Raw genomic sequence first — 220,981 nt, 5'->3', positions numbered from 1 at the left:
TCTCGAAGTCGTGCACGAAGGCCTCGATCGGAAAATCGTCGAAATGGAAGCTTTCCCGCCAGGCGGCCGGCAGGGCCTCGTGCAGCACCACCAGGTCGATATCCGAGGTCTGCGTACCCTCGCCGCGCAGGATCGAGCCCGCGACGATCGCAAAGATCGCCTGCGGAAAGCGTTCCGCAAGCACCGCCTCAGCCGCCATCACCGCTCTCGCCGCACGGCCTGGTGCCGCTGGCGCGTGCTTTGCCGCCTCATCGGCGGGCACACCCTCGTCGCTCATTCGAGCCTCCAAACGCAAGGACCCTCCCGATATGGCGTCATCACATCGGGAGGGTCCTTGAAGCAGGCGATGGATGCGAATGCTATTGCAGCGTGCGGGTCGGTGCAGGTTCAGCCGCCGGCTGGCCGACGGCGGCACCGGCCGGGTTGGCGGATGAGCGCGCGCCGTCGAGGCCGGTCGCAACGACGGACACGCGGAAGGTACCGTCGAGCGTACGGTCGAAGATCGAACCGACGACGATGTCGGCTTCGTCATAGACCTCTTCGCGGATGCGGGTCGCGGCTTCGTCCACCTCGAACAGCGTCATGTCCATGCCGCCGGAGATCGAGATCAGCACGCCGCGGGCGCCGCGCATCGACACTTCGTCGAGCAGCGGGTTGGCGATGGCGGCTTCGGCCGCCTTCAGCGCGCGGCCCTCGCCGGTCGCCTCGCCGGTGCCCATCATCGCCCGGCCCATGCCCTTCATGACAGATTTCACGTCGGCGAAGTCGAGGTTGATCAGGCCTTCCTTGACGATCAGGTCGGTGATGCAGCCAACGCCCGAATAGAGCACCCGGTCGGCGATCACGAAGGCATCGGCAAAGGTGGTCTTGGCGTCAGCGATGCGGAAGAGGTTCTGGTTGGGGATGACAATGACGGTATCGGCCGCCTCGCGCAGCCGCTCGATGCCCTGCTCGGCCGTTTCCATGCGGCGCTTGCCTTCGAAGCTGAAGGGCTTGGTGACGACGCCGACCGTAAGGATGCCGGCCTTGCGTGCCGCCGCCGCAATTACTGGGGCCGCGCCCGTGCCGGTACCGCCGCCCATGCCGGCGGTGACGAAGCACATATGCGTGCCGCCGAGGTGATCCATGATCTCGTCGATCGATTCTTCCGCCGCCGCCCGGCCGACATCCGGCAGCGAGCCCGCGCCGAGGCCTTCGGTCACGGCGGCGCCGAGCTGGATGATGCGCGACGACTTCGACATGGCGAGCGCCTGCGCGTCGGTGTTGGCGACCACGAAATCGACGCCCTGAAGCCCTTCGTTGATCATGTTGTTGATGGCGTTGCCGCCACCGCCGCCGACCCCGATCACGGTGATCTTCGGGCGCATTTCGGTGATCGTGGGCTTCTTGAAATCGGTCATGGCTTGTCTCCTAGAGCCAGCGCCTTGCAGGCGCCCGGCAGCGGCGAATCGGGCAGCTTGTATTTTAGGAATTGAAAAAAGCCATGGAGAAGGCAAGCAAAAAGGGCGACGCGCCTATCCACATATGAATTTTAGCGGGGGCGCAGAGGCGAGAATTCGGTCGTTGGGTTTCGTCTGCAGAATGGGGAAATCTACAAAATAATCAATGCTATGGCGCATGCCATCCCCTCACCCTGACCCTCTCCCCGCCTGCAGGGAGAGGGAACGCGGACGACGGCCGGCTCCCAGGTCGAGACCTGCCGACGGGCAACGCGGCTGCCACATTGGCCGAAGGAACGAGCGGCCGCCACGTCCCACCTTCTCCCCGCGACAACGGGGAGAAGGTGGCCGGCAGGCCGCATGAGGGGCCGATCTCGCCACCCTAAGACTGCGCGAAACCGCCCCTGCCACAGGCTGTCCCTTAGGCCTCAAAACTCGGCCGCGAACGCACCCGCTCCAGCCAGCGCTGGACGTTTTTTGCGGAAGCCGGGATTTCCATGCCGAAGACCTCGCAGAGCCAGGCGGTGACCCCTGCGGTGATGTCGGCGATCGAGAATTCGTCGCCTGCCAGGAACGGCCTTCCATCCGAGAGCTCATCGTCGAGCCAGCCCCATTTCTGCGGCACCGCCGCCCGCTCGGTCTCGGCAAAGGCCGGAAACTGCGTCAGCCGCTCGGCAAAGAACGCGTCCGAATGCAGCGCCACATTGCCGACGGTGCCGAGGATCACCAGTTCGGCGCGCCGGTTCCACATCTCCACCTTGGCGCGGCTGACGGCGTCATGGCCGAAGAGTTGCGGCTCGCGCGTGGTCTCCTCGAGATAGCGGCAGATCGCGACGCTCTCGGTGATAACAGTGCCGTCGTCGAGTTCCAGCACCGGGATCTGACCGAGCGAATTGACCGCGAGAAACTCCGGCGCCTTGTGCTCGCCCTTGGCGAAATCGACATCCACCATCGGCAGCGAGATCCCCTTCTCCGCCATGAAGATGCGCACGCGATACGAATTCGGTCCCATGCCCTGATAAAGCTTCATCTTATCCTCCTGTCGATGAGGCGACCGCCCCGTTCCTCCTCAACCGCATAAAAGCGGAACACCGGTTGTTTATAACAACCAGTTTCATTTAACTCAATGGTTTATTTCAGTAGGCAAAAATTCTTTTTCGCGAGCGCTATCGGCTTGCCCTGCCGCTTCGCCGGTCGTCAGACAAGGTTTCGGGACAATAGTGTCCTATAGCGCTCGAAGGCGTCCCGCTCTCGCCGCCAGTGATCGAGATGCCCGTCCCGTTTCAGCCGCTCGGTCGCGGCCGCGCCGATCATTGCCAGCATCGCCGCCTCGTCGCCCATATGCCCGAGCACATCGGCGACCATCCCAAGCAACGCATCGTCCGAGGCAAGACCGTAGGTCGCGCACAGCCGTTTCAGCCGCCGGCTGCCATCATCGAGATCCGCCAGCGCCGCGGCCTTCAAGTCATCGGAATGGAAGGAAAGCGGCACGGTCCAATAGGCGAGATAGGCAAGGTCTCGCAGCCGCGGCCCGGGACCGGCGAGATCGAAGTCGATGATCCCCACCGGTTCGCCGGCCCGAAAAACGAGATTGTACGGCGCAAAATCATTGTGGCAAATGACCTCCCATCGACGCCGATCCGGATATCTAAAGGCCCAGCGATCCGCCGCGCCGAAGTCGAATTCGGCCGTCGCGTCATGATAGGCGCGAAGCAGCCGCCCTGCGGCAATCAGCGCATCCTCGCAAAGCCAGATGTCGGAAGAGACACCGGCATCGCCTTCAACAAAGCTCAGCATCTCTCGTCCCTGGCCGTCGAGGCCCAGGAACCGCGGCGATCCCGCAAAGCCCTTTGCCTCGAGACGGAGGAGCAGCCGGTGAACGGTCGCGCTCTCAGGGCGCGTGGCGCGGCGCACCGTATCGCCCACGCGTACGACGCCGGCATTGACGTTCCCGCCCGCAAGCGGCGTTTCCTGTATCGGCGTTTCGGATGTCATCGGACCGTTCGAGAGGCTGGAGGCGAAGCTGGCCGAGGATCGTCTTCGGATCACCCCCTGTCAACGAACCGTTCCCATCGACGGCCCGGCCGATCGCTGTCCTTGAATCTGCCGGGCGATCATGCTTGCCTCTTTCAAACAGGAGCTTGCCATGTTCGCCCGATCCGCCGTCGCCTGCCTCGTCCTCGTCCTTGCCACCGGTCAGGCCACTGCCGCCCTTGCGCCGAATTTTCAGCGTGCCCGCGAACTGAACGCGGTCATCAACGCGGTCGCCGTCGCCGTTCCCAAACACCCGATCGACAAGGTCATCAGCCAGGGCCGCGACCGTTATGCCGTCGTCGCCGGCAAATGCACGGTGATCGCAAGGATCGTCGGCCTGCCGGCAAAGCCGGGCGTTGTCGGCCCGCGCCAGTTCGAGGTCGAACTCGACAAACCCGATTGCGACTGACGCCAACCCGACCTAGAGCCGCCACCCCTGGCTCATCACGAAGCGCGCCGTGTCTCCCGGCATGATCGCCCTGTCGCCATAGGCCTTCAATGACTGACCGTCCGGCAAAGCCAAGGTCAGGGCAAAACGCTCGCCTTCGAACACGCATGAGACGACGCGGAGCGCCATGCCCTCGCCGTCGTGGCGCACATGTTCCGGGCGCACGAGGACGTCGCGCACGGCGCCATCGCCCGCGCCTTCCATGCGGACGCCGGCAAGCGCTGACCGCAGCAGCGACCATTCGAGCGCCCGTGGCGCGCCCTCCGGCACGGCGAGCTTGAGCACCGAGCCGCGGCCGATCAGGCCGCCGACGACGGCGCCTTCGGGTCTTGCGTAGATCTCGGCCGGCGGCGCCATCTGCATCAGCCGCCCCTCGGACATGACGGCGACATCGGTTGCGAGCGCCATGGCTTCCGCCTGGTCGTGCGTCACATAGATCATCGTCGCGCCCGAGCGCTCGTGGAAGATGCGGAAGGTCTCCTCCATCGACTTGCGTAAGTGCTGGTCGAGATTGGCGAGCGGCTCGTCGAGCAGCACGACATCCGGTGAGGTCACCAGGCAGCGGGCCAGCGCCACGCGCTGACGCTGGCCGCCGGAAAGGGCTGCCGGCCGGCGGTCGGCATAGTCGGTGAGCTTCACCAGCGCCAGAGCATCGGCGACGCTCCTTTGCCACGCCGAGCCCGAAATGCCGCGGACCTTCAGCGGATAGCCGACATTTTCGGCCACCGTCATATGCGGCCAGAGCGCATAGGACTGGAACACCATCGCCATGTTGCGCCGCTCCGGCGGCAGCGCCCGTGCAGCATCCGAAAGCCGTCTTTCGCCAAAATCGATCGATCCATCGCTGGGCTGCTCGAAGCCGGCGATCATGCGCAGCACCGTCGTCTTGCCGCAGCCGGAAGGCCCGAGCAGCGCCAGGAAGCCGCCTTCCCGCACGGTCAGCGACACATCGGAAACCGCAGGCCGGCCGCCGCCGAAATGCTTGGTGACGTGATTGAGGATCAGTTGCGCCACGGCAGCACGCCTTCCGGGAGATAGTTTGCGAGAGCCTCGAGCGCGGCCATCAGCATGACGACCATGACGACCACGAGCACGGAAAGGGCTGCGGCCAGGTCCGACGAGCCGCTGTCGTCGAGATTGAAGATGGCGACGCCGAGTGTCTGGGTGCCGGCCGACCAGAGCAGCGCCGAGACCGTCAGCTCATTGGCGGCAATCAGGAAGACGAGGATGATCGCCGCACCCGCGGCCGGCGCTACCAAGGGCAGGATCACGTCGGACATCCGCCTGAAGAAGCCAGCACCGGCGAGACGCGCCGCCTCTTCCAGCGATGGGTCCATCTGCAGGAAAGCACTCATCACCGGCTTGAGGCTGACGGCGAGGAACGAGGAGAAGTAGGCAACCAGGATGATCCAGATGGTGCCATAGAGCGAGACCTTGAGGATCGGCAGAGGTGCGGCAAAGGTAAGGATGAAGGCGACGGCCAACACGATGCCCGGCAGCGCATAGGGGATCTCGATGAGGATGCCGAGCGTATTGGCAAGCCACCCTTTGCGTCGCGTCATGAGATAGGCTGATGGCACCGAGACGGCGAGCAGGCCGAATGCGGCCGTTGCTGCAAGGAACATCGAATTGCCAAGCGCCTTCAGCGTCATCGACTGGCGGAAGAGAATTTCTTCGTAAGCGCGCAGCGACACCGTCTGAAGGTTAAGCGGCACGCCATAGGCCGGCACCAGCGAGCTCGCGACAAGAGCGGCGAGCGGTGCGACCAGCACGAGAAGCAAGATCGCCACGAGGACCAGCTCGACGACCGGGCGGAAGCGGCCGAGCGAAAAGGCGGCATTCGCCCCGGAAAGGCCGATGATGCGGTAATCCCTGCCGACAAGCGCCTTCTGCTGCAGGATCAGCCCGGCAGCCGCGATCATGGCGATGAGGCTGGAGAGCAGCGCGATCTCGCCGAAGGTGCCGGCGCCGAAGCTGGCGAGCCGCGTATAGATCAGGGTCGGCAGCACCTCGATGCCCGCGGGAATGCCGAGGATCGCCGGAATGCCAAAATTGCCGACGCCGGAGACGAAGGCGATCGCCGCACCGGCAATCAGTCCCGGCAACGACAGCGGCGCGACGATGTCGCGAAAGACACGGAATGGCGTGGCCCCGGCAAGCCGTGCCGCCTCCACCCCGTCGCGCGGCGTTGCGGAAAGCCCGGCTTTCAGCGCCAGGAAAACCAGCGGCGCATGCTGGACGCCGAGAAGCAGCGAAATGCCTGCCAGCGAATAGAGCGGCTGCGGGCTGCCGAGCGGCGGCGCGATCCCGAGCGTCTTTAACAGCGGGCTCGCCGGCCCGGTCATCTCCACCCAGGCAAGCGCCGTCACCTGCGGCGGGATCATCATCGGCAGCATGAAGGCAAAGCTGAGCGCAAGCTTGCCGCGCACATCCGTCAGCGCCACCGAGAAGGCGAAGAGCGCGCCGATGACAACGGAGACGACCATGCCGCCGGTCGCGGTTATCAGCGTGTTGCGGAGGGCGGCAAAGGTTGCAGGTTCCGTCAGCACGCCAATCGACCGGCCCGAAATAAGCCCGGCAAAGCCGGCCTTCGCCAGGCTGAAGAGCGGCAGCAGGCAGAGGAGAAACAGGCAGGCGAGAACGAAGGGCACCAGCCAGCGCGGCTCGGCGGCGGGGCTCGCCCCTGCCCGCACCTTGGGCGCGCCCATCGTCCGGCCGTGAAAGGAAAGGCGCAGCCAGCGGGGCCGGCTGCGCGCATCGTTGCGTTCAAGCATTCCCGGGATCAGTTCGTGCCGAAGATGCCGGAGAAGGTTTTGAGATCCGCGTCGGAGTTCTTCACGGCCTCGGCCGCATTGACCGGCAGCACCTTGATCGTCTCGCGGGCCGGATAGCCCGCAGGCAGCGCCACGCCGTTGCGGGCCGGGATATAGCCCATCTTCACCGCCGCCTTCTGGCCTTCCTCGGACAGCAGGAAGTCGACGAACTTCTTCGCCGCCTCGACGTTCTTGGCGGTCTTCAGGATGCCGACGGGCTCGGTCACGGCAGACACGCCCTCGGCCGGGAAGACGAATTCCACCGGCGCGCCCTTGGCCTTCTCGCGGATCGCCATGAAATCGACGAGCATGCCATAGGCCTTCTCGCCGGTCGCAACCGCCTTCAAGACGCCGCCATTGCCGCCGGCAGCCGTAGCACCGTTCTCCGCGAGCGCCTTGTAATAGTCCCAGCCGAGGCCATCAATGCCAGTCAGGGTCTGAGCGTGAATGAGAGCCGCACCCGAGGTCAGCGGGCTCGGCATGGTGACGAGGCCCTTGGCCTCCGGCTTGCTGAGATCCTGCCAGCCCTCAGGCTTCATGGCGGCGGAGGTGTTATAGACGATGCCGGTCGTGATCATCTTGGTGGAGTAATAGGCGCCGTCCGCATCATAGAGTGCCGCGTCGTAGCTTGCCGCTTCCGGCGACTTGTAGTCGGCGAGATGGCCTGCTTCCTTCAGCCGCTGCATGGTCACGGTGTCGGCGATGAGCAGCACGTCGGCCACCGGATTGCCGGCCTCGATCTCTGCCATCAGCTTGGCCATGATCTTGGTCGTGCCCTCGCGCACCCATTCCACCTCGATGCCGGGATTGGCGGCCTGGAACGCGTCGACCGTCGCCTGCGCATCCTCGTTCGGCTGGCTGGTATAGAGCACCAGGCTCTCGGCATAGGCCGCGGTCGAAAGCAGGCCTGCGACAACAGCGCCGGCAAGGACGGAGACAAACGATTTCATGGATACACCCTCGTGTTGAAACTGGCGCCGAGGGATAGGGCCACCCTTTTACAGGGGTATGACAGAACCGGGGGACGCGCGATCTGTGGGTCCCGATGCAGGTCGCGCAAATGTGCGCAGCGGTTTTGCGGCGACGACGTGCATAAAAACAAGAGCTTCACGCGATGAGCTTTAGCGCGCGCCCGTCGACATCTGGCTGCGGTGGAGCACATAGGCATTGGCCAGTGTGTAGAGGAACTCGCGGTCACTGTAGTGCGCATAGTGGTCCAGCCTGTAGACGCGCGCGAAATTTCGGGCAGCGACCTCGAACTCCGGTCCGAGCGCATTGTCGACATCACCAAAATAGAAGCCGATGGCCTTCAGGTATTTCTGAATGAGGCGAAGGTCGCCCTCCGCCGACTGGATGGTCAGCTTGTTGAATTCGTTGGTGGTGAAGATCGACAGGTCGTCATTGGTGTTGCGGTGCTCGAAGGTCATGACATAGCCGAGGTTCTCCGCAGCGATGAAGGCGTGCATCGTCTTCAGGATGACGTTGTACTCGACCGGCCGGCCGCTCAAGGGCGCCATGCCACGGTTGAAGAGCAGCATCATCGAGGCGATCCTCGACGTCATGGAAAAGGGACTGCTCGGCGAATAGCCGAGCACCTCGAAGACGCAGCCGGCGGCCTGATAGTCCTCGGCCGGATCGAGCACCCGGCGCAGATACTCGTTGTCCACACCGATAATCCGGTTGTCCTTGCCATAGTGAAGCCGGCCCTTGATGGGAGCGCCCTCTTGGGTCGCGGCCTGGCCCGCCTCGACGGCCAGCTCGCGAATGGCCATGCCGAGTCGGCCCATCAGCATTGTCGCGATTACCGCCTCGACAGCGGCCTTTTCCATGCCGTTTCGGGGAATGACCGCACTGCCGTGGCCGACATAGGCATCGAGCGCGCCGAAGCTTGCTGCGAATTCTCCCTGGAGCTGGCCATACCAGTTAGGCAAAAGCGCCTTCAGCGCAAAGCTTCGCCTCTCCAGCTTCCGCCACAGCGCCGCAAAGTCGTTAATGGTGATCTCGAAGACGTACGGAATATCGAGTGCGGCATTGAATTCGTCTGCCATTGAGTACCTCCCGAAGCACTCGGCACCACCACCTGCAATAAAGGATCCCCCAGGCTACACTCACATATCGGCCGAATGCGGCATAGTCATCCAAACGGGTTAGTGCGGCGCGGCATGCGCCGGCTCCGCACAAAACAATCCACACTGGAGTTTTCAAAAAAAATTCGCGGCCATGTCACACCGGCCGTCGCTCGCTCGTCATGGTATCGGAACCAACGAAAGGAAACGGAACCATGACTGCCAAGATCGACCTTTTCGCCGCTGCCCCGCAACTGATGAAGAGCTGGACCAGTGTCTCGATGGCCGTTGCCGCGAGCCTTGACGCCACTATTATCGAACTCGTGAAAATCCGCGCCTCGCAGATCAACGGCTGCGCCAACTGCATCAACATGCACACCCAGGAAGCCCGCGAAAAGGGCGAGACGGAACAGCGCATCTACCTGCTTTCCGCCTGGCGCGAAGCGCCCTGCTATTCCGATCGCGAGCGCGCCGCGCTAGGCTGGACAGAATCGCTGACGCGGCTTTCGGAAGGCCACGGCCATGAAGCGGCCTATCAGGCGCTGAAGGACCATTTCACCGAGGAGGAACAGGTGAAGCTCACGCTGATGATCAACGTCATCAACGGCTGGAACCGTCTGGCCGTCGGCTTCGGCCTCTGGGTCGATCCGGCAGCCGCCAAGGCCGCCGCCCAGGCTGCCGCCTGATGGTGGACAGCGCCCATGAGGACGCAGCGGCGGTTTTCGACCCGCTGCGTCCGAAGCTCGTCCGCGTCGCCTACCGCATGCTCGGCTCGGTCGCCGATGCGGAGGACATGGTGCAGGAGGCCTTCATCCGCTGGATGGGGGCCGACCGCACATCCGTGCGCGAGCCGGAGGCGTTTCTGCGCCGCACCGTCACGCGGCTCTGCCTCGACCAGTTGAAATCCGCGCGGCTGAAGCGCGAGACCTATGTCGGCCCCTGGCTTCCCGATCCGGTCGTCGAGGAGGAGCCGGAGGACGACGTCACCCTGCCCCTGATGCTGGCACTCGAACGGCTCTCGCCGCTGGAGCGCGCCGCCTTCCTGCTGCACGACGTCTTCGGCCAGAGCTTCGATGAGGTAGCGGCAACGATCGACCGCGACGCCGCCGCCTGCCGCCAGCTTGCGGCCCGGGCCCGCACCCATGTGCGCGAGGAACGCCCCCGCTTCCAGATCGAGCAGCAGCGCGGCCTGGAACTCGCCAACGCCTTCTTTGCCGCCTCCCGCCACGGCGATATGAAAACGCTCGGCTCCATGCTCGCAGCCGATGTCAGCGTACATTCCGACGGCGGCGGCAAGCGCCCGGCCGCCCTGCAGCCGATCCTCGGCTTCGACGCTGTGATGAAGGTGCACGCGCAACTGGCCGCCCTCTTTGCCAAGCACGGCTCGACGCTCGTGCGCGCCGGCTTCATCAACGGCCTGCCCGGCTTTGTCACCCGGGAGGCCGATGGCGAACTGCAGACGACTGCGCTAGAGATCGAGAACGGCAAGGTCGTGGCGATCTACGTCGTGCGCAACCCGGACAAGCTGGTGCATTTGCACTAGAACCCGGGTTGCCACGTTCCCAATGACCTACGCGGCCAGTTGGCCGGCCGGAATCCGCGCGATCACCTTGATCTCGAAATCGAAACCGGCGAGCCAGTTGACGCCGATGGCGGTCCAGTTGGGATAGGGCTTTTCGCTGAAGATCCGGTTCTTGACGGCCATGATCGTCTCGAACTGGTGTTCGGGGTCGGTGTGGAAGGTCGTCACATCGACGATGTCGTCGAAGCTGCAGCCGGCTGCCGCGAGCGTCGCTTCGAGATTGTCGAAGGCGCGTTCGACCTGGCGTTCGAAATCCGGCTCCGGGGTGCCATCCTCACGGCTCCCCACCTGCCCCGAGACGAACAGCAGGTCCTGTGACCGGATGGCCGCGGAGTAGCCGTGCGCCTCGTAGAGCGCATGACGATTTGCCGGAAAGATTGCGTTGCGTTTGGTCATCGGTCTGATCCTTCTCGTAAATTGAGGGCGCGCAAACGGGCGCGCCCTGCCGTTTCAGGCAGAACTTCACAAAACCCGCTTCATTTGATATACGGAACGTATCTGAAATAGCGAAATACGACGCGTATGTCAAATCCATATACGCGTCGTATCTGAATTTGAGGTCAAGAATGGCCAGAAGCCGCCAGGAAACGATGGAGGAAAACCGCGCGAAGCTGATTTCGGCCGGCCGAAAGGCCTTTGCCGAAAAGGGCTATGCGGCGGCCTCGATGGATGAGTTGACCGCCGATGTCGGGCTGACGCGCGGCGCGCTCTATCACAATTTCGGCGACAAGCGCGGGCTCCTGGCCGCGGTCGTAACGCAGATCGACGGCGAGATGGCCGCCCGCGCCAAGGCGATCGGCGCAGATGCGGCAGCCGGTGACCACTGGCAGGCGATGCTTGCCGAAGGGGCCGCCTATATCGAGATGGCGCTCGATCCCGAAGTCCAGCGCATCGTTCTGCTCGATGGCCCGGCCGTGCTCGGCGACCCCTCGAAATGGCCGAGCCAGAACAGTTGCCTGCTGGCGACCAAGCGCTCGGTAGAGCAACTGCTGGACAAGGGCGTGCTGAAGCCGGTCGATCCGGAAGCGGCCGCGCGGCTCTTGAGCGGTGCCGCCCTCAACGCTGCCCTCTGGGTCGCCGCCAGCGACGAGCCGAAAGCGGTCTTGCCGAAGGCGATCGACGCCTTCCGCGCCATGGCCACCGGCCTGCTGGCGGAGCGCTGATCCGCCCCGATGGGCGGTCGTAGCGGCGGCAAGGACTAACGGGCGTTCGCGCGCAAAAGCTCCCAGAGGTCGATGCCTCCCGAGCGCCCCTTCACGTGCACCATCCCCATCGCGCGGAAGTCGAAGAGGTCGGCAACCGCAGACTGCACCGCCCCGCTCACCAGGATCGACGTGTTGAACTCCTTGTTCAGCCCCTCGAGCCGCGAGGCGACGTTGATCGTGTCGCCCATGGCCGTGTATTGCTGCCGCGCGATCGCGCCGAAGCTGCCGACGACCGCCGGCCCCGTATGCACGCCAAAGCGCGTGAACAGCTCCGGCCGGCCGCCTTTGCGGTTGGTCTCGTTCAGGCGATCGACCGCCGCCTTCATCGCCAGCGCGCAATGACAGCCATTCTCGATGTGCTGCGGATCGGCAACCGGCGCGTTCCAGATGACGAAGATGCTGTCGCCGAGATACTGGATCACGGTCCCGTGGTACTGCTCGGCCACCGTGTTCAGCATCTCGAAATAGGCCGAGAGAATATCGACGACTTCCTCCGGCGAATGCTGTTCGGAGATGGTGGTGAAGTCGCGCACGTCGGTGAAAAGCGCCGTCACCTCCTGCCGCCTGCCCCGGACCGCCGCCCCGCCCTCAGGGTCGATGATCCGGCGCACCACCTCGCGCGGAACATAGAGCGCAAACTGGACGATAGCGCGCCGGCTGGCGGAAAGCGCGCCGCCAAGCGTATTGATCTCGGTGATCCAGGAATACGGGGCGTCCGTGCCGGCAAAGTTCAGGTCACCGATCCGCCGCGCCTCGTCGGCGAGGTGATAGAGCTTGCGGCTGATCACGCGGGACAGCATGAGCGAGCCGACCACGCCGGCCACCAGCACGGCTGCGGCAATCATGAGGTTGCGCACCAGGAGCCGGTTTGCCTGCACCACCAGATCCTGCAGCGGCACGACGATCGCGACCGAGCTGCCCTTGAAGAGGCCGGATACGCTGACGGGTGCCATCTGGACCAGATAGCGCTCGCCGGCAAAATCGGCTTCGGCAAGACCACCGCCCGCATAGGCGGGATCCTTGCGCAGCCCGGCGACGACGTCGAGGCTGGGATCCAGGCTGCGCATGCCGGCGCCGCCACCACCCGACCAGGCGCCGAGGATTGTGCTCATGACCGCGGGATCGGAATGGGCGACGAGGTTGTTGTCGCTGCCGATGACATAGGACCGGGCCCGCGGTGAGATCTCGCGCGCATCGAGAAGGCGGCTGATGGTCTGAAGGTGGATGTTGGTGCCGACCACGATCCCCTCCTTGCCCTTCAGCGGAACGGCCAGCGCCAGCGTCGGAACCTTCAGCGTTCCGGTGACATAGGGCCCGACGGAAACCGGACCGCCGGCTCGCAACGCCGTCTGATACCAGGGGCTCTGCCGCGGGTCGAAATTGGTGCGCTCGAACGGACGCTCCCCGATCGTCTGCGCCGCAGCATCGAGGAACCGAAGGGTAGAGACGGTGCCCGCGTCCTTGGCATGCGCAAGCAACCGAACGGCAAAGGCGGTGCCTGCCGGTGCCGCCAGACTTTGGCGAACATAGTCCCGCCCCGTGTTGATCACCTGCAGGTAGGATCCATCAGGATAGCCGGCATAGACGCTCGTCGCGTTGGAAACGCTTCTGAGCACCTCCAGGAAGAACTGCTCCTTCGGCTGCAGGTCGCCCGGCGGCGCGACGGCCAGCTGCGGCACGGTGGACGCAAGCGCGACCGCCTCGTGGCCGCCCTCGAGCGCATTCCTGTAGCCCTCGATCAGCCTCAGGCTCATCTCGCGCATGTGCTTTTCGCCGGCAAGGATCGCCGCCTGCCGCCCCTGGCTGAACGCCATCCAGATGATCGGCGTCGCCGTTAAGATGAGCAGCGCCACGACGAGCACGCTGAGATGCACCCTGAGAGGCCTGGACCAGTTCACGCAATTCCCCCGAAACGCGACTGTATGGAGGCGACCCTAGCACCTGCCCTGGCGAGGGGGAATGCATATTCTTTCAAAGAAATAGGCCATTTCAATCTCTGATGAGAGAATGAAATGGCCCGGTACAGGTGACGGCTTTTCGAGCGTCAGTTCAGCGGAATGGCGTTGCCGTCCTTGCTGTCCTGATAGACGGAGGAGAGATCGTCGTATTTCGCCCGGATCGCCTCGGCGCGGGCCTTGAGTTCCTGGCGTTGCGGCTCGGGCAGAGCGTCGATCAGCGCGTGGATCGACTGGCCCTTCCAGAAGGCATTGGTGCGGTTGTAGCCGCCCGGCTCCAGCGTGAAGACCTCCTTCAGGATCTTCAGGTCATGCGGAATGGAGAAACTGTCGCGGGAATCCTCGTGGCTGAAGAAGTAGAAGAAATTGTCGAAACCCGCCCAGGTGATCGCCGAAAGGCACATCGAGCACGGCTCATGCGTCGAGAGGAAGATGAGGTCGCGGCTGTCCGGCCGCTTCTCGCCCTCGATCTCGTAGAACCGCTTCAGCGTGTGCACTTCGCCGTGCCAGAGCGGGTTTTCCGTCTCGTTGTTGGTTTCGACAAGCACGGTCGAAAGATCGGATTTGCGCATCAGCGCCGCGCCGAAGATCTTGTTGCCGGCGGCAACGCCCGCTTCCGTGGCCGGAATGATGCCCTTCTCCATCGTGTGAAGGAGCGCATCGAGCAGCGCGTAATTGTCGGTCTCACGTGTCATTCCCAATGTCCTTTTGTTGGGTTTTTCAATCAACGCCAGGAAAAACAGGAAGCGGTTTCCTGCCCGGAATGGCGGGTTTCACAAGCAACTCCAGAAAAAGTGCGAGCGGTTTTTCGTCTGGGATTGCGTGTCTCAAAGCAACTCCAGAAAAAGTGCGAAGCGGTTTTTCGTCCGGGATTGCGTAATTCAAAGCAACCCCAGGGAAAGCAGTCTGGGATTGCATCATTTCAGGGAGCTTGCCGGTTCAGTGCGCCTCCGCCGCAATCAGCGGCACCTCGGTGCCCTTGGCATCGTAGAGCTTGCCGTTGAGGAAGTAGTCGCCGTCGTGCAGCCTTGCGATGTCCTGGTAGCGGATCGTGCGTTCGGTTGCAGCCACGAAGACCGACTGCTGGTCGGAATTGCCTGCGGTGAAGTGATTGAACAGGAGGTTGAGCAGGATCGCCATGACGGCCGCCGACGAGATGCCCGAATGGAAGATCGTGGCGACCCAGGCCGGGAAATGCTCGTAGAAGCCGGGTGCCGCAATCGGGATCATGCCGAAGCCGATCGAGGTCGCGACGATCACCAGGTTCATGTTGTTATTGTACTCGACCTTGGACAGCGTGCGGATGCCGCTTGCCGCAACCGTGCCGAAAAGCACGATGCCGGCGCCACCAAGCACCGAGGTCGGCACCGAGGCGACGACGCGACCCATGATCGGCAAGAGGCCGAGCGTTACCAGGAACAGGCCGCCCGTTGCCACCACATAACGGCTCTTCACGCCCGTCACCGCCACGAGGCCGACATTCTGGGCAAAGGCGCTCTGGGTGAAGGAGCCGACGACCGGCGCGAGAATGCTCGACAGCATGTCGGCACGAAGGCCGTCACCAAGCCGGCGCGAATCCACCTTGGTTTCGACGATCTCACCGACGGCGAGAATGTCGGCCGAGGTCTCGACCAGCGTCACCATGATGACGATCAGCATCGAGATAACAGCCGCAAGCTCGAAGGTCGGATAGCCGAAATGGAAGATCCTCGGCAATGCGAAGACCGGGCCGTTTGCAACTTGCGAGAAATCGGTCATGCCGGCGACATAGGCAATGCCGGTACCGATAACGATCGACAGCAGGATCGAAAGCCTGGAGATCGAAGCGTTGCCGAGTTTGCTCAAGAGCAGCACGATGATGAGCGTGACCGCCGCAAGCTGGATATTGGCGGTGCTGCCGAAGTCCGGCGCCGCCTTGTTGCCGCCCATCGCCCAGAATGCCGCAACCGGCATCAGCGTCAGGCCGATGGTGGTAATGACGATGCCGGTGACGAGCGGCGGGAAGAAGCGGGTGATGCGCGAAAACACCGGCGTGATCAGAAGGCCGATCAATGAAGCCGCGATGACCGCACCAAGGATCGCCGGAATGCCGCCATTGCCGGAAATGGCGATCATCGTGGCGACACCCGAGAACGAGACGCCCTGCACCAGCGGCAGGCGGCTGCCGAAGAATGGCACGCCGATCGTCTGCAAGATGGTGGCGAGGCCACCGGCGAAAAGCGAGGCGGTGACGAGCAGGCCGACATCGCCGGAATTCAAGCCCGCCGCCTGGCCAAGGATCAGCGGAACGGCGACGATGCCGCCATACATGGTCAAGACGTGCTGCAGGCCATAGGCGAGGTTCGCGCCGATGCTCAGCCGTTCGTCTTCCGGATTTTGCGCCGGATTCTGGGTATGCGTAGTGTCCTCTGAAATGCTTGCCAAGGGTATCTCCTCCATACCTTCGCGATATGTCCCGTCTCCAGCGGGACAACCAAAAGGGTACTGAAGGTAGGCAAATCTCGCTTTCCTAAAAAAGGCGAAACACCTTTCGGGTTTTGGGCGGGAATGGTTGGGGCGGGAAATATCTGCCGCAATCGGCCTTTTTTAAGCGGTTTCCGACGCTTTCAACCGCAAGATCCGATCGCCAGGGGCAATCGGCTCCACCGATAGGCCATTCAAAGGAGAGCAGAGATCATCGCATTGCGCAATGGTCGCGGCGCTCTCGTACCGCTTTCCCCGCCGATCGAAGGGGCACAATGAAGCCGAGGCGGCCGCCGGCACCGCCCGTGTCACCGTTGCCTTCACTGCGAAAGTTCCAGCCCAGCACCAGTTGGACGCGACTGCCCCTAGAGGCTGCAGCCCGGATGCTTGTAGAGATCGGCCTGCGACAGATCCGGCGGGCATGGCGAGCTCTTGCCGCTCCCTTGGCCGCAAGCCGAGGGCTTGATCTGCGAGATCGCCGAGTAGTGTCCCTGGGAGACATGCACCCGGACGCAGGTCTTGGTGCCGGCATTCCACCAGGTATTGTTGCCGCCGACGTCGACATAGCCCCTGGACTGCATCTCGCTCTCGGCGCCAGGCGCGCGTGCGCCGACGAGATCGGCGATATCGGCCGGCGATTTGGCAAGGGTTGCTGTCGGAAGGGACATCAATGCTGCTGCTGCGATTGCGACTGTGAAACGCATCGGACGAATTCCTTCTGAGCAAGAAGAGGCTGTTCGCATGCTAGCGCGACTGTATTAGCAGAGGAGAAAATGGATGGCGAGAACAATCACGCAACCTGCGAATGCGCGGCGACAACCACCGGCCGTCGCCGCCGCTCGACGGCAGGCAAAGGCCGCCGCTCAGCCTGATATCGGAGGCAACGCGGGCGCATCAAGCCCGCGGAACGGATCGCGCCAGGCGTCGATCGCCTCGAGCTGCCCGGCCCAGCGCGCAAGTGCCGGATAGTCCGCGAGCCGCAGCCTTGCCACATCATTGTATGGCAGGAATGTCGCCATGCGAAAATCGGCGTAGGAGACCGCCTCGCCGACCAGCCAGGCGTGAGCGGAGAGTTCGGCATCGAGCAGCCGGGCCGCCTTGTGGAACGCCTTCATCCCCTCCTCCACCATGGCCTCGTCACAAGTGCCGATGCCGTAGCGCAGCTTGGTGCCGCGCTCCCAATGCACCATGTCACAGGCCTTCACGAAGTTCTCCTTGCCCCAGCTGATCCAGCGGACCATCTCCGGCTCGTCGTCATCCCTTCGCCAGAGGTTGGAGCCGACCTGGCGAGAGAGAAAGCAGGCGATCGCATCCGCCTCCCACAGCGCCCGGCCGGGACGCTCCAGGATCGGCAAAAGCAGGTTGGGATTGAGCGGCCGATAGCGGTCCGCCTGCCCCGGCGCCAGCGGCTCGGCATATTCGAACGCGACCTCTGCCTTCAGAAATCGGGCCGTGGCGACCGCCAGGCGCGGATTGGGGTTGCGGCTGAAATAGAGCTTCATGCGGTGGCTCTCCGTTGGTGCACGTCGTGAAGACGAACCGAGGCGACGCTTGCCGACAGGCGCGAGAGAAAATCGACCGTTCCCTTCGACCGGTAGCACCACCCGCCCGCGCATCATGTCGTCCGGCTGAACGCGAGCAAAACGATATTGGATAAAATTGCCCAAACCAAATGCGCAAACGCTTGACCGTTTTCCGGTAACTCGTTGCGCAACCGGTGGGATCAAGACGGGAACAATCCACATCCTGGTTGCCGGAGATCGCCTGGATGAGCAGCCGCCGCCTGCGGCTGCGCGCGGAAGGTTGGATAGTCATGTGGCCATTCGAGAACGACGAATATCCCGAAGGGTATTTGCTGTCTACGGAGCAGAGCGGGCCGAATGAACCACGGAGCGATTATGGTCGGCGGCATGGCGTTGCCGTTCTCCACTATCGCTTCGGAATAGCTTTTGCCGCCGACCGCGTCCGCCTACCTGACGGAACACGCGGCCGGGCTCGCTCCGCGGATATCGGCCGACAACATTGGCGGCGGCCGCTCAATGACCGTGAGCGCGCTTGGTCCAGCGCGGCCGTGGCAATTCCGATCGACTGGCGTTGGGGGAAGCTGATCATCACGCCAGGCGATGTGATTTTTGAGGACGATCAATCGCTGCCGGAGGTCTACTTCACCGGCGACAACGAGCGCCTCGACCGCGATCTCTATCAAAGCCGGGAGATAAAAGACCTAGTGGTAACGATGGAAGGATGCAATGCGCTCTACCGTCTGCTCGTGTACGGATTTTGGCAGCGGGATCCCGACGATGAACCCTGTACATATATGCAGGATGATGCCGCAAGAACGCTTGCAACGATACGTGGTCTCGGCGAGAGACACTACGATCTGACAAATGCCGGCTGGCTAGGTTACGACGGCGGCGAAGACCATCTGATGCGCCGTCATCTCAAGCGGCTCGGCTGGCACGACGTTCGGGAGCAGCCTATTGACACCCTTTTTTCGGAAAGTCGGCCCAATGAGTCTTCCGAAACCTTGGAACTCATGCGGCGAATGGCGCTTTTCCTTGTCGCTTCTGTGGCGGCCCTTCATATCCTGCTTGCCATAGCTGCACTTGCGGGCGGATAACGCCCCCACAATGTCCCCGTCCCTATCCGAAAACTAGCCGGCGCCGGGCGTGTGACGTCCGCGCCAGAGCAAGACCGACAGCACCGCATGAACTGCGATCGCAGGCCACAGAAGGACGCCGGTGGAGCCATCCGTCAGTCCGAACCAGGCCAGATAGAGCGTGACGGCCGCACTGTAGATCAGCATGCCGATGAGGCTTGAGTTCTTCCAGCAGGCAACGCCGAGTGCGATCAGGGCAATTCCCGCCACCCGGGCCGTCGGGATCGCCGGCCCGGTGAGTAGCTCGCCAAGCAGCACCTGCCCCACGAGCGAAGGCGCCACCACCAGTGCGAGCCCTGTTGCCATCTCCCCGAAGGCGGCGAGATCAAGCACGCGTATCATCGGAACGCACCTCTCCCAGTCGTTTGTGTCCGGGCCTTGCGATGCAAGGTCGCCAGAGCGTCCCATGTGCGTTCACGTGAACGCACGGCGCTCTAGGGCGTTGCGTTTGGCTTCAATTCGAAAGTCAGTTTGTCGATCTTGCCCGTAAAGCGGAAGGGCGTGTCGTAGCGGTGTTCCAGAAGGGCGACGCCGGTGCGCGTGTCGAGACCGACGTCGAAGGTCTCATCCTCGGGGAAAGTGACCGGGATGCCATGATCGATGCTGTTCCTGGCGACCTCCTTGCCGTCCACCGACAGAACGCCGGTGCCCCCGGCGCCAAGTCCCTTTCCATCCGACTTGAAGTCGAAGACGATCCTGTGTTTGCCGGGTTCGAGTTCCGGTCCTTCCCACAGGGTGCGCTTGAGGTCGAGGAGATTGTAGAGGAACACGACCTTCCCACTGCCGACACCGAAGTCGCCCTGGCTGAGGAAGAGGCCGTAACCGCCAAAGCGGCCACCCTCGGTGACGATCATGCCTTGCGCACCGTCGTCGGGTATCTCGACATCGGCCGTAATCGTATAGGACTTGTTCAAGGTGCTCGGCGCAGCGCTGGCCGGCACACCACTCAGTTCGCCGCGGTAGGTGAATTCCGTACGGCCGGCCGTCAGGTTCGGCCGCGGGGCGTTCCAGCGTGCGAGCGTCGAATTGTCGAGCGGCAGCACGTTGTACTTCTTCGCCTCGGCATAGAAGAGGTCCTGCAATTCCTTGAGTTTGTCAGGCATTTTGGCGGCAAGATCGGTGAATTGCGTCGGGTCTTCATCGACGTTGTAGAGTTCCCAGTTGTAGCCGGTGATCACGTCGGGCGGCGTCTTGGTGCTGAGTTCCCACGGCAGCGTCGCGGGCGTCGTCGCGGCGACCCATCCGTCGTGGTAGATCGCGCGGTTTCCCAGCATCTCGAAGTACTGGGTCTTGTGTTCGGTCGGCGCAGCGGCATTCGCCTTGTCCCATGTATAGGCCATGCTGACGCCTTCGACCGGCTCCTGTTTGATGCCGTTGATCGTCTCCGGTTGCGGGATGCCTGTCGCCTCCAGGATCGTCGGCACGATGTCGATGAAGTGGTGAAACTGCGCGCGGACACCGCCAGCGTCGTTGATATGGCCGGGCCACGACATGACCATGCCCTGCGCCGTCCCGCCAAAGTGCGATGGCACCTGCTTGACCCACTTGAACGGTGTCCCCATCGCCCAGGCCCAGCCGGCTGCGAAATGCGGGAATGTCCGCTCCGAACCCCAGAACGGATACCAGAGAAACTGGTCCTTCACCGGAACGTCGACGCCGTTGAATGTGGTGAACTCATTCGGCGTGCCGTTGAGCATGCCCTCGGCGCTCGCGCCGTTGTCGCCGCCGATGTAGATGATCAGGGTGTTGTCGAGCTCGCCGATATCTTCCACCGCCTGGATGACGCGCCCGATCTCGTTGTCGGCATAGGCAAGGTAGGCGGCGTACACATCGGCCTGCCTGATGAACAGTTTCTTCGCCTCCAAACTGAGGGAATCCCATTGCGGCAACCCCTCCGGCCACGGCGTGAGCTTCGCGTTCTCAGGCATGATGCCGAGCCGCTTCTGATTGGCGAAGATCGTCTCGCGCACCTTGTTCCAGCCCTCGTCGAAGAGGTGCATGTCGCTGATCTTCTTGATCCATTCGGGCGTCGGGTGGTGTGGTGCATGGGTGGCACCGGGCACGTAGTAGACGAGCCAGGGCTTGCCCGGGGCGATCTCGCTCAACTGCCTGATGTGCTGGATCGCCTCGTCGGCCATGGCCGTTTCCAGGTTCCACTTGGGATTGCCTTCAAACGGATAGATGGCCGTGGTGTTGCGGAACAGGTTCGGCTGCCACTGGCTCGCATCGCCGCCGACGAAGCCATAGAAATAATCGAAGCCCATGCCCGTCGGCCACTGGTTGAAGGGGCCCGCCTGGCTCGATTGATAGGACGGCGTGTTGTGGTTCTTGCCGAACCACGCGGTGGCGTAGCCATTTTCCTTGAGGATCGTGCCAACAGTGCCTTTCTCGATCGGGATGATCGAATCGTAGCCCGGATATCCGGTCGCGATCTCCCCGACGACCCCGTAGCCAACCGAATGGTGATTGCGCCCGGTGATCAGCGCCGCACGAGACGGCGAGCAGAGCGATGTCGAGTGGAAGTTCGTGAAGCGCAACCCCTCCTTGGCGATGCGGTCCATGGCCGGTGTTGGAATGACCCCGCCAAAGGTGCTGGGCGCACCGAAGCCTTGATCGTCCGTCATGATCAGCAGCACATTGGGCGCGCCTTTCGGCGGCACGACCCGCGGAGCCCACCAGGGCGTCGATTCCGAGGCCTTTTCCTTGATTACACCGCCAAAAGCCGGACTTGGTGACGGAAGCTGCTTACCCGTAATTGTTGTCGTCGCTCCCGGGGCGCCGAGCGTCCCTGAAACCTGCTGTGCCCATGCGGACGTAAAACCAAGCGCGAAGAAGGCTGCACCCGCAAGCATGCTCTGGCCAATGGTCATGGCGAACACCCCTATTGCAGATCGTTGAATCTCCACCGATTTAGGCTAGTCTAATATACGCAAACCAGACCCGAGACGCGAGAAGTTTACGACCGGTGTTCTCCATCCGATCCGTCGCAGACGGTCTGCCCGATGGCTTCCCCGGAACACTTAACCAGTTATCCGGCTCCGAACATCGCATCTGTGAATTCGTTTCCCATATCCTGCGAAGCGTACCCCGCTACCGGGACTCCGCTCGCTGACCTATTTTTCCAAACAACGGCGATGCACCGCATCACCTGCCCCATCGATCAGCAAAGGACAGGACACATGACACTCAAGGATATTCTGCCCGGCAAGCTCGGTTTCGGCGCAGCCCCGCTCGGCAACATGTTCCGCGAAATCCCCGAAAAGGAAGCGCTTGCCACCGTCGAGGCCGCCTGGAACGACGGCATCCGCTATTTCGACAACGCCCCGTTCTACGGCGCCGGCCTTGCCGAGATCCGCATGGGCGAAGCGCTCGGCGGTCGCCCGCGTGACGAATACGTCATCAGCACCAAGGTCGGCCGGGTCATCCTCGACGAGATCGAGGACGTCAGCGCCCGCGACCTTGGGGAAAAGGGCGACGTCTTCCGCTATGGCCGCCCCAACAAGATCGTCAACGACTACTCCCATGACGCCACCCTGCGGTCGATCGAGGACAGCCTCAAGCGCCTGAAGACCGACCGGATCGAGATCGCCTTCGTTCACGACGTTGCCCAGGATTTCTACGGCGACGAATGGCTCGACGTTTTCGAGACGGCGCGCAAGGGCGCCTTCAGGGCGCTCGACCGGCTGCGCGACGAAGGCGTGATCAAGGCCTGGGGGCTCGGCGTCAACCGGGTGGAGCCGATCGAATTGCTGCTCGCGCTCGAGGGTCCGCGTCCCGATGGCTTCCTGCTTGCCGGCCGCTATACCCTGCTTGACCATGATCGCGCACTCCAGCGCGTCATGCCCGAGGTCACCAAGCGCGGCCTCGGCATCGTCGTCGGCGGCCCCTATAGCTCCGGCGCGCTCGTCGGTGGCCCGAACTTCGAGTATGCCCCGGCCACGCCGGCAATTCTCGACAAGGTCGCGCGTATCAAGTCGATCGCCGACCGTCACGGCATCTCGATGAAGGCGGCCGGCCTGCAGTTCTCGCTCGCCAACCCCGCAGTTGCCGCCGTCATCCCCGGCGCCAGCCAGCCGAGCCGCATCGCCGAAGACCGCGCCGCCCTGAACGAAGCCGTGCCGGCCGACTTCTGGCGGGACTTGAGGGCAGCCGGTCTCGTCAACCCGGAGGCGCCGCTACCGATTGCCGGTTAAGCAATTCCAGGAAAAGTGTGAAACGGTTTTCCGCCAGGAATTGCGACATTTGGCCAAGAAATTCCAGGAAAAGCGCGCAGCAATTTTCCGTCCGGAATTGCGAGAAACCGTCCTATCCTCGCCCGTCTTCCAGCGGGCGGGGCAGCCGGTGACACCCCGCCGCGCAGCCGATCAGAACGGATTGACGTAGTTGGTGATCGCGATCTGGCGCAAAAGCACCCGGCGGATCACATGCGCCGCCCTCACCCGGTCGGTGAAGATGGCCGCGTCCCCCGTGGCGCCGGCTGGCAGCCGTGCGGCGAAAGCCTGGTCGTCGAGTTTCACCCGCACGATGAAGGGCGCGGCGGAGACTGCCTCCGGGGTCACCGCCGTGCCGGACACGCGGGCTTGCCCGGAGGCGATCGCCTGCAGCACGCCCTCGACCTCACCGGTATAGGTCTCACCGGGCGCAAACTTGAAGGTCGCCTCCACCATCTGGCCGGGCTCTATGTAGCGCGCATCGATCTGGTTGATCTCGACCCCGATGATCGTCTCGGAGGTGTCGATAAAGGCCATGGCCGGCGACAGCGGCAGCGTCGTCACGCGCGCGCCCTTGCGCAGCGCAAGGTTGGTCACGTAGCCATCGGCAGGCGCCCGCACCGTCGTCTTGCCGAGTTCCCACTCGGCATTGCTGATCTGGGCTCTCAGATTGTCGACGTCCGCCTGGCGTTGCTGCACGTCGAATTCGGTTGCGGCATCGCGCGACTGCAGCTTCGTCATCTGCGCAAGCCGCAGCTCCTGCAGCGAAAGCTGCGCCTGCAACGCGTCTACCTTCGCCTGGTAGGGCACGGGGTCGATGCGGAAGAGCACGTCGCCGGCTTTCAGGGGGCTGTTGGAGGCGACCGGCACCTCCGTGACCTCGCCGGCGACATCGGGCACGATCGCCACCGAATTGCGCACCACCAGCGCCTTGCCCTGCGGCGCGCCCCAGTTCATCGGGATGAACAGACCGACGAGAAGCAGCAGGAACACGATCGCCGGCGAAATCTTCCAGAACAGGTTGAAAGGCACGATCCTGAATTTCACCAGGCAGAAGAGAATCGCCAGATAGACATTGAAGAGAAAGACGATCATGGCTGGCCCGCCTCGCTCGGATGAACCTCGCCCGCAGCGGTCGCCGCCGGATGCGCGCCGCTCGGGCGCGGCACGTCGACATAGGCCCAGACGAGCGCGATCGGCCACAGCGCGAAGCCGAGGAACAGCGTCACCCAGCCCGCGACATTGACCGCCTCGCTCCAGGGATGATTGCGCCTTTTTGCGATCGACCCCGGCAGCATGGCGAGAAAGATCAGCACGGCGACCGTGCTCACCACGAGCACGATCAGCACGATCCAGGCGAAGAGATCGATAAAACTCATGAAGTTGCGCTCCCCTTCACGACGGGGACGCTAGACCCAAAGCCGGGCGCTGCGGAAGTACGTAACGGTTACCGCGCCATACGGCTGCCCCTTTAGAGGGCGCAGGCATGAACCTTGGCCCGCGAACGGCAGCCCGCCTCAGCCGAGTTCGCCGTGATCCAGCGGATAGACCGGCCGCCGCACCCGCTGGAACTTGCGCGCGCCGATATTGGCACTACTGAGGCCCGTGCCGTCGATCTCGACGATCTCGGACGCGATCGGACCGAAGGCGGCGCGGAAATGCTGCTGCGACTTGACGACGACGATCTGATAGTCGGACGGCTCGATGCCGACGGCGCGGAAGAGGTTGCGATCGAGCATCTGCTGACGTTCGCTGCAGATGAGGATGTCGATGCCTTCGACATGAAAGCGCACGCTCGGCCCCATCGTCGCCGGCAGCCCTTGAAACATCGGCCCCTCGAAGACGATCCTGCCGTCCGAAATCGCCTCCACCCTGCCCTTGATCGTGATCGGCCCGCCGCCGACTTCAGGGTCGATCTTGCAGCCGAGCGTAACCTCGCGTGTCGCACCGATGCCGGCAGCGATCAACTCGGCCACGACTTCCGGATCGCAGAGCGCGCCGAAAGCCGCGTTTCGGACGCCGGTATCGAGCAGCCTGGCGAGCACGCAGGTGGAATCGCTGTAGGCACCGCAGCCGGGATTGTCGGAGAAGTCGGCAATGACCAACGGCCCGGCCCCATCTTTCGCAAGATGCGCCGCGACGATGCCGGGCAGCGCGTCGAGCGGCAGCTGCACATCCTGGTGCTCGCGCCGGTCCCAGATCTCGCGGCAGAGACGCTCGGCCTCGGCTTCCGCGTCTTCGGCCGCCACCCGGTTGCGGTCGTAGCAGATGACCGCCGATGGGCCGGTGTTGAAGATATCGGCATCGTAGAAGCCGGCATTGATCGAGGTCGCCAGCATGCCGTCGCGCGCCGCGATCCCGTCGGCAATTTCGAGCAGCTCGGTCATGGCGCAGGCATGGGTCGTGCGCCCGTCGTTGCAGCCGTTCAGCATCGGCGGCTGGCGGATGGCGAGCGCCGGCCGGATTTCGCCGCGCATGGCGCGCTCGAGCAGCGCGCCCGCCTTGTGGGCGCATTCGGCCATGTCCACATGCGGATAGGTGCGGAACGAGACGGCAATATCGAGCAGGCCGGCCATTTCGGGCGCCGAATTGGCGTGCAGGTCGAAGGTCGCGGCGATGGGAAGTTCCGAACCGACGATGCCACGCACCACCTCCAGAAGCTGGATCTGTGCATCGTCAGCCGTTTCCGTGCACATAGCCCCATGGAAGACGATAAACACGCCGTCGAGCCTTTCGCCGTCGAGCGCGCTTTGGAGATCCGCGACGAAGCGCTGCCGCATCGCCTCCTCGATCCTGCCGCCGGGTTCGGCCCGCGCCGCCACGGTATAGACCGGCTGCCAGCCGTACGTGTCGCAACAATCGATGAAGCCGCCGATCTCCGAATTGGTGCCGCGGCAATGGGTTTCTATCTCGGCGCCAACGAAATAGTGGCAGGCCTCGAAGTCCCTGAACCCGGTCTTGAGCTTCGAAAACGTGTTGGTTTCCTGGTTGAATTCGAGAACGGCGACCCGGAAGCTCATCCTATGCACTTTCATTTCGCTGACTGGAAAAATCGAGAAGACGGGCGCCGGGGAAAACGCGAAACCCCGACGCCGCGCCTGTTCTCCTGCCGCGCGATGCGTTGAACGCAGGGCGCGACAGGCGAATTCTGGATGGTTGGAGTTGAACCTTGGATCCGCGGCGGCCCCTCTCGGCACCTTTAGAAGAGACGCCCTCACGCATCTTTCGAGGAGTTGCCCCTCACCCTAACCTTCTCCCCGCAGGCGGGGAGACAGTGGCCGGCAGGCCGGATGAGGGGTAGAGCCACAAACCTCAGCGGAAATACTCGCTCGTGGTCTTCGGCTTCGCCATGATGTCGAAATCGAAATACTGCTTGCGGATCTTGTCGTAGGTGCCGTTTTCCATGATCGTCTTGAGGCCGGCATTGAGTTTGGAGAGCAGCGCCTCGTCGCCCTTGCGTACCGCCATGGCGTTGCCCTCGGCCGTGTCGAGCACGAAGCTCTCGCCGACAAAGGCGCAGCAGCCGCTTTCTTCCTTGGCCAGCCACTCGGTAAAGGCCATCTGCCCTTCGAGGATCAGGTCCAGCCGGCCGTTTTCCATGTCGAGAAACACTTCGCTCATCGTCGGATAGAGCTTCACTTCGCTATCGGGAAAAAACTCCTGCAGCGCCTCGACCGCGACCGAGCCGGACTGCGTGCCGATCACCTTGCCCTTCAGCGCCTCGGGCGAGATGTCCTTGAGGCCGAGATCCTTGCGGGCGACGAAGCGCATGGCGTTGAAATAGTAAGGGGTTGTGAAGTCGACCTGCGTCTTGCGATCCGGATTGATCGCCATCGAGGCGATCATCACGTCGAACTTCTTGGCCTGCAGGGCCGGGATGATGCCCGCCCACTCATTGGTGCTCCAGACACAGTCTACCTTGATTTCGGCGCAGACCGCCTGGCCGATATCGTAGTCGAAGCCTTTGATTTCGCCGGCTGCGGTCACATAGTTGAATGGCGCGTAATCGCCCTCGGTGCCGATCGCCAGCGTCTCGGCATTGGCGGTGCCGGCCGCAAACAGCGCGGCGATGACCGATGCGGTCATGAACTTCTTTTTCATCTCGTTCCCTCTGTCCTTCCTGTCGGCCACCCACGAAGTTCCGGTCGCAAGCGTGACCATTGGCCTGACCAAAGGAGCAACTTGCTTGAAACTATCTGGATTTTCGGCCGATTTCAGTTTTCGTTTTGCTTTATTATGCTTCGACAATGCGGGAGGTCTCCAGCCTTCGCAATGTGAAAGAAATCATTCCAGCTATCGAAAAAATTCATGTAGGCTGCAACCGATCCAGACCCGGAGCAACGGATGCGTGACCTGCCGAGCCTCAAATCCTTGCGCGCCTTCGAGGCGGCCGCGCGCAACGGCAGCCTGACGGCCGCCGCCGACGAGCTCTGCATCGGCCAGGGTGCGATCAGCCACCAGATCCGGAATCTGGAACTCAATCTCGGCCTTCGGGTCTTCGTCAGAAAACAGCACGGTGTCGAACTGACGCCGGAGGGCGGGCTGCTCTACGCCTCCTGCCAGCGCGCCTTCGACGATCTCGAAGGCGTGGTCCAGCACATCCGCCCACGCACGAGCGACAAGATCCTGCGCGTCCGGGTCGGCCCGTTCTTTTCGATGAAAGTGATCGCGCCGCGCATCTCCGAGTTTCTCGCCGCCAATCCCGGCGTGCAGATCCACCTCTCCCACCTCGAAACGATCACCGCCGGCACCGGCCCGGCCGACGTCACCATCGCCTATTGCCTGCAGCCGCCACCCGGACGCTTCACCCGCAAGCTCTTGCGCGAGCGCCTGGTTCCCGTCTGCGGCCGCGACCTCTGGCAGGGCGACAGGCAGGCACTGCTTTCCGGCAACCGGCTGCACTATCGCGGCCTTCAGGAGTGGCAAAGCTGGATCGCCTCCTCCGGCCTCGCCCTTCCGCGCAGCCGCCAGGACCTGATCTTCGACGACCAGCACATCATTCTCGAAGCGGTGAGAGAAGGCCAGGGCGTGGCGTTGATCGACCGCACCATGGTCGAACACGAACTCAAATCCGGTCAGATTCGCCTGGCCCACGACCATTTCTACGAGCCGCCCGAAACCTACCAGTTCGTCTGCCAGGAAGACCTCCTGCGCACCAAGCCGGTAACAAAGGCCTTTCTCAACTGGCTGATCGCCGAGATCGAGGAGCGCGAGCGGCAGAGCGCAGAGGCAGTGCAAACATCTGGCACAAGCTAGCCGTCGGCGGCCGGCGAGCGTCCCTCCTCCCCACCCAACACAAGAACCGGCCGCCGCACGCCCGTCGCGCACGGCGGTCGCACCCTTAGACGGCAGCTCCTTGCACAGCCCCGGCGAGCGGATCGAGCATGGCCGTTACATCATCGGGGAGGATGATGGACGCCGCCGCGACGTTCTCCTCAAGGCGGCTGCGCCTGCGTGTTCCGGGGATTGGCACCACCTTCGCATTCAACTTGCGGCCCTGCATGTGCAGCCAGGCTAGTGCCAGCTGGGCCGAGGTAATGCCGAGGCCACGCGCGGCTTCCTCGACCTTTGCCACCACCTGCATGTTCGCCTGGTGGTGCTGCGATGCAAAGCGCGGGAAATTCCTGCGTGCATCTCCCTCCGTCAGGGATTGGGCAAAGGCCTGGCCGGTCAGCATGCCACGTCCGAGCGGAGAGTAAGGCACGAGCGTCACGCCGAGTTCGAATGCAGCGGGAACGACATCTTCCTCGATCTCACGCGTGAAAACAGACCATTCCGACTGCAGCGCTGCAATCGGATGGATGGCATGCGCGGCCCGCAGCTCCGCCGCGGTCACCGCCGAGAGGCCGAGCCAACGGACCTTTCCGGCCGCGACCAAATCGGCCATCGCGCCAATGGATTCTTCGAGTGGTACGGCATCAGTGCGGCGATGCATGTAATACAGGTCGATGACATCGACACCCAGGCGCTTCAGCGAGCGGTCAGCGGCAGCACGAAGGAACTCGGGCCGGTTGTCTATGCTCCAGTCCTCTGGGCTTTGCGGCGTGCGCGCATAGCCGAACTTGGTGGCGATCAGGACCGCTTCACGATGCGTCCTGACGAAGGACGCAAGAAAGGCCTCGTTGGCGCCGATACCGTACATGTCCGCCGTGTCGAACAGGGTGACGCCGAGTTCGAGCGCCCGTTCCAGAGTGGCGCGAGATTCGGCCTCGTCCGTCGTGCCGTAGAACTCGCTCATGCCCATGCAGCCGAGGCCCTGGGCTCCGATCGGCGGGCCATCCGAGCCGAGTTGGACGCGGTGTAGAATCTTTTCCTTGCTTGTCATCATGGGTCTCCAATTCCAGACAAGCAGCTCTTATAAGTATTGACCATACTCTATGGTCAAGGGTTTGCTGCATGCTGATTTCGGAATTTGCGAAGGCCACGGAACTGCCGGTCGATACGATCCGCTTTTACATTTCCAAGGGGCTGCTGAAGCCGGAGCGCAGCGCCAAGGGCGGCTCTAATCCCTATCAGCTGTTCAGCCAGGAAGACGTTACCGCCGCGCGGATGATCCGGCTGCAACAGACGCTGGGTTACTCGCTGCGGGAGATTCAGGCCCTCAATGACGCCTATCGCGCCGGCGAAAATTCGCCCGCACGAACGGTCGAGATCCTGCAAACGCAGATCGCGCGACTAGAAGAGCGGAAGGCCGCGCTGGACGCGGCTCTCTCGTTCCTGCGCGGCAAGGTGGACTGGATCAAGGCAGGCAAGCCGGACACGGCGCCGCAACTGGAGGACTACCGGTGCTGACGGTCCGAAGCTCGTCCAGCCCCTGCTCCCGCGAGATGACAGGAACATAGCCCAGCGCCAGCTTTGCCTTGCCGATATCAAGCGAGATCTCGACGGCCGACGTCGCATAGGCCTGTGATGTCAGCGGAACGCTGATCCTCCCCCTGGAGAGGGCAGCGAGCACATCGCCGCCCCAGGCAACGGCTCTGACGACGGCGCGGGGAACGGATTTTTCCGGCGGGACGATCCCTTGCGTTTCCAGAAGCTGCGAGACGAACGTCCTGAACGGCACGGCATCGCCATCGGTGATGAAATAGACCTCCCCGCCCCGCCCGTTTGCAAGCGCAAGCGCCACGGCCTGGCACAGGTTGGCGATATGCGTGGTCGAGGTCAGGTAGGTGCCTCCCGCGATCCAAGCGAGCTTGCCGGAGCGGGCAGCCTCGACCAGTGCCGGCAACGCCGTGGTATCGTCACGCCCCCAGACGAAGCGCGGCCGAAGGGCAACGACCGGGAAAGCCGGACTGCTGGCCGCAAGGGCTACACGCTCGGCCGCCGCCTTGCTGCGCGAATAGCTGCCGGCCGGGCGGCGCGGAAACGGCGCCGTCTCGTCCACCTGCACCAGCGGGTGCCCATCGGCAAGCACGGATTCGGTGCTGATATGGATCGCCTTGCGGATACCGGCGGCGCGGGCCGCCTCCATGACGATCCGTGTGCCATCCTCGTTCACCCGGCGCTGCTGCGGCGTGCCTGGTCCATGATCGGTATCGGCCGCCGCATGGACAAGCGCGTCGCAGCCCGCCATTCCCGCGGCGATGTCTGGACTGAGCAGGTCGCCCATAAAGGCCGTCGCACCGAGTTGGCGGACGCGGTCGGCCGCCTTCTGGCTGCGCGCCAGAGCGACAACAGAAACGCCCGTCGTGACGAAATGGCGGATGAGGTTGCGGCCGACATAGCCGCTGCCACCGGTGATGAAGATGCGCCGGAACGGGGCGCGTTCGCCCGTGGCCACGGCGGATGTGGCATCGCATGCTTGGTTCATTTCACTGCACCTATGAGGTTTGGACGCTTAGCGCTCGTCCGGAAGATCGGCTGCCTGCGGGGTTGCAGTCACGAGCCAGTTGATTTCGCGCAGCACCTCGTCGCGGTCCGCACGCGCAAAATGGTGAAAGTCGAGATATTCGAGGAACTTGAGACCCTCGAGCGCGAGATAGGCAAGCAACGCCCCGCGCGGCGACTGGGAGTTCTGAAGAATTCTCGCGATCGTCGTATCCTGGCTTGCCTGCATCTTCCGGCGCAAACCGGCATCGAGCGTAAGCGCCGCGCTGAGGTTCAGTGCCACCGCCCGGAATTCCTCGGGCGGCGGTTCGGCCGCAGCAACGATGCGCCCCCTGACCGCTCGATCCTGAATGTCTCCGATCTTCTGCTCGACCTGCGCATGGTGTGCGTTGTCGCGCTCAAACGCCCGGTCGACGACGGCCTCGATCAGCGCCTGCTTGGACTTATAGTCATAAAGCACACTCGCCTTGCTGACGCCGGCTTCCCTGGCGACGGCATCGACAGTCAGGTTGGCAGCGCCATCACGACCGACGACCCGTTCGGCGGCATCCAGCACCTGCTGTTGATCAATTGCGCGTTTCCGGCCCATGGCTCCATCCGATTTATTTCCGACCAGATGGTTATAAATAATTTATCGGCGCCTTTGTCAAGCGCGTCGGATCCCTCAGAAAGCTGGATCGCCTCCTCCGGCCCCACCCCATGCGCGCAGCGCCACGACCTGATCTTCGATGACCAGCACACCATTCTGAAGTAGTGAAAACGCAGCCGAACCCAAGACCGATCAGCGGTTGCTCGCGGACTACCGCGCCGATCCGCCTTTACACGAAGTTGAGAGAGCGTGATGTCGGAGACTGCATCCGCAGAACGGCGATGCCGGGTTACGGCCTTGAAAACAACCTCACGGAAGGCGACCCGCGCACTTGACCTTGCCCGTCGGCGGTCCGGGCAATCGGCGAGACCTATCGATACGACAAATACGCTCCGTGATTGCGCGGCAATGAATTCGCCACCGAAGAGACGTTGATGCGCGACTAAAATTGCTCGGCGCGGTCATGGTGTATCGCGCCAAGCCGCTGCTCTCATAGACGATCACCCCGCCTGCTGCGTCCCATGCGCGTGGATTACCGCATCCGCCTCCTTGCCGTAGAGCTCCTCGAAATGGTCGAAGCTCTTGGAGAAGTAACCGATGCCTTGCGTCGCGGCCCTTAGTGTCCGGGCGAGATCGTCGAGCGCCGATCCCGGCACCAGGGCGCGAAAGATGTCCCAGCCCTTGGCCGTCTCGTCACGGTCGAAGCCGAGCACCTGGCCCTTGTAGGTGGAGACGATCGGCACCAGGCTGCCGGAATAGATCGAGGGGATGTGGATCTCGACGCGGATGACCGGCTGCATCAGAACGGCCGAGGCCTGCGACAGCGCCTGGCGCACGCCCATCTTGGCGGCCGCGCGGAAGGCGAAGTCGTTGCTGTCGACCGCATGGTGCTGACCGTCCGTCAGGGTCACGCCGACATCGATCACCTGAAAGCCGAGCGGCCCCTTCTCCATCGCTTCGCGCGCGCCGGCCTCGATCGCCGGGATGAAGTTGCGCGGCACCGCCCCGCCCTTCACTGTCTCGGCGAAAGAGAAGCCGGCGCCGCGCTCGTTCGGGTGCACGCTGAGCTTGACGTCGGCGAACTGCCCGGCACCGCCCGTCTGCTTGCGGTGGCGGTAGTGCACGTCGGAGGGTTTCAGCACGGTCTCGCGATAGGTCGGGCTCGGCGGCCTGTCGGTGACGCCGACATGGAAGACGTCGGCGAGCGTCTTGCAGAGGTCGCGCAGGTGCATCGGTCCCTGCACGCAGACGAGCTGCGCGCCGCTGCCTTCTTCCTGCATGACCGCGAGTGCGCGGTCGGTCTCGGCGAGCTTGGCAAGCGTGCCCGAGAGCTTGGTCTCGTCGCGCTCGCTGTCGGGCACCAATATGCGCACCAGCATCGGCGTCGGCGGCAGCGTCCAGTCCGGCGCCTCGGCGGTGCTGCTGGCGGCGAGCAGCGCCGGCACTGGCAGATGGTCGGCCTTGACAGCGGCAAAGATCGCGCCCGCCTCCGGCGTGGCATTCGGCAGCGGCTTGCCGGTCGCCGGGTCCTGCAGCGAGCCGAGGCTGCCGCCGCCGAGTGTCGCGCCCTGCTTGATACCGGATGTCAGCGCCCTGACCAGCACGGTCTTGCCGACATTCGCCTTGTGATAGGCGTGGAAGCTGACGGCCGAAAGCGCCGTCTCGGCGATCGGTCCGGCCTCAGCCAGTCTCTTTCGAAGCGCGTCGACCTGAGGCGCCTCGTGGCGCAGCGCCTTCATCAGCCGCAGAATGCCGTTGGCGTGGCTTGCAGCGCCCACCAGCACCGGGATGATGCGGTTTTCCTTCAAGAGCCGCGTGGAGATCGCATAGATCGTGTCGTTGGCCGGCGCCCGGTCCTCGATCAGCTCTTCGAGCAGCCAGTCGTCGAATTCCGAGAAATGCTCGAGTAGCTCGGCCCGCGCCTCCTTTTCCCGATCCATCACCGTGTCGGGGATTTCGATCAGCGCCGAGGTCTGTCCCTCGCGGTAGCGCCAGGCGCGCTCGGAGATCAGGTCGCAGGTGCCGACGATCTTGTCGCCTTCGCGGATCGGCACCTGGCGCAGGAGCAGCATGTGGCCGGAATAGTCCTGAAGCGCGGCGATCACGTCGCGCAGCCGCCCCTGCGGCTCGTCCATGCGGTTGATGAAGAGAATGCAGGGCGTGCCCGACGCCTCGATCGCCTTCAGATAGGGCGCGGCCAGCACCGCCTCCTCCGGCACCGGCGAAACGCAGAGCACGCAGGCGTCGCTGGCGATCAGCGCGTGCTGGGCGTGGCCCAGCGCCTCGGTGCCGCCGGGTGCGTCGAGCGCGCACCAGGCTTCGCCGCCAAATTCGAATTCCGTGAGGTTCAATCCGTAGGGTGAAGCAGCTTTTCTGGAGGCCCCCTCCAGACCGGCCAGCTTGTCTGCCAGCATGGTCTTTCCGGTCTGCGAGGGCCCAAGTACCGTGAAGCAGCGCATCGGCAATCCTCCCCTGTCGCGATGACGACGGGCGCCGAGCGTTGCGACGCCCTTGTTCTATTAATTCTAGGGCAGCTTTTGCGCTTTCAATGGTAGCCGGGCACGATGGCGGCAAGTCTTTACGCGTGCGCGTCCTTTTCCGGCGCTAACCGCTTGGAATCGATCAGCATGGCGTCCCCAAAAAAAGCGGCGCTTATCCGGCGCGGCTGCCGCCGTTCTGCGCCACGGGCCCCGATCTTTTGGCCATGAACCCCGAAAACCGATTGCGAAACAGGACCGGTTTTGCGATAAACGGGCACGTAAAGACCTGACGACCGATCCGCAAGCGTCCCTTCCGCACTGGAGAATACGCGCATGTCCCTTACGCTTTACCAGCATCCACTCGCTTCCTTCTGCCACAAGGTGCTCATCGCGCTTTACGAAAACGAGACCCCGTTCAAAAGCAGCCTGGTCGACCTGCTCGACCCGGAAGAAGCGGCCCGCTTCGCGGCGCTGTGGCCGGTCGGCAAGATGCCGGTCTTGACGGACAGCGCTCGCGACGTGGTGATGCCGGAGACGTCGATCATCATCGAATATCTCGACCGCCATTATCCGGGACGCCAGCGGCTGATCCCCGATGACCCCGATATGGCTCTGAAAGCCCGGCTCTGGGATCGCTTCTTCGACAACTACATCCACGTGCCGATGCAGAAGATCGTCACTGACACGCTGCGGGGCCCGGGCGAAAACGACCACCGCGGCGTTGCCGACGCCCGCGCCGCGCTTGGCTTGGCCTATGGCATGGCCGACGCGCACTTCGCCACGCATGAATTTGCCGCGGGCGATACGTTCAGCCTTGCCGATTGCGCCGCCACCCCGGCTCTCTTTTATGGCGGCATCGTCGAGCCCTTCGATGAGACCCATCCGCATCTTGCGGTCTATTTCGAACGGCTGCTCGAACGCGCGTCCGTCCGCCGGGTGCTCGCCGAGGCCCGTCCGTATTTCCATATGTTCCCCTACCGGAACCTGATGCCGGAGCGGTTCTTCGAGATGTAGAGAATGTCGCGCAAAAGGGCGCAGCGGGTTGCGATAGACAACTCAATCTGAAAATCGCGATGTGCTTCAGGCGCCGCCGGCGTCAATTGTCGGCGCGATGCCGCGTTGAACCACCCTGCTGCTCCAACCACATGGCGTTTTCGAACAGCACCCGCTCGTCGGCAATGCCCCTGCGGAACTGGCCCGTGATGTGGCGGGCCAGCCGGTCGGCACGTTTGCCGTAGCGCGGGATGTCGCACCAGATGCAGACCCGGTCGAAGGTGCGTTGCAGCATATCAAGATCGTCGGGGCCGATCGGGCCGTCCGGTTCGCGTGCAAACTCCTGCATTGAAACCTCCTGGCTGCCAAGGGCCGGCGCGCCGCTATCCGCGTACGCCGCCAACCGCGGGTCGAAACCAATTGTGCCTTTCAGGGCGGACGCTCTTACGAATGCCCGCCGGCTGCGGCGGAAGTGACGCGTGGCACTTGCTTCCGCTCAATCGCCGTTGCACGGACACCCGATCTCGGCGAAGGCCTGGTCGATCCGGTCCATTGCGTGCAGGAGAAGCGCCTGTGGCCTGGCCGTCCGAGACATTCCGCGACCGCCCGTATCGGGACGAAAACGCGAACGATCTTACAGCCGCCGGAGCCGCATCCTGCCCAGCGAAGGCGGCAGTATGCGCCGATCGGGAGATAAAGCAACGTCGCCGCACGCGAACCCTGCCGCGATCGGTCGTTTCCGGACGAAGGTCACGCGTCATCCATGCCTCCGCCGGCCGAAACGGCGCCGGCGGGGCATGCGAGGCTTGGCTCAAGCCTACTTCACCTGGGCCGGCGGCGTGCCGATCGGGAAGGCGATGGTGACGAAACCGGCCGTGCCTTCTGGCCGGTTCTTGGCGCCAAATTCCTGGAAGACCTTGAGCGTCAGCGATACCGGCGTCTCGGCCATCTTGAAATTGTAGCCCATGGTGCCGCCGATCGCGGCAATACGGCCCTTGAACGGGCCGAGCCTTGCGCCGGCGCCACTGTCGCCGGTCACCTGCTGGTAGAAGTAGCCTGCAACGCCGGCGGAGAACTCCTGGCCGAAGTGCTTGGTAACGGCCCATTCCGCGTGGAATTCCGTACCTGTGCGGTAGTCCGTCGCCGGGTTCTCGCCGTTGAAGGTGAAGCCCGCGGCGCCCGAGATGTCGAAGCCCGTTTCCGGATTGAACCAAGTGCCGGCGAGCGTGAAGTCGCCAGCCCAGCGGTTGAACGAGAGATTGGCGAGCTGCCCCTTCTGGTAGTCGCCGATCGGCACGTTGACCGAGGCGTTCGCCGTCCAGTGGAAATCGCCCTCGTGCCAGCCGAGAACCGCGCCCAACACGGGGTCGCCGATAGTGAAGATAGAATCGCTGACCGAGGCCGAGCGACCGGCCCTTGGCGCCGAAAGCGTAGCGTCGATATCCGGCCCCCCGAAGGGCACGATCGCGGTGAAGCCGAGATTGCCGCCGAGCACTTCTTCGGGCATCACCCAGAGGCCGGTGCCGAAGATGCCGATCAGCGTCGCATCGACCTCGCCGACGATCTCGCCACCGAGCGGAAGCTGCTTGTTGCCCTTGAGCTCGCCCACATAGAAGTAGGTGTCGTTCTGGAAATAGGTCCCGGGCGGCGCCAAAAGGCCGGCCATCGGGCCACGTGCGCCGAGCAGATAGAAGCCGGCACCGTTTTCGGCCGCATTCGCCGTCAAGGGCGCCGCAACGCAACACAGGCCCGCAACGGTTGCCGATGCGGACAACAGACGCTTTACAACGCTCATCGAGTGATTCCCCTTAATCTCTCGACGAAACGATAACATTTTGCCGTGTTCAAGCCAGCCCTAAGAAACCGGAGCTGCAACCACCGCAACATCCGATTGCAGAGTGTTGCAGGCCTGCACACTGGGCCCGCGCCGCGGACGCGGCCTCTTTGAGCGCCACTTGACCGCCGCTGTCGCCTTCGGCTTTCATCCGGTGAAGCTTGCGTTCCCGTTCCCCACCAGCAAAGGACCAGAGACCATGGAATACCGGCTGCTCGGCCGTTCCGGCCTGAAAATCTCTGTCATCACCATGGGCACAATGACGATCGGCGGCCGCGGCAAGTTCGCCGAGGTCGGCAATGTCGGGCTGAAGGAGGCGCGCCGCTATGTCGACCTCTGCCTCGATGCCGGCGTCAACCTGATCGACACGGCCGACATCTATTCGACCGGCCATTGCGAGGAGATCATCGGCGAGGTCCTCGGCGGCCAGCGCAAAGGCGGTGTGCTCGTCGCCACCAAGGCGCGCTTTTCGATGGGGCCGGGGCCGAACGACGGCGGGCTCTCGCGCCAGCACCTGATTGCCGCTTGCGAGGCGAGCCTGAAGCGGCTGAACACCGACGTCATAGATCTCTACCAGGTGCATGAATGGGACGGCCTAACACCGCTCGAAGAAACGATGGAGGCGCTCGACAGCCTCGTTCGCAGCGGCAAGGTCCGCTATATCGGCTGCTCCAACTATTCCGGCTGGCACATCATGAAGGCGCTCGGCGTCAGCGCGCTTGGAGGCCGCCAGCGCTTCATCAGCCAGCAAATCCACTACACGCTCGAGGCCCGCGAGGCTGAATACGAGCTGATGCCGATCGCCATCGACCAGGGGCTCGGCGTGCTCGTCTGGAGCCCGCTTGCCGGCGGACTTCTCTCCGGCAAGCACCGGCGAAACGAGACACCGGAAGGCACCCGCCAGCTTGCCGGCTGGAAGGAGCCGCCGATCCGCGACGAGGAGCGGCTCTGGAAGATCGTCGACATGCTCGTTGCCATCGCCGCCGAGCGCGGCGTGTCGCCGGCGCAAGTTGCGCTCGCCTGGCTGATCGGTCGCAGGGGCGTAACTTCCGTCATCATCGGCGGGCGGACCGAGGCGCAGTTCTCAGACAACCTCGCCGCCGCAAATCTGAAGCTCTCCGACGAGGAGCGCGAACTGCTCGACGCCGTCAGCCTACCGCCGGTGATCTACCCCTACTGGCACCAGCTCTGGACCGCCAGGGACAGGCTCGGCGAGGCCGACCTGTCGTTGCTCGGGCCGCATGTCTGACGCACGTGGGAACGGACCTGCGACCCGGGCCGAGTGTCCGGGCCGTCAGGATGAAACCAAGGCGTGTCCCTTGCGCGTTACGATAAGCTGAAAGCGCCCTATTTCGCAGCGAAGCAATAGAACAGCCCCGCGCCGCCGGTGCCCTTGAAGGCCTCGACGGTGCAGCCGCCCCGCGTCGCGTGCGAAGAGTTCCAGGATTTGGCCTCGGCGGAATCGTTCAATCCGGTGCGGTCGCTGTGGCCGACGATCGCCGCGCCGTCGGCGCCGCCCATCGTCCAGTTGCCGCAGGTGTCCGGTGCCGCCGTGCCATCGGCTTTCGAGCCCGTCAGAATGTCGTGGCGGTTGGGCGTATCGCCGCGCCCGTTGATCACCTCGCCCTTTTCATTGAGCGCCGTCTGCTTCGTCAGGTTGTTCTTGTCGCTGTGGAGCGATGCGACGTCATCGGCGATCTTCTCGCCCTTGGCGTTGTACCAGGGGCCTGCGCCGATCCGGTCCTTGGCGTTCTCAGCGTCGGTGGAAAGATAGGCCTTCCAGCTCTTGCCCGTCGCCCCCGCTGCCTTGGCGAGCGTATCGCAATAGGCGTCCGCCCCCGTGAGGCCGCCCAGATCGCCGCCCTTTCCGGGGTTCACGCTGGTGACGAAGAAACTCATGCTGGTGTCCTGCGCATAGGCCGCGCCGGAACAGGCCAAGGCGAATGCGATTGCTGCTAATGCGCGCTTCATGGCTTTCTCTCCCATCAACTGTGCCGAAAAGCCTATCGGCCGCCGCCAACCGAGTAAAATCGAATTGCCGTGATGGAGACCGCGCCATCTCAACGGGTGGCGACGCAACGCGCGGCGACCTCTGCGCCACGTCAGGTGAAGGGCGATCCAAGCGGCAAGAGCCCCGACCGGGGTGAGGATGGCCCCTTTGCAGCAAAAGCGCTGCCCCTCACCCCCTGCCGGGACCTTCTCCCCGTCACGACGGCGAGAAGGAGACGTGGTCACCCGCTCCCCCCACAGAAACCTGGCCTACCTTAGGTTTGTGAGATCAGCCGCCGAGTGACGGTGCCCCCGTCGTCCATGTCCCCTCTCCCCGCGTGGCGGGCAGAGCGTTAGGGTGAGGGGCAGAGCCGGGCGCGTTCGCTCGGCAGTGCAAACAGGCATCAGCCGGCTAACCCTTGACTTTCCGCCCAACATCGCCATTTCATATCATATGATACACTCAGTCACCGCATAGGAGACATTCATGGCCCTCGCGCAACCGGCTTTCGCACCCGCCCGGCAGGAAGAAGCTGTGATCGTAAAGGCGGTGGTGAAAGCCTGCGACCTCTGGAACCTCACCAATAGGGAGGCGGCCCAGCTCTTCGACGTGCCGATCGCCACCTGGAACCGCATGAAGGCCGGCGACTTCAAGGGCAGGCTCGACCAGGACAAGCGCATGCGCGCGAGCCTGATCGTCGGCATCTTCAAGGGCCTGCGGCTGTTCTTCAACGGGCCGCTTACCTATCAATGGCCGAAGGCGGTCAACACCGGCCCGCTGTTTTCCGGCCGCTCGCCGGTCGACCTGATGATCGAGGGCGGCATTCCCGTGATGATGAAGGTCAGGCGCTATCTCGACGGGTTGCGCGGCGGCCTATGATCGCGCTGCCGGAAATCGACTTCAACGAGCCGGCAACCGTCCGGCTGATCTCGACCGCCTATATCGGCGAGCCCGCGGTCAAGCCGCTCGCCGACGATGACGACGAGATCGAGATCCTCAACCGGCTGGAGGCGATGACCTCGGCGCGGCTGAGCCCGCTCGCTCTGCCCATCGGCGTCGATCCTGCCGAACTCCTGAACGAGACCTTCGGCTACGGCTGGTCGCTGATCAATGCCGCCTTCTGCCATGCCCGGCCTCCAGGCAACCGCTTCAACGGCGAGGAGCGCGGCGCCTGGTACTGTGCCTTCGGCCCGCGGGCACTCCAGACCTGCCAGGCGGAAATCGTCTATCACCGCACCCGGGCGCTTCGCGAGGCCGGCAGCTTTCACGACATCGGTCGCTACCGCGAACTGATCGCCGGCTTCACCTGCCGCTTCCATGACGTGCGCGGCGAAGTGGACGCCGCCTATCTCTCCCCCGACACCGCCGTCGCCTACCCCGCCGGCCAGGCGCTCGCCGCCACCATTCTTGCAGAAGGCGGCAACGGCCTGATCTATCCGTCGGCCCGTGATCCCGAGGGCACGTGCCTCGCCGTGTTCCGCCCCTCGGTCATCCAGAACGTCCGCCAGGGCCACACCATCACCTTTGAATGGACGGGCAAAGCAGAGCCACGCATCATCGAAGAAACCTGAGCGGCTGGCGCGAAGGCGTTTCTTTCTTGCCATCGCAATGTTGCGGTAATGCGCCCGTTGGAGAAGGGCTCGCTTTCCGGATTTCGGCGCCTCGAGCGGCCCGGCCGGTACGGCAGAAACTGAAAACGTATAAATCAGATTGTTATTGACGCTTTGCCAGGCTGGACGCGTGTCCCCGTCCCTCCGGTTCCTTGCCCCCAACTCCCTCGCCCGCTGATCGGGAAAGGGAACGGCAGCGGCCCGGCTCCGCCTACCCTTCGGTTCCCCTGCCCGCCCCGCAGAGGGAACCGCTCGCGCCCAGGCGCAGGATGTGGACGCCGAGAGCGCTGCAAGGTCCCTTCTCCCCGCTCGCCCCGCGGGGAGAAGGTGACCGCAGACGGGATTAGACAGAGACTGCCTCCCAGGCCACAGCGTCGACCACGAGGACCGAATGACGATTACACTCCTGCCCGTCGATACCGTCGATGCCGATGTCATCCGAAGGCTCGACGTTCACGAAAACCAGATGGATTTCATCGCCAGCAACGACGAATCTCTCGAAGAACTCGGCGAACGCCCCGAATGCGTCGGTTTTGCCGTGATGGCCGAAGGCGCGCCGGTGGGTTTCGCCATGTATGCGCTCGACCCCGATGACGGCAACCACTGGATCTACCGGCTGATGATCGATGCCCGCCACCAGGGCAAGGGCTATGGCGCCATGGCGCTCGCAGCCCTCCTGGACCACATGGCCAAGATCCCTGAATGCGGCGACATCTATCTCGGCGTCTACCCGGAAAACACCCGCGCCCACGCCCTCTACCACCGCTTCGGTTTCCGCGAGACCGGCATGGTCCTCGGCGAGGAAAAGGTCATGCGGCTCGACCGCAACTAGACGGTGGCGCGATCCGACCAAACAACCTTCCTCCGTCCAGGCGGGGGAAGGTCCATGAATTCGTTCCGGGTGCTACCATGACACCACCGTCAAGAACCCGGAGCAAGCCGCCGTGCCGCTGACCAGCCAGATTTCAGTCTATGATCCGCGATGGCCCGATCTGTTTCTCTCCGAGCAGCAGCGCATCCGCAGCGTATTCGCAAATGCGCTCGTCACGATCCACCATGTCGGCAGCACCGCCGTCCCCGGTCTCGCCGCGAAGCCGGAAATCGACCTTCTGGTCGAGGTGTCCGAGCATCGCGACGTGGGCGATGTGACGGAGCGGATGAAATCGCTTGGATATGTTCGCGGCACGGACCTTTCGCAGGACCACCACTTCTATCGGCGCGACGTCAATGGCGTTCGAACCCACAAGGTCCATGTGTGCCCGTCAGGACATTGGCAGATTGCAAGAATGCTGCGGTTTCGCGATCTTCTGCGGCAGGATCCGGACCTCAGCGCCCGCTATCAGGCGCTGAAGCTGCACCTCGAAGCCACGAACCAGCATGGCATCGGCGAGTACCTCGCCTCGAAGGCTCCCTTCATCGACGCTGTCTTGGCGCACAAGCGCGAGCGAGATTGATATCCGGCCCCGATTGCGGACATCCCGCCATCGGGGCACTATGCCGCCTCGGTACAATAGCGGGAGCGGCTCATGCTTGACGGCTCATGTCACTGCGGCAATGCGAAGTGGACGCTCAAAGGCGACCCCGGCCCGATCACCGCCTGCAACTGCACGCTCTGCCACCGCTACGGCACGCTCTGGGCCTATGACTACGAAGGCGAGCGCATCGCAGTCAGCGGCGAACTCACCGCCTATACCCGCGCCGACGAGAAGGACCCGACGCTCGAAATCCTCTTCTGCCCGACCTGCGCCGGCGTCGTCGCCTGGCGCAGCCTCAACCTCGACGCACGAGGCCGCCGGCGCATCGCCGTCAATGTCAGACTGGCCGCGCTGGACCGGGTCGCAAACCTTCCCATCGACCATTTCGATGGCTTCGATACCTTCGAGGACCTGGCACCGGATGGCCGCTGCGTGCGCGATCTGTGGGCGTGACCAGTGAACACAAGCATCGGTTGAGGCGAACTGATACTCAATATCCGGGGATGAGGGTATACGAAGCATGGCGAGGCGCTGCTTTTCCGGATGACTTATTCCGGTGTGCTGCGTAGCCTGGAGAGCATGGGCTTGGGGAATTGGACAGATACGGAAAATGACGCGATCGTCGCGGCCTATTTTTCCATGCTTCGCGACGAACTTTCTGGTCAATCCTACAACAAGGCCTTGCACAACCGGGTTCTGCAAGAAGCGCTCGGAAGAAGTCGCGGCTCGATAGAATTCAAACATTGCAACATTTCGGCTGCTGCGAGAGGGTTTGGTCTTCCCACCCTCAGCGGTTACCAGCCGCGGTTCAATTTTCAGATGTCCTTGGCCGAGGCAATATCCCGTTGGTTAGCGCAGCATCCGCAATGGGACAGTGTCCTTGGTTCCGGTCCGACATTCGGCATGGCCGAGCCACTGGCGCTCTTCATCGGTGTCCCGCCCACTCTCCACAATGCCCCACCCCCCGACGAATTGACACAGATGCAGACGGTCGCACGGCGTTTCGATGTGGCCGGGCGGGACGAACGCAACCGTGCACTCGGCCGCGCTGGAGAAGAGCGCGTACTCCAGCACGAACGCGCGCAGCTACTCCAGAGCGGTCGTCAGGATCTGGCCCGCCAGATTCGGTGGGTGGCGCAGGAAGATGGCGATGGCGCGGGCTATGACATAGCAAGCTTCACGCCGGATGGGCGCGTGCGTTTGATCGAGGTAAAGACCACCAACGGCTGGGAACGAACGCCATTCCATATTTCGCGCAACGAACTTGAGGTGGCCCAGACGCGACGCGAGGAGTGGTGCCTCCTCCGTCTCTATGATTTCTCACGCCATCCACAGGCCTTCGAACTGCGACCGCCTCTTGACGCTCATGTCTCGCTCATCGCGACCAGCTATCAGGCAAGTTTCCACTGAGTAAGCTGAAGCGGTTCACCTCGACACTAGGGAAATCAGCAAACGCTTCACGTCGATCAATGTGTCGCGAGCACCCTCGCCTCGACCGGCTGGTCGATGCCTTTCAGGACCAGCAGCCGCGTGCCGGCGCCCGCCGTCAGCGTTGCCGCCTGAGCGGCCGTCTCCGGGGAAAGCAGAATCTCCCCCGCCTCGGCCTGGGATTCGAGCCTCGAGGCCAGGTTGACCGTGCCGCCGATCGCGGTGAAATCGCTGCGGAATGTCGAAAACTCGCCGATCTCGACCTCGCCCGAATGAATGCCGACGCCCACGCCGAGCGGCCGTTCGCCGAGGTCGTCGAGGTCGAGGCGGCCGAGTGCATCGGCGCAGAGACGCTGGATATCGCGTGCTGCCATGATCGCCGCTTGCGCATGGTCTTTCCGGATGATCGGAAAGTTGAAGATCGCCATCAGCCCGTCGCCCATCTGCTTGTTGACGATGCCGTCATGCGCCCAGATCGCCTGGGCGCAGCGATCCTGGAACAGGCTGACGATCTGGCTCAAGCGCACCCGCTCGATCCGCTCCGAAAGATGCGTGAATCCGCGGATGTCGGCAAACAGGATTGTGGCGCTTGCCGCAACGTGACTCTGCTTCTTCACGTAACGGAAGGAGCGCTCGCAGATCGTACAGATGTTCGGGTTCATCTTGCTGCGGGTAATACCGAAGGCGCGGAACGGCAGCGCCAAGGGCCCGCGGATCGGGATCGGCACATGCATCTGGTCCCAGCATCCCCGGCAGATGCGGGCGTCATGGCTGGCGGCAGGCTGAATGGAAGAGGCGTCTGTCATGGTGCGCATCTGCTCCGGCTCGCATGACCCGATGGCGTCAGCGAAGCTTCGGACATTTGCAGCACTTTAGCAACGGCTGGATCGACGCCGGGGGAACGTTCCGTGCCGCCCGGCCGTCACGCGGCAAACAGGTTCTCCGCCATGAAATCGACGAAGGCACGCACCTTTGGCGAAAGATAGCGATTGGTCGGCCAAAGCACGCGGAACGTGCCGGTTTCGCGAAGGTAATCTTCCAGCAGCGAGACCAGCTTGCCTTCCGCCAGTTCAGGCGACACGGCAAAGGGCGGCAGGCAGGTGATGCCGAAGGAGCGCTCCGCAAGAAAGATCAAGGGGTCAAGCGTACTCGCCACCGTGGTCACAGGCAGGTCCAGCTTCACCTCACGCCCGTCACGAACGAGTGGCCAGGGTTCAAGGCGGCCGGAATTGGCGTAGCGGTGATGAAGGCAGCGGTGCCCAAGCAGGTCCTCCGGCACCTCCGGCCGCCCATGAGCCGCGAGATATTCCGGCGAAGCGACGATCCGGTGCCGGAACGTCCCGAGCTTGCGGCTCATCAGGCGTGTATCCTTCACGTCGCCGGTGCGGATGACCGCATCGAAGCCCTCCTCGATCACATCGACCAGCCGATCGGTGAAATCGAGATCAAGATTGATCAGCGGATAGGCGCGCATGAAGTCCGATATGGTCGGCATCAGCAGCATGCCGGCGAGCGGCAGGCTGACGCGCAATTGCCCGCGCGGCGTCGCATGCGAGCGTGACAGTTGCGCCTGGGCCGTTTCGAATTCGGACTGGATGCGGCGGCAGGTGTCGAGAAAGAAGCTGCCGTCGTCGGTCAACGCCATGCTTCTCGTCGACCGGTTGAAGAGGCGCGCGCCCATCTCGTCTTCGAGCCGCGCGATCGCCTTGCCGACGGCCGAACCTGAAAGCCCTAGGCGATGCCCGGCGGCCACGAAGCTGCCCGCCTCTGCCACCTGAATGAAAATGCTGAGCGTTCCGAGCTTGTCCATCGCGCGCCGATTACGGAATTATTTTCCGAAGTGATGAGAATACGCGCTCGTTTATCCGCTATTTCTCTCCCGATATCCAGATGCCGTCGCGGTCGATACGCCGCGGCGTTTAAATGGAGAGAAGCATGACAACGATTCCTACCCCCACTTTCTCGGCGTCCCCCGTTCCGACGACCTTCGTCGTCAACGTCATCCACGCCCATCCCGGCAAGCAGGAAGAAGCCTTCGCCGTCATCCAGGACGTCGTGCACTACGTTGCCGAACGGAAGGAAGGTTTTCTGTGGAGCACCCTGTCGAAGAGCACGGACGGCGAGACCGTCGTCAATGTCGAGGCGATCCAGGGCACCGGAAATGTCGATGAGTTCTTCTCCGATCCGGTGTTCGCGGAGAAGTTCCGCAAGCTGGACGAAGTCTCCCGCAGCGAGTTTCACATCTATACGGTCGGCGATCTCGTGCTGCCGAAGCGCTGAGCCGCAGCCTGATCGCCACGCCCTGCGCCTTCACGCGAAGACGCAGGGACTCTTTCGCCTCTGTCATCCCGCCTTCTTCACTGGCGGGATGAGCCACGACCCGTCGAGAATGGAAGGCGGGCTGTCGTCGGGCCAATAGAGCCGCATCATCAGGATGAACTTGCCCTTCGGCGCCGGCAACCAGTTGTTTTCCTTGTCCTTGCCGGGTGATTCATTCTGGATGTAGATCTCCGTCGAACCGTCGGCATTGGCCTTGGGGCTGACGCGCGTGCTGATCGAATAGCGGTTGAGCGGATTGTCGACGAAGAAATAGTTCTCGTCGTACATGGTGATCGACCAGAAGCCGCGCACCGGCGGCAATTGCCCCTTGGGGAAGGTGACGACGTATTTGTTGGAGCCGTGATAGGCGCGGGAAACCAGGCCGTCCCTGGACTTCAGCGACGTCGGATAGATCGCATCCTGCGGACGATTGGCGCCAAGCCCGATCGCCGTGATCAGCGCCCGCTGCAGATAGTTGGTGCCGTAGATGCCGGTCTTGGTGGTGAAGCCCCAGCCGTTGACGTTCTGGATGTCACCATCGCTGAACTTGAAGTGCAGCATGATGCGATGGAACGCCATGATGGGGATGCGCGAGACGAAGGCGGCATCGAGCTTGCTCTTGTCGAAGTCCTGGCCCGGCACGATGCCGATTTCGGCAAATTTGGCGATCGCCTCGCCATCCGCTGCCGTCGGCGGATTGGTCTTCATCAACTCGCAAAGAAGCGTGAAATATTCGACCGCATCCATGCGATTGACCTGCTCGCGCACCGCCGTCTTCATGTCGATCGACGGATCGACCTTGCCGACCGGCGGCGTCCAGTCCTTGCCATAGGCGCTGAGCGGACAAAGCTTGCACTCGTCCTGAAGTGCATGCACCGCCGCATAGTCCTCCGGCGTGCCATCACAATAGATGCGCCCGAGGATCCAGACGATGCCGGTTGAGGATTTGTATTCGGTCACGCCGTCGGGAAGGCTTCCCTGCCAGCCCGGCCCGGTAATGGCATAGGCCTGCGCCCCGCCGCCGGTCGTGCGCTTGCCCGGCACCTGAAACACCGTCGTCCAGCCGTCGAGCATCGGAAACAGGAAGAAGCGATCCTTCATGTCGGGGATCGACAGCACCCACGGCTCCTTGCCCACATCGACGAAGGCTGTCGTGTACAGCGTATCGGCATTCGGCGCGGTGACATCCTTGAAGGATGCGTTCGGATATTCACGCAGCTTGATGACGTGGCCCATCGGCCCCTTGCTGCCTTCGGGCTTGGCCACATTGGTCACCACCCGGCGGGTCATTTCCGTCGTCACCAGTGGGTAGCCGTAGATATAGGCTTCCACCGCCAGCCAGAAATCATCAGCAGCCTCGACCGGATCGAAAAGCGGCGATTCCAGCGCGTTCGCAGGTAAGAACGATGCTGATGCAAGCAGGCCGGCGCCGCCCAAAGCGACGGCGCGACGGGTCATGTCCATGTTTGCCTCCCCCTTTTTCTTTGGTGGGAGGAAGTTAGCATATACTAATAAGCACGACCAGACATTGTGTTCGGCCTGTCCTCGCGTAACCGCCTGAAGGGAGCATCGCCATTTTTCGATGGCCCCGGCCACACCAGCAAATCTGCAACACCGCGTCGGAGTTGTCAGGCGGCGCTTGACGCCCTTCCTGTGGCGTCCTTAGATTTCACGAGCACCCTCGCCTGCCGTGGGTTGCGCGATCCGCAAGAAGCTCAAGTCTGGAGGCCCCGATGCGCCGAGTCACTTCTCAAGAAACCCAGATCCGAATTTTTGAGAAGCTGATGGGATATGCGCACATTGAATCTGGGCATCCTCGCCCACGTGGATGCAGGCAAGACTAGCCTTACGGAAAGACTCCTTTTTGACACCGGCGCGATCGACAGGCTCGGCAGCGTCGATAGCGGCAATACCCAGACCGACAGCCTTGAACTCGAACGGCAGCGTGGCATCACCATTGCCGCCTCCGTCGTGTCGTTCAGGCTTGGCGATCTGGTCGTAAACCTCATCGACACCCCCGGGCATCCGGACTTCATCGCCGAGGTCGAGCGCGTGCTGCAATCGCTCGATGCCGCCGTCGTGGTCGTCTCGGCGGTGGAAGGCGTGCAGGCGCAGACCCGCGTGCTGGTGCGCGCCTTGCGCCGCCTCGGCGTCCCCTTCCTGTTCTTCGTCAACAAGATCGATCGCCTGGGGGCGCGTCCCGCCGAAGTGGTCGAAGAGATCGCCAGCCAACTCTCGGTCCGCCCCGTCATCATGTCGGCGGCGGTCGAGGCCGGCAGCCGACACGCGAGAGCCGAGCCGAACGACTTTGCGCAGGAACCGCATTTTTCGGCACTTTCGGAGGCGCTTGCCGCCAATGATGAAGCCTTGCTCGACGATTATGTGCTGGCACCGGAGCGTCTGACTGTCGAGCGGCTGCGGAAGGCCTTGGCGACGCAGCTTGCCGAAGGCCTTCTGCACCCGGTCTATTGCGGCATCGCCATGACCGGCGTCGGCGTGCCGGGCCTGATCACCGCGATCGAGACGCTGTTGCCGGCGAAGGCGCCCGCCCCGGATGCACCGGTCGAAGGCCGGATCTTCAAGATCGAGCGCGGCTGGGGCGGTGAAAAACTCGCCTTTCTCAACCTGACGTCCGGCACCGTCGCCATGCGCGACTATCTCGTCCTTCCCGGCGGCGCGGCGAAGGTGACCAGCATCCAGCTCTTCGACCAGGGCCGGCTGGAAAAGGTGGACCAGGTGACAGCCGGCCGCATCGCCAAGGTGGGCGGGCTTGCCCATGCCCGCATCGGTGATTGGATCGGCGTCGGCGGAAAGCGTGCCGGAGCGTTTCACTTCGCCCCGCCGACGCTCGAAACCCTCGTGCGGCCGAGGCGCCCTTCGGACAACACGGCGCTGTGGCTTGCCCTTCAGCAACTGGCCGAACAGGACCCGTTCATCAACCTGCGCACCAGCGACGATGCCAGCGAGATGTTCGTTTCGCTCTATGGCGAGGTGCAGAAGGAGGTGATCGAGGCCACCCTGTCGGCCGATTTCGGGCTGGAGGCGCATTTCGAGCAAAGCACGGTCATCTGCGTCGAACGGCCCCTTGGCACCGGAACCGGCATCGAGATCCTCTTCCGCGAGCCGAACCCCTTCCTTGCGACCGTCGGCCTCAGGATCGAACCGCGGCCGGCGGCAGCGGGCAACAGTTTTGCCTTGGAAGTGGATGTCGGCCAGATGCCTGCGAGCTTTTACCGGGCGGTCGAAGAGGCCGTTGCCGAAACGCTGAAGGCCGGGCTCTTCGGCTGGCAGGTGATCGATTGCCACGTCGCCATGACAGCGGCGCGCCAGACCTCGCCGGCCAGCACCGCCGTCGATTTTCGCCGGCTGACGCCGCTGGTGCTCGCCGAGGCGTTGTCTTCGGCCGGAACGGTCGTCTGCGAGCCGATCGACAGCTTCCGCCTTGAAGCGCCCGCGTCCGTCCTGACGGCCATTCACACGCTGCTCGCCAAGTCAGGCGCGTCGACGACGGATTCGATCATCGAAGGCGGCGTCGCCCGGCTTGCCGGAACGATCGCATCGGCCAACGTCCAGGGCGTCCAGCGGCAGTTGCCGGGGCTCACCAGCGGCGCGGGCGTGCTCGAAAACAGCTTCGATCACTACGCGCCGATCGCAGGCACGCAGCCTTCCCGGCCCCGGTTGGGCGCGAACCCGTTCGATCGGGCCAATTATCTCCGGAGCCTGCGATAACATAAGAACACCGCGCGCCTCTTCAGACGCGCGGTGCCACCATGCTCTTGCTTGATGATTGTACCTGGCTGGCAGCGGCGCAAAATGCTGCCGCCTGCCAAGCCGATCAGAACGCCAGGCGATTGCTGGACCAGACCGGGCCGAGGCGCTCTTCTTCCTTGAGCGTCGTCGAACCGTAGGAGAAGCGCAGGCCACCGAAGAGGGTGCTGGTGTCGCCGGAAACCGAAGCGCTCAGCCCTGAAAGCTCTTCGTTGGTGTATTTGTAGCCGGCAAAGAGCGTGACGGGGAAAGCGTCCAGCCGGTAGTTGGCCGTCAGCTTGACGCTGCGCAGGTCGTAATCCAGGTCGTTTTCGCTCATGCGATGCAGCGAGCCGTCGACGTCGAAGCGCAGGTTGTCGGTCGCGTAGATGCGCGCGCCTAGCGAGCCCATGTAATGATCGGCATCGATGTCGTCGAAGTCTTCCACACTCGCCTGGCCGTAGCCGATCGCGCCATGCAGCGTCCAGGTATCAAGGAAGTAGGCCGCTTCGACGCCACCCATGTAATCGTTGAGGTCGAGGCCGATGCCCGGGTCGAGGCGTGCGCCTTGCACGAAGACGCCTGCCGCAAAGAGATCATTGCGGTAGTAGCCGTGCAACGCGCCGTCATAGCTGTTCGTGTCGATATCCTCAAAGGAGGCGCGCGTGTAGCCGAGATCGACCTGCAGGTTGAAGCCGGCGCCGGCGTCGAAGTTCACCGCACCGCGCAGGTCCCATGCATCCGCATCGATATCGCCGGGCGAGTCCACGGCCGCGCCGTAGGACGTCTCGACGTAGCCGACGATGCCGCCCGACGCCTGCTCCACCGGCACCTCATAGGCGTCCTGCGGCCCCACCAACGGACCATCGATATCGGCAGCCGCCGCGATCGAAACACTTGAAAGAAGAAAAATGACGAAACTGCTCGTCCTGACCATGGCCCCACTCCGGTTCAAACCCCGGAAATAAGGTAAACGAACACGGTTAATACAATCTCTACGAGAAATATTTAACGCGATCGACGTATGCGAATAGCCGGTGATCGCCATATTACTGTGCATAATCGGCGCGATTGCAGATACAGCCGCACGCTTCCCTCTCTCAGAGCGGGAAAGAGAAGTATGAGAGGCTTAACCAGTCCTCCAATGGCGAGCGTCAAAGAGAGCGGTCGCTTATCGGGTAGCTTGGCAAGACACAACAAAGACCCCATAATTTTGCTCTACAGCGGTCGCTGCCACATCACAGTTTCGGCCTTCGCCAGTTACAATAGTGGCACTACCATGCGCACCCGGCGTCACCTGAAAGGTCTTATCACGATATCCAACGGTCGCTTTTAGCTCGTCGCCCGATCCCGATATCATGTCCAGTGTGAGGTGCAGGTCAGTTCCCGCAAACAAGTGGCTTCCGCCCTGCGATATCCTCACCACTTGGGGCGAACGGTTATTCTCTTCAATGATGCGATTAACGTTGTCGAGCTCGGATTGAAGGCGGGCGATAGTGTCGTTCGCCTCCGCGAATTTTTTATCCGCTATCGCTAGCGCGGCCTTCGAAGCGGCGTTGGCTTTATCCGCTGCGGTAGTTGCATCCGCCACATTCTTGCGTGCGGTTTCAAGCCGCTTTTCGACTTCCTCAAGTTTCGTTGCAGGAACCGTCTTCCCAGTAACTAGCTCAATAAGCGGCAGCGCGGCATTTCCGGCGAAAAACCCACCCACCGCCGCGATGATCGCCAGGATAATCTGTAAGCTCTTCGTCGAATTGTTTTCAGTCGTCATTGCGGAACCCTACGTAGCAAATATTGACGAGACTCACTTCATAACCCGCCATTCTTGCTAAATCGTAAGTCTTCACAATCCTTTAGCATCTACGGAAGCAACCTAGGGCGGAGTCCTACTCCCGCCCTAGCGCCACAAGGTAATTGGTGCCGTTTGCCCTCACCCCTTGGCGATCTTCTCGCGCAGGCGCTCGTCCTGGGCGGCGATCTCCGGCGTCACCAAGTCGCCGAAATCTTCCATCTCGAAGACCGGGCGGATTTCGATTTCGCTCGGGCCCGGCATCGGGTTCGGGCAGCGCTTCACCCAGGCGATTGCCTCGGCCATGTCCTTGACGGTCCAGATCCAGAAGCCGGCGACCAGTTCCTTGGTCTCGGCAAAGGGGCCATCGATGACCATGCGGTCGGCGCCGTCGAAGGCGACGCGGGCGCCACGCGACGAGGGATGCAGCCCCTCGCCCGCCTGCATGATGCCGGCATTGACCAGTTCCTCGTTGTACTTGCCCATGGCTTCCAGCAGCTCGGTCGAGGGCATGTTGCCCGCTTCGCTGTCCTTGGTCGCCTTTACAAAAACCACTACGCGCATTGTCCATTCTCCTCTGTCACGCCAGTCCCGGTCCTCGTGACCTCTGGGGGTGCCGGCGTGGTGAAACCCAAATAGTGAGAGCAAGCTGCGGGCGAAAGACCCGCGCGGATTTTTTTCCTATCCCGCTCCGGTGGAGGAAGCCAGATTGCCTCCCTGCCTAAATGACGAACGGGAAATGGCGGCGCCGACAGCGGTGTCGAATTTTTTCCGAAAAAAGATTGGCGCGGGGAAATGAAGCGAGAAAAGCGCTGTTCGACAAGACCATCGCCGCAGATCCGAATGTGCGCCGTTGGCTCAAGAACCCCCAAGCCACTCCCCTCATCTGGCGGCTTGGCACGAGGCCGGCCCCCACCCACCCTCATCTCTGTGCTCGTCACAGGAATCCAGCAGCCGTGCGTCGGCACGGCGGGAAGTATGGTCCAGGAATGAAGGACGCACTGCCCAAGAACCGTAAAAAAGAGGGCCACACCGCACCGGCATGGCCCTGGAGAATTCAATGCGGCTCAGGCGGGCCGGCGCGTCTTACTGCGCCTGCATATGCAGATCCGCCATCGCCTGCCTCAGATCGTCGATCGGCGTCTGATTGGCCATCTTCTTGCCCTCCAGTTCCGGCGGCATCTTCCAGCCTGGATCGATGCCTTCCATGTTGGGCAGCTCGTGGGCGATGCCCTTATGGCAATCGATGCAGGTGGCCTTGCCCGAGAGCAGATAGCGGGTGTGGATCTCGGCCGCCCGCTGCGTCTGCTTCTGCAGGTCCATGGCGACGGAGGAATGGCAGTTGCGGCATTCAAGGCTGTCATTGGCCTTCATGCGCGCCCATTCGTGCTGCGCCAGTTCCAGCCGCTTCTCGAGGAATTTCGGCCTGGTATTGATCGTGCCGAAGATCTTGCCCCAGACTTCCTTCGAAGCCTGCATCTTGCGGGCGATCTTGTCGGTCCATTCATGCGGCACGTGGCAGTCCGGGCAACTGGCGCGCACGCCCGAGCGGTTGGAGAAGTGAATGGTGCGCGTCAGCTCCTGATAGACGTTGTCGTGCATCTCATGGCACGAGGTGCAGAACTTTTCGGTGTTGGTGAGTTCCAGCGCCGTGTTGAATGCACCCCAGAACATGACGCCGCCGATGAAGCCGCCGAGCGTGAGGAAGCCAAGGCCGAGCGTGCCGGCCGGCGTCTTCATGATGCCCCAGGCCCAAAGGATGATTTTCCTGATCCATGCGATCATGTCGTCACTCGCTTCCGGCCGGCTTGAAGCCCAGTTCGCTCATGTCCTTGAAATTGCTCGGCACCAGCGGGCTGGTATCGGCCTGCGGCACGTGGCAGGCGGTGCAGAAGTAACGCCGGGGCGAAACGTCGGCGATCATCTGCCCATCGCGCGTCATGTAGTGGGTGACGCTGATCATCGGCGCACCCGAATCCTGCGTGAACTCGCGCTTGTGACAGGACAGGCATCGGTTGGCATTGACCGAAAGCTCATAGCCCTCGATCGAATGCGGAATGACCGGAGGCTGGTCGGGATAGGCGCGCATCTTGCGCTTGTCATCGACCACCCATTTCGGCAGCGGTGCCGCCGCTTCCGTCGCCATCTGCGGCGTCGGCCCTTCGAGCTGCGGCACCAGTTTTTCCGCCACTTGGGCGACGGCCGCCGTCGTGACGAACATCAGAAGGCCAGCCGCAAGGGCCATCCATGCGGGCCGTTTGGCAACGGCCCGAACCAGCCGTGACCACCCTAGAGGGTGACGGGAAGAATCTTGACCGCGCATTTTTTGAAATCCGTCTGTTTGGAGATGGGATCGGTAGCGTCGAGCGTAACCTTGTTGATCAGCTGGCTGGCGTCGAACCAGGGAACGAAGACGACGCCGGGCGGCATGCGGTTGCGGCCGCGGATGTCGACGCGCGAGCGGATCTCGCCGCGGCGCGAGACGATGCGCACTTCCATGCCCTGGTTGATGCCGCGCTTGCGGGCATCCTCCGCGTTCATGAAGACGCGCGCGCCCGGAAACGCCTTGTAGAGTTCCGGCACCCGCATGGTCATCGAGCCCGAGTGCCAGTGTTCCAGCACGCGGCCGGTCACCAGCCAGGTATCGTATTCGTCGTCGGGGGATTCGGCCGGCGGCTCGTAGGGCACCGCAAGGATGATCGCCTTGCCGTCCTTGTTGCCATAGAACTTCACGCCCTCGCCCGGCTTCACATAGGGGTCGAAGCCCTCGCGGTAGCGCCAGCGCGTCTCCTGGCCGTTGACCACAGGCCAGCGCAGCCCGCGCACCTCGTGATAGGTGTCGTAGGGCGCCAGATCATGACCATGGCCGCGTCCGAAAATGGCATATTCCTCGAACAGCCCCTTCTGGATGTAGAAGCCGAAATCCTTGGCTTCGTTGTTGTCGTATTCGGCACTGACATCGGTCAGCGGGAAACGATCGACTTCGCCGTTCTTGAACAGAACCTCGAACAGCGTCTTGCCGCGATATTCGGGGCTGGCGTCGAGGATCTCCTTCGGCCACACCTCGTCGGTGGTGAAGCGCTTGGAAAACTCCACCATCTGCCAGAGGTCCGAGCGCGCTTCGCCGCCCGCTTGCACCAGCTGGTGCCAGACATGGGTGCGCCGCTCGGCATTGCCGTAGGCCCCTTCCTTCTCCACCCACATGGCGGCGGGCAGGATCAGGTCGGCGCTCATCGCCGTGATCGTCGGATAGGCATCGGAAACGACGATGAAATTGTCCGGGTTGCGATAGCCCTGCCAGGTCTCGTTGGCGGTGTTCGGCCCCGCCTGGACGTTGTTGTTGACCTGCACCCAGTAGAAATTGAGCTTGCCGTCCTTCAGCATCCGGTCCTGCTGCACGGCGTGGTAGCCGGGCTTTTCCGGAATGATACCGTGCGGAATGCGCCAGATTTCTTCGGCGTGCTTGCGGTGCTCGGGATTGGTCACCACCATGTCGGCAGGCAGGCGATGGGCGAAGGTGCCGACCTCGCGCGCCGTGCCGCAGGCAGACGGCTGCCCGGTCAGCGAGAACGGGCTGTTGCCGGGCTCGGAGATCTTTCCGGTCAGAAGATGCAGATTGTAGACCATCTGGTTGGCCCACACACCGCGCACATGCTGGTTGAAGCCCATGGTCCAGAGCGACATGACCTTGCGGCTCGGGTCGGCATAAAGCTCGGCCAGCTGCTCCAGGAACTCCGGATCGACGCCGGTCATCTCGGCGGTCTTCTTCAGCGTATATTCGGAAACGAACTCCTTGAACGCCTCGAAATCCATCGGCTCGGTCTTGCCGGGGTCCTTGGAGTTGGCGGCATTCACCTCGACCGGGTTGTCGGGCCGGAGACCATAGCCAATGTCGGTGACCCCGCGAGCAAACTTCGTGTGCTTGTTGACGAAGTCCTCGTTGACCTTGCCGGTCGTGATGATGTGGTTGGCGATGTAGTTGAGGATGACGAGGTCGGTGCCTGGCTTGAAGACGATCGGGATATCGGCCAGGTCCATGCTGCGATGGGTGAAGGTCGAAAGCACCGCGACGCGCACATGCGGCTGGCCGAGACGCCGGTCGGCGACACGGGTCCAGAGGATCGGGTGCATCTCCGCCATGTTCGAGCCCCAGAGCACGAAGGCATCGGCGTTCTCGAAGTCGTCGTAGCAGCCCATCGGCTCGTCCATGCCGAAGGTGCGCATGAAGGCGACGGCGGCGGACGCCATGCAGTGGCGGGCATTGGGATCGAGATTGTTGGAGCGGAAACCCGCCCGCATCAGTTTGGTCGCCGCATAACCCTCGAAGATCGTCCATTGACCGGAGCCGAACATGCCGACGGCCGTCGGGCCTTTCTCCTTCAGCACCTTCTTTGCCTGCTCGGCCATGACGTTGAAGGCTTCGTCCCAGCTGACGGGCTCGAACTCGCCGTCCTTGGCGTAAGTGCCGCCGCGCTTCCTCAAGAGCGGCGTCGTCAGGCGGTCGTTGCCGTACATGATCTTGGAAAGGAAATAGCCCTTGATGCAGTTGAGACCGCGGTTGACCTCGGCCTGCATGTCGCCGTGGGTGGCGACAACCTGGCCTTCCTTCACGCCCACCATCACGCCGCAGCCCGTGCCGCAGAAGCGACACGGCGCCTTGGACCACTTGATTTCCAGCGCGTTGACGCCGCCCGGCACCGGCTGTGCGGCGGCAGGCAGCGCAATGCCGGCCGTGGCGGCGGCGATGCCGGCCGCATGGGCCTTCAGAATGTCACGCCGCGTCAGTTCTCCGCTCATGGCTCCTGCCCTTCCTCTTCCATTTCCACATGCTCGAAAACCATGTTGGCCGAGATCACCCCGTCGAGCAGCGAGATCTGAGTCAGCCGTTCGCCGAGCGCGCCCGTGCTTCTGCCTTCGATGACGACGACGATCTTGCCGCCGCCATGGCCATGGATTTCGACGTTTTCCATTCCCGCGAGCGTCGCCAGGATCGCTTCGGTGCTCTGTGGCATCGTGGCGACCACGGCGCTCGAAATGTGATAGGGCGTACCCGCCTTTGCCGCTGCGGCCTCAGACATGCGCCACCTCCACTTCCAATGCCTTCACTGCAATCGCACTCACCGGGCAGCCACTGAGGCAGGCGCCGCAGCCGGTGCATCGGTCTTCGTTGATCTCAGGCAGAAACGGCCCGCCGATACGCGGGCGAAAACGGATCGCCTGCTCCGGACAGCTTTCGCCGCAGGACTGGCAGGCAATGTAACGGCGCGCGAGACAGGTATCGGTGACCGCGGCGACATGCGGGAAACGGCGCACGGCCTTCTCGGTGAATACCGGCTCGGGACAGGCTTCCTCGCAGGCACCACAGAAGGTGCATTCGCCGCCCGAAAAGTCGACGAAGGGAAGACCGTCAGAAAGACGGATTATGGCGGTGGGACATCGCTCCGCACAGGCGCCGCAACCGGTGCAGGCGGCAAGGCTGAGTTCCGAAACGCCCGGCGGGCGGATGCGGACGGGCTTTGCGGCAGCGCGGCCGGTAAAAAACTCACGGCGTGAGAGAGGTTCGACCTTCATGGCTCGACCTCAATGCCCGGGCGGGCCCGGCGGGCCAAAGATGATCTGCAGCATCCAGACGAGGAAACCATAGCCGCCGACAATGCCGACGGCGACGATCGGCCAGATGCCGAAGGCGAGCACGAAGAAGGTAATCAGCTCCGCGCGTCGCGAGCGCGGCGGCTTTTCGATCGGCTGTGCCTGAACGACTTCCGGCATTCCTGCGTCCCCCAACACAATCCAAGGTAAGATGCGCCACCGGAAATAAAAATCAATCCCGTGACCGGCCGATGACAGCTTTTCACCGTGCCTCAGAGTAAATGCCGAACAGAAGGGGTCATTGATCTGTGTCAAAAACTGGCACCGGAATTCCCGAGAAATTCTCACGCGTCGTTCCGGCATAACTTGCGGACGCCAATCAGTTTTTGCGAATATCGATATATTTCTAGAAATACATCGCCTCATGCCCGCTCGGCCGAACCGACCGGACATGCGGATACGGGACCAATCCTGCCGGCGGCGAGCGCAACCTGCCCCGACGGCAGAACCCGAGGCAACAGCCCTTGCAACCCTGGGCTTTGCAGCCTACTTCTTGGCGCATGACACAGCTGATCGAAATCGGAACCGCGCGCGTGCTGCAATGCGCTGTCGATGGCCCTCTGCTTGCGGCACCGGGCGACGCCAATGATTTTCTCGGCGACGGCTGGGCGCATGAGGCCGACTTGCTGGCAGTCCCGGTCGAACGGCTGGGTCCCCATTTCCTCGATCTTTCGACCCGCGTCGCCGGCGAGGTGTTCCAGAAATTCGTCAACTACCGCATGCGGCTCGCCATCGTCGGCGACATCAGCACCAGGCTCGAAGCCAGCAAGGCGCTGACCGATTTCGTGCGCGAAACGAACAAGGGTGATTCGATCTGGTTCGTGCCGGATTTCGAAACGCTTCGCGCCCGGCTCGAGCGTTTGCCGACCGCCTGAACGCGGTAGTGTCTGACGATCAGTGCGGATCGATGGGGAAACCTCTGACAATGCGCCCATCCGCAGCGAACACTGGAAATCGCCCCGCGGTCACGCTGACGACCGATCGACTCGCGCTGCGCCCGACAACGCCCGCCGATGCGCAGCGCGCCTTTGAGATCCAGTCGGATTGGGACGTCACGCGCATGCTACGCATGGCGCAGTTTCCACCCGATCCCGACGACATGACCGGCTGGTTCGGTGTGCACCGGCAGGAATGGATCGCCGGCACGGCCTTTCGATTTGCCATCGAGCGCAAAGGCCACATGATCGGCCTGGTCGATCTCGACGAGATCGACGGCGAAGAAGGCGAACTCGGCTACTGGCTGGAGAAGCCAAGCTGGGGCCAGGGCTATGCCTTCGAGGCAGCGCAGGCAGTGGTGTCCTTCGCCTTCGAGCAGCTCGGGCTCGCGAGGCTGAAATCAGGCCACGCGGCCGACAATCCGGCCTCCGGCAAGGTCCTGCTCAAGCTCGGCTTTCGCCCTGAGAAAACCATGCGGAAGGCCTCCCGCTCGAGGGGCGAAGAGATCCTCCACCAGAGCTACAGCCTCGCGTCAGAGGCGTGGCGCAATCGGTCGGGTGCCGATCGCTGAGCGGCGGCGTGTCGGTGCGGTCCGTCTCTTGCGGGATCATCACTCTCCCGCTGGCTCCGCGGCGACGGCCCGTTGTGCGCGCCTGAACGCCCTGCCCGCAACGGCAATCGCCAGCGCGGTCACGGTCAACAGCCCAGCCACAGCAAAGGTCACCTGCATGCCCCTGGCGACCAAGGCTGGCGCCGCCCCGGCCATGTCGCTTGCCACCACGGCTGAGGCAAAGACCGCGCCCATGACCGATGCGCCGGTGACGAGGCCGAGATTGCGCGAAAGGTAGAGCAGGCCGGAAACGACGCCGCGCCGGTCCGCGCTCACATCCGCCATGACCGCCGTGTTGTTGGCCGCCTGGAACAGCTGGTAGCCGGGCGTCAAAAGCGCGATCGCCGCGACATAACCGGCAACGCCAAAAAGCCCCGGCAGCAGCACAAGCGCCGCGCAGCCCGCAACCATCGCGGCAAGACCGATCGTGACTACGAAGCCCGCGCCCAGGCGATCGACGATACGGCCGGCGACCACGCCACCAAAGGCCGAGATGACGGGACCGACCGACAGGACGAGCCCGACCATCGCCGCATCCAGCCCCAGCCCGCGCGACAGATAAAACGGCCCGACCACCAGCGTCGCCATCATCACGGTCGAGACCAGCGCATTGGTCGAAAGCCCGCGGCTGAAAACCGGATCACGCAACATCGCCGGCCGGATCAGCGGCGAGGCTACCTTGGTCTCGACCCGCAGGAACAGTGCAGAACCCACAACGGCGGCCGAAAGCAGCGCGACATTGAGCGCGCCGAAACTGCCGCGGCCCACCGTCATCGCCAATGCATAGGCGCCCAGCGAAAGCGCAAGCAGCAAGGTGCCGGCGACGTCGAAGCGTGGGCGTTCCCTGCCCTCATACCCCTTGTCCGCCGGCAGATACCGATGGGCGAGCACGAGCGCCAGAAGCCCCAACGGCACGTTGACGAGAAAGATCGCCCGCCAACCGGGCCCGGCAATCAGCGCGCCGCCGAGCGACGGCCCGAGCGCTGTGCCGATGGCCGACATGGTGCCGAGCAAGCCCATGGCGCTGCCGGTCTTCTCCTTCGCCACCGTCTCGCCGACAAACGCCATGGTCAGCGCCATCATGATCGCAGCCCCGATGCCCTGCATCGCTCGCGCCGCGACGAGCAGCGGGAAAGCGGGCGTCAGGCCGCAAAGCACCGAGGCTGCGATAAAGAGCGCGATGCCGGCAAGCAGAAGCCGCCGCCGGCCGACGATATCGCCAAGCCGCCCGACGCTGACGATCAGCGTGGTGATGGCAAGCAGATAGGCAAGCACCACCCATTGCACCGCCTGGAACGAGACACCAAAAGCGTCCGCCAGCGCCGGAAGCGCCACATTGGCGCTGCTGGTGCCAAGCGAGGAGAGCAGCATCGACAGCGACAGGCTGGTGAGCACGCAGCGAACCGAGGCGGTGGCGGGAGCGTTTGCAGTCTTCGTCGCGCTCATCGACCACCTCCCGCGCGCGAGGTTTCGCGCCGATCTTTTGCAGCACGGGAAATCGCGGGAAAACAAGGCGATAGCGCGCTTTCATGATTCAAAATATGCGGCAACGACTTCCGATCAGACAGGGAAATCGGGGCGGGCATCAGTGGGCATGGGATCATCGGAAAACCCTCCAAGGTCGGTTCTCCGAAAAATTAGACCTCGGCTTCATATGGCGGAAGGCGCAGCATTTGCACTTCATTCGTGCGTTTGACGCCACATCATGAGCCAACTGTGTTATGGATGGGCATGACCAGACCGGATCTCAACCTCCTCGTGACCCTCGACGTGCTGCTTGCGGAAGGCAGCGTCGCCCGCGCCGCCAGGCGCCTGCGGCTCAGCCCCTCGGCCATGAGCCGGGCGCTGGCAAGGCTGCGCGAGGCGACCGGCGATCCGCTGCTGGTGCGCGCCGGCCGCGGCCTCGTTCCAACGCCGAGGGCGTTGGAACTGCGCGATCGCATCGGCCCCATCGTCGAAGCGGCCGAAGCCTGCCTTCGCCCGGCCGAGAGCCTGGACCTGAAGACGCTTTCCCGCACCTTCACGCTCAGGAACCGCGAGGGTTTCGTCGAAAACTTCGGCGCTGCACTGATTGCCCGTGTCGAGCGAGAGGCGCCCGGCGTACGCCTGCGCTTCGTGCAGAAGCTCGACCGGGAAAGCAGCCCGCTTCGCGAAGGAACCGTCGATCTCGAAACTGCCGTTGTCGGCGACATGACGGGCCCGGAGCTTCGCGCCCAGGCCCTCTTCCACGACCGTTTCGTCGCCGTGGTCCGCCCGGGCCATCCGCTGACATCAGGCGAAGTGACGCCCACCCGCTACGCCGAAGGCCACCACATCCATGTCTCGCGCCGCGGCAACGACGTCGGCCCGATCGACACTGCCCTCCAGGTCCTCGGCCTTAGCCGCAAGATCACCGCTTCCGTCGGCAGCTTCTCCGAGGCCCTGGCGCTTGTCCGCGCCACCGACCTCGTCGCCAGCGTGCCCGAGCGCTACACCGGAAGCTTGCGCGAAAACCTCGTCACCTTCCCTTTGCCCGTCGCCCTGCCCGAAATCACCATCTCGTTGCTCTGGCACCCCCGCCTCGACGCCGACCCGGCGCACCGCTGGTTGCGGGCCTGCGTGCGGGAGGTCTGCACCGTGTGACGCGCCGCGCGGCAAGAGGCTAGGCCCCGAGCGCATACCGATGCGCCCCCAAGGACCTACGGTTGCCTGCAACAGGCCATCGGGGTATCAGCCCAATCCCGGCCGCAAATGCGCCGCCTCGCCAGCGCACGTCAAACCCGCACACAGGAGAACGCGATGTTCGACCACGTCAAATTCGGTGTCCGCGACTATGCGGCAAGCCTCGACTTCTACCTGAAGGCGCTCGAACCGCTCGGCGTTTCGGTGGTCGATCACGGCGCGCATGGCGTGGAGATGAGCACGGACGGCAAGTCGTCGCTGTGCCTCTACCAAACCGAGGAAACGCCGGCGCATCTTCACCTCGCCTTCATGGCCACGACCCGTGAGCAGGTCGACGCCTTCTACAGCGCAGCCCTTGCGGCCGGCGGCAGGGACAACGGCGCGCCGGGCCTGCGCCCACGCTACCACGCCAACTACTACGCCGCCTTCGTTTTCGATCCGGATGGCCACAACATCGAGGCTGTCTGCCACGAGCTTGAGGCCTGATCCGACCAAGATCGCAGCAAGGAGCCGTCATCTATGCCCGGCAAGCGAGCTGGGCCTTGATGGCGACAGGCTGAAGTCTACGTGGCGTTGCGCCCCCGCTTCAGGGCGGACGGCGCGACGCTCAAAACCAATAGCGTCTCATCCGCGCCAGGAATTCGACCGTCGTCACGGGAAAGCCTGAGCCACTGCCGATGACGGAATCGATGCCGCAACGGGGACAGATCGCCGTTGTGTCATCGTCGATCCATTCGTTTATCTCGGCCGCCGGAAAGATCTCGCAACAATAGAAGCATCCGCAGGACGGGCTCGCTTCGATTTCGGCTCGATGGTTGGCGCAATGCTTGTGCGCCTGGATGACGATTTCGTCCATCCGTCATCATTGGCGCATGTATCAAGGGTTGTCCAGCGAGCGCGACACGCGCCTCCATCGCTCATGCGCCTTTCGAGACGGAATTCCGGGCCACCGCCGGCGCTACCTCGTACCAGTCCCTGGACCTGTTCACGATCCAGACGACCGACAGCATCACCGGCACCTCGATGAGCACCCCGACGACGGTCGCGAGCGCGGCGCCCGACTGGATGCCGAACAGGCTGATGGCGGCGGCAACGGGCGGAAGAGCCAGCCGATGAACAACCATGCCAGCAGGGCCATAGAGAATGGCTTGATCGCCCAGTTGATGAAGAGCGTCACGCCGATGCCGCGCCAGTGGCGCCCCAGCTCGGACAGCGACCGGAAGTCGATCTTCATCAGCATCGGGCCACGGTAGCAATGGATCGGGACATCCCAGCCCGAACTACTTGCCGACCTCGATCACGAGCGGGTAGCCCTCGTCATCCCACTCCAGAAATCCGCCGGCGAAATAGTAGACGCGGGTGTAGCCCCAGGCGATCGCCTTGGCCGACGCATAGGCGGCATGGGTGCAGTTTCTGCCCTGACAATAGAAGGCGACCTCGTCTGCCTTTCCCACCACCTTGGCGAGGCTTTCCTTCGATAGCGCGGTCAGCAGCGACAGATTGACGGCCTTGGGGAGATGGCCAATGTCATAGGTGAGCGGCGCCCGCACATCGATGAAGGTGACGCCGCGCGCAAGCAGCGCTTTCACTTCCGCAACGTCGACCTTTATCGTTCGCTCGACGCTGAGCTCGCCCTTCAGCGTCATGAACTTGGCATAGTCGTCGAAGGCAAGGTCCGTGCCGGCCCCTTCCGGCAATCCGGCCTTGCGAAGTCCCTCCTGCAACCGCGCGATATAGGGCCGGTGGTAGCTGAAGGCGCTGCCATACCAGTCATAGGCGCTTTCCTGGACGGTGAGCGGATCTCCCAGCGAGGACGTCGCCAGTTTGTTGTACTGGTCGACCAGCCTCTGAATGTCGCCCGTGCGGCCGAGATGTCCGTAGCTCGAAGTCAGCGTGGCGTAATCCCCCAAGAGTTCGGAGCTTTTCTCGAGCACCCGCTCGTAGGTGGCGGCGGCCTCGTCGTATTTGCCTTGAGAAAACAGCGAGACGGCGAGCATGCGCAGCGTTGCCCGCGTCGGGTGAGGATCGAACCGCATCGCCAGGCGCGCCTCCTGTTCCGCCTCGGTCGCGCGTCCTGTCGCGTTGAGGATCCGCGCCATGCCGACATGGTTGTCGGGATCGTTGGGCGCAAGCGTCATCGCTCGGTCGATGGCGGCGAAGGCTTCGTCGTAACGCCCCTGCTGCGCAAGCACCTGCGCCGAGACGGCATAGGCAAGCGGCGTCGGCCTCTCCATGGCCTTTGCGAGATTTCTGGCGAGGTTCCTGGACGCGGCCTCCCTGCGGGAATAATCCCAGGAGAGGATGCTCGCCCGCCAGTTTGCTGCCGCCAGCGACGCGTAGGCGCGGCTATAGTGCGGGTCGAGCACGATCGCCTTCTGGAAAAATGCGGAAGCTGCGACCGTTTCCGCTTCGCTGTCGCGGCGAAGATGCTCCCAGCCGCGCAACAGGGTATCGTAGGCCTTCGGGTTCGTCGTTTCCGGCACCGCCGCCACGTTCTTTTCGGCACTCGTCAGCTTCACGGAGAGCGTCGAGACGATCTGTCCGATCACCTTGTCCTGCAGCCCGAACACGCCGCTCATTTCCCCATCATAGCGCTCGGCCCACAGGTGGTGCCCGTCGATCGCGTCGATCAATTGGGCATTGACCCGAACCTGGTTTCCCTCCCGACGGACGCTCCCTTCGAGGATATAGTGGACGCCCAGTTCCGCCCCCACCTGCTGCGCCTTGGTGGGCTTGCCCTTGTAGGCAAAGGTCGAGTTGCGCGCGATGACGAAGATGCCCGACAGTTTCGACAGTTCGGTGATCAGGTCGTCGGTCATGCCGTCGGCGAAGTAGCTTTGCGCTGAATCGGAGCTGAGATTTTCGAAAGGCAGCACCGCGATCGAGGGCGTCTGCGGCAGCGGCAAGGCGCTCCGCGCAACGGACGCGGGCTCGACGCTCTCGCGCCTCTGCACCAGCCACGTCGCGGCAAGGCCGGTCGCAACGATCACGGCCAGCGCAGCCGCAATGCGCCAGCCGCGAAGGGTCTCGAAGGTGAAGCGCCGACTCTTGAGATCTCCGTCGAACTGCACCCGGTAGACGCGGACGGGCCGCTGGATGTTCTTCACGTGATGCTCGCCAATGAACTCCAGCGGCAGTTCGAACTTGCCCTGCAGGTGGTCGAAGGCGGTGCCGGAGACGAACAGGCCCCCTGGCTCGCACATCTGCTCGAGGCGGGCTGCGACGTTGACGCCGTCGCCGAGCAGATCATCCCCCTCGACGACGACATCGCCGAGGTTGATGCCCATGCGCAGCAGCAGCCGATGCTCGCGCGGGATATCCGCCTGGCGCGCCGCAACCCTGTTTTGCGACGCGACCGCACAGGCGACGGCATCGACGACGGAGCCGAATTCGACGATCGCACCGTCGCCCATCAGTTTGACGATGCGGCCGTGGTAGTCCTGCATGAGGGGATCGAAGATGTCGCAACGCCACGCCTTGATGGCTGCGAGCGTACGGGCCTCGTCGGCCTCCATCAGCCGCGAGTAGCCGACAACGTCGACGGCAAGAATGGCCACCAGCCGCCGTTCTGCGCGAACTGCTTCCATAGCCACCTCTCCCGACGGTGCAGCAGGCTCCGCAATTGCGTTGTCAGGGGCGGAAACGCATCCTCCTCGCCTCCGGATCCGTGCTTGCGTCCACGCGCAGGCCTTGAGCGCGCGGGCCCGCTTTTCACCCCGCCCCCGCCTTCACCAGCCCCTCGCGCAGATGCTGCAGGTCCTCCTCCTGCGCATAGTGCATGGTCGCCAGAAAGGTCTCGATCTCGAAGCTCGGCGCCAGCGCCTTGACCTTGCCGATATGCGCGCCCGCCGCAATCGCATCACCGCGCCAGCCGTGGCAGGCGGCGACGAAGGCGTGCTGGGTCTCGTCCATCGAGGTCAGGTGCATGAAGGCCTCGATCGCCTCGCCATATCGGCGCGCGGCGAAATGCGCCTTGCCGAGGTGGCTCCAGAAGCGTTCCGGGTGGTGCGGGTTGAGGCGCATCGCCTTCAGGATCCATTCCGCTCCCTCCTCCGGCCGGCCGAGCCAGGTCAAGAGTTCGCCCTGCTGCACCACGACGAGGTCGTAATTGGGGTTGAGGAACAGCGCCCGCTCCTGGTGATAGCGCGCCGTCTCAGTTCGTTGGTGTTGACGTTGACGGCGGCAAGGATGCGATGCACGTCGGCGTCGTTGTCGTCGAGCGCAAGCGCCCGTTCGAGCTCGGCATTGACCTCGGCCCAGGTCGCCTCCTTGTCGGCACACCAGCCGTAGACCCAGGATTGCCCGAGGATGCAGGCCCGCCAGGCATGCGCGTGGGCATAGCCGGGATCGAGCGAAACGGCACGGTCGATCAACGCCTGCGCCTGCCTGTTGTCGTCGGCACTGCTGCGGTGATGCAGCACCTTGGCGGCAAGCGCACATTCATAGGCCGCCATGTTGGCCGGCTTGGTGCGCGAAAGCTGGTCGCGCTGGGCGGCCTCCAGCCGACCGGGCACGGTCGCGGCGATCGCCGCCGTCACCTCGTCCTGAATGGCGAAGATGTCGTCGAGCTGCCGGTCGTATTTGTCGGCCCAGATGTGTGCGTCGTTGACCGCGTCGATCAACTGGACGGTGACGCGCACCCGCTCGCCGATCTTGCGCACGCTGCCTTCCACCAGATATTGCGCCCCGAGGCTGGCAGCCACCTCGCGCACGTTGACCGACTGGTTCTTGTAGACGAAGGAGGAGTTGCGCGAGATGACGAAGAGCTCATGCCTTCGCGAAAGCTCGGTAATGATGTCCTCGGTCAGCCCGTCGGCGAAGAACTCCTGGTCGGGATCGCCGCTCATATTGTCGAAGGGCAAGACGACGATCGTCGGTTTGCAGACGCCCTTTTTCGCTTCGCTCCCTCCCGTCGAGGCCGGAAGGTCCAGACCCTCGAGACCGACGCGGTAGAGGCGCACCGGCCGGCTGATGTTCTTCAGCGTCTTCTCTCCGAGATCTTCGATCGGCAATTCCAGCCGGTCAGCCACTTGTGTCGCCACCGCCGCTGTCACGCAGATGCCACCGACCTCGGCCAGCTGCTCGGCGCGCGCGGCAATGTTGACGCCGTCGCCGAAGATGTCGTCGTCCTCGAAGATGATGTCGCCAAGATTGATGCCGATGCGGAATTCGATCCGCCGGTCCTCCGGCACATCGGAGTTCCGCCTCTTCATGCGCTGCTGGATCTCGACCGCGCATTTGACCGCATCGGTCACGCTCTGGAATTCCACCAGCAGCCCGTCGCCGGTGGTCTTGATCAGCCGCCCCTTGTTCTTGGCGATCGCGGGATCGATGAGCTCGATGCGGTGCGTGCGGAGCCGCGCAAGCGTGCCCGCTTCGTCGGCCTCCATCAGCCTGGAGTAGCCGGCCATATCGGCCGCCAGCACTGCGGCTAATCTCTGCTCCATGGGCTTGCCAAACACGTTGAAAAGCGGCCCGTTCCGGACTTCCGGACCTAAGAGATATCCGATCCGATATTATCGCAGCCTGAAACGATCTCCTACCTAAATTAGCAAATGCAAAAACCAAAAGGGGGCGCACATGCGCCGGCGCTCGGCAGCGGGCGGTCCCGCAGGCCTTGGCGCATTCCACTTGACAATACTTGCCTTAGGCAACTAATTATCTGATCAAGGCAAACTCATAAAGGCATCCCATGTCTCCGCAGCAAATCGATGACCGCGCCCAGACGGTGCGGCACTTCAACCGCTTTTACACCCGACTGATGGGCCTGCTGCACGAGCATCTGCTCGCCAGCGCCTTCTCGCTGACCGAAGTCCGCATTCTCTATGAGTTGGCGCATCGCTCCGGTCTGACGGCGAGCGACCTCTGCCGCGAACTCGGCCTCGATGCGGGATATCTCAGCCGCGTCATTACCGGCTTCGAGAAGAAGGGGCTGATCGAAAAGACCCGTTCGCCGGCCGACGGCCGGGTCACGCAACTCGAGCTGACGGACGCGGGGCGCGTGATCTTCCAGCCCCTGGAAGATGCATCACAGCGCGAAGTCGTCGCCATGCTGGAGAAGCTTTCGGTGCCGGAACAGAAGCAGCTGGTGGGCGCCATGGGCGAGATCGAAAGCCTGCTTGCCGAGGAGCGTACGCCGGGCTTCATCCTGCGCGATCCGCAGCCGGGCGACATGGGCTGGGTGATCCACCGGCAGGGCGCGCTCTATGCGCAGGAATATGGCTGGACCACCGCGTTCGAAGCGCTGGTCGCCGAGATCGTCGTCAAATACATGCACGACTACGATCCGAAGTCGGATCGATGCTGGATCGCCGAAAAAGACGGCAAGGTCGTCGGCTCGGTATTTCTCGTCCGCCACGATGAAACGACGGCGAAGCTGCGCCTGCTCTATGTCGAGCCCACCGCCCGGGGCCTCGGCATCGGCCGTCGGCTGGTCGAGGAATGCATGCGCCACGCCCGCCTTCTGGGCTACCACCGCATGATCCTGTGGACCAATGCCGGCCTCGACGCCGCCCGCCACATCTACGAGAAGGCCGGCTTCGCGCTGATCGAGGAAGAACAACACCACAGCTTCGGCAAGGATCTCACCGGCCAGATTTTCGCGCGGGACCTGTAGGAACGGCAGGCACGCCATCCGCTTGAAGATCGAGAAGGCCATTAAGAGGCGTCTTCTGCTGGCCTTGCAGGAAAGCGGCGGTCCGTCGGTCACGCCCCCGACGACGGCGGGCTTCGGCACCAGGCTTATCGAATTCTCCGTGAGAAGCGAATTGGGCGCGCGCGTGGAACTGAACTATGCACCAAAGGGTTTGGCAGCAGAGATCGCTACGCCCCTGTCACCGGTCTCCAAAGACAGAGACTGGTTTCATGTCCAAGTCCGTGCTTCTCGTCGAGGATGAGTTCCTGATCGCCATGGACCTTGAGCTGCTGCTGGAAAGGCACGGCTGGCATGTCTTGGGACCCGCCGCGACGGTAAAGCAGGCCCTGCAGCTCTTGCGAAGCGCCGAGCCGGCGGTGGCCATTCTGGACGTTACCCTGAAAGACGGCACCGTGACGCCGGTGGCGGAGGCGCTGCGGGCGCAGAGCGTGCCCTTCGTGCTTGCCAGCGCCTATGAAAAGCCGGAGCAGGTCGGCGGAGAGGTTCTGGCGGGGGTAGTCAATGTCGGCAAGCCGGCGGATACGCGGGCGTTGCTGAGCGCTCTGGAGCAGGTGATGCAAACGTGATGCTTGCGCAGTCCGCGTCTGCCTTTGGCCGATAGCCCTCCAACCGCGAAGAAACGTCGATCCACCGCGGCGGCCACTGGAAAAGCCCGGGAGCCGACCGAGGTGCCGCGCTGGTGCTTTCACTCGGTAGCGGACGCCAGTTGTCGGCCGGTCGATATGCCGGTGACGAGGCTGAACGTCCCTTCGCCGAGACGATAAAATCCATCCTGCGGCACCGGCAGCTCCAGCATTTCCCGCCTGGAGAGGCCGGCATAGACGCCGCGCAGCAACCGGCCGAACAGCCCATGGGAAATCGCGACCGTCGGCCGCCGGATATCCGCAAGCCAGCTTTCCGCCCGCGCACAGGCGGCATCGAAACTCTCCCCATCCGGCGAACGGAAATACCAGTCGAAGACATCGGAACCATCGAGTTTGCCCGGATACTCCATGTCGATCTCGAACTTGGTCATGCCATCCCAGCAGCCGACCGAAACCTCCATCAACCGCGCATCCTCGCGGCTCGCAAGCGGCAGCACCCGCTGCACCCTTTCGGCGGTTTCGCGGGTCCGTCCGAGCGGGCTGACATGCATCTCGAACGACGGCACCTCATCACCAATCTCGGCGCGAAGGAGGTTGGCGACAGCATCTGCCTGCTCGACGCCAAGCCTCGTCAGCGGCGAATCCAGCTGCCCCTGGAACCGACCGAGCGTGTTCCAGACGGTTTCGCCATGGCGGAGAAGATAGAACAAGAGCTGGCCTTTCCATGAGCCTGTGGCTGGCGCAGGCAGCTAGATCAGGTCGCCAAGACAATGTCGAGCACTGAGCTTGCGCTCCCGTCAGGCGATACGACGCTTTTCCAGGCCACCCCTCTCGCACAACACAAAGGATCGTGTTCAGTTTCAGCCGCAATCAAGGAAGGCATCGATGTCACAACGGTACATATGGACGTTAGCTGCTCACATTGGGCGCAAGCTCCAGCGTGCCTCTTCCGGCGTCCGCTGAGCCGGAAATAGCGGCGAACTGTGCGCTTCTCCGCCATGAAGACGTCGCGGGTATCGCTGCTACGGTCTATCGATATGAGCGACAGATCCAAAAGGACTATAATGTCCGTGTCGAAATGTGGATTTCCAAGGAAACCGGGTTGCCGCTAAAATCCCATTTCAGGGCGCTGCCTCTCGATAACATCTCTGAGCGCCGTCTGACCTACACCTACGGCGATGACGTAAAGGCACCGATTTGAGGCGGCAAAGCTGCAGCGGGAGGATCGTGAAGGTTGCCAAAACAATCGTTCACGATATCGCCTTTATCATCATCGCGTACATCGTGTTTCAGGTGGTTATGGCACTTGCGATCGTGCCGTCATTGCTTTGGGCTCAATGGACGAAGTGAAGCGCTTCCCCTTCAATCCACCGGATCCAAGATATCCGGCGTATCGTTCTTCGGCGAGCCGACCTTGCTGCCGATCTTCCACATCGTCATGAGCTCAGGCGGAAACGGCTTCATCAGGTCAGGGGCTTCCGGCTCCGGCGAAAGCCAGCGCTCGTAATCGTCGGGATGCAGGATGACAGGCATGCGGTCGTGGATGTCGGCCATCATCGCGTTGGCGTCGGTGGTGACGATCGCAAAGGTGCGGATATCCTCGTCGGTATCGGGGTTCCGCCAGCTCTCCCAGATGCCGGCAAGGCAGAACGGCTCGCCCGTTTTCATGGCGATTGCATAGGGCTGCTTGTCCTTGCCGGTCCCGTGAATGTCCTTCCATTCGAAGAAACCGTCGATCGGCACCAGGCAGCGCCGGCGCTGGTAGGACGAGCGGAACTTGCTGGCGATCGTGTCGGAACGCACGTTGACGAGCGGCCTGCCCGCCTTCGGATCCTTCGTCCAGCTCGGGATCAAGCCCCAGCGGGCCGAGACGAAGACCGGCCCGAAGAGATCGGGATCGCGGATCACGTCGCGGATGATGATCGGATAGGTGAGCGTCGGCGCTCCGTTATAGCGCGGAAACTGGTTGGCGATCGTCTCGACGCCGCCACGCTCGGCAAAGCCGAAGGCGCGCAGCACCCCCTCCAGATTGGTCTTCAGATAGACGCGTCCGCACATGGTGGCTCCTTCCGCCCGCGGCTGCATGCATAGCTATGGCTCCGCCGGAATGCGTCAACACCGTCACTTTGCAAGTACGGCATTTGCAAGCGCTACGGCATCTTCTCCACGTCGGGCAGCTTCCAGCTTTTCTCGAACAGCGGCTTTTCCGGGCCGTAGAGCCTGAAAAGCAGTTCGAACTTGCGGGCAGGGTCGACGGGCACGAAGTTCGCCTCCTTGCCCGCAGGCGCCTTGGCGCCGAAATAGACGTCGACCGAGCCGTCGGCATTTTTCTTCACCCCCTCGCCGATCGAGGCGACGCTCGCCTTGTCCATGTTGCGGATCAGCGCATGGGTCTCGCGGTCGTAGGCGGTCACCGACCAGTACTGCTCGACCGGCGCATCCTTCGGCACGACGAGGCGGTAGTTAGCGCCGCCGTCGAACGGATTGCCGTCCTTGTCCTTGTTGGCCATCAGGTAGAACTGCGCCGTGCCCAGCCGCTTGATGCCGGTGAAGCCGAGCGTATAGGTCACGCCTCGGGCATCGACCGGATAGAGACCGGGATCGGCATAGGCCTCCGAGGCGGCCTTCACCATGTCCGGCAACCCGGCGGGGAACCAGCGGATGCCCTCGTTGATGACAGGAAAGCCGGCGTCATAGCGCGCCGAAAGCTCGGCTCTGGCTTCGGCCGCCGCCTTGTCGAGCAGCGCCTTGGTTTCGGCGCTTGGCTGGAAGGGCTTGCCCTTCTCGATGCCGAGCGTCTTCAGCTGGTCGATCATCGCCCGGTCGCGCTCGAGCCACGGCTCGGTCTGGACGACCCGGTTCAGATTGTCGAAGAAGCTGGCGTCGAAGCGGATGGTGCTGTCGAACAGCACGTCATAGGCGTCGGTAAAGACCGTTTCCGGCGGCTTGTCGGTCACCGGCATCGGGTAGATCTTGATCTTCTTGCCATAGGCGACCGACTTTTCGATATCGGCGTCGGCATGGCTCTTCAGGTTGGAACGCAGCAGAGCAAATCCGGTGAAGGTGTCCGAGCGAAGCGGAATGAAGCCCTCCGGCACCTCGCCCATGTAATCCGGCGGCAGGATCAGGTACTTGCCGCCCTTGCCCTCGTCGGCGCCATGCGGGCCGGCATCTTCGAGCGGCATCTGCCAGGCGTTGACGATGTTGCCGGCGATCGATCCGCCCTCGGCCGGTGGGATCTCGATGACGATGGGCCCTTCCTTCACGTTCCAGAAGGACATGAAATAGATCGAATCCGGGTTCGGCGTCAGCGTCTGGTTCTTCCAGTTGACCGGGCGAGACCAGTAGACGACTTCGTTGGCCCTGGCCTTCGTCGTCGAAAGCATCGTCTGCAGCATCAGGTCGGCATTGACCGCCGGCATGCCCCAGATCACCGCCTCCGTCGCCCGGCGGGCGATCGCGCGGTCCCGGAGTTCGGCCGGCAACATATCCTGCGCCGCGACGTTCGTCGCGCCGGCCAGAAGCACCACCCCTGTGAGTATAAATCGCAGCATGCCGAATCTCCCTCATACGCCGCGGCCGGCGGCCTTGAAATCTCTCGACCGCCGCTGCCTCGCAAACTCCATTGCGGGCCACCAATGCGAAATTTAGTGCGAATGCATGCCGAGCAGTAGACCCGTTGCGTGCGACGCGCGGAAGTACGTTACGGTTACAGCCGCAAACACAAACGGCGGCGATCGGCCGGCGCATCACCGCATCCTCATCCCCTTTGAAAAACACCGCGTCACTTGACATCGGACCAAAATAGGTAGATCGGTCTACCTAATAGATTGGAGAAAGCGATGAGCGACAAGGCGCCGGCGCGCGAGCGGCTTTTGAAGGCGGCAGCCGAACTGTTCTACCGGGATGGGGTCGGTGCCACGGGCATCGATGCGATCACCGCGCATGCGGGCGTCGCCAAGATGAGCCTCTACAACAACTTCTCGTCCAAGACCGATCTGGTGAACGCCTATATCGAGGCGCGCCACCGGGAATGGCAGGAGCTTTACCGCGAGCGCCTGGCTCATGCGGCAACGCCGAGAGATCGTGCGCTGGCGATCTTCGACAGCTATGTCGACCACGCTGAAATGGCCTATTCCTGGGGTTTCCGCGGCTGCGGGCTCCTGAATGCCGCAGCCGAGCTTTCGGTCGGCGATCCCGCCCGCGACATCGTCGCCTCGCAGAAGGACGAGGTGGAAACGCTCTTCAAGCAATATCTCGCCGAGATGAAGCCCGACGCGGGTGCCGCCATCGACGAGACGGCGGAGCACCTCTCCTTCCTGCTCGAAGGCGCGATGTCGCGTGCCGGACTCGACGGACATGACGCACGGCTGAAGACCGCGCGCCGGATCGCCATCTCGATCATGGACCAGCTATGACCTCCCGAAATTCCGCTTCTCTCGTCGGCTTTGCCTGCGTGCTCACCGCCTCCGCGCTCTGGGGCACGACCGGCACCACCGCCACCTTTGCTTCAGGGGTCAGCCCGCTTGGCATCGGCGCCGTCGCCATGGGCCTTGGCGGCCTGCTCTTGGCGCTGACGGCGCTGCATTCGATCGTCAAAAGCAGGGCGAAGATCGCCGCGCAGTGGCCGATGCTGATCCTCGGCTCGCTCTCGGTCGCGATCTATCCGCTTGCCTTCTACTCTTCCATGCATCTCGCCGGCGTCGCCATCGGCACCGTCATCTCCATCGGCTCGGCGCCACTCGCCGCTTCGCTGATCGAGCGCATCTTCGACGGTCAGAAGCTCACCACTCGCTGGTTGCTGGGTGCCGCCGCCGGCCTTGGCGGCGCCGTGCTTCTCACCTTTTCGGAAAGCCACGGCAGCGCCGGTGCTGCCGACGCGACGGCGGTCCTCTACGGCATCCTGCTCGGCCTGGTCTCCGGCCTGCTCTACGCGCTCTATTCCTGGGTGGCGCGGCGGCTGATGCAGGCGGGCATTCCGCCGCGTGCCGCCATGGGCTCGATCTTCGGTGTCGGCGGCACTCTGCTGTTGCCGGTGCTCGCCTTCACCGGCGCGCCGCTTTTAGCGTCGTCGACCAATGTCGCCGTCGGTATCTACATGGCGCTGGTGCCGGTGCTGGTCGCTTACGTGCTCTTCGCCTATGGCCTCGCCCGCGTGTCGGCCACCATGGCGACCACGCTGTCGCTGCTTGAACCGGTCATCGCCGCCGTGCTTGCCGTCGTCATCGTCGGCGAGCGCCTGCCGGCCGAGGGCTGGGCGGGCATCGGGCTGATCGTCGGCTCGCTCTTCATCCTCACCCTGCCGATGCCGGCCCGGCGCCGCCGCGCCGAACGCCCGCGATCCGCCGCCGCCATCGACGCGGCCCTCCCCAGCCGCTAGAGCCGGAACCCTTGATATGAGCGACGTCGCTGCGCTGCCTTCCCGCCGGCCAAACCGGATGTGGGCCGTCGTCATCCTGATCCTGCTCGAGGCCGCGCTGGTGATCTCCTGGAGCGCCGGCTTCGTCGGCATCCGCTTCGCCATCGATCACGCGCCGCTCTTCCTGATCCTCTTCTGGCGCAGCCTCGTCTCCGGTCTCATACTGCTGCCCTTCGCCCTGACGGTCGGGCCAAAGATCCGGTTGCAGGACGCCGTGCCGCAGATGCTCTTCGGCGCGCTTGCCATGTCCGGCTATCTCGCGGGCTTTGCGCTGGCGATTTCCTATGGCGTGCCCACTGGCCTCGTGGCGCTGATCACCGACATGCTGCCGCTTGCCGTCGCCATCCTCTCCTGGCCGGTCCTCGGCCAGGCCTTGACCGCCCGCCAATGGCTCGGCTCCTTCATCGGGCTGACCGGTGTCTTGATCGCCTCCGGCTGGTCGCTCGATATCGGCAACGTTCCGCTCTGGGCCTATGGCCTGCCAGTTCTCGGCACCCTGTCGCTGGCGCTGGCGACCCTGCTGCAGAAGCGCAGCCCGGCGGGCGCCATGCCGGTGCATCAAAGCCTCTCGATCCAGTGCCTGTCGGCGGCAGCGATCTTCGCGCTCTTTTCCTGGCATGAGGGCAGCGTTCTGCCGGTGCTCGATCCGGGCTTTGTCGGCGGTATCCTCTGGCTCGTTTTCGTCGCCACCTTCGGCGCCTGGAGCCTCTATTATCTGGCGCTGAAAAAATCCTCGCCCGCCCGCGTCACCGCCATCCTCTATTTGAGCCCGCCCGTGACGATGATCTGGGCCTTCGTCATGTTCGGCGAGCCTCTCTCCTGGGCCATGGCCGTCGGCCTCGCCGTCTCGCTCGTCGGCATCGTCATTGTCGCACGAGCACAGCAGCCGGCCGGCGGCCAAAGTCCGGCGCACGCCTAGGAAAGCCATCCACTGACCGCTTGCATCTTGTGGTGGTGTCTGCGACAGCTTCGCCAAAACCACCGGGGGACAGCGGCCATGAGCTTTTCCGAAGTCAAACCACGTCACGTGCTCTGCCTGCTCGGCGGAGAACGCCCCTTCTCCCACCTTTGCGAGATGATCCAGTCGGCGATCGACGATTTCGCCCTGGGTTTCGAGATCGACTATACGTTTTCCGAGGACGCGCCGGATGACCGCATGCCGATATCCTTCGAAGTCTGCCGGGATCGCGTCAAGAAGGGTGCCTGGACCGAAGCCGACGAAGAGGCCGTCAGCGACCATCGCTCGGTCATCTATGTGCTCGGCCCGCCGATGACGGCAGAGGATGCGGTCAAACATTCAGTCATCGCACTTCGGCTGGTCGCCCACACCCTCGATAACGGCATCGTCGCCGCCAAGGGCGAGAGCGCCGGCGTCGCCCACGGCGTTGAGAGGTGGAAAGAGCTTGCTCGCGACGCCGAAGGCCAAACAGGCGCTGCACTTGCCCGCCCCTGCCGCCTCGCCTTTGCCAAGCGGCCGATCGGCACCGACGAACATCTCTACAGCATCGGCTTCCATCTGGTCGGGATACCCGAAGTCTACGCGCCGAAAACCCTCTCCGACGACGAACTGGCCTTGAGCGCGTTGATCGACACCGTTGCCGACGAAGTCTTCAGCGACGGCGTCGAGACGGTGCTGAAGCACCGCGGCGCCCAATTGCTGCCCGTCGACGCCTATGACGAGGACGAGTTCAAGTACAATCCCTTTGGGGCCATCCATCTGGCGTCATAGATTCGAACCGCCCCAGCAATGAAGGTACTTATGCCAGCGTCAGATCGCGAGAAACGACTGCTCCTCAGCGTGCAACGCGCCTTGCTCGGAACAGTCCCGCCGACGATATCGGCCGTAACGTGCGGCTGGAACAACGACAATATCGTCCTCGAGTTCTTAGTAGACTCAGCTTTTGACGATGAAGATCGAGAACGTTGTGAAGTTGTTGCAACTGAGGTGGTCGCGGATTTCAGCTATGAAACGATAACGTCTGTCTTCACGGTACAAGCTTCCGGCGGACCGAAGACCCCAGTCGAAGAGCGGTGGTGGGCATACCGGCGATCTTAGCCGAATGCGCTGACAACAGGAGTGGCACCTCGTCAGGCAAGCCTCTGTCGCTTGGCACTTTTAGGCGTGAGCTAGAGGTACCGCTTGCATCGTACTTCGATTCGTAATAATTGAAGTTACATGAAAAAAGACAGCCGCCTTTCCTCCGTCCTGCACGCGCTCCTGCACATGGCCGAGCGCGGCGAGCCCTTGACCTCGGACGAGCTTGCCATGTGCATGCGCACCAATCCGGTGGTCGTTCGTCGCACCATGGGTTTCCTGCGCGATGCCGGCATCGTTTCCTCCGCCCGCGGCCATGCGGGCGGCTGGGCGATCACTGCCGATCTCAAGACCGTGACGCTCAGGCAGTTGCACGAAACACTCGGCGAACCCGCGATCTTTGCCATCGGCAACCGGCAGGAAATGCCGGAATGCCTCGTCGAACAGGCGGTCAACGCCGCCCTCGATACCGCCTTTGCGGAGGCCGAGGCGCTGCTGCTCGACCGCTTCGCCCACGTGACCCTTGCCGACCTAGCCGAGGACTTTGCCCGGCGGCACCGGCTCCGATCGCACTGACAGCAGCCGATCGATCCGTCCTGACGTGATCGATCCCGACACATCCGATTACACCGGGACCGCATAAGCGGTTTCCGGCCGGAACCCTATTGCCCAAAGCCCGGGTCGAGACACTGGTTCAAGAAACCGGTGGGCTGGCCTGCGCCCAACCGAAAGGAAGACCCATGCAACAGGACGTCATCATCATCGGCGGCAGTTATGCCGGCATGGCCGCCGCCCTCCAGCTCCTGCGCGCCCGCCGGCGCGTGACGATCATCGACGAGGGCATTCGCCGCAACCGTTTTGCCAGCCATTCCCATGGCTTCCTCGGTCAGGACGGCATCGACCCGTCAGAGATTGCCGCAACCGCGCGGGCGCAGCTCTCCAAATACCCCACGCTCACCTGGATCGACGGCCGTGCCGAGAAAGCCAGCGGCAAGCAGGATGCCTTCTTCGTTACCACCGCTGACGGCGCCTCCTTCGAAGGCCGGCGCCTGCTCTTTGCAACCGGCGTCAAGGACGGCCTGCCGCAGATCGAGGGGCTGACCGAGCGCTGGGGCAAGAGCGCCTTCCATTGCCCCTATTGCCACGGCTACGAGCTGAACCAGGGCGAGATCGCCGTCATCGCGGCAAGCCCCATGTCGATCCACCAGGCGCAGCTCATTCCGGAATGGGGCAAGGTGACCTTCTTCACCAATGGCGCCATCACCCTCGACGCCGAAGGCCGTGCCGATCTCGTCAGGCGCGGCGTGACCATCGACGAAACCCCGGTCGCACGGCTCGAAGGCCATGCCGACGTGGTGCTGACGGATGGCCGCCGCCTGCCCTTCGCAGGCCTTTTCGTCGCCACCCGCACCACGCCCTCATGCGACATCGCCGAGCGCTTCGGCTGCGAGATCGAGGAGACCCCGATGGGCCTGCAGATCCGGGCGACGGCCGCCAAGGAAACCACCATTCCCGGCGCCTATGCCTGCGGCGACGTCGGCCGCGTTCCCCACTCCGTCTCGCTTGCCGTCGGCGACGGCGCCTGGGCCGGCGCGCAACTGCACCGCTCGCTGGTGTTCGGATAGAAGGCACACCGAGCAGGGACGCTGGCATGAAGGAATACCGAACGGACGCAACCGCATTGCGCCGTTCGGCTTCCAGCCTTGCCAAATCGACGGCCTCTGTGCTTCGTTCGCTGCAAACGCGAGTTGGAGCCGCCATCGATGCCCATTGCCCTCACCTGCTTTCAGGGTCGCGCCGGCGATCACAACGACCTCGGCATTCCCGGCGCGAAGTCCGTTGCCGCCCATCTCGCCCGAAAACTCGGCCTCGAAACGGTCACGGTCGGAGATCCGGAACCGGCGCTGAACGGCCACTGGGCGGTCGAGCTCGAAGCCGCGATGCCGGCTCTGAAGCGCATGCGAGATCGCTTCGATGTGGTCTACGCCGAGGGATCGTTTTCGCTGGCAGCGACCAGCCGCTGTGCCGTCTCGCTCGCAACCCTGCCTGCCCTTGCGAGGCACCACGGCAATGCGGTCGTCGTCTGGTTCGACGCCCATGGCGACCTCAATACGCCTGAGGCCAGCAGCACCGGCTATCTCGGCGGGCTGGCGCTGTCCGGGCCCTGCGGCCTCTGGCAGTCCGGTCTGGGCGGCGGGCTTTCGATCGAAAATATCGTGCTCGTCGGCCAGCGCGACCTCGATCCCTTCGAGGCCGAACTCATCGAGGCGAAGCGCATTCCGCATATTCGTCCCGGTGCCAATCTCCCGCAAAGGCTGACCGAAGCCGTCGCCGGCCGACCGGTCTATATCCACCTCGACTGCGACGTGCTGAGCCCCGGCATCGTGCCCACCGACTACCAGCATGAAAACGGGCTGTCGCTCGATGACCTGCGTGCAGCCTGTGCTGTCCTTGCCGGGAGCGAAGTCGTCGGGCTTGAAATCGCCGAGTTTCAGAATGCTTGGGAGGAAGGCGGCGATCCGGTTTCGCCCGAACCGCTGATCGAGGCGCTGGAACCGCTTTTGCAGAAGCTGCGCCGCTGACCTGACCAGAGCCTGCCGGCAGGTTTGCCTAACCGCAGGGGGCTCAGCCGGCCAATCCATCGGCGGCGGACCCCCCATTGCGCTAGGTCGGTTTGGGCGTAGCATGGATATCCCGCTCGCCTTCGGTATCGGCCGCCATGAAGCTCGGATCGACCCTTCTTGCCTACGTCTGCCTTTTCTGCGGGAGTGCTTCCGCCGAACCGCTCCGGGTCGATCTCGAACTGGTGCTCGCCGTCGACGTTTCCTATTCCATGGAACTCGACGAGCAGCGGCTGCAGCGGCAGGGCTATGTCGCGGCCTTCCTGGAGCCCGCCCTCATCGAGGCGATCGAGAATGGTCCTGTCGGCCGCATCGCCGTCACCTATGTCGAATGGGGCGGCTCGGCGGTGCAGGCCACGCCCTGGACGCTGATCGACGGCCGCGGCACGGCCTCGCAATATTCCGAGCTGCTGCGGCGGCAGCCGATCCGGCGGATCGCCTTCACCTCGATCTCCAACACGCTGGCCTTCACCCGACGGCTGTTCGACTACAGCCCCTTTGAGGGCAGCCGCCGCGTCATCGACATCTCGGGCGACGGTCCCAACAATTCCGGCGTCCCCGCCCCTGTCGCCCGCAATTCCACCGTTGCCCGCGGCATCACCATCGACGGCCTGCCGATCATGCTGAAGACGCACGCCGCCTCGGACTCCGCCGCGATCCCCGATCTCGACGCCTATTACCGCGAATGCGTGATCGGCGGCGACGGCGCCTTTCTGGTGGAGGTGACGGACAGCGGCGAGTTCGCCCGCGCCATCCTGCGCAAGCTGATCATCGAAATCTCCGGCCTGGAGATAAGCCGCCTGTCGCCCGAAACGGTGCGCGCAGCCCGGTTCGGTGAGGGCTACAATTGCTTCATCGGCGAAGAAATGCAGGAGCGGATGATCGGGCGGTAGGGCAGGTCTGCCGCCCCATCCACAGCCGACAACGAAGAAGCCGTTGACTCTAATTAGGCGCCTTATTATCTGTCGCCTTATGACAATGCTGGAACAAAAACACCGGGCCATGTTGCAGGAAGCCGAGCGTCGTGCGGTCGCCGAGACCGGCAACATGCGCGCCTGCTTCGAACTGCTGGCGCTGTCAGGCGCGATCGACCGGGATTGCGCCACAAGACTGGCGCCCCACCGGCTTTCGGAAGGCAAGTTCGTTATCCTCTTCCTGCTCAACGATCAACCCGAGGGCCTGTCGCCGCACGAGCTTGCCGATCGCGCGGGCGTGACGCGCGCCACCATCACCGGGCTCCTCGACGGCCTGGAGCGCGATCGCTTCGTCGAGCGCCGCTCGGGCCTTAATGACCGGCGCAAGATCGCGGTAATGCTCACCGAAACCGGCCGCAGGACTGCCCGCGATCTGCTGGGCGAACACAGCGCCTGGATCGCCTCGCTGTTTGCCGGTTTCAGCGCCGATGAACACCAGACGTTCCACCGGCTGCTCAAGCGCATCTGGCAAAATCTGGAGACCGGCGCCACGCCCAAGAACACGCCGGAAACACAGACGTGAGCGAGAGCAAGACCAAGAAACGCGGCGCCAGCGGCATTGGCGCCGAGCGCCTGGCGCAGCTGAACGCCGGAGCGCAAGCCATCACCTTGACCGAATGCCTCGCGGTCGACTTCGCAGCGCTGATGGGCAACATCGTGCCCGGCATCGACGACGATGCCCTTGCCGAGATGACATCGGCCGCGTCGGCCGGCATCTCCCGGCGCATGCCGCTTGCCGCCCGGCTGATCGGAGAGCGCCTCGGCCCCTCGACTTTCGAGACGCTCAAGCAGCATTCCTCGGACACGGTGCGCGGCTGGGCCTGTTTCGTGGTGGCGGCCAGAGAAAACATGACCCTCGCCGAGCGGCTGGCCGCGATCCGGCCGCTGGCCGACGATAGCCATTTCGGTGTTCGCGAATGGGCCTGGATCGCCGTTCGCCCGCATCTCGCGGCCGATCTGGATCAAGCGATCGCCCTGCTGGCGGCAGAGTGGACATCAGATCCATCCGAGCGCATCCGCCGTTTCGCCTCGGAATCCATCCGCCCGCGCGGCGTCTGGTGCGCCCATCTCTCAGTGCTCAAGAAAGAACCCGAACGCGCGCTGCCCGTGCTCGAGCCGTTGCGCGCCGATCCCTCGCCTTACGTGCAGGATTCGGTCGGAAACTGGCTGAACGATGCGGCCAAGGATCGGCCCGAGTGGGTCCAGGCGCTGGCGGCACGCTGGTCCGCCGAAAGCTCAGGACCCGCGACATCGCGCATCTGTCGCCGCGCGCTTCGATCCATCCCCACCAGATCCAGTTCCGGAAACGCTTGAGAGCGCCCGGAATGGCATAACCTCAGACTGACAACAAGAAAGCAGACTATGCCTCACTACCTGACCGAACTTTACAGCGCCAAGCCGGCGTGGCTCGCCCTTCCCCGTCAGGGGCGCCAGCAGTTCCTGGCCGCGATCGGCTCCGCCATGCCGGGCCTGTCGGCGCTCGGCGTCGAGCTCATCACCTTCGGCAAGGTCGACCAGTCGAAGCTGCATGCGGCATCGCAGACCTTCTTCGCCGTCTGGCGCTGCCCGGACGCGACAGCACTCGAAGCCCTCGTCGCCGGCATCGCCCAATCCGGCTGGCACGAATATTTCGACACGATCAACGCCGCCGGCCGCGGCACCGACCTTGCCGGCCACCTCGCCGAGCTCGGCGCGGCCGCCTGAGCCCCCACGCTATCCACCCCCTCAGGTCACGATCGGCTTGGGGGGCTGTAGAAAACGATCTCCGGATCGTTCTCGTCGAGATTGTCGATGTAGCCGCTCGGCCGGAACCCGGCCTTGACCAACAGGTCCTGCATCGGACGGTTCGACATGTTGGTCGAGCTGAAGAGTTTCGCGCCCGACGACATGGATTGAAAGTGGGCGATCAGCGTCCCAGCCAGACCACGCCGGCGCCAGGACGTCCCCACCATCAGCATTTCGATGAAGGCCTGGCCAAAGAAGTGGCGGGTCAGCACGCCATAGGCGGCAGCCTCCCCCTCGATCTCGATGAGATGGCAGCAGCCCTGCTGGATCCAGTCGGCAATGTCGGCGCGTCGCTTCAGATCGTCGGCCGCAACGCTGTCGATCGCGCAAAGCGCCGGATGGTCGTCCTTGACCGCAGGTCGAATTCGCATGGTTCAGCTCCCGGCAGATTTGGCGGGAAACTAGGATGTGGTGTCGCTGGGCGCAATCGCGAAAGCGCTATCTCAACTGCCCCTCTCGCGGCGGCAAGACGAAGTCGCGACCGGACCTCACTGCGACGGCGCGGCGCCCGAAAATCCCCGCCGCGTCCACTGAAAATCCACGACGTCCCCTGTTCTGTACCGGATCGCTCACTGTCCAAGGCCGATGTTCTTCGCCGGGTATTTCTTGAAGGTGGCGGCATGCGCCTTCATCTCGGCCAGCATCGAGGCGAGGAAGGCATTCATCCGGTGGCCGACGGGATATTCCTCCTTCGGATCGATGTAGAGATTGAAGAGCCACGGGGCGAGGCCAACGTCGCTCACCGTCGTCATGTCGATGTTCAGCCACTGGGCCTTGGTTTCCACCACCTTCACGTGGATCTTGTACTCGTACATGCGCATCGCCATCAGGTTCTGCTCGTTCCAGACGAACACCTTCTCGCGGTTCGAACGGCCGTCGTCGGCAAGCAGGAACGAGGTCTGGTCGATGCCGTCGATGTAGCGGTCGACCGGCACCTTGTCTCTGATGCCGCCAAGGCTCAGCGACGTGTTGAAGAGGTCCATCAGGTCGAAGAGCTCGTCGCTTTCGCGGCCGGGCTTGATCATGCCCTTCCAGTAGGCGATCGCCGGGATGCGGATGCCGCCCTCCCAGGCCGATCCCTTGGCGCCGCGAAACGGCGTATAGCCGCTGTCCGGCCAGCTATCGAGCTGCGGGCCGTTGTCGGAGGTGACGAAGATGAAGGTATTGTCCAGGACGCCGGCCTGATCGAGCGCGTCGACGATCTCGCCGATATAGGCATCCACCTCCACCACGTCGTCCTTGTAGGGGTACTTGCTGCCGCTCTTGCCTTCGAAGGCCTTGGAGGCGAAATTGTCGGCGTGCACTTTCATGAAGCAGTGTTCGAGGAAGAACGGCGCCGTTCCCGACGCAAGCTCCTTGATCTTCTTCACCGTGAATTCCTTGAGCATCCGATCGCCTTCGGCCATCTTCTCGATGCTGTCGATCTCTTCGACTTGGCTGACTGGCCCGCCCTTTACCGCCTGTACCAGCGCCGTGCTCGATCCGGTCTTCCTCAGCATCGCCAGCCGCTCCGGGTTCAGCACCAGATCGGGGTAACGCCGCTTGTCGACCCCTTGGGTGATTTCCTTCTCGGCCTCGTAGAAGCCGTAGAACTCGTCAAACCCGACCTCGTGCGGCCGCATGCCTTCGCTTTCGCCCACATGCCACTTGCCCGAGAGCACGGTCTTGTACCCTGCCCCACCAAGCAGCGTCGGCAGGGAAACCTCGTCGGCCCAGGGGTTCTTGGTGATCTTGTCGCCGGCAAGGATCGGCCGCGTCAGGCCGGTGCGAACCGGCAACCGGCCCGTCAGGATCGCCGAGCGCGTCGGCGTGCAGGTGGGTTGCGAATAGGCCGAGGTGAGCCTCAGGCCCTCGCGCGCCAACCTGTCCATGTTGGGTGTCGCAGCGCCGATCGCAGCACCTCCGCCATAGGCGCCGGGGTCGCCATAGCCCATGTCATCAACCACGAGCCAGACGATGTTCGGCCTCTTGCCCAGCCTGGTATAAAGCGTATCGAGCTTCTGTTGCGCCGCGGACTGCTGGTCGGCATGGATCAGCGCTGGCTCCTGCGCCTCGCTCGTGCGTATGGCCTGAGTCATCACCGATTGTGCCGGCGCCACTGTCGGCAACGCCACCAGGATCGCCGTGTGTAGGGCAAGGGCACGCAGATTCCGCAGGCACATCGCACGCTCCTTTTTGCGATCGAACGCAAGGAATTACGCAAGGGATGCCGCCGGACCTTGATCCGCGGCAAGAGGTGGCGGCCTTTTTACAAGCCGCCGGCGCTTTGCGTCCCGCCGCCAGCGGTCGCCGGCGGCGGAGTCTTTCCGCTCTTTACCGCGGCGCCAGGCTTTCCAGTTCGCCCAGCCGCTTCATCGCTGCCTGCTGCGCAAGCCAGCCATAGTTGATGCCGCTGGCGTTCAGCGTGCTGCCGGCCTGGTACGGATAATCGTTGAAGTCGGCGAAGAACTCCTTGATCTTGCCCTGGATCGGCACCAGCAGCCACATGTTGCGGGCGAGGAACTCGATCGCCCCGCCGCCGTCTTCCATGCCGCGCTCGTAGGGGTCCATGCGCAGGTTGGCGATGACGGCCCAGCTCGGCACCTCACGGGTGGCCGTCGCGATGTTGCCGTGGCTCGCCTGGGCGAAGCTCAGCTTCCAGTCGTTCCAGCGGATAGCGTTGAGGTTGCCGCCCTGGTCGAAGTAGTAGACCGAGTCACGCGGCGGCTCCTTCGCCTCGCCCTTCAACAGCCCCGTCAGGTCGTAGCCGTCGAGATGCACCTTGAAGGTCTTCGACGTGCCCTTGAAGCCCTTCTTCATCTCTTCCTTGACGTCGGCGATGCCGGCGGCGGTCGCAAAGGTCGGCAGCCAGTCCATCAGCGTCACCGGGTCGTTGATCTGCGTGCCCGGCTTTACCACGCCCGGCCAACGCACCATCATCGGAATGCGGAAACCGCCTTCCCAGGTCGTGCCTTTCTCGCCGTGGAACATCGTCTGCGCGCCGTCCGGCCACAGCGCCAGTTCCGCGCCGTTGTCGGTGGTGTAGAGCACGATGGTGTTCTCGGCGATGCCGAGATCGTCGAGCTGTTTCAGGAGCTGGCCGACGTGACCGTCATGCTCCACCATGCCGTCGGCATGGATGCCCTTGCCGGTCTTGCCGAGCGAGTCCGGCTTCAGGTGGGTGAAGACATGCATGCGGGTCGAGTTGAACCAGCAGAAGAACGGTTTGTCGGCCTTCACCTGCCGGTCGATGTAATCCTTGGCAGCCGTCAGGAATTCCTCGTCGATCGTTTCCATGCGCTTGGTGTTGAGCGCGCCGGTGTCCTCGATCTTGCCGTCGGCGCTCGACTTGATGACGCCGCGCGGGCCGAACTTCTTCTTGAACTCCGGGTCCTTCGGATAGAAGTAGCCTTCCGGCTCCTCCTCGGCGTTGAGGTGGTAGAGGTTGCCGAAGAACTCGTCGAAGCCGTGTGCGGTCGGCAGATGCTCGTCGCGGTCGCCGAGGTGGTTCTTGCCGAACTGGCCGGTCGAATACCCCTTGGTCTTCAACACGTCGGCGATTGTCGGCATCCAGTCCTGGATGCCGTGCGGGTCGCCCGGCATGCCGATCGTCAAGAGCCCGGTGCGGAAAGGCTCCTGGCCGAGGATGAAGGAGGCGCGGCCCGCCGTACAACTGTTCTGGCCGTAGCTGTCGGTAAAGATCGCGCCTTCGGCGGCGATCCGGTCGATGTTGGGCGTGCGATAGCCCATCAGCCCCATCGTGTAGGCGCTGATCTGCGGAATGCCGATATCGTCGCCGAAGATGACGAGGATGTTTGGCGGCTTGCCGCTCGCCGAAGAAGAGGATTGCGCCTTGGCAGGGCTTACCGAAGCAGCGCCTGCCACCAGCGACGCGGCTGCAAAAATTGTTCCACTTAGAAGGAGATCGCGGCGGCTGACATCCGTTACCCCATTCTCGGCCATCGCTGGCGCAGCCTTGTTATCGTCATGCATGCTCATCGTACTCTCCTAGTTAAGGCGATCGGAAATGCACTGCTGTCGAGGACCGGGCGGATGATGCGCGTGCGGGGGTGGGTGTCCAAGTACGTAACAGTTACGACGTGCCGGCTCGCAACCGTTACTGCGACGCGCGACGCGGGCAATCCGTTGCAAGCCCGGGTAGAACAGCACTGGCAAAACTCACCCAGCGTAACCTCTGACAGATTGACGCAATCGCCCATTCGGCCTCTGGCGCGACGCCCCCGCATGCCTATATGCAAGACGCCAAAGATAAGGGCCTGGGCCTGAGACATGGGCATTGAGACAGGGACATCGGGATGGACGACAACGACTTGCAGGGCCGCGCCGCTCATGTCGCAGCAATCCGCGAACGAGCGGAAGCCGAGATGAAGGCGATCGGCATCGATGCGGCCTTCATCGATCGTCTCGTCGAGACCTTCTACGCCCGCGTGCTCGCCCATCCCGAACTCGGCCCCGTCTTCGACGCCAGGCTTTCCGGCCGCTGGCCGGAGCACATGGACAAGATGAAGAGCTTCTGGTCGGCCGTCGCCTTCCGCAACGGCGCCTATGGCGGCAAGCCGGTGCAGGCGCATGTCGGCGTCGCCAACATGACGCCGGATCTCTTTCCGAAATGGCTTGATCTCTTTTCCACGACGCTCGACGACATCGCCCCGAACGGCGAGGCCAAGGCCTGGTTCATGGCCACGGCCGAACGCATCGCCCGCAGCCTGACGCTTTCGCTATTCTACAATCCGGCGATGGACGATCCGGCGCTGAAGCGCGGGTAATTGCCGAGGCCTTTACGCCCGATGCCGAAGACGGGCGTCAGGGTCAGGAACAGCGCAGCCGTGCTCACCGGCAGGCGCTTGAGGCCGATCAGGTAGAGCCAGAAGGCGAGCGCGTACTGGACGATGCCGGAGATCAGGGCGAGCGCCAGCATGCCCGCCCCCGCGGCGGCAAGGTCCTTGCCGATCGCCTGAGGCCTGACCCAGGCGAACAGGAAGACCAATCAGACAACACGACCTGCCCCCTTGGGTCAGAGCGAGCGGCCTGCAAACAAAATGTCCTCGGCCTCGTCGACCGACATCGCAAAGACCCGCTTGCCCAGTTCGAAGCTGAAGCCGCCCCGGGCAAAGGCGGAGAGCTCCTTGGCCGTACGCTTCTCGTCGAGCGCCGCCTTGCGGAACGGCCCGAAGGCGCGCTTTCGCGCCAAGACGACGGCCGCATAGAGATCGTCGGCTTCCGCCACCGCCGCAGCGACGGCGTCCCGTGCGACGCCCTTTTCCGACAGCTTCTGGGCGATCGCCCGCTTCGACTTGCCGCCGCGCATGGCCGAGCGGGTCTTGATCTCGGCATAAGCTTTGTCGTTGAGCGCGCCATTGTCATAGGCAAAGGTCACGGCGGCAGCCGCCAGCAGCTCCACCTGGTTCACGCTGATATCCTCGAACTTCTCCCGCGCCTTGCGCGAGATGGCGTCGAAGAGCTGCTTTTCCGTCAGCATCTGCCGCGCCAGCCGATAGGCCGCTGAATTGCGCGCCCAGGCATACATGCGCGGCGTCGGTTGATCGGATTGCGCTTGATCGTCGATGAGGTCCAAGCCTGCCCTGCCCTCGAATTGAACCATTGATGGCACCAGTCGATCCGCAGGATGGGATAGACGTCGCCCCAAGATGCGAAATGACCTGACTCTCCGCGACAAGGCAATTGCGCACCCGAGCCCACGACATGTTTTCCCGGCCTTGTTCCGCCGGCATGAGGGCGGCAGGCGCCCCTCAAGAGAGGCGCGCCTGAGGTAACCGCAGCAGGGCCTGCGCGGATCTTTTGATCCGCCGGCCGAGCGTTCCCGTCGTGATGCCCGAGCAAAGGCACCGGAAAGCGTGATGTCTATTCGAACTTCTCGGTGCTGTCGGCCTTGCCCTTCACCCAGTAGCCGGAAGCTTTTAGCCAGCTGAGCGGCAAGCCGCGCTCCTCGACGAGATGGGTGCGGATCGCCCGGGTGACTGCGGCTTCGGCCGCGATCCAGACGAAGGTGCCGGGCTCGAGCGCCACTTGACGCACGACGGCAAGCAGCGCTGACGGATCGTGCGCTTGATCGAGCGGGCGATAGGCCCAATGGGTGGTGAGCGCCGCCTTGGTGCGGAACTTCTGCCGCTCGTCCAGCCCGGTGACGGCGGCGACACTGGTGATCTGATGCCCCGCCGGCGTCTCCTCGATCCGCCGCCCGATCGCCGGCAGCGCCGTCTCGTCGCCGATCAGCAGCCATCGCGTGAAATCTCCAGACACGACCGCCGAACCGCGCGGCCCGCCGATCTCGAGCTTGTCGCCCACGGAGGCCGCCATTGCCCAGGCGGTCACGGGGCCTGCCTCGTGCAACGCGAAATCGAGCGCCAGAACGCGCGCGTCGGTGTCGTAGCGCCGTGGCGTATAGTCCCGGCGCTCTTCGGTGCCGTTTGCGCCGGGCACGAAGATCTTGATGTGGTCATCCGCCCCGAGGCTGACGAAGTCGGCGAGATCCTCACCGGAAAGCGTGATCCGGAGCATGCCCGGCGTCACCCGCTCGATGCCGGAAACGACGAGCGAGCGGCGCTTCAGCTCATGGCGAACACGCTCGATGCGCGGCGTCGGGAGATGGGAATAGTTGGGAGAATTGTCCATTTGCATCCTTTGGAGGGCCTCGAAAAGCTCGATCCGCAGGACACAGTCGCGCAGATCGAAGCCGCTTCTGGCCGTTCGATCATACGCGTTGAGTGACGTTAACGCTTACGTGGCCGGGGGTGGCCCGGTCATGTCACGTTCTAACTATCGGAAGGCCCCGCTTCGATCAATGCGTCATCTTGACTAAAGCACGAAGGTTTTACCAGCCAAAAGAAAAACGCGCCCACAGGAGCAAGCGCGTTTCTCAAAATGAAGAAGGTCTGACGAAGCCTTAAGCCGCCAGAGCCGCAACTTCGCCACGGATGAGGTCGCCGAGCCGGCGGATGCCCTCGTCGATCATCTGATCGTTGGCGCAGGAGAAGGAAACGCGCAGGGTGTTTTCGCCCGAGCCATCGGCAAAGAAGGCGCGACCGGGAACGAAGGCGACCTTGGCGGTCTCGATCGATTTTGCAAGCAGTGCGGCGCCGTCCATGCCCTTTGGCAGCGTCACCCAGACGAACATGCCGCCTTCCGGCTTCGTCCAGGACACGCCCTCGGGCATGTACTTTTCAAGCGCTGCGAGCATGGCGTTGCGGCGCTGCTTGTAGACCCGGTGGATCTTCGCCACCTGCTCATCGAAGCCGCGCTCGGCAACGGTGCAGATCGCCATCTGGTTGATTGTCGAGGAATGCAGATCGGCTGCCTGCTTCAAGAGCACGAGCTTGCGGATCACCTTTTCCGAGGCGCAGACCCAGCCGACGCGAAGGCCGGGAGCGAGCGTCTTCGAGAACGAGCCGCAATAGATCGTGCGGGTGTTGTTGATGTCGCCCTTCTTGGCGATTTCGAGCGCCAGGATCGGCGGCACCGGCTCSCCGTCATAGCGCAGCGACTGGTAGGCCGCGTCTTCGATGACGGCAATGTCGAGCTCTTCGGCAAGCGTCAGCACGCGCTCGCGGCCGGCCCGGTCGACGGTCTCGCCGGTCGGGTTGGCGAAGTCGGCCGAGAGATACCGCCCGCCTCGCCCGCCGCCTGACGGTAGGCTTCCGGCGTGCGGTTGCCGTTGGGGTTCAGCTGGTCGTAGGTCGGCTCATAGGCGTTGAAGGCCTGCAGCGCGCCGAGATAGGTCGGCCAGGTGACAAGTGCGGTATCATTCGGCGACAGGAACAGCTTGCCGAGATAGTCGAGGCCCTGCTGCGAACCGGACGTGATGAAGATGTTGTCGGCGCCGGCGGGAATGCCGAGATCGGCCATCTGCTTGGCAAGCCATTCGCGCAGCGGCTTGTAGCCTTCGCTGACCGAATACTGCAGTGCGGCACTCACGGCCGGGCCGGAAAAGATCTCCGCATAGGCGTCCTTGAATTCCGCATCCGGAAACAGCGCGGGATCGGGAATGCCGCCGGCAAACGAAATGATGTCGGGGCGATCGAGCAGCTTCAACAGTTCGCGGATTTCCGAAGCGCGCATCCGGTTCGAGCGCGTCGCGAAGATATGTTCCCAATCCAGCATGGGGTGTTTCCTCAGAGATTATAAGCGGAAAGCGGTTCTCCGCTTCCTCCCGCGTCATTCTAGAGCGCCGTGCGTTCGTTTGAACGCACAAAGCACGCTCTGGTTTTTTGTTTAGAGCATCTTTCCGCTTCGGGCGATCCCCCTGGAAGGAAGGATGCTCTGGACGGTGATGCGACAGGACCATGACGACCAATTTATGTCAATATTATTGACCTAATTCCGTGCGCTTTTCGGGCCTTTGGGGCTCCGCGCACGTTACGTCCAGGACCTGACGTTACGTCAGCTTGAGCCGAATGCCACGCGCCATGAGGTAAAGCAAGCCATCTGCTCAACCGCTACGCTCGCGCCGCTTGGCCCCAATCGCACAGACGCCCGTCGTCCGCTTGTCCTTGCGCCGGCAGCGGCACCCGGCGCCTGATAACCCAAAGTGGCAAATTGCCGGAGAAGGAGGCGAAGCGTAAAATTTCTCCCCTCAATTCGACCGGAGGGACTAGGCCATGAGCAGACTGTTTATCCTGTCGGCTGGCGCCGCCCTGGCGCTGGCACAAGCGGCGCCGGCGGCACCCGCAGCGCCGGAGACGCGACCCCTCAAGATCGCCAAGGAGTGCAGCCAGTTCACCGGCGACACCCCGAGCTTCTGCACCATTACGGAATCGAACCTCGAAGCGATCCCGGCTGGCAGCAAAATCCTCTACTATGGACCGGTGGTCGCCAATCCCCTCTTCTCCAGCAGCACCGCCGTCATCGCTGTCGGAAACGGCGACTCGGCGCTCGGATACTGCGTCGTCTACGATACGGCCAAGCCGCCGTTCGGCACCTGTGCGTTCCACGCCGGCAGCGGCACGCTCGCTGGCTTCCAGGCGATCGTGAAGGTCACGGTTGACGACAAGCAGATCTGGCACTGGGACGGAGACTACGTGCTCGGCACGACCCAGGCGGCCAAGTGAGACGGTAGGCATTGCCGGCTCCACACCCGGCCAATCGAGACGACGCGGCAGAAGACCTAGGCACTCTGCCATCAAGCAACGTCTTTCAAGTGCTGTCCCCGCCCAGCGGGGACAAGCGCCGCCTTACGTTTTGACCGCCGGCGCGCTGGCGTTGTCTGCAAACAGGAGCCGGAAGCCGAGCCCCAGCATGACGGCGCCGGTAAAACGCTGCTGCCAGACGAGCAGCCGCGGAAAACGATAAAGCGCCTGCCCGACCGTTCCCGAAGCAAGCGCTACCGAACCGAGCGAAAGGATGCCGGCAAGCTTCTGCACGGTGCCGAGCACGGCAAGCTGCAGCCAAACGGGGCCGGCGGTCGGGTCCACGAACTGCGGCAGGAAGGCGAACATGAAGAGCAGCGACTTCGGGTTCGTCAGGCTGTTGATCGTTCCCTCGCGGACCGCGCGCCAGTCGGACACCTCGGTCGCCGCCAGCCGCTTGCTTTCGGCCGCATCGCCGAAACTCGACCAGACCATGCGCGCGCCGAGATAGAGCATGTAGGCTGCCCCCACCCACTGCAGAAGCATGAGCCCGGCGGGATAGGCCTTCAGCAGCGAGGCGACGCCGAGGACCAGCAGGCCTACCTGCACGACGCCGGCGACGAAGATCATGCCGACCACCGTCAGCAGCGCCACCCGGCGCCCCTGCCCGATCCCGCGGGCGAGCACCAGCATCATGTCCGGACCGGGCGTGATCTCCAGAACGAAGAGTGCAGCAACGAAGGTCAGGAGAATGGGGAGATCGGCCATCGAAGGTTCCGGCTGAGGACAACTGCCACATGCTTATCCGGAAGCGTCAGGCCTGTCGACCAGCCCGCTTTAACCGCAGCATGCCGATATTTTTTGCTCCGCCTGCCGCCATCTTCGTCTAGTCTGCTCTCGGGCTTCGAACGGAGAAAAACGATCCATGGCGAAACGCTGACGGAACGGATTTCGCAGCCCAAGGCAATCGCCCTTCCCACGCCGGCGCCAACGCCCAGAAAGCATCGATGACAAAACCCGACGACGACACCCTCGCCTTCTATCGCGACAACGCCGCCACCTATGCGGCGCGCGAACGCAAGCCGCCGGCAACCCGTCTCGCGGCCTTCATGGCCCGTCTCGCCCCCGGCGCCTCGGTGCTCGATCTCGGCTGCGGCGGCGGGCATGACAGCCTTGTTCTGCTGGACCATGGCTTCGACGTCAGCGCCTGCGACGGTTCGGCGGAACTGGCGCGGGAAGCCGAAGTGCGCATCGGCCGCAAGGTCGAGGTCATCACGTTTCAGGAGATCGTTTGGGAAGGACGGTTCGACGGCATCTGGGCCGAGGCCTCGCTTCTGCATGTGCCGCGCACGGAGCTTGCCGACGTGCTCACACGCATTCGCCGGACGCTGAAGCCGGGCGGTCTTCTGCAGGCGAGTTTCAAGGCCGGCGAGACGGAAGGCCACGACCGCTTCGGCCGCTACTTCAACTACCCCTCAGCCGAATGGCTGCGCGCCTGCTTCGAAGACGCCGGCTGGCCCGAGCCTGACATCAGCGAGGCCGATGGAAGCGGTTATGACGGCGAACCAACCCGCTGGTTGCATGTCTCGGCAAGGCGCACGGCTTGAGCCGGTTCAGCGCTACGACCGTAAAGCCATGCAGATCGAAGTGCACGACGCCACGTGTTGTCGCGGTTCAGCGACGGCAAGCTTGAAGCGCCCGCGCCATTGGAACCCCTCCGGGTCGTCCACGGATCCCGTTTTGCTTCCCCGCGCCCTCAGGCCTCGCGGCTGAAGTAACTCAGGATCAGAAGCGTGCAGATCGCCGCAACGATCAAGGCGTCGAAAAGTGCAAAGTGCTCGAAGAACGAGAGCATGGCATGTCCTCCTTCCAACTAAACCTATGAGAGCACATATTTTCCAAACTTGGAAGAAGTCCTGGAAAATATACTGACCAAACAACGCAATTCGCCCGAATAATATTTGCACTGCAGCATTATTTATTTGCACTGCACAAAGCTTAATTCCATGAAAATTATCGTTGACAGTGCCGCGACAGCTCAACGATACAGCCGTCGATAGGCCGTCAACGACGCGCCATTTCCCCCCTTTGCCACCACGACAATGTTAATTGACGGCGCTACCGGAAGGTGCAGATATTAGAAAAATCGAATAGAAGATCCGCTGTCCGGTCGGGTCGCATTTCCAGGGGGTGCGCATGTCTGAACTGCAAGCGAACAACGCCCGTGCAAACGCATGCGGCGGCAAGACGGCTGAGGCGGATCCGGAAGCCGGCCTGACCCGGCGCGACATTCTCATGAGCAGTGCGGCGATCGCCGTTGCCGCCGGGCTGCCGGCGAGCCTTGCGGCTCTTGCCCCGAATGCGGCGCAAGCAGCCGGCGCGACGGCGCCGAACATCGTCTACATCATCGCTGACGATCTCGGCTGGGGCGATGTCGGCTTCCGCGGCTCGGACATCAGCACACCCAATCTCGACAGGCTGGCGGCGACCGGCGTAACCTTCGACCAGTTCTACACCCAGCCGATGTGCACGCCGACGCGCGCAGCCTTCCTCACCGGCCGCTACCCGCTGCGCTATGGCCTGCAGACGGGCGTGATCCCCTCGCCCGGTACCTACGGTCTGGCGCTCGACGAATACCTGCTTTCCCAGGTCATGAAGGATGCCGGGTACAGAACCGCGCTGGTCGGCAAGTGGCATCTCGGCCATGCCAAGCCGGAATATTGGCCCAAGCAGCGCGGCTTCGACACCTTCTATGGCGCGCTGGTCGGCGAGATCGACCACTTCAAGCACGCCTCCCATGGGGTGAAGGACTGGTACCGTGGCAACAGGCCGCTCGAGGAGACCGGCTTCGACAACACGCTGATCGGCGACGAGGCAGCCCGGGTGGTCGAAAGCCACGATCCCGCAAGCCCACTCTTCCTCTATCTCGCCTTCACGGCGCCGCACACGCCCTTCCAGGCGCCCGATGACTATCTCGAGCGCTACAAGCACATCGCCGACAAGAACCGCCGTGCCTATGCGGCGATGATCTCCGTGCTCGACGACGGTATCGGCAAGCTGCTGGCGTCGCTCGAAAAGCGCGGCATGCGCGACAACACGATGATCGTCTTTCACAGCGACAATGGCGGTGTGACGAGTTCGCTCTTTGCCGGCGACAGCAAGGTGAGCGGCGAACTCCCGGCCGACAACGGCCCCTATCGCGACGGCAAGGGCACGCTCTACGAGGGCGGCACCCGCGTGGTCGCGCTTGCCAACTGGCCGAAGAAGATCAAGCCCGGCAAGGTCGCAGGCATGGTCCATGTGGTCGACATGTATCCGACGCTGGCAGCGATCGTCGGCGCGACGCTCGACAAGAACCAGCCGCTCGACGGCATCAACCTCTGGCCCTCTTTGAGCGAGGGCAAGCCGACGCCGCGCACCGAGGTTGTCTACAACGTCGACCCCATGGGCGGCGCCGTGCGCCGGGACAACTGGAAGCTCGTCTGGAAGGCGACGCTGCCGCAAAAGGTCGAACTCTTCGATCTTGGCGTCGACCCGTCCGAGGCACACGATGTTTCGGCCGATTACGCCGACCGCGTGCGCGACTTCCAGGACTGGATCACCAGCCTTGCGGTCGAGATGGACCAGCCGCTGCTGCTGATGGACGCGGCGCGCCTGACCTTCTACGCAGCGCCCGTCGTTGCCGATCCTTCGACGCTGTTCAATATTGGTGATTGACGGCCGGCAGCATGGCCGCGGCCGGGTTGTCTGCTAGACCGGCGTGACCGACTTCACGCTGCCGGCGGTGTCGACGATGCAGGTGAACTTGCGGCCGGCGGCGTCGAGGTCGACGCTGTAGGAGGCGGCATCGAGCGCCCGCGAACTGGTCGGCAAGACCTTGGCGCTGTCGACCTGGGCAGCACCGGCGGCCGCATGGGCACACAGAAGCTGCAGATCAGCCGGCGCCGTCTGCAGGCTGGTGCGCGCCATATCCTCGGGCTTGGGCGCGGACTGGCAACCGCTGATCGCGGCCGTGGCCGCCAGCGCCAGAACAAGGCCTTTCATACGCAATATCCCCTCGCTCACCACGTATCCTCCCCTTCGCATCTTCTGTCCCTGTTTCTTCGCGCGATCGACCACCCGTGTCCCCGGCGGCCGATCGGTTCTTTCCTGGCGCCCGCAAGGTGCCTGCGCCGACGCGCCGCTCTCAAGCGACCCGTCTTGCCTATACTGCCTCAAACGCCCTTGTAGAGCGCTGCCCCCTGCATCAGCACGATCACCTTGGCGCCGATCTCGATGCGCGAATGCAGGTCGATGACGTCGTCATTGTTCATGCGGATGCAGCCGGAGGAAACGTCGAGCCCGATCGTCCAGGGCTCCACCGTGCCGTGGATGCGGTAGATCGTGTCCTGGTCGCCCTCGTAGAGATAGAGCGCGCGGGCGCCGAGCGGATTGTCCGGCCCGCCGGGCATGCCGGCCGCCCATTTCGCCGCATTCGGGTCGCGCGCCACCATCTCGGCCGGCGGCGTCCAGGTCGGCCATTCGGCCGTGCGCCCGACGCGCACGATGCCGGCCCAGCCGAAGCCCTCCCGCCCGACGCCGATGCCGTAGCGGATCGCCTGGCCGCCGGGTTGCACCAGGTAGAGGAAGTGCTGGTTGCCGTCGATGATGATCGTGCCCGGCTGTTCCGCCGTTCGGAAGGTCACCACCTGGCGGCGGAACGCCTCTGGCAGCTGATTGTTGCGGGCGAAATACTGCCGCGCTTTCTTCTTGTCGTAGTTCACCCATTTCTTGGTGCGGGCGTCGTAGATCTGGGTCTGCGCCCAGGCGGCGAGCGGCCCGAGCGTAAGGGCGGCGGCAAGCACCGCGACACCGAGCCTGCGCCGCGTCCACAGGGGCCGGTCCGTGCCGGCAAGGCGATTGTCGTCAGAACGTTCGCTCATGGCTTGGCCCACCCGTCGATGCGCGCCGCATTGTCTTCGGCCCATTTCTTCGCGTAGTCGGCCGGCGCCTGCCGCTCGACCTCCAGCGCGTAGCTCATCTTCGTCACTTCCTCCGGCGAGAAATCCACCTTCTCCAGGAACTTCGCGACATCGGGGTGTTTCTTGCCGAAGGCAGTGGCATAGGCAATCTGGAAATGTGCCGCTTGCCAGGCGGTCGAGGCGCTGGATTTCGACACCCAGAGCGGGTCGCTCGGCGGCAAGATCTTCCACTTGGCGGCATCGTGCGGCGGCTCTTCGAGCCGTGCGATCGGGTGCAGCTCGAACACGTGATGCGGCGCGTAGCAGTAGAACACCATCGGCCTCTCGGTCGCGACGGCCGCATCGACGGCAGCCATCGCCACCTCCTCTTCCGCCTCGAACAGCGTCAGCGTCTTGTCGTAGCCGTAGCCGGCCGCCCGCGCCCGCTCGATGCCGGTCGAAAGCCAGGTGGCGGCGCCGATCCACATCTCGCCCTTGCCGTCGCCGTCGGTGTCGAGGACCTTGGTCTTTTCGGGGTCGCTGAGATCGGCGGCCGACTTGATCGTCTTGGCCGCTTCCGGCGTGGCGCAAAGGCCCTGCCAGGCCGGCACGCTGCGTTCGGTCAGCTGGCCGACCCCCTTTTCGGTCACGTATTTGCGCACGACGTCTTCGAAGTTCGGTCGCCAGACCTCAGGCTGAATGTCGACCGTGCCCGCCTCGAAACCGACGAAGGCATTGAGCGTGCCGAGCTCCTTGACCTCGGCATCGAGCCCGAATTTCTTGGCGATGCCCACTTTCAGGATATTGGCCGTCGCCTGGCCCGACGGCCAGTTCGGCATGGCGATCACCAGATCGGCGGCAGTGGCAGGCAGCGCCACGGATGCGGCCAGCATGGCAGCCAGCACCGCTGGCAGAAACCTCGACTTTTCCTTCACAATCCCCTCCGACCTCGAGCAATCGATGCGAATGACGTCGTGAATGCGTATGTCGTGCTCAAGCGACGCTGAAACGCGTCGCAACTCTGCAGGTTTCCCTTGATCGCGAGCCCCTGCAGCTCTTCAGAATGCCATGGCGACCTGGCGAGACGCACGGGCGCCGTTTGCGAATGCGAAGCTTATCAATGCCTTGGGCCTTTGGCCCTGCTCTTCCCGTGCCGTATCCGGCATCTTCGTTCGTTGGCCGGCAGGATGCATAGAACCGTGGGCTTCGTCAACGTATCAGCGATACCACACGTTGCACGAACACGTCTGCCGATCGTCTATCACGCGCCAATGCCACGGGAGACCTCGGAGACAGTGCGGTCACAATTTCGTTGCTGCGGTAGGGCTCTCCAACGCACGAAGGTTGCCTTGGAGGGGATGAGGCGGGCCGCACCCCCGGCCCGCCCGCCCGCGAACGGCAGGGCATGATCGCCCCGCACGTCCCGCTTTATTCCCTCAGGCGGCCCGCGCGTCGGTCGCGCGGCGACGGTCACCCATGCCGCCCGTTGCCGCTGCCGTGCCCGCCTCGCGCCGCTCGGCACGGCGGTTGAGCTGGAAGCGGTTGACCAGTTCCGTCAGCCGCTGCGCGCCTTCGGCCAGCCGGACGCTGACGTCGGCGGTGCGCTCCACCATGCCCGCATTCTTCTGCGTCATGACGTCGATGTCGTTGACCGCAGCGTTGATTTCGCCGAGGCCCGCCGTCTGCTCGGTCGCAGCCGTCGCGATCGCTGCGATCCGCGTGTCGATCGCCGCGACGAAGTCCTCGATTTCCTTCAGCGCGCTGCCGGTATCGCCGACGAGGCGCACGCCTTCGGCGACTTCGGCGACCGAATTCTGGATCAGCGCCTTGATCTCCTTGGCGGCCTTGGCCGAGCGCTGGGCGAGCTCGCGCACCTCCGAGGCAACGACCGCAAAGCCCTTGCCGGCATCGCCGGCGCGCGCCGCCTCGACCCCGGCGTTGAGCGCCAAAAGGTTGGTCTGGAAAGCGATCTCGTCGATCACGCCGATGATCTGGCTGATCTCCTCGGAGGCCGCCTTGATGCGTTGCATCGCCGTCACCGCATCGCGCACGACGCCGGAAGAGCTGTGCGCCGATTGCCGCGCATTCTGCACCAGTGCGCGGGTCTGCTGGGTATTCTCGGTCGAGGTGCGCACCGTCGCCGTCGCCTGTTCCAGCGCCGCCGAGGTCTGCTCCAGGGCTGCCGCCTGCTGGCGCGTGCGGTCGGCAAGATGCTCGGCGGCATCCTTCATCTCGTGGCTGTTGCTGTTGAGGTCGCGGGTCTGGCTGAGCACGGCCGACAGCGTTTCCTGGAACATGCCGATCGAGGTGTTGAAGTCGCGCCGAAGGATTTCGAGCTCGCCGACGAAGGGCTCGTCCAGCGTCATGCGGATGTTGCACTCGGCTAGGCGGCCGAGCCCGGCGCCGATCTCCTGGACCGCAAGCACGCGGTCGGAAACGTCGACGGCGAATTTCACCACCTTCGACACGCGACCGGCATCGTCGAGGATCGGATTGTAGGACGCCTGGATGAAGACCGTCTTGCCACCCTTGCCGATACGCTTGAACTGGTCGGTGACGAAGCGCCCGGCCGCAAGATCGCGCCAGAAGCCGGCATAGGCGGGCGAATGGACATCGTCCGGCTCGCAGAACATGGAATGGTGCCGGCCGACGATCTCGGGAAGCGCGTAGCCCATGGCCGAAAGGAAGTTTTCGTTGGCGGTGATGATCTCGCCCGAAGGCGTGAATTCGATGATCGCCTGGGCCCGCGACAGGGCGTCGATCTTGCCCTGATCGTCGGTGCTCTTTGCCTTCGACGCGGTGATGTCCGTCGCGAACTTCACCACCTTGTAGGGCTTGCGGCCGCGAAACACCGGATTGTAGGAGGCCTCGATCCAGATCTCCCGCCCGCCCTTGCCGATGCGCCGGTACTGCTGGCTGTCATATTCGCCGCGGGCAAGGCGTGCCCAGAAATCGGTATAGGCAGCGGACGCCGCCTCCTCCGGCTGCACGAACATGCGGTGATGCCGGCCGACAATCTCGTGGAGATCGTAACCCATCGCGCGGCAGAAATTCTCGTTGGCGGTCAGGATCGTGCCGGAAAGATCGAATTCGATGATCGCCTGCGACCGGTTGATCGCATCGAGCATGGCTTTGGCATCGGACGAAAAAAGAAACGGCAGGCCAGTCATGAGGGCGGGACCTATAGCTAACAAATCGAAAAGGGATACATGCGAATTGTAGCTATTCGTATGATAAATTTCTTAAGCGATTCTTTTCGCGCCCCCTAGAATTGCCCTGCTTTTGCTCTCATGCGGCCTCGGTCCCGATCGTGCGCCGCGCTCTCAAATCGTGCAAAGCGAAATGGCCGGCCAGCAGCCAGATCAAAACTTCGAGCGCAAAGGTCCAGTGCAAGAGGAAGTTCAGGTACCAGGGTTTGTAGACCGCCTGCACATGCACAAGGTTCACCCTGAGATCCACAAAGGGAAAGAACCAGCGGATATCAGCCGCGACAGAATCCATCACCAGATGCAGGAGCACGCTCGAAAGCCCGACACCGACAAGGACGAGCTGTTTGCGCCGCCCGGTGGCGATGAGAACAAGCGCAACCGTCGCCGCCAGCACCAGCCAGAAGATCGGCGTGTGCACCCAGTAGTCGTGATGCGGCGTGCGGCGCTGGTCGATCAGGTAGAAATAGGCGAGATCGAAATCCGGCAGGACGGAACAGACAAGCCCGACACCGAAGATGGCGCGGGCCTGCGACGGGCTGCGGCGCGCAAACGGGCGGCACAGCAGATACCCGGCCGGCAGATGTGCAATGAACAAGCAGGTTTCCTCCCGAAGCGCGGCGATACCCGCGCCCAACGGGCGCAGTCTTTACGCGAACTCCGGAGGATTTGCAACCAAACTTGTCGCTTTGATGGCTTCCACCCACAGGCATCGCTGCCAGCGGACGTTACCAGTTGCCCGGATCTGCCGTGTGGTCGACGCTCGCGAATTCGTCCGCCTTGTCGCGCTCGAGCGTCAGCCTGGTAATGTTCTTCGCCTCGTCGGTGACGGCGTAGGAAAGCGGCGCCGGCTCGCGGGTCAGATACTGGTACATCAAAAGGGCCGCCTCCTCGGCGCTATCGGCCTCGAATTCCTTGGCGACGCTGACGAAGAACCTTTGCATGGCCTGCCCCTGCCCGTTTGACTGCGCTGAACGCCTGGATATGACATCTGGATATGACATGGAGCGCTCGCGCCGGGCGTCAATGCGTCGCCCGCCTGTCGGCCGTATTCCAGGCGGCAGGCCGGACGTTCGGCGTCCCTCAAAAACTTCCGGCGAGAGCGGCGGCAGCCAGCAGCCCGCCGGTCAGGATATTCGCCAGAAACAGTCGATAGCTGATTTCGGGGCGATCGAGGTCGAAACGCCGGGCCTGCCACGCGAGATGGGCCGCGATCACCACCATGCCGATGGCATACAGGCTCGACATGCCGAGCATCCAGCCGCCAACAGACCAGGCGGCCAGCGTCAGGCCGTAGAACAGGGCGATACAGGCCTTGCCGCGAGAGCCGAACAGGATCGCCGTCGACTTGAGACCGAGACGCGTGTCGTCTCGCACATCGACATAGGCGTAGGCCGTATCATAGCCGATCTGCCACGCAACGGCGCCGGCCCACATCAGCACAGCGCCCGCCGGAACATGTCCGGCAACCTGCGACCAGGCCATCAGCATGCCCCAGTTGAAGGCAGCGCCCAAGACCGCTTGCGGCCAATGGGTGAACCTCTTGCAGAAGGGGTAGAGGAACACGAGCGGCACGACGCACACCGCAAGCACACGGGTCGCGGGGCTCAGGAAGACAAGGAGCGAAGCGGCGAGCGCAAGTTGCGCAATCAGGAAGACAACGGCCCGGGACATGCCGATCTCACCATTTGCAAGCGGACGAAACCGCGTGCGCTCGACATGCCCGTCGAAATTGCGGTCGGCCATGTCATTGATGGTGGAGCCGGCACTGCGCATCAGAAATGCGCCGAGCGTGAACACCAGAATATCCCGAATCTCGGGAAGGCCATGCGCCGCCTGGAAAAGCGCCGCCCAACAGGGAAAGAGCGTCAGCCAGATACCGACCGGCCTGTCGAGCCGCGCAAGACGGGTATAGGGCCGCACCGCCCGCGGCAACCGGCGATCCACCCAGTCGCCGCGGTGAATGTCTGTCAGGTCGGGGCGGCTTGCTGCGGTCATGAGGCGGGTCATCCAGTCAGCGTGCGGCGCGCTCCGGCGGCGGCCGCAAACAGCGGCACTATAGGCGCGGGCGTGCTCAGATAAAGGAGGGATTCTGTCGCAGAGGAAGCAGGCTTCCGGCGCGGGGTTCGCCGCTCCGGCAACCATGGGTCGTGGGAATGGAAGCTAAACGGCCTCTCCGCCGCCCCCCAGAGGCGGGGAAAAGGAACCGCGGAAAGCACGCCAACGTCCCTTCTCCCCGCATGCGGGGAGAAGGCGCCGGCAGGCGGGTGAGGGTCAGCTCCCTCACCGCGAGATGAGGGGCAGCCCCCTCGTCACGGAATGCGGATAAACCCTCACCACCAGCAACGAAGGACGAACCCGTACGCGGGCGCTTCCGCGCCCTGGCGAAATGTCAGCCCCGCCTCAGCCCTTCGGCTGCGGCACGATGCGGATATAGGGCTTCGGCGCGCGCCAGCCCTCCGGATAGACCTTGCGGGCATCCTCATCCGTGACGGAGCCGGCGATGATCACGTCGTCGCCCTGCTGCCAGTTCACCGGCGTTGCCACCTTGTGCTTGGCCGTCAGCTGCAGCGAGTCGATGACACGCAGCACCTCGTCGAAGTTGCGGCCTGTCGTCATCGGATAGATGAGGATCAGCTTGATCTTCTTGTCCGGGCCGACGACGAAGACGTTGCGCACCGTCTGGTTGTCAGCGGGCGTACGCTTGGTCGGATCGCCGGAAACCGGCGCCGGCAGCATGCCGTAGAGCTTCGAGACGGTGTAGTCGACATCGGCGATCATCGGGAAGTTCGGCGCATGGCCCTGTGTCTCCTCGATATCGGCGGCCCAGCCGGCATGGCGGTCGAGCGGATCGACCGAAAGGCCGATGATCTTGACGCCGCGCCGGTCGAATTCCGGCTTGATGCGCGCCATGTAGCCGAGCTCGGTGGTGCAGACGGGCGTAAAGTCCTTCGGGTGCGAAAACAGCACCGCCCAGGAGTCGCCGATCCAGTCGTGAAACCGGATCGTGCCGTCGGTTGTCCCGACCTCGAAGTCCGGTGCGAGGTCATTGATTGCAAGCGTCACGATACCCTCCAGTTGTGTATGCACCGCGCCCATCCGGAGCGGTGGCAGCGCTTAGATTTTTGGCAACGCGGCGTCCGAAAAGGCGCTCAAAAAGCCCGCTGTATTCCTCTGGCTTTTTCCAACATGTGTTTTCCGACGGAAATCGGCCGGAGAGAAATCCTTTAGAAAAACAAAATATTACAGTGGCCTCCGCCCTGTCATTCAGACGCTTGGCGCCGTCGCGCGAGGCTCAGTGTGCCACTTTTGCCGGTTAAGGCAACTGGAAAGACGGGCGTCGCCAACGGCCCGGTCGAGCCCCGGGAAAATGCCCGCAACGGGGGCCCGGCCGCTGCCCGCCGGAAGCGTCCCTTGCAACCTTCGTCAGGCGAGCAACTTCGCCGCCCAGGCCGAAACATCATCGCCGCTGCTCACGTCCGGCCGCACGATCCCGTCGATCATGAAGGTCGGGGAGACGTGGATGCCGTTCTGGCGGGCGTACCGGCAATGCCATTTGATCTCCCGATCGAGATCGGGGATCGCAAAGGCCGCCTTCAGTTGCACGCCGCTATAACCTTCCAGTCGCTCGATGATCGTGTTGGGGGTCACGTCCATGTTGGGCCCGCCGGCGTGGTGGGTGAACTCGAACTCCTCCCGATGCGCAGCGACGGCCGCGATGACGGTCTTTGCGGTCTCCTTGCCGCCCGCCAGCGTCGAGGCCGCAAGAATACAGCGAACGACGACGCCGGAATACATGTGCCAGGGCTGCGACTGCAGCCGGATCTTGATGGTGATCCTGTCCGCGCCGGCGCGGGCGAGAAGGGCATCGAGCTTGCCGAATGCCTTGGCCGAGTAAGGATCCGTCGGTTCCAGAAAGACCTCGAAGAGGTGCGGACCGGTGCCCCAGGTGAGTGGATCGGCGTGCCAAGGTGCGTCTGTCATGTGATGTCCCCTTCTTCAAGCCGCCTGATCTGTTCGATGAACGTCGAGAGCCATGCGCCCGGTCTGCAAGGCTTCGACGAAATGGCGGGCACCAGGACGGCGGTCCGGGTAAAGTTCACGTCGCCTGCAGCAGCGCGCCGTAGGTCGCCAGATCGACATTGCCGCCGCTCAGGACGATGCCGACGCGCTTGCCGGCGCAGGCAAGCACCCCCTCGAGCACGGCGGCCGCCGCAAGGCAGCCGGTCGGCTCGACCACGATCTTCATGCGCTCGCCGAAGAAACGCATGGTTTCGACCAGCTGTGCGTCGCTCACCGTGACGATGTCGGCGACCGCGCGCTGGATGATCGGAAAATTGTGGGCGCCGATGCTGGGGGTGAGCGCGCCGTCGGCGATCGACTTCGGGATGGCGATTTCGACGATCCGGCCCTGGCGCAGCGACTGCTGGCCGTCATTGCCGGCCTCGGGCTCGACGCCGACGATGGTCGCGCCGGGCGAGCGCTCCCTGGCGGCGAGCGCGGTGCCGCCAAGCAGCCCGCCGCCGCCGAGCGGCGTGACGATCAGGTCGAGCTCACCCACCTCCTCGATCAGCTCAAGAATTGCCGTCCCCTGGCCCGCGATCACGTCCGCATGGTCGAAGGGAGGGATCAGCACAGCGCCGCGCTCGGCCGCCAACCGGGCGCTGATGGCCGAGCGGTCTTCCTTGTAGCGGTCGTAGAACACGACGTCGGCGCCATAGCCGCGCGTTGCCGCCACCTTCATGTCGGGCGCATCGGCGGGCATGACGATCGTCGCTGCGACGCCCTGCAGGCGCGCGGCATAGGCGATCGCCTGGGCATGATTGCCGGAGGAAAAGGCGACGACGCCCTGCCTCGATCCCTTTTCCCTGAGCGCGGCGATGGCGTTATAGGCGCCGCGGAACTTGAAGGCGCCGCCGCGCTGGAAGTTTTCCGCCTTGAAGAACAGCCGGGCGCCGGTGGCGGCATCGGCCGTGCGCGAGGTCAGGACCGGCGTTCGGTGCGCGATCCCGGCGATCCGGTTTCGGGCCATCTGCACGTCGTCGAATGTCGGAATGCGCAATGCCTCGTCCGCCGCTGAAACTGCCATCGAGTCTCTCCCCTGAGCCTGCTTTCCGGAGGCTAGTAAAGACCGCCATGCAAGGCAAGGACGTCAGCCGTGTCCCCCATTTTTGGACACCTGCCCATCTTGGGGCGGGACCGTGCGGTAATGGTCGACGGCGAAGCTGAAGAGCACCTTGAGCATGAAGAGGCCTGAGACCGCCATCATCGCCGGCGTCAGACCGGGCAGAAGCGGCAGGCCGGCAAGGCCAATCGCAGTGAGCAGCCCGCCGACGAAGGTCTGCGCCTCCCGCCCCGCCAGCCGGTTGACGAGCGCGGCCGCTGCGATCGTATAGGCCCAGACGACAACCGCGGCCGCGATCCCGCTGCCAAGAAGCAGCGCGACGAGGACGATGTGGAAATGGATGGCGATGAATATCCAGCGGTTGCGCGGCCGGGCTGCGTAGAAATCATTGGTCGACGGCGTGAAATTGGCGACGCAGCCGGCGGCGATGTCGAGCACGAGAACAAGCGCCAGCGCCGCCCGCCACCAGGCAAGATCGGCAAGCATCGACCCCGTAGACAGCGCAAAGACGACGGCAACGCCGGCTCCGAACAGGAGTATGGCGGCGAGATAGGCGAGTGGTTGCTCTTCACCGAAAACGTCGTGCAGGTGGGGATGGATGCGAAGAGATCTCATGGAGGTCGCCTGGGCAAACGCGGAATGGCCGCCACTATGAAGGGACGTTGGCCGGGCGCAAGCGGCTAACCGTAACGTGCCGCCGGGATGCCCAGCCGCGCACGGGCTCCGCTCCGCCCGCTCCCGACCTAAGACGGCTTCGCCTCCGCCTTCTCGTCGCCCCAGGACCGCAACACCTGCGCAAGTGCTGCCACGCCCTTGCCGATCTCGGCCGCCTCGAGGCTCGCATAGCCCATGACGATGCCGGCCCGGTCCGGCCGGTGGCCGGCATCACCTGCCGCATAGAGGGGCGAAACCGGATAGAGGCCGACGCCAGCCGCCCGCGCTCGCGCGATCAGCGCGTCTTCCTGCGCCTTTTCCAACTGCTCGAACCAGACGACCACATGCAGGCCGGCATCGGCGCCGGATATGGTCACCGCGTCGCCGAGCTCCGCCTTGAGCGCCGTCAGCAGGGCCTCCCGCCGGCGGCCATTGTTGCGCCGGCTGCGGCGGATGTGGCGCTCATAGGCGCCGCTTGCAATCATCGCCGCCAGTGCTTCCTGCTCGAGGCTTGGCGAATGGCGGTCGATCAGTTGTTTGGCGGCGGCAAAGGCCGGGACAAGCGGCGGCGGCACGACGAGATAGCCGAGCCGGAGCATCGGCGACAGGCTCTTGGAAATCGTGCCGAGATAAAGCACGTTTTCCGCCTGTCCCATGGTCTGGAGCGGCGGGATCGGCCGGATGTCGTATCGATATTCGCCGTCGTAATCATCTTCGAGCACATAGGCCCCGGTTCGCCTGGACCAGGCCAGAAGCTCCTGCCGCCGCCGGGCCGAAAGCACGCTGCCGAGCGGGAACTGATGCGAGGGCGTGACATAGGCGAGCCTGGCATCCTCCAATTGTTCGAGGATGTCGGTCCTCAGCCCTTCCGCGTCGACCGCGAGGGGAACCACCGCGGCGCCGGCGGCGGCAAAGACCCGGCGCGCCATCACATAGCCCGGATCCTCCATCGCCACCCGGTCGCCAGCATCGACGAGCACGCGCGCCGCAAGGTCCAGCCCCTGCTGCGAGCCGTTGACGACGACGATCTGATCCGGATCGCAACTGAGCCCCCGCGCGCGCCAGAGATAGGCCTGCAGGGCCATGCGCAGGGCAGACGAACCGGCGGGGTGATCATAGGCAAGCCGCGGCCTTCGCCGGCGGAGCGCCGCGTTGACCGACTGCCGCCACGCCTCCTCCGGAAAATCCGCGGCCGACAGGTCGCCGTAACGAAAGTCGGCAATCAGCCGAGCAGAAACCGGCGGCATCCAGATCGGCCCGTCGCAAAGGGCAGCCCCCAGGCGTGACAGGCGAACCGCCGCCGCACCCTTGTCCCGATGCTTCTGGCTCGCTGGGCGCCCGGGCGCGGCCACCGAGCCGGGACCCTGCCAGGCCGCAAGCAACGCAACCCGCGAGCGCGCGCCCTGCCGGCTTTCCAGATACCCCTCGGACAGAAGCTGCTCATAGGCGGCCGTCACCGTCGTGCGCGAAACGCCAAGCTCGGCGGCGAGCGCCCGCGTCGACGGCAGCAGCGCCTCGGCGCCATAGGTGCCGTCAAGGACCTGTGCCTTCAGCGCCTCATAGATCCGCCGGGCGGTCCCGACCGTCGCCTCTTCTTTCATCGTCACAAACTGGCCCACGTATTTATACGGAAACTGGATATTCTTGGCCGTCCAGTTTGCCTCTATGACGGGACGAGCACAAGGAGCGAGATCATGTACACACCGCCTGCCTTCAAGGAAGAAACGCTGAGCGTGTTGCACGACATCATCGAGGCGGCTTCGCTTTCGACCCTCGTCACCGCCACGGCCGATGGGCTGCTTGCGAGCCCGCTGCCGCTGCTGCTTGATCGCAACGAGGGGCCGAACGGCACGCTCTACGGCCACGTCGCCCGCGCCAACCCGCAAGGAACGACACCGGTCATCGGCGCGGCTATGGCGACCTTCATGGGGCCGGACGCCTATGTCACGCCCTCCTGGTATGCCTCCAAGCGCGAACACGGCAAGGTCGTGCCGACCTGGAACTATGTCGCCGTGCACGCCTATGGCGCGGCCGAATTCTTCACCGACGAGGACCGGCTGCTCGACATCGTCACGCGGCTGACCAACCGGCATGAGGCCGGACGAGCCGAGCCCTGGCAGGTCAGCGACGCGCCCGCCGCCTTCGTCAAGGCGCAGCTTCGCGGCATCATCGGCCTCAGGCTGCCGATCGAGCGTCTCGACGGCAAGCGCAAGATGAGCCAGAACCGCAGTGCCGAGGACCGCACCGGCGTCGCGGCAGGGCTTGCCGCCAGCGCCCGCCGCGAGGATCGCCTCGTCGCTGAGGAAATACCGGTCTGACCACGGACGAACGGACCGCCGGCGGCTGACCCGCCGGCCCGAGCACTTGTGATTTTCCTTCAACTTTCCCGCGCAAGCCCTTACAACGACTCCCGCAAGAGGCCACGCAGCAGCAGACGAGGTATAACCGCATGCCATCGCTCGACATTCTCCTCACCTTCTTCGTCACCACGGCGATCTTCGCCTATATCCCGGGCCCGGCCATGCTCTACGCCGCCGCGCAAACCGTGGCCCGCGGCCGCTCTGCCGGAATGATGGCCTCGCTTGGCATTCATCTCGGCTGTTACGTGCACGTCATTGCCGCGGCTGCCGGCCTTTCGATGCTGTTCCATGCGGTGCCGACGCTGTATCTGGCAGTGAAGCTTGCAGGGGCCGCCTATCTCGTCTGGCTCGGCTTCACGCTGATGCGTACCAAGGCGACGGGCGACGGCAGCCTGCCCCTGACCGAGGCGAAATCGGCACGCCGCGCCTTCTTCGAGAGCATCACTGTCGAAGTACTGAACCCGAAGACCGCGATCTTCTTCGTCGCCTTCCTGCCGCAGTTCACCGATGCGTCTGCCGCCTTCCCGATCTGGGTGCAGTTCCTGCTGCTCGGCGCCCTCGCCAATCTGATGTTCTCCTCGGCCGATATCGTCTGCGTGTTCCTCGCCGGCGCCGTCGTCTCACGGATGCGCCGCTCCGGCAGGGCGCAGCGCCTGATGCAGCGCGCCGGCGGCACAGTGCTGATCGGGCTTGGCGCCCACCTCGCCTGGCAGCGGACCTGATGCCCGTCCGTTGAGCCGGCGCAGCGCCAGCCGATTGGCGCTGGCCGACTGGTGCTGCGCCGGGTGGCTCGCCATGCCCCGGTTGCACCGGCGCAAGTTGCCGCTATCATGCCCTTGAGGGCCATCGAGGGATACGCGCATGGGAGAAGGCGGCCAGGGAATTCGCACCACCGGCGCGGATGTGCTTGTCGATACGCTGCTTGCAAACGGCGTCGACGTCTGCTTCGCCAATCCCGGCACCTCGGAAATGCACTTCGTCGCGGCACTCGACCGCAAGCCGGAACTGCGCTGCATCCTCGGCCTCAGCGAAGGCCTCGTGACCGGCGCCGCCGATGGCTATGCGCGCATGACCGGGCGCCCGGCAGCGACCCTTCTGCACACCGGCCCTGGCCTTTCCAACGGCCTTGCCAACCTGCACAACGCCCGCCGCGCCCGGGCGGCTGTCGTCAACATCGTTGGCGACCACGCCTCCCATCACCTCCCGCTCGACGCACCGCTGACGACCGACATCGAGAGCTTGGCCGCGCCGATGTCGAACTGGGTCCGGCGCGTGAAGGATCCGGCTGATGTCGGTCCCACCGTTGCCGCCGCCGTTCAGGCCGCGCTGACGCCGCCGGGTGTCGCCACCATGATCCTGCCCGCCGACGCCGCCTGGGGAACGCTTGCCCTTGCCACCGCGCCACAAAAGGCGCCCATCGAAGCGCCGCGGCCGGCCAGCGCCGAGACGGTGCGCGAGGTAGCCCGCCTGATACGTTCGAATCCTCAAGGGATCGCCATGGTCGTCAGCGGCGCTGCGGCGCAGGCCGATGGCCTGGCCGTCGCCGGGCGGATCGCGGCTGCGTGCGGCATCCAGCTTTTCAACGAGGTTCTGGTCGCCCACACCCAGCGCGGCCGCGGACGGGTCGCGCCGGCGCGCATCCCCTACCCGATCGACATGGCGCTCGCCACGCTCAAGGACGTCCGCGTTCTCATCCTTGTCGGCGCGCCCGAGCCGGTCGCCTTCTTCGCCTATCCCGGCATGCCGGGCCGGCTGGTGCCGGAGGGCTGCACGGTCGCAACCCTTGCCCGCCATGGCGAAGACCTGAAGGCGACACTGGAGGCGCTTGGTGACGAACTCGGCGTCAGCCCGACCGGGCCGCTGCCAACGGCAGGCACCCCCACCGACACCGGCGAGCCCTCGGGCCCGCTCACCGAAGACGCGATCGCCGTCATCGTCGCGCACAAGGTGCCGGAGGACGCAATCGTCTGCGACGAAGGGGTCACCTCGGCGCGGCGCTTCTTTGCCCTGTCCGCCTTCTCCGCACCGCACGACCTCATCATGCAAACCGGCGGCGCGATCGGCGACGGTATCCCGCTTGCGACCGGCGCGGCCATCGCCTGCCCCGATCGGAAAGTGATCTGCCTGCAGGCCGACGGCAGCGCAATGTACAACATTCAAGGCTTGTGGACCCAGGCGCGCGAAAACCTCGACATCGTCACCGTCATCTTCTCCAACCGCACCTATGCCATCCTGCATGCCGAGATGCGCAATGTCGGCGTCGGGGAGATCGGCACCAATGCGCGGCAGATGCTGAACCTCGACAACCCCGCGCTCGACTGGGTGTCGCTTGCCCGCGGCCTTGGCGTCGAAGCTGCCGTTGCCACTTCCTGCGAGGCCTTCGCCGCGCTCTTTTCCGCAGCGCTGTCGCGGCGCGGACCGTTCCTGATCGAGGCGCGCCTGGCGTGAGTTTCGGCGCCGTTTTCGCAGTCCTTGGGACGGCGATTGGCGAGCAGCCGCGGTACCCCAGATCGCCTGGAAAAGGACCGTCCAGCACCCGATAATCACAGGGTAAGATATTGATATAAATATGATTTTTACAAAGATTCGGGCGCAAACTTGCGCCTGCGGACTTCTCGCTTATATTAGCGACGCCCTAGGTTCGCACTCATCTGCCTTGAGTCGCATTTCAGTTTTGGGCCCCCTTCAACCGGCAGCGTTCTTTGCCGGTGGACCAACGAAGGAGACACTTCATGTCCTTTAAGAAAGACCTAACCAAGGCTCCAGGCGCATCTCTGTCCCGCGTCAAAATCGGAGCCGCCATCAAGCGTTCGCGTGAAACCGCCGGTTATTCGGTTGACGATCTGTCGGTCACGACAGGCCTGACGGAAATTGAAATATCCAAGATCGAGCTCGGCGCCGATACCGATCCCGCCAAGCTGCAGCGCATCGCCGCCGCACTGCAGGTCTCGCCGCAGACCTTCACCTGAAAAGCGGGGGCGGTGCGCGACAGATACGCGTACCGCCGCCTGACCTCCCCTGCCACCGCTGGCCGGCGTGTTTGCTTTACCCCGTAGCCGATTAAAGGACAAAAGCATGCAGGATTTCAAAGTTCTGCAGCGACCTTCGCCCTTCTGACAAGACGCCCGGCGCTGTCGGGCGCGATGCGGAAGGCCAAGCCAGACTTCTCCCGACAGCAATCACACAAATGCACCGCCTCCAAAGCGGTCGCGCTGTCGGCTGACCCATGCGCCATATTCAGTCTCCATTGGCAGGGACCGAGCGTTCAATAGAAAGAAAAATAGCGGCACGAAAACCCGCATTTTCAGGCCTTTGACAAGGCTTATACAAGGACGGGAAAATAGATAATTTAATATTTTCATTGAGTTTCAAAAAGTATCGTCTATATATCAACTCATCGAATATTGCTTGTGACCTTTGACACAGCGCTTATGCGCGGCCAGATCTCCTCTCAAATATCGATCACCGCCAGAGAAATATTTTCTGGCAAACTCCACGATTGAAAGGAAATCGTCATGGCTTCGGGCACTGTAAAGTGGTTCAACAGCACCAAGGGCTTCGGCTTTATTCAACCGGATGACGGCAGCACCGACGTGTTTGTCCATATCTCCGCAGTAGAACGCGCTGGTCTGCGCTCGCTCGCCGACGGTCAGAAGGTGACCTTCGACGTCGTCGCCGACCGCAAGTCGGGCAAGAGCTCGGCCGACAATCTGCGCGCCGAATAATTTGTCATTCGCCCTTCTCTGACCACGGATGTACTGGCAGGAAAGGCTTGAATGACGGGAAGAGGTCGGGGAACAACCCGGCCTTTTTGCATCTTTGGCCCCTTCACTTCCGATATGGAGCTCGTCATGAGCCGCACGGCCTGCGAGATCGGCGACAGGGTCAAACTGAGGGCATCCGCCACACAGTCGGCCTTGGTCAGCCCCTTCGGCGTCATCGTCGGCCTTTTGCCCACGGAAGATCGCGGCGAGCCCCGCTTTCGCGTACGGGTCGACGGTGAGACATTTGAACGCTCGGTCCTTGCGACCGACATCGAACACGCCGAGACCGCCACACCGGACCCCGCTCAGGCGGAAGCTACCGGCCCCTGGCTCAAGAAACTGAGCGCCAAGCGCGGCAGATAGGCGCATGCGCCTCGCCCGCGCTGCAATCGACAACAGGAGAACATGTTTTGCAGGTACTCGTTAGAGACAACAACATCGACCAGGCTTTGCGCATTCTGAAGAAGAAGATGCAGCGCGAAGGGCTTTTCCGCGAGTTCAAGGCCCGCAGCAGCTATGAAAAGCCGTCGGAAAAGCGCGTGCGGGAAAAGGCGGAAGCCGTCCGACGCCAGCGCAAGCTGGCGCGCAAGAAGCTGCAGCGCGAAGGCCTGCTGCCCAGCCCCAAGAAGGCGGCGCGCACGCGCTGACCCCTCTGGGTCGGCAGCACCCGCCCGTTTCAGGAGACAGGTCATGACGCCCAACGCTAACGCAGCATTCAAGCCGGCCAAGACCTCCGCGAGCGACAAGGCGGCCGCAACCGATCATACGGCGAGAGCCATCGTTGCGGCTGAAAAGATCGCCCGCGACAAGAAGACCGAAAAGCTCAAGGCGCAACGCCTTGAGCGCGCCGCCGCCGAACCGGCCGCGGAGGTGTCCGCAAGCAAGCCGGCCCGGAAATCGCGCCGGTCCTGACTGACACAGAAAAACACACACCCTCCTGGCCGCCGGCAACGGGCGTCAACCCTGAGGTCATCCCAGCACGGTCCACCCGAGACGGAAAGACGCTCCGGGGGTAGAGTTCCTGGAAGCGCGCCTTGGGCGCTCGCACGCATGCGCCACGCAAACGACAGTTCCCATCAACAGGAGGGGCCTATGTCATCCGCAGAGCAGCATCCACTGATTCCCTCGGACCTTGCCATGCTCGACGGCGTGCTGCGGCGCGCGGGCTTTCACCAGCATGTCGACCTTGATGACCAGGAAAGCCTCCGTCTTGCCGCCGTCTTTCTGATCGGCAGGTTCCAGGCGGGCGTTATCACCGCCGATGCCCTGCTTTGCGAGCTTCAGGGCCGGAGCGGGCAGCGCACTCCGCGTCAGATTGAAACCGCAAATCTCGAACAGTGGGAGAACGATGGCGGCGCGCCGCAAAGGCGCAGCGCCGTTACCCGCTACACCGGCGCCCGACGCCTCCCCTGGCCGGAGGCCATGCCGCCCCGGGACCTGGCCTCGTTTGCTCGTAAAGGCCCCAAATCGGGATGAGGCTTGTGTGCTGGAACGCAAAAGGGTGCCGCCAAGGGGATCTTCCTTGTGCCGGACACTTTTGAGGCGCATGGTTTGACGATCGACACGGGCCGACTTGGCTTATCGCGGTGTGAGGGGCTCTCGAGCCGCCATATCCTCCTTTATCGACAGCAGCGCATGCGCGCGTTCGCGCCAAGGCGAGCCGCCGTCTGGCCAATTTCGCGGGCTGGGTAGCAATTGTCGTCACTGCCGAATTGCGGGCACCGCATTTCGCTCGAACGAACGGCGACGAGCCGCCGCTTACTCACGATTGGACGAACCCATGTTCCACACGCTGACACACAGACTTCGCCGATACGACTATACCCTGGCGGCAATCAAGGCGTCACTCGTCCTGTCCCTGCTCTTCGTCGCGTTCGTGACGCTAAGCGGCCTCTTGTGGTGACGGCCGCCGCAAATCCATGATGTTCCGTGAGATGACACGCAGCCATCCGCGACGGAGTGCTTCCCCATATTGCGCCGACGTGGCGATCGGGGGCAAATTGCCTCACGATTCTCCCTGAGCTCCGTCACACCGGGGCACCCATCGGCATCGCGCCCGCAACGGAACATCTCATGCCACTTCACCTCGAAACTCCGCTGATCGAATCCCTGCCGCTGGGTCTTGCCTCGGGCCGCTCAATCTTTCTGAAGATGGACGCGCTGCAGCCACCGGGTTCGTTCAAGATCCGCGGCGTCGGCGCTGCCTGCGAGCACCACGCGCGCGCCGGCAAGCGGCGCTTCGTCTCCTCCTCCGGCGGCAATGCCGGCATGGCGGTCGCCTATGCCGGGCGCATGCTTTCGATCCCTGTATTCGTCTTCGTTCCCGAAACGACGACCGAGCGCGCGAAGGGCCTGATCCGCCAGCAGGGCGCCGACGTCATCGTGCACGGCACCGCCTGGGATGAGGCGAATGCAGCCGCCCTCGCCTCCCTCGATGCCGACACCGCCTTCATCCATCCCTTCGACGACCCGCTGCTGTGGACCGGTCACGCGACGATGATCGACGAGGTCGCGCGATCCGGCCTCGCCTTCGATGCCGTGGTGCTGTCAGTCGGCGGCGGCGGACTGTTTGCCGGCGTTGCCGAGGGGCTCGCGCGCAACGGGCTTGGCCACGTGCCGATCCTTGCCGTCGAGACCGAAGGCACCGCTTCGCTGGCCGCCTCGATGGACGCGGGCTCGCTGACGGAACTCCCCTCCGTCAGCGGCATCGCAACGTCGCTCGCCGCCCGCAAGGTCAGCGAGCGCGCCTTCGAGCTGAGCCAGACGCGCCCAGTCGAGAGCGTCGTCGTCAGCGACACGGACGCCGCGCAAGCCTGCATCCGCTTCCTCGACGACCACCGCGTGCTGGTCGAGCCCGCCTGCGGCGCCGCCCTCGCCGTCGCCTACGCCCACGCCGACCGGCTGGCGCGCTTCGAGCGCATCCTGATGATCGTCTGCGGCGGCGCGACGACCACAGTCGAGCGGCTGCAGGCCTGGCAGGAGTTTTGAACCAAGCGCCCGAGCTCCCGGCCATTGATATCAGGTTGATCTGGAAATCACCTCTGCGCGAACTTATGTCCGGTACGTAACCACAGCGTGTTCCGGCTCGCGGCAGGGAAGGCAGATGCTTGATACGTTCATTCGCCATGCGACGACCACCCTCCGGGTTCTCTGGTGGATGACGATCGTCGGCACGGCGACCACTTTCGGCACCCTTTACGGCTGGCAGGGTTACGGCTTGGACGGCGCAATCGGCTTCGGTCTGGTTGGTTTCACCGCTGGCGCGGCCTTTGCCGCCCTGTTCCCCGAAATCTGTCTTGAGCTGTTCGGAAGGGTCTTTCTGGGCGTCTTTCGGCTTCTCTGGGATTAGTCTGACCCAATTCCAGGAAAAGCGTGAAGCTATCCGGGAGATGTATGCCAAACGAAAAAAGCCGGAGCATGCGCCCCGGCTTTTCTCATTCAACCGTTCGATAAGGCTTAGTTCTTCGCCTTGTCGACCAGCTTGTTCTTGCCGATCCAGGGCATCATGCCGCGGAGCTTGGCGCCGACTTCTTCGATCTGGTGGCTGTCGTTGACGCGGCGGATGCCCTTGAAGCGAGCCGCACCCGACTTGTATTCCTGCATCCACTCGGAGGTGAACTTGCCGGTCTGGATGTCCTTGAGGACGCGCTTCATCTCGGCCTTGGTTTCTTCGGTGATGATGCGCGGACCCGTGACGTATTCGCCCCACTCGGCCGTGTTCGAGATCGAGTAGTTCATGTTGGCGATGCCGCCTTCATAGATCAGGTCGACGATCAGCTTTACTTCGTGCAGGCACTCGAAATAGGCCATTTCCGGGGCGTAGCCGCCTTCGACCAGCGTTTCGAAGCCGGCGCGGATGAGCTCGACGAGACCGCCGCACAGAACGACCTGTTCGCCGAAGAGGTCGGTTTCGCACTCTTCCTTGAAGTTGGTCTCGATGATGCCCGAACGGCCGCCGCCGACGCCGCAGGCGTAGGAGAGAGCGAGGTCAAGGGCGTTGCCCGAAGCGTCCTGGTGAACGGCAACGAGGCAGGGAACGCCGCCGCCCTTCTGGTATTCGCCGCGAACCGTGTGGCCCGGGCCCTTCGGCGCGATCATGACGACGTCGAGCGAAGCCTTCGGCTCGATCAGGCCGAAGTGAACGTTGAGGCCGTGGGCGAAAGCGATCGCAGCGCCGTCACGGATGTTGCCGGCGATTTCGGCCTTGTAGATTTCGGCCTGGAGTTCGTCCGGGGTCGCCATCATGATGAGGTCGGCCCACTTGGCGGCTTCTGCTACCGAGAGAACCTGGAGACCGTCGGCCTCGACCTTGGCAGCCGTTGCCGAACCCGGCTTCAGAGCGATGCGGATTTCCTTGGCGCCGGAATCCTTGAGGTTCAGCGCATGGGCGCGGCCCTGGCTGCCGTAGCCGACGATGGCGACCTTCTTCGACTTGATCAGGTTGATATCGGCATCACGATCGTAATAGACGCGCATTGTTGTGGTCCTTCCCGTTGTTTGTCAGTTGCTTCCGCTGCATTACCCGGGAGCTCCGGGCCCTGCAGCAATTCCTGGTGTCGCAGCGACCTTTGCGCTTCTTTCGAAGCGCGGCGCTGTGACTTTTCTTTGCCGCAGCGACCTTACGCTTCTTTCGAAGCGCGGCGCTGCGGGCCGTTACCTTTTCGTGCCGTAAAGCGAAAGGAAGGCGGATACCGCCTGCTCCGCCTTGCGGCCAAAACTTTGTCTCATCTCGCCGGCCTCTTCGCCGAGCAGCATCTTCAGATGCCAGTCGGAGACGATCAGCCCATAAAGCGCGCCATAGGCCTCGTCGGCATCGTCGAACGTCAAGAGGCCCGCCTTGCGGCCGGCTTCGAGCAGCGCTGCGGCCCGGCGGCCGATCTGCCGACGCCCGCGTTCCTGCAGCATGTGGCCGAGCTTGGAGCCGTCGCGGCTCGCCTGGCCGATCGCCAGACGGTTGAGCGCCAGCGACACGTCACCGGCGAGAACCTCAAGCAGATCCTTGGCAAAAACGATCAGATGCCGCTGCAGGCTCTCGGCATCGAGCGCGCGGGCGGCAACGTCCTGCGTGCGCACCTTGCTCGCCTGGAAGCCGATCATCGCCGAAATCAGCCCGTCGCGATCGCCGAACCACTTGTAGAGGCTTTCCTTGGAGCAATTGGCAGCACGCGCGATGCCGGCCGTCGTCAGCGCCTTTTCGCCGCCGTCGACGAGAAGTCGCAATGCCTGCTCGAGAACGGCGCCCTGACGTTCCGTCAGCCCCTCCCCGGCATTCGCCTCTCTCATCGCCACAGTCATCTGCACGCTGCCTCGCCCTCGATCAGTACCGTACGGTACGGTTCGCAGTGTTCTAGTGAAGCCTCTCCAGAGCGTCAAGACGATTCTTGCAAAGGGGCGAAATTTCGACGGTGACGGCGCAGAAGCCGCGCCATAGGGTGCGAACCGACGGAATGGAGGTCGACCTGCCCTCGTCAGACGTAGGTGTTTGATCGTGGCGCGGTCGATCACGCGATCGATGGAATGGAGTCCAACGCATGCAGCAGCCGGCCCTCGGGATCCTGATTGGAGGAAGCTCGCATGTCGGGAAGTCGACACTCGCCAGGGCTCTCGCAAGTTCGCTCGGGCGGGAGCTGATCTCGACGGACGATCTGGGCCGCCATCCCGGCAGGCCCTGGCCGTCGGTCCGTCCTCAGGTCGCCGAGTACTATGCAAGCCTGACCGACGAGACCATCCATTGGTTCCTGAAGGTGCACCACGAAAACATGTGGCCGCGCATCCGCCAGATCATCGAAAGCCGCCTAAAACACGCTCAACCCTTCGTGCTTGAAGGTGCCGCGCTCCGGCCGGAGTATATGGCTCAATTCGAACAAGAGGACATCCTCCCCCTGTTTCTCTACGCGGATGACGCTTTCCTGCGCCGGCGTATGCTGGAAGAATCTCGGCGCGCAGATGCTGACGGGACGAAGGCCGCGATCATCGACAAGTTCATCGAGCGCTCGATCCGCGAAAACAGAGAGATGCTGGAGGCTGCCGGAACCGCCGACATCCGGTGTATCGATGTCGCGGCGCCCGGGACGCTCGACGCCTTGGTGAAAGAGTTTTCGGCGGCCTGATCACCGAGGTCGGCCAACCGAACGTTACATGCGCCGCACCGGCTCCATTCCAAGAAGCTCCAGACATTTCCCGATGACCTGTGCGACGAGCCTGCATGTGGCAAGCCGACCCGACGGATCATCTGCCTTCAGCACCGGGCAATCCGCGTAGAAGCGGCTGAACGCATCTGCCACCTGGTAGGCCCGGTCGGCGATCTCGAAGGATTCGAGCTGATGCGCCGCCTGCGAAAGCGCATGCGGATACCAGAGACATTCCATCAGCACGGCCCGCTCGGACGGATGGCTGATCGAGACCATCTCGGCTGGAACCATGCCCGCCTCCTCGGCCTTGTCCAGGATCGATGAGATCCGGGCGTAGGCATATTGAAGATACGGACCCGTCCGCCCCTCGAAGGAGGTCATCCTGTCGATGTCAAAAACATAACCTGTGTTTCGCGGCGTGGAGAGGTCGGTAAACTTCAGGGCGCCGAGACCGACGGCCGTGGCCGCCTCGCCGTCAGTCACCTTTTCCGACGACTTGGCAAGCGCCAGATCGATCATGTCGCCGACCGATGCGGCCGACCCGTCGCGGGTCTTGAAGGGCTTGCCGTCGCTGCCACGAACGGTGCCGAAGGTCGCGTGCCGCAGTTCGACGCCATCGGCATAACCTGCCGTCCGCGCCGCCGAAAACACGCTGGCAATATGCAGCGCCTGCCGGTCGTCGGTGCAATAGACGATCTGCTCTGTACCGAGATCGCGCACCCGCTGGCGCAGCGTCGCGAGATCCGTCGTGCCGTAAAGCGCAGCGCCGTCGCTCTTCTGAAGAAGCAGAGGTGGCGCATTGTCTGGAAGTCCGTCACCGGCGACATCCATGACAAGAGCACCGTCGCTCTCCCGAGCGAGCTTGCGGGCAACGAGGTCGGCAAGCATGGGCGCGACTTCGGCATGCGCATCGCTTTCCCCCTTGAACAGGTCGAAATGCGCCCCTAGCACCTCTGCTGTGGCCGAGATCGCGACCAAGGAAATGGCCCGCATGCGCCCCCAGGCCGCGGTCAGGAGTGGATCTCCGTCCTGCAGTCTCGTGGTCAGCATCCGCGCCTGCGCAAGCGACGTCTCGTCCTCGCAGGCCGCATTGCCCGACCTGTAGAGAATGCCAAGTTCATCGACGGTCATGGCATCGAATGCGCGGGGATCGATGAAGGGCGCGGGATCGCCGGCTTTCCATCCGGCGGCCAAGGCCGCACCCAACAGAAGCTTGCCCATCTGCAGGCCCCAGTCGCCGAGATGGATATCGGACAGCACGTCGTGGCCGATCTCAAGCAGGATGCGCCGCAGGCTTTCGCCGATGACGAAGGAACGCAGGTGCCCGACATGCAACGCCTTGGCGACGTTGGGTCCGCCGAAATCGATGATGGTGCGCAGCGGCTGCACCTTCTCGGCGGCAAGCGACCCATCGGCCAGCATCGCCGTCGCCTCCGCGGCAACCGCCGCATCCGTCAGCCGGACGTTGATGAAACCCGGACCGGCGACGGACACTTCCGCGAATTCTTCGCCGCGTGCCGCCTCGGCAACCTCAGCGGCAAGTTCGCGCGGATTCCGGCCGGCGGATTTTGCCAGCCGCATCATGTCGTTGCATTGGAGATCGCCGAACTCGGGCCGTGTCGACCGGGCGATGGAGGGTTCGGCTTTAAGGCCGTTCAGTTCATAGGCGCGAGCAAGGGCTGCGAGTGCTGCCGATTTGACGGACATGGATCATTTCCTGAAATTGCATGAAAAGGAGCGCAAAAGCGTTGAGAGCTTCAGCGTCGTCGTTCTGCAATTTTCGGAACCATGTTCATGGCAAGCCTCGAGATTGGAGCCCTTCAATAGTCCGTTCGGTGACCGCTGGCAATGTTATGATCGGCTGCGCCGTCACTACGTTGGTGTGGCTCAGAAGGCCCCCTCTTCCGCCTGACGGCACCCACTCGCCCAACAAGGCCCGCCCGATTTCCCGCTAATCGCGGACCCCGTTCGCGGTGCCGGCAGCATGGCACGTCACCTATATCCCCGCCCGCGGGGAGAGGGTTATTCCTCGGGTTAAACCCGATGAGCGGGGCAATGCCTCTGGACACGCGAACACCACGCCTCAACCAACACCTACTTCCACCCCCGAACCGCCTCTTCGATGAAAGCCGCGACCGCCGCCACGCTCGGCACGCGCGCCCGTTCCGGGTGCATCATCAGATAGACTGGGCGCTCGGCGGCCGCCCCCGGTTCGTCCACCGCCTCGAAACGCGGATCGCGTGAGGCCGAAACCTCCGGCAGCATCAGTTCGGCGCCGAGCGAAAGGGCCGCCTCCATCAGGATCTCCAGCTTGTCGGCCGTCAGCGCCACGCGGGCATCCGGTCTGAGCCGGTCAAGCGCCTGCATCTCCGGCACATGGGCGAGTGCCGGGCCGTAGCGCACGACCGGGCATGGGCCTTCTCCCTGCCCCCTCGGCCGGAACAGGCGGAAACGCAGCGTGCCGAGGCTCTTCACCCGCACACTGTCTTCGCCGGTGCGGGCCATGCGGATGGCGATGTCGGCCTCGCGCCGCTCGATGCTCAGCATCTGGTTGTCGGCAACGAGATCGAGGGTGAGGCCCGGATGGCGCTGTTCGAGGCGGGCAAGCGCCGGCGCCAGGATGGCGCTCAAGACGAAGCCGATGCTGGTCACCCGTACCTGGCCCTGCAGTTCCGCCGTGCGCCGCAGCAGCGTCGCCAGCGACAGCGACGCCTCCTCCGAGATCGTCCGAAGCCGCTCGACGACGGGGGAAAGCACCGGCGTCGGCGTCAGCCGGCCGTCGATGCGGTCGAAGAGCGCCGCCCCCACCCGCCGCTCCAGCGCCGCAAGCCGGCGCGACACCGTGGTCTGGTCGACACCAAGCGAGCGCGCCGCCTGGCTGAGCGTCGCACCGCGCACCAGATGATCGAGCAGTTCGAGATCCGCCCATCCCCCTGCATTCATGCAGATAGTCCTCCGAAAAATTCGGATCACTCTGCGCCAACGCAGCCGCTAAGATCAAGCCCATAGACCGACCGCTTCGACGAACCAACGCCAGGGCTACGGCCCCGAAACCACCGCCCGGCCAGGGCGGACTTCCACCAAACACCCTGCACCGTCCGCACAAACAAGGAGCCTTCCCATGTCCGATTCCGCGCCCGCAGCAACCCTTTTCACACTTGCCGGCGTCACGCTCGCCCCGCCGCCGCTTGGCGAAGCGACGCTGGTGCTGATCGACTACCAGAACGAATATCTGGCCGGCCCCGTGCGCCTGGTCGAGCCGGAAGCGGCGATCGAAAAGGCGCGGCAGTTGCTGGTCGCCGCTCGCGCCGCCGGCGCGAAGATCATCCACGTCGCTCATAAGGGGGCCGCCGGCGGCATGTTCGACCGGGGGGCGCACCGCGGCGCGATCGTCGATGCGCTGACGCCAATCGCCGGCGAAGCGGTGGTCGAGAAGATCCGGCCCAACGGCTTTTCGGACACCAACCTTGCCGAAATCATTGGGCCGGCCGGCACGCCGGTGATCTTCGCCGGCTTCATGACCCACAATTGCGTGTCGTCGACGGCCCGCGCGGCCAAGGATCTCGGCTACGGCATCACCATCGCATCCGATGCCTGCACCACACGCGACCTGCCATCGGCAAGCGGCACCATCTCCGCCCGTGCCCTGCATGACGCCGAACTTGCCGGCCTTGCCGACCACCACGGCGCGGTCGTCAATGTCGCCGCGCTGATTGCGGCACGCAGCTGAGAGACCCGTCGTTCCCTTCGAAAACGGGCGTCCGCAGCTGCGGGCGCCTTTCTCTTGCCATGCAGATGGCGAAGATTACGAAAATATAATGATCTCAATGCTTTTCGCCGGGTCCATTCGCTTCTATTTTTGAACCTATCCATTTTGGCATCGGCGATGCCGGTTAGGCGCAAGCGATGAACAAGACAGCCAAGACGGCGCGAGCCGACACCACGCCCCGAGACGATGCGGCGCCCAACGTCACCTTCATTCCCGGTGCGGTGAAGACGGTGAAGCGCAGGCGCCGCTCGCGAGCCTGGCTGTGGCTGCCGGTCATCCTCGCCGTCGCCGGCGCCGGCTATTACGGCTGGACGCGCTATGGAGAGAACCCGGCCTCGACCGCAATGGTGACCGAGGTGGTGACCCGCGGCGACATCGAAAACAGCGTGACCGCCGTCGGTACGCTCGACGCGGTCAATTCCGTCGATGCCGGCGCCCAGGTCTCCGGCCAGTTGAAGGCGCTGCATGTGGCGATCGGCGACACGGTCACGCAAGACCAGCTCGTCGCCGAGATCGATCCGGCCACCATCGAGAACCGCATAGAGATCGACCAGGCGGAGCTTGCCAACCTTCAGGCCCAGCTCATTTCCAAGAGGGCGCAGCTCGTCCTCAAGCAGGCCAATATCGACCGCCAGCGCAATCTCGTCGAAACCCGGAGCGTGGCGCAATCGACGCTCGACCAGGCGATTGCCGATCTCGCCGCCGCCGAGGCCGACGTCAACGCCATCGAGGCGCAGATCCGCAAGCAGCAGGCGACCCTTGCCGGCGACAAGGTCGATCTCGGTTACACCAAGATCTACGCGCCGATCTCGGGCACCATCGTCGCCAACCCGGCCAAGGCCGGCCAGACGCTGAATGCCAACCAGACGACGCCGACCATCGTCACCATCGCTGACCTCTCGACCATGACCGTCAAGGCGCAGGTGTCGGAAGCAGACGTCACCCGGCTGAAGGTCGGCATGGATGCCTATTTCACCCTGCTCGGCCAGCCCGGCAAACATTTTGCCGGCAAGCTTCGCCAGATCCAGCCGATGCCGGACACGGCCAACAACGTCGTGCTCTATTACGCACTCTTCGACGTGCCCAATCCCGAAGGCGAACTGATGATGTCGATGAGCGCCCAGGTGTTCTTCGTGCAAGCCGCCGCCAAGGACGTATTGATCGTGCCGAGCGGCGCCTTGAGCCATCCGGCCAAGGGTACGGGAGATGCAACGGGTGAGAGCAACGGCCGACGCGACGGCCAGAGAAACGGAACCGGAAGCGGGCCCCGCAAGGCGCAGGTGACCGTGGTTACGGCTTCCGGCGCGCTCGAAACCCGCGACGTCGAAATCGGCATTCGCAACCGCGTCAGCGCCGAGATCAGAAGCGGCCTCCAGGAGGGCGAGAAGGTGGTCGTCAGCACCGGATCGACAGGGAGCGGCAACGCCCGCGACAACCGAAACCAGCGTGGCATGCGCATGCCGCCGATGTTCTGATCCAAGCTCGATAGTGGCCATGACCCCGCTTCTCTCACTCAGGCACGTCAGCAAGACCTATTTCAACGGCGACCTCGCCGTCGAGGTTCTGCACGGCCTGTCGCTCGATATCGAGGCGGGCGAGTTCGTGGCGATCGTCGGCCAGTCGGGTTCCGGCAAGTCGACGCTGATGAACATACTCGGCTGCCTCGACCAGCCGACCGGCGGCGACTACCTGATCGATGGCGAGAGCGTCGCTACCCTCGACAGTGACGAGCTCGCGGCCCTTCGCCGCCGCACCTTCGGCTTCGTCTTCCAAAGCTACAACCTCATCCCGACAGCAAGCGCCAAGGAAAATGTCGAAGTACCGGCCGTCTACGCCGGCATGTCCGCCCGCGACCGGCACGACCGCGCCGAGGCGCTGCTTGAAGCGCTGAAGCTCGGCGAGCGCCTCGACCACCGGCCGGGCCAGCTGTCGGGTGGCCAGCAGCAACGCGTCTCCATCGCCCGCGCGCTGATGAACGGCGGCCGGGTGATCCTGGCCGACGAGCCGACCGGCGCGCTCGACAGCCAGAGCGGCTCGGATGTGATGGCGCTGTTGCGCGACATGAACGATCAGGGCCATACGGTCATCGTCATCACCCATTCGCGCGAGGTCGCCGAACAGGCCGACCGGCTGATCGAGATCCATGACGGCCGCATCGTCGCCGACCGCGCCAAGAAGGCCCGCGTCAACGCCGAAGGGGCGGCCGCCCTCGCCCGCCATGTCAGCGAAGGCTCGGCCGCGATCGCCGATGTCACCGAAGCCGTCAAGATGGCGTTCCGGGCGCTGAAGGCCAATCTGTTCCGCACCATCCTGACCCTGCTCGGCATCGTCATCGGCGTCGGCTCGGTCGTCGCGATGCTGGCGATCGGCACCGGAGCGCAGGATTCCGTTCTGAGCCGCATCTCGTCGATGGGCTCGGACCTGCTGGTGGTGCGGCCGAGCATGGCGAATTTCCGCGGCAGCGCGGGCGGCAGCAACGTGACGCTGGTGCCCGCGGACGCGGACGCGATCCTGGAGGTGCCGAATGTCGCCTTCGCCGTGCCGGAGATGACCAGTTCCGTCACGCTTCGCCGCGGCAATGTCGACTATCAGACCACCGCCAACGGCACCGTACCGCAGTTTACCACCGCCAAATCCTGGAAGATGGCCAAGGGCGAGTTCATCAACCAGAACGACATGGACACCTACGCACCTGTGGCCGTACTCGGCCAGACGGTCGTGAAAACGCTTTTCCCCGACGGCGACAACCCGATCGGACAGTATGTGCTGGTCAACAAGATCCCCTTCCAGGTGATCGGCGTGATGGCGGAAATGGGCGCCACCTCCTTCGGCAACGACCAGGACGACGTGGTGCTGGTGCCGCTTTCGACCGGCAGCATCCGCCTCTTCGGCCAGCGCAACATCCGAACCATCACCGTTCAGGTGAAGGACGGTTCGGCGATCGACATCACGCAGCAGACGATCCAGGCGCTGCTCGACCAGCGCCACAAGCGCCAGGACACGCAGATCACCAACATGTCCTCCGTGCGCGAGGCCTTCACCGAGACCTCGAACACATTGAAGCTGTTCCTCGCCTCGGTGGCCGCGATCTCGCTGCTCGTCGGCGGCATCGGGGTCATGAACATCATGCTCGTCTCGGTCAGCGAGCGCACCCGAGAGATCGGCGTGCGCATGGCGACCGGCGCCCGCCAGCGCGATATCCTGCTGCAGTTCATCATCGAGGCGCTGGTCGTCTCGGCGATCGGCGGCACGCTCGGTGTGGCGCTCGGGCTTGGCACCGGCGCGCTTGCCGGCCAGTTCGGCATGCCCGTTTCCTTCACCCTCGGCCCGGTGGCGCTCGCCTTTGCCTGCGCCTTCCTGACCGGCCTCGTCTTCGGCTTCCTGCCCGCCCGCAACGCCTCGCGCCTGCAGCCGGCGGTGGCGCTGAGCGCGGATTAGGCAAAAGCCACGCTCCTGCCCGCCAGACGATAGACAAGTGTCGCGACACGACCCAAGATGGCAGGCACTGCATGCTTGGGGGATGATTCGCGATGTGGAAGGCGTTTGCAGTTCTCTATGGGCTGCTTTTCATTTTCATGCTGTCATCGGCTTTCGTCACGCTACCCCCTGAAATCGCGGTGCAGCTGTCGTCCGCCGACCGAGCCCTGTTCTATGCGGGCCTGGCCGTGGAATTTGCTGCCATGATAGGCGTCTTTGCCTATGCCTTCGGCCTGAGGGTCCCGCCCTTGTCATTCTGGCGGCCATTCAGCTGGGTTCTCGCCTGCTGGTGTCTCTACACGTTGATGGCCGATGCCTGGGATCTCGTCACGCTCATTTCCAGCCCCCAGCCCGGAGACGAAGGCCTGCTGTCGGCCTCCCTCGGTTTGCTGTTCCTGCTCCTTCTCAGCTATTTCGGCTGGCTCGGCGTCTGGCGCTATGGCCGCCGCATAGAGCAGCAGCCGGCCGCCATCGGCTGACAGCGGAACGTCAGCGCGCCAAGCACTCCGGTGAAAGAATGAGAGAGCGGGCGGCATGCAGGCCGTTTGAGGCGTAAGGCCTTGCGACAACCTCGCCCGCCGAACGATAGACAAGGCGCCCATCACCGCCGAAGCTGCCACCAACGCAGATACAGGATGATTCGCGATGTGGAAGGCATTTGCAATTTTCTACGTGCTCAGCCTTGCTTTCGGCCTGGTCATAGGCGCGACGCTGCTCCTGAGCTTTTGGGACGAGATGGCATACGGGATCAAGATCCTCGGCGGCGTCAGCCTGGTCATGGCGCTGGCAACGGCGATCGGTCTCGTCGCTTACGCCTTTAATCTGCAGGTCCCGCCGTTCGGGTTCTGGCGGCCCTACAGCTGGCTGCTCGGCATCCTTCTCGGCGGCCTGTCGCTGATCAGCGTCGTGCGATTTGCCGGTCAGTTCGAAGGCGGTGACGACCTCACCACTCTGCTCTGGCTTTGCCTGTCGCTTCTCGTCAACTATTTCAGCTGGCTCGGGATCTGGCGTTACGGCCGCCGGGTGAAGGCGATCGCGGGCTAGCCCGAGCGAACCGGGCTATGGCCCTTCGTCACGACAGGAAAGACATGCTCAACCTCGTCCTCTATAGCGACCAGATCGTGCCCGCCTGCTCGGCGATCGACCTCAGGCTTGTGGAGATGATGGCGGCAGGCGGCGCTGGAAAACGCATCGCCTATGTCGCCTCCGGTCCGGAACGGGACCGCGGCTTCTTCCTTGCCGGGCAGGCCTATTACGGCAGGCTGGGTCTCGATCTCGCGCTGTTCTTCGATCTCGACGAACCGCATTCGGCAGACGACATTGCAGCGCTCTTCGCCTCAGACGCCATTCACCTTGCAGGCGGTCACACCGGCGGCTTTCTCGAACGGCTGAAGCGAAGCGGCATGCTCGGGCCGCTTCGCGACTGGGCACAGTCCGGCGGCATCCTCATCGGCGTCAGCGCCGGCGCCATTCTCATGGCGCCGACGATCGCGACCGATGCGCTCTTCATCGGGCTGGAGCCGGAGGAAATCACCGACGGCGATGCGCTTGATCTCGTGCCCTTCGAGTTCTTCCCGCACCTGAGCGACGACAAGAGCTACCTGCCCGCTCTCTTGCGCTACAGCCTGTCGACGCCGCGACCGATCCTTGCCTGCAACGACGGCGACGGCATCGTCGTTGCGGGCACTCGGATCGAGTGCTTTGGCGATCCTCTATGGATCTCCGCGGGAGCCGCGCGAGCGCCGGCGGAACGCATGCTTCAAGGCTTCATGCCGATGCATATTCCATGACGGACCTGCAGACTATCATCCTGAAGAGCCCGCTCTTGGCTCCGATCCTCGATCGCTGGGTCCGGATTGCCCTGCCCGATGGCTGGCTGGCGGCCGGCGCGATAGCGCAGACCGTCTGGAACCATGCGTTCGCCCTGCCGCCGACGCACGGCATCGGCGATATCGACATCGTCTATTTCGACGGTGACGACCTCTCGCAAGAGGCGGAGGCCACGCATGCGAAGCGGATCGAAGGCCTGTTTGCGGATCTACCCGTGCGGATCGACGTCAAGAACGAGGCACGCGTTCACCTCTGGTACGAGGAAAAATTCGGCACGCCGATCAGGCCCTATCTATCGGCGGAAGAGGCGATCGCGACATTTCCGACGACTGCGACCGCCGTCGGACTTCGCCCGTCCCGGGGCGGACTGGAGATCTGCGCCCCTTTCGGCCTTGTGGACCTGCTCGCACCGATCGTGCGCGCCAACAAGAGCCAGATCACCCGCGCCATCTACGAGCGCAAAGTGGAACGGTGGCGCGCCCTTTGGCCGGGCCTTGCGATCGAAAGGTGGGACGTGAGGCCGGCTTGAGACGAGACGCTCCTGTCACTGGCGCCCCACCAGTTGTGGTCGGGAACAGTGCGCGGGCCGAAACCGCTACATCGCGCCCGCCCGTGCGGCGTCCGCATGCGGAACGACGACGGCCCCTTCGCGCGCCGGAACCGGCGCAACCTTGCGCCTTCCCAGCTGAGCTTCCGCCTCCGTCAGGCCGATATCGGCCAGATGCTCAGCATCCAGTTCGCGCAGTTGCTGCAGTTGCCAGTACCGCGAGCGCGGCGAAGCAACGAGATAAAGACCGAGTTCCCGGATCATGTCGAACATCCATGTTTCTTTTCCAACCATGGACACAGTCTGCGCCTCGACATCTCCTAAAAGAAGCTTAGCATTCCTATTCCACGCATAAGAGAAACTTTGACAATAAGAGAAACCTGGCCATGAGTGCTCTCAACCTCGATTATCTCAAAACCTTCGCGCTGGTCGCCGAACTCGGCAGCTTCTCGGCCGCCGCCGAGCGCCTGGGCCTGACCCAGCCGGCGGTCAGCCTGCAGGTGCGGGTGCTGGAGAAGCAGCTCGGCGTGCGCCTGGTCGAGCGGGTCGGCCGCAGGGCGCGGCCGAGTGCGGCCGGCGAGGAGCTGCTGGCCCATGCCGGCAGCATCGAGGCTGCCACCAGCCGGGCGATCGAGGCCGTCGCCCGCCACGCCAAAGGCGTTCTCGGGCGCGTCCGGCTCGGCACCGGCGCCACCCCGTGCGCCTTCCTGCTGCCGCCGCTTCTGGCCGATCTCAAGCGCCGCTTTCCTGATCTAGACATCACCGTGACAACCGGCAACAGCGCCGACATCGTCCGCGCGGTCGACGAGAACCTCATCGACATCGGCCTCGTCAGCCTGCCCGTTTCCGGCCGCATCTTCGATATCACGCCGCTCTTCGACGAGCGCTTCGTGGCGATTGCGCCGCTCGGAAGCGCCCTGCCCGATACCGTCACGCCCGCGATCCTGGCTGAACGGCCGCTGATCCTCTACGAGCCCGGCGCCAACACGCGAAGGATCACCGACGAATGGCTGGCCACCACAGGCACGACCGTCAAGCCGGTGATGGCGCTCGGCAGCGTCGACGCGATCAAGGAGATGGTCGCCGTCGGCCTCGGCTCAGCCCTCGTTCCGGAAATCGCCCTTCGCCCCGGCGACCGGGAACGGCTGGTGGTGCGGCCCGTCACCCCAACGCTCTTCCGCCGCTTCGCCCTGGTGCTTCGAAGCGACAAGCGGCTGGACCGGGCGCTGCGCGAAACGCTGGCCGCGCTGAAGACAACGGCGACTGGACTAGATACGCCCGAGGGCCGGACGCAGGGCCGCCAAAGGCGCCGCAGCGACGACGGGCGGGCTGTCGAAGCATGCCAGAGCCTTTACGATGTAGGTCTTGACCTCATCGCTTAGTTTTGGTTTGGCCATTGATCTGTCAAAGTGCAGTCAAAGGAGCAAGCAGTGACGAAGTACGATCCCGACAGATTGAAACTCCGCATCCAGGGACGCGGCCTGAACACATGGAACTGGCAGCTACTGCTTGATGGCAAGCAGCTCATAAAATCCGGAACCATCTCGGGCTCAAGACGCAATGCCGAAGTCGCGGCTGAGGCAGTCATGCGCGATATGTCAACTGCGCCGGATAAAGACTAAGCGAATAGAAGCTGGCAGGTGCCGCAGGCATGGGCGATCTGCACTCTGGCGATCTCGGGTTTCTGGTTGGCTGTATCGACCATGGCCCGGACGCCGGCAGCATCTGCACCATTATGTCTGACCACGCCGGCGAACGCCTCGGACGCCGTGTGCACGGATGACGAAGACTGGGCGGCCGGGTTGTGGCCGCGATAGTCGGTCAGTGCCGCCTCCCCGGTGATCAGCCGGAAGGCGTCGGGCTTCGCCACCATCGACCAGAGCCGCCTCTTCATGCAGGCCGTGCCGTTGCATTCTCCGTGCCGACGCTGAAGTCGAGGTCCGTCTCGATCCGCGCCGCGCCGCAATGGCGGCTGCCGCCATAGGTCCTCAGCATCCCTTCTTCCCTGCCCTCGTTGTCGGCCCGGACTATGCCACCGGGGCGATTGAGAATCTGCGCCGTCACAATCACCGATCGGAAATCGGGTGGGCGCTGATGCCCGCCGGCAGTAGTCAGGGCGCATCAATCAAGAGAAGGGAAAAGTCCATGACCATGCTGCAAGACAAGATCGTGATCGTCACCGGCGCCTCCTCCGGCATCGGCCGTGCGGTCGCCAGGCTCTTTGCCGCCGAGGGTGCGAAGATCGTCGCCAACGCCCGCGGCGAAGAGCAGCTTGACGCCGTCGTCGAAGCGATCCGCGAGGACGGCGGCGAAGCGATCGCGGTTGGCGGCGACGTCACCGCGGAAGAAACCCATATCCGGCTGGTGGAAGCGGCGCTCAAGCATTTCGGCGGCCTCGACATCGCCGTCAACAATGCCGGCGCGGTCAACGTCATGAAGCCGGTCGCCGAGATCACGTTCAAGGAATGGCAGCAATCGCTTGCCACCAACCTCACCTCCGCCTTCCTCGGCGCCCGCCACCAGATCCCGGCAATGCTCGCGCGTGACGGCGGCTCGCTGGTCTTCACCTCCACCTTCGTCGGCACCAGCGTCGGTATTCCCGGCATGGCCGCCTATGGCGCGGCAAAGGCCGGCCTGATGGGCCTCGTCAAGGGCATCACTGCCGACTATGGCGCAAAGGGCATTCGCGCCAATGCGCTCCTGCCCGGCGGCGTCGACACGCCGGCGGCCGGCAGCAAGGAAAACAAGGAATGGGCGGCCGGCCTGCACGCCATGAAGCGCATCGCCCAGCCGGAAGAAATCGCCCAGGCCGCCCTCTTCCTCTCAGGCCCGATGGCAAGCTTCGTCTCCGGTGCGGCGCTCTTTGCCGATGGAGGGAACGCTGCGGTGAAGTAACGGCAGCTCAAGCGCCGGGGGCAGATTTCCAGTCATGCTCCCGGTCAACCGGCCTTTTCGGTCCAGATAAGACGACGCCTGTCAGAATGGTATAGCCGGAAAACGCCGGGTTGTGTCACACCAGAAACAATCATTGCGAGCGTTGCCAAATTGCAAGATCTTCGGCTTTGCAAAAAATCGGGATTCATCGAAGACGAGAGTTGAGCTTCGCTCAGCAAGCGCAGGGTTTCGCAAATGGCCTTCATCCCCTTCAAGGGTGCAAAAATCGCATTGCTCTTTCAGGGGCTTTTGATTGCCTACCAGCGTGATCAGAAGCCGGAAATCCCCTTCCCCGGCATGTGGGATCTTCCGGGGGGCGGACGGGAGGATGATGAGAGCCCGGTCGAGTGCGCAATCAGGGAGACCCGCGAGGAGTTCGATATCGCGGTCGATCCGGCGTGGATCGTGTGGACGCGGTATTATCCGGCGCAGAATACGATCGCCCCTGGAAGTTACTTCCTTGTTGGCAAGCTCGAAGAGGGTTTCGGGCCTGTAAGGTTTGGCGACGAGGGCCAGCAGTGGGCAATGATGTCGATCGCTGACTTCCTGAAACACCCTGAAGTCGTCGAGAGTTTGAAGAGTAGATTGCGCGATTATCTCGTCGAAAACACTTGATCGGGATCCCGTCGGGACCGCCGGCCCGCCAGCGCCTGTCGTTTCGGGTCGTCCCCCGTGGTTCGGTGTCTTCTCACACCGGTATCTCCGTCGTCTCCTTGCCGGTACGGATCACGAAGGCGGTGTAGTAGCGCGCGACATTGGTTTCCTCGCGAAACAGCCGCTCGGTCAGCGCGTCGAGCTCGTCCATGTCTTTCAGCCGCAGCATCAAAATGGCGTCGGTCTCGCCGCTGACGCTGTAGGCCTGGATCACTGCCGGCTCCTTTTCCGCCATGTCGAGGAAGCGGCGGATATATTGCTCGCCGTGGCGCTCGAGCTCGACTGTGATGATCGCCTTCATGGTGCGACCAGCCTTTGCCGGATTAAGCACCGCGACGATCCGGTCGATGACGCCGGTCTCGTGTAGCCGCCTGATGCGACGCAGGCAACTCGATGGCGAAAGGCCAACCTCTTCCGCAAGCTCGGCATTGGTGCGAGAGGCATCCACCTGCAAGAGCCTCAAGAGCTTGCTGTCGATCTTGTCCATCCCCGTCCGTCCCCCTGTTGCGGTCATTTGCAATTTTATTGCACAAAGGTGCATATTTTGACCACAACTGCGAACGGCCTGGCGTTAGTCCTTGGACAACATCCCAAGGAGAGACAGCCATGACCGTCCTGATCATCCTCTACCGCAAGACCCTTGCTACCCTCGAAGTCTACTTCGATCTGGTGCGCATCATCGTGCCCGTCACCATCGTCACCCATGTGCTGCAGGAACTCGGCGTGATCCGCGCGGTCGCACCCGCCTTCGAGCCGGTAATGACGGTGATCGGCCTGCCGCCCGAGTTTGCCTTCGCGTGGCTCACCGGCCTGCTCGTCGGCATCTGGGGCGCCGTCGTTGTGGTCTTCGCGCTGGTGCCGGTCTCGGAACTGACGACTGCCGACATGACGGTGTTTTCGGCGCTGATGCTGGTGGCCCATGCCATCCCGATCGAACAGCGCATCATCCAGAAGGCGGGCCCAAGCTTCCTCGTCACCGCCGCGATAAGGATCGGCGGCGGCCTCATCTTCGCAGCCCTCCTGCATCAGCTCTTCGCCGTCACCGGATGGCTTGCAACCCCGCTCGCCCCCACCTGGATCCCGGCCAACGAGGGCTCCGGCTGGGTCGCCTTCGCCTTCGGCACGCTGAAGACGCTTCTGACCATGCTCGTCGTGCTGCTCGTGCTCAGTTGGACGATCGAGATCCTCAAGCTCGTCGGCATCCTCGCATGGCTGAACCGGGGCATGGCGCCGCTCTTTCGCCTTGCGGGCGTCAAGACCGAGACCGTGCCCTTTGCCGCCGTCGGCGTGCTGCTTGGCATTTCCTATGGTGGCGCGCTTCTGATCCGCGAGGCGCGCGAGGCCAAGGTCGAGCCGCGCCAGGTGTTCCTCGCCTGCGTCTTCATGGGCTTTGGCCATAGCCTCATCGAGGACACGCTGGTGGTCGTGGCGCTGGGGGCGGATTTCACCAGCGTCTTCTTCGGCCGGCTGGTCTTTGCCATCGTCGCCACGGCCATCGTCGCCCGGATTGTCGCCTCCGCGCCCGACGCCGTGTTCTTCCGGTCGTTCTTCCGCAAGGACGACTTCAACCTTGCGTCCCCTCAGGCCGAGCTCAACGGATGACCGTGTGACAGGGCGGCGAACGCCGCCCTGTCACATTGTAGCCCTGGTTCACCCGACGAAATTGGGCGTGCGCTACCGGGCGCACGCCTTGGGGCGAGCACCCATCGTTCTAGCATGCCCCTGGATTTTTTAACTGTTACGTACTTACGGGCTTGCCGCTTTTCTGTCTTGCTCCGGCACGCACAACGCAGTGTCGGAAATGCAGTTCGGCCATGCCTGAAACCAGAGCCGCCAAGTCCGGTCGCAAGGACGGGCAGGTGCGCACCAGTTCGGCCATTGCTTTCAGGACTGCACGTGGCTGGAGCCAGAGACGGATCCAGACCGACTGAAAGATCATCGACAATCCCATACCCCAATGAGGAGTACGATTGATGAAGGCCTTCAACTATCTTCTCTCTTGTTCCCTTGCAGCTTCGTTCACGTTGCTCGCCACCACGTCGCACGCCCAGGAGGCAAAGGGGTGGGACCGTACGGTCAGAACCGCGGACTATCTGGAGCCGGCCATTCCGCGCCCCGCTCAGGAGCAGACGGCCGCGGACCGGCTTCGCGAGTTTGAGACGAGGACCGGTCGCAAACCCAACATCCTGATCCTGCTCGTCGATGACCTTGGATATGGCGACCTGGGTGCGTTCGGCGGCGGCGCGATGCTCGGGGCTCCGACACCGAACATCGACAAGCTGGCAACCGAGGGCCTGAAGCTGACATCGGCCTATGCGACGCCGGTGTGCACGCCCTCGCGCGCGGCCCTGATGACGGGTCGTATTCCGGCGCGAAGCGGCCTTACGCGTCCCCTGCTTGCGAGCGACCACCCCACCAAGAACCCCTGGGCCGACGAGGTCTCGGCGGCAAAGCTCCTGAGCGACAACGGCTATGTCACCGGCCTCTCGGGCAAGTGGCACATCGGCGAAGCCAAGGGCATGCAGCCCCAGGACGTCGGCTATGACGAATTCCATGGTTTCCTGTCGGTCGTCAGCGAATACACGCAGTACATGGACAGCCGGAAATATTCGCAGCTTATGCTCGATCCGCAGCGGCTGGAGACGTTCAAGAGCCTCAGCGAGTATAACGGCGTGGTCGAAGGCAAGAAGGGCGGCGACCTGAAGATCGTCTATCCGCTGGAGACGCAGAAGCAGATGGGAAATGTCGACCAGGATTTTGCCAACTGGTCGGTGGATTTCATCAAGCGCGCGGCCAAGGACAACAAGCCGTTCTACCTGATCCACGCCTTTGCCAAGGTCCATTTCGACAACTATGCCGCTGATGGCTACGAGGGGCGCAGCCCCGCCAAGCTGCCCTACCGCGACGCCGTGGTCGAGGTCGACGACATCGTCGGGCGGCTGACGAAGACCCTTCAAGACGCCGGCCAGGCCGACAACACCTTCGTGTTCTTCACCTCCGACAACGGCCCGGAGGAAGACAGCTACCCGGACTCCGGCTTCACCCCGTTCCGCTCCGGCAAGGGCACGACCTGGGAAGGTGGCGTGCGCGTGCCGGGCATCGCCTACTGGCCCGGCATGATCAAGGCGGGGCGCATCAGCGACGGCCTGTTTGACCTCATGGACCTGTTCAACACGTCGCTGGCGCTTGCCGGCATCAAGGACAAGATCCCGACCGAGCGCTATATCGACGGTGTCGACCAGAGCAGCTTCCTGCTGGCCGACGACGGTCAGACGTCCCGCCAGGCGGTCTTCTCCTATAACCAGGCCGAGTTCTCGGCCATCCGCTGGGAAAACTTCAAGGGCTATTTCAAGGTCATGCAGTACGACCAGCCATTTTCCAACATCAGCATGTCGACATTCTCGCCGGTCGGCGTCGCCCCCTGGATCTTCGATATCTATCGTGATCCCAAGGAGCGCATCACCCGCAGCAATGGCGACTATGAATGGCTCTACGGCCCCATCCTGCAGCTGCAGACCCAGCACGCAGCGACCTTCGTCAAATATCCGAAGAAGGACATCGGCCTCGGGATCGGCGGCGGCGGCGATCCCAAGTAGGCTAGCATACCCGGCTGACATTCTAGACCGTGACTGGCGGCCCCCATCGAAATCGGTGGGGGCCGTTGTTTGAGGTGGGATGCGGCACCGACGATGCGGCCTATTCCGCAGCGACCCGCCCAAGCCCGCCTTCAGAAATCGCCATCCGTCCGAAGGCGGCACGGTAGGCGGCGGGTGTCGTCGAAAGCTGCTGGCGGAAGTGATGACGCAGCGTCTGGGTGGAGCCGAAGCCGGAGGCTTCCGCCACCTGCTCCATGCCGAGCGCGGTCTCCTCCAGCAATTGCCGGGCGCGCGACAGCCGCTCGGACAAAAGCCAGCGCGCCGGCGTCGTGCCGGTCGCCGCCTCGAAGCGGCGCAGGAAGGTGCGCTCGCTCATGCCCGCAGCCTTTGCCAGCGCCGCAATCGAAAAGTCCTCACCGAGCCGTTCGCGCATACGGTCAAGCAGCGGCCCGAGCCGGGCGCTCTCATGCACGTCGGGCACCGCCCGCTCGATGAACTGCGCCTGGCCGCCATCGCGATGCGGCGGCACGACGAGACGGCGGGCGACGCGGTTGGCCGCCTCGCTGCCGAAATCGCGGCGGATCAGGTGCAGGCAGAGATCGATGCCGGCCGCACTGCCAGCCGAGGTCAGAACCTCGCCGCCATCGACATAGAGCACATCCGGCACCACCTCGATGTCTGGATAAAGCGCTTTCAGCTTGTCGGTATAGCGCCAGTGGGTCGTCGCCCGCCGGCCCGATAGCAGCCCGGCAGCCGCCAGCACGAAGACGCCGGAGCAGATGGAAAGCACGCGCGCGCCCCGCGCGCAGGCGTCCCTCAGCGCCTGGCACACCGCCTCGGGCACGGGCTGATCGGCGCCGCGCCAGCCGGGCACGATGATCGTGCCGGCCTGGCCCAAAAGCTCGATGCCGCCGTCGGCGACAAAGCGAACGCCGCCGGTCGCCCTAAGCTCACCCGGATCGACCGAGGCGACGGCAAAACGGTACCAGCCCTCGCCCATTTCCGGCCGCGGCAGGCCGAACATCTCGACGGCGACGCCGAACTCGAAGGTACAGAGCCCGTCATAGGCGAGCGCCACGACGAGCGGGTTTGTGAGTGGTGCGGCAACGGAAAACGACTTTGGCATGATCTTGAGCATATATGGCAATGTTGCCAACTGCCAGCCCTGATCCAGTGCTGCTACACATTTCCTCGTCAACGCGCACCGAGCCAAGGAGAACCCCGATGAGCACCGTCACCGAAATTCCCGCCGCATCGCCTGAGATCGCCATTGCCCATTTTGCCGGGCGGCTCAGCGTCGAGACCGATTGCTCCGACGTCGCCCAGGCGCTGAAGAGCGGCGAGCAGGACTTCGTGCTGCTGCACGTCGTCGGCTCGGATGCGGCCTATGCGCGCCGCCACGTGCCGGGCGCGATCCACCTGCCCCACCGGCAGATCACTGCGGAGCGTTTGGCAGAGTGGCCGGCCGATACCCTCTTCGTCGCCTATTGCGCCGGCCCCCATTGTAACGGCGCCGACCAGGCCGCACTCAAGCTCGCCAGGCTCGGCCGGCCGGTGAAAATCATGATCGGCGGCATCACCGGCTGGGAAGACGAAGGCCTCGCGTTTGCGACCGGCGCTACCCCCGGCGAAGCGCTGTCTCTGCTCGCTGCTTAAGCCGGCGCCAAACGCCCTTTGCAGCGCCGCACGCCTTGCCGGATGCGCGGCACTGCAGCATTTTGGATCGCGATCGATTTCAGCCTGAAATCGATCGCGATTGCGGCAAATGATGCGGCAAGTTCGGCCTTCCACCGGCCCTCGGTAACCCGCCCCGGCCAGCTAACCCCTTTGCACGAGATATCGCGATGCCCGCGTCACCCGTTATCGTCCGCCCATTTAAACGAGATGACGTCGCCTGCGTGCTGCGGCTGATGCGCGGCCTTGCAGTCTTCGAAGCTTATATTGACGCGTTCCGCGTGACCGAGAGCGATCTGATCGAGCATGGGCTTGGCGACAACCCACGCTTTGGCGTGCTGGTCGCGGAGTTTGGCAGCCGTGTCATCGGCATCGCTGTGCATTACGTCATCCCCTGGACCTACGATCTGAAGCCGACGCTGGTGCTGAAGGAACTTTTCGTCGATGAAACAGCACGTTCCCTGGGGGCCGGCGCGGCGCTGATCGACGCCTTGAAACGTCATGCCGCAGCGATCGGCGCACCGCGCATCGAATGGTCGGTGCTTGCGAGCAACGAAAATGCCAAGCGCTTCTACCTGCGCCAGGGCGCGATACACGATGCGATATGGGAGCCCTGGACGCTGCCGATCGGGACCGACGAGACCTAAAAGGGAGTGTGGGGGATTTGTCTTTGTCCATGCGGGCTACCGTCAGGAAAATCCTGACCCGATTGGGTGAAAAAGCTGGGGATTTTCCCGTAACCCAAATTGACTATTAAAATCCCCTTAAAATCCATTGCTTTCAGATCACGCTTTTGCCACACTGTACTTGCGATTGCGCCCCGGAAGTATGCAATCCCCGGAAGAGTATGCATGCTTGTGGTTATATTGCAGTGCAGTTGCTTTATTAATTTTATTGCGCGCTTGAGCCTCCGTCCCCACGGGGGCTCAATCATTTTTGGACACCCCTTTTCCCTCCGTGACGGCCCGGCGCTCTCGGGGCCTTCCAGAGAAGGAGGCAAGGCATAGACGCAACGGAAGATAGCGCCGCATAGATCGCTCCCGCAAACATTGCGGCCTTTCAGGTGGGAAGCTGTCCGTTGAATTCCACGCCCTTGAAACCATCGATCCCGGCAAGATCGACGATGCAGCCGAAGCGATCTTGCCGCGCGAAGATGCGCTGTCTCGCATCGCAATTCGACGGCACACGCGACCGCTTCAACCGCGAGGACCCCGCGCGGGCTTTGGCGCTGGAAGATGGGACCCGCCTGCAAGGAGGGGGTTCAACGTTTGCAGGCCGATCGGACGAGGCTGAAGGAAGCGGTGGCCCGCCTGAAGGGGAATATCTGCAGGCGGCAGGCGCCGGCCGGGATCGGAAACCCCGGCCGCGTGTCTTCGTGCTTAATGCCCGCCGAGCACCAGCGTCTGCACCGGCAGCATCAGCGCCTGAATGCGCAGGATCGCCGCATGCACGAGGCCAACGGCATCGACACCGTGCAGATAGGCCCACTGCAGCGTGCTGATCCCCGGCTTGTCCAGTTCGTCGTGGTTGCTGGTGTAGGCATTGGCGATGCAACTGCTGCCGGGCGGAACGTCGTCGAGCACGCCGGGATAAAGCGGCTCCATGACCACGGTCAGCGTGCCGGGTTGCGAGATCTGCGTAACGTCGATCAGCTGGTCGCTGGCGCGCACCTGGCCGGAGGCAATCACGTCCTGCACCTCTGTGACGACGAGCGGAATGATGGTGAACGGCTTGCCGACGCAGGTCGCCTCGCCGATCATGCCGGGCTTCATCACCTGAGCCTCGATCTGCCCGAAGCCGGCCACCAGCCGGGCCCGGCCCGCGTCTTCCGGCACGAGCACGCCCGCTGGCCTCAGCAGCGGGTTGACGATTTCGCCGACCCGAAGCGTGAACTGCTGCAGCGTGCCGGACACGCCGGCGCGCACGGTGGTCTTGGTAATATCGACCTCCGCCTGCTTCAGCGCCGCTTCGGCGCTGGCCTTCTGCGACGGCAGCAGCGATTGCAGCTTCGTCTCCAGCGTCTGCTTGTTGGAAAGCACAGCGGTCAGCGCGCCCTTGCGCCCTTCGAGAAGCACCTGCTTGCGCTCGATTTCGCGGCGGGCAACGACGTTCGGGTTGAGCCGGTTAAGCTCCACCTGTGTGTTGTATTCGTCCTCGGCCTGCTTCACGTCGGCCTGTGCCTGGACGATCGCGCCATCAGCGGCAACAAGCTCGGTGCGACCGACAGCCAATTCGGCGTCAACCTCGGCGATCTGGCGGCGGGCGACCTCGGCGGCCGCTTCCTCCTCCGAACTGTCGAGCTTGAACAGCGGCTGGCCGGCCTTCACCTTCTCAAAGCGCGTGGCATAGATCTCCGTGACGCGCCCGTTGGTCTCCGGCAGCACGGCGACCGTACGGAACGCGGCCGTCACGTTCTTCGTCGACGGATGGAAGTAGAAGATCAGCGTGATCAGCGAGATCGTCAGCACGATGCAGGCGGTGATGCCCCAGCGCAGCTCGAACCAGACCGAATAGATGGTGATCTCGCGCCCGATGCGTTTTCCCTGGCCGTAACGGCGGAAGAGATAGTCGGGCAGGATGGTCAGCATCGAGCAAAGGATAAACTCGAACATGGCTTATGCCTTCCCTTCCGTCGATGGCTGAGCGGGCGATGCGTGGCCGTGGCCGGGCAACGCGTGCGGCTGTGGGTGGCTTGCTGCAGGCTCGGCCTCCACGTCCCTCGCCTCCGGCACGGTCGGCTGGTCCACCTTACCGGCAATCCGCTCCAGCGAACCGGCGATCGATGAAAGCGGCGAGGAGAAATCGGGAAGGTCGATCAGGGCGAGAAGCAGAGCTGCGCCCCACAGGAGGTTGTTGTGGGTGAGCAGCGACAGGAGCGCCAGGACCGCCACCAGCTCCAGCTGGATCTTGTTGGTCTTGTGCGCCATGACCTCCGGCAGCGAATGCAGCCTGAGATAGAGTGTACCGAGCGCGAAAATCGCCACGATCAGAAAAACGGCAACCGCATTCAAAAGCCAGTCGGACTGGCCCGGGGCTGTAATAAAGCCCGGCAGGTGATGGATGGCTGCAGGATGGATGGCTTCGGACATTACGCCTCCGCAAATCGGACTGGACCACGAGAATCGAACATTAGCACCCCTCAAAAAAAACGAAATAGAAGCTTGCACTTCAGCCGCAACTTGACCTTGCGGCAACACGCGCCCTATCAATCGACGCGCCGGCACTTCGAAGCGCCGCCGGTTTCGAGCAGGATCGAAAGGCACATGCTGTTCCCGCGGTAACGGCACCGGATGCCCACTCGCCCTAACGCGCGCAGACGCCCGCGCCTCTCGCGCGGCGGGTGCCGGCACAAGCACAGCCAGAAGGAGAGACCGCCATGGCCCAGAACATCTATGATCGTCAGGAGTTTTTCGAGGGCTACAGCCAGCTCGGGCGCTCGGTGCATGGTCTTGCCGGGGCCGCGGAATGGCCGGCGATTCGCGCGCTCCTACCGGATCTTTCCGGAAGCCGCGTCGTCGATCTCGGGTGCGGCTATGGCTGGTTTTCGCGCCACGCCCGCGAGGCCGGTGCCGCCCATGTGCTCGGGCTCGATCTCTCCGAGAAGATGATCGCCCGCGCCAAGGCCGACACATCAGATCCAGCAATCGACTACAAGATTGCCGATCTCGACCAGCTCGACCTGCCCGAAACGAGCTTCGACTTCGCCTACAGCTCGCTTGCCTTCCACTATGTCGAGGATTTCGGCCGGCTGGTCGCGACCATCCACAAGGCGCTGGTACCCGGCGCCCATTTCGTCTTCACCATCGAGCACCCGATCTACATGGCCTCGCACAATCCCGGCTGGCGCATCACCGATGGCGAGCGCACCTGGCCCGTTGATCACTACTCAGCCGAAGGCCCGCGCACGACGAACTGGCTGGCCAAGGGCGTGATCAAGCACCACCGCACCATCGGCACGACGCTGAACACGCTGATTGGCGCAGGCTTCGCCATCCGCCACGTCGAGGAGTGGCGGCCGACGCAAGAGCAGATCGCCGAGATCCCGGCTCTGGCCGAAGAGATGGACCGGCCGATGATCCTGATCGTGAAGGTGCAGAAGTAAGCGACGACGGCGGCCGTTACATTGGCCGCCTCTCGCCCTTACCCCTTCTCCTTCAGCGTCTCCTTCTGGGTGATCAGCCGGGCACTGTGCTGTCCGCTCAGATAGGTCCAGAACCAGCTCCAGGCGACGGCGAAGCGGCTGCGCGTGCCGATCAGGAAGTAGATGTGGGCGATGCCCCAGATCCACCAGGCAAGCGCGCCCTTGAGCTTGAAGCGGCCGAAATCGATGATCGCCGCGCGCCGGCCGATGGTGGCAAGGCTGCCCTGGTGGCGATAGCGGAAGTCTCCGGGCGGCTTGTCGCCTGAAAGCCGTGCGCGGATGACGTCGGCCACATAGGCGCCCTGCTGCTTGGCGGCGGGCGCAATGCCCGGCACCGGCTTGCCGCCGTCATAGGTGACGGCAGCCGTGTCGCCGATGACGAAGACGTCGGCATGGCCGGGAGCCGTGAGGTCAGCGCCGACGATCGCCCGGCCGGCGCGGTCGGCCGGGATATCCAGCCAGCGGGCAGCGGGCGAGGCCTGCACACCGGCGGCCCAGACGAGCGTACGGCTGCCGACGAATTGGTCGCCGATGACAACGCCCTCTTCCGTGCAGGATGTCACGGGTGTACCGGTGCGAACCTCGACGCCGAGCCGCTCCAGTTCCTTGACCGCATAGGCCGAAAGATCCTCGCTGAAGGCGGCGAGAATGCGCGGCCCCGCTTCCACCAGGATCACACGGGCCTGCCGCGTGTCGATGCGGCGAAATTCGTCGGGAAGCGTGCGGTGCGCCATCTCGGCGATGATGCCGGCAAGCTCGACGCCGGTCGGGCCGGCACCGATGACGGTGAAGGTCAGGAGGGCGGCACGGAGATCAGGATCCTCTTCGAGCTCGGCGCGCTCGAAGGCGAGCAGCACCCGCCGCCGGATCGTCGTCGCGTCTTCCAGGGTCTTCAGGCCGGGGGCAAAGGGCTCCCATTCGTCATGGCCGAAATAGGCGTGCGTCGCCCCGGTCGCCAGCACCAGCGTGTCGTAGCCGATCCGCTTGCCGTCCCTGAGCACCACGGCCTTTCCGGCCTCGTCGACATCGCTCACCTCGCCAAGCAGCGTCGTCACCTCGGGCCGGTCGCGCCAGAGGCTGCGGATCGGCCAGGCGATTTCGGAGGTCGCGATCAGCGTTGTTGCCACCTGGTAGAGCAAGGGCTGGAAGAGATGATGGTTGCGCCGGTCGATGAGGGTGATCCTCACCGGCGCGCCGGCAAGCCCCTTGACGAGTTGCAATCCGCCAAACCCGCCGCCGACAACGACCACGTGATGCCTGTCCTGCATGTTCTTTCCAGTCGGCTTTGCGACCGGCCTTCCGTTGGACATGCCACAACATTGGGGTTGTGACCGCCAAGGACAAGCGCAACCACCTCATGTCACCCTTGCAAAAAATCAAGAACAGCCCGCAACCGTCAGCGCTCGTCCGGCGCGAGATGCCGGATCCGCGCCACATGCGCCGCAATATCCTCAGCCGTAAACGGTGAATGGCGACGTACGTCGCTGGCGGGATCAAAGCCGAGACCCAACCGCTTTTCCGGGCGAAAGGACCGCTGGGGCCGGATCGGCCTTGGCGCAAATCCGCCGCCGCAGGTCGGGCAGACATTGTGAAGCACCGTTTCCACGCAGCTTGCGCAATAGGTGCATTCGTAAGAGCAAATGCGCGCGTCCGCGGACGCCGGCGGCAGGTCGCGGTCGCACAGTTCGCAGTTCGGTCTGAGTTCCAGCATGGTCGGCTCCATCGGTTGCGGATGATGTCCCCGCTTGCTCCCATGAAAAGCCTTTGGCATAAATGACAATATGCCCTCGTTTTATGCCAAACCCGAAAAAGACGTGCGAACGGTCGCGATCGTGCTCTTCGACCGCACCAAGCTGATCGATGTGACCGGCCCGTTGCAGGTCTTCAACGACGCCCGCACCGCGTCGGGCTCCCGGGCCTATTCCATCGCGCTGGTCTCCGAGTTCGGCGGCCCGGTCGCAACGGACACAGGCGTTGCGCTCGATACCCGCCCCTTTTCCGATTGCGCCGCGCCCGACACGCTCATCGTCTCGGGCGGGCAAAGCGCGCTCGAAGCGGCGAATTCGGAAGGGCTGCAAGCATTCCTGGCGGCCATGGCCGGCCAATGTCGGCGCCTCGGCTCCATCTGCCTCGGCGCCTTCATTCTCGCGCGCGGCGGCCATCTTGATGGGCGGCGCGCAACGACCCATTGGGAAGATTGCGCCCAGTTGCAGCAGGATTTCCCAGATATCGACGTGCGCGAGGATTCGATCTACGAGCAGGATCGCGGCATCTGGACCTCCGCCGGTGTGACCGCCGGCATCGACATGGCGCTTGCGATGGTCGAAGAGGACCTCGGCCGCAGCGAGGCCCTGCGGCTCGCGCGCTCCCTGGTGCTCTACGTCAAGCGCACGGGCGGCCAGCGCCAGTTCAGCGCCGCCCTGCACCAGCAGATGACGAGCCGAGGCGACCGCTTCGATGCGCTGGTGGCCGAGATCCGCTCCGATCTTACAGCCGACCTCTCCGTGCCGCGGCTTGCGGACATGGCGCGCATGAGCGAACGGAGTTTCTCCCGCCTGTTCACGCAGGAGGTGGGCGCAAGCCCGGCGCAGTTCGTCGAGGAATTGCGGGTCGATGCGGCCTGCGAGGCGATCGAGCGCAGAGACGTGTCCGTCTCGCAAGCCCCGTTCCTCTTCGGCTTCGGCAACGCCGAGCGCATGCGCCGCGCCTTTCAGCGCCGCAAGGGCATCGCGCCCTCGGACTATGCGGCCCGCTTCGGCCCGCCCTGACGGACGAAACCCGGAGGGGAAGCTTAAGCGGACGGAGACGCGACGGCGAAGGCGATGTCTTCCACCGCATCCGTGAGCACGATCTCGTCACCGAGCGACCATTCGGCCGCGCGTGCGGCGAGACGCGCAGGCACCATCGGCGAGCGGCCAGGACCGGGCGGCACGTCATAGGTGGCGTGTGCGTCATTGGCGAGGATCACGGTGAAGTCCTTCGCCATGGCCGTGCGGGCTGTCGCCGCCAGGCACATTTCCGAAAGCATGCCGCAGATCGCGATCGTCTCGACCTTGCGCGCCCGGAGCTGGTCTTCGAGATCGGTGCCGTCGAAGCCGTCGTCGTGCCGTTTGCGCACGACCACCTCGCCTGACTTGGCGGCAAAGAACAACTGCCAGCCATCGGTCTCCGGTTCGTCGACAGCGCCCTCAGGCCCATCGTTCTGCAGGAAGATCACCGGCACGCCGGCCGAACGCGCCTTCTGCAGAAGCAGGCCAACGGCCCGTTGCAGATCGACATGGCCGGGCACGGCTTCAGGCCCGGAAATGAAGGCCCGCTGCACATCGACAATCACCAGCGCATCGGCAACGTCGCCACCGACCGCCTTGCTCACAGCGTCATTCGTCATTTCGCCTCACACCGCATAATCGACCGGCACCGCCGTGCCGCTCTTCAGGATTTCCATCGAGATCGAGGCGGAGACGTCGAAGAGTTCGACCTTGCGCACGATCTGCTTGTAGACCACGTCGTAGTGCTCGACACGCGGCAGCACGACCTTGACGATATAGTCATGATTTCCCGTCAGACGATGGGCCTCGACGATTTCGGGGATATCGCTGATCGCCCGGCGGAAGGTCTCGATCCATTCGTCCGAGTGGTGCGCCGTCTTGATCAGGGCAAACACGGTCGTCGGCACGCCCATGCGCTCGCGGTCGAGCACGACGATGCGCCTGGCGATGTAACCCGCCTCCTCCAGCCGCTGGATGCGGCGCGAACAGGCCGAAAGCGACAGGTTCACCCGCTCCGCCAATTCGCCGACGGCCACACTCGCATCCTGCTGCAGCAGCGCCAGCAGCTTTCTGTCTCTATCGTCGAGCACGCCGATCCCTCCCATGATCAGAAATTCATACGCTACATAATTGCACATTCACTCCAACATGCGCAAACCATTCGCGCGCATGGCCGCTTTTGCTCCCATTAAAGCGAACCATTGCCGCCGACCCTGCGGCATAGTTCAGCCCATCAAACGACGGTCGCCACGGACGGCGGCGGTAGCGGACAGAGAGGAATGGTTATGCGCAAGATCGGTCTTATCGGCGGCATGAGCTTCGAAAGCTCGGCGGTCTACTATCGCATGGTCAACGAGGCCGTTCGCGACCACCTGGGCGGGCTGCATTCGGCCGAGGTGCTTTTGCATTCCGTCGACTTCCAGTCGATCGTCGACCTGCAGAAGGCCGGCCGCTGGGAAGACGCTGCCAAGCGGCTTGCCGATGTCGCCCAGAGCCTCGAAGCGGCCGGTGCGGACTGCGTGCTGATCTGCACCAACACCATGCACCTGATCGCCGATCAGGTTCAGGCAGCAATCGACATCCCCCTCATCAACATCATCGACGAGACGGCAGCGCGCCTGAAGGCCGCAAGCAGCCGCCGGCCGCTGCTGCTTGCCACCCGCTACACCATGGAGCACGGCTTTTATGCCGAGCGTATGAGAAGCCACGGCATCGACATCCTGGTGCCGGATGCGGACGGCCGCACCCTCGTGCACGATGTCATCTTCGACGAGCTTTGCGCCGGCAAGGTGCTGCGCTCGTCCCGCCGGGCGCTGATCGAATTGATCGACAAGGCCGAAGCGGAAGGCGCGGACGCCGTCATCCTCGGCTGCACCGAAATCTGTCTGACCCTCGACCCGAGAGCCTTGCCGCTGCCGGGCTTCGATTCCACCGCGATCCACGCGGAAGCTGCCGTCGAATTCGCACTGGATGGGGCTTGCCTCAAGCGGGCCGCGTAGTTAGCCGAGGGCTAGGCTAGGCTGCCCAATCGCGCCACATCGATCAGCCGCCACAAAGACGGCTATCGGCGGCGCGCAAGCGGCTGCAGGAAGACGCGCTCATAGCTCACGAACGGCGGATCGTCGGCGTAAAGCGCGTTCGCTGCCATCCCATCGGGATCCGCGGCCACATCGCTGCGATAGCGCAGATACGCCGCCTCGTCCGCAAAGGTGAAGAGCGCGACGGCGATGTCGCCGGCTCCGTCTTCGCCCACCCCCGGAAAACTGGCGCCGACGCCCTCAGGTTTTTCGCGCGGCACGAAATAGCCGTGATGCGTCCCGCCGTGCCGCTCGATCAGCGTCATCCAGGTTTGCGCATAGGCCTCGAATTCCGCCAGGCGGCCCGGTTTCAGCCGGTAACGGATCTCGCAAGTGACTGTTGCTTGCACCATGGCGGACCGATCTCCTGTCATCCGGTCTTCGCGGTCGACGATCGCGTCGACGAAGCGCGTCTTCTCAGCGGTGTAGCGATCGCCGTCATATCGATAGGCCTCGGCGAGGCGTGCCTTCAGCGCCGCGTAGGCCAAGGCGGTGTCCGCATGGCTGCGCAGATGGTCGCGGAAGACAAGACGCCGTCGATGGGTCTCGTTGTCCGGCGGGCAGAGATAGACGCGCCGATTCGGCTCGACCCCCTGCAGCATAAAGGCCCAGACATCGTCGTCGTACCGGTTGCCGCGCGCCTGGTAGCCGGCCGCAACGAGCAAGGCGCTGGCAGCCGCAATGTCGGGCAGCCCTCTCAAGGTGACATCGATGTCGATGACGGCCTTTGCCGCCATGCCGGGAACGGCCGTGCTGCCGATATGATCGACGGCGATGACCAGCGCATCCAGGATGCGCCTGAGATCCTGCGCGATCTCCCGGTAACGCTGCGGCCAGATGGGATCATAGGCAACGATTTCCACCCGTGTCGCCATTCAGAGCTCCGTCTCGTGGTCGATGCCACCCTTTCCCGGACGCGGCCCACGAAGGCCGATACAATTGCCCCAGGGGTCGCGCACCTGGCACATCCACAGCCCCTCCTGGATCGCCATCGGCCCGCGATAGAGATGCGCGCCGAGCGCCTCGAAATGGGCGAGCGCCCGATCGACGTCCGCGACCGCCCAGTAGACGACGGAACCGGCAGCACCGCTCGCCACCTTCTCGTCGGCCTGGACGATCTCGAGATCGATGGTGCCGATCCGCAGATAGGAAAAATCAAAGGCGGCAAGAAACCGATGTTCAGCGTCAGGAAATGCGCGCTGATACCAGGCAAGACCCGCCTGCGTATCGGCCACATGCACCAGAATGGCCGCCACGCCGTCCGCCATCACCCCCTCCATCCGCCATCCGGATCGCCTTGATACAGGATTCGCGGCCGTCTCAGGTGGAAATCGCCGGAGCGGCCGCTTGGCCGCGCCCGTCCGCGCCGCCCCGCACCGCCTGCCAATCGCATTCGGCAAGCCCCGCCGGCTTGAACGGGTCGATCAGCGTGCCCGAGACGATCGAGGCGAGCAGCCCCTGCATCGGCGGGGTGCGCGCAACTGTGGCTACCAGCCTGTCGCGCAGCCAGGCGAGAGCCGTCGAGTCCGACTGGTAGAAGGGCGTGAAGAGGAGCGACAGCAGCTGGAACAGCGCGACGTGGTTGCGGCGTGCGGCGGCATAGGCGGCAAGTGCGGCATCGAGATCGCCAGCCGTCTCCAGCGCATGCGAAAGTGCTGCGACGTCGAGCAGCGCCATATTCGCCCCCTGTCCGAGCTGCGGGCTCGTCGAATGGGCGCTGTCGCCGACAAAGGCGATGCGGCCGGAGACCGGCCGGCGCATGGTGCGGTGCGCATAGCGCGCCAGCGTCAGTTGCTCCCAGTCACTGATCTGATCCAGCAACGGCGCACAATCCGGCCAGTAATCGAGAATGCGCGCCTTCCAGCGATCGAGCCCGGCCTGCCATATCACGTCTGTGTCCGCGACCCTCAGGCTCCAGAAGAAGGCGACGCGGTCGCGCTCACCCATCCGCGCGCGGCCCGCCGGCAGGATGCCGATCATCACCTTCGCCCGGTCGTAGCGCTGCACCAAAGCGTGCGCATCATGATTGAGGCCGTCGCTGTCGAGCGTCGCCCAGAAGGCGCCATAGGCAAGCTCGCGCACCTTGGGCGCGGCGGTCGAACCGGCAGCAAGCGCCGAGCGTGCGCCGCTTGCATCGATCACCAGATCATAGGCGCCCGCCTCATGCCCTTGCGCATCCAGCATCACGGCCTTGCCGCCAGCCATGCGAACCTCGGTCAGCGTGACGCCGGTCTTGACCGGCAGCCCGACCGCGGCCACGGCATCGTGAAGCGTATTGAAGAGGGCCGCGCGCTGCACCGCCAGCCCGAAGCGCCCACCGGCGAGCGCATCATAGCGCACGTCGAGCACGGTGCGCCCGGATTTGGCATCGGCGCCATAGAGCCGGTCGATCCGGCTGCCGAGGACCAGCATCGGCTGCAACAGGCCGAGTGTGTTCAGGACCGTCAGCCCCGTCGGCTGCAGCATCAGCCCGGAACCGACAGGTGAAGCTGCGTCGAACCGCTCGAGGATCTCCACCCGATGACCGCGCCGCGACAGCATCAGTGCCGCTGCCAGCCCCGCCGGGCCGGCGCCCGCTATGCCGATATGAAGTGTCTTCATGGTTCCCCGAGGTGACGCGGATGATCGGCGAAACTATAGGGAAAATCAAAGTGCTAGGGCAAGGTCACGCTACCGGGACACGACGTCGCGCGTGGCGCATGACGTTGCGTCATGCTGCAAAGGAGTGGCCGCCCCTCATCCGGCCTGCCGGCCATCTTCTCCCCGCAGGCGGGCGAAGGGTACGCGTGGCACCCGCTCGCTCCATCGTCGCTCCCGCCAGTTGTGTCACCGTGGCAACGATCGGCGCGCCCTCGGTCTCATCTGACGGCTGCCCCACTCGGCAACGCTCCGACCGGGCGCGTCCCCTCTCCCCGCGTGCGGGGAGAGGGTTAGGGTGAGGGGCAAGCCCCACGAAACGATCACCGGACACGAAAATAGCAGGCGCGCCACAGCGCAACCAACCCGCGACTAAGGGGCATCATCGCCGCTACGAAACGCCCTACCCCTGCGCGTCATACACCTCGCGCGCGGCCCGAATGGCGCCGTGGTTTTCCACCGACCAGTCGACGAAGTGCTTGAGCAGGCCGAGCAGCGAGCGCCCGAGATCGGTCAGCGCATATTCGACGCTCGGCGGCTGTGTGGGGTAGACGGTGCGGTGGATGTAGCCGTCGCGCTGCAGGTCCCGCAGCGTCTGGGTCAACATGCGCTGGGAGATGTCGGGGATCAGCCGGCGGAGCTGCGAGAAGCGCAAGGGGCCGTCGGCGAGCGACAGGATCATCAGCGAGTTCCACTTGCCGCCGATATTGTCCATGACGTCGCGGACCGGGCAGTTTTCCATATCCATCGGCACGCCGCAGACGATCGCCACGCGCTTGCCCTTCATGTCCCCGGTCGGCTTGTTCATCGGCGGTACCCTTTTTGTAACCACAGCAGAAAAAACTGCCTCCTTTACAGCCCTACTGCGATTACGCGATAAGAGCAAGTCTCAAAAAGAGACCATGTGCCGAAGCATCTCCTAGGCAACGGCAGGAAGAGCCGGCGAGGCCTGCGCCGCGGCGTTCTGCGCGCGTTTCCGTCTCGGCCAAAACAGAAAAGGTAAAGACCATGTCCGATACATTGCTCGTCACCGGCGCAACCGGCCAACTCGGCAAGCTCGTGCTCGACCAGTTGCTTGCGTCCGGCATCGCACCGGCCCGGATCATCGCCACCAGCCGCGATACGACGAAGCTCGCCAATTATATCGCCAGGGGTGTTCAGGCCCGCGTCGCCGATTTCGACGATCCCGCTTCGCTCGACCAGGCCTTTGCCGGCGCCGACCGGATCCTGATTATCTCTACCGACGCGCTGGACCAGCCCGGCAAGCGGCTGAAGCAACATCTGGCCGCCGTTGCGGCTGCGAAGAAGGCCGGCGCCAAGCACATCGTCTACACCTCGATGCCGAGCCCGGAAACCTCGGTCATTCCCTTCGCACCCGATCATCTCGGCACTGAAAACGCCATCAAGGCGACCGGCATTCCCTATACGATCCTGCGCAACGGCTGGTACATGGAGAACCTGTTCATGGCGCTGCCGCATGCCCTTGAGACCGGGCAATGGTATTCTTCTTCGGGCGAAGGCCGCCTCGCCCACATCGCCCGCGGTGATGCCGCCAAGGCCGCAGCCGCAGCCCTTGCCGCCTCCACAAGCGAGAGCCACACCTATACGCTGACGGGCGGCGAGCTGCGCTCGACGGACGAGATCGCAGCCCTCGTCGCCAAGGCGACCGGCAAGTCCCTCAACGTCGTGCACATCTCCGACGAGGCGCTCGCAGGCGGCCTGAAGAGCGCCGGCCTGCCGGACTTCCTGATCCCGATCGTCGTTTCCTTCGACGCCAACACCCGCGGGGGCCACATCGACATGGTGACGGGCGATGTCACCGCGCTGACCGGCGCGACGCCGGTGACGCTCGCCGCCTTTCTCGAAGCGAGCAAGGCGCGACTTGCCAGCTAAGCGGTAAGCCAGGCAGCGGGAGCCCGGCCGTTTGCGTCGGGCTCTCGAAACGACCTTTGCCATGCTGTCGGCACCGGGAGGGCACGAGCTGCCCGCCCTGCCGGCCAGACAATCTTCGCCATGGCCGTCACCGCCATTTGTTCTTGCTTTGTTCACGTTTTCGCTCTATGAATTCTCCTGGCTTCACCGCTTAAAAAAGGGGAAATCATGAGCGTTTATCTGACCGTCGGTGCATTGGATTCCGCCAGGTCCAATGCCTTCTACGATGCCACCCTGGCGACGATCGGCTGGAAGGCGCACACGGACTTTCCGGACTGGCGCGCCTATTCCGAAGGCGGAACCGGCAATGGTCCCGTGCTGTGGGTCTGCAAGCCCTTCAACAATGAACCGGCAAGCGCTGGAAATGGTTCGATGGTCGGCTTCATGGTCCAGTCCCGTCAGGACGTCGATGCCTTCTACCAGGCAGGCATGGCCAATGGCGGAACGGATGAGGGCGCCCCCAACCCGCGGCCGCATTATGGGCCGCACTGGTACGCGGCCTACATGCGCGATCCCTCCGGAAACAAGATTTCCGTCGTCTATAACGGTTAGCCCATCGCTGCCTTGGCCGGGCACGGTAACCGGGCATCCGAAGCACCGCGCTCGCCGGCATGGGAAGGCTGATGCCTGGCACGCGGGCTTGCCAGCTTTTGCCGTCGCCTACCGGAAGGCCTCCACCGGCGAAGCATCAGCCCTCAGCGCAAGCTCGGCCAGAACGAGCGCGCCGACGCCGGCGAGAAAGAAGCCGGCCGAAAGATTGAGCGTCGTGCCATCGTAGAAGGCGCCCACCGCGATCGAAAACACCGTCGCCACGAGGCTGGAGCCGGAGGCGATCAGCGATGCGCCGAGCCCGGCCACCTGCCCGAGCGAACGCATGGCCATGGCGTTGAGATTGCCGAACAGCACGCCGACCGCAAAGAAGGCGGCAAAACCGAGCACCAGCAGGATCGCAAGCGGCGGCCGCCCGCCCCAATAGAGCGATGCCGCAAGCATCGCCAGCCCTGCCGCGGCAAGGCCCACAAAACCTCGGCGCGCCATCGCCTCCGCGCCGAAGCGCTGCACGAGCTTGGCATTAAGGAACGAGGCAAGCCCGATGCCCGTCGCCAGCATGGCAAAATAGAGCGGGAAGGTCTCACCGATCCCGTAGGCGTCGAAGAAGAGGTCGGCCGCCGTGCTCAGATAGAGAAGCTGCGCGCCGAAGACGAGCCCGGTCGCGACGATCAGCAACGTCACCCGCCGATGCGACAGGATGCGCCGCCCGTTCGATACGAGCAGCCCCAGGCGAAAGGGAATGCGTTTGTCGGCCGGCAATGTTTCCGGCTGCCGCATCACCAGCCACAGGCCGAGAACGCCCGCCGCCGCGAGATAGACGGCAAAGATGCTGCGCCAGCCGGCTACAGTGATGATCCCCTGCGCCAGTGTCGGCGCCAGCATCGGCACCAGAATGAACAGCGTGAACATGAACGACATGACGCGGGCCATCGCGTCACCCTCGAACTGGTCGCGGATCATCGCCCTCGTCGCGATCTTCGGCCCGGAGACGCCGACACCCTGAAGAAACCGGCCGAGGATGACCATTTCGAGCGAGTTCGCCACCATGGCGATGACCGTTCCGAGCGCATAGACGCCAAGGCCCAGGACCAGCGCCCTCTTCCGCCCCATCGCATCGGAAAGCGGCCCGAGCAGCAGTTCGCCGAACGCCATGCCGAGAATGAACAGCGAAATCACATGCTGGGTGGAAAGCGGCGGCGCGACGCCGACGTCGGCGCCGATCTGGCGCAGACCCGGCAACAGCGCGTCGATGCTGATCGAGGTCAGCGATGTCAGAAGCGCATAGAGAACGATGCGCTCGCGAAAACTGGTCTGAATGATCATGGGCCGGAGATGGGCGAGAGGACGGGCTTACTCTATAGCAGCCCCCGTTGCAGATTGCATTGCGTTCGCGCCTGCGTAGCCCTGAGTATTTTCAGGATGTTACGGCGTCTCATTTGCCAGATGCGCGGCATCCGCCAGGCAGACGACGGCGCGATTCCTGAAAAAATCATCCTCGCGCAGATGAGTGATGCTTCCGGATTTCGCCGGGAAGCTCAAGAAACCGGCGGCCTCGATCGGAACCTTCATCCAGGCCGCCATCACCAGCGTCAGCGTGAAACCGTGGGTAACGATGATCTGCGTCGGACAGGGCCTGGCGACGATGGCCTCGACGCAAGGGTAGACCCGAAGCGCCACGTCGCGGCGGGTTTCCGCGCCGTCGATACCGCAATCATGATCCAGCCGATTGTCGTCCGGCGCCGCGGTATAGCGCGCGTCGAGCCAGGCCTGCGGCCCGCCGCCGGCCACGCCATAGCTGATTTCGCGAAGAGCGGCGGTTTCCGTCACGGGCGCGGCAAGGCGCGCGGCGATCGCCGCCGCCGTTTCAGCGGTGCGCAAAAGGTCGGAGCTGAAGATCTCGACCTGCCTCCCGCCGACAAGGGTCGCAAGACGCTCGGCCGTGGCCGCCGCATCCTTTCGGCCGCGCTCGCTCAGGCCGGTATCGTACCAGCCGCCCACCCTGCCCTCGACATGGTGGACGGATTGCGTGTGGGTGACGACGAAGAGTTCCTTCATGCGAAGGCGCCTCAGACCTCCTGCCCGCAGGCGCGACGGAAGCGGCGCACGGTCTCGGCCATGCCGTATTCCAGCGCATCGGCGGTCAGGCCGTGGCCGATCGACACTTCGGCAAGGTTCGGAATGTGCCTGGCAAGCAGCGGCAGGTTGGCGACAGTCAGGTCGTGGCCGGCATTGACGTCGAGACCGAGCTCGGCCGCCAGCGCCGCCGTGCGGCCAAGCTCGCCGGCGATCTTCTCGGCCTTTTCCGGATCGTCATAGCAGCCGCCATAGGGGCCGGTGTAGAGTTCGATGCGGTCCGCACCCGTTTCCTTGGCGATGCGCAGCGCCTCCATGTCCTCGTCGCCATCGGCAAACAGCGAAACGCGAAAACCCTTCTTCTTCAGCCGGCCGACCACATGGCCGAGCAGATTGTGGTTCTTGCGGAAATCCCAGCCGTGGTCGGAGGTCGCCTGCGCCGGATCGTCGGGCACCAGCGTCACCTGTTCCGGCCGGTGCGCTTCGACGAGACCGAGAAACTCCTCGTTCGGGTAGCCTTCCATGTTGAATTCCGTCTCCGGGAATGCGCCGTCGATCAGGTCGCGGATCGGCTGCAGGTCGGAAAAGCGGACATGGCGCTGATCCGGCCGGGGATGCACCGTCAGGCCGGCGGCGCCGGCTTCGAGCGCAATGCGCCCGAGTGCGGTGACGGAGGGCCAGGGTAGATCGCGCCGGTTGCGAAGCATTGCGACGGCATTCAGATTCACGGACAGTTTTGCAGGCATGTCTGAACTTTCCAGAGGCGGGGCCGCTCACGGCCCGATGCGGGCAATGTGGATGCAATGTTCTACTGCATATTTAACGAAAGCAGAAACGGTTTGAGGTCGGGATTATGCAGCAATTCCAAGGAGTACCAATGCAATATCCGCGTCAATGGCGCGCAGTGCGTTTGCCCGCCTTGTCTTGATCAAATCTTGACAATCGATCTCTCTAATATGCAGGAAAGCTGAATCACCGGAACGAAACCTTCGGGCCGCCGGCACGCCGGCACTGGGCGAGCGAGCACCGCTACGATCTGTCACAGGGATTGAGGACGCAATTTTTACGTTTATTTCAGAAAAAACTCAAATTTGGCGTCTATCACCCCTGACAACCACTTCTTTTGGCCTTAAATTTCCGAATCAGATCGAATGGCCCTGGCCTACGCCGCGATCGCCTTCATAGATTTTTAGATCACATGACCCTGGAGCAAGCACCGATGACGACGGTCGAAAGACCCTGCGATGAGACGATACGGCGGACGCTCCGTCGCATCCTCGAAAGCAAGGCTTTCGCGCGCTCCGAGCGCTTGCGGGCGTTCCTCGCCTATGTCGTCGAAAAGGAGATGATCGGCGAAGGCCATCAGCTCAAGGGGTACTCGATCGCCATCGACGTCTTCGACCGGCCACAGGCCTTCAACGCCGACAGCGACCCGCTGGTGCGCGTGCATGCCGGCAAGCTGCGCAAGCTGCTCAAGGCCTTCTACGAGGGCGACGGCGCCGACGAGGATTGGCGCATTGCCATTCCCAAGGGAACCTACGTTCCGGAATACCGCCACGCGCGGACGGAAGTGGCCGAAACTGCCGCCCCCGCGCCGCGTCAGCCGAAGCCGGCCAAGCGGCGCTTTGCCGGGCATCGCCCCGCCTGGCCGCCAGCCCCGCTCTCCTCGCCGCTCTCCGTTCTGAGCGTCCTGCCGCTGTTGCTCTTTGCACCGATGCCGTCGCAGGAAATGACGCTGGACCTCGACGCCCAGGCCAAGCTCTTCAACGCCCGCCACGCAACCGAGCGGGTGCTGCCCGCCGTTACCGTGAAGCTCAGCGGCGCCGAAAACAGCGATGCGAAGGCCTTCGCCACGGCGCTGCGGCTTGCCGCCCAGCGCCACAAGACGCTGGCGCGCGCCACCGATGGCGACACCGGCCGACCGGTCTCGCGCAACTCAGCACTTTCCTTCACAGTCCAGGTGACCTGGTACGACGCACCGGCCCAGGGCATTCGCGTCACCCTCTCCCATGACGGCGAGAACGTGCCGATGCGCCAGGACTTCATCACCTGGAAGCGGCTCGAGACCGAGCCTGACCTGCTTTTCGAGAGCATGTCGCTCGCCGCCGAACTGTTTTCGCTCGATGGCGAGATCTATAATCACGCCCGCGAAGAGCAGATCGAAAGCCCGCTGATGGGCTGCATGGCCGCCACCCAGCGCTATCGCAAGCACCTCACCCGCGACACCTTCGAGACCGCCTGGTCCTGCCAGCAAAAACTCTCGCCGCTGCGCGGCGACGAGCCGCTGTTCATCCTCAGCGCCAACAGCCCGCTCAAGGTCATCGGACACTGAGCCTGCCCGGCGGGGCGGGCAAAGGCCGGTCCGCATGAAGCGGCTGCGACCCCCGGTCCGCCACATTCGCCTGCCATACTGGGACTGGTCATATTAGCGATTCGCGTATACGGTACACGCATGCGTTGGGAATGGGTGCCTGGGTGCTCGTCAGGCAAGCATCGATGTCCTGAGTAAACCGTGCCTTGCGCGCGGAGGTGCCCCAACCGAGCAGCAGGTATTGTCGTTGACGATCAACGAGTGCCTCACCGCGCGGATCCGTCCGCACCTTTGAGACCCGACGATCGCCACCGCTTCCGGACGCGGATTGCGCGCGCCCCTGGGTCGGTCTCGATTCAGGAAATTGCAGAAACAGCGCGTCGAAAGACGCGCAGGCTGTAGACCGGGGACCTTCGACATGCCGCGAGACCACTGGAAATTCGAGGGCGTGCTGGCCGCGCCCGATCGTGTCGGCTTTCTGCCCGACCTGCCGCTTCCCCACCACGACCCCACGACGCCGCTGGCGATCGCCGACATGGCCGACGCTTTCGGCGTCACCCATCGCACGCTGCACTTCTACGAGGAAAAGGGGCTCCTGACCGCCGCCCGCATGGGGCCGATGCGGGTCTACAACGAAGATCACATTCGCCGCATGGCCGTCATCAACGCCTGCCGCGAGATCGACATGCCGATCTCGACCATCCTGGAACTGCTGACCGGACTTGCGGGCACCGAGGAGCAGGCCGAAGCCGACAAGCTGTTTCGCGACGCCCTGCTGGCCCGACGGCGTGAGCTTGCCGCCCAGCAGGCAAACCTGCGCCGGCAGATGCAGCGCATCACCGAGCTGCTCGAAACCACCGACGGAGGCGAAGCCACCGATGAGGACGGCCATGTCCATCTCTCGCCGATCGAAAGCGAGTGCCTGACCTTCATGGCCGACGGCTATCCGGCGGCGCGCATCGCCGGCCTGATGGACATGGACGTGGCAGCAGCGCTTACCCTTGAAGCCGGCATCATCCGCAAGTTCGGCGCTAACAACCGCTTCCAGGCGATCGCCAAGGCGGTGCTTTCAGGCATGATCTCGCCGGAATAGCGAGGACACGGCAGCCTCCCCCGATGCCTTGCCGTCCGCATCCTCGTGCGTGAAGAGGACGAGGTCGCGTTGCGCCTCGCCTCGGTCACGACGCTCTCCTGCAGCCCCCTGCCCGCAGGCCTGCCACAGTAAGGCGCGCCGAACAGTTTGCAGGTCCACGCGGCACAATTCTCTTGAACGGCAGACATTGCGGTGTCGCCATTATCCCGCACGTGTTACGAGGGCGCCTGAACAAATACGGACGAGAGACCCCGATGCTTCCCTGGATAGAGCTGGACCGCGCAACCATTCCCGGTGACGGCGACGAGCTGCGCCTGAAGCAGCGCGGGCAGGAATTCTCGATCATGCTCGGCTCGAACGAGCTGATGAACAGCCGGTTGAGCGGCTCGGAAGAAGCGCTGGCGACGCTCGCCCATGAGCGCATCGCCGGCGGCAAGAACCTGAGCATGCTGATCGGCGGCCTGGGCATGGGCTTTACCTTGCGCGCGGCCCTTGCCGTGCTGCCAGGCGATGCCCGCGTGACCGTCGCCGAACTGGTTCCGGCCGTCGTCGACTGGGCTCGCGGCCCCATGGCCGAGCTGCACAAGGGCACGCTCGACGATCCCCGCGTCGATATCCATGTCGGCGATGTCGGCGCACTGATCCGCTCGAAGAAGGCCGCCTACGACGCCATCCTGCTCGATGTCGACAATGGCCCGGATGGCCTGACGCGCCCCTCCAACGACAGCCTCTACAGCCACACCGGCCTTCGCGCCGCGCAAGCCGCCCTTCGGGCTGGCGGCGTGCTTTCCGTCTGGTCGTCGGCACCCGACAGCGCCTTCACCCGCCGCCTGCGCGAAGTCGGCTTTGCCGCCGACGAGGTGAACGTGCGCGCCAACGGCAAACGCGGCGGCGCCCGCCATATGATTTGGATGGCAACGAAGCGGTAACAGCTCAAGACGGCTGCACCTCAGATCTTGCGGAAGGCGCGGCTCGATATCGAGATCGGATTGCCTGATGGGTCCTTCGCATTGGCGAACTGATAGCCATCGGCCTGATGGATGGCCCCGAATACCAGCCCTTCCTGAGCGCACCCTCGGCTGAAGGCTTCGACATCCCTGACATCGAACACTAGCTTGATGAGGGATTGGCCTTTCCGCGCGCCCTTGGCGGTCGGATGGACCATCAGGCTGGCGCCACCGTCTTGCGGGATCAGCTCGACGATACGGTCGCCCGCCTCGCGCGATGCCTGGAAGCCGAAGTGTTTTTCGTAGAAGCGAACCGTCGCTTCCACGTCATGGGCGTAGAGAATGATCCTGTTGATCGGCACGTCCGCATCCCTTCCGGCAGTGCGGTCTAGCGAACGATGGTCAGCCGCTCCGCAGCGCGAGTGATCGCGGTATAGAGCCAGCGCTCGCGGGTATCGCGGAAGGCCCAGCTTTCGTCGAACAGCACGACATTGTTCCACTGCGAGCCCTGCGCCTTGTGCACCGTCAGCGCGTAGCCGTAGTCGAACTCGTCGTAGCGCTTGCGCGTCGTCCAGGGGATCTCGCCCTCGACATCCTCGAAGGCCGCCTTCAACAGCTTGATCTTGGCGGCACCGCGATCCATGTCGTCGTCTTCGGGCCGGATCATCAGGTTGATCCCCGGCTTCACCGTCTCCTTCGAAGAACTCATCACCTGCCACAGCGAGCCGTTGAGCAGGCCCTTGGCCGGATCGTTCCTCAGGCACACGAGCTTGTCGCCCGATTGCGGATACTCGCTGGTAAAGCCTTTCAGTTCGCGCAGACGCTGGTTGTAGCGCCGGCGGGTCTTGTTGGTGCCGACCAGCACCTGGTCGGCCTCGAGCACCAGTTCCTGGTTCACCTGAGAGCGACCGATCACATGCGTCGTGCCATAGTCGCCATGCATGATTTCCTTGCCTTCGCGCACCTGCATGGCGAGCTGGATGATCGGATTGTCGCGCGCCTGGCGGTGAATGTCCGTCAGCAGGTAGTCCGGCTCTTGATTGGTGAAATAGCCGCCGCCCGTAACCGGCGGCAGCTGGCCGGGGTCGCCAAGCACCAGGATCGGCGTGCCGAAGCTCATCAGGTCCTTGCCGAGTGCCTCGTCCACCATCGAGCATTCGTCGACGATGATCAGCGCCGCCTTGGCGACCGGGCTCTGGCGGTTGATCGCAAACATCGGCGCGATCGAGGTCTTGCCGGTTTCCTCGTCGGAAACCTCCTCTTCGCCGCGCGGCCGGTAGATCAGCGAGTGAATGGTCTTGGCGTTGCTCGCGCCCTTGGAGCGCAGCACCTGCGCCGCCTTGCCGGTAAAGGCGGCAAACAGCACGTCGCCATCGACATGCTCGGCAAAATGCCGGGCCAGCGTCGTCTTGCCGGTACCGGCATAGCCGAACAGCCTAAAGAGCGGCGAGCGGCCCTCTTTCAGCCATTGCGAAACGGCCTTCAGGGCCTCGTCCTGTTGCGGTGCGAATTGCATGAGGTTGAGTGTCAGGATTCGGGCCGCACACGCAAGCCCGGAATTGCGGCCCCACCGGAGGACCAGGAGCCGCCAGCTTCGCGAGCGTCACCGCCGTGCGCAAAATTACCCCGTAAAATCAAGGCCGCGCCTCGTCACCGCTCCTTCCGGCGCGGCTTACGCCCGGCCGAATCTGTTCACGTTTTTTTCTCATTTCGCCTCCTGCCCGCACGGTGCTCGCATTGCCCGCTGGCAATCCTGTGGCACTTTCTTGCTCTGCCCCTTGAACGCAACGCCGCATTGTTGCTAACGAGCGTGACGTGATGGCGCCCGCGCTTCTGCTGGCGAAGACCATCGCTCAAAGCCCGTCAAGGCCGGCCCCGGTGGCCGTTCCCGCCTTTCCGGGTCATGCCGGAGAGTGCCCGTGAAAACCGACAAGCCAGCTGCGCCGCCCACCCCGGACAAGGTCGGCATCGGACGGTTCGCGCCCTGGCTGCAATGGAGCCTGCTGCTTGCGGTCTCCATCGTCCTTGCCTCGTTTTTCGAATTCATCGGCCTTCCGGCCGGGCTGCTCATGGGCCCGATGCTGGCCGCCGTGCTCGTCGGCATGAACGGCGGCACGATACGCCTGCCGCGCCAGCTGTTCTTCTGCGTGCAGTTCATCCTGGCAATGATGATTGCCGGTGCCATGACGCCGGGCATGCTCGCCACCTTCTCCGGCAACTGGCCGCTGTTTCTCGCCGTCATCCTCTCGGTCATCGCCGTCAGCACGCTCTGCGGCTGGGTCATCACCCGCATGCGCATCCTGCCGGGCACAACCGCGATCTGGGGATCGTCGGCAGGCGCCGCCTCGACCATGCTGCTGATGGCTGACGCCTATGGGGCCGATGCACGCCTCGTCGCCTTCATGCAGTATCTGCGCGTGATCTTCGTCGCCAGCACCGCGACCGTGGTTGCGCATATGTGGGTCACCGGCGCCGAAGCCGAGCAGACCACCCACTGGTTCGCACCGATCGACGGCCTGCTTTTCCTCGAGACAATCGCCGTCGGCCTTGGCGCAGCGCTCGCCGGCCGCTTCCTGCGCGTGCCCGCCGGTGCCTTCCTGCTGCCCTTCCTTCTCGGCGCCGTGCTGAACGTCTCAGGCGTGATGACCACCGCGCTGCCGCAATGGCTGCTGGCGATCTGTTTTGCCATGCTCGGCTGGAACATCGGCCTCGGCTTCACCCGCCAGATCCTCATCCATGCCCGCCGCGCGCTGGTGCCGACGATCATCTCGATCGTCGTGCTGATCTCGTTCTCCGGCCTGCTTGCCCTGCTTTTGATCAAGGTGGTCGGCATCGATCCGCTGACCGCCTATCTCGCCACCAGCCCCGGCGGCCTCGACTCGATCGCCGTCATTGCCGCCTCGAGCAATGTCGACCTCTCCTTCGTCATGGCCCTGCAGACAGCCCGCCTGCTGATCATCACCATGATCGGGCCGGCGCTCGCCCGCTTCGTCGCCGACCGGGCTTGACGATGTTGGCCCGGCACGTTTCCAATGCGCTGCCGGGAGAACACTCGTGAAGACGCTCAGAATCTATGGACCTCCGGAAGCCGCGCTTCCCTTCGACCTGCGCGACATCCTGCAGCGCCTCGCACCCCGCTCGCTGAGAGCGTCGTGGAGAGTTTCCGCCGTCGACGCAGGTTATCAATGGTTCGATGCCACCGGCCCCGGCGGCGACGTTCTGGAGAGTTGGGCCCAGTCCGGGAGCATGATCGAGGGCCGGCACCTGGCCGCCGCTGTGCAAGACGTTCTCCAGATCATCTGGGGAGAGTTTACCGGTTTCCTGCCCGGCACCCCGAACAGCCCCTGGATCGTCATTCGCGCCATCGACAGCACGTTTTACGAAATCACCACGGACGACGAGACGGTTCTGCAACGGGTGGAGACCGGTTTCCAGGGCGCTCGCCGTTCTGATGCCCCGTGGAAACCGGCCGACTAGCACCATCGGCTGCTCCCTCACGAAAGCGTCTGCAATCCTCAGGCGCTTTCCGCCAATCGCGCAGCGAAGCGCGCCATCACGGTGGAGACCGCCTCCTTGGTGAGCCGCACGCGCGGCAGTTCGGCCGATTGTTCATGGACCAGCAACCAGAGATCCGGGGCCAATGGCGGCGCCTCCGGCAGCAGCGGAGTGAAGCCTGCCGCCTCGGCCGCAAAGGCCGGAAGCACGGCAAAGCCGAGCCCGTTTTTCACCGCCGCCATCTGCGCGCCGAGCGAGGAGAAGCGCATCGCCGGCTGCAGGCCGGGGCATAGGGTTTCCAGCCAGGCGACCATAATCAGGTAGCTCAGCTCCTCGCTCCAGCCGATCAGCCGGTGGCGGTAGAGGTCGGCAGGTGCGCTCGGCATGCCGTGACGCGCGATGTAGCCAGGCATCGCATAAAGGCCGAAGGCGAGTTGGCCGAGCCTGCGCTGGCGATAGTTGCCCTGCTGCGGCCGCACCAGGCGCAGAACGATGTCGGCCTCTTCGCCGGCAAGCCGCACCGGGCGCACGCTCGAATGCATCTCCAGGCGGATTTCCGGATGCTCCAGCAGGAAACCGGCGAGGCCCGGCAACAGGACCTCCTGCCCCAACAGTTCAGGCACGTCGATGCGCACCGGGCCGGCAAGGTCGTTGTCCTTCTCCCGCGCCGTCCGCTCGAAGACCCGCATCTGCGCCTCGGCCCGTTCGGCCGGCGCCAAAAGCGCCTCGCCCGCCGGCGTCAGGTCGTAACCGTCGCGGTGCGGCCGGAAAAGCCTGACCTGCAACGCCGCCTCCAGCACCTCGATCCGGCGTGACACGGTCGATGCGCTGACACCAAGCCTGACGGAGGCCGCAGTCAGCGAGCGCGCATTGGCAACGGCAAGAAAGAATTTGAGATCGTTCCAGTCCATATTGCTTTCCATTTTTGGAAATCAGAATTGCGGAATGGTTTCTCGACCGAAGCCAGGAAATCAAGCAGTTTCTTCTGAAATCCGGAGAGAAACCAGCATGACGCCCAACATCGATACCTTTCGATTTTCCGAATTTGGCGAGCCGTCAGTGCTCGCCTTCAAGGCCGAGACGCTGGGCGAGCCCGGGCGCGGCGAAATCCAGATCCGCCATCTCGCCATCGGCGTGAACTACATCGACATTTATCACCGTCGGGGTTCGGCACCCCTGCCCCTGCCGAGCGGGATCGGCGTCGAAGGCGTCGGCGTGATCACCGCGCTTGGCGAAGGCGTCGAAGGCTTCTCGATTGGCGCACGCGTCGCCTATGTGGGCGGCCCGCCCGGCGCTTATGCCACCCACCGCAACCTGCCCGCCGCCCGGGCGCTGGCGCTGCCGGAGGAACTGGACAGCCGAGAGGTCGCAGCCCTCGTCTTCAAGGGACTGACCGTCGAATACCTGATCCGTCGCTGCATCGAGGTGAAGCCCGGCGACACGGTGCTCTTCCATGCGGCGGCCGGCGGTGTCGGCTCGATTGCCTGCCAGTGGCTGAGCCACATCGGCGCGACCGTCATCGGCACCGTCAGCTCCACAGAGAAAGCCGAAATCGCCCGGGCCAATGGCTGCCATCATGTCATCCTCTACAGCCAGGAGGATTTCCGGGTCCGCGTCGGCGAAATCACCGGTGGCAAGGGTGTCGGCGTCGTCTATGATTCCGTTGGCGCCGACACCTTCGCCAGGTCGCTCGACTGCCTGCGCCCGCGCGGCACGCTGGTTTCCTTCGGCGCCTCCTCCGGTCCGGTTCCCCCGCTCGACGTCGCCTCGCTCTCGGCCAAGGGCTCGCTCTATGTCACTCGTCCCTCGATCGCCCACTACACTGCCGAGCGAGGCGAGTACGAAGCGGCGGCGCGAGAGTTGTTCGGCGCCATGCAGGCAGGTGTCGTTCGTGCCCCAGCCATCACCACCTATCCGCTTCACGACGCCCGCAGGGCTCACGAAGACCTGGAGGCCCGGCGGACGACCGGATCCGTGGTCCTGCTGCCCTGAACGGCTGTCGCCTCCAACTGGTCAGCGCCCTATTCCCCCTCTCGTCGGCCGCGCGATGAACGTCGCGTGGCCGGATGCGTCCTGTGGCCGACCTGCAAGAACCGAACCGAAACTTCCGCCAGTTCTCCGGGAATAAACCCTGTGCTTGCCGTGTCTTACGGTTGGATCTGCACCATGCGGCTCCCGCGCAAACGGGACGAGGAGGCTTTTCGCCCGTTTCCGGACAGGAAAACCATCTTGAGGAAGGACAACTGCCATGAGAACGTTTCCACTGACGATCGCCATGCTGCTTGCGGCCAGCGTTACGGCTTTCGCCGCGCCGCCGGTCAAGGAAGTCGAGACCGCCAAGGGCAAGGTGCTGGCCGGAGAAAACGGCATGACGCTCTACACCTACAAGGACGATCATGGCGGCGTGTCCATGTGCTACGATGATTGCGCCAAGAACTGGCCGCCCTTCTTCGCGGAAGCCAGCGCCAAGGCAGATGGTGCCTATACGGTCGTCGAGCGCAAGGACGGCAAGAAGCAATGGGCCAAGGACGGTATGCCGCTCTACTTCTTCATCAAGGACAAGAAGATGGGTGACATGACCGGCGACGGCATGAAGAAGGGCGAATGGAATGTCGCCAAGCCGTAACGGCGGCAACGAGGATGCGGGGGCACCCCCCGCCTCCGACCGGTTCGAAGAGGATGTGCTGGCCCTGGTGCCGGCACTGCGGCGCTATGCCCGCAGCCTGGTGCGCTCGGACCCGGATGGCGAGGACCTGTTGCAGGATTGCGTGGAGAAGGTGCTTTCGCGCCGCGCGCAGTGGCGCGGCGTGAACCTGCGCGCCTGGGCCTTCACCATCATGACCAATCTCGGCCGCAACCGGCACCGCTATGTGGCGATGCACCCGCAGGTGGCGCTGGACGAGGACTTGGGCCTTGAGGCCGAGACCCACGAGAGCGACCCGCTGGAGCGCTCGCGGCTCGAACGGGCGCTGAACGGGCTCTCCACGGAGAACCGCTCGGTGCTGATGCTCGTGGTGATCGAAGGATACCGCTACCAGGACGTGGCCGAGATGATGGCCATACCGATCGGCACCGTGATGTCGCGCCTGTCGCGCGCGCGGCGCCAGCTTGCAGAAGCCATGAAGGACGACAATGTGATCAGCATGCGGAGACCGAAATGACGGAAGGCCACAACACCGTCTCCGAAGACGACCTGCACGCCTATGTCGACGGCGCCCTTGGCCCGCGCGAGCGGTTGCGGATCGAGCAATGGCTCGAGCAAAACCCCACGCAGGCCGAAGAGGTCCGGCAATGGCGGGCGCAGGCGGTCGAGTTGCGCGCGCTCTTTGCCGGCTATGCCCGCAGCGACGCCGATGACCGGGCTCTGCTTCTGAGCAACGGCAGCGAACGCCCGCAACAGGATCCCGGCAAGGACACCCGATCGTTTGCCAGCATCGCCCGCGCCGTCGCCGCCGGCCTGGTGCTCTTTGCGGCCGGCGGCCTCACCGGCCTTTACGCGCCCTCCTTGCTCGCACCCGAGCAAAGCCCCCGGCTGACGCAGACGGCCGACAGCCTGCCGCGCCAGGCGCAATCGGCCTTCCTGGTCTATGCGAGCGAAGTGCGCCATGCCGTCGAGGTCGGCGCCGACGACCAGACCCATCTCGCCACCTGGCTTGGCAAGCGCCTCGATCATCCGCTCTCGATCCCTGATCTCTCCTCGCTCGGCTTCTCGCTGGTCGGCGGCCGGCTGCTGCCGGTCAACGGCAAGGCAGGCGCGATGTTCATGTATGAGGATGGCACCGGCCGACGGCTGACGGTGCTGCTCGGCCGCAACGACGACAACCGCGAAACCAGCTTCCGCATCGACGAGAACGACGGCGTCGAGACCTTCTACTGGATCGACGGCCCGCTCGGCTACGCCGTCACCGGCGAGGTGCCGCGCGATCTGCTGCAGCAGGTGGCGGATGAATGCTACCGGCAGTTCGAAAAGAGCGAGGCGACGAAGAGCTGAGGGGTAACCCAGCCAACGCCGACTGGGCTTTGTTGGCAAGGTATTTCAAAGAGTTACAGTCGAGCCCGCACATTCGTCTCACCCTGCGTGACCCGAGACGCCCTGCGCTCAAAATCGCCGGGACGCTCACAATTTTCGGGATGCATCAGGTGCCGGCGCCCTTCGCCACGAGATAGGCCGAGAACATGTCGGCCATCGCATCCGCATAGGCCTCGATCTCCGCATCGCTGCGCGCCGTTCCCGAAAAATCCTTCCCCACCGTCGTCATCGTCGTCATGATCAGGTCACCGGCAAGTTCCCTGAGGTCGGTGGGTGCGTTCGGAAGAAGCTCGATCATGAACTGGTCGATGAGCGGATCGTTGGCCTCCTTGGCTTCCCGGGCTTCGGGCGCATCGCGATAAAGGGGTGCCGCGTCGCCCAGGGCAACCCGAACGGCCGCTTCCTCGCATTCCGAGCGCAGGAAGGCGTGAACCAGTGACCGCAGCCGATCGAGCGGCGACCACGACCCGTCACTGAGGATCGTCGCCAGCAGCCCCGACGTCTGCCGCCATTCGTCGCTTTGCAGGCGGAACAGGATCGCGCCCTTGTTGGGAAAATACTGGTACAGCGACCCGACGCTGACGCCCGCCCGTTCCGCGACGCGGGCCGTGGTAAATCGCTGCGCTCCCTCCTCCTCCAAAACCTGAACAGCAGCCTGGAGAATGGCCTTTACCAGCTCGTTCGAACGCGCCTGCTTGGGCGCTTTTCGTGAAGAAATACGGGCACTTGATCTGTTGGCCATTGGCACTGTCCGCAATGCGATTAGCGAATGCGACGAATTATTCGTATTTTTCCTCGTGAACGCAAGCCCATCGAAAACGAAGGAACATCCGATGACCACGCTCACCAGCCAGCCTCTCAAGGGCCTTCTCGACCGCCTATTCGACGAGGCCGATGCCGCGACCAGCCCCGCAGTCGCGCAACTGCCCGCAAGCGAACGCGAACGATTGCTGCACAGCAAGACCGAATATCTGCAGCTCTACGGGCTCTTGAAGGATCTGTGGCTTCCGGTTTCGCGTGAGACCGGCAACCTCCTCTACATGCTCGCCTGCGCGAGCCGCGCCCGCCGGATCGTCGAGTTCGGAACGTCCTTCGGCATTTCGACGCTCTTTCTCGCAGCGGCGCTGCGCGACAACGGCGGCGGCGAGCTGATCACCAGCGAATTCGAACCGGCGAAGGTGGCGCGGGCCGGACAGAACCTCACCGCAGCCGGTCTCGAGGATCTCGTCGAGATCCGGCAGGGTGACGCGCTGACGACTTTCACCGACCTTCCCGACGCGATCGATCTGGTGCTGCTCGACGGGGCAAAACCGATCTATCTCGACGTCTTCAAGCTGATCGAGCCTCGCCTGCGTCCAGGCGCCCTGATCATCGCCGACGACGCCGACAGTTGCCCGGAATATCTCGACTACATCCGTTCGGCCCCCGGCACCTACCTGTCGACACCGTTTGCCCAGGACATCGAAGTGACGATGCGCCTCGCCTGATCGGCGCCATCGTTTCGGTTGAGCGCCGGCGCTTACGCCCACGCAAGGCCACCACATCAAGGAGAACTGCAATGCATGTATTCGTAACGGGCGCGACCGGCTGGGTCGGGTCGGCCGTGGTCAAGGACCTGATCGCGGCGGGGCACAGGGTGTCCGGCCTGGCACGCTCCAGGGAAAAGGCCGCAACCCTCGCCGCAACCGGGGCTTCGGTCGTCGAAGGCGGGCTTGAGTCCGCGGCGGTCCTGCAGCGGGCCGCAGGGCAAGCCGATGCCGTCATTCACACGGCCTTCAGGCATGACTTCGTCCATGGCCCGCTCGACCAGGACTTTTCCAGTTTCCTGGAAAGTGCGGCCGAGGATCAGCGCGTCATCGCGCTTCTGGGTGAGGGTCTCGCCGGATCGGATCGGCCGCTACTCGTAACCTCGGGTCTCGCCGGGCTGCCGCTCGGTGCCACGGAAACCGATCGGCCCAATGCCGCCGTGCCGCGCAAATCCGAAGCCGCTGCCCGTGCCCTTGCCGAGCGCGGCATTCGGGCGGCAACGGTCCGGCTCGCGCCTTCGGTTCACGGCGTGGGTGACTATGGCTTCGTCCCCATCCTCGTGCGTCTTGCGCGCCAGACGGGCGTTTCGGCGTATCTGGATGATGGCGCCAATTGCTGGTCGGGCGTCTACCGGGATGATGCAGCACGGGTCTATCGGCTTGCGCTTGAAAGCGGCACGAGCGAGTGCGTCTACCACGCTGTGGCGGACGAAAAGATCCCGTTCCGACAGATCGCCGAGATCATCGGCCGAAATCTCGGCCTGCCGGTCGAAGCCCGCCCGCCCGCGCATTTCGGCTGGTTTGCCGGCATGGCCGGCGGCAACATGGCCGCGTCCAGCGCCCGGACGCGAGCCTTGCTCGGGTGGAAACCTGTTGGGCCTGACCTGCTCACCGATCTGGATCAGGCAACCTACTACGGCACCTGACAAACACGTCCCTGCCGATGACGTCTCGGCAGTTCCCGCGCCGCGACAGTGTCCGTGCACGACTGCAGCCACCGAATGCCACATATTCCAAACTGCTTGTTTACGGTTGCAGGGAGCGTAATCTCAATTCATCCAGTCTGGGCCAGAGCGTGGCAACTTTGGCTGTGGCCGACTAGAGAGCAACTTTGGGGGTCTGGGCAATGTTCACGCTTCTCGCTGTCGTCGCGCGGGTCGAATTGGCGCGCGCCTTTTTTATCCTTTCCGCCCTAGGTCTTGCAGGCCTTTCGCCCGGCAACTCTCGGGCCCAGGAGCAGACACCCGGCTACCGCGCCTGGACTGGCGATTTCGACGGCATGCAGCAACGCCGCCTGATCCGCATTCTCGTCCCCTTCAGCAAGACGATCTACTTCATCGACCGCGGCGAGCAATTGGGCACAGCGGTGGAGACCGGCAATGCGCTCGCAGAGGAACTCAACAAGGACCAGAAAAAGGAGATCGACAGGATCAAGGTCGTCTATGTGCCAACCAGCCGGGATCTGTTGCTTCCGGCCCTTGTCGAGGGACGCGGCGACATCGTTGCCGCCAACCTGACGATCACGTCCTCGCGCAAGGAGGTCGTCGACTTTACCGATCCGCTGGCAACGGGCGTCAACGAAATACTAGTGACGGGTCCGTCGGCCCAGTCGATCGCAACGCTTGACGACCTCGGCGGAAAGACGGTGTTTGCGCGGCAGAGCAGCAGCTACTTCGAACACCTCGGCGCGCTGAACGCCCGCCTGAAGGCATCCGGCAATACCGGGATCGATATCCGGCCGATCGACGAAAACCTGGAAGACGAGGACCTGATGGAGATGGTCAATGCTGGCCTTCTTCCCTGGTGCGTCGTCGATGATCACAAGGCGCGCATATGGGCAACCGTGTTCGATCGCGTCGTTCTGCATGAGGATATCGCCATTGCTGCGGAAGGCGAGATCGCTTGGGCCATCCGCAGGGACAGCCCGAAGCTCGCGGCCACCTTGAATGCCTTCATCAAGACCCACAAGGTCGGTACCGCCTTCGGCAACGTTCTGAAGAAGCGCTATTACCAGAGCGAGAAGATGGTGCGTGCCGCCTACGAGCGCTCCGAGCTTGAAAAGTATCGCACCCTGCGTGGCTTCTTCGAGACACACGCCACCACCTACGACTTCAACATGCTGCTGCTTGCCGCGCAGGGCTATCAGGAATCGCAACTCGACCAGAGCAAGCGCAGTCCGCGCGGCGCCGTTGGCATCATGCAATTGCTGCCGACAACGGCCGCCGACAAGTCGGTCGGCATTAACGGCGTAGAAAAGGATCCGAACCGCAACATCGAAGCCGGCGCCAAATACATGCGCTATCTGATCACCACCTATCTCAATGAGCCGGGCCTCGATCCCGTCAACCGGACATCGCTTGCTTTCGCCGCCTACAATGCCGGCCCCGGAAACCTGCGCAAGATCCGCCGTATCACCAATGAAATGGGGCTCGATCCGAACATCTGGTTCGGCAATGTCGAGAACGGGGCGGCGAAGGTGATCGGCCGCGAGACCGTGCAGTATGTCGGCAACATCTACAAATATTATGTCGCCTACTCACTCTTCACCGATCTGGAAGCTCGCAGGGCCGAGAGCGCCGCACAGTCACCGCAATGATGCGATGCCTTTGCAGCGCTCCGAGTTGCCATATGATGGAACCGGCAGGCCGCCTCACCGCAGCGGATCGTTCTCGATCACGATCGGTTGCCCATGCGGCGTTGCCTCCGCCGCGCGCTGCCAGCTCAGCGTCAGGTCTTCCAGTTCTCGACCGGAGGCGAGCGAAAGCTCCGTGACGAGGCGCGAGAGTGCGGCCACCCAGCAGTCGTAGTAGTCGCTGGCATCGGCCTTGCGGCCGGGTTTGTAAAGTTCGGCCGAAAGCGCTTCTGCCCATTCGGGCCAGGAGAACACACCCTTTTCGTGCAGGCGCACGGTCATGGCGAAGGCGTTCGCCTGCCAGGGCTCGGCAAAGACCGGATCGCCCTCCGGTGACTTCGGCAGTTCGGCCGAGGCAATCAGCGGCGATGTCACCTTACACGTGCTCAAGATAGCTCTCCCAGGCATCGATCGAGACGGTCAGCGTCGGGTCGGCGCCCTCGCCCCAGATCTCCGGCCCATCGAAAACGACCGTGTAGACCCATTGTGGATTTTCGCCGCGGCCATGGGCGTTGTCGTCAGGAAAGACGAAAGAGCCCTGCACCGCCTCGACCCGGCCGAGCTTGGCACGGGCATAGCGCGGCAGGCGCGTATGGGTCTCCGGATTGAAGTTTTTCGTGCGCACCCGGTCGCCGGCGGCAAAGCGTGGGCGCCCCTCGACCGGACGATCGCAGGGGCCGCCTTTGGCGAGCACGCCCGCCACCATGTCGGCCTTCAGCACCCGTTTCGGCGCCGCACCCTGTTCCAGCCTGTGGCCGCCATCGAGTTCGGCCTGGGTCACGAAGCCGTGGCGCTTCAACAGGGTTTCGAGCGCGCGCGTCCAGATCTCGTAATAGCTCGCCGAGAGATAGGTCGCCGGGGCCAAGTTTTCGCGCGCATGCCGGCTTTCGTCGATCGTCCAGGCGCCAAAGGCGCCGCAGGAAAGCGTGACGCCGAGCGCCCGCTTTTCCCACTCCGCATGGAAGTAGGGCTCGTCCTTTTCAGGCGCCACCGGGCCGAGGCCGTGGGCGCCGCCGAGATCGTGTGGACCGTTCATCGAAGCACCTCCGCAGAAAGTGCCAGGCCCGTCCCGATCATCGCGTCGCGGGTGACGAGGGCAGCAAGCTCGTCCTCGCTGAATCCTTCCGTCCCTGCCGGGCGCTCGGGGATCACGAGATAACGCAGTTCCGCCGTCGAATCCCAAACGCGAATGCGCGTCGTCTCGGGAAGCGTCAGGCCGAATTCCTGGAGCACACCGCGCGGATCGATGACGGCGCGCGAACGATAGGGCGGCGCCTTGTACCAGACCGGCGGCAGACCGAGCACCGACCAGGGGTAACAGGAACAGAGCGTGCAGACGACGAGGTTATGGGTTTCGGGCGTGTTGAACACGGCGCGCATATGCTCGCCCTGCCGGCCGGTATAACTGAGGCTGGCGATCGCTTCCGTCGCATCGCGCTTCAGCCACTCGGCAAATTCCGGATCCACCCAGGCCTTGGCGACCACACGCGCGCCGTTGCGCGGACCGATCTTCGTCTCATAGGTCTCGACGATCGCATCGATCGCCGCCGGGTCGATCAACCCCTTCTCTGTCAGCACCGTCTCCAGCGCCTTCACCCGCGCTTCCATGTCGGTGAAATGGTTGTCGTGGTGATGGTCGTGATCGTGATGATCGTGGCCATGATGGTGTTCGGACATTGCCTGGCTCCTCGCAACGCTGTGCCATCACAGGCACAAAGATGGCGCTGCCTCCTCATAAAGTCGTAGCGCATAAACCCCGGATTCGAAATCGATTTCAACGCCCGCGGGTACCCGCAATTGTCACCATAACAAGTCTGGTCCGATGCGCTTCGGACCAGGCCACCGAGCAAGCCGGCTTCCGCTGCCGGCGATCATTTGCCATGCAGTTCCGAATGTATCATCTGCGCCATCTAGGCATGCTCGCACTGTCGGTCGCCTATCTCGCCTCCGCTCCCCTCGTCGAACCCCAACTTTGGGCCGATCCGCTCGGGCCGCTCGTCAAGGTGCTGCCGTCGCTGCTTCTCACGCTGGCGACGCTGACCATACTGGATGAACGCTGATGATGCTCGAAGATCTGCTGCGCCCTGCCAATGTTATCGGTGCCGCGGTGCTCTTCGGCACCGGCGCTGGTATCGCCTTCTTCATGCTTATGGCCAAGCGCACGCGCGATGCCCGGCTGATCGCGCACGTCGCCGACACGGTCTTCACCGCGACAGCGGTGCTGCTCCAGCCGATCACCGGTTACCTGCTGGCGACGAGCATCGGCTGGTCGCTGACGGAAGGATGGATCGCGCTGTCGCTGATCCTCTATGTCGTCACCGGCCTCTTCTGGCTGCCGGTCGTTTGGATCCAGTTGCGGCTGCGCGATCTCGCCCGGCTTGCAACGGCCAACGGTGCGCCGCTACCACCGGAGTTCGACCGGCTCTATGCCATCTGGTTTGCCTGCGGCTTCCCGGCCTTCTTTGCCGTCACCGGCATCTTCTGGCTGATGCTGATGAAACCACAATTCGCACTATTTTAGCATCGGCCAGAGACTGATGACGAGAAGCACCGCCATGGTGATGTTGAACCATTTCAGCCGCGACGGTTCCGAGAGCCATTGGCGCAGCGCCGAACCGAAGCCCGCCCATGTGGAAACGCTCGGCACGTTGACGAGCGCAAAGACGACGCCGACGACGAGCACGCTGAAGAGGTAGCTTTCGCTGCTGGTATAGGTCGCCATCGCTGACACCGCCATCACCCACGCCTTGGGATTGACCCATTGGAAGGCGGCAGCCCCGATGAAGGTCATCGGCTGTGCGCTGGCCTTGCCTTCGGACAGCGAACGCGAGGTGCCGATCTTCCAGGCGATCCAGATGAGATAGGCACCGCCTGCGAACTTCAGCGCCGTGTAGACGACCGGCACGGAATGGAGCAGCGCACCGAGGCCGAAACCGACGGCGATGAGCAGCAGGAAGAAGCCGGCGCCGATGCCCAGCATATGCGGAATGGTGCGCACGAAACCGAAATTCACGCCCGACGCGAACAGCATCATGTTGTTCGGCCCCGGCGTGATCGAAGTGGTGAATGCGAACAAAAACAGCGCCAGCAGCGTATCGGCCTGCATGGTTTCCTCCCGGTCAATTGGGTCAGCATAATTGACCTATTAGCCGGCATCAGCCGCGAACTTGTCATGGTGACAAGTTTCCCCTCGCCGATAAATTGCCAAAAAACCGTATAATACAGCAGTTTGTCTACAACGTTCGTGCGACTTTGGACCTAGGGCAGCGCTAGGGTACCCGCCTGGGCCCTGCGTCCCTCAGACCCCGTTATGTCGTGCCGGGCCCCGGTGGGATGGGCCTGGCGGAATCTTACTTGAGGCCATTAAGGGGGTCCCTACACGCCTCTCGGGCTCCGGCTCAACGGTAGATGGTCGGAGCAAGGAAGCGACCAGTCGGTTGATTGAGCGGCCTGCCGAGAGGCCTCGGTGATGGGGTAGCAATGCGATGACAACGCGCCCAAGCCCGTCGTTGTCCAGCCTCAGCCGTGTGTGTACTCTCGCTGTCATGCACGTGGGTAGGAGGCCACAATGAGGAGGACGATTGTTGCCGCTCTCGCCACTTTCGTGTTCACGGCCCCAGCCATGGCGCGATCAGAGGAGAGGCAGTCTATGACAACGCCATCCTTCACCGAATGTCAGAAGGTGCAGCAGGAGGTCATGCGTCTCGTCACAGGTGGAAGGGACTGGAAGCTGGTGCCGTGGGACGGTGGCGCAGTCGCTCTATTTCTCCAAATCGACGGCACAATCGCCATCACATGCAGCAGCGACGGCACAGCCGAAATCTACGCGACGGGCGTCGCTACCAATGCCTTTCCGGGATTTGTTCGCGCCTTTGAACTCCTAAAGTAACAGTGTCCTTGGTCTTGGTGCGCACCGTTTTCAGCATCCGTACATTCATGTGACCGGTCGCCGCCTCGCCTGTGCAGGAACGGTGGTCGGCCTCAGCCCCACTTCATCTCGCCCTTGGCGACCTTGGCGCCGAGCTCGAGCGTCGCGACACCGGGCAGATCCGGATAGCGCTTTGTCATCGCTGCGATCAGCTCGCCGCTGTCCTTGGCGGCGGCCGCCGCCTCGTTGAAGGCTGCGAGATAATCGCGGGTGAAGCGGATGGCCTCGACGCCCTCCGGCCCGCCAGCACTCTTATGCGCCGGCACGACGATCGCGGGCTTGCGCGTCGCCATGGCATCGAGCGCCTCGATCCATTTCTGCCGCCCTTCCGCCGTCGCCTCGTCGGCCACCCAGACATGCGAGCCGGAATAGACGAGCACGCCACCGAAAATCGCCTGCAGTTCCGGCACGAAGAGATAGCGCCGGTCCTTCATCCCCTCGATCGTGACGATCTCGATCGTGCTGCCTTCGAGCGTCAACGCGGTGCGGTCGTCGGGCGTCGGCATCACCACATCGGCGAGCGTCTGCGGGCCATTGTCCTTCAACTGCGCCCCCCAGGTTTCAAGCTTTCCTTCAACATTGGCCCTGATCGCCTCGACGGTCGCTGAAGCGGCGATGACCTTCGCATCCGGAAAGGCTTCGACGATCGGCTTGAGGCTGAAATAGAAATCCGGGTCGTTGCAGCTGACATAGATGGTCGTCAGCCGCTTGCCCGTTGCCTTGATTGCCTCGGCCACCGCCCGGCCGTCGGAAAACGTGAAGCCGCCATCGATCAGGATCGCCTCGCTCTTTCCGGTCAGCAGCACCGGTGTACGGTTGAAGCCGGCATCATCCGCCTGGAAATAGCGCCATTCGAGCGCTGCGGCCGCATTGGCAAAGCGGCCACCGACCGGCTGAATGAGGATGGCGGCGCCGGCCGCCGCTGCCGTCTTGAGTGCGGTCCGCCGGGTCAACTGGATCTGCATGGGGTCTCCTTGGCTTTTGTCGTGCCCGGCAGGATGACGGCACGGGCGCTCTTGAAAAAGCCCGGCAGTCCGAACAGACTGTCTGACAACCTCAGACAATCGCGAAGAATTTCGAATGACTGTAAATTTAAATCGCCTCTCGCATTTTGTTGCCGTGGTCGAGTGCGGCTCTTTCACCGCGGCTGCCGAACGGCTCGGGCTTGCCAAAGCCGCCGTCAGCCATCAGGTCGCCCAACTCGAAAAGGAGCTGGGCACCACCCTGCTCGTGCGCACCACACGGCGGCTAAGCCCGACCGCCACCGGCCAGCGCTTCTACGAGCGCTGCGCGCTGATCCTGCGCGATGCCGATGAGGCCGTCGGCGCGGTCTCAGCTGAAACCGAGATCCCGAGCGGCACGCTGACACTGACGGCACCGCTCGACTATGGCGCCAAGGTCGTAACCAACGCCGTCGCCGCCTATCTCGCGGCCTATCCCGCCATGCGGGTGGAGCTGAGCTTCAACGACACGGTTCTCGACATGATCGAGAAGCGCCTCGATCTCGCCATTCGCGCCGGCTGGCTGGTGGTTTCCAGCGAACGGGCAAAACGCATCGGCACGTTTCAGCAGCACCTCGTCGCAGCGCCCGCCTATGCCGCAAAGCTCGGGGACATCACGCACCCCAATCAATTGATGGAGGCAGACTGGATCGCCAACGGCGCGCTGAAGGCGCCGCTGGAATGGACCTTCACGCATGCTTCCGGCAACGGGGCGGCAATCCACGGCAAGGCGCTGGTGACCGCCGACAGCATCGATTCCGCCCACTGCTGCGCTGTCGCCGGCATCGGGCTTGCCGTGCTGCCGGACTATCAGGTGCGAACCGACATCGCCGAGGGCCGGCTGGTGCGGTTGCTTTCCGACTGGTCGCTGCCCTCGGGCGGTATCCATGTCGTCTATCCGCCCTCCCATTTCCGCCCGGCGCGCGTGCGCGCCTTCGTCGAGATCCTGCAGCGCATGGAAAAGGAGCGCGGGCGGCTTGCCGGATGAAGGCTCGAAAGACCGGCGGGATGCGCTAGATTGCCCGCTACCCGCCGATTTCCTGAAAGCGTTTCCGCTTTTACGGATAGCAACGGGGCGCACGTCTAAGTGCTACAGCGTGAGAGGCGCATCTTGAAAGCTGCGGCCGCTGTGGGCAATTTCGGCCGCGAGGAGAAAAGCATGCACGATCCGATCCCGACGACGACACTTCCCGACGGCCGCTCGATCCCGGTTCTTGGCCAAGGCACCTGGCGCATGGGCGACAGCGCAGCACGCAAGGCCGATGAGGTGAAGAGCCTGCAGCTCGGCCTCGATCTCGGCCTGACGCTGATCGACACGGCCGAAATGTATGGCAACGGCGCCTCGGAGCGCGTGGTCGGCGAAGCGGTGCGCGGGCGCCGCGACGAGGCCTTCATCGTCAGCAAGGTGCTGCCGTCCAACGCCAGCCGCATTGGCACCGAGGCCGCCTGCGCGCGCAGCCTGAAGCATCTCGGCGTCGACCATATCGATCTCTACCTCCTGCACTGGCGCGGCGGCTATCCGCTGGCGGAAACGGTTGCCGCCTTCGAGGCGCTGAAGAAATCAGGCAAGATCGGCGCCTGGGGCGTCTCGAACTTCGATGTCGACGACATGGAGGAGCTGCTGGACGTGCCGGATGGCAAAAACGTCGCCGTCAACCAGGTGCTCTACAACCTGTCGCGCCGCGGCATCGAATACGACCTCTTGCCCTGGTGCCAGAGCCAAGGCATCGCCATCATGGCCTATTCTCCGCTCGACGAGGGTCGGCTCTTGCGCCACCCCGATCTCATTCACATCGCCAAGGCGCATCAGGCGACGCCCTCCCAGATCGCCCTTGCCTTCCTCAAGACCCGCCCCGGCGTCATCTCGATCCCCAAGACCGGTTCGGCCGACCGCCTCCGCGAAAACCGCGACGCAATGGACATCCACCTGACCGCCGAAGACCTCGCCGCCCTCGACCACGCCTTCCCGCCGCCGAAGCGCAAGCGGTCGCTGGAGATGATTTGAGAGAAGCGTCGCGATAACGTTGACCGCGCCCTCAGCCGCTCAGCCCGACTGCGCGCCGGAGGCGCAGTCGGTGCAACATCGATGACGGTTCAATCAAACGCCCTCGCTGCTGTTCGGCGACATCCGCTATCCGTCAGACAAGCAACATTCCGCCGTCGACGTGGAGTTCGATGCCGTTGACGAAGCGACCGGCATCCGAAGCGAGGAAGAGTGCCGCACTGGCAAGCTCCCCGGACGTGCCCAGCCGGCCAGCCGGGATCGTCTCGGCCATGTGCTCGAGAAAGGGTACGCGTTCAGCCTCGGAGATTCCGAGCTTTCCAAGGATTTCCGTGTCCGTCGGCCCCGGGCTGAGAACATTCACGCGAATGCGGCGCGACTTGAACTCGATCGCCCAGTTGCGCGCGAACGCCGCTGCGGCAGCTTTGGAACCGGCATAGACGCTATGGTTCGGGAGAACCTTGGTCGCCGCCAGCGAACTGGTGATGATGATGCTCCCGCCCTCGTTCATGATGGGAGCGATGGCTTGAACGCCGAAGAAGACGCCCTTTGTGTTGATGGAAAAATGCCGGTCATAGGCTTCTTCGGAGATTGCGTCGGTCGGTTTGAGGTCGATCACGCCCGCGTTGGCAAGGTAGATATCGACCGCGCCAAATCGTTCCGCAACTGTGCCCGCGACCGCCCGATGATGGGCGAGATCAGCCACGTCACCCTGGATGCCGATCGCGCCGAAGCCGATTTCCTGAACGGCTTGATCTAGAAGGTCCTGGCGTCGAGCCGTGATGATGACCTGGGCGCCTTCTTCGGCAAAGAGCTTGGCGGTCGCCTTTCCGATGCCGCTGTTGCCGCCAGTAATGACGGCGACCTTTCCTTGAAGTGTCTTCATTTTCGTCTCCATGTTAGGTGTCATGGAGATAGAGATGCCTTGGACGGCGCATTAGCGGGTTCATGAGCACATGACATGTGCCTGCGAGGTGTAGATGCCCAATCTGCTGAACGAGACGCCTGGCTTGATCGCGTTCGTCAGGACCGTGGAGAGCGGTTCGTTCAGCGCTGCGGCCAAGATCCTGAGGACATCGCCGTCTGCCGTCTCGAGGAGCGTCGGAAGGTTGGAGACCTTGGTCAGGGCCCGCCTGTTTCTGAGGTCAACGCGAGCATTGGTTCTAACCTTCGAAGGGCAATCCTTGTTCGACAAGGTTGCTCCTCTCCTGCGCCAGCTTGATACGTCGGACGAGGTCGCCAGCCGTGAGGACACGCTCGCCGGCAGAATTCGGTTCAGCATGCCAAGCGATCTTGCCCGCTACTTCTTGACCCCGATATTTCGAGATTTCGCATCGGCCTTTCCCGCCATCAAGCTGGAGGTGGGGCTCGCAGACCGGCAAGTTGATTTGATCCGGGAGGATTACGACGTGGCCTTCCGCGTGGGCGGCGGTGGCCAAGGCGAACTGCGCGTACGAAAGCTAGCGAATGTCAACATGGTGATCGTCGCGTCTCCAGCTTACCTCGAGAAACACGGCAAGCCGCGTTCAGTAGACGAGGCGTCGGCTCTTCCCTTCGCCCGATACATTGTGCGTGGTCATCCGAGCCCGATGGTCTTTGCGGGCGGCAAGCAGTTTTCACCGCAGGGCCGCGTGGATTGCGATACCGGGCAGGCACTGCGGGCAGCGGCACTCCACGGTCTGGGGGCGGCACTGCTCATGAAGTGTGTGGTTCAGGACGAGTTGAACGACGGCCGGCTGATCGATATCTCCACTGAACTGGACCTGCCGCCGCAGCCTCTCAACGTGGTGCACGCCTTCGGCTCGATGATACCGCTTCGCGTTCGGCGATTTTGCGATTTCATCGCCGACCAAACCAAGAGCATACCAGGTCTGTGACAGCCTAAGACCAGTGGACTTGCGGTGAAATGGAAATACGCATTCACTCGCTCCGATAGGCCGTTGGCAACCTGCCCGTCCCTGAGAGAAAGGGAGTGAGGGACCATCCTCACGAAACGTCTGCCTTCTGCGCGCTGCGGTTTATCGCAAAGAACCGCCACCGCAAGCGTCGATCACGCAGTGACGCCCGCAATCTCCACCACCACCTTGCCCTTGGCGCGACCGGATTCCAGATAGGCGAAGGCTTCGGCGACATCGTTCAGTGCAAACACGCGGTCGATCACCGGCCTGACCGTCCCGGCGTCGATGAGGCCTGCGAGTTCGGCAAGCTCGGCACCATCAGGATGCATGAAGAGGTAGCGGTAGGAGACGCCGTGTTTCCGGGCGACGGCGCGTATCTTATAGGACGCAAGCCAGAACAGCGCCCTGAGGAACAGCCCGCGGCCGAGATCCTTTCGCGCGGTTTCGGGCTCGGGCATGCCGGCGATGGAAACCACCTTGCCGCCGCGCTTGACGACGCCGAAGGATTTTAGGAGCGTCTCGCCGCCCAGCAGATCGAAGGCGCCGTCCATGTCGCGCAAGCGCTCCTCGAAGCGCTCCTTCGTGTAGTCGATCACCACGTCGGCGCCGAGCGCCTCGACCAGCGCGCGGCCGCGGGGCGATGCGGTCGTCGTGACCTCCGCGCCCAGCCATTTCGCCAGCTGAATGGCGAAAGTACCCACACCGCCGGCGCCACCGGGGATGAAGATCCGGCTGCCCCGCCCCACATGAAGCTCGTCGCGCAGCGCCTGCAAGGCGGTAAGGCCGGCAAGCGGCACGCCGGCTGCCGTGTTGAAGTCGATCGATGCAGGCATCTTCGCCAGGAATTGTTCGGGCACGACGGCATACTCAGCAAGGCCCCCCATGGTGTCTTTGGGCATGCGCGCAAAGACCCGGTCGCCCGGCGCAAACGACGCGACGCCTTCTCCCAGTTCCTCGACGACGCCTGAGAGTTCGTTGCCCATGACGACAGGCAAGGGATAGCGCTGGACGACTTTCAGCATGCCGTCGCGCGTCTTGTAGTCGACCGGATTGAGGCCGGCGGCATGCACTCGGAAAAGCACCTCGCCGCGCGCTGCGCGTGGGCGCCGCACGTCGCGCAACTCCGCGGCATCGGAACCACGATATCTCGTAAGGACCAAGGCCTTCATCTTGGTAGAATTCATCAGGCACCTGCGATCGTGAGAAATCTTCTGAGGGAATACTCGGCGAGAAATGCCGTGCGAAGTCAACCACGCGCGTGACGTCTGGCGGCTTCGGTCGCATGCGCGTGCACCGATCATCCGGCCGGCCGGGAGGTTTCGGCTGCAACTGCGGCGGCCCCTCATCCTGCCTGCCGGCCACCTTCTCCCCCAAGCGGGGAGAAGGAAACGTGCAGCGGGCGCCCGGTTCCCTTGAACCGCGAGCGCTTAGCATCTTCAGCAGAAGCGTGCCTTTGATGGACGGTCACCATGAAGGAGGAAAGAAGCGGCTCGCTGGGTGCGAGCGCCCCCTCTCCCCGCCTGCCGGGAGAGGGCTGGGGTGAGGGGCAGCCTCCGCACAAAGTGCGAGGGGCAATCCCGCTCGGAAAATCTCGCGCGCAAGAATGCACGCGAGCCCCTCACCTCGGCAAAATCACATGCCCTGCGGGCCGCGGTTCATCGCTGCGATGCCGGTGCGGCAGACCTCGATGAGGCCGAGCGGCTTCATGATGGCGATGAACTGCTCGATCTTCGACGGCTTGCCGGTGATTTCGAAGACGAAGTGATCGATGTTGGCGTCGATGACCGAGGCGCGGAAGGCGTCGGCAAGGCGCAGAGCCTCGACGCGGTGGTCGCCCGAGCCGTGTACCTTGACGAGCGCCAGTTCGCGTTCGATCGGCCGGTCGTGGCCCAGGCTGGCGGCGCGCACGGTCAGGTCGACGACGCGGTGGACCGGAACCAGCCGTTCCAGCTGGTTCTTGATCTGGTCGAGCACGTGCGGCGTGCCGCGCGTCACGATGGTGATGCGCGACAGGTGCGCCTCGTGTTCCGTTTCCGAAACCGTGAGGCTCTCGATGTTGTAGCCGCGACCGGAGAACAGGCCTATGACGCGGGCAAGGACGCCCGGTTCGTTGTCGACGAGAACCGAAAGCGTGTGGGTTTCGGCGACTTCGGTCTCCTTGGCGATGAAGTAGGCGGAGCCGGTCGGTTGAAGGTGTGCGTTCATGTGAGTGGTTCCTCTACCTATCTCAGACCAGCTGACGGCCCTTGGCGTCGATCGCGTTGGCGACCGCTTCGTCCGTGGCTTCGTCGGGCAACAGCATCTCGTTGTGGGCCTTGCCCGAGGGGATCATCGGGAAGCAGTTGGCGAGGTTGGCGACGCGGCAATCGAAGATAACCGGCGCCGGCGTGTCGATCATCTTGCGGATCGCTGCGTCGAGCTCGCTCGGCTTGTCGCAACGGATGCCGACGCCGCCATAGGCTTCCGCCAGCTTGACGAAGTCAGGCATCGCTTCGGTGTAGGAATGCGACAGGCGGTTGCCGTGAAGCAGCTGCTGCCACTGGCGCACCATGCCCATGTACTGGTTGTTGAGGATGAAGATCTTGACCGGCAGGCCGTACTGGACCGCGCAGGACATTTCCTGGATGCACATCTGGATCGAGGCGTCACCGGCGATGTCGACGACGAGGCTGTTCGGGTGCGCGACCTGCACGCCGATCGCCGCCGGGAAGCCGTAGCCCATGGTGCCGAGGCCGCCCGAGGTCATCCAGCGGTTCGGCTGCTCGAAGCCGAAGAACTGGGCTGCCCACATCTGATGCTGGCCGACTTCCGTGGTGATGTAGGTGTCGCGGTCCTTGCTCAGCTCATAGAGCCGCTGGATCGCATATTGCGGCATGATGACGTCGTCGTTCGGCGCATAGGCGAGCGAATTGCGGGCGCGCCACTTCGTGATCATCTCCCACCAGTCCGAGAGACGTGCCTTGTCGGTCGACTTGGAAGCGGCGCGCCAGAGGCGAACCATGTCTTCCAGAACCGTGCCGACATCGCCGAGGATCGGCACGTCGACGCGGACGTTCTTGTTGATCGACGACGGGTCGATGTCGATGTGGATCTTCTTGGAGTTCGGCGAAAACGCGTTGAGGCGGCCGGTGATGCGGTCGTCGAAGCGGGCGCCGATGCAGATCATGACGTCGCAGTCATGCATCGCCATGTTGGCCTCATAGGTGCCGTGCATGCCGAGCATGCCGAGCCAGGCCTTGCCGGAGGCCGGATAGGCGCCAAGCCCCATCAGCGTCGAGGTGATCGGGAAACCGGTGAGCTCGACCAATTCGCGCAGCAGATGCGAGGCTTCAGGGCCGGAGTTGATGACGCCGCCGCCGGAATAGATGATCGGCTGGCGCGCATTGCGCATCAGTTCGACCGCTTCCTCGATCTTCTTCAGATCGCCCTGCTTCTTCGGCTGGTAGCTCTTCTGGGTCGGGACGGCAGACGGCGGCGTGTAGGTGCCGGTCGCAAACTGGACGTCCTTCGGGATATCGACAACGACCGGGCCCGGACGGCCGGACTGGGCGACGCGGAAGGCCTCATGGATGATGCGGGCGAGATCGTTGACGTCGCGAACCAGCCAGTTGTGCTTGGTGCAAGGCCGGGTGATGCCGATCGTGTCGCATTCCTGGAAGGCGTCGGAGCCGATCAGCGAGGTCGGAACCTGGCCGGAGATGCAGACGAGCGGGATCGAATCCATCAGCGCGTCCTGCAGCGGCGTCACTGCATTGGTAGCACCTGGGCCGGAGGTGACCAGCATGACGCCGACCTTGCCGGTGGAGCGGGCATAGCCTTCGGCCATGTGGCCGGCGCCCTGCTCGTGGCGAACGAGGATGTGCTGGATATCGTCCTGCTGGTGGATTTCGTCGTAGATCGGAAGCACGGCGCCACCGGGATAGCCGAAGATATGCTCGACGCCATTGTCCTTCAGTGCCTGGAGAACGATCTCCGCGCCTGTCATCTGGTTTTCTGTACCGCTCATTGACTTGCTTCCGTCCCTTTTCCCAGTTGGGTGCTTAGCTTGTTTGAAGGCATAAAAAAAGGCCCCGTCAGGAGCCTCGTTCAGCGCATGGGTGGCTACCGCCGGATGGTTACACCATCCTGCCCATGCGCCGTCCCACCACAAGAATAACCGCAAAATTTTTCATGGGCCGAGTTGATAAACACAAATGCCTGAGGCGTCAACGGCTTTTCGTTACACGATCCGGCGCTTTCTCGGAACATTGTTGCGCAAACCGTCCGAGAAAGCTGCGCGAACAGGCCCATAGCGACTACGGCAAGGCACCGCTTGTCTCATGACGCGCAAGGGTCATCGTCCCCCGGCTTGACGGCGATGCGGCTTGGCGCTACCTCCCTTTCCGGGCTTCAGATCCCCGCCGCTCGCAGGCTTCCAGTCTCGGTGAAATCTGACTTCTGACGATATCCTCTCGCCCCGATCGCATTTCGTGTGGCAGGCAATGCGAGCCCCTCCTCTTCCCAATCGAAATGCGAGAACAGGAGTGCGGGATGTCCAAGGACACCTCCAAGCCGAATGCCTACTTGACCGCGCCGCTCGGCGCGATCTTCTTGAAAACGGCGCTGCCGATCATCTTCGTCATGAGCATGAACGGGCTGTTGACGGTGGCCGATGCCATCATGCTCGGCATCTATGTCGGCGCCGAAGCCGTCGGCGCCGTGACCACGGTGTTTCCGATCTTCATTCTCACCGTGGCGTTGGCCACCCTCGTCGTCAGCGGCATGGCGAGCCTGCTTGCCCGCCATCTCGGCGCCGGCCGCTTTGCTGAAGCCCGCGGCGTCTTCGCCGGCGCCCACATACTGGCGCTGACGATCGCTGTTGCACTGGTCGCGCTGTTCGCAGCCTTAGGCGACCGCCTGGTGCTGACGCTCACCAATGGTCCGGGGCCGCTCGCCAGCATGGCCGAGCGCTATATCGCGATCATCATCTTTTGCGCGCCCGTCCAGTTCCTGCTGGCGGTGCAATCGGACGCGCTCCGATGCGAGGGACGCGCCGGGCTGATGGCCGGCCTCAGCCTGCTGGTCTCGCTCGCAAACCTTGCCCTCAATTATGTGCTGATCGCGCTGCTGGACATGGGTGTCGCGGGGTCCGCGACCGGCACCGTGCTGGCGCAGCTCCTCGCGCTCGGCCTCATCGTCCTCTTCCGCCTGTTCGGACGCACGGAACTGCGGCTCTCCGCCCTCCTCCGGCATAACCCGCTGACGGGATGGAGCCGCATGATCGCGCTGGGCAGCCCCCAGAGCCTCGGCTTCATCGGCATGGCGCTGGTGTCGGTGACGATCATGGCGGCGCTGCAGAAGACGGCGGCCGAAAACTACGCCACCACGGTCGCCGCCTACGGCATCATCACCCGCATCATGACCTTCGCGCTGCTGCCGCTCTTGGGCCTGAGCCAGGCGATGCAGGCGATCGTCGGCAACAATGTCGGCGCCGGCCTCGCGGACCGGGCAGAAAGGATGCTGCGGCTTGGCATGCTTGTGGCGTTCTTCTACTGCCTCGCCGTCGAGGTGCTGCTCCTCGGCTTTGCCAGGCCGATTGGCGCGACCTTCGTCGACAACGATGCGGTCATCGCTGACGTCGCGCGCATCATGCCGGTGATGGTCGCGATGTACGTCTTATCCGGACCGCTGATCATGCTCGGCAGCTATTTCCAGGCGATCGGCGATGCGCGCCGGGCGGCGATCCTGGGGCTTGCCAAGCCCTATCTCTTCACCATGCCGCTGGTCGCACTCTACGCGTCGAGCTTTGGCGAACCCGGCATCTGGTTCGCCATGCCGACTGCAGACGCGCTGCTTCTCGCGGTCGCGCTGCTGGTGTTGTGGCAGGCCTCGCGCCAACGACCCGCAACGGCTCCGTCAGGCTGATCTGCGCGCGACGCGCCGGTTCTCCGGCGCGTCGCAGTCCCTATCGCTAGAACCGCGAGAACCCGACAAGCGACGGCATGATGGAACCGCGGCCATCGTTGATGAACGGCGCCAGCCCCGCGGCCACCTCTTTGCTCGGATTGCCATAGACCTCGAGCCGCTCCACCGAGCAGTGGGCGGAGACGTCGTTGATGTGTGCATCCGACATTTGCCAGTGCCGGAGCACGTCCTCAGAATTGCGGTAGAGCTGGATGCTCACCGCCTGCATCTCTTTCTCGTCGATGAACGTCTGCACCATCAACTGCGGCGCATGCTCTTCGACGAAGGCGATCGCGCTGCGCACCGCCTCGCGGAACGGTTCGAGATGGCCGGGAGTAATCCTCATCAGATTTCGGAAAAGCAGTTGCTCGGTCATGCATCCTCCATGTCGCGTATTGCTGGCTCCTCGGGCCGAATCCGGGCCGAAGATGGCGTTCGGGCCAACGCCGATGGAGAGGTTTGTAAGAGCTCAAGCTTGGTTGAGGTCAAGCGGCAGATACCAGAGCAATTTTGGAGGTCGGCCGCGTCCGCATGCACCGGCCATTAACACTTGCCGTGGCAAATTAGCTTGGCTGCATGATGCAGCTTAAAAACAAAGGCAATGAGATGCTTGACCTTTCCGTGCTCACACCTCTCCTCCTCAGTTTCGGCGCGATCTACCTGTTCTTCCGCTGGGTCGTGTTCGATATGAACGCCCCGAAATAGACCCTCGCGCTCCAAGCCTGCCTCCGTGAGAGGCCTGCGATCCCTGCCGGAGCGCACGGAGGCACCCCCTATTCATCGACAAGCCTGGCGACGAGATCACCGAGCAGGCGCTCGAGCTCGGCGTCATGCCCCTTATTCAGCGCTTCCAGCCCCACCACCTGGCGCATGATCTGCACGCCGGCGACGAGCGACATCAGCAGCGCCGCGCGCTGACCTGCATCCGGGCCTGAAAGCGCCTCAGTGACGTTCTTCTGGTGGTGGCTTTCGACCACCTGTCGCGCGATATCGACCGCACGCTCGTTGGAGATCGAGCGGAGCATGATGAGGAAGCCGTCGAGCGCGGTTGCCTCCGGCTCCGTCACCTTCAAAAGCGCGCTTGCGATGCGCGCTGCCCGGTCCGGTGCGCTGAGCGTCTCCGGCGTGGCGATGATCGGCCGTTGGTTGGCGGTCGAAAGCACTTCGGCAAAGAGCCCCTCCTTTGAACCGAAATAGCGGTTGATCAGCATCGCCGTAACCCCGGCCCCTTCAGCGATCTCGCGCACACCGGCGCCTTCATATCCCGAGGCGATGAAGGCGGAGCGTGCGGACTCAAGAATTGCGGCGCGCGTGGCGTTCGCGTCGCGGCGGCGCCCGTCCTTTTCGGCAGGCCGCTTTTCTGCGCCCCCTTTTTCAGCAGCCCCCTTTTTGGCAGGCATGGCCCCTCCTTAGTATACATCTGTAGACATGATCATGAATCGGAAGTATACAGACGTAGACTTGCCGCTGCAACGCGCCTTGCAAGACAGCCTTCATTCCATCCACGGAGCCTCACGTGACCAGCATTTGCGCCTATGGCGATAGCCTGCATTTCTTCCGCTCCTGGCTCGCAGATCCACTGCGCGTCGCCTCGGTCACGCCGTCCTCCCGGTCGCTTGCCCGGTTGATCACGCGCGAGATCGACCCTCGCTATGGCCCGGTGCTCGAACTCGGTCCCGGCACCGGTGTCTTCACGCGCGCGTTGATCGAGCGGGGCGTGCGCGAGGAAGACCTTGTGCTGGTCGAATCCGGCCCTGACTTTGCAGCCGTCCTGAAGGCGCGTTTCCCGGCCTCCACCATTCTTTCGATCGACGCGGCGCGGCTTGCCGATGGTCATTCCGAAATTCCCGCAGGCATCGGCGCTGCGGTCAGCGGCCTGCCGCTGCTCTCCATGCCCACCCGCAAGGTTATGGCAATCCTTTCCGGTATTTTCCTGCACATGCGGCCGGGTGGCCATCTCTACCAGTTCACCTACGGTCCGCGCTGCCCCATCCCGCGGCCGCTGCTCGACCGGCTCGGCCTTCGCGCCCGGCGCATCGGCGGCACCATCAGAAACTTCCCGCCCGCCTCCGTCTACCGGATCAGCCGGCGCAAACCCTTCGCGGCCATGGGCAGGACCTGCGACTGACGCAACGAAAGAAGATGAAAACCGATGAATGAATGTGTTCTTGTCACCGGCGGCACCGGCTTCGTCGCCCGCTGGTGCATCGTATCTCTGCTCGAAGGCGGATACCACGTTCGCGCCACCTTGCGCGATCTCGCAAAGGCCGACGCCGTCAGGCGCTCGATCGCCGCCGTCAGCGACGCGACAGACCGACTGTCCTTCGCCAGGGCCGATCTGACCGGAGATGACGGCTGGGCCGAGGCGATGGAGGGCTGCACCTATGTCCTGCACGTCGCGTCGCCGCTCGGCGGCATTCCCGGCGGCGGCCGCGACGCCTATGTTACGCCGGCCCGCGAAGGCACGCTGCGGGTGCTTTCCGCCGCCGTCGATGCGGGCGTCCGGCGTGTGGTGATGACTTCGGCAGCCGCCACGACCCGGCCGCCGCTGGACTCAGGCCTTGCCAGCGACGAGACGCGCTGGGCCGACCCCGACGACCCACAATTTGACAATTACCGGGTCTCCAAGATCCTCGCCGAGCGTGCCGCCTGGAAGTTCATGGAGGGCAAGGCGACGGAGTTCGCCACGGTGCTGCCCGGCGCCGTCTTCGGTCCGGTGCTTTCGAGCGAAAATCTCGGCTCGGTGAAGATCATCGGGGACCTCGCTGGCGGCCGGCCGCGGTTCCTGCCGCGCCTCGGTTTCTGGGTGGTGGACGTACGCGATCTCGCCGACCTGCACGTCACCGCCATGACCGCGCCTGAGGCCGCAGGCGAACGCTTTCTCGCCGCCGGCGACTTCCAATGGATGGAGGAGATCGCCGCCACGCTACGCCTGGGCCTCGGCGTCGATGGCCGCAAGGTGCCGACGCGACGGCTGCCGACCGCGCTCGTGCGGCTGCTGGCCCCGCTCAGCGCCGATTTGAAGCCGCTGGCCCCGCTGCTCGGTCGCAAATTTGCACTGTCATCCGACAAAGCCCGGCGCCTGCTTGGCTTTGCGCCGAGGTCCGTGAACGCCACCATCCTCGACTGCGCCCGCAGCCTGATTGCGGCCGGCGGGCGCTGATTTCAGCCGACCGCAGGGCTACACCTGCGGCGGCAGCAGGAACAGCGTCATGGCGAAGATCACGTAGACGGTGAGCGCCAGCACGCCCATGTACCAGGCAGACCGCCCGCCGTTGGAAAGCAGCGTCGCGGCCATGGTCGCGACCAGCATCATCACGATCGCCCCCGGCCAGAACTGCAGGTCCATCGGCTGCGGCCCGAGCACGTAGCTCAGAAGCACCAGCAGCGGCGCGACGAAGAGCGCAATCTGCACGGCGCTGCCGAGCGCTATGCCGACGCTCAGGTCCAGCCGATCCTTGCGCGCAGCGGAAAAAGCCGTCGCCATCTCGGCCGCAGCACCGACGAGCGCGACGACGACGAAGCCGACGAAGGCCGGCGTCATGCCAAGCTCTTCGGCCGCAACCTGCACCGAGCCGACGAAAACTTCGCTGACGAGCGCCACAAGAACGGTCACCACCAGCAGCACGATGATGCCCGTCGCCAGCGGCCAGTGCGGTTCATCACCGCCATGCTCAGAGGTGGCCGAGACGAACAGCTCGCGATGGGTCTTCAGCGAAAACAGCATCCAGAGCCCATAGGTGATGATGAGAAGGACGGAGAGGCCGGCGCTCAGCTGTTGGGTGAAAGCCGTCTGCGGCTGGCCGTCGGCAGCACCGATCAGCGAAGGCACGAGTACGGCGATCGTCGCCATGAACAGGAGGCTCGCCAGAAAGCGCGCATTCACCCGGTTGAACTCCTGCAGGTGAAACTTGAGCCCGCCGAGCAGAAACGAACCACCCAGCATGAACAGCGTGTTGGTGACGATCGCGCCGGCGATCGAGGCCTTGACCAGCAGATACTGGCCGGCAGCAAGCGCCATCAGGGCGATGACGAGCTCGGTCAGGTTGCCGAGCGTTGCATTCAAGAGCGCGCCGACCGTGTCGCCGGTGCGGGCCGCAACCGCCTCCGTCGCCTGGCTCAGGAGCGCCGCCAGCGGCACGATCGCCGCCACCGACAGCAGGAAGAGCAGCGTATGGGCGTCCGGCCAGATGTGCTCGCCGGCGATCGCGATCGGCACGAAGACGATCAGCCAGAGTATGGGTGTCCGACGAAAATAGGCAATTGCATCGCTCATGGCTTCCCCTCGCCCGCTTCCCGCTCGCCCTTCGAGCGTCCGTGGCCGGCAACGCCCCTGACGGTCACCCGAACGGACGTGCCTGGCCTATGGTTGAATTATCCCGCGTCCTCTCGCGTTCTGCATTGACTTTCATCAAGTCGAAGCGTGCCCGGCGCCCAGTCTCAGACCCGCTGGATCAGCGCCCGCCCGATCGGCTTTTCCGGCTCGCCGCTCAAGACAAGCGACGTCGTCACGGCGCCATAGCGCGCGATCGTGTCGACGATCGTTTCAAGCTCGCCCGGCGTCGGCACCAGCACCTTGAGAAGGAAACAGTCCTCGCCGGTCAGCCGCAGCACCTCGATCACCTGCGGCATCTCGGAAAACTGCTTGAGGCAGGCACGGATATGTTCGTGCGTCGTCTTCAGGCGGATCACCGCCATCATGCCAAGCCCGAGGCGTGCCGCATCGATGCGTGCGCCATAACCGGAAATGATGCCGCGCTCCTCCAGCCGCTTGACCCGCTCCGAGGTCGCCGGCTGCGACAGACCGATACGCCGCCCGAGCTCCGAGATCGCGATGCGTCCGTCTTCCTGCAATACCTCGATGATCGCGATATCGGTCGGGTCGAGGGCAGAACGGTCAACCGCCATGTTTCACCTTTAATCCATCGGCAAACGGCCGCACTTTCCGATGATTGCGCATTCAGATGGTCAAGGGAAGCTGGCAGTCTCCCCCATGTTGAAGATGAGAGGACGACATGAACGATATCATCATCCTGCCCGGCATCGGCGGTTCCGGCGAGGCGCACTGGCAAACCCGATGGGAGAATGCAGACCCTCACTTGCGCCGTTTCCAACCGGGCGATTGGGATCGTCCGCAGCTTGCCGACTGGATCCAGGCGCTCGACAGCGCCATTGCCTCAGCAAGCGAGCCACCCCTTCTCGCCGCCCACAGCCTTGCCTGTCTGCTCGTCGCCCATTGGCATGCGGTCCGCACCCGTCCTGTCGCCGGCGCTTTTCTCGTGGCGGTTCCCGATCCGACGTCTGCGGCCTTCCCGGCGGAGGCTGCCAGCTTCGCCAAGGTCCCGACGGAACGCTTCCGTTTTCCCTCCCTTATCGTCGCGAGTTCCAACGACCCCTTCGGCACCATCGGCTACGCGCAGATGCGGGCGGCGCAATGGGGCAGCCGGTTCGCCGAAGCCGGCGCCGTCGCCCATATCAACGGCAAGAGCGGGTTGAGTGACTGGCCGGAAGGGCGGGCGCTGTTCCGGTCGTTTGCTCAGTGCATCAAACCATCGGAGGGCTGAGGCGTCACACAGTCCGGCCAACGTCGGCGAGCTTTCCCGACAGTTTGCTCAGGGAGAGCGCACAATCTTGCAAGTTATGCGCTAATCATGCCAAGTGGCGCCACAACCGCCCGCCAGGAACCACGCATGACGCCGACCGTGTCGCTGACGCCATATTACCGCTACTTCGCCCTCGTTTGCCTGGCGTTGACAGGAGTCTGCGTGGCCGGGATGTTCGCCTACGAGACCCTTGTTGGCCCGATACCGAAGGGAACTGCATACGGCGTCTGGTTTGCGCAGACATTGTCATCGGCTACCGCCACAGCCAGCCGTTTCGTGCAAAGGCATCGCCGATGCCCGACGGAAGAAGAGAAAGCGAAACTGGCCCGCGTCTCCTTGGGCTTAGCCACGGCAATTAGCATTCTGCCGGGTGTTGCAATTGCTGCTTGGGTCTACGTCATGGCGTTTGTATTTGGCGACCCAGGCTATGAGATCGCCTACTACGTCAACCGGCAGCAGTTCGTCTCCCTGCTGATGTCTCTGGACATGGTTCTCTGTCTCGTGATCGCAGGCGGTATGGCCCTCCTCCTGACCGTCTCGTACTTCATGATGCGCTGGCAGTACGGTAGCTCGGCGAGGAGGATGGCCGGCCGGCTATCGCTCTGACAGGGAACTAAATCGGAGTGCGCAAGTCGCCATGCCGCTGCCCGTGCCCCGCGTGCTCGAGCGTGCAACATCTCGAAACCACTTGTTAAATCCCCTTGGCTAACATGAAGCGCCGTATTGCCGGGGTTTCTCGCGTTGCTGAACAATGAACTTCATTCCTCGATCCGTGCCGGAGAGCAGGATCGCCGTGACGGCCTGAAGCCCGGCAACCGGTTCCTCGGACGGGTGGTTGCCTGCAACGGCGCGCGCGCGACGATCGCTGCGATCGCAGAGAGCGGCGAGACGTCGCTGACCGAACTCTGGTCCGTCGGCCGGCTGATTTCCATTTCCGTCGGCAGGAACCGCGTGGTGGCGCTGGTCTATTCGATGCAGACCACCTCCAGCGAATGGGGCGAAGAGACCAACAACACCTTCCGCATCGAAGTCGAACTGATGGGCGAGGTCCATAGGGGGCCCGACGGTCGTGAAGAGTTTTCCGCCGGTATCAGCCAATATCCCTATCTCGGTGCCATCGCCCACCGCATCCGCGCCGCCGACCTTGCGCGCATCTACGATTCCGGCCGCAACGACAGCTGCATCATCGGCAAGCTGACCCAGGACGAGAGCCTCGACGCAACCATTCACGTGCCCTCGATGCTCGCCAAGCATTTCGCCATCGTCGGCACGACCGGCGTCGGCAAGTCGACCGCGGTCACGCTGCTGCTCAACAAGGCGATCATTGCCGATCCGAAGCTGCGCGTGCTGATCCTCGACCCGCACAACGAGTTCGCCGCCGCCTTCCCCGACCTTGCCGTCGTCATCGACACCGATACGCTCGACCTGCCCTTCTGGTTCTTCCGACTGGAGGAGTTCGCAGAGGTGATCTTCCGCGGCCGTCCGGCGCCGCCGGACGAGCTCGACATGCTGCGCGACATCATCCCCGAGGCGAAGAAGGCCTTCCGCGGCGGCGGCGACGCCGGCATCGTGCGGCGCCAGACGGAAAAGAGCTCGATCACCGCCGACACGCCGGTGCCTTACCGCATCGCCGACCTCTTGGCGCTGATCGACGAGCGCATCGGCCGGCTCGAAGGGCGCAACGACAAGCCGCATCTGCGCTCGCTCAAGGTCAAGATCGTCTCGGCGATCAACGATCCGCGCTATCATTTCATGTTCTCGTCGAACACGATCACCGACACGATCCAGGATACGATCGCCCGGGTTTTCCGCATTCCAGGCGACGGCCGGCCGATCGCCACCTTCCAGCTGGCCGGCATCCCCTCGGAAGTCGTTAATTCCGTCGCCTCGGTGCTTTGCCGCATGGCGTTTGAAATCGGGCTCTGGAGCAATGGCGGCATCCATATGCTGGTCGTCTGCGAAGAGGCGCACCGCTACGTGCCGGCCGATCCGTCGCTCGGCTTCCTGCCGACGCGGCAGGCGATCGCCCGCATCGCCAAGGAAGGCCGCAAATACGGCGTATCGCTCGGCATCATCACCCAGCGCCCCGGCGAACTCGATCCGACGATCCTGTCGCAGTGCTCGACGGTCTTTGCCATGCGGCTTGCCAACGACCGCGACCAGGACATCATCCGCTCGGCCATTCCGAACTCGTCGACATCGACGACGAGCTTCATTTCCTCGATCGGCAATGGCGAGGCAATCGCATTCGGCGAGGCGGTGGCCGTGCCGATGCGCATGCGCTTTTCTCGCATCGCCGAGGAGCGCCTGCCGCGCGCCCACGGGATCATCGACCGGATCGACGAGGACCATCCGCCGACCGTTGACCTGCGCGCGATCGTCAGCCGCATGCGCGCCATCAACGGGCCGGATATTTCGAACTTCCAGCAGAGCTACATGGCGGCGCAGACCGTGAGCGAAGAGCAGCGCTGGGAGACCGAACTGGGCGCCACGGCAGAAGCCGAGCCGCAACCGGGCCTCAGCGAGCCGCAGGTCGAGATCGAGCCCTATCGTCCGGACATGCTTCCGCGCGCGCCTGCCCCCGTCAATCCGGAGCTGGAGCGCTTCAATCAGATCCGCCAGCAGCTCTTGAACGAGCCATCCCCGGCCGATCAGGCCCAACGCCGTTCGCAAACGGCTGACCCGGCGTCCGGCGAGCGGCCGCGCCAGGGCTCGCTGCGCGAAAGCCTGTTGAAGCGGCCCCTCGGCAGCATCATCCGCAAGACCTAGGCAGCGAACGCGTGAAACTGCGGGCGCCCCATTTGCCCGATGACAACCAGAGATGTAAAAGCGTTTTGTCCAGACATTCGCTGCGGGCGGCAGTGCGTGAACAACTCTGGAGGGGAATAGCGGCTCGCTGGGTGGTCGCACGCGTCCTTGCGACCGAAGGTCCTCCAGGGGGCGCTCCACATTAACGCGATTGCCCGATGGCGTCGCAGACCGATAGAATAGAAGTTTCAAGCGCTTCGACATCTGATCGCGCACGCCTTTCGGTGGCAGCGGAGAAAAGGCCTTGCCAGAGAACGACTACGATGCCTTTGCGGCAGCCTATGATGCCGACAACGAGAACAACGCCTGGAACGCCTATTACGAGCGGCCGGCGACTTTGGCACTCGCCGGCGACGTCGCCGGGCTTCGGGTGCTCGACGCCGGTTGCGGCGGCGGAGCGCACGCGGCAGCGCTCATCGAGCGCGGCGCCGCGGTGACGGGCATCGATCGCAGCGCCGGTCTTCTGGACATCGCCCGTCGACGCCTCGACGGGCGTGCGCAATTGCTGATGGCCGATCTGAGCGAACCCTTGCCGTTCGACGACGGTGCCTTCGACCTCATCGTGGCATCCCTCGTCATGCATTATCTGGAGGATTGGTCGCTCCCGCTTTCCGAGTTCAACCGGGTGCTACGAAAGGGCGGCCGTCTGGTGTTTTCCACGCACCATCCGTTCATGGATCATTCCCTTTCCGGTCACGACAACTATTTCGAGACCTATCGCTTCGACGATACCTGGGAACGGGGCGGCAGGACCATCCACATGCGCTTCTGGCACCGCCCGCTGCACGCCATGTTCGATGCGCTCAAATCAGCCGGATTTGCCACCGAGACGGTGAGCGAACCGGAGCCCGATCCGCGTGCCAGCACGCTCTTTCCGGACGCCTACAGGAGCCTGACGACCAAACCGCGCTTCCTCTTCTTCTCGGCCGTGAAAGCGTGAGCGCGACAGCCTTCTCGACGTTTTGAAGGGCCGAGCAGGAGGAAGTCATATCCCGAGGATTTGCTCGTGCGCGCCCGTTGCGCCCCAGCGGACGATTTCGGCAAGGATCGGCAGCAGCGCCTGCCCCTGGGCGGTCAGACTGTATTCCACCTTGCGCGGCACCACGGGATAGTCCCGGCGGCTGATCAGGCCCCGCTCCTCCAGTTCCCGCAGTTCGCGGCTGAGAATACGCGGGGTGATCGGCTTACCGAGTCCGCCACGAAGCAGCGACCGTCCGATTTCGCCATAGCGGTGCGTCCCGCCTTCGAGCACGCAGAGGATGTGCAGCTTGTAGCGCCCGCCGACGATCTGGTTGAAGGCGATGGCGGGGCAGAGCCGGATATGGCTCATGTCGAGACCGGTCAGGCTGGACACTTTCGGCCCGACACCTCGGTCCGATGCCACGGCTTGTTCCGTCATGTCGGCCCCCCCGTACTATCCTTTTTGTCCGTATTTACGATATCGTACCAGAGAGTTAGCGTGCTTTCAGCAAACAATGCGGGAGGAAAGCACGATGGCTGACATGGCGCAGGCACACGCGACAGTAAAGTTCGAGACGGCTTTCGGAGCGCGGCCATGAGCATGGAGATGACCGTGCTGGCGCTCGGCTGCATCTTCGGCATCATCCAGGTTTTTGTCGCGGCGCAACTCCAGACGCGCCAGAACGGACTGGCCTGGTCGCTCTCTTCGCGCGAAGCGGCCGGGCCGCCGCCAACGCCCCTCGTCGGACGGCTGAAACGCGCGCAGGCAAACTTCCTCGAGACTTTTCCCTTCGCCGCGTCCGCGCTGCTTGCGGTCGAAGTCACCGGCGCAAACAACACGACGACGGAACTCGGCGCGATCGTCTGGCTTTCGGCACGGCTCGCCTTTTGGCTCGCCTATGCGATCGGCATTCCCGTGCTGCGCTCGGCCCTGTTTGCGACCAGCATCATCGGGATCGGACTGGTGCTGTGGCCGCTGCTGGCGTGACTGGTCCGAGCTGATCAAGCGCAGGCACAAGCAAGCAAATCACCCCCTGAGGTCAGGGTAATCCCACGATGGCGCCAGACGGCGGCGTGCCGCTTTCACCGCTTCGGCGTAGTCTTCGCGAAAGGGTGCGACCAACTGCTTTTGAAGGTCTGCCAGCACTGCGAGCAGCACCGCGCATTCGGCCGTGCTTTCGAAACAGGAGGCGTCCGGCGTTGGAACTGCGTTCTCCTCGCTCCAACGCGACAGAAGTTCAAAGAGCACCAGGGCTTCATCGGGAGACAGACGGATTTCCGCGCTGTCAGGAGACGTTTTCTGCTCGTCTGTCATGATCGGGACATGGCATGCGCCGCCCGAACCTGCAAGCCGCCCCGCTCACAGCAAGGCATCAGCGCCTATCCTGCAAGGGAACTTTGCCGCGGGCCGACCGTTGTCGTGGCGACATCCTGGGGTAGGATCAGTCAGCCGGTTTTGTTGACACCGACGACAACGGGAGCGCGCCATGGTCACAAGCATCACGCCCTTTCTGATGTTCCAGGATGGCGTCGCCGACGACGCCATGGCCTTCTACGACTCGCTGTTCCCGAATGCCGAGGTGCTGGAAGTCGAGCGCTATGGACCGGATGAGCAAGGTCCCGAAGGCAGCGTCAAGGTGGCGCTTTTCCGGCTCGGCGCGCAGCGGGTCAAGTGCATCGACAGCCCGGTCCGGCACGCCTTCGATTTCACCCCGTCGTTCTCGTTCTTCGTGGAATGCCAGAGCGAGGATGAGATCATCACGCTTTATGGCATGCTCGCCGAAGGCGGGGCAGTGCTGATGCCACTCGACAATTACGGCTTCAGCCAGCGCTTCAGCTGGGTCACCGACCGCTTCGGCGTGTCCTGGCAGCTGAACCTCGCCGACTGATCCGCAGCAACGGCGCTCGTCAAAGCACCTCCTCGGCGCTCGAAATGCGCTGCCAGCTGTCGTCGAGCTGGTTACGGAACCAGGTCATCTGCCGCTTGGCATATTGTCGCGTTGCCGCAGCGCCCATCTCGATCACTTCGGCCTCGTCGAGTTCGCCCTTCAGAAGGGCTGCGATCTGGCTGACGCCGATCGCCTTCATGATGGGCATTTCCGACGGCAGCTCGAGCGCAAGCAGCGCCCGCACTTCGTCGATCGCGCCGCCGGCAAGCATCAACTGGAAGCGACGGTTGATGCGGTCGTGCAGGAGCTTTCGCTCCGGCAGCACGACATATTTTGTAGCCCGGTCCGGGTCGACGATCATGGGTCCGGTCTGCTGTTGGAAGAAGCGGATCGGCTTGCCGGTGGCCTCCACCATTTCGAGCGCCCGCACGATCCGCTGGCCGTCACCGGGCTTCAGTGTCACCGCCGTTTCCGGATCCCTGGCTTCGAGGTCGCGATGCAGCGCCTCCGCCCCTTCCGCCTTCAGCCGCTCGCGCAGCCTTTCCCGGATCGCCGCCGGGATCTCCGGCATGTCCGAGAGACCACCGGTCAGCGCCTTGAAATAGAGCCCGGTGCCGCCGACAAAAACCGGCAAGCGTCCCTCGCCCTTGAGCTGAGCGACCAATGCCTGCGCTTCACGCGCCCAGGCACCGGTGGAATAGGCGGATGCCGCCGGCACATGGCCGTAAAGACAGTGCCCTATGCCGCCCATGTCGGCCTCGTCCGGCCGCGCCGTCAACAGCCGCAGCGTGTCATAGACCTGCATGCTGTCGGCATTGACGACCACGCCGCCGTGTCGGCGCGCCAGTTCGACGGCAAGCGCGGACTTGCCGCTGGCGGTCGGCCCGGTTATCAGGATCGCGTCGCTCTCGGTATCAAGGTTGTTGTCCATGGCTCTCGTTGCCACGCTTATCGCCAATCCGTCAAATCCTGTTCTGACGCCAGCACTGGCGGAAGCAGCCGCTGACGCCGTCAAGGCATCCGGCCTCTATTGGCTCGCCGATGGCATCGCCTGCGATATCGCGCTGACCGACGGCACCGATCCGGATGCCGCCGAAACCCTGCTGCGCGGCGTGATCGGCGATGCACCGGTCGATGTCGCCGTGCAAGACGCCGAGAGCCGCCGCAAGAAACTGCTCATCGCCGACATGGACTCGACCATGATCGGCCAGGAATGCATCGACGAACTCGCCGCCGAAGTCGGCCTGAAAGACAAGGTGGCGGCGATCACCGCCCGCGCCATGAACGGCGAGATCGCCTTCGAGCCGGCGCTGATCGAACGCGTAGGACTTCTGAAGGGCCTGCCACTTGGCGTCGTCGACGAGGTCATCGCCAAGCGCATCACGCTGACGCCGGGCGGAAAACAACTGATCGCAACGATGAAGAGCAAGGGCCACCATACCGCGCTCGTCTCCGGCGGTTTCACCGTCTTTACCGGCCCGATCGCCGAGATGCTCGGCTTTGACGAGAACCGCGCCAATACGCTGATCGCCGAAGACGGCATCCTCACTGGCGAAGTCGCCAATCCCATCCTCGGCAAGCAGGCCAAGGTCGATTCGCTGATCGAGATCGCCGACCGCCTCGGCATCTCGACGGACGATGCCCTTGCCGTCGGCGACGGCGCCAACGATCTCGGCATGATCCAGCTTGCCGGCACCGGCGTGGCGCTGCATGCCAAGCCCGTGGTCGCCGAGCAGGCGAAGGTCCGCATCGACCACGGCGACCTCACCGCCCTTCTCTATCTGCAGGGCTATCGCAAGACGGATTTCGCCGGATGATCATTGCCGAGACTGAGCGGCTGCGCATCCGCGCCTGGAAGGAAAGCGATCGCGATCTCTTCTTCGCGATCAACAGCGATCCCAAGGTGATGGAATTCTTTCCCTTCCGCCGCAGCCGCGCGGAATCAGACGCGCTGTTCGACCGCGTCGGCAAGGGCATCGCCGAAACCGGCTTCGGCTTCTTCGCCGTGGCGCTCAAGGCCGACGACAAGCCAATCGGCTTCTGCGGCCTCGCGCTCACGGATTTGGAGCCGCACCTGCCCAAAGGAACCGTCGAAATCGGCTGGCGACTGGCTCCGCCCTACTGGGGCAAGGGCTACCTCACCGAAGCGGCCAACGCCCTGCTGCGCTACGGCTTCGAGGAAAAGGGCTTGAGCGAGGTCGTCTCCTTCGCGGTTCCCGCCAACACCCGCTCGACCGCTGTCATGCAACGGATCGGCATGCACCGCGACCCAAGTCGCGACTTCGACCACCCCCGCGTCCCAACCGATCAGCCGACCCTGGTTCGGCATGTGCTCTATGCGATCAGCGCCGAGGAATGGCGGGCGCATCGTTCAAAGGCCGGGAAATAAGCTGCCGCTTCGTGGGTTGCCCTCTCTGTCTGCCGGACATCTCTCTCCGCAGGCGGGAAGAGAGACGCCAGCCGCACTGGCACTACCCAACCACCTCTGAAGAATGGCGGGCGTTCGCCATATCTTTCCTTCTCCCCGCGTGCGGAGAGACGGTGCCGGCAGGCGGATGAGGGGCAAGCGCTCGCCCTGAGGATAAGGGCCGCCTCACCGCTTTCGCCCCGCCCCCGGGTAGCTCCGTTCGATCCAGTCGACAAAGGCCCTGGCCGCCTCCGACAGCGCCTCGAAGCGCCGCGCCACAATAAAGAACGCGCCATAGGGCACAGAGGCGTCGAACGGCTGGATCAGCCGGCCGGCGGCGATGTCGTCGCGGGCATGGTCGCGGTCGATGAGGCCGACGCCGCTGCCGCGCAGCGTCGCCTGCAGCACCATCGAGCCATCGGCGAAGATCGCGCCGCGTGCAAGCTTCACCGGCGCGGTGCCGGCCGCCGCAAACCATTGTTCCCAGAGTTGCCGGTTATCCTCATGCAACAATGGATGCTGCAACAGGTCTTCGGGTCGGTCGAGCGGCGGCCCGGCGCCGGCAAGCGCAGGCGTGATCACCGGGACCATCTCCACCTCGGCAAGGGGCCGCGCCTCCACCCGCGACCAGGCGCGGGCGGTCAAGCTGTGGCGGATGGCGATATCGGCCTCGCCGCTTCGAAACTCGGCGAGCCGCGACTCCGCATCGATCACCAGATCGATCTCCGGATGCGCCTCCTGAAATTCCTGCAAATGCGGCACCAGCCAGCAGCCGGCAAAGGATGGTTCGGCGCTGACCTTCAGCGTCTGCGACAACCGCCGCCCCGAGAGCGCGTCGAGGCTTTCGCCCACCATGTCGAAGGCAGATGTCAGCGTGCCGAGCAGCGCCTGACCATCGGCCGTCAACCGCACACCGCGGTGGAGCCTCTCAAACAGCGGCCGGCCGATCAGCTCTTCGAGCTCGCGCACCTGCCGGCTGATGGCCGCCTGCGAGACGAAAAGCTCCGATGCAGCCAGTGTGAAACTCTCCAGTCGCCCGGCCGCCTCGAAACTCCGCAACGCTGTCAGGGGCAGTCGGCCGCGCTTCATGCATAACCTCAAGTTATCCGAAGGCGACTGTAAACTCGTTTGAGGGGTGCCGGCAAGTGGAGTGAAATGCTTGCAAGAAAGGAGGTGCGGCAATGCATACGATTATCGAAATTCTGTTCGAAGCCCTCAGGCTGATGACCTTCCAGCCGGCGCGCAAGCCGTCCCCGCACCCCAGGCAAGCGAGCGAGGACTGCTGAAAGAAGGGCACCTCACCGCTTCTCGAATGCCCCTCACCCTAACCCTCTCCCCGCAAGCGGGGAGAAGGTCGCGGCAGCGGGACCGTGTCTGTGCCCATCATGAGCGCGCTGCGGCCCGTCGGCCGAACCGCAGCCTTGAATCAAAACCTGAGGACGTGGATTCAGCCTCTCAGCCCCAGAGGCGATAGCACTGAAAAGATTCAGACAATCGGCCTCGACCGAAAGCGGCGCTGCGGCATCGATCCGATGCCGCAATAGCAACTGCCGAAAGGCGCGATGCGTCCTACTCCACCCGAACGGTGACGAAGCGCAATTCGCCGGACTTGTTGGAGATCAGAAGGGCGGCGTGGCGACGGCCGCTGGATTTCAGCTCCTCGACCCGGTCGGCCACGTCGGCGGGCGTCTCCATCGCCTCCTGACCGACCTCGACGATGACGTCGCCCGCCTCTACGCGCCGCTCTGCCGCGACCGAATTCGGCGCGACCTCGGTGATGACAACGCCGTCCACGTCTTCGGCAATGCCGTATTTCTTGCGCGCCTCTTCGTTGAGCGTCGCAAGCTTCATGCCGAGCACGACGTCGGTCGCTGGAAGCGGCGCAGCCTCCGGCTTGTCAGCCTTCGACCCCTCGTCGCCGGTTGCCGCGTCGGCACTTGCAAGCGCGCCATCCTCGAGGCGTCCGAGCGTCACCTTGACTGTCTGTTCCTTGCCGTCGCGGATCACCACGACATCGACCGCCTTACCGACGGGGCTTTCGGCGACCACGCGCTTCAGGTCGCGCACCTCGCCGACATCATGGCCGTCGAATTTGACGATGACGTCGCCGGCCTTGATCTCGCCGTGCGTGATCGGCCCGCCTTCGATGATGCCGGAGACGAGCGCGCCGCGCGGCGCGTCCATCTTCAGGCTCTCGGCGATATCGTCGTTCACCGGCTGGACGCGCACGCCGAGCCAGCCGCGACGCGTCTCGCCGAAGTCCTTGAGCTGAAGTACCACATTGGCGGCAAGTTCGGTCGGCACGGAGAAGCCGATGCCGATCGAGCCGCCCGTTGGCGAGATGATCGCCGTGTTGATGCCGATCACTTCGCCGGCCATATTGAACAGCGGCCCGCCGGAATTGCCGCGGTTGATCGCAGCGTCCGTCTGGATGAAATTGTCATAGGGGCCGGCGTTGATGTTGCGGCCGCGCGCCGAGATGATGCCGACCGAAACGGAACCGCCAAGGCCGAACGGGTTGCCGATCGCCATCACCCAGTCGCCGATGCGCATCTTGCGCGAATCCCCGAAAGGCACGGCCTTCAGCGGCGCCTTCGGCTCGACCTTCAGCAGCGCGAGATCGGTCTGGGTGTCTTTGCCGACGAGCTTCGCCTTCAGTTTGCTGCCATTGGCGAAGTTGATCTCGATGTCGTCGGCGCCCTCGATCACGTGGTTGTTGGTGACGATGTAGCCAGAGGGATCGATGACGAAGCCGGAGCCGAGCGATTCGACCGTGCGCTGGCGGTTACCGCCCTGATTACCCTGGCCCTTGAAGAATTCATCGAAATAGCGCTGGTAGGGCGAGCCCTCCGGCACCTGCGGCGCCGGCGCATCATCGTCGTTCTTGACCTTCTGCGAAGTCGCGATGTTGACGACGGCATCCAGCAGTCCGGCGGCCAGATCGGCGACGGAGGCCGGGCCATTGCTCGGCGGCCGGATCGCCGTGTTCTGGGCGAGTGCGGTGCTGCTGAAGGCAAGCGCGCCTGCGAGCGCCAGAACGCCGAGGGAGGCGCCAAGCGAGTGTACTCGGGATTTTGATCGCGTGGACAATTCGCTTCAGCTCCTCTGGCTGTGTGCGGTGACACCGGCACACCATAGCACTTTGATTCTTCGCATAATTCCGCCTCGACCGAAACCGTCGGCCGGGCTTATGCGGCAGATTTGACAAACGCAAGCCGCAAGACCGCGACGTCCGACTTTCCTCTGAAGATAAGGCGGAATTCGGAAGGGTCCAAACACGATTTCCTGATCCTTGCGCGCACGGGTGCGAAAGGACGGGCGTTCCCGGCCGAGCCTTTAGGTCGAGGCCGGGCGTGGCTGATCAGGTGGTGAGCTCGTGGCCGTGGTCTTTCAGCGCCTGGACCGCCTTGTCGAGATCGGAGCCGGCAACGAAGATGTAGTCGGTGCTGAAGGTCGAATTGGCAAAGACGCCGACGCCGGCATCCGAAAGCGGCCGGAGCACCGAGGCGAGCACGCCAGGCACGTCAAAGGCAAAATGCTGCTCGACGCGGAAGCAGCGCCAGCCGAGCGAACTCTGGACGCTGGACGGCACGCGGGCGGCCCGGCAGACCAGTGTCATCTCCTCGCGCGAGCTCGACACGGTCCAGAAGCCCGGCCCCGGCAGCCATTCCGGCATGCTGGAGCCGATATTGAGGCGGGTGATGGCGTATTCGGCATCGACCAGCCGGATCAGCAGTTTATGTGGCATTTCGCATTATCCTCGAAGCAACCATACAAGTCCGACCCCGGCAGCCACGCAAACGAGCCCCGCCAGTCGAAGCTGATGTTCGGGGACATACGGCAAACGCTTCGCCATTTCCACCAAAACCAAAGGGGCCAGTGCGTACACCAGCCCCTCGATGATCAGGAAGAAAGCGAATCCTGTCAGAAAGTCTGACATCGCCCGCCTAGTTTCCGGTCGCTGCTTGAGGTGCCGCGGCCGGCGGAGTGCCTTCCGAGTTATTGAAGTAACGGAAGAATTCCGAATGCGGCGAAAGCACCAGCGTCGTGTCCGGGCTACCGATCGACTGCGTGTAAGCGGTCATGGAGCGATAGAACTCGAAGAACTTCGGATCGCGCGCAAAGGCGTCGGCAAAGGTCCTTGTGCGTTCGGCTTCGCCTTCACCGCGCAGGATTTCCGAATCACGCTGGGCCTCGGCGACGATTTCGACGACCTGACGGTCGGCAATCGCGCGGCGGCGCTGGCCTTCTTCGTTACCGCGGGCGCGGATCAGTTCCGCTTCCGCCAGACGCTCGGCCTTCATGCGGTCGTAGGTCTGTTGCGAGACCTCCTGCGTCAGGTCGGTGCGACGGATACGGACGTCCTCGATGTTGAGGCCGAGCGACTCCGCGTCGGCTTTGAGGTCGGCGCGCACTTCGCGCATCATCGACGCACGCTCGTCGGAGAGCGCTGCCTCGAAGCCGCGCAGACCGTAGACACGGCGCAGCGATGCGTCGAGACGGGTCCTGAGACGCGATTCCGCCGAGTCGCGATCGCCCGAGACCGTCTCGCGGAAGCGGCGGGGATCGGAGATCTTGTAGACGACGAAGGCATCAACTTCGTAGAACTTGCCGCCCGAGACCTGGACACGGATGTTGTCGAGGTCGAAGCGCAGTGCCTGGTCTTCGACGTACTGGACGCGGTCGGCGTCCATGAAGGCGAAGGGCAGCTTGAAGTAGAGGCCCGGCTGGCTCTTGACGTCCTTGATCTGACCGAAGCGAACGACGATCGCCTGCTGGCGCTCGTTGACGACGAAGACCGAGGAATAGATGCCGACGAAGACGACGGCGAGCAGGATCAGGATAACGGAGGTACGATTGTTGATCACTGGCCTGCTCCCGAAACTGCTGCGGCACCCGACGTCGTCGGACGACCGATTTCATTCAGCGGCAGATATGGCAGTACGCCCTGCCCGTTCTTCTCGTCGATGATGACCTTCTTCGACTTGCCGAGAACGCCCTGCATGGTTTCGAGATAGAGACGCTTGCGGGTAACGTCAGGCGCCTTGGAGTACTCGTCATAGACGGAGATGAAGCGCTGCGCCTCACCCTGTGCTTCCTTGACGACACGGTCCTTGTAGGCGGCCGCTTCTTCGCGGATCTGCGCACCCTGACCGCGTGCCTTACCGAGCACCTGGTTGGCATACTGGTTGGCTTCTTCGACGAAGCGGTCCTCGTCCTGTTCGGCGCGCTGCACTTCGTCGAACGCATCGGCCACTTCGCGCGGCGGTGCGGCGTCCTCGATGGCGACCGTGTTGACGGAAACGCCGGTGCCGTAGGTGTCCATCGTTGCCTGGATCGTGCTCTTCACGTCCGCGGCGATCGCCTGACGGTTGTCACGGAAGATGTCCTGCGCCGGACGGCGACCGACGACTTCGCGCATCGCGCTTTCGGCCACCTGCTGCAGCGTGTCGGACGGGTTCTCGACGTTGAAGAGGTAAGCCTTCGGATCGGTGACCGAATAAAGAACCGAGAACTGGACGTTGACGATGTTCTGGTCGCCGGTGAGCATCAGGCCGGAATTCGACTGGCCGCTAGAGCGCCCGCCGATGTTCTGCTGCTGCTCGGTGATCTTGACGAATTCGACGGTCTCGAATGGCCAGAAATGATAGTGCAGGCCAGGCATCGAGATCTCGTCCTTCGGCTTGCCGAAGCGCATCTCGACGCCGCGCTCGTCCGGCTGCACCGTGTAGATCGAATTGATCAGGACAAAACCGACGATCAGCAGGCCGATAATGGCGAAGACGCCACCATTGAAGCCGCCGGGAACGACGTTCTTGAGCTGGTCCTGGCCACGGCGAATGATCTCTTCCAGATCCGGCGGGCCGCCCTTGCCGCCACGCGGCCGGTTTGGCCCCTGGCCCCAGGGACCCCCCTGATTGCCGCCGCCACCGCCGCCGCCCCATGGGCCACCGCCGCCGCCATTCTGATTGCTCCAGGGCATCAAAACCTCTCTTTTGAATACTTCCCACGCTGAACGGCCGCGCCACCGCACGGTCGTTCATGATGTGAAACCGTTATAGGTATCACCCGCACCGCTTTCAACGCGATAGACCCGAGTTCACCGTAAATGGTTCAAAATAGTTGACGATCCGCCGCGTCAGGCTGTCGCACGCCGCTTAAAGGTGACGAAATGCATGGCGTGGCTGTCCTTTTCACCCTGCGGCAGGTCCTCTTCGAAGACCTTCTCGAAAATGCCGGGATCGATATCGGGGAAGCGCGTATCGCCATCCACGGTCGCCTGCACCTCGGTCACATGCAAGATATCGGCACGCGCGATCGACTGGCGGTAGATCTCGCCGCCACCGATCACGCAGATCTCGTCCACGCCCGCGGCCTCCGCCTCTCGGCCGGCAAGCGCTACCGCCGCATCGAGCGACGGGACGACGCTTGCCCCTTCCGCCACAAAATCCGCGTTGCGGGTGATGACGATGTTGGCGCGGCCGGGAAGCGGACGCCCGAGCGACGCCCAGGTCTTGCGCCCCATGATCACGGGCTTGCCGATCGTCAGCGCCTTGAAGCGCTTGAGATCGGTCGAAAGCCGCCAGGGCAGATCGCCGTCGCGGCCGATGACGCCGTTTGCGGCAACGGCGACGACGATCGATATCTTCGGGTGGGTGGTCTTCGTTTCAGTCATGGAACCCGTTCGGTTTGCTGTCGATTTCTCTGGCGCGGTCATAGGCTGCCCGGTCCGTCACCACGCGGATGTAGCGATCGACGACCGTGCTTTCCGGCAGGATCTTGCGCATCCACTGCAGCGCGCTTGCCAAGAGCAGATCGGCGGCACTCATCGTCTCGCCGAGCAGATAGGTCCGTCGGGTGAGCACGTCGATCACATGGGCGCACATTTCGCTGTAGAGCCGCGCCTGTGCCGGGTTGTTGATGGTGGCGCCGGAGATATGGGCAAGCGCCGTCGGCTCGATCACCCCCGCGTAATAGGCAAGCCAGGAGAGATAGGCGCCACGCTCCTTGTGGCCGGCCGGCCGGCCGAGGCTGCAATCGGGATAGAGGTCGGTGAGATACTGCACGACGGCCGCCGACTCCCAGATCACCGCGCCATTATGGATGAGCGCCGGCACCTGCTTGTGCGGATGCGGGTTGTTGTCGTCGGGCTCGCCCGAGCCGTCCCAGCGGCGGATCGAGACGTAGCGGATCTCGTATTCCGCGCCCAGCTCCTCAAGCAGCCAGACGATGCGCGAGGATCGCGACAGCGGCGCATGAACGAGTGTGAGCATCGATACCTCCCTTGGACGACAGCCCTCCCCGGCCGCCCCTCACCTTGGATTGCCGGCCCCTGCGCTTGCGGGCTACGGAAGCTCCTGCCCCGCCCGAAGGGTGGCGCGGCATCGGCATCGAGAAGAATTCAGAAATGCGGACCGTCCACCCGCAGCATCAGGATATGTCAGACGGCGATCGGCGCCTTGATGGATGAATCGGCTTCGTAGCCGACGAGCGTAAAGTCTTCGAAACGGAAGGAAAAGAGATCTTTCATGTCTGGATTGATTTCCATCCGCGGCAGCGCCTTCGGCGTGCGGGTGAGCTGCAGCCGGGCCTGTTCGAAATGGTTGTGGTAGATGTGCGCGTCGCCAAGCGTGTGCACGAAATCACCCGGCTTCAGGCCCGTCACCTGCGCCACCATCATCGTCAAGAGCGCATAGGAAGCGATGTTGAAGGGCACGCCGAGGAAGATGTCGGCCGAGCGCTGGTAGAGCTGGCAGGAAAGCTTGCCGTCGGAGACATAGAACTGGAACAGGCAATGGCAGGGCGGCAGCGCCATTTCGTCGACCAGCGCCGGGTTCCAGGCCGAGACGATGTGCCGGCGCGAATTGGGGTTGGTCTTGAGGCTCTCGACGAGGCCTTCGATCTGGTCGATATGGCGCCCGTCCGGCGCCGGCCAGGAGCGCCACTGGTAGCCATAGACCGGGCCGAGGTCGCCGTTCTCGTCCGCCCATTCGTCCCAGATGGTGACGCCGTTTTCCTTGAGGTAGCGGATATTGGTGTCGCCCTTCAGGAACCACAGCAGTTCGTGGATGATCGAGCGCAGATGCAGCTTCTTGGTCGTCAGCACCGGAAAGCCTTCGGAGAGGTCGAAGCGCATCTGGTGGCCGAAGACTGAGCGCGTGCCCGTTCCCGTCCGGTCGCCGCGGTCGGATCCGTTGGTCATCACATGGTCGAGAAGGTCGAGATATTGCTGCATGGTCTGGCGCCGCCGATTCGTACTTTCGCTAAATTTAGGACGAAGCCGGCGGCTAACCAATGACCACGGGACGATTATCCCGGATAATTCGGCGGGGAGCTACAAGGTCTGTAGCTTGCCGAGGTTCTTGGCCACCAGATAATAGAAGGTGACGCGCGATTTCGACCGGTCCGCCGACATCGCCTTGACGGTGGCGTCGATCGCGCTGTCCGCATCGGCGCCGCTGATGCCGAGCTTCTTCTCGCACCATTTCTCCTTGACCCGCTCGAGCTCTTTCGGATCCGACGCCGAAACGAGCGAGGAATCCCGGTTGCGAAGCGCAATGCCAAGGTGACGCACGATCTTGTTGACGATCGCCTCGTCGGCGCCGCTGTCGTATTTCTGCACATCTGCGAGGTAGTCCGTCATGAGGCCTCCAGCTTGCTTTGCTTTTCGAAACTGCGGCCGGAGATTGCCGGCCGCGTGGCAGCAGCGGGAGTTTTTCATGGATGCCGGTCAAGTCAAGGCGGTTCGGCACCGGGCAGTCCGGGAGAAAGTCATATATCCGACACATCCCCCTTTTCTTGGGGCCCGGAAAGACCTATATGAACTCTGCCGTCTTCGGGCGGCTATGGCAATAAACGGGCGATGAAATAAACCCATTGGACCCGGGGGCGGTACCCGGCGCCTCCACCAAAAACCGATCAGAATCGATCGGCTTTTGATGGGGGCGAAATAGGATCGACAAGGGCGTAAAGATCGACTTTTTGCTCGGCATTGTACCACCGTTATCGGGCTAAACTTATAGTTGCAAACGACAACTATGCTGAAGCACGTCTCGCTGCTTAATCGCGGTGCGACACTTCAAATCAAGTCCTTCCGGGTAGCACCGTAAGGCGGGGTCCGAAGGCACCTGGCAACAGAAGCCTTCACCTTCTCCCCCGCTTCGAAATGGTCTATAGATGCTTGAATAATTGACTCGTCTGCTTCAGACGGGCAATGAAAAGCCGACGGCTTGACCTCCAAGCCGGCAGCAGACAGTAGATTGAGTTCGAGGAAAGACGGGACGCTCATGGGCCAGGACCACATCCGCTACGACATTCTGGCACAGGACGCACTGCGCAGCGTCATCCGAAAGGTCCTGACGGAGGTTGCCACCACCGGTCACTTGCCGGGAGAGCACCACTTCTTCATCACCTTTCTGACCGGCGCGCCGGGCGTGCGCATCTCGCAGCACCTGAAAGCCAAGTATCCCGAACAGATGACCATCGTGGTCCAGCACCAGTTCTGGGAGCTGAAAGTCACCGAAATCGGCTTCGAAATCGGCCTCTCCTTCTCCGACACGCCCGAACGGCTAGTGATCCCGTTCAACGCCATCCGTGGCTTCTACGACCCGTCGGTCAATTTCGAACTGGAGTTCGACGTGGCGGCCGGCGAGGAAGAAGAACAGGAATCGGCGGAGATCACCGCCTATCCCGTTCCGGAAGAAAATGCCGAGACCTCGGCCAAGGACGACAAGCCCACCGAGCCGAAGAATGGCGGCGGCTCCGTCGTCTCGCTCGATTCCTTCCGCAAGAAGAACTGATCCGAGGAGCCGCGGCTCATGACCGGAGACGTCGTCAATCTGCGCCAGTTCCGCAAGCGTCGCGAGCGCACGGAAAAGGACAAGCAGGCCGAGCAGAACCGCATCTCCTTCGGCCGCACCAAGGCCGAGAAATCCCTGACGAAAGCGCTGAACGACAAGGCGGAGACCCGCCTTGACCAGGGCCGCATCGAGCGCCCTGCCGAAGGCGACGTCGACAAGGACTGAGCCCGCAAAAGCGATTCCGGAGCAAGGACTTGCGGCAGCTTCCGGACTCGAAATGCCAATTCCTTGAATCAGTCTCTAAGGCCGGGCGATGATCCGTAAGCATTCCGCAACGCTCCACGGCCACCGCACCAGCTTCTCGCTCGAAGACGCCTTCTGGCAGGAGCTGAAGACGATCGCCGAAACGCGGGCGGTGCCGCTTGCCCAGCTGATCGCCGAAATCGACGACCAGCGCACGCCCGACAGCAACCTCTCCTCGGCACTGCGCGTCCATGTGCTCGAATGGCTGAAATCGCAACGCTCGACGCTCTTGCCCGACGAGACCTGAGCTCCCGCCGTCGATGGCCAGCACGGCCAGAATTCGCGGCAAGAACTCGCCCAAGGCCTTTCACATCAAAGGGCTAGTGGCGAGACCTTGAGCCCTTGTTCTCACGCCGTTGCCGCACGAGCGCTCTACAGTGTCGGGCGACAGGCATTGGCGGATCCAAGGCAACTGTGTGGCCGATGCAACAGCGCGCGGCATTTGGCATGCCCCGCTTCGCCGTTTCGGGCCAAAACAGTTGTATTCGAATAAACTTATATAACAATACCCACATCGGGAGGCGGCGACTTTCCGCTGCCCTTGTGTTCGAGAGTCTGTAGTGCGCAATTCCAGACGGGCCCGTCTCTCGTTTCAGGGATTGTCTCAAGCGGGAGGCGTTTCATGAGTATCCCTACACGACTGGGCCTAACGGCCTGCCTTGGCCTGTTGTTCGCCCTGCCGACCCACGCGGCCGACATCACGCCGCTGATGGCGCCCGCGGCCCCCGTGGAAGAAACCGAGAGCGGCTGGCAATTCACCTTCGCGCCCTATTTCTGGATGGCGGGCCTCTCGGGCGACACGGCGCAATTCGGGCTCCCGACCGTTCACATCGACTCCAGCTTCAGCGACATCTGGAGCAATCTCGACTTCGCCGCCATGGCCACCGTCGAAGCGCGCAAGGACCGCTTCAGCGTCTTTGGTGACTTGATCTATACGAAGCTCTCCGGCGACGGCAAAGCGCGCGGCGTCTTCACCGATACGGTCGATGTGGAATCGGAGACCTTCGCCGGCCTCATCGGCGTCGGTTACACCGTCTTTGAGGATCAGAACTCGCATCTCGACGTGGTCGGCGGCGCCAGGATCTGGTCGGTCAACACCACCATATCCTTTCAGGGCGGCCCGCTCGACGGTATCAGCCGCGATGACCGCAAGACTTGGGTCGACGGCATGGTGGGCGTGCGCGGCAACTACTTCTTCACCCCGGAGATCTACCTGACCGGCTGGGGCCTGGTCGGCGCCGGCGGCGCCGACATCGACTGGGACGTCGGCCTTGGCCTCGGCTACCGTTTCAACGACACGATCTCGGCGATCGCAGGTTATCGTGCGCTGGGCGTCAACTACGACAATGACGGCTTCATCTTCGACGTGGTCCAGCAAGGTCCAATCCTCGGACTGTCCATCCGCTTCTGAAGGCAAGGCGCGCCTGGACACCGGCAAGCGATCCGCCGCCGGCCCAACGGCCGGTGGCAAGACGCGTCCGTCGTTATCGCACCAGCCGGATCGCGCCGGCGTTGTTGATCGTGGTGTTGGCCAGCACCGCCTTGCAATCCAGCTTGAAGCTGCTGTTGCCGATCATGGTGATTTCCTGGGCGACGATGCGCACGCATTCACCGCCGGTCGATCCGTTGCCGGCATACTGGATCTCGCGCGACGCCGGCATGTAGATGATGCCGGCGAGCGATGAGGCGCTGTTGCCGTTGATGGTGGCGCTGGCCGTGTTGTTGCGCCCGGCGACGATCGAGAAGCCGGCCCAGTCGCCGGTCGTCGGCGCGCTGACCTGGAAGGTCGCCCCGCCGTGAATGTCGAGCTGGGCGCCGTTCAAGAGGAAGAAGGTTACCCCTTCGGCGCTCACCACCGACTGGCTGGTGAACTTCAGGCTACCGCCGTCGATGATGTAGTTGCCGGGCCTCAGAAGAACCTTGCCCTTGATTTCGAGATCGCCATAGGTGCCAGGCTTCAGCTCGACGCGGTAGGTGTCGGGCGCGTTGTTCGGCGTCTTGCCGGTGCCGTTGCAGTCGCCGTTGCCGCCACCGCCGCCGACGAAATTCTGCCCGCAGCCGGCAAGGCTCACCCAGCCTGCCGTGGTCGGCATCTTCTTCGACCGGAAGGGGTCGGCAATTGGCGTCACCTCCTCTACCGCCTTGCCGCAGGCAAGCTGCAGGTTGGCGAGCGTCGCGGACACCTTGCCGGCGGCGTAGAGACACTCGGCCTTGAGCGTGGCCGAGCCGCTGAGGTAGATCGACTGCGCGTCGGTCGAGTTCGACGTGATCGTACAGCCGGATGTGTCGACGCTCGCCCCGCCGCTGACCTCGAAGGCCCGGCTCGCCGTCGGGTGCAGCGCCAGAATGCAGGCCTCTCTCCCGGGCATGCGCGCGGCAACACTTTCCCGGTCGATCGTATAGGGCTGCAGCCCGAAGAAGAGCGGATTGTATTTCAACGCGTAGGCCGCGGTCGCCGTGGTCTCGACGCCGGCGGCGCCGAAGGCGATCTGCACCGGCGTGGCCGCCACCGCCACACCGCTCTCCGGGCCGAGCTGATCGACGATCTCCGGCTGGCCGAAATTCGCAAAGAAGACGTTGTTGGCGAGATCCCTGGCACTGGCCTCGGTCTCGCCCTCGCCGTAGGATTTGACCGCCGAGAAGGCAGCGGCATCGAGCGCCGTCTGCATCTTCGCGGCCTCGAGATTGATCCGCGCCAGGTTGATGGCGATCGACGCGGCACTCAACAACGGCACCGCTATCAGCGCGGTCAGAACGGTAAAGTTGCCGCGCTCGTCCGCAAAGATACGGGCGGCTCTCTTCCTCAAATTGTAGCGCATCTCTGATCGTTGCCCCCTCAGCAGACGGCGACGCGCCGCTCGGGTCAATCCGGAGCGATCGACGTCGTCCTTCCCATGCGCCGATTAAAGACGCGGCCCGCAAGCCGCACCCCCTGCCCCATCCAACGCAAATTGCTAATTTAGTGATCAATAGTGGAGGATGTGCTTCAGAATTCGTTAAAACTCTGCCGATCCCGTTCGCGCGCCACGATGCGCCGGAAACCAAGAGAATGCCCGCCAGATAAAGGCATGTTCAAAATCTGAAGCCAGAGCATGTCGCGCAAAAGCGCGCAGCGGTCTTGGGATAACGACATGCGAAAAATCAAAAGCGCAGAGAGCGATGCTGAAAGATCGCGATGCGCTTCAGGGGGCACAAGCCAAGGATGGGATCATGGCCGGATCCGCAATTGGAAGCGCATCCCCGGCCCCGAAAGCCAGGGTGCGTCGTGCTCCGGCATAGTCGCCGGCTACTGTACGGTAACGTCGGGCAGGACGTCGAAGTTGAGCCTCTGTCCGGGAGGGGTGCCGGTGGCACCGTCCGGCACGGTCTGGGGGGTCGGTCCCGTCTGCGGGATCGGCTGGCCCTGTCCGGCGCTGCGCGCTGCCTCTGCCGCCCGACGCGCGGCTTCCGCCTGTCGCTCCGCTTCGGCCTTGCGTTCGGCCTCTGCTCGCGCATCTGCTTCCGCCTTGAGGCGGGCAGCGCCGGCTGCGCGCCTGCGTTCCTCGGCAACGGCGCGTTTGCGCTCCAGTTCCCTTGCCTCCGCCCGCGCCTTGTAAAGCGCAAGTTCGCGGCGCAGACGCTGCTTCTCCAGCACGTTCGCCTGCAGGATCTCGACCCGCCGGCGCTCGCGCTCGAAGGCGCGAAGCGACAGGAAGTTCGCGAGATCGGCAACGTTGAGATCGACGCCCGGTGCTTCCAGCAGGCCGGCATAGCCGATGCGCACACGCGGCTCGGCACCGGCAAGCGCCTCGTCACCCGGCCGGAAGGTCAGATCGATGCCGGCGTCGATCCGGCCCGCCGCAAGGTCCAGCGAAGCCTCGCCGGTCATCGCGGCATTGCCGTCGCCAGCCGTCACGTTCTGCGCCCGGAGCACCCCGCCGGCGATGCTGAAGGGTGCCTTGACGACGCCGACCAGCGATTGACCCGAGAAGATCGTCGCCTCCGCCGCACTTCTGATCGCGTCCGCCGAGATCTGCGTCTTCAGCGCATCGGCTGCCGCGATCAGCTGCGGCAGAGCTGCGCTGTTGATGCCGGCGAGCGTCATGCCGTTGAAGGTTGTCGTACCCGAACCGCTTGCCGAATGCGCCATCGCCTCGGGCGTCGCACCCGATGCCTCAAGTGCTACCGAAAGATCAAAAGTCCCGGTCGCGACCGGCGTTCCCGCATGGGCCCAGCCCGCCTGGGCAAGGTCGCCGCCCTTGACGTCCAGGCGCGAGCGCAGGAAGCCCGAGCCGTTGGCATTGCCGATCTGCACCCGCCCGGCGAGCTTGCCGCCCAGCCAGTCGCCGGCCGCATCGGTCAGCGCGACCTCGTCGCCCTTCCATTCCATCTTGCCGGCAAAGCTCGTGACCGCGCCATAGACGCCTGGCCAGAATTTCTGCGCCTGCACGTCCAGTGCGACGTTGAGCCCGGTCCAGGCAGGCTGCGCCAGAGCCCCCTTCGAGAAGGCCCCGTTCGTATCCTCGATCGGTCCGAGGACGCCCTCGCCGAGCCAGGCGAGATCGAGCGTGTCGAGCGTCAGCTGTCCGCTGGCCGCCCCCGGCGTCTTGCGGTCGATCGTCAGATTGCCGGTAAAGCCGTTGTGGTCGGCCTTCCCCTCGACAGTGGTCAGCGCAATTGTTTCGGGCGTCGTCGCGATATCGGCAGAGACGGTCAGCGGCAGGCCGCTCCCCATCTGCGGCAAGGCCACGCCCTGGAGCAGAAGATAGGGCTCCAGGTCCTGGGTCTGCAGCGTCACCTTCGCCTGACCTTCGAGGAAATGATCGCGGGAAAGATCGACGCTGCCCTTGGCGGCGAGCGACGTCTTCTCGGTCGTAAAGGTCACCGTGCCGTTCGCCGTCGGTCCGTCGGTGCTTTGCAGCTTGACGGAGAGAATGCCGTTGGCATCCGCATCGAAGGGCAAGGGATCGAAACCCGTTTGGCCGAGCAGGAGCCGCGTCTCGGGATTTTCGAGCGTCGCTTCCAAAAGCATGGCCTTGCCGGTCAGCGCCTGCGCCATGTCGGGCGCCTGGTAGCTGGCGGCGATCTTGGTACCGTTCGCGGTCCCGAAGATGCCGAAGGTCGCGGGCGCGTTGCCTTCCTTGTTGCCGGCCGTCAGCGTCACGTCGAAGGCCGTGTCGCTGTAATAGGGACCGGCCTTGATCAACTGCCGGAGCGCTGGATGATTGACCGCGTGGCGGCCGATCATTTCCAGGAACGGCGTCAGGTTCTTGGCGGCAAGCTTCATCTTGGCCGAGACGACGGGCTTTTCGAGGTCGCCGCTGGCCCGGCCGGAAAAGGCGAGCTGTGCGCCGGCGAGCGATCCGATCGCCACGCGTTCGGCCTGGAGCTGGCCGTTCTTCAGCGTCAGCACCGCCTGCACGTCCTGCGCTTGCTCGCCGAAGGCGGAAAACTCGTCAGCCGAAAGATCGGCAGCAATCGCATGCTGCAGCAAGGTATCGGTGGAAGCGTCGCCCGCCACCAGCCCGGTCAGCGCCTGCAAGGCTTCGAAGTCGATGCGGTTACCCTTCAGCTGCAGCGAGAGGTTCGGTTGCTGGTCGGCGAAGGACTGTCGCTCCAGCCGCCCCTTGAGGCTCGCCTCGTCGGCCGCCACTTCGAGGTTCTCGAACTGCTGCAATGTATCGGTGAGGTTCACCTTGGCGGAAAAGCCGGCGGTCCTCAGCTTGCGGATCGCCGGATCGACCGAGCCCGCCAGCCAGTTGGCAAGGCCGGAAGGCTGGTTGGAGGCCAGCAGAAGGTCGCCGCGGAAGGTGCGCTGTCCCTTGAGGTTCAGCCGCCCCTTGGCTTCGAGCTGCGTGCGCCCCGGCAGCAGCGCCACGACATTGTCGATCACCCAGCCGGCGCCATCGGGCTGTACGTCGATCCGCACGTCGCGGACCGTCGTATCGCCGACGACGATCGCCGGCAGCTTCAGGCTGGCGCGGCCGGGCACCTGCGGGATGGGAATTTCGGCGGCGATCGCCAGCATGGCTTCGAGCCGCTGGCGCATCGAGATCGCCGGATCGCGGCCGGTCTTGTTGTTGCGGCTCGGGCCGATGCGGCTGACGTCGATCTGCTGGCCGTCGGCGATCAGCAGGAACTTCTGGTCCTTGCCGGTATCGAGCGTTGCCTCGCCGGTGACCACATAGGGATCATCCGACGGGCCGATTTCGAAGCGATATTCCGGGACGCGGATGCTCTCGTTGGTCAGCTGGAAGTTGCCGTTGATGCGCAGCGGCGCCCGCCCATCCGCATCCTTCGTCTCGGCCTGCGGGCGGTTCTCCGTCAGCGTGAAGCGGCCGCTATAGACCGGCCTGAAATCGACGATGCGCAGCGAACCGTCGGTCTCGACGCCGAAGGGACGCTTGTCGGGCGTTACCCGCGCCTTCAGGCTGAGCGTACCCGCCTCGTCCACCTCGTTGCTGGTAAAGGAGAAACTGCCGGCTTCGCCATCGAGCGCGGCGCGCCCCTCAACCTTCCAGGGCCCGGCGAGCGTGCGGGCCGAAATGTCTGCGGCAAGTCCGCTCACGCGGCGGGTGCGGCCGGTCTGCTCGTCGACGAATTCGACCTGGCCATTGGTGATCTCGACGTTTTCAAGCACGACGGTCTTGGCCGGGATCGAGGCCCGGCGGCCCCTCGCCCAGTCGAGCGTACCGTCGGGCAACAGGCGCACCTTGGCCCGCGGACGATCGAGCTTCATGTCGAAGATCAAGGCCTCGCCGCTCAGGAACGGCGCAAGCTCGGCGCTCATCGAGAACTGCGCCACCTGGATCAGCGGGTCGCCGTCCTCGGCGGCGCCGACGCGCACGTCGTTGAGCGTCACGGTTGGGAATGGGATCAGCCGCGCATCGACGCTGCCATGCACGACGACGGGCTTGCCCATGATGCGGCTTGCCTCGCGCTCGAACTCCTTGCGGAAACCCGTCCAGTCGATGAACCACGGGGCGATCAGCGCCGCAAAGAGCGCAACGACCACAAGTCCACCGACGGCAAGAAGAATTCGCGAAAGCACCGTGCCTATATTCCCATTCCGTTCATCGGCGCATCCGCGCCGCAAATCGATTTAAGCGCCAGAAACCGGCGCCCGGCTGCAGCGCCGTTGATGGCGCCGTAGCATCTTTGATTTGCCGCATAATTCCCGAGGGGTCGATTCCGACTTTGAGAATTATGCAGTATCACACTTTGTCGCCGGCGCATTGTCCCAAAAAACGGCCCGCCGCGCGTATCTCTCCTCAAGCGAAAATCTTGCCCGGGTTGAAGATATTGTCCGGATCAAGCGAGTGCTTGATCTGGCGCATCAGATCGAGCGCGTCGCCGAGTTCGGCCTCAAGGAACGGCATCTTGCCCTGGCCGATGCCGTGCTCGCCGGTGCAGGTGCCGTCCATGGCGAGCGCCCGCGCGTTCAGCCGCTCGACAAAGGCCTCGGCGCGCACAACGTCAGCCGGATCCTTGTCGTCGAACAGCAGGCCAACATGGAAGTTTCCGTCGCCGGCATGGCCGACGATCGGCGCCGTCAGCCCGTGGGCGGCGCTATCTTCCTGCGTTGCCGCCACGCATTCCGCCAGCCGCGAGATCGGGACGCAGACATCGGTCGACAGGATCGCCGCGCCCGGGATCAGGCTTTTTTGCGCCCAATAGGCGTTGTGCCGCGCCTTCCAGAGCCGCGCCCGCTCCTCCGGATTGGTGGTCCAGAGGAAGTCGCTGGCGCCGAACTCCGAAGCGATCTCGCCAAACTGGCGCGCCTGTAATTCGACACTCTCGGGGCTGCCGTGGAATTCGACGAAGAGCGTCGGCGTCTCCTGATAGGAAAGGCCGGAATAGCCGTTGCAGGCCTTCATCTGCAGCGCATCGAGCAGTTCGATGCGCGCGACCGGAATGCCCGACTGGATGGTGAGGATCACCGCGTTGCAGGCGTCCTCGATCGTCGGGAACGGGCAGACGCCGCCGGAAATGACCTCCGGAATACCCTGCAGCCTGAGCGTGATCGAGGTGATGATGCCGAGCGTGCCTTCGGCGCCGACGAAAAGCCGCGTCAGGTCGTAGCCGGCAGAGGACTTGCGCGCCCGATGCGCCGTGCGGATCTCGCGCCCGTCAGCGGTCACCACCGTCAGCGCCAGCACATTGTCTTTCATCGTGCCGTAGCGCACCGCATTGGTGCCCGACGCCCGCGTCGAGGCCATGCCGCCGATCGAGGCGTTGGCGCCGGGATCGATCGGGAAGAACAGGCCGGTGTCGCGCAGGTAGGTGTTGAGCTCCTCGCGGGTGATGCCCGGCTCGACGCGGCAGTCGAGGTCCTCGGCATTGACCTCGAGCACCTTGTTCATACGCGAGAGATCGACCGAGATGCCGCCATGGGGGGCGTTGATATGCCCTTCGAGCGAGGAGCCGGTGCCGAACGGGATCAGCGGCACCTTGTGTCGCGCAGCGATCTGGACGATCGCGCGCACGTCCCCGGCGCTTTCCGCAAATAGCACGCCGTCGGGAAGCTGTGCCGGAATATAGGTGGTGGTGTGGGCATGCTGGGCGCGGATCGCCTCGCCCGTCTGGAACCGGTCGCCGAAGCGGGCGGAAAGGTCCGCCTTCGCCGCCGCAATCCCCGCCTCGTTTCTCGCGCCAGCCCTGATCGCCTTCAATGCCACGGAAAACGCCCTTCCTCTTGCATTCGCCACGCTGCCTTTTCGATGTTCGGGAAGCGCAGTCATTTCAAGGCGCTACTGTGCAAATCGGAATCACTTTGTCCAGACGCTCGCGCACTTCCCGGTCACAGTAGCGCAGGAAAACGCCTGACGTGAGACCGGAGTGTCACAAGACTGTATGACAGCGTGGAAAACACCAACGCTGAAAAGCCGACACGATATGTCCCCGTTTGCCGAAATGTCATCTCCACACCGCGCCGCGCGGTGATCCGCTCGGGAAGTCCTTGCGTATAAATGCCGAGCGGAAGGACGTGTGACGTGCTTGGAGAGATCGGCAGAAAGCGACTGATGATGCGGTTGCCGCACTTGAGGGGCAGCATCGCGTCGGCATCGTCAGATTGCATGATTGAGCTGTTCTGCAGTTATGAACTCGCGGTCAACATGCGGGACGCACTCGTGTTGGGCGGCGGCCGCCCGGATCTCGCTGACGAGTACCGGCAGATCTGCCTCGAACTCGAAGAAGAGGTGGAGGTCGTGCTCTGCGCGACGGCGCTGGCCGTGCGGCGTGACGGCACATAGGGCGGGCCGGTAGACAGAGGGCCTTGCAAACGGCAAGCCGCGTCGCACCACATTTGCTGCTGGCAAAAGTCACGCCTCAGACCGACCAAACTCCGGTACTGCTACGTATGAGAGCGAAACGGCAGAAAACACCTGCCGTTTCGTGAGCCTTGGATTATGATGGAGGCGTGAAGGAAGGAGAGGCAAATGCTGGGTCTAACCGCTTTGCTCACCGCGTCGGTTTTCTTCGGCGCCGCCATCTACATCACCTGGGCAGAACAGCCCGCACGGCTGCATCTCGACGATCGCGCCGCACTCGTGCAGTGGGTGCCGTCCTATCGGCGCGGCTTCGAGATGCAGGCGACGCTCGCGCTCGTCTCGGGCCTCTTCGGCGCCGGTGCCTGGGGACAGACCGGCCATGTGCTGTGGGGGCTGGGGGCCGCGATCATCATCCTGAACTGGCCCTATACGCTGCTCTTCGTGATGCCGGTCAACCGCCAGCTGGAGGCAGTCCGGCCGGACGACGCCGGCCCGGAAAGCCGAGATCTCCTCGGTCTCTGGGGCAGGCTTCACGCCGGGCGCAGCGCGCTCGGCGGGCTGGCGGCAGCGATCTTTCTCGTTGCCGCCGGGCTAGAATAATAAGCCGTCGCGCGACGGCCGTTCCGGCTAGCGCACCTCCAGCGCTGCCGCCGCGTCCATTTCCTCGTGCAGCTTGCGCTCCTCGTCCGCATGCGGCTTGGTGAAGCGCGCGATCACCAGATAGGCGACCGGCGTCAGGTAGAGGGTGACGATCACCGCAAGACCGAGACCGCCGACGAGCACCCAGCCCAGCGCGATGCGCGCCTCGGCGCCCGCGCCGCTGGCAAGCACCAGCGGCACCGCGCCGACGATGGTGGCGATCATCGTCATCATGACAGGGCGCAGGCGGATGTTGGCGGCATTCTCGATCGCCGAGCGCACGTCTTGGCCGCGGTCGCGCAGCTGGTTGGCGAATTCGACGATCAGGATGCCGTTCTTCGCCATGATGCCGACAAGCATCACGAGGCCGATCTGGCTGTAGATGTTCAGCGTGTTGCCGGTCATGATCATCGCAAAGACCGCGCAGGCAAGCCCCAGCGGCACCGTCGACATGATGATCAGGCCGCTGACGAAGCTTTCGAACTGGGCCGCCAGCACCAGGAAGATGATGACGAGCGCGAAGCCGAAGGTGACGAAGAGGCCGTTGGCGTTTTCGTTGAGCGTTGCGGCTTCGGCAAGCGGCATGATCCGTGAGCCCGGCGGCAGAAGCGGCTCTGCCATCTGCTCGACCATGGTCAGTGCCTCGCCGAGCGCCAGATCGGACTTGAGGCCGGCCGAAAGCGAAACGGCGCGAAGCTGCGATTCCCGCGACAGCTGCGGCGCCACCGCCATCTCCTCGACGCTGGCGATCGTCGACATCGGCACGATCTTGCCGTCACCGGCCTTGAGGAAAATGTTCTGCAGATCGGTCGGGTCGTTGACCGGGTTGGTCGAGGACAGAAGCTTCACCGGATAGGATTCGCCGTCGACATAGACGTCGACGACGCTGTTGCCGTCGAGCATGGCCTGCAGCGCCCAGGCAAGGCCGCCGATATCGACACCCATGTCGGAGGCGCGCTCGCGGTCGATGGTGATCGAAAGCTGCGCCTGGTTGGCCTCGTAGTTGAGGCGGACGTTTTCGAAGCGGCCGGTGTCTTCCATCTGGCGCACCAGCTTTGCCGCCGCATCACCGAGCTTGTTGTAGTCGTTGCCGACGAGCGCCACCTGCAGGCCGCTGCCGGCGCCGCGAATGCCGAGACTGTTCGGTTGCATCGCAAAGACGCGAACCGAGGGGATGCGCCCGGTCACCTTGTTGATGTCGGTGACGATCTCCTGCTGGGTGCGGTCACGCTTGTCCCAGGGAGCGAGCGTCAGCACCATGAAGCCGCTGTTGACCGAACCGCCCTGCCCGGAGATCGAGAAGATGTTGTCGATCTCGCCGGATTTCACCAACGGCTGCAAGCCGTCCTCGATGCGGCGCATCTGGGCCTGGGCGTATTCGAGCGAAACGCCCTGCGGCGCGTTGATGCGCATCATGATCTGCGAGCGGTCTTCCGTCGGCGTCAGCTCCGATTTCAGCGTCAGGAAGCCGGCAGCCCCCATGGCGGTGAAGAAGCCCGCGACGACGAAGACGATCAGCGGCGAGTTGAGGCAGGCGCGCAGCGTCACCCGGTAGAACCCGGCCGCCCGCGCACCGAACCGCGCCATCGGCCCCGGCACCGTATGCGTATCCTTCGTCAGCATGCGCGAGGCGAGCATCGGGCAAAGCGTCAGCGACACGAAGGAGGACAGGAGGATCGCGAAGGCAAGCACGAAGCCGAACTCGCGGAAGAGACCGCCGGTCTGGCCCGGAAGGAACGAGAGCGGCACGAAGACGGCGGCAAGCGTCGCGGTCGTCGCCAGCACCGCGAAGAACACTTCGAGCGTGCCGTGAACGGCCGCCGCGCGTGGTCCAAGCCCCTCGGCGCGCCTTCGCACGATGTTTTCGAGCACCACGATGGCGTCGTCGACGACAAGCCCGGTCGCAAGCACGATCGCGAGCAGCGTCAGGATGTTGATCGAGAAGCCCGCGAGATAGATCGCCGCCACCGTGCCGATCAGCGCGATCGGCATCGAGATCGTCGGGATCAGCGTCGCCCGCCAGTCGAGCAGGAACATGTAGATGACCAGCGTCACAATGAAGACCGCAACGATCAGCGCGATTTCCACCTCGTGGATAGCGCCGTTGATGAAGACGGCGTCATCGCTGGTAATGCGGAGCTGCGTGCCCTCGGGCAGGATCTGCGTCTGGATCGTCTCGACGACCTTGCGCACGCCCTCGGAGATATCGACGGTGTTGGACTGCGCCTGGCGCACGATGCCAAGGCCGATGCCCTGGCGGCCGTTGGAGCGCAGCGCCGTCGTGCCGGTGTCGGGACCGAGCGTGACGGTCGCCACGTCGCGCAGGCGCACATTGTTGACGAGGATCAGGTTTTCGAACTGCTCCGGCGTCTGCAGGTCGGCCGTGGCGCGCACCGAAATGTCCTGGCTGGCGCTCGTCAGCTTGCCGGCCGGCACGTCGTAGGAGGCGTTGGCAAGCGCGGTCCTGAGGTTGGCGACCGTTACCCCGCGCCCGGCGAGCTTCGCCTGGTCGAGGTCGATGCGGAAGATCTTCTCCTGGTCGCCATAGACGGCAACGTCGGCCACGCCTTCAACGGCGGCGAGCCGGTCGCTGATCTCGTTTTCGACGAGCAGCGTCATGTCTTCCATCGACATCGTATCGGAGGTCAGCGCCAGCCGCATGATCGGCTGGCTGTCGGCATCGGCTTTCACGATGCTCGGCTCGTCGACATTGTCGGGAAGCTGGTTGCGCACCCGGCCGAGCGCATCGCGAATGTCGTTGGAAGCCTGGCCGATATCGGTCGTGTCGGAGAACTGCAGCGTCACGCGGCTGCGGCCGAAGGACGAGGTCGAGGAAATGTCGCGGATGCCCTGCACGCGCGACACGGCCCCTTCGACCACCGAGGTCACCTCGCGGTCCATGGTCTCGGGTGCGGCGCCATCGAGCGTTGTCGTCACCGAGATGACCGGCTGGTCGACCTGCGGCAGCTCGCGGATCTCGATGCCGTTCCAGGCCGCAAGGCCGGCAACGACGATCAGCGTATTGACCACCAGCGCGAAGATCGGCCGGCGGATGAAGAGTGCGGTAAAGCCGGTCTTGCTGCGTTCGCGAGCCGACATCTGGCCGCCGGCGCTGCCTTGGCCGGCACCATGGCCGCTTGCCTGACTGTCGCCGCCGCTCACTTGGTTTCCTCCGCAACCTTCTGCGGTTCCTGCTTGTTCTCACGGCCGGCGATGCGCACGGCGCCGCCGTCGCGCAGGCGCTGCACGCCTTCGGTGACGATCTCGTCGCCTTGCGACAGTGCGGCGTCCACCAGCACCTTGTCCGGGTTGCGCTGAATGATCTTCACCGGCACCTTCTCGCTCTTGTCGCTGGAGACGCGCCAGATATAGGAGCCTTCCGAACTCCACTGGATCGCCAGCGGATCGACCGTCGGATAAGTGTCGCCGTCAAAGGCCACGGTGACCGAGAAGGACATGCCCGCCCTCAGCTTGTCATCGGGGTTTTCAAGCCGTGCGCGCACGCGCAGCGTCCGGCTCGCCTGATCGAGGCGGTTGTCGATCGCGTGGATCGCACCGTCGAGCTGGTTGCCCGGCTGGGCGATGGCGAAGGCGGTGACCGGCTGGCCGACGAAGATCTTGTTGGCGAAGCGCTCGGGCACCCAGAAATCGACGAGGATTTCCGAGCGGTCGTCGACGACGGCAATCGGCGTCGTGGTCGTGACGTAGTCGCCGACATTGACGGTGATGATGCCGACGACGCCCTTCGACGGCGCCACGATGTCGCGGCGCTTGAGGTCGAGCTCTGCGGTCTTCAGCGCCAGTTCGGCGGTCTGCATGGCGATTTCGGCGTCGCGCACGTCCACGGCTGTTACCGCGCGGGCAGTGCTCAGGTTGCGGTAGCGCTCGACCTTTTCGCGTGCGCTGTCACGTGTCAGCCTCGCCTGGTCGGCAGCAATCTTCTGGTCGTCGCTGTCGAGCTTGGCAATGACCTGACCCTGCGACACCTTTTCGCCGGAGCGCACGAGGATTTCGGTGAGGTTGCCGGTTGCCGTCGGCGTCACGGTGACGGAATGGATCGCCTCGCCGTTGCCGATCGCGTTCAGCCGGTCGTTGACAACAGACGTGCCCGAAGGCCGGACCATGACGAGAATGGCGTTGTTGCCGCCCTGCCCGCGGCCATTGCCGCGTTCGCCGCCCTCGCCGCCACCGGCGCCGGGCTTGGACAAGGCATCAATCAGCGGATGCGAAACACCAATCGCCGCCAGCGTTTCACCAGCACCAGGCACAAAACGCACCCAGACGGCTGCGCCCACGAGAAGCACAGCGGCGCTCACCGCAAGCTGTTTCCAAACCCGCATTCAAGTCTCCGAATTAAACATAAAACACGCCCCAGCGCGGCGCGGCCGGCGGTTCGTTCCGATTGTGCGCGGAGTATCCCTGTTCGCGCGTGTCGGGGCAACGACAGAATACCATCATTACGCAATTGTAATAAAAGCGAATTTGTTGGCGGGATGATGACGCACGGGGGCTTCGCTCGACGCCTCGCAGCTTTGTCCAGAAATTCACTAGAGAATTACCGTTTACAGCCGCCGACACTGCGCTATCCTGCAACCGCCGGCAGCGTGTTTCGGCCGGCTTTGCGCCTGTCTTCAGGCCTCTTGGGGGAGAGAAGTCGATGTGCGATGCCTGTGTCATGGAAACGGTGAAAGAGCGCATGCTCTCGCGCCGCAGCTTCTTCAAAGCCGCCGCGGTCGGAACCGCGGGTCTTGCCGCCGCAAGCGTGGGCGCGGCCCCGCCGGCGCTGGCGCAGGGGCATTCAAGCGTCACCGACCTGACCCACGAGTTGCACGAAGATTTCCCGACCTTCTTCGGCCAGCAGCAGTTCTTCCGCGAGGAGAAGTTCAACTACGCCAAAGACAAGTTCAACATGTTCGAGCTCCGGGTGAACGAACACACCGGCACCCATGTCGACGCGCCCCTGCACTTCTCCGCCGATGGCCTCTCGGTCGCCGAACTGCCCGTCGACAAGCTGGTGGTGCCGCTGGTGATTGTCGATATCAGAAAGAAGGCTGAGGCCGATGCCGATGCGCAGGTGACGCCCGACGACCTCAAGGCCTGGGTCGCCGCCAATGGCGAGATCCCGGAAAACGCCTGCGTCGCCATGCTGTCGGGCTGGGGCGCGCATCTGGGCACGGACAAGTTCCGCAATGCCGATGGCGGCGGCAAGCTGCATTTCCCCGGCTTCCACGTCGAGGCGGCCAAATATCTGATCGAGGAAAGCAAGGCGGCTGGTATCGCCGTCGATACGCTGTCGCTCGACCATGGCCCCTCGCCCGATTTCGCCACGCATTATGCCTGGCTGCCGGAGGGTCGCTGGGGGCTGGAGGCAGCAGCCAATCTCGACAAGCTGCCGGTCAAGGGCGCAACCCTCATCCTCGGCGCACCGAAGCACCGCGGCGGCACCGGCGGCCCGGCCCGCGTCTTCGCGCTGGCCTAGGCCCCCGGCCTATTGAGCACAGCCAGGTTTTGGCTGAAGCGAGCCTGACGAGAGCAAGGTCGTTTACGCTTCGACGGCAACCACATGTTCCCGATCGTCAACCGGTTCCGCACTGGCTGCGTCACCATGGATCATGGTGCGCCAACGCTACGCCGATTGCGGAAAGGTCAACGGCTACGCCTGACGCGCCAAAGCCCCCTACCCTCCAACGACTTCGCTGATCTGC

Annotated in this window: 225 protein-coding genes, 1 other RNA gene and 7 pseudogenes (2 of these 233 only partly in view); 108 read left to right on the top strand and 125 right to left on the bottom strand. The window is 63.8% G+C overall.

Annotated features, from left to right (window positions below; translation table 11 throughout):
• The 4 genes from ASD63_RS02240 to ASD63_RS02225 all read right to left on the bottom strand — a co-directional run.
• Nucleotides 1–277: the 5' portion of a nucleotidyltransferase domain-containing protein gene (locus ASD63_RS02240; protein ID WP_309142277.1), read on the bottom strand. It extends 524 nt beyond the left edge of the window; only the first 277 of its 801 coding nucleotides appear in the window; the start codon lies at nt 275–277; its stop codon lies beyond the left edge, outside the window.
• An 82-nt stretch (nt 278–359) separates the two neighbouring features.
• Nucleotides 360–1,400: a cell division protein FtsZ gene (ftsZ, locus tag ASD63_RS02235; protein ID WP_034793296.1), complete on the bottom strand. Its 1,041-nt coding sequence runs from the start codon at nt 1,398–1,400 to the stop codon at nt 360–362.
• A gap of 460 nt (nt 1,401–1,860) precedes the next feature.
• Entirely contained in the window at nt 1,861–2,469 is a 609-nt protein-coding gene (locus ASD63_RS02230) for a glutathione S-transferase family protein (RefSeq protein ID WP_034793282.1), read from the bottom strand.
• 167 nt (nt 2,470–2,636) lie between these two features.
• Nucleotides 2,637–3,434: an aminoglycoside phosphotransferase family protein gene (locus tag ASD63_RS02225; RefSeq protein ID WP_034793279.1), complete on the bottom strand. Its 798-nt coding sequence runs from the start codon at nt 3,432–3,434 to the stop codon at nt 2,637–2,639.
• Between the two features lie 151 nt (nt 3,435–3,585).
• Here ASD63_RS02225 and ASD63_RS02220 point away from each other — a divergent pair, with 151 nt between their 5' ends.
• Complete coding sequence (locus ASD63_RS02220; protein ID WP_034793757.1) at nt 3,586–3,882, top strand: hypothetical protein; 297 nt, start codon at nt 3,586–3,588, stop codon at nt 3,880–3,882.
• Between the two features lie 12 nt (nt 3,883–3,894).
• Here the strand turns inward: ASD63_RS02220 and ASD63_RS02215 are convergent, their stop codons facing one another.
• The 4 genes from ASD63_RS02215 to ASD63_RS02200 form a co-directional block, all read right to left on the bottom strand.
• Entirely contained in the window at nt 3,895–4,935 is a 1,041-nt protein-coding gene (locus ASD63_RS02215; RefSeq protein WP_034793276.1) for an ABC transporter ATP-binding protein, read from the bottom strand.
• Nucleotides 4,923–6,629, bottom strand: a complete 1,707-nt coding sequence (locus ASD63_RS02210; protein ID WP_060528871.1) for an iron ABC transporter permease — start codon at nt 6,627–6,629, stop codon at nt 4,923–4,925. The genes ASD63_RS02215 and ASD63_RS02210 overlap by 13 nt, the downstream gene beginning before the upstream one ends.
• A gap of 74 nt (nt 6,630–6,703) precedes the next feature.
• Complete coding sequence (locus ASD63_RS02205) at nt 6,704–7,684, bottom strand: ABC transporter substrate-binding protein (protein WP_034793273.1); 981 nt, start codon at nt 7,682–7,684, stop codon at nt 6,704–6,706.
• Nucleotides 7,685–7,855: 171 nt separating this feature from the next.
• A complete protein-coding gene (locus ASD63_RS02200; RefSeq protein ID WP_034793270.1) occupies nt 7,856–8,782 on the bottom strand; it encodes a peptidoglycan-binding domain-containing protein in 927 nt (308 codons plus the stop codon).
• Nucleotides 8,783–9,015: 233 nt separating this feature from the next.
• On the opposite strand from ASD63_RS02200, the gene ASD63_RS02195 reads away from it, so the two are divergent.
• Both ASD63_RS02195 and ASD63_RS02190 read left to right on the top strand, forming a co-directional pair.
• A complete protein-coding gene (locus tag ASD63_RS02195; protein ID WP_034793267.1) occupies nt 9,016–9,486 on the top strand; it encodes a carboxymuconolactone decarboxylase family protein in 471 nt (156 codons plus the stop codon).
• Entirely contained in the window at nt 9,486–10,343 is an 858-nt protein-coding gene (locus tag ASD63_RS02190; protein WP_034793265.1) for a sigma-70 family RNA polymerase sigma factor, read from the top strand. Before ASD63_RS02195 ends, ASD63_RS02190 begins: the two co-directional genes overlap by 1 nt.
• Nucleotides 10,344–10,370: 27 nt before the next feature.
• On the opposite strand, the gene ASD63_RS02185 is transcribed toward ASD63_RS02190, so the two are convergent.
• On the bottom strand, nt 10,371–10,778 hold the full coding sequence (locus ASD63_RS02185) for a RidA family protein (protein ID WP_034793253.1): 408 nt from the start codon (nt 10,776–10,778) through the stop codon (nt 10,371–10,373).
• 170 nt (nt 10,779–10,948) lie between these two features.
• Here ASD63_RS02185 and ASD63_RS02180 point away from each other — a divergent pair, with 170 nt between their 5' ends.
• Entirely contained in the window at nt 10,949–11,545 is a 597-nt protein-coding gene (locus ASD63_RS02180; protein WP_034793250.1) for a TetR/AcrR family transcriptional regulator, read from the top strand.
• A 35-nt stretch (nt 11,546–11,580) separates the two neighbouring features.
• On the opposite strand, the gene ASD63_RS02175 is transcribed toward ASD63_RS02180, so the two are convergent.
• The 5 genes from ASD63_RS02175 to ASD63_RS02155 form a co-directional block, all read right to left on the bottom strand.
• A complete protein-coding gene (locus ASD63_RS02175; protein ID WP_060528769.1) occupies nt 11,581–13,485 on the bottom strand; it encodes an adenylate/guanylate cyclase domain-containing protein in 1,905 nt (634 codons plus the stop codon).
• A gap of 146 nt (nt 13,486–13,631) precedes the next feature.
• Complete coding sequence (locus ASD63_RS02170; protein WP_034793244.1) at nt 13,632–14,237, bottom strand: nucleoside deaminase; 606 nt, start codon at nt 14,235–14,237, stop codon at nt 13,632–13,634.
• A gap of 244 nt (nt 14,238–14,481) precedes the next feature.
• The gene (locus tag ASD63_RS02165; RefSeq protein ID WP_034793242.1) at nt 14,482–15,966 is read right to left on the bottom strand and encodes a nucleobase:cation symporter-2 family protein; all 1,485 of its coding nucleotides are present in this window, start codon (nt 15,964–15,966) and stop codon (nt 14,482–14,484) included.
• A 404-nt stretch (nt 15,967–16,370) separates the two neighbouring features.
• Nucleotides 16,371–16,709, bottom strand: coding sequence for a hypothetical protein (locus ASD63_RS02160; protein WP_034793239.1), 339 nt, complete (start codon nt 16,707–16,709; stop codon nt 16,371–16,373).
• 159 nt (nt 16,710–16,868) lie between these two features.
• On the bottom strand, nt 16,869–17,507 hold the full coding sequence (locus tag ASD63_RS02155; RefSeq protein ID WP_034793236.1) for a glutathione S-transferase family protein: 639 nt from the start codon (nt 17,505–17,507) through the stop codon (nt 16,869–16,871).
• Between the two features lie 266 nt (nt 17,508–17,773).
• Here ASD63_RS02155 and ASD63_RS02150 point away from each other — a divergent pair, with 266 nt between their 5' ends.
• On the top strand, nt 17,774–18,625 hold the full coding sequence (locus ASD63_RS02150) for a hypothetical protein (protein WP_060643535.1): 852 nt from the start codon (nt 17,774–17,776) through the stop codon (nt 18,623–18,625).
• A gap of 33 nt (nt 18,626–18,658) precedes the next feature.
• Here the strand turns inward: ASD63_RS02150 and ASD63_RS02145 are convergent, their stop codons facing one another.
• Together ASD63_RS02145 and ASD63_RS02140 are read right to left on the bottom strand one after the other, a co-directional pair.
• Entirely contained in the window at nt 18,659–19,006 is a 348-nt protein-coding gene (locus ASD63_RS02145; protein ID WP_034793228.1) for a hypothetical protein, read from the bottom strand.
• A gap of 92 nt (nt 19,007–19,098) precedes the next feature.
• Nucleotides 19,099–21,534 (bottom strand): arylsulfatase, encoded by a 2,436-nt coding sequence (locus ASD63_RS02140; RefSeq protein ID WP_156623606.1) that lies wholly within the window; start codon nt 21,532–21,534, stop codon nt 19,099–19,101.
• Nucleotides 21,535–21,843: 309 nt separating this feature from the next.
• Here ASD63_RS02140 and ASD63_RS02135 point away from each other — a divergent pair, with 309 nt between their 5' ends.
• Nucleotides 21,844–22,857, top strand: coding sequence for an aldo/keto reductase (locus ASD63_RS02135; protein ID WP_034793226.1), 1,014 nt, complete (start codon nt 21,844–21,846; stop codon nt 22,855–22,857).
• A gap of 171 nt (nt 22,858–23,028) precedes the next feature.
• On the opposite strand, the gene ASD63_RS02130 is transcribed toward ASD63_RS02135, so the two are convergent.
• The 4 genes from ASD63_RS02130 to ASD63_RS02115 form a co-directional block, all read right to left on the bottom strand.
• Nucleotides 23,029–23,970, bottom strand: a complete 942-nt coding sequence (locus tag ASD63_RS02130; RefSeq protein ID WP_034793224.1) for an efflux RND transporter periplasmic adaptor subunit — start codon at nt 23,968–23,970, stop codon at nt 23,029–23,031.
• A complete protein-coding gene (locus ASD63_RS02125) occupies nt 23,967–24,254 on the bottom strand; it encodes a DUF3302 domain-containing protein (protein ID WP_051659270.1) in 288 nt (95 codons plus the stop codon). The genes ASD63_RS02130 and ASD63_RS02125 overlap by 4 nt, the downstream gene beginning before the upstream one ends.
• A 138-nt stretch (nt 24,255–24,392) precedes the next feature.
• The gene (locus tag ASD63_RS02120; protein ID WP_034793222.1) at nt 24,393–25,895 is read right to left on the bottom strand and encodes a M81 family metallopeptidase; all 1,503 of its coding nucleotides are present in this window, start codon (nt 25,893–25,895) and stop codon (nt 24,393–24,395) included.
• A 292-nt stretch (nt 25,896–26,187) separates the two neighbouring features.
• Nucleotides 26,188–26,976 (bottom strand): transporter substrate-binding domain-containing protein, encoded by a 789-nt coding sequence (locus ASD63_RS02115; protein ID WP_034793219.1) that lies wholly within the window; start codon nt 26,974–26,976, stop codon nt 26,188–26,190.
• A gap of 243 nt (nt 26,977–27,219) precedes the next feature.
• Between ASD63_RS02115 and ASD63_RS02110 the strand changes: the two genes are divergently transcribed.
• The gene (locus tag ASD63_RS02110) at nt 27,220–28,131 is read left to right on the top strand and encodes a LysR substrate-binding domain-containing protein (RefSeq protein ID WP_051659269.1); all 912 of its coding nucleotides are present in this window, start codon (nt 27,220–27,222) and stop codon (nt 28,129–28,131) included.
• 85 nt (nt 28,132–28,216) lie between these two features.
• Here the strand turns inward: ASD63_RS02110 and ASD63_RS02105 are convergent, their stop codons facing one another.
• Nucleotides 28,217–29,119: an aldo/keto reductase gene (locus tag ASD63_RS02105; protein WP_244497209.1), complete on the bottom strand. Its 903-nt coding sequence runs from the start codon at nt 29,117–29,119 to the stop codon at nt 28,217–28,219.
• Between the two features lie 152 nt (nt 29,120–29,271).
• Here ASD63_RS02105 and ASD63_RS02100 point away from each other — a divergent pair, with 152 nt between their 5' ends.
• A complete protein-coding gene (locus ASD63_RS02100) occupies nt 29,272–29,667 on the top strand; it encodes a MerR family transcriptional regulator (RefSeq protein WP_060528767.1) in 396 nt (131 codons plus the stop codon).
• On the opposite strand, the gene ASD63_RS02095 is transcribed toward ASD63_RS02100, so the two are convergent.
• From ASD63_RS02095 to ASD63_RS02085, 3 genes are all read right to left on the bottom strand, one after another.
• Nucleotides 29,615–30,685 (bottom strand): NAD-dependent epimerase/dehydratase family protein, encoded by a 1,071-nt coding sequence (locus ASD63_RS02095; RefSeq protein ID WP_051659268.1) that lies wholly within the window; start codon nt 30,683–30,685, stop codon nt 29,615–29,617. The genes ASD63_RS02100 and ASD63_RS02095 overlap by 53 nt on opposite strands.
• A gap of 27 nt (nt 30,686–30,712) precedes the next feature.
• Nucleotides 30,713–31,291: a TetR/AcrR family transcriptional regulator gene (locus tag ASD63_RS02090; RefSeq protein ID WP_034793213.1), complete on the bottom strand. Its 579-nt coding sequence runs from the start codon at nt 31,289–31,291 to the stop codon at nt 30,713–30,715.
• 500 nt (nt 31,292–31,791) lie between these two features.
• Complete coding sequence (locus tag ASD63_RS02085; RefSeq protein WP_034793211.1) at nt 31,792–33,750, bottom strand: elongation factor G; 1,959 nt, start codon at nt 33,748–33,750, stop codon at nt 31,792–31,794.
• 354 nt (nt 33,751–34,104) lie between these two features.
• Between ASD63_RS02085 and ASD63_RS02075 the strand changes: the two genes are divergently transcribed.
• The gene (locus ASD63_RS02075) at nt 34,105–34,785 is read left to right on the top strand and encodes a glutathione S-transferase family protein (protein ID WP_034793207.1); all 681 of its coding nucleotides are present in this window, start codon (nt 34,105–34,107) and stop codon (nt 34,783–34,785) included.
• An 82-nt stretch (nt 34,786–34,867) separates the two neighbouring features.
• Here the strand turns inward: ASD63_RS02075 and ASD63_RS02070 are convergent, their stop codons facing one another.
• Together ASD63_RS02070 and ASD63_RS02065 are read right to left on the bottom strand one after the other, a co-directional pair.
• Nucleotides 34,868–35,113: a hypothetical protein gene (locus ASD63_RS02070; protein WP_034793196.1), complete on the bottom strand. Its 246-nt coding sequence runs from the start codon at nt 35,111–35,113 to the stop codon at nt 34,868–34,870.
• Between the two features lie 468 nt (nt 35,114–35,581).
• Nucleotides 35,582–36,559 carry a transporter gene (locus tag ASD63_RS02065; protein WP_034793194.1) on the bottom strand — a complete coding sequence of 326 codons (978 nt, stop codon included), beginning with the start codon at nt 36,557–36,559 and terminating at the stop codon, nt 35,582–35,584.
• Between the two features lie 238 nt (nt 36,560–36,797).
• Here ASD63_RS02065 and ASD63_RS02060 point away from each other — a divergent pair, with 238 nt between their 5' ends.
• Nucleotides 36,798–37,847, top strand: a complete 1,050-nt coding sequence (locus ASD63_RS02060) for an aldo/keto reductase (protein ID WP_034793721.1) — start codon at nt 36,798–36,800, stop codon at nt 37,845–37,847.
• A gap of 98 nt (nt 37,848–37,945) precedes the next feature.
• Here ASD63_RS02060 and ASD63_RS02055 read toward each other — a convergent pair whose 3' ends face one another.
• Entirely contained in the window at nt 37,946–38,569 is a 624-nt protein-coding gene (locus ASD63_RS02055; protein WP_034793192.1) for a hypothetical protein, read from the bottom strand.
• Between the two features lie 505 nt (nt 38,570–39,074).
• Here ASD63_RS02055 and ASD63_RS35930 point away from each other — a divergent pair.
• The 6 genes from ASD63_RS35930 to ASD63_RS02025 all read left to right on the top strand — a co-directional run bounded on the left by ASD63_RS35930 (nt 39,075) and on the right by ASD63_RS02025 (nt 43,083).
• On the top strand, nt 39,075–39,467 hold the full coding sequence (locus ASD63_RS35930) for an antitoxin Xre-like helix-turn-helix domain-containing protein (protein WP_034793180.1): 393 nt from the start codon (nt 39,075–39,077) through the stop codon (nt 39,465–39,467).
• On the top strand, nt 39,464–40,159 hold the full coding sequence (locus ASD63_RS02045; RefSeq protein WP_051659267.1) for an RES family NAD+ phosphorylase: 696 nt from the start codon (nt 39,464–39,466) through the stop codon (nt 40,157–40,159). The genes ASD63_RS35930 and ASD63_RS02045 overlap by 4 nt, the downstream gene beginning before the upstream one ends.
• 430 nt (nt 40,160–40,589) lie before the next feature.
• Nucleotides 40,590–41,030: a GNAT family N-acetyltransferase gene (locus tag ASD63_RS02040; protein ID WP_060528766.1), complete on the top strand. Its 441-nt coding sequence runs from the start codon at nt 40,590–40,592 to the stop codon at nt 41,028–41,030.
• A 112-nt stretch (nt 41,031–41,142) separates the two neighbouring features.
• Entirely contained in the window at nt 41,143–41,652 is a 510-nt protein-coding gene (locus ASD63_RS02035) for a GrpB family protein (protein WP_034793174.1), read from the top strand.
• Between the two features lie 72 nt (nt 41,653–41,724).
• Nucleotides 41,725–42,126, top strand: coding sequence for an aldehyde-activating protein (locus ASD63_RS02030; protein WP_034793170.1), 402 nt, complete (start codon nt 41,725–41,727; stop codon nt 42,124–42,126).
• Nucleotides 42,127–42,216: 90 nt separating this feature from the next.
• The gene (locus ASD63_RS02025) at nt 42,217–43,083 is read left to right on the top strand and encodes a DUF3883 domain-containing protein (protein ID WP_234798748.1); all 867 of its coding nucleotides are present in this window, start codon (nt 42,217–42,219) and stop codon (nt 43,081–43,083) included.
• A 56-nt stretch (nt 43,084–43,139) separates the two neighbouring features.
• Here ASD63_RS02025 and ASD63_RS02020 read toward each other — a convergent pair whose 3' ends face one another.
• Both ASD63_RS02020 and ASD63_RS02015 read right to left on the bottom strand, forming a co-directional pair.
• On the bottom strand, nt 43,140–43,907 hold the full coding sequence (locus ASD63_RS02020) for an adenylate/guanylate cyclase domain-containing protein (protein ID WP_034793718.1): 768 nt from the start codon (nt 43,905–43,907) through the stop codon (nt 43,140–43,142).
• A 116-nt stretch (nt 43,908–44,023) separates the two neighbouring features.
• Entirely contained in the window at nt 44,024–44,911 is an 888-nt protein-coding gene (locus ASD63_RS02015) for a LysR family transcriptional regulator (RefSeq protein WP_034793162.1), read from the bottom strand.
• A gap of 125 nt (nt 44,912–45,036) precedes the next feature.
• Between ASD63_RS02015 and ASD63_RS02010 the strand changes: the two genes are divergently transcribed.
• Complete coding sequence (locus ASD63_RS02010; protein ID WP_034793159.1) at nt 45,037–45,381, top strand: antibiotic biosynthesis monooxygenase; 345 nt, start codon at nt 45,037–45,039, stop codon at nt 45,379–45,381.
• Nucleotides 45,382–45,444: 63 nt separating this feature from the next.
• Here ASD63_RS02010 and ASD63_RS02005 read toward each other — a convergent pair whose 3' ends face one another.
• Entirely contained in the window at nt 45,445–46,884 is a 1,440-nt protein-coding gene (locus ASD63_RS02005) for a DUF1254 domain-containing protein (protein WP_034793156.1), read from the bottom strand.
• A gap of 327 nt (nt 46,885–47,211) precedes the next feature.
• Here ASD63_RS02005 and ASD63_RS02000 point away from each other — a divergent pair, with 327 nt between their 5' ends.
• Nucleotides 47,212–49,149, top strand: a complete 1,938-nt coding sequence (locus ASD63_RS02000) for a TetM/TetW/TetO/TetS family tetracycline resistance ribosomal protection protein (RefSeq protein ID WP_034793153.1) — start codon at nt 47,212–47,214, stop codon at nt 49,147–49,149.
• Between the two features lie 106 nt (nt 49,150–49,255).
• Here the strand turns inward: ASD63_RS02000 and ASD63_RS01995 are convergent, their stop codons facing one another.
• The 9 genes and pseudogenes from ASD63_RS01995 to napE form a co-directional block, all read right to left on the bottom strand.
• On the bottom strand, nt 49,256–50,104 hold the full coding sequence (locus tag ASD63_RS01995; RefSeq protein ID WP_034793150.1) for a hypothetical protein: 849 nt from the start codon (nt 50,102–50,104) through the stop codon (nt 49,256–49,258).
• A 234-nt stretch (nt 50,105–50,338) separates the two neighbouring features.
• Complete coding sequence (locus ASD63_RS01990; RefSeq protein ID WP_034793147.1) at nt 50,339–50,938, bottom strand: hypothetical protein; 600 nt, start codon at nt 50,936–50,938, stop codon at nt 50,339–50,341.
• A gap of 159 nt (nt 50,939–51,097) precedes the next feature.
• Nucleotides 51,098–51,520 carry a YciI family protein gene (locus ASD63_RS01985; RefSeq protein ID WP_034793144.1) on the bottom strand — a complete coding sequence of 141 codons (423 nt, stop codon included), beginning with the start codon at nt 51,518–51,520 and terminating at the stop codon, nt 51,098–51,100.
• 522 nt (nt 51,521–52,042) lie between these two features.
• On the bottom strand, nt 52,043–52,741 hold the full coding sequence (locus ASD63_RS01980) for a NapC/NirT family cytochrome c (protein ID WP_034793141.1): 699 nt from the start codon (nt 52,739–52,741) through the stop codon (nt 52,043–52,045).
• A 4-nt stretch (nt 52,742–52,745) separates the two neighbouring features.
• Entirely contained in the window at nt 52,746–53,201 is a 456-nt protein-coding gene (locus ASD63_RS01975) for a nitrate reductase cytochrome c-type subunit (protein WP_089043553.1), read from the bottom strand.
• 44 nt (nt 53,202–53,245) lie between these two features.
• Nucleotides 53,246–55,753: a periplasmic nitrate reductase subunit alpha gene (gene napA / locus ASD63_RS01970; RefSeq protein ID WP_034793137.1), complete on the bottom strand. Its 2,508-nt coding sequence runs from the start codon at nt 55,751–55,753 to the stop codon at nt 53,246–53,248.
• A pseudogene (locus ASD63_RS01965) lies at nt 55,728–56,034 on the bottom strand (chaperone NapD). Before ASD63_RS01965 ends, napA begins: the two are co-directional and overlap by 26 nt.
• Nucleotides 56,027–56,527 (bottom strand): ferredoxin-type protein NapF, encoded by a 501-nt coding sequence (gene napF, locus ASD63_RS01960; protein WP_034793131.1) that lies wholly within the window; start codon nt 56,525–56,527, stop codon nt 56,027–56,029. The pseudogene ASD63_RS01965 and the gene napF overlap by 8 nt, the downstream one beginning before the upstream one ends.
• Nucleotides 56,528–56,536: 9 nt before the next feature.
• The gene (napE, locus tag ASD63_RS01955) at nt 56,537–56,725 is read right to left on the bottom strand and encodes a periplasmic nitrate reductase, NapE protein (RefSeq protein WP_034793129.1); all 189 of its coding nucleotides are present in this window, start codon (nt 56,723–56,725) and stop codon (nt 56,537–56,539) included.
• Nucleotides 56,726–57,105: 380 nt separating this feature from the next.
• On the opposite strand from napE, the gene ASD63_RS01950 reads away from it, so the two are divergent.
• Both ASD63_RS01950 and ASD63_RS01945 read left to right on the top strand, forming a co-directional pair.
• The gene (locus tag ASD63_RS01950) at nt 57,106–57,480 is read left to right on the top strand and encodes a DUF4180 domain-containing protein (RefSeq protein ID WP_034793127.1); all 375 of its coding nucleotides are present in this window, start codon (nt 57,106–57,108) and stop codon (nt 57,478–57,480) included.
• Nucleotides 57,481–57,530: 50 nt separating this feature from the next.
• A complete protein-coding gene (locus ASD63_RS01945) occupies nt 57,531–58,112 on the top strand; it encodes a GNAT family N-acetyltransferase (RefSeq protein WP_051659266.1) in 582 nt (193 codons plus the stop codon).
• A gap of 39 nt (nt 58,113–58,151) precedes the next feature.
• On the opposite strand, the gene ASD63_RS01940 is transcribed toward ASD63_RS01945, so the two are convergent.
• The gene (locus ASD63_RS01940) at nt 58,152–59,597 is read right to left on the bottom strand and encodes an MFS transporter (RefSeq protein ID WP_034793124.1); all 1,446 of its coding nucleotides are present in this window, start codon (nt 59,595–59,597) and stop codon (nt 58,152–58,154) included.
• A 285-nt stretch (nt 59,598–59,882) separates the two neighbouring features.
• Between ASD63_RS01940 and ASD63_RS01935 the strand changes: the two genes are divergently transcribed.
• Together ASD63_RS01935 and ASD63_RS01930 are read left to right on the top strand one after the other, a co-directional pair.
• Entirely contained in the window at nt 59,883–60,773 is an 891-nt protein-coding gene (locus ASD63_RS01935; protein WP_034793702.1) for a LysR family transcriptional regulator, read from the top strand.
• Between the two features lie 156 nt (nt 60,774–60,929).
• Complete coding sequence (locus ASD63_RS01930; RefSeq protein WP_034793121.1) at nt 60,930–61,298, top strand: VOC family protein; 369 nt, start codon at nt 60,930–60,932, stop codon at nt 61,296–61,298.
• Between the two features lie 121 nt (nt 61,299–61,419).
• Here ASD63_RS01930 and ASD63_RS01925 read toward each other — a convergent pair whose 3' ends face one another.
• From ASD63_RS01925 to ASD63_RS01910, 4 genes and pseudogenes are all read right to left on the bottom strand, one after another.
• On the bottom strand, nt 61,420–61,668 hold the full coding sequence (locus ASD63_RS01925) for a hypothetical protein (protein WP_034793118.1): 249 nt from the start codon (nt 61,666–61,668) through the stop codon (nt 61,420–61,422).
• A 61-nt stretch (nt 61,669–61,729) separates the two neighbouring features.
• Nucleotides 61,730–62,055: pseudogene (locus tag ASD63_RS36525) on the bottom strand (hypothetical protein); the annotation flags it as partial.
• A 37-nt stretch (nt 62,056–62,092) separates the two neighbouring features.
• Nucleotides 62,093–64,399 carry a rhodanese-like domain-containing protein gene (locus ASD63_RS01915; protein WP_034793113.1) on the bottom strand — a complete coding sequence of 769 codons (2,307 nt, stop codon included), beginning with the start codon at nt 64,397–64,399 and terminating at the stop codon, nt 62,093–62,095.
• Nucleotides 64,400–64,523: 124 nt separating this feature from the next.
• Nucleotides 64,524–66,259 (bottom strand): annotated as a pseudogene (locus ASD63_RS01910) (adenylate/guanylate cyclase domain-containing protein).
• Between the two features lie 245 nt (nt 66,260–66,504).
• Here ASD63_RS01910 and ASD63_RS01905 point away from each other — a divergent pair.
• Together ASD63_RS01905 and ASD63_RS01900 are read left to right on the top strand one after the other, a co-directional pair.
• Entirely contained in the window at nt 66,505–67,428 is a 924-nt protein-coding gene (locus ASD63_RS01905) for a bifunctional helix-turn-helix transcriptional regulator/GNAT family N-acetyltransferase (RefSeq protein ID WP_034793110.1), read from the top strand.
• 248 nt (nt 67,429–67,676) lie between these two features.
• On the top strand, nt 67,677–68,033 hold the full coding sequence (locus ASD63_RS01900) for a response regulator (protein WP_034793109.1): 357 nt from the start codon (nt 67,677–67,679) through the stop codon (nt 68,031–68,033).
• Between the two features lie 119 nt (nt 68,034–68,152).
• Here the strand turns inward: ASD63_RS01900 and ASD63_RS01895 are convergent, their stop codons facing one another.
• The 3 genes from ASD63_RS01895 to ASD63_RS01880 form a co-directional block, all read right to left on the bottom strand.
• Complete coding sequence (locus ASD63_RS01895) at nt 68,153–68,761, bottom strand: histidine phosphatase family protein (protein ID WP_034793105.1); 609 nt, start codon at nt 68,759–68,761, stop codon at nt 68,153–68,155.
• A gap of 652 nt (nt 68,762–69,413) precedes the next feature.
• Nucleotides 69,414–70,109, bottom strand: coding sequence for an SOS response-associated peptidase (locus tag ASD63_RS01885; RefSeq protein WP_034793099.1), 696 nt, complete (start codon nt 70,107–70,109; stop codon nt 69,414–69,416).
• Nucleotides 70,110–70,201: 92 nt separating this feature from the next.
• Nucleotides 70,202–71,605, bottom strand: coding sequence for a DUF1254 domain-containing protein (locus ASD63_RS01880; protein ID WP_034793096.1), 1,404 nt, complete (start codon nt 71,603–71,605; stop codon nt 70,202–70,204).
• A 288-nt stretch (nt 71,606–71,893) separates the two neighbouring features.
• Here ASD63_RS01880 and ASD63_RS01875 point away from each other — a divergent pair, with 288 nt between their 5' ends.
• The 11 genes from ASD63_RS01875 to ASD63_RS01825 all read left to right on the top strand — a co-directional run bounded on the left by ASD63_RS01875 (nt 71,894) and on the right by ASD63_RS01825 (nt 80,804).
• Complete coding sequence (locus ASD63_RS01875) at nt 71,894–72,469, top strand: TetR/AcrR family transcriptional regulator (RefSeq protein WP_034793094.1); 576 nt, start codon at nt 71,894–71,896, stop codon at nt 72,467–72,469.
• Nucleotides 72,466–73,431, top strand: coding sequence for an EamA family transporter (locus tag ASD63_RS01870; RefSeq protein ID WP_034793090.1), 966 nt, complete (start codon nt 72,466–72,468; stop codon nt 73,429–73,431). Before ASD63_RS01875 ends, ASD63_RS01870 begins: the two co-directional genes overlap by 4 nt.
• A gap of 16 nt (nt 73,432–73,447) precedes the next feature.
• Nucleotides 73,448–74,389 carry a DMT family transporter gene (locus tag ASD63_RS01865; RefSeq protein WP_034793088.1) on the top strand — a complete coding sequence of 314 codons (942 nt, stop codon included), beginning with the start codon at nt 73,448–73,450 and terminating at the stop codon, nt 74,387–74,389.
• 78 nt (nt 74,390–74,467) lie between these two features.
• Entirely contained in the window at nt 74,468–75,199 is a 732-nt protein-coding gene (locus ASD63_RS01860; protein ID WP_051659265.1) for a hypothetical protein, read from the top strand.
• A gap of 447 nt (nt 75,200–75,646) precedes the next feature.
• Nucleotides 75,647–76,081 (top strand): Rrf2 family transcriptional regulator, encoded by a 435-nt coding sequence (locus tag ASD63_RS01855; protein WP_034793085.1) that lies wholly within the window; start codon nt 75,647–75,649, stop codon nt 76,079–76,081.
• Nucleotides 76,082–76,245: 164 nt separating this feature from the next.
• The gene (locus ASD63_RS01850; RefSeq protein WP_034793082.1) at nt 76,246–77,130 is read left to right on the top strand and encodes an NAD(P)/FAD-dependent oxidoreductase; all 885 of its coding nucleotides are present in this window, start codon (nt 76,246–76,248) and stop codon (nt 77,128–77,130) included.
• Nucleotides 77,131–77,268: 138 nt separating this feature from the next.
• Nucleotides 77,269–78,087 carry an arginase family protein gene (locus tag ASD63_RS01845; protein WP_051659264.1) on the top strand — a complete coding sequence of 273 codons (819 nt, stop codon included), beginning with the start codon at nt 77,269–77,271 and terminating at the stop codon, nt 78,085–78,087.
• Nucleotides 78,088–78,224: 137 nt separating this feature from the next.
• Nucleotides 78,225–79,019, top strand: coding sequence for a DUF1194 domain-containing protein (locus ASD63_RS01840; protein WP_034793076.1), 795 nt, complete (start codon nt 78,225–78,227; stop codon nt 79,017–79,019).
• A gap of 79 nt (nt 79,020–79,098) precedes the next feature.
• Nucleotides 79,099–79,623, top strand: coding sequence for a MarR family transcriptional regulator (locus ASD63_RS01835; RefSeq protein ID WP_034793072.1), 525 nt, complete (start codon nt 79,099–79,101; stop codon nt 79,621–79,623).
• Nucleotides 79,620–80,414, top strand: a complete 795-nt coding sequence (locus ASD63_RS01830; RefSeq protein ID WP_034793069.1) for a DNA alkylation repair protein — start codon at nt 79,620–79,622, stop codon at nt 80,412–80,414. Before ASD63_RS01835 ends, ASD63_RS01830 begins: the two co-directional genes overlap by 4 nt.
• A gap of 48 nt (nt 80,415–80,462) precedes the next feature.
• A complete protein-coding gene (locus ASD63_RS01825) occupies nt 80,463–80,804 on the top strand; it encodes a DUF6616 family protein (protein ID WP_034793040.1) in 342 nt (113 codons plus the stop codon).
• A gap of 26 nt (nt 80,805–80,830) precedes the next feature.
• Here ASD63_RS01825 and ASD63_RS01820 read toward each other — a convergent pair whose 3' ends face one another.
• The 3 genes from ASD63_RS01820 to ASD63_RS01810 all read right to left on the bottom strand — a co-directional run bounded on the left by ASD63_RS01820 (nt 80,831) and on the right by ASD63_RS01810 (nt 84,863).
• Nucleotides 80,831–81,256: a GNAT family N-acetyltransferase gene (locus ASD63_RS01820; protein ID WP_034793009.1), complete on the bottom strand. Its 426-nt coding sequence runs from the start codon at nt 81,254–81,256 to the stop codon at nt 80,831–80,833.
• 198 nt (nt 81,257–81,454) lie between these two features.
• Entirely contained in the window at nt 81,455–83,047 is a 1,593-nt protein-coding gene (locus tag ASD63_RS01815) for an arylsulfatase (protein ID WP_082572751.1), read from the bottom strand.
• A gap of 151 nt (nt 83,048–83,198) precedes the next feature.
• Nucleotides 83,199–84,863 (bottom strand): arylsulfatase, encoded by a 1,665-nt coding sequence (locus ASD63_RS01810; RefSeq protein WP_034793006.1) that lies wholly within the window; start codon nt 84,861–84,863, stop codon nt 83,199–83,201.
• Nucleotides 84,864–85,180: 317 nt separating this feature from the next.
• On the opposite strand from ASD63_RS01810, the gene ASD63_RS01805 reads away from it, so the two are divergent.
• Nucleotides 85,181–85,651 (top strand): truncated hemoglobin, encoded by a 471-nt coding sequence (locus tag ASD63_RS01805; protein WP_034793003.1) that lies wholly within the window; start codon nt 85,181–85,183, stop codon nt 85,649–85,651.
• Here the strand turns inward: ASD63_RS01805 and ASD63_RS01800 are convergent.
• From ASD63_RS01800 to ASD63_RS01785, 4 genes and pseudogenes are all read right to left on the bottom strand, one after another.
• A complete protein-coding gene (locus ASD63_RS01800) occupies nt 85,609–85,872 on the bottom strand; it encodes an EamA family transporter (protein ID WP_034793000.1) in 264 nt (87 codons plus the stop codon). The two genes, ASD63_RS01805 and ASD63_RS01800, sit on opposite strands and share 43 nt — an antisense overlap.
• Before the next feature lie 27 nt (nt 85,873–85,899).
• The gene (gene recX, locus ASD63_RS01795; protein WP_034792997.1) at nt 85,900–86,487 is read right to left on the bottom strand and encodes a recombination regulator RecX; all 588 of its coding nucleotides are present in this window, start codon (nt 86,485–86,487) and stop codon (nt 85,900–85,902) included.
• Nucleotides 86,488–86,747: 260 nt separating this feature from the next.
• On the bottom strand, nt 86,748–87,518 hold the full coding sequence (locus tag ASD63_RS01790) for a siderophore-interacting protein (protein ID WP_034792990.1): 771 nt from the start codon (nt 87,516–87,518) through the stop codon (nt 86,748–86,750).
• Nucleotides 87,519–87,789: 271 nt separating this feature from the next.
• Nucleotides 87,790–89,003: pseudogene (locus ASD63_RS01785) on the bottom strand (PLP-dependent aminotransferase family protein).
• Between the two features lie 497 nt (nt 89,004–89,500).
• On the opposite strand from ASD63_RS01785, the gene ASD63_RS01780 reads away from it, so the two are divergent.
• Nucleotides 89,501–89,950 carry a hypothetical protein gene (locus ASD63_RS01780; protein WP_034792986.1) on the top strand — a complete coding sequence of 150 codons (450 nt, stop codon included), beginning with the start codon at nt 89,501–89,503 and terminating at the stop codon, nt 89,948–89,950.
• Nucleotides 89,951–90,073: 123 nt separating this feature from the next.
• On the opposite strand, the gene ASD63_RS01775 is transcribed toward ASD63_RS01780, so the two are convergent.
• Entirely contained in the window at nt 90,074–90,736 is a 663-nt protein-coding gene (locus tag ASD63_RS01775; protein ID WP_034792983.1) for a LysE family translocator, read from the bottom strand.
• Nucleotides 90,737–90,975: 239 nt separating this feature from the next.
• Between ASD63_RS01775 and ASD63_RS01770 the strand changes: the two genes are divergently transcribed.
• Together ASD63_RS01770 and ASD63_RS01765 are read left to right on the top strand one after the other, a co-directional pair.
• On the top strand, nt 90,976–91,575 hold the full coding sequence (locus tag ASD63_RS01770; protein WP_034792981.1) for a class I SAM-dependent methyltransferase: 600 nt from the start codon (nt 90,976–90,978) through the stop codon (nt 91,573–91,575).
• Nucleotides 91,576–92,164: 589 nt separating this feature from the next.
• On the top strand, nt 92,165–93,685 hold the full coding sequence (locus ASD63_RS01765; RefSeq protein ID WP_082572750.1) for an arylsulfatase: 1,521 nt from the start codon (nt 92,165–92,167) through the stop codon (nt 93,683–93,685).
• 33 nt (nt 93,686–93,718) lie between these two features.
• Here ASD63_RS01765 and ASD63_RS01760 read toward each other — a convergent pair whose 3' ends face one another.
• The 12 genes from ASD63_RS01760 to ASD63_RS01705 all read right to left on the bottom strand — a co-directional run bounded on the left by ASD63_RS01760 (nt 93,719) and on the right by ASD63_RS01705 (nt 105,494).
• A complete protein-coding gene (locus tag ASD63_RS01760) occupies nt 93,719–94,012 on the bottom strand; it encodes a hypothetical protein (protein ID WP_226020593.1) in 294 nt (97 codons plus the stop codon).
• 170 nt (nt 94,013–94,182) lie between these two features.
• Nucleotides 94,183–94,890 (bottom strand): L,D-transpeptidase, encoded by a 708-nt coding sequence (locus ASD63_RS01755; RefSeq protein WP_060528765.1) that lies wholly within the window; start codon nt 94,888–94,890, stop codon nt 94,183–94,185.
• Nucleotides 94,887–95,801: a glycine betaine ABC transporter substrate-binding protein gene (locus ASD63_RS01750; protein ID WP_034793684.1), complete on the bottom strand. Its 915-nt coding sequence runs from the start codon at nt 95,799–95,801 to the stop codon at nt 94,887–94,889. Before ASD63_RS01750 ends, ASD63_RS01755 begins: the two co-directional genes overlap by 4 nt.
• A 543-nt stretch (nt 95,802–96,344) precedes the next feature.
• Nucleotides 96,345–98,078 carry a PAS domain-containing methyl-accepting chemotaxis protein gene (locus tag ASD63_RS01745; protein ID WP_034792979.1) on the bottom strand — a complete coding sequence of 578 codons (1,734 nt, stop codon included), beginning with the start codon at nt 98,076–98,078 and terminating at the stop codon, nt 96,345–96,347.
• Nucleotides 98,079–98,196: 118 nt separating this feature from the next.
• Nucleotides 98,197–98,712, bottom strand: coding sequence for a metal-dependent hydrolase (locus ASD63_RS01740; protein WP_034793683.1), 516 nt, complete (start codon nt 98,710–98,712; stop codon nt 98,197–98,199).
• Nucleotides 98,713–98,842: 130 nt separating this feature from the next.
• Nucleotides 98,843–99,058: a hypothetical protein gene (locus tag ASD63_RS01735; protein WP_034792977.1), complete on the bottom strand. Its 216-nt coding sequence runs from the start codon at nt 99,056–99,058 to the stop codon at nt 98,843–98,845.
• Between the two features lie 139 nt (nt 99,059–99,197).
• The gene (gene ubiA, locus ASD63_RS01730) at nt 99,198–100,112 is read right to left on the bottom strand and encodes a 4-hydroxybenzoate octaprenyltransferase (RefSeq protein ID WP_034793682.1); all 915 of its coding nucleotides are present in this window, start codon (nt 100,110–100,112) and stop codon (nt 99,198–99,200) included.
• 405 nt (nt 100,113–100,517) lie between these two features.
• The gene (locus ASD63_RS01725; protein WP_034793680.1) at nt 100,518–101,180 is read right to left on the bottom strand and encodes a peroxiredoxin; all 663 of its coding nucleotides are present in this window, start codon (nt 101,178–101,180) and stop codon (nt 100,518–100,520) included.
• Nucleotides 101,181–101,540: 360 nt separating this feature from the next.
• A complete protein-coding gene (locus ASD63_RS01720) occupies nt 101,541–102,098 on the bottom strand; it encodes a thioredoxin (protein WP_034792975.1) in 558 nt (185 codons plus the stop codon).
• Nucleotides 102,099–102,213: 115 nt separating this feature from the next.
• Nucleotides 102,214–103,203 (bottom strand): threo-3-hydroxy-L-aspartate ammonia-lyase, encoded by a 990-nt coding sequence (locus tag ASD63_RS01715; RefSeq protein ID WP_034792973.1) that lies wholly within the window; start codon nt 103,201–103,203, stop codon nt 102,214–102,216.
• Nucleotides 103,204–103,266: 63 nt separating this feature from the next.
• A complete protein-coding gene (locus ASD63_RS01710; protein WP_060528764.1) occupies nt 103,267–103,854 on the bottom strand; it encodes a hypothetical protein in 588 nt (195 codons plus the stop codon).
• 128 nt (nt 103,855–103,982) lie between these two features.
• Nucleotides 103,983–105,494, bottom strand: a complete 1,512-nt coding sequence (locus ASD63_RS01705; protein ID WP_051659291.1) for a PLP-dependent aminotransferase family protein — start codon at nt 105,492–105,494, stop codon at nt 103,983–103,985.
• A gap of 93 nt (nt 105,495–105,587) precedes the next feature.
• Here ASD63_RS01705 and ASD63_RS01700 point away from each other — a divergent pair, with 93 nt between their 5' ends.
• From ASD63_RS01700 to ASD63_RS01650, 11 genes are all read left to right on the top strand, one after another.
• Nucleotides 105,588–106,211, top strand: a complete 624-nt coding sequence (locus ASD63_RS01700; RefSeq protein WP_034792971.1) for an FMN-binding negative transcriptional regulator — start codon at nt 105,588–105,590, stop codon at nt 106,209–106,211.
• Between the two features lie 131 nt (nt 106,212–106,342).
• Nucleotides 106,343–106,975 carry a LysE family translocator gene (locus tag ASD63_RS01695; protein WP_034792969.1) on the top strand — a complete coding sequence of 211 codons (633 nt, stop codon included), beginning with the start codon at nt 106,343–106,345 and terminating at the stop codon, nt 106,973–106,975.
• A gap of 139 nt (nt 106,976–107,114) precedes the next feature.
• Nucleotides 107,115–108,701, top strand: coding sequence for an acetolactate synthase large subunit (locus tag ASD63_RS01690; RefSeq protein WP_034792967.1), 1,587 nt, complete (start codon nt 107,115–107,117; stop codon nt 108,699–108,701).
• Between the two features lie 284 nt (nt 108,702–108,985).
• Nucleotides 108,986–109,222 (top strand): helix-turn-helix transcriptional regulator, encoded by a 237-nt coding sequence (locus tag ASD63_RS01685; RefSeq protein WP_034792964.1) that lies wholly within the window; start codon nt 108,986–108,988, stop codon nt 109,220–109,222.
• A 546-nt stretch (nt 109,223–109,768) separates the two neighbouring features.
• Nucleotides 109,769–109,978, top strand: a complete 210-nt coding sequence (locus tag ASD63_RS01680) for a cold-shock protein (RefSeq protein ID WP_034792962.1) — start codon at nt 109,769–109,771, stop codon at nt 109,976–109,978.
• A gap of 126 nt (nt 109,979–110,104) precedes the next feature.
• The gene (locus ASD63_RS01675) at nt 110,105–110,380 is read left to right on the top strand and encodes a hypothetical protein (protein ID WP_034792960.1); all 276 of its coding nucleotides are present in this window, start codon (nt 110,105–110,107) and stop codon (nt 110,378–110,380) included.
• 47 nt (nt 110,381–110,427) lie between these two features.
• A complete protein-coding gene (gene rpsU / locus ASD63_RS01670; RefSeq protein WP_034792958.1) occupies nt 110,428–110,664 on the top strand; it encodes a 30S ribosomal protein S21 in 237 nt (78 codons plus the stop codon).
• Nucleotides 110,665–110,707: 43 nt separating this feature from the next.
• Nucleotides 110,708–110,929 carry a hypothetical protein gene (locus ASD63_RS01665; protein WP_034792918.1) on the top strand — a complete coding sequence of 74 codons (222 nt, stop codon included), beginning with the start codon at nt 110,708–110,710 and terminating at the stop codon, nt 110,927–110,929.
• 180 nt (nt 110,930–111,109) lie between these two features.
• Nucleotides 111,110–111,493 (top strand): hypothetical protein, encoded by a 384-nt coding sequence (locus tag ASD63_RS34780; RefSeq protein ID WP_060516030.1) that lies wholly within the window; start codon nt 111,110–111,112, stop codon nt 111,491–111,493.
• Between the two features lie 597 nt (nt 111,494–112,090).
• Complete coding sequence (locus tag ASD63_RS01655) at nt 112,091–113,005, top strand: pyridoxal-phosphate dependent enzyme (protein WP_034792908.1); 915 nt, start codon at nt 112,091–112,093, stop codon at nt 113,003–113,005.
• A 115-nt stretch (nt 113,006–113,120) separates the two neighbouring features.
• Nucleotides 113,121–113,366 carry a hypothetical protein gene (locus tag ASD63_RS01650; protein WP_034792901.1) on the top strand — a complete coding sequence of 82 codons (246 nt, stop codon included), beginning with the start codon at nt 113,121–113,123 and terminating at the stop codon, nt 113,364–113,366.
• A gap of 107 nt (nt 113,367–113,473) precedes the next feature.
• Here ASD63_RS01650 and ilvC read toward each other — a convergent pair whose 3' ends face one another.
• Nucleotides 113,474–114,493 (bottom strand): ketol-acid reductoisomerase, encoded by a 1,020-nt coding sequence (gene ilvC / locus ASD63_RS01645; protein WP_034792899.1) that lies wholly within the window; start codon nt 114,491–114,493, stop codon nt 113,474–113,476.
• 177 nt (nt 114,494–114,670) lie between these two features.
• Nucleotides 114,671–115,318, bottom strand: coding sequence for a TetR/AcrR family transcriptional regulator C-terminal domain-containing protein (locus ASD63_RS01640; protein ID WP_034792897.1), 648 nt, complete (start codon nt 115,316–115,318; stop codon nt 114,671–114,673).
• Nucleotides 115,319–115,548: 230 nt separating this feature from the next.
• On the opposite strand from ASD63_RS01640, the gene ASD63_RS01635 reads away from it, so the two are divergent.
• Entirely contained in the window at nt 115,549–116,127 is a 579-nt protein-coding gene (locus ASD63_RS01635; protein ID WP_034792881.1) for an AAA family ATPase, read from the top strand.
• Nucleotides 116,128–116,151: 24 nt separating this feature from the next.
• Here the strand turns inward: ASD63_RS01635 and argS are convergent, their stop codons facing one another.
• Both argS and ASD63_RS01625 read right to left on the bottom strand, forming a co-directional pair.
• Entirely contained in the window at nt 116,152–117,855 is a 1,704-nt protein-coding gene (argS, locus tag ASD63_RS01630; protein WP_060528763.1) for an arginine--tRNA ligase, read from the bottom strand.
• Nucleotides 117,856–118,242: 387 nt separating this feature from the next.
• Complete coding sequence (locus ASD63_RS01625; protein ID WP_034792878.1) at nt 118,243–119,091, bottom strand: LysR family transcriptional regulator; 849 nt, start codon at nt 119,089–119,091, stop codon at nt 118,243–118,245.
• A gap of 178 nt (nt 119,092–119,269) precedes the next feature.
• On the opposite strand from ASD63_RS01625, the gene ASD63_RS01620 reads away from it, so the two are divergent.
• The 7 genes from ASD63_RS01620 (at nt 119,270) to ASD63_RS01590 (ending at nt 125,753) form a co-directional block, all read left to right on the top strand.
• Nucleotides 119,270–119,878: a cysteine hydrolase family protein gene (locus ASD63_RS01620; protein ID WP_034792874.1), complete on the top strand. Its 609-nt coding sequence runs from the start codon at nt 119,270–119,272 to the stop codon at nt 119,876–119,878.
• Between the two features lie 176 nt (nt 119,879–120,054).
• Complete coding sequence (locus ASD63_RS01615; protein ID WP_034792871.1) at nt 120,055–121,392, top strand: efflux RND transporter periplasmic adaptor subunit; 1,338 nt, start codon at nt 120,055–120,057, stop codon at nt 121,390–121,392.
• 19 nt (nt 121,393–121,411) lie between these two features.
• A complete protein-coding gene (locus ASD63_RS01610; RefSeq protein WP_034792868.1) occupies nt 121,412–123,355 on the top strand; it encodes a MacB family efflux pump subunit in 1,944 nt (647 codons plus the stop codon).
• 92 nt (nt 123,356–123,447) lie between these two features.
• Nucleotides 123,448–123,873 (top strand): hypothetical protein, encoded by a 426-nt coding sequence (locus ASD63_RS01605; protein ID WP_034792865.1) that lies wholly within the window; start codon nt 123,448–123,450, stop codon nt 123,871–123,873.
• 166 nt (nt 123,874–124,039) lie between these two features.
• Nucleotides 124,040–124,438, top strand: a complete 399-nt coding sequence (locus tag ASD63_RS01600; RefSeq protein ID WP_034792862.1) for a hypothetical protein — start codon at nt 124,040–124,042, stop codon at nt 124,436–124,438.
• 44 nt (nt 124,439–124,482) lie between these two features.
• Nucleotides 124,483–125,184: a Type 1 glutamine amidotransferase-like domain-containing protein gene (locus ASD63_RS01595; protein ID WP_034792859.1), complete on the top strand. Its 702-nt coding sequence runs from the start codon at nt 124,483–124,485 to the stop codon at nt 125,182–125,184.
• Nucleotides 125,181–125,753, top strand: a complete 573-nt coding sequence (locus ASD63_RS01590; protein WP_034792856.1) for a nucleotidyltransferase family protein — start codon at nt 125,181–125,183, stop codon at nt 125,751–125,753. Before ASD63_RS01595 ends, ASD63_RS01590 begins: the two co-directional genes overlap by 4 nt.
• Before the next feature lie 66 nt (nt 125,754–125,819).
• Here ASD63_RS01590 and ASD63_RS01585 read toward each other — a convergent pair whose 3' ends face one another.
• Nucleotides 125,820–126,044 (bottom strand): DUF1127 domain-containing protein, encoded by a 225-nt coding sequence (locus ASD63_RS01585; protein ID WP_034792853.1) that lies wholly within the window; start codon nt 126,042–126,044, stop codon nt 125,820–125,822.
• 113 nt (nt 126,045–126,157) lie between these two features.
• Between ASD63_RS01585 and ASD63_RS01580 the strand changes: the two are divergent.
• Nucleotides 126,158–127,018, top strand: a pseudogene (locus ASD63_RS01580) (LysR family transcriptional regulator); the annotation flags it as partial.
• 60 nt (nt 127,019–127,078) lie between these two features.
• On the opposite strand, the pseudogene ASD63_RS35915 reads toward ASD63_RS01580, so the two are convergent.
• Nucleotides 127,079–127,168 (bottom strand): annotated as a pseudogene (locus ASD63_RS35915) (DUF2280 domain-containing protein); the annotation flags it as partial.
• A gap of 33 nt (nt 127,169–127,201) precedes the next feature.
• Between ASD63_RS35915 and ASD63_RS01575 the strand changes: the two are divergent.
• Complete coding sequence (locus tag ASD63_RS01575; RefSeq protein WP_034792850.1) at nt 127,202–127,393, top strand: hypothetical protein; 192 nt, start codon at nt 127,202–127,204, stop codon at nt 127,391–127,393.
• On the opposite strand, the gene ASD63_RS01570 is transcribed toward ASD63_RS01575, so the two are convergent.
• Nucleotides 127,390–127,665, bottom strand: a complete 276-nt coding sequence (locus ASD63_RS01570) for a hypothetical protein (RefSeq protein WP_034792847.1) — start codon at nt 127,663–127,665, stop codon at nt 127,390–127,392. The two genes, ASD63_RS01575 and ASD63_RS01570, sit on opposite strands and share 4 nt — an antisense overlap.
• A gap of 251 nt (nt 127,666–127,916) precedes the next feature.
• Here ASD63_RS01570 and ASD63_RS01565 point away from each other — a divergent pair, with 251 nt between their 5' ends.
• Complete coding sequence (locus ASD63_RS01565) at nt 127,917–128,666, top strand: SDR family oxidoreductase (RefSeq protein WP_034792821.1); 750 nt, start codon at nt 127,917–127,919, stop codon at nt 128,664–128,666.
• Nucleotides 128,667–128,900: 234 nt separating this feature from the next.
• Nucleotides 128,901–129,320 (top strand): NUDIX hydrolase, encoded by a 420-nt coding sequence (locus ASD63_RS01560; protein WP_034792818.1) that lies wholly within the window; start codon nt 128,901–128,903, stop codon nt 129,318–129,320.
• 73 nt (nt 129,321–129,393) lie between these two features.
• Here the strand turns inward: ASD63_RS01560 and ASD63_RS01555 are convergent, their stop codons facing one another.
• Complete coding sequence (locus tag ASD63_RS01555; protein ID WP_034792802.1) at nt 129,394–129,846, bottom strand: Lrp/AsnC family transcriptional regulator; 453 nt, start codon at nt 129,844–129,846, stop codon at nt 129,394–129,396.
• Nucleotides 129,847–129,965: 119 nt separating this feature from the next.
• Between ASD63_RS01555 and ASD63_RS01550 the strand changes: the two genes are divergently transcribed.
• Nucleotides 129,966–130,961, top strand: coding sequence for a nucleoside recognition domain-containing protein (locus ASD63_RS01550; RefSeq protein WP_034792799.1), 996 nt, complete (start codon nt 129,966–129,968; stop codon nt 130,959–130,961).
• 371 nt (nt 130,962–131,332) lie between these two features.
• The gene (locus ASD63_RS01545) at nt 131,333–132,955 is read left to right on the top strand and encodes an arylsulfatase (RefSeq protein WP_034792797.1); all 1,623 of its coding nucleotides are present in this window, start codon (nt 131,333–131,335) and stop codon (nt 132,953–132,955) included.
• 100 nt (nt 132,956–133,055) lie between these two features.
• Here ASD63_RS01545 and ftrA read toward each other — a convergent pair whose 3' ends face one another.
• Nucleotides 133,056–134,093, bottom strand: coding sequence for a transcriptional regulator FtrA (gene ftrA, locus ASD63_RS01540; RefSeq protein ID WP_113080969.1), 1,038 nt, complete (start codon nt 134,091–134,093; stop codon nt 133,056–133,058).
• 86 nt (nt 134,094–134,179) lie between these two features.
• Here ftrA and ASD63_RS01535 point away from each other — a divergent pair, with 86 nt between their 5' ends.
• Together ASD63_RS01535 and ASD63_RS01530 are read left to right on the top strand one after the other, a co-directional pair.
• On the top strand, nt 134,180–134,611 hold the full coding sequence (locus tag ASD63_RS01535; RefSeq protein ID WP_034792795.1) for a rhodanese-like domain-containing protein: 432 nt from the start codon (nt 134,180–134,182) through the stop codon (nt 134,609–134,611).
• Nucleotides 134,612–134,853: 242 nt separating this feature from the next.
• Nucleotides 134,854–135,276 carry a GNAT family N-acetyltransferase gene (locus ASD63_RS01530; RefSeq protein ID WP_051659259.1) on the top strand — a complete coding sequence of 141 codons (423 nt, stop codon included), beginning with the start codon at nt 134,854–134,856 and terminating at the stop codon, nt 135,274–135,276.
• Nucleotides 135,277–136,008: 732 nt separating this feature from the next.
• On the opposite strand, the gene ASD63_RS01525 is transcribed toward ASD63_RS01530, so the two are convergent.
• Nucleotides 136,009–137,241: an HlyD family secretion protein gene (locus tag ASD63_RS01525; protein WP_034792791.1), complete on the bottom strand. Its 1,233-nt coding sequence runs from the start codon at nt 137,239–137,241 to the stop codon at nt 136,009–136,011.
• Nucleotides 137,242–137,244: 3 nt separating this feature from the next.
• Nucleotides 137,245–137,718, bottom strand: coding sequence for a hypothetical protein (locus tag ASD63_RS01520; RefSeq protein WP_051659258.1), 474 nt, complete (start codon nt 137,716–137,718; stop codon nt 137,245–137,247).
• A gap of 287 nt (nt 137,719–138,005) precedes the next feature.
• Between ASD63_RS01520 and ASD63_RS01515 the strand changes: the two genes are divergently transcribed.
• The gene (locus ASD63_RS01515) at nt 138,006–138,731 is read left to right on the top strand and encodes a class I SAM-dependent methyltransferase (RefSeq protein ID WP_034792789.1); all 726 of its coding nucleotides are present in this window, start codon (nt 138,006–138,008) and stop codon (nt 138,729–138,731) included.
• A 38-nt stretch (nt 138,732–138,769) separates the two neighbouring features.
• On the opposite strand, the gene ASD63_RS01510 is transcribed toward ASD63_RS01515, so the two are convergent.
• The gene (locus ASD63_RS01510; RefSeq protein WP_034792787.1) at nt 138,770–140,038 is read right to left on the bottom strand and encodes an NAD(P)/FAD-dependent oxidoreductase; all 1,269 of its coding nucleotides are present in this window, start codon (nt 140,036–140,038) and stop codon (nt 138,770–138,772) included.
• Between the two features lie 128 nt (nt 140,039–140,166).
• On the bottom strand, nt 140,167–140,481 hold the full coding sequence (locus ASD63_RS01505; RefSeq protein ID WP_034793634.1) for a DUF1272 domain-containing protein: 315 nt from the start codon (nt 140,479–140,481) through the stop codon (nt 140,167–140,169).
• 103 nt (nt 140,482–140,584) lie between these two features.
• Between ASD63_RS01505 and ASD63_RS01500 the strand changes: the two genes are divergently transcribed.
• Complete coding sequence (locus ASD63_RS01500; RefSeq protein ID WP_159415449.1) at nt 140,585–141,538, top strand: helix-turn-helix domain-containing protein; 954 nt, start codon at nt 140,585–140,587, stop codon at nt 141,536–141,538.
• A gap of 23 nt (nt 141,539–141,561) precedes the next feature.
• Here the strand turns inward: ASD63_RS01500 and ASD63_RS01495 are convergent, their stop codons facing one another.
• Both ASD63_RS01495 and ASD63_RS01490 read right to left on the bottom strand, forming a co-directional pair.
• Complete coding sequence (locus tag ASD63_RS01495) at nt 141,562–142,158, bottom strand: isochorismatase family protein (protein WP_034792783.1); 597 nt, start codon at nt 142,156–142,158, stop codon at nt 141,562–141,564.
• 6 nt (nt 142,159–142,164) lie between these two features.
• The gene (locus ASD63_RS01490; protein ID WP_043622517.1) at nt 142,165–142,629 is read right to left on the bottom strand and encodes an Lrp/AsnC family transcriptional regulator; all 465 of its coding nucleotides are present in this window, start codon (nt 142,627–142,629) and stop codon (nt 142,165–142,167) included.
• 189 nt (nt 142,630–142,818) lie between these two features.
• Here ASD63_RS01490 and ASD63_RS01485 point away from each other — a divergent pair, with 189 nt between their 5' ends.
• A complete protein-coding gene (locus ASD63_RS01485) occupies nt 142,819–143,538 on the top strand; it encodes an aspartate/glutamate racemase family protein (protein WP_082572749.1) in 720 nt (239 codons plus the stop codon).
• A 62-nt stretch (nt 143,539–143,600) separates the two neighbouring features.
• Here the strand turns inward: ASD63_RS01485 and ASD63_RS36700 are convergent, their stop codons facing one another.
• From ASD63_RS36700 to ASD63_RS01465, 4 genes are all read right to left on the bottom strand, one after another.
• The gene (locus ASD63_RS36700) at nt 143,601–144,491 is read right to left on the bottom strand and encodes a GrpB family protein (protein WP_063979479.1); all 891 of its coding nucleotides are present in this window, start codon (nt 144,489–144,491) and stop codon (nt 143,601–143,603) included.
• The gene (locus tag ASD63_RS01475; RefSeq protein ID WP_034792769.1) at nt 144,492–144,884 is read right to left on the bottom strand and encodes a glyoxalase/bleomycin resistance/dioxygenase family protein; all 393 of its coding nucleotides are present in this window, start codon (nt 144,882–144,884) and stop codon (nt 144,492–144,494) included. It abuts the gene before it with no gap.
• 52 nt (nt 144,885–144,936) lie between these two features.
• Nucleotides 144,937–146,217 carry an NAD(P)/FAD-dependent oxidoreductase gene (locus tag ASD63_RS01470; protein ID WP_051659256.1) on the bottom strand — a complete coding sequence of 427 codons (1,281 nt, stop codon included), beginning with the start codon at nt 146,215–146,217 and terminating at the stop codon, nt 144,937–144,939.
• 439 nt (nt 146,218–146,656) lie between these two features.
• Nucleotides 146,657–147,061, bottom strand: coding sequence for a helix-turn-helix domain-containing protein (locus ASD63_RS01465; protein WP_034792759.1), 405 nt, complete (start codon nt 147,059–147,061; stop codon nt 146,657–146,659).
• 200 nt (nt 147,062–147,261) lie between these two features.
• On the opposite strand from ASD63_RS01465, the gene ASD63_RS01460 reads away from it, so the two are divergent.
• Both ASD63_RS01460 and ASD63_RS01455 read left to right on the top strand, forming a co-directional pair.
• Complete coding sequence (locus ASD63_RS01460; RefSeq protein ID WP_034792757.1) at nt 147,262–148,146, top strand: SDR family oxidoreductase; 885 nt, start codon at nt 147,262–147,264, stop codon at nt 148,144–148,146.
• Nucleotides 148,147–148,353: 207 nt separating this feature from the next.
• Nucleotides 148,354–148,737 (top strand): VOC family protein, encoded by a 384-nt coding sequence (locus ASD63_RS01455; RefSeq protein ID WP_034792755.1) that lies wholly within the window; start codon nt 148,354–148,356, stop codon nt 148,735–148,737.
• Nucleotides 148,738–148,845: 108 nt separating this feature from the next.
• On the opposite strand, the gene ASD63_RS01450 is transcribed toward ASD63_RS01455, so the two are convergent.
• From ASD63_RS01450 to ASD63_RS01440, 3 genes are all read right to left on the bottom strand, one after another.
• Entirely contained in the window at nt 148,846–150,060 is a 1,215-nt protein-coding gene (locus tag ASD63_RS01450) for a multidrug effflux MFS transporter (RefSeq protein ID WP_034792753.1), read from the bottom strand.
• A 99-nt stretch (nt 150,061–150,159) separates the two neighbouring features.
• A complete protein-coding gene (locus ASD63_RS01445; RefSeq protein ID WP_034792751.1) occupies nt 150,160–150,792 on the bottom strand; it encodes a histidine phosphatase family protein in 633 nt (210 codons plus the stop codon).
• Nucleotides 150,793–150,803: 11 nt separating this feature from the next.
• Nucleotides 150,804–151,556, bottom strand: coding sequence for a pyridoxine 5'-phosphate synthase (locus tag ASD63_RS01440; RefSeq protein ID WP_034792749.1), 753 nt, complete (start codon nt 151,554–151,556; stop codon nt 150,804–150,806).
• 473 nt (nt 151,557–152,029) lie between these two features.
• Between ASD63_RS01440 and ASD63_RS01435 the strand changes: the two genes are divergently transcribed.
• The 3 genes from ASD63_RS01435 (at nt 152,030) to ASD63_RS01425 (ending at nt 155,143) form a co-directional block, all read left to right on the top strand.
• On the top strand, nt 152,030–153,142 hold the full coding sequence (locus tag ASD63_RS01435) for a hypothetical protein (RefSeq protein ID WP_034792748.1): 1,113 nt from the start codon (nt 152,030–152,032) through the stop codon (nt 153,140–153,142).
• 397 nt (nt 153,143–153,539) lie between these two features.
• Nucleotides 153,540–154,214, top strand: coding sequence for a MerR family transcriptional regulator (locus ASD63_RS01430; RefSeq protein WP_034792747.1), 675 nt, complete (start codon nt 153,540–153,542; stop codon nt 154,212–154,214).
• A gap of 254 nt (nt 154,215–154,468) precedes the next feature.
• Nucleotides 154,469–155,143, top strand: coding sequence for a hypothetical protein (locus ASD63_RS01425; RefSeq protein WP_034792746.1), 675 nt, complete (start codon nt 154,469–154,471; stop codon nt 155,141–155,143).
• 20 nt (nt 155,144–155,163) lie between these two features.
• Here ASD63_RS01425 and ASD63_RS01420 read toward each other — a convergent pair whose 3' ends face one another.
• Together ASD63_RS01420 and ASD63_RS01415 are read right to left on the bottom strand one after the other, a co-directional pair.
• Nucleotides 155,164–155,523 (bottom strand): VOC family protein, encoded by a 360-nt coding sequence (locus tag ASD63_RS01420; protein WP_034792745.1) that lies wholly within the window; start codon nt 155,521–155,523, stop codon nt 155,164–155,166.
• Between the two features lie 26 nt (nt 155,524–155,549).
• Nucleotides 155,550–156,677 carry an ATP-dependent RecD-like DNA helicase gene (locus tag ASD63_RS01415; RefSeq protein ID WP_034792744.1) on the bottom strand — a complete coding sequence of 376 codons (1,128 nt, stop codon included), beginning with the start codon at nt 156,675–156,677 and terminating at the stop codon, nt 155,550–155,552.
• A gap of 403 nt (nt 156,678–157,080) precedes the next feature.
• On the opposite strand from ASD63_RS01415, the gene ASD63_RS01410 reads away from it, so the two are divergent.
• Together ASD63_RS01410 and ASD63_RS01405 are read left to right on the top strand one after the other, a co-directional pair.
• Complete coding sequence (locus ASD63_RS01410) at nt 157,081–158,169, top strand: AbrB family transcriptional regulator (protein WP_034792742.1); 1,089 nt, start codon at nt 157,081–157,083, stop codon at nt 158,167–158,169.
• A 46-nt stretch (nt 158,170–158,215) separates the two neighbouring features.
• A complete protein-coding gene (locus tag ASD63_RS01405; RefSeq protein WP_051659255.1) occupies nt 158,216–158,638 on the top strand; it encodes a hypothetical protein in 423 nt (140 codons plus the stop codon).
• Nucleotides 158,639–158,676: 38 nt separating this feature from the next.
• On the opposite strand, the gene ASD63_RS01400 is transcribed toward ASD63_RS01405, so the two are convergent.
• Nucleotides 158,677–159,567: a LysR family transcriptional regulator gene (locus tag ASD63_RS01400; RefSeq protein WP_034792740.1), complete on the bottom strand. Its 891-nt coding sequence runs from the start codon at nt 159,565–159,567 to the stop codon at nt 158,677–158,679.
• A 97-nt stretch (nt 159,568–159,664) separates the two neighbouring features.
• On the opposite strand from ASD63_RS01400, the gene ASD63_RS01395 reads away from it, so the two are divergent.
• From ASD63_RS01395 to ASD63_RS01380, 4 genes are all read left to right on the top strand, one after another.
• Nucleotides 159,665–160,648 (top strand): quinone oxidoreductase, encoded by a 984-nt coding sequence (locus ASD63_RS01395; protein WP_034792738.1) that lies wholly within the window; start codon nt 159,665–159,667, stop codon nt 160,646–160,648.
• A 256-nt stretch (nt 160,649–160,904) separates the two neighbouring features.
• Nucleotides 160,905–161,282, top strand: coding sequence for a lipoprotein (locus ASD63_RS01390; RefSeq protein ID WP_034792736.1), 378 nt, complete (start codon nt 160,905–160,907; stop codon nt 161,280–161,282).
• Nucleotides 161,266–161,817, top strand: a complete 552-nt coding sequence (locus ASD63_RS01385) for an RNA polymerase sigma factor (RefSeq protein ID WP_034792734.1) — start codon at nt 161,266–161,268, stop codon at nt 161,815–161,817. Before ASD63_RS01390 ends, ASD63_RS01385 begins: the two co-directional genes overlap by 17 nt.
• Nucleotides 161,814–162,647, top strand: coding sequence for an anti-sigma factor (locus ASD63_RS01380; protein WP_060528762.1), 834 nt, complete (start codon nt 161,814–161,816; stop codon nt 162,645–162,647). Before ASD63_RS01385 ends, ASD63_RS01380 begins: the two co-directional genes overlap by 4 nt.
• 145 nt (nt 162,648–162,792) lie before the next feature.
• On the opposite strand, the gene ASD63_RS01375 is transcribed toward ASD63_RS01380, so the two are convergent.
• Complete coding sequence (locus ASD63_RS01375) at nt 162,793–163,428, bottom strand: TetR family transcriptional regulator (RefSeq protein ID WP_034792728.1); 636 nt, start codon at nt 163,426–163,428, stop codon at nt 162,793–162,795.
• Between the two features lie 91 nt (nt 163,429–163,519).
• Here ASD63_RS01375 and ASD63_RS01370 point away from each other — a divergent pair, with 91 nt between their 5' ends.
• The 3 genes from ASD63_RS01370 to ASD63_RS01360 all read left to right on the top strand — a co-directional run bounded on the left by ASD63_RS01370 (nt 163,520) and on the right by ASD63_RS01360 (nt 166,808).
• Nucleotides 163,520–164,173 (top strand): class I SAM-dependent methyltransferase, encoded by a 654-nt coding sequence (locus tag ASD63_RS01370; protein WP_034793622.1) that lies wholly within the window; start codon nt 163,520–163,522, stop codon nt 164,171–164,173.
• A 71-nt stretch (nt 164,174–164,244) separates the two neighbouring features.
• Nucleotides 164,245–165,138 (top strand): SDR family oxidoreductase, encoded by an 894-nt coding sequence (locus ASD63_RS01365; RefSeq protein ID WP_034792725.1) that lies wholly within the window; start codon nt 164,245–164,247, stop codon nt 165,136–165,138.
• A gap of 200 nt (nt 165,139–165,338) precedes the next feature.
• Entirely contained in the window at nt 165,339–166,808 is a 1,470-nt protein-coding gene (locus ASD63_RS01360) for a lytic transglycosylase F (protein ID WP_060528761.1), read from the top strand.
• A gap of 54 nt (nt 166,809–166,862) precedes the next feature.
• Here ASD63_RS01360 and ASD63_RS01355 read toward each other — a convergent pair whose 3' ends face one another.
• The 3 genes from ASD63_RS01355 to nthA are packed head-to-tail and all read right to left on the bottom strand — an operon-like array spanning nt 166,863 to nt 168,521.
• The gene (locus ASD63_RS01355) at nt 166,863–167,252 is read right to left on the bottom strand and encodes a nitrile hydratase accessory protein (RefSeq protein ID WP_090294265.1); all 390 of its coding nucleotides are present in this window, start codon (nt 167,250–167,252) and stop codon (nt 166,863–166,865) included.
• Nucleotides 167,221–167,880, bottom strand: a complete 660-nt coding sequence (gene nthB, locus ASD63_RS01350; protein WP_034792719.1) for a nitrile hydratase subunit beta — start codon at nt 167,878–167,880, stop codon at nt 167,221–167,223. Before nthB ends, ASD63_RS01355 begins: the two co-directional genes overlap by 32 nt.
• Nucleotides 167,877–168,521, bottom strand: coding sequence for a nitrile hydratase subunit alpha (nthA, locus tag ASD63_RS01345; protein ID WP_060528760.1), 645 nt, complete (start codon nt 168,519–168,521; stop codon nt 167,877–167,879). The genes nthB and nthA overlap by 4 nt, the downstream gene beginning before the upstream one ends.
• Before the next feature lie 227 nt (nt 168,522–168,748).
• Between nthA and ASD63_RS35910 the strand changes: the two are divergent.
• Together ASD63_RS35910 and ASD63_RS01340 are read left to right on the top strand one after the other, a co-directional pair.
• Nucleotides 168,749–168,904: pseudogene (locus ASD63_RS35910) on the top strand (DoxX-like family protein); the annotation flags it as partial.
• A gap of 2 nt (nt 168,905–168,906) precedes the next feature.
• Nucleotides 168,907–169,365, top strand: a complete 459-nt coding sequence (locus ASD63_RS01340) for a DUF2269 domain-containing protein (RefSeq protein ID WP_034793618.1) — start codon at nt 168,907–168,909, stop codon at nt 169,363–169,365.
• Here ASD63_RS01340 and ASD63_RS01335 read toward each other — a convergent pair.
• Complete coding sequence (locus ASD63_RS01335; RefSeq protein ID WP_034792716.1) at nt 169,357–169,950, bottom strand: LysE family translocator; 594 nt, start codon at nt 169,948–169,950, stop codon at nt 169,357–169,359. The two genes, ASD63_RS01340 and ASD63_RS01335, sit on opposite strands and share 9 nt — an antisense overlap.
• Nucleotides 169,951–170,493: 543 nt before the next feature.
• Between ASD63_RS01335 and ASD63_RS01330 the strand changes: the two genes are divergently transcribed.
• Nucleotides 170,494–170,733, top strand: a complete 240-nt coding sequence (locus ASD63_RS01330; protein WP_127889203.1) for a hypothetical protein — start codon at nt 170,494–170,496, stop codon at nt 170,731–170,733.
• 92 nt (nt 170,734–170,825) lie between these two features.
• On the opposite strand, the gene ASD63_RS01325 is transcribed toward ASD63_RS01330, so the two are convergent.
• On the bottom strand, nt 170,826–171,737 hold the full coding sequence (locus tag ASD63_RS01325; protein WP_034792710.1) for an MBL fold metallo-hydrolase: 912 nt from the start codon (nt 171,735–171,737) through the stop codon (nt 170,826–170,828).
• A gap of 115 nt (nt 171,738–171,852) precedes the next feature.
• Here ASD63_RS01325 and ASD63_RS01320 point away from each other — a divergent pair, with 115 nt between their 5' ends.
• The gene (locus tag ASD63_RS01320; protein WP_034792707.1) at nt 171,853–172,761 is read left to right on the top strand and encodes a LysR family transcriptional regulator; all 909 of its coding nucleotides are present in this window, start codon (nt 171,853–171,855) and stop codon (nt 172,759–172,761) included.
• A gap of 171 nt (nt 172,762–172,932) precedes the next feature.
• On the top strand, nt 172,933–173,778 hold the full coding sequence (locus ASD63_RS01315; RefSeq protein ID WP_034793617.1) for an aldo/keto reductase: 846 nt from the start codon (nt 172,933–172,935) through the stop codon (nt 173,776–173,778).
• A 133-nt stretch (nt 173,779–173,911) separates the two neighbouring features.
• On the opposite strand, the gene ASD63_RS01310 is transcribed toward ASD63_RS01315, so the two are convergent.
• On the bottom strand, nt 173,912–174,661 hold the full coding sequence (locus tag ASD63_RS01310; protein WP_034792704.1) for a glucose 1-dehydrogenase: 750 nt from the start codon (nt 174,659–174,661) through the stop codon (nt 173,912–173,914).
• 94 nt (nt 174,662–174,755) lie between these two features.
• Here ASD63_RS01310 and ASD63_RS01305 point away from each other — a divergent pair, with 94 nt between their 5' ends.
• Nucleotides 174,756–175,652 carry a LysR family transcriptional regulator gene (locus ASD63_RS01305; protein WP_034792690.1) on the top strand — a complete coding sequence of 299 codons (897 nt, stop codon included), beginning with the start codon at nt 174,756–174,758 and terminating at the stop codon, nt 175,650–175,652.
• 173 nt (nt 175,653–175,825) lie between these two features.
• Here the strand turns inward: ASD63_RS01305 and ASD63_RS01300 are convergent, their stop codons facing one another.
• The 3 genes from ASD63_RS01300 to ASD63_RS01290 form a co-directional block, all read right to left on the bottom strand.
• A complete protein-coding gene (locus ASD63_RS01300) occupies nt 175,826–176,857 on the bottom strand; it encodes an NADP-dependent oxidoreductase (protein WP_244497208.1) in 1,032 nt (343 codons plus the stop codon).
• A gap of 448 nt (nt 176,858–177,305) precedes the next feature.
• Nucleotides 177,306–177,878 carry an acetolactate synthase small subunit gene (ilvN, locus tag ASD63_RS01295; protein WP_034792687.1) on the bottom strand — a complete coding sequence of 191 codons (573 nt, stop codon included), beginning with the start codon at nt 177,876–177,878 and terminating at the stop codon, nt 177,306–177,308.
• Nucleotides 177,879–177,900: 22 nt separating this feature from the next.
• A complete protein-coding gene (locus tag ASD63_RS01290; RefSeq protein ID WP_034792684.1) occupies nt 177,901–179,679 on the bottom strand; it encodes an acetolactate synthase 3 large subunit in 1,779 nt (592 codons plus the stop codon).
• Between the two features lie 524 nt (nt 179,680–180,203).
• Here ASD63_RS01290 and ASD63_RS01285 point away from each other — a divergent pair.
• Nucleotides 180,204–181,577, top strand: a complete 1,374-nt coding sequence (locus ASD63_RS01285) for an MATE family efflux transporter (protein ID WP_034792681.1) — start codon at nt 180,204–180,206, stop codon at nt 181,575–181,577.
• A gap of 46 nt (nt 181,578–181,623) precedes the next feature.
• On the opposite strand, the gene ASD63_RS01280 is transcribed toward ASD63_RS01285, so the two are convergent.
• A complete protein-coding gene (locus ASD63_RS01280) occupies nt 181,624–181,992 on the bottom strand; it encodes a hypothetical protein (RefSeq protein WP_034792678.1) in 369 nt (122 codons plus the stop codon).
• A gap of 397 nt (nt 181,993–182,389) precedes the next feature.
• The gene (locus ASD63_RS01275; RefSeq protein WP_063979478.1) at nt 182,390–183,016 is read right to left on the bottom strand and encodes a TetR/AcrR family transcriptional regulator; all 627 of its coding nucleotides are present in this window, start codon (nt 183,014–183,016) and stop codon (nt 182,390–182,392) included.
• Between the two features lie 116 nt (nt 183,017–183,132).
• On the opposite strand from ASD63_RS01275, the gene ASD63_RS01270 reads away from it, so the two are divergent.
• Together ASD63_RS01270 and ASD63_RS01265 are read left to right on the top strand one after the other, a co-directional pair.
• On the top strand, nt 183,133–183,744 hold the full coding sequence (locus ASD63_RS01270) for an rRNA adenine N-6-methyltransferase family protein (RefSeq protein WP_034792675.1): 612 nt from the start codon (nt 183,133–183,135) through the stop codon (nt 183,742–183,744).
• A gap of 24 nt (nt 183,745–183,768) precedes the next feature.
• Nucleotides 183,769–184,779, top strand: a complete 1,011-nt coding sequence (locus ASD63_RS01265; protein WP_034792671.1) for an NAD-dependent epimerase/dehydratase family protein — start codon at nt 183,769–183,771, stop codon at nt 184,777–184,779.
• Between the two features lie 18 nt (nt 184,780–184,797).
• On the opposite strand, the gene cax is transcribed toward ASD63_RS01265, so the two are convergent.
• Nucleotides 184,798–185,892, bottom strand: a complete 1,095-nt coding sequence (gene cax, locus ASD63_RS01260; RefSeq protein ID WP_034792668.1) for a calcium/proton exchanger — start codon at nt 185,890–185,892, stop codon at nt 184,798–184,800.
• Nucleotides 185,893–186,056: 164 nt separating this feature from the next.
• Nucleotides 186,057–186,524, bottom strand: a complete 468-nt coding sequence (locus tag ASD63_RS01255; RefSeq protein WP_034792656.1) for an Lrp/AsnC family transcriptional regulator — start codon at nt 186,522–186,524, stop codon at nt 186,057–186,059.
• A 107-nt stretch (nt 186,525–186,631) separates the two neighbouring features.
• On the opposite strand from ASD63_RS01255, the gene ASD63_RS01250 reads away from it, so the two are divergent.
• The 4 genes from ASD63_RS01250 (at nt 186,632) to ASD63_RS01235 (ending at nt 190,967) form a co-directional block, all read left to right on the top strand.
• The gene (locus tag ASD63_RS01250) at nt 186,632–187,180 is read left to right on the top strand and encodes an alpha/beta hydrolase (RefSeq protein ID WP_034792653.1); all 549 of its coding nucleotides are present in this window, start codon (nt 186,632–186,634) and stop codon (nt 187,178–187,180) included.
• 126 nt (nt 187,181–187,306) lie between these two features.
• The gene (locus tag ASD63_RS01245; RefSeq protein WP_034792648.1) at nt 187,307–187,825 is read left to right on the top strand and encodes an ABZJ_00895 family protein; all 519 of its coding nucleotides are present in this window, start codon (nt 187,307–187,309) and stop codon (nt 187,823–187,825) included.
• 135 nt (nt 187,826–187,960) lie between these two features.
• A complete protein-coding gene (locus ASD63_RS01240; RefSeq protein ID WP_034793613.1) occupies nt 187,961–189,988 on the top strand; it encodes an ATP-binding protein in 2,028 nt (675 codons plus the stop codon).
• A gap of 283 nt (nt 189,989–190,271) precedes the next feature.
• Nucleotides 190,272–190,967, top strand: a complete 696-nt coding sequence (locus tag ASD63_RS01235; protein ID WP_034792645.1) for a class I SAM-dependent methyltransferase — start codon at nt 190,272–190,274, stop codon at nt 190,965–190,967.
• A gap of 45 nt (nt 190,968–191,012) precedes the next feature.
• Here the strand turns inward: ASD63_RS01235 and ASD63_RS01230 are convergent, their stop codons facing one another.
• The gene (locus tag ASD63_RS01230) at nt 191,013–191,426 is read right to left on the bottom strand and encodes a helix-turn-helix domain-containing protein (RefSeq protein WP_234798701.1); all 414 of its coding nucleotides are present in this window, start codon (nt 191,424–191,426) and stop codon (nt 191,013–191,015) included.
• 156 nt (nt 191,427–191,582) lie between these two features.
• Here ASD63_RS01230 and ASD63_RS01225 point away from each other — a divergent pair, with 156 nt between their 5' ends.
• Nucleotides 191,583–191,975, top strand: a complete 393-nt coding sequence (locus ASD63_RS01225; protein WP_034792642.1) for an MAPEG family protein — start codon at nt 191,583–191,585, stop codon at nt 191,973–191,975.
• Nucleotides 191,976–192,014: 39 nt separating this feature from the next.
• Here ASD63_RS01225 and ASD63_RS01220 read toward each other — a convergent pair whose 3' ends face one another.
• Nucleotides 192,015–192,302, bottom strand: coding sequence for a hypothetical protein (locus ASD63_RS01220; protein ID WP_034792640.1), 288 nt, complete (start codon nt 192,300–192,302; stop codon nt 192,015–192,017).
• 172 nt (nt 192,303–192,474) lie between these two features.
• Between ASD63_RS01220 and ASD63_RS01215 the strand changes: the two genes are divergently transcribed.
• A complete protein-coding gene (locus ASD63_RS01215; protein WP_034792637.1) occupies nt 192,475–192,876 on the top strand; it encodes a VOC family protein in 402 nt (133 codons plus the stop codon).
• Between the two features lie 19 nt (nt 192,877–192,895).
• Here the strand turns inward: ASD63_RS01215 and miaA are convergent, their stop codons facing one another.
• On the bottom strand, nt 192,896–193,807 hold the full coding sequence (gene miaA / locus ASD63_RS01210) for a tRNA (adenosine(37)-N6)-dimethylallyltransferase MiaA (protein ID WP_034792634.1): 912 nt from the start codon (nt 193,805–193,807) through the stop codon (nt 192,896–192,898).
• On the opposite strand from miaA, the gene serB reads away from it, so the two are divergent.
• Nucleotides 193,806–194,693, top strand: coding sequence for a phosphoserine phosphatase SerB (serB, locus tag ASD63_RS01205; protein WP_034792631.1), 888 nt, complete (start codon nt 193,806–193,808; stop codon nt 194,691–194,693). The two genes, miaA and serB, sit on opposite strands and share 2 nt — an antisense overlap.
• Nucleotides 194,690–195,265 (top strand): GNAT family N-acetyltransferase, encoded by a 576-nt coding sequence (locus ASD63_RS01200; protein WP_034792629.1) that lies wholly within the window; start codon nt 194,690–194,692, stop codon nt 195,263–195,265. The genes serB and ASD63_RS01200 overlap by 4 nt, the downstream gene beginning before the upstream one ends.
• 204 nt (nt 195,266–195,469) lie before the next feature.
• Here ASD63_RS01200 and ASD63_RS01195 read toward each other — a convergent pair whose 3' ends face one another.
• The 10 genes from ASD63_RS01195 to ASD63_RS01150 all read right to left on the bottom strand — a co-directional run bounded on the left by ASD63_RS01195 (nt 195,470) and on the right by ASD63_RS01150 (nt 203,927).
• On the bottom strand, nt 195,470–196,372 hold the full coding sequence (locus tag ASD63_RS01195) for a LysR substrate-binding domain-containing protein (protein ID WP_034792628.1): 903 nt from the start codon (nt 196,370–196,372) through the stop codon (nt 195,470–195,472).
• A gap of 480 nt (nt 196,373–196,852) precedes the next feature.
• Complete coding sequence (locus tag ASD63_RS01190; protein ID WP_051659253.1) at nt 196,853–198,373, bottom strand: DegQ family serine endoprotease; 1,521 nt, start codon at nt 198,371–198,373, stop codon at nt 196,853–196,855.
• Nucleotides 198,374–198,644: 271 nt separating this feature from the next.
• Nucleotides 198,645–199,031 (bottom strand): ACT domain-containing protein, encoded by a 387-nt coding sequence (locus ASD63_RS01185; protein ID WP_034792627.1) that lies wholly within the window; start codon nt 199,029–199,031, stop codon nt 198,645–198,647.
• A gap of 6 nt (nt 199,032–199,037) precedes the next feature.
• The gene (locus ASD63_RS01180; RefSeq protein ID WP_034792618.1) at nt 199,038–199,223 is read right to left on the bottom strand and encodes a DUF2065 domain-containing protein; all 186 of its coding nucleotides are present in this window, start codon (nt 199,221–199,223) and stop codon (nt 199,038–199,040) included.
• Between the two features lie 7 nt (nt 199,224–199,230).
• On the bottom strand, nt 199,231–200,151 hold the full coding sequence (locus tag ASD63_RS01175; protein WP_034792614.1) for a protease modulator HflC: 921 nt from the start codon (nt 200,149–200,151) through the stop codon (nt 199,231–199,233).
• Nucleotides 200,148–201,266: an FtsH protease activity modulator HflK gene (hflK, locus tag ASD63_RS01170; RefSeq protein ID WP_034792611.1), complete on the bottom strand. Its 1,119-nt coding sequence runs from the start codon at nt 201,264–201,266 to the stop codon at nt 200,148–200,150. The genes ASD63_RS01175 and hflK overlap by 4 nt, the downstream gene beginning before the upstream one ends.
• A gap of 156 nt (nt 201,267–201,422) precedes the next feature.
• The gene (locus ASD63_RS01165; protein WP_034792608.1) at nt 201,423–201,959 is read right to left on the bottom strand and encodes a dihydrofolate reductase; all 537 of its coding nucleotides are present in this window, start codon (nt 201,957–201,959) and stop codon (nt 201,423–201,425) included.
• The gene (locus ASD63_RS01160; protein WP_034792605.1) at nt 201,952–202,557 is read right to left on the bottom strand and encodes a glutathione S-transferase; all 606 of its coding nucleotides are present in this window, start codon (nt 202,555–202,557) and stop codon (nt 201,952–201,954) included. Before ASD63_RS01160 ends, ASD63_RS01165 begins: the two co-directional genes overlap by 8 nt.
• Before the next feature lie 167 nt (nt 202,558–202,724).
• A complete protein-coding gene (locus tag ASD63_RS01155) occupies nt 202,725–203,519 on the bottom strand; it encodes a thymidylate synthase (RefSeq protein WP_034792602.1) in 795 nt (264 codons plus the stop codon).
• Nucleotides 203,520–203,618: 99 nt separating this feature from the next.
• A complete protein-coding gene (locus ASD63_RS01150) occupies nt 203,619–203,927 on the bottom strand; it encodes a DUF2853 family protein (RefSeq protein WP_034792600.1) in 309 nt (102 codons plus the stop codon).
• A gap of 146 nt (nt 203,928–204,073) precedes the next feature.
• Between ASD63_RS01150 and ssrA the strand changes: the two genes are divergently transcribed.
• From ssrA to ASD63_RS01125, 5 genes are all read left to right on the top strand, one after another.
• Nucleotides 204,074–204,432, top strand: a transfer-messenger RNA (tmRNA) gene (ssrA, locus tag ASD63_RS01145).
• 138 nt (nt 204,433–204,570) lie between these two features.
• A complete protein-coding gene (locus ASD63_RS01140) occupies nt 204,571–205,083 on the top strand; it encodes an SspB family protein (RefSeq protein ID WP_034792598.1) in 513 nt (170 codons plus the stop codon).
• Nucleotides 205,084–205,101: 18 nt separating this feature from the next.
• Nucleotides 205,102–205,308, top strand: coding sequence for a DUF4169 family protein (locus ASD63_RS01135; RefSeq protein ID WP_034792596.1), 207 nt, complete (start codon nt 205,102–205,104; stop codon nt 205,306–205,308).
• Between the two features lie 88 nt (nt 205,309–205,396).
• Nucleotides 205,397–205,633, top strand: a complete 237-nt coding sequence (locus ASD63_RS01130) for a ribbon-helix-helix domain-containing protein (RefSeq protein WP_034792594.1) — start codon at nt 205,397–205,399, stop codon at nt 205,631–205,633.
• Between the two features lie 375 nt (nt 205,634–206,008).
• On the top strand, nt 206,009–206,797 hold the full coding sequence (locus tag ASD63_RS01125; protein WP_034792592.1) for a hypothetical protein: 789 nt from the start codon (nt 206,009–206,011) through the stop codon (nt 206,795–206,797).
• Nucleotides 206,798–206,870: 73 nt separating this feature from the next.
• Here the strand turns inward: ASD63_RS01125 and ASD63_RS01120 are convergent, their stop codons facing one another.
• From ASD63_RS01120 to ASD63_RS01110, 3 genes are all read right to left on the bottom strand, one after another.
• Nucleotides 206,871–208,205: a TadE/TadG family type IV pilus assembly protein gene (locus tag ASD63_RS01120; protein WP_034792590.1), complete on the bottom strand. Its 1,335-nt coding sequence runs from the start codon at nt 208,203–208,205 to the stop codon at nt 206,871–206,873.
• Nucleotides 208,206–208,672: 467 nt separating this feature from the next.
• Nucleotides 208,673–212,416: an AsmA-like C-terminal region-containing protein gene (locus ASD63_RS01115; protein ID WP_034792588.1), complete on the bottom strand. Its 3,744-nt coding sequence runs from the start codon at nt 212,414–212,416 to the stop codon at nt 208,673–208,675.
• A 220-nt stretch (nt 212,417–212,636) separates the two neighbouring features.
• Nucleotides 212,637–214,043 carry an FAD-linked oxidase C-terminal domain-containing protein gene (locus ASD63_RS01110; RefSeq protein ID WP_034792584.1) on the bottom strand — a complete coding sequence of 469 codons (1,407 nt, stop codon included), beginning with the start codon at nt 214,041–214,043 and terminating at the stop codon, nt 212,637–212,639.
• A gap of 315 nt (nt 214,044–214,358) precedes the next feature.
• Between ASD63_RS01110 and ASD63_RS34775 the strand changes: the two genes are divergently transcribed.
• Complete coding sequence (locus ASD63_RS34775; protein ID WP_060515956.1) at nt 214,359–214,619, top strand: hypothetical protein; 261 nt, start codon at nt 214,359–214,361, stop codon at nt 214,617–214,619.
• 186 nt (nt 214,620–214,805) lie between these two features.
• Nucleotides 214,806–215,237, top strand: a complete 432-nt coding sequence (locus ASD63_RS01105; RefSeq protein ID WP_034792578.1) for a DUF1772 domain-containing protein — start codon at nt 214,806–214,808, stop codon at nt 215,235–215,237.
• A 27-nt stretch (nt 215,238–215,264) separates the two neighbouring features.
• On the opposite strand, the gene ASD63_RS01100 is transcribed toward ASD63_RS01105, so the two are convergent.
• Nucleotides 215,265–218,375 (bottom strand): efflux RND transporter permease subunit, encoded by a 3,111-nt coding sequence (locus ASD63_RS01100; RefSeq protein WP_034793607.1) that lies wholly within the window; start codon nt 218,373–218,375, stop codon nt 215,265–215,267.
• Nucleotides 218,376–218,434: 59 nt separating this feature from the next.
• On the bottom strand, nt 218,435–219,616 hold the full coding sequence (locus ASD63_RS01095) for an efflux RND transporter periplasmic adaptor subunit (RefSeq protein WP_034792575.1): 1,182 nt from the start codon (nt 219,614–219,616) through the stop codon (nt 218,435–218,437).
• Nucleotides 219,617–219,933: 317 nt separating this feature from the next.
• On the opposite strand from ASD63_RS01095, the gene ASD63_RS01090 reads away from it, so the two are divergent.
• Nucleotides 219,934–220,755 carry a cyclase family protein gene (locus tag ASD63_RS01090; protein ID WP_034792573.1) on the top strand — a complete coding sequence of 274 codons (822 nt, stop codon included), beginning with the start codon at nt 219,934–219,936 and terminating at the stop codon, nt 220,753–220,755.
• 198 nt (nt 220,756–220,953) lie between these two features.
• Here the strand turns inward: ASD63_RS01090 and ASD63_RS01085 are convergent, their stop codons facing one another.
• Nucleotides 220,954–220,981 carry the final stretch of an EthD family reductase gene (locus tag ASD63_RS01085; RefSeq protein WP_034792570.1) on the bottom strand. 287 nt of this gene lie beyond the right edge of the window, so the window shows 28 of its 315 coding nt (coding positions 288–315); the start codon falls outside the window, past its right edge; it ends in the stop codon at nt 220,954–220,956.

It is taken from the genome of Ensifer sp. Root558 (genome assembly GCF_001427045.1).
Taxonomy (GTDB): Bacteria; Pseudomonadota; Alphaproteobacteria; order Rhizobiales; family Rhizobiaceae; genus Ensifer; species Ensifer adhaerens.
The sequence above is the reverse complement of the archived record's forward strand: the minus strand, read 5'-3'. Positions and strand labels throughout refer to the sequence as shown.

What these genes read in the sequence shown, in the direction of transcription:
- ASD63_RS02060 (WP_034793721.1), top strand. Translation starts at nt 36,798, where the DNA reads ATGGAATACCGGCTGCTCGGCCGTTCCGGCCTGAAAATCTCTGTCATC.
- ASD63_RS01335 (WP_034792716.1), bottom strand. Translation starts at nt 169,950, where the DNA reads ATGCAGGCCGATACGCTGCTGGCGCTGTTTTTGTTCGCATTCACCACT.
- ASD63_RS02065 (WP_034793194.1), bottom strand. Translation starts at nt 36,559, where the DNA reads ATGAGCGTTGTAAAGCGTCTGTTGTCCGCATCGGCAACCGTTGCGGGC.
- ubiA (WP_034793682.1), bottom strand. Translation starts at nt 100,112, where the DNA reads ATGACCGCAGCAAGCCGCCCCGACCTGACAGACATTCACCGCGGCGAC.
- ASD63_RS02160 (WP_034793239.1), bottom strand. Translation starts at nt 16,709, where the DNA reads ATGCGTTTCACAGTCGCAATCGCAGCAGCAGCATTGATGTCCCTTCCG.
- ASD63_RS01750 (WP_034793684.1), bottom strand. Translation starts at nt 95,801, where the DNA reads ATGCTGGCCGCATCCGTGGCGCTGCCTGCCACTGCCGCCGATCTGGTG.
- ASD63_RS02015 (WP_034793162.1), bottom strand. Translation starts at nt 44,911, where the DNA reads ATGGACAAGCTCGGAACGCTCAGCATTTTCATTCAGGTGGCAGAGGCG.
- ASD63_RS01610 (WP_034792868.1), top strand. Translation starts at nt 121,412, where the DNA reads ATGACCCCGCTTCTCTCACTCAGGCACGTCAGCAAGACCTATTTCAAC.
- ASD63_RS01915 (WP_034793113.1), bottom strand. Translation starts at nt 64,399, where the DNA reads ATGGAAGCAGTTCGCGCAGAACGGCGGCTGGTGGCCATTCTTGCCGTC.
- ASD63_RS01930 (WP_034793121.1), top strand. Translation starts at nt 60,930, where the DNA reads ATGTTCGACCACGTCAAATTCGGTGTCCGCGACTATGCGGCAAGCCTC.
- ASD63_RS01760 (WP_226020593.1), bottom strand. Translation starts at nt 94,012, where the DNA reads ATGAAAGGCCTTGTTCTGGCGCTGGCGGCCACGGCCGCGATCAGCGGT.
- ASD63_RS01180 (WP_034792618.1), bottom strand. Translation starts at nt 199,223, where the DNA reads ATGTCAGACTTTCTGACAGGATTCGCTTTCTTCCTGATCATCGAGGGG.
- ASD63_RS01355 (WP_090294265.1), bottom strand. Translation starts at nt 167,252, where the DNA reads ATGCCTGGGAGAGCTATCTTGAGCACGTGTAAGGTGACATCGCCGCTG.
- ASD63_RS01255 (WP_034792656.1), bottom strand. Translation starts at nt 186,524, where the DNA reads ATGGCGGTTGACCGTTCTGCCCTCGACCCGACCGATATCGCGATCATC.
- cax (WP_034792668.1), bottom strand. Translation starts at nt 185,892, where the DNA reads ATGAGCGATGCAATTGCCTATTTTCGTCGGACACCCATACTCTGGCTG.
- ASD63_RS01705 (WP_051659291.1), bottom strand. Translation starts at nt 105,494, where the DNA reads ATGAAAGAAGAGGCGACGGTCGGGACCGCCCGGCGGATCTATGAGGCG.
- ASD63_RS01565 (WP_034792821.1), top strand. Translation starts at nt 127,917, where the DNA reads ATGACCATGCTGCAAGACAAGATCGTGATCGTCACCGGCGCCTCCTCC.
- ASD63_RS02090 (WP_034793213.1), bottom strand. Translation starts at nt 31,291, where the DNA reads ATGGGCCGGAAACGCGCAATTGATCAACAGCAGGTGCTGGATGCCGCC.
- ASD63_RS01445 (WP_034792751.1), bottom strand. Translation starts at nt 150,792, where the DNA reads ATGAAGGAACTCTTCGTCGTCACCCACACGCAATCCGTCCACCATGTC.
- ASD63_RS01975 (WP_089043553.1), bottom strand. Translation starts at nt 53,201, where the DNA reads ATGGCCCTTGCGGCTGGCCTTCTGATGTTCGTCACGACGGCGGCCGTC.
- ASD63_RS01815 (WP_082572751.1), bottom strand. Translation starts at nt 83,047, where the DNA reads ATGTGCCTGCGGAATCTGCGTGCCCTTGCCCTACACACGGCGATCCTG.
- ASD63_RS01980 (WP_034793141.1), bottom strand. Translation starts at nt 52,741, where the DNA reads ATGATCGCATGGATCAGGAAAATCATCCTTTGGGCCTGGGGCATCATG.
- ASD63_RS01330 (WP_127889203.1), top strand. Translation starts at nt 170,494, where the DNA reads ATGACAACGCCATCCTTCACCGAATGTCAGAAGGTGCAGCAGGAGGTC.
- ASD63_RS01285 (WP_034792681.1), top strand. Translation starts at nt 180,204, where the DNA reads ATGTCCAAGGACACCTCCAAGCCGAATGCCTACTTGACCGCGCCGCTC.
- ASD63_RS01310 (WP_034792704.1), bottom strand. Translation starts at nt 174,661, where the DNA reads ATGAAGACACTTCAAGGAAAGGTCGCCGTCATTACTGGCGGCAACAGC.
- ASD63_RS01495 (WP_034792783.1), bottom strand. Translation starts at nt 142,158, where the DNA reads ATGACGAATGACGCTGTGAGCAAGGCGGTCGGTGGCGACGTTGCCGAT.
- ASD63_RS01290 (WP_034792684.1), bottom strand. Translation starts at nt 179,679, where the DNA reads ATGAGCGGTACAGAAAACCAGATGACAGGCGCGGAGATCGTTCTCCAG.
- ASD63_RS02025 (WP_234798748.1), top strand. Translation starts at nt 42,217, where the DNA reads ATGACTTATTCCGGTGTGCTGCGTAGCCTGGAGAGCATGGGCTTGGGG.
- ASD63_RS01435 (WP_034792748.1), top strand. Translation starts at nt 152,030, where the DNA reads ATGACGACGGTCGAAAGACCCTGCGATGAGACGATACGGCGGACGCTC.
- ASD63_RS01315 (WP_034793617.1), top strand. Translation starts at nt 172,933, where the DNA reads ATGCACGATCCGATCCCGACGACGACACTTCCCGACGGCCGCTCGATC.
- ASD63_RS01655 (WP_034792908.1), top strand. Translation starts at nt 112,091, where the DNA reads ATGCCACTTCACCTCGAAACTCCGCTGATCGAATCCCTGCCGCTGGGT.
- ASD63_RS01590 (WP_034792856.1), top strand. Translation starts at nt 125,181, where the DNA reads ATGACGGACCTGCAGACTATCATCCTGAAGAGCCCGCTCTTGGCTCCG.
- ASD63_RS01130 (WP_034792594.1), top strand. Translation starts at nt 205,397, where the DNA reads ATGATCCGTAAGCATTCCGCAACGCTCCACGGCCACCGCACCAGCTTC.
- ASD63_RS02130 (WP_034793224.1), bottom strand. Translation starts at nt 23,970, where the DNA reads ATGATCGTCTTTCTCTTCAATGTCTATCTGGCGATTCTCTTCTGCCTG.
- ASD63_RS01560 (WP_034792818.1), top strand. Translation starts at nt 128,901, where the DNA reads ATGGCCTTCATCCCCTTCAAGGGTGCAAAAATCGCATTGCTCTTTCAG.
- ASD63_RS01880 (WP_034793096.1), bottom strand. Translation starts at nt 71,605, where the DNA reads ATGCTGCGATTTATACTCACAGGGGTGGTGCTTCTGGCCGGCGCGACG.
- ASD63_RS01805 (WP_034793003.1), top strand. Translation starts at nt 85,181, where the DNA reads ATGGACGACAACGACTTGCAGGGCCGCGCCGCTCATGTCGCAGCAATC.
- ASD63_RS01415 (WP_034792744.1), bottom strand. Translation starts at nt 156,677, where the DNA reads ATGCAATTCGCACCGCAACAGGACGAGGCCCTGAAGGCCGTTTCGCAA.
- ilvC (WP_034792899.1), bottom strand. Translation starts at nt 114,493, where the DNA reads ATGCGCGTCTATTACGATCGTGATGCCGATATCAACCTGATCAAGTCG.
- ASD63_RS01850 (WP_034793082.1), top strand. Translation starts at nt 76,246, where the DNA reads ATGCAACAGGACGTCATCATCATCGGCGGCAGTTATGCCGGCATGGCC.
- argS (WP_060528763.1), bottom strand. Translation starts at nt 117,855, where the DNA reads ATGTCCGTCAAATCGGCAGCACTCGCAGCCCTTGCTCGCGCCTATGAA.
- ASD63_RS01380 (WP_060528762.1), top strand. Translation starts at nt 161,814, where the DNA reads ATGACGGAAGGCCACAACACCGTCTCCGAAGACGACCTGCACGCCTAT.
- ASD63_RS01140 (WP_034792598.1), top strand. Translation starts at nt 204,571, where the DNA reads ATGGGCCAGGACCACATCCGCTACGACATTCTGGCACAGGACGCACTG.
- ASD63_RS01770 (WP_034792981.1), top strand. Translation starts at nt 90,976, where the DNA reads ATGACAAAACCCGACGACGACACCCTCGCCTTCTATCGCGACAACGCC.
- ASD63_RS01690 (WP_034792967.1), top strand. Translation starts at nt 107,115, where the DNA reads ATGGGAGAAGGCGGCCAGGGAATTCGCACCACCGGCGCGGATGTGCTT.
- ASD63_RS02185 (WP_034793253.1), bottom strand. Translation starts at nt 10,778, where the DNA reads ATGACCAAACGCAACGCAATCTTTCCGGCAAATCGTCATGCGCTCTAC.
- napA (WP_034793137.1), bottom strand. Translation starts at nt 55,753, where the DNA reads ATGAGCGGAGAACTGACGCGGCGTGACATTCTGAAGGCCCATGCGGCC.
- ASD63_RS01525 (WP_034792791.1), bottom strand. Translation starts at nt 137,241, where the DNA reads ATGTTCGAGTTTATCCTTTGCTCGATGCTGACCATCCTGCCCGACTAT.
- ASD63_RS01625 (WP_034792878.1), bottom strand. Translation starts at nt 119,091, where the DNA reads ATGAATGCAGGGGGATGGGCGGATCTCGAACTGCTCGATCATCTGGTG.
- ASD63_RS01465 (WP_034792759.1), bottom strand. Translation starts at nt 147,061, where the DNA reads ATGAACAAGCCGACCGGGGACATGAAGGGCAAGCGCGTGGCGATCGTC.
- ASD63_RS01900 (WP_034793109.1), top strand. Translation starts at nt 67,677, where the DNA reads ATGTCCAAGTCCGTGCTTCTCGTCGAGGATGAGTTCCTGATCGCCATG.
- ftsZ (WP_034793296.1), bottom strand. Translation starts at nt 1,400, where the DNA reads ATGACCGATTTCAAGAAGCCCACGATCACCGAAATGCGCCCGAAGATC.
- ASD63_RS01600 (WP_034792862.1), top strand. Translation starts at nt 124,040, where the DNA reads ATGTGGAAGGCATTTGCAATTTTCTACGTGCTCAGCCTTGCTTTCGGC.
- ASD63_RS01160 (WP_034792605.1), bottom strand. Translation starts at nt 202,557, where the DNA reads ATGCTCACACTCGTTCATGCGCCGCTGTCGCGATCCTCGCGCATCGTC.
- ASD63_RS01635 (WP_034792881.1), top strand. Translation starts at nt 115,549, where the DNA reads ATGCAGCAGCCGGCCCTCGGGATCCTGATTGGAGGAAGCTCGCATGTC.
- ASD63_RS02030 (WP_034793170.1), top strand. Translation starts at nt 41,725, where the DNA reads ATGCTTGACGGCTCATGTCACTGCGGCAATGCGAAGTGGACGCTCAAA.
- ASD63_RS01860 (WP_051659265.1), top strand. Translation starts at nt 74,468, where the DNA reads ATGAGCTTTTCCGAAGTCAAACCACGTCACGTGCTCTGCCTGCTCGGC.
- ASD63_RS01305 (WP_034792690.1), top strand. Translation starts at nt 174,756, where the DNA reads ATGCCCAATCTGCTGAACGAGACGCCTGGCTTGATCGCGTTCGTCAGG.
- ASD63_RS01225 (WP_034792642.1), top strand. Translation starts at nt 191,583, where the DNA reads ATGAGCATGGAGATGACCGTGCTGGCGCTCGGCTGCATCTTCGGCATC.
- ASD63_RS01320 (WP_034792707.1), top strand. Translation starts at nt 171,853, where the DNA reads ATGACTGTAAATTTAAATCGCCTCTCGCATTTTGTTGCCGTGGTCGAG.
- ASD63_RS01245 (WP_034792648.1), top strand. Translation starts at nt 187,307, where the DNA reads ATGACGCCGACCGTGTCGCTGACGCCATATTACCGCTACTTCGCCCTC.
- ASD63_RS01185 (WP_034792627.1), bottom strand. Translation starts at nt 199,031, where the DNA reads ATGCCACATAAACTGCTGATCCGGCTGGTCGATGCCGAATACGCCATC.
- ASD63_RS02045 (WP_051659267.1), top strand. Translation starts at nt 39,464, where the DNA reads ATGATCGCGCTGCCGGAAATCGACTTCAACGAGCCGGCAACCGTCCGG.
- ASD63_RS01685 (WP_034792964.1), top strand. Translation starts at nt 108,986, where the DNA reads ATGTCCTTTAAGAAAGACCTAACCAAGGCTCCAGGCGCATCTCTGTCC.
- ASD63_RS02180 (WP_034793250.1), top strand. Translation starts at nt 10,949, where the DNA reads ATGGCCAGAAGCCGCCAGGAAACGATGGAGGAAAACCGCGCGAAGCTG.
- ASD63_RS02075 (WP_034793207.1), top strand. Translation starts at nt 34,105, where the DNA reads ATGTCCCTTACGCTTTACCAGCATCCACTCGCTTCCTTCTGCCACAAG.
- ASD63_RS01395 (WP_034792738.1), top strand. Translation starts at nt 159,665, where the DNA reads ATGACGCCCAACATCGATACCTTTCGATTTTCCGAATTTGGCGAGCCG.
- ASD63_RS01680 (WP_034792962.1), top strand. Translation starts at nt 109,769, where the DNA reads ATGGCTTCGGGCACTGTAAAGTGGTTCAACAGCACCAAGGGCTTCGGC.
- ASD63_RS02210 (WP_060528871.1), bottom strand. Translation starts at nt 6,629, where the DNA reads ATGGGCGCGCCCAAGGTGCGGGCAGGGGCGAGCCCCGCCGCCGAGCCG.
- ASD63_RS01675 (WP_034792960.1), top strand. Translation starts at nt 110,105, where the DNA reads ATGAGCCGCACGGCCTGCGAGATCGGCGACAGGGTCAAACTGAGGGCA.
- ASD63_RS01165 (WP_034792608.1), bottom strand. Translation starts at nt 201,959, where the DNA reads ATGACTGAAACGAAGACCACCCACCCGAAGATATCGATCGTCGTCGCC.
- ASD63_RS01385 (WP_034792734.1), top strand. Translation starts at nt 161,266, where the DNA reads ATGTCGCCAAGCCGTAACGGCGGCAACGAGGATGCGGGGGCACCCCCC.
- ASD63_RS01475 (WP_034792769.1), bottom strand. Translation starts at nt 144,884, where the DNA reads ATGGCGGACGGCGTGGCGGCCATTCTGGTGCATGTGGCCGATACGCAG.
- ftrA (WP_113080969.1), bottom strand. Translation starts at nt 134,093, where the DNA reads ATGCTCAAGATCATGCCAAAGTCGTTTTCCGTTGCCGCACCACTCACA.
- ASD63_RS01275 (WP_063979478.1), bottom strand. Translation starts at nt 183,016, where the DNA reads ATGCCTGCCAAAAAGGGGGCTGCTGAAAAAGGGGGCGCAGAAAAGCGG.
- ASD63_RS02225 (WP_034793279.1), bottom strand. Translation starts at nt 3,434, where the DNA reads ATGACATCCGAAACGCCGATACAGGAAACGCCGCTTGCGGGCGGGAAC.
- ASD63_RS02100 (WP_060528767.1), top strand. Translation starts at nt 29,272, where the DNA reads ATGCTGATTTCGGAATTTGCGAAGGCCACGGAACTGCCGGTCGATACG.
- ASD63_RS01710 (WP_060528764.1), bottom strand. Translation starts at nt 103,854, where the DNA reads ATGAGATCTCTTCGCATCCATCCCCACCTGCACGACGTTTTCGGTGAA.
- ASD63_RS01250 (WP_034792653.1), top strand. Translation starts at nt 186,632, where the DNA reads ATGAACGATATCATCATCCTGCCCGGCATCGGCGGTTCCGGCGAGGCG.
- ASD63_RS01605 (WP_034792865.1), top strand. Translation starts at nt 123,448, where the DNA reads ATGTGGAAGGCGTTTGCAGTTCTCTATGGGCTGCTTTTCATTTTCATG.
- napE (WP_034793129.1), bottom strand. Translation starts at nt 56,725, where the DNA reads ATGCCGGAAGTCGTTCAGGCACAGCCGATCGAAAAGCCGCCGCGCTCG.
- ASD63_RS01155 (WP_034792602.1), bottom strand. Translation starts at nt 203,519, where the DNA reads ATGCAGCAATATCTCGACCTTCTCGACCATGTGATGACCAACGGATCC.
- ASD63_RS01390 (WP_034792736.1), top strand. Translation starts at nt 160,905, where the DNA reads ATGAGAACGTTTCCACTGACGATCGCCATGCTGCTTGCGGCCAGCGTT.
- recX (WP_034792997.1), bottom strand. Translation starts at nt 86,487, where the DNA reads ATGGTTCAATTCGAGGGCAGGGCAGGCTTGGACCTCATCGACGATCAA.
- ASD63_RS01845 (WP_051659264.1), top strand. Translation starts at nt 77,269, where the DNA reads ATGCCCATTGCCCTCACCTGCTTTCAGGGTCGCGCCGGCGATCACAAC.
- ASD63_RS01720 (WP_034792975.1), bottom strand. Translation starts at nt 102,098, where the DNA reads ATGACAGACGCACCTTGGCACGCCGATCCACTCACCTGGGGCACCGGT.
- ASD63_RS01620 (WP_034792874.1), top strand. Translation starts at nt 119,270, where the DNA reads ATGTCCGATTCCGCGCCCGCAGCAACCCTTTTCACACTTGCCGGCGTC.
- ASD63_RS01520 (WP_051659258.1), bottom strand. Translation starts at nt 137,718, where the DNA reads ATGTCCGAAGCCATCCATCCTGCAGCCATCCATCACCTGCCGGGCTTT.
- ASD63_RS01440 (WP_034792749.1), bottom strand. Translation starts at nt 151,556, where the DNA reads ATGCCTGCAAAACTGTCCGTGAATCTGAATGCCGTCGCAATGCTTCGC.
- ASD63_RS01450 (WP_034792753.1), bottom strand. Translation starts at nt 150,060, where the DNA reads ATGATCATTCAGACCAGTTTTCGCGAGCGCATCGTTCTCTATGCGCTT.
- ASD63_RS01840 (WP_034793076.1), top strand. Translation starts at nt 78,225, where the DNA reads ATGAAGCTCGGATCGACCCTTCTTGCCTACGTCTGCCTTTTCTGCGGG.
- ASD63_RS01780 (WP_034792986.1), top strand. Translation starts at nt 89,501, where the DNA reads ATGAGCAGACTGTTTATCCTGTCGGCTGGCGCCGCCCTGGCGCTGGCA.
- ASD63_RS02135 (WP_034793226.1), top strand. Translation starts at nt 21,844, where the DNA reads ATGACACTCAAGGATATTCTGCCCGGCAAGCTCGGTTTCGGCGCAGCC.
- ASD63_RS01230 (WP_234798701.1), bottom strand. Translation starts at nt 191,426, where the DNA reads ATGACGGAACAAGCCGTGGCATCGGACCGAGGTGTCGGGCCGAAAGTG.
- ASD63_RS01935 (WP_034793702.1), top strand. Translation starts at nt 59,883, where the DNA reads ATGACCAGACCGGATCTCAACCTCCTCGTGACCCTCGACGTGCTGCTT.
- miaA (WP_034792634.1), bottom strand. Translation starts at nt 193,807, where the DNA reads ATGGACAACAACCTTGATACCGAGAGCGACGCGATCCTGATAACCGGG.
- ASD63_RS02055 (WP_034793192.1), bottom strand. Translation starts at nt 38,569, where the DNA reads ATGAAGCGCGCATTAGCAGCAATCGCATTCGCCTTGGCCTGTTCCGGC.
- ilvN (WP_034792687.1), bottom strand. Translation starts at nt 177,878, where the DNA reads ATGAACGCACACCTTCAACCGACCGGCTCCGCCTACTTCATCGCCAAG.
- ASD63_RS01945 (WP_051659266.1), top strand. Translation starts at nt 57,531, where the DNA reads ATGCGCCCATCCGCAGCGAACACTGGAAATCGCCCCGCGGTCACGCTG.
- ASD63_RS01700 (WP_034792971.1), top strand. Translation starts at nt 105,588, where the DNA reads ATGTACACACCGCCTGCCTTCAAGGAAGAAACGCTGAGCGTGTTGCAC.
- ASD63_RS02120 (WP_034793222.1), bottom strand. Translation starts at nt 25,895, where the DNA reads ATGAGCTTCCGGGTCGCCGTTCTCGAATTCAACCAGGAAACCAACACG.
- ASD63_RS01265 (WP_034792671.1), top strand. Translation starts at nt 183,769, where the DNA reads ATGAATGAATGTGTTCTTGTCACCGGCGGCACCGGCTTCGTCGCCCGC.
- ASD63_RS02010 (WP_034793159.1), top strand. Translation starts at nt 45,037, where the DNA reads ATGACAACGATTCCTACCCCCACTTTCTCGGCGTCCCCCGTTCCGACG.
- ASD63_RS01650 (WP_034792901.1), top strand. Translation starts at nt 113,121, where the DNA reads ATGCTTGATACGTTCATTCGCCATGCGACGACCACCCTCCGGGTTCTC.
- ASD63_RS01865 (WP_034793088.1), top strand. Translation starts at nt 73,448, where the DNA reads ATGAGCGACGTCGCTGCGCTGCCTTCCCGCCGGCCAAACCGGATGTGG.
- ASD63_RS02105 (WP_244497209.1), bottom strand. Translation starts at nt 29,119, where the DNA reads ATGGGCATGAGCGAGTTCTACGGCACGACGGACGAGGCCGAATCTCGC.
- ASD63_RS01125 (WP_034792592.1), top strand. Translation starts at nt 206,009, where the DNA reads ATGAGTATCCCTACACGACTGGGCCTAACGGCCTGCCTTGGCCTGTTG.
- ASD63_RS01515 (WP_034792789.1), top strand. Translation starts at nt 138,006, where the DNA reads ATGGCCCAGAACATCTATGATCGTCAGGAGTTTTTCGAGGGCTACAGC.
- ASD63_RS01120 (WP_034792590.1), bottom strand. Translation starts at nt 208,205, where the DNA reads ATGCGCTACAATTTGAGGAAGAGAGCCGCCCGTATCTTTGCGGACGAG.
- ASD63_RS01220 (WP_034792640.1), bottom strand. Translation starts at nt 192,302, where the DNA reads ATGACAGACGAGCAGAAAACGTCTCCTGACAGCGCGGAAATCCGTCTG.
- ASD63_RS01545 (WP_034792797.1), top strand. Translation starts at nt 131,333, where the DNA reads ATGAAGGCCTTCAACTATCTTCTCTCTTGTTCCCTTGCAGCTTCGTTC.
- ASD63_RS01735 (WP_034792977.1), bottom strand. Translation starts at nt 99,058, where the DNA reads ATGCAAAGGTTCTTCGTCAGCGTCGCCAAGGAATTCGAGGCCGATAGC.
- ASD63_RS01715 (WP_034792973.1), bottom strand. Translation starts at nt 103,203, where the DNA reads ATGGCAGTTTCAGCGGCGGACGAGGCATTGCGCATTCCGACATTCGAC.
- ASD63_RS02190 (WP_034793265.1), top strand. Translation starts at nt 9,486, where the DNA reads ATGGTGGACAGCGCCCATGAGGACGCAGCGGCGGTTTTCGACCCGCTG.
- ASD63_RS02040 (WP_060528766.1), top strand. Translation starts at nt 40,590, where the DNA reads ATGACGATTACACTCCTGCCCGTCGATACCGTCGATGCCGATGTCATC.
- ASD63_RS01300 (WP_244497208.1), bottom strand. Translation starts at nt 176,857, where the DNA reads ATGAATTCTACCAAGATGAAGGCCTTGGTCCTTACGAGATATCGTGGT.
- ASD63_RS36700 (WP_063979479.1), bottom strand. Translation starts at nt 144,491, where the DNA reads ATGGCGACACGGGTGGAAATCGTTGCCTATGATCCCATCTGGCCGCAG.
- ASD63_RS02155 (WP_034793236.1), bottom strand. Translation starts at nt 17,507, where the DNA reads ATGAAGCTCTATTTCAGCCGCAACCCCAATCCGCGCCTGGCGGTCGCC.
- ASD63_RS02140 (WP_156623606.1), bottom strand. Translation starts at nt 21,534, where the DNA reads ATGACCATTGGCCAGAGCATGCTTGCGGGTGCAGCCTTCTTCGCGCTT.
- ASD63_RS01195 (WP_034792628.1), bottom strand. Translation starts at nt 196,372, where the DNA reads ATGAAGCGCGGCCGACTGCCCCTGACAGCGTTGCGGAGTTTCGAGGCG.
- ASD63_RS02085 (WP_034793211.1), bottom strand. Translation starts at nt 33,750, where the DNA reads ATGCGCTGCTTCACGGTACTTGGGCCCTCGCAGACCGGAAAGACCATG.
- ASD63_RS01505 (WP_034793634.1), bottom strand. Translation starts at nt 140,481, where the DNA reads ATGCTGGAACTCAGACCGAACTGCGAACTGTGCGACCGCGACCTGCCG.
- ASD63_RS01510 (WP_034792787.1), bottom strand. Translation starts at nt 140,038, where the DNA reads ATGCAGGACAGGCATCACGTGGTCGTTGTCGGCGGCGGGTTTGGCGGA.
- ASD63_RS01460 (WP_034792757.1), top strand. Translation starts at nt 147,262, where the DNA reads ATGTCCGATACATTGCTCGTCACCGGCGCAACCGGCCAACTCGGCAAG.
- ASD63_RS02020 (WP_034793718.1), bottom strand. Translation starts at nt 43,907, where the DNA reads ATGACAGACGCCTCTTCCATTCAGCCTGCCGCCAGCCATGACGCCCGC.
- ASD63_RS01595 (WP_034792859.1), top strand. Translation starts at nt 124,483, where the DNA reads ATGCTCAACCTCGTCCTCTATAGCGACCAGATCGTGCCCGCCTGCTCG.
- ASD63_RS02110 (WP_051659269.1), top strand. Translation starts at nt 27,220, where the DNA reads ATGCGTGACCTGCCGAGCCTCAAATCCTTGCGCGCCTTCGAGGCGGCC.
- ASD63_RS01985 (WP_034793144.1), bottom strand. Translation starts at nt 51,520, where the DNA reads ATGCGCGTAGTGGTTTTTGTAAAGGCGACCAAGGACAGCGAAGCGGGC.
- ASD63_RS02125 (WP_051659270.1), bottom strand. Translation starts at nt 24,254, where the DNA reads ATGAGTTTTATCGATCTCTTCGCCTGGATCGTGCTGATCGTGCTCGTG.
- ASD63_RS02220 (WP_034793757.1), top strand. Translation starts at nt 3,586, where the DNA reads ATGTTCGCCCGATCCGCCGTCGCCTGCCTCGTCCTCGTCCTTGCCACC.
- ASD63_RS01100 (WP_034793607.1), bottom strand. Translation starts at nt 218,375, where the DNA reads ATGTCGGCTCGCGAACGCAGCAAGACCGGCTTTACCGCACTCTTCATC.
- ASD63_RS01820 (WP_034793009.1), bottom strand. Translation starts at nt 81,256, where the DNA reads ATGCGAATTCGACCTGCGGTCAAGGACGACCATCCGGCGCTTTGCGCG.
- ASD63_RS01665 (WP_034792918.1), top strand. Translation starts at nt 110,708, where the DNA reads ATGACGCCCAACGCTAACGCAGCATTCAAGCCGGCCAAGACCTCCGCG.
- ASD63_RS01550 (WP_034792799.1), top strand. Translation starts at nt 129,966, where the DNA reads ATGACCGTCCTGATCATCCTCTACCGCAAGACCCTTGCTACCCTCGAA.
- ASD63_RS01425 (WP_034792746.1), top strand. Translation starts at nt 154,469, where the DNA reads ATGCTTCCCTGGATAGAGCTGGACCGCGCAACCATTCCCGGTGACGGC.
- ASD63_RS01995 (WP_034793150.1), bottom strand. Translation starts at nt 50,104, where the DNA reads ATGGTCAGGACGAGCAGTTTCGTCATTTTTCTTCTTTCAAGTGTTTCG.
- ASD63_RS02195 (WP_034793267.1), top strand. Translation starts at nt 9,016, where the DNA reads ATGACTGCCAAGATCGACCTTTTCGCCGCTGCCCCGCAACTGATGAAG.
- ASD63_RS01370 (WP_034793622.1), top strand. Translation starts at nt 163,520, where the DNA reads ATGACCACGCTCACCAGCCAGCCTCTCAAGGGCCTTCTCGACCGCCTA.
- ASD63_RS01755 (WP_060528765.1), bottom strand. Translation starts at nt 94,890, where the DNA reads ATGAGCGAACGTTCTGACGACAATCGCCTTGCCGGCACGGACCGGCCC.
- ASD63_RS01555 (WP_034792802.1), bottom strand. Translation starts at nt 129,846, where the DNA reads ATGGACAAGATCGACAGCAAGCTCTTGAGGCTCTTGCAGGTGGATGCC.
- ASD63_RS01855 (WP_034793085.1), top strand. Translation starts at nt 75,647, where the DNA reads ATGAAAAAAGACAGCCGCCTTTCCTCCGTCCTGCACGCGCTCCTGCAC.
- ASD63_RS01535 (WP_034792795.1), top strand. Translation starts at nt 134,180, where the DNA reads ATGAGCACCGTCACCGAAATTCCCGCCGCATCGCCTGAGATCGCCATT.
- ASD63_RS01885 (WP_034793099.1), bottom strand. Translation starts at nt 70,109, where the DNA reads ATGTGCGGACGCGTCTATCTGAAGACCAATCTGGAGGGGGTGCTGCGC.
- napF (WP_034793131.1), bottom strand. Translation starts at nt 56,527, where the DNA reads ATGAAGGTCGAACCTCTCTCACGCCGTGAGTTTTTTACCGGCCGCGCT.
- ASD63_RS01400 (WP_034792740.1), bottom strand. Translation starts at nt 159,567, where the DNA reads ATGGACTGGAACGATCTCAAATTCTTTCTTGCCGTTGCCAATGCGCGC.
- ASD63_RS34780 (WP_060516030.1), top strand. Translation starts at nt 111,110, where the DNA reads ATGTCATCCGCAGAGCAGCATCCACTGATTCCCTCGGACCTTGCCATG.
- ASD63_RS01215 (WP_034792637.1), top strand. Translation starts at nt 192,475, where the DNA reads ATGGTCACAAGCATCACGCCCTTTCTGATGTTCCAGGATGGCGTCGCC.
- ASD63_RS02230 (WP_034793282.1), bottom strand. Translation starts at nt 2,469, where the DNA reads ATGAAGCTTTATCAGGGCATGGGACCGAATTCGTATCGCGTGCGCATC.
- ASD63_RS02170 (WP_034793244.1), bottom strand. Translation starts at nt 14,237, where the DNA reads ATGACACGTGAGACCGACAATTACGCGCTGCTCGATGCGCTCCTTCAC.
- ASD63_RS02205 (WP_034793273.1), bottom strand. Translation starts at nt 7,684, where the DNA reads ATGAAATCGTTTGTCTCCGTCCTTGCCGGCGCTGTTGTCGCAGGCCTG.
- ASD63_RS01095 (WP_034792575.1), bottom strand. Translation starts at nt 219,616, where the DNA reads ATGCGGGTTTGGAAACAGCTTGCGGTGAGCGCCGCTGTGCTTCTCGTG.
- ASD63_RS01870 (WP_034793090.1), top strand. Translation starts at nt 72,466, where the DNA reads ATGACCTCCCGAAATTCCGCTTCTCTCGTCGGCTTTGCCTGCGTGCTC.
- ASD63_RS01280 (WP_034792678.1), bottom strand. Translation starts at nt 181,992, where the DNA reads ATGACCGAGCAACTGCTTTTCCGAAATCTGATGAGGATTACTCCCGGC.
- ASD63_RS02000 (WP_034793153.1), top strand. Translation starts at nt 47,212, where the DNA reads ATGCGCACATTGAATCTGGGCATCCTCGCCCACGTGGATGCAGGCAAG.
- ASD63_RS01340 (WP_034793618.1), top strand. Translation starts at nt 168,907, where the DNA reads ATGCTCGAAGATCTGCTGCGCCCTGCCAATGTTATCGGTGCCGCGGTG.
- ASD63_RS02150 (WP_060643535.1), top strand. Translation starts at nt 17,774, where the DNA reads ATGAGCAGCCGCCGCCTGCGGCTGCGCGCGGAAGGTTGGATAGTCATG.
- ASD63_RS01105 (WP_034792578.1), top strand. Translation starts at nt 214,806, where the DNA reads ATGCTGGGTCTAACCGCTTTGCTCACCGCGTCGGTTTTCTTCGGCGCC.
- ASD63_RS35930 (WP_034793180.1), top strand. Translation starts at nt 39,075, where the DNA reads ATGGCCCTCGCGCAACCGGCTTTCGCACCCGCCCGGCAGGAAGAAGCT.
- ASD63_RS01470 (WP_051659256.1), bottom strand. Translation starts at nt 146,217, where the DNA reads ATGAAGACACTTCATATCGGCATAGCGGGCGCCGGCCCGGCGGGGCTG.
- ASD63_RS02115 (WP_034793219.1), bottom strand. Translation starts at nt 26,976, where the DNA reads ATGAAAAAGAAGTTCATGACCGCATCGGTCATCGCCGCGCTGTTTGCG.
- ASD63_RS01835 (WP_034793072.1), top strand. Translation starts at nt 79,099, where the DNA reads ATGACAATGCTGGAACAAAAACACCGGGCCATGTTGCAGGAAGCCGAG.
- ASD63_RS01765 (WP_082572750.1), top strand. Translation starts at nt 92,165, where the DNA reads ATGTCTGAACTGCAAGCGAACAACGCCCGTGCAAACGCATGCGGCGGC.
- ASD63_RS01365 (WP_034792725.1), top strand. Translation starts at nt 164,245, where the DNA reads ATGCATGTATTCGTAACGGGCGCGACCGGCTGGGTCGGGTCGGCCGTG.
- ASD63_RS01775 (WP_034792983.1), bottom strand. Translation starts at nt 90,736, where the DNA reads ATGGCCGATCTCCCCATTCTCCTGACCTTCGTTGCTGCACTCTTCGTT.
- ASD63_RS02070 (WP_034793196.1), bottom strand. Translation starts at nt 35,113, where the DNA reads ATGCAGGAGTTTGCACGCGAACCGGACGGCCCGATCGGCCCCGACGAT.
- ASD63_RS01375 (WP_034792728.1), bottom strand. Translation starts at nt 163,428, where the DNA reads ATGGCCAACAGATCAAGTGCCCGTATTTCTTCACGAAAAGCGCCCAAG.
- hflK (WP_034792611.1), bottom strand. Translation starts at nt 201,266, where the DNA reads ATGCCCTGGAGCAATCAGAATGGCGGCGGCGGTGGCCCATGGGGCGGC.
- serB (WP_034792631.1), top strand. Translation starts at nt 193,806, where the DNA reads ATGGCTCTCGTTGCCACGCTTATCGCCAATCCGTCAAATCCTGTTCTG.
- ASD63_RS01950 (WP_034793127.1), top strand. Translation starts at nt 57,106, where the DNA reads ATGACACAGCTGATCGAAATCGGAACCGCGCGCGTGCTGCAATGCGCT.
- ASD63_RS02145 (WP_034793228.1), bottom strand. Translation starts at nt 19,006, where the DNA reads ATGATACGCGTGCTTGATCTCGCCGCCTTCGGGGAGATGGCAACAGGG.
- ASD63_RS01905 (WP_034793110.1), top strand. Translation starts at nt 66,505, where the DNA reads ATGTCTCCGCAGCAAATCGATGACCGCGCCCAGACGGTGCGGCACTTC.
- ASD63_RS02095 (WP_051659268.1), bottom strand. Translation starts at nt 30,685, where the DNA reads ATGAACCAAGCATGCGATGCCACATCCGCCGTGGCCACGGGCGAACGC.
- ASD63_RS01150 (WP_034792600.1), bottom strand. Translation starts at nt 203,927, where the DNA reads ATGACGGACTACCTCGCAGATGTGCAGAAATACGACAGCGGCGCCGAC.
- ASD63_RS01825 (WP_034793040.1), top strand. Translation starts at nt 80,463, where the DNA reads ATGCCTCACTACCTGACCGAACTTTACAGCGCCAAGCCGGCGTGGCTC.
- nthB (WP_034792719.1), bottom strand. Translation starts at nt 167,880, where the DNA reads ATGAACGGTCCACACGATCTCGGCGGCGCCCACGGCCTCGGCCCGGTG.
- ASD63_RS01615 (WP_034792871.1), top strand. Translation starts at nt 120,055, where the DNA reads ATGAACAAGACAGCCAAGACGGCGCGAGCCGACACCACGCCCCGAGAC.
- ASD63_RS01325 (WP_034792710.1), bottom strand. Translation starts at nt 171,737, where the DNA reads ATGCAGATCCAGTTGACCCGGCGGACCGCACTCAAGACGGCAGCGGCG.
- ASD63_RS01940 (WP_034793124.1), bottom strand. Translation starts at nt 59,597, where the DNA reads ATGAGCGCGACGAAGACTGCAAACGCTCCCGCCACCGCCTCGGTTCGC.
- ASD63_RS01875 (WP_034793094.1), top strand. Translation starts at nt 71,894, where the DNA reads ATGAGCGACAAGGCGCCGGCGCGCGAGCGGCTTTTGAAGGCGGCAGCC.
- ASD63_RS01455 (WP_034792755.1), top strand. Translation starts at nt 148,354, where the DNA reads ATGAGCGTTTATCTGACCGTCGGTGCATTGGATTCCGCCAGGTCCAAT.
- ASD63_RS01570 (WP_034792847.1), bottom strand. Translation starts at nt 127,665, where the DNA reads ATGAAGAGGCGGCTCTGGTCGATGGTGGCGAAGCCCGACGCCTTCCGG.
- ASD63_RS01925 (WP_034793118.1), bottom strand. Translation starts at nt 61,668, where the DNA reads ATGGACGAAATCGTCATCCAGGCGCACAAGCATTGCGCCAACCATCGA.
- ASD63_RS01695 (WP_034792969.1), top strand. Translation starts at nt 106,343, where the DNA reads ATGCCATCGCTCGACATTCTCCTCACCTTCTTCGTCACCACGGCGATC.
- ASD63_RS01745 (WP_034792979.1), bottom strand. Translation starts at nt 98,078, where the DNA reads ATGACTGGCCTGCCGTTTCTTTTTTCGTCCGATGCCAAAGCCATGCTC.
- ASD63_RS01810 (WP_034793006.1), bottom strand. Translation starts at nt 84,863, where the DNA reads ATGAGCATGCATGACGATAACAAGGCTGCGCCAGCGATGGCCGAGAAT.
- ASD63_RS01585 (WP_034792853.1), bottom strand. Translation starts at nt 126,044, where the DNA reads ATGTTCGACATGATCCGGGAACTCGGTCTTTATCTCGTTGCTTCGCCG.
- ASD63_RS01790 (WP_034792990.1), bottom strand. Translation starts at nt 87,518, where the DNA reads ATGGACAATTCTCCCAACTATTCCCATCTCCCGACGCCGCGCATCGAG.
- ASD63_RS01200 (WP_034792629.1), top strand. Translation starts at nt 194,690, where the DNA reads ATGATCATTGCCGAGACTGAGCGGCTGCGCATCCGCGCCTGGAAGGAA.
- ASD63_RS02200 (WP_034793270.1), bottom strand. Translation starts at nt 8,782, where the DNA reads ATGGCAGACGAATTCAATGCCGCACTCGATATTCCGTACGTCTTCGAG.
- ASD63_RS01430 (WP_034792747.1), top strand. Translation starts at nt 153,540, where the DNA reads ATGCCGCGAGACCACTGGAAATTCGAGGGCGTGCTGGCCGCGCCCGAT.
- ASD63_RS01485 (WP_082572749.1), top strand. Translation starts at nt 142,819, where the DNA reads ATGGTTATGCGCAAGATCGGTCTTATCGGCGGCATGAGCTTCGAAAGC.
- ASD63_RS01990 (WP_034793147.1), bottom strand. Translation starts at nt 50,938, where the DNA reads ATGACGACTGAAAACAATTCGACGAAGAGCTTACAGATTATCCTGGCG.
- ASD63_RS01360 (WP_060528761.1), top strand. Translation starts at nt 165,339, where the DNA reads ATGTTCACGCTTCTCGCTGTCGTCGCGCGGGTCGAATTGGCGCGCGCC.
- ASD63_RS01090 (WP_034792573.1), top strand. Translation starts at nt 219,934, where the DNA reads ATGTGCGATGCCTGTGTCATGGAAACGGTGAAAGAGCGCATGCTCTCG.
- nthA (WP_060528760.1), bottom strand. Translation starts at nt 168,521, where the DNA reads ATGTCCGAACACCATCATGGCCACGATCATCACGATCACGACCATCAC.
- ASD63_RS02005 (WP_034793156.1), bottom strand. Translation starts at nt 46,884, where the DNA reads ATGGACATGACCCGTCGCGCCGTCGCTTTGGGCGGCGCCGGCCTGCTT.
- ASD63_RS01135 (WP_034792596.1), top strand. Translation starts at nt 205,102, where the DNA reads ATGACCGGAGACGTCGTCAATCTGCGCCAGTTCCGCAAGCGTCGCGAG.